We start from the raw sequence: 221,532 nt of genomic DNA on the forward strand, positions 1-221,532 counted from the left end.
TCGCACTCGCCAGACGCCGCTCCGACGTCCTCTACGCCATGCTCCGCGACGGCACCCTCTACCAGCCACGCCTTCCCGAACCGGCCCTCGCCGCTTGACAAGAGACATAGGGGCACCCCCCGGTCGAAGCGACCACCGCAACTGCCATGGTCGCTTCGCTCGCACAGTGATCGGTTCGACGTGATCGGTTGCTGAACGGAGCGGCGGAGCCGCGGAGATGAAGCGACCACCGCAACCGAGCCCACGGGCCGAACTGCGGACACGCTCTGTGCGGCCCGACCGCTCACTCTGCGATGGGCGCCGCGAAGCGGCGCCCGAGCGTGCGGGCGCCATTGCGCCCGCCCCACGCGCGGCCGTCGCGACGCGACGGTCCGAGCCCGCAAGTGCACGCCGAAGGCGTGCGCGCAGCGGGCGAGTCCCGCGTGCGCGGCTGACGCGGCCCCCGCGACAGCCCGAGCCCGAGGAGCGGCCCCGCGAAGCGGGGTCCGACGAGGGCGAGAGTTCTGGTAGTGTAGAACACTGTCTGCGCGCACTCCTGCGCGTAGTTCGTGCATTCCCCACCTGAACACAGCCCGCGAGGGCGGGTGCGGCATGTGCAGACAAGAGATCTTGGGTGGTCCCGTCCGGGGTCACGGTATTGAAGGAGAGTGAACCATGGCTGCTGTGTGCCAGGTGACCGGCGCCACGCCTGGATTCGGTCACAACATTTCGCACTCGCACCGACGGACGAAGCGTCGCTTCGACCCGAACGTGCAGAAGAAGACGTACTACGTTCCGTCGCTCGGCCGTAAGGTCACGCTGAACGTCTCGGCCAAGGGCATCAAGGTCATCGACGCCCGCGGCATCGAGTCGGTCGTCAAGGACCTGATCGCGAAGGGTGTGAAGCTCTAATGGCCAAGAAGGCTCAGGACATCCGTCCGATCATCAAGCTGCGTTCGACCGCGGGCACGGGCTACACCTATGTGACCAAGAAGAACCGCCGCAACAACCCCGATCGCCTCGTGCTGAAGAAGTACGACCCGGTCGTCCGCAAGCACGTCGAGTTCCGAGAGGAGCGTTGATCCATGGCCAAGAAGAGCAAGATCGCGCGTAACGAGCAGCGCAAGGTCATCGTGGCGCGCTACGCCGAGCAGCGTGCGCAGCTGAAGAAGACGCTCGTCGACCCGAACGCGTCGGACGACGAGCGCGAGGCCGCCCGCGTCGGGCTGCAGAAGCTGCCCCGCAACGCCTCGCCGGTGCGCGTGCGTTCGCGTGACGCCATCGACGGCCGCCCCCGCGGTGTGCTGACGAAGTTCGGCATCTCGCGTGTGCGCTTCCGCGACATGGCGCACCGTGGCGAGCTGCCCGGCGTGACCAAGTCGAGCTGGTAATCAGCTCGACTTTGGCGGCACCGTCGTCCTGGTAAGCACCAGAGCAGCGACAAGGGCGGGATCTCCTCCGGGAGGTCCCGCCCTTTCGCGTCGGCGGCCCCATCGCCGCGCCGATAGCATCGGCGTATGCAGCTGGATCCGCTCTTCGCCGAGCGACTGAGGCGCGAGCGCAAGTACTGGGTCTCCCAGGTGCTGCGCCGCCTGAAGACGCGTCTGGGCTGGCCCTGGTTCATGCGGCCGACGGCCGAGCAGGGCGTGGAGGCGGCCAGCCCCGCCGAGAAGGACGTCGCGCGCCGTGCCGCCCGCGCCGAGACGCAGAAGGCGATCAGGGAGCACCGCCCGCACGCCTCGCAACGGCGTGCAGCGCACCGGCGCCAGGCGAGGAACTGGGATCGCAAGGAGCTCGCGAAGTCCGGCGTGCCGGGCCCGGAGGTGCGCACGGCCGAGCACGTCGTGCCGGTCGAGGGCTACCCCGACGTGCGGGTGCGCGTCTACTACCCGGCCGCCGACTGGGACATCGCCGCCGAGGGTCCGATCCCCGCCTGCCTGACGTTCTTCGGCGGCGCGTTCCGGATCGGCGGGATCGACTTCCCGACGACCGACGCGGTGAACCGGCGGCGCGCGGCCGAGGCCCGCGTGGCGATGGTGGCGGTCGATTACGCGCTCGCTCCCGAGCAGAAGTTCCCCACCCAGGTGGAGCAGGGGCTCGCCGCGCTGCGCTGGCTCTTCGAGCGCGCCGACGAGCTCGGGTTCGACGCGGGCCGTGTCGCCCTGCAGGGCACGTCGGCCGGTGGCAACATCGCCGCCGCCGTGGCCCTGGCCAACCGCGACAGGGACGCCCTGCCCCTGCGCGGGCAGCTGCTCGAGGTGCCGGTGGTCGACCTCACCGGCCGCCACATCGACTTCGCCGCCACGCGCGCGCTCGGCATCCCGACCATCATCATGGCGCGCGAGCTCCTCTCCGTCGCGCGCACGTACCTGCCGCACCGCCGCGACGCGAAGAACCCGCTGGCCTCGCCGATGCGGGCCGCGTCGTTGGCCGGGCTGCCGCCCGCCGTGGTCTTCACCGCCGAGTACGACCCGCTGCGCGGCGACGGCGCGGCGTACGCGGCGGCGCTGCGCGAGGCCGGCGTCGAGGCCAGCGCGGTGCAGTACCTGGGCGTGCCGCACGACGCCGCGGTGTACGCGGGGGTGCTGCCCGCCGCGCGCCGCTGGCACCGCGACGTCGTGGCCGCGCTGCGTCTGCTGCACGACTGACGGACGGCCTCATCCGTCACATCCGTCACGCCGCGGGGGCGACACGCCGCCCGGATTGCGGCAAAAGCCGCGAAAATCCGCGGAATGCCGGGGCTCGTTGATACATTCAAGGCGGTCGAACGACCACCCGGGGGCAACCGCTCCCGGCCGATAACACCACGTTCTGCGGCGTCCTTCGCCGCTGGAGGATGACATGGCCGACAAGAACATCACCAAGACCGAGCTCGTTGCGAGCATCGCGAGCGCGACCGGTCAGAGCCAGGCCGCCGTCTCGAGCGTGCTCGACGCGCTCTTCACGACCGTGTCCGAGGCCGTCGCCAAGGGCTCGAAGGTCTCGATCCCCGGCTGGATCGCCTTCGAGCAGGTCGAGACCGCCGCTCGCACCGGCCGCAACCCGCAGACCGGCGCCGAGATCAAGATCCCGGCCGGCAAGCGCGTCAAGGTGACCGCCGGCTCGAAGCTGAAGAGCGCCGTCAAGTAAGACCGCGTTCCCAGGGCCGCCCTCCGGGGCGGCCCTTGTCGCGTCTTCGTTCAGGCGGCGCGAAATAGGCTGATCGGGTGACTCCCCGCCTCCTGCGCGTCGCCGGCCCGGCGATCCTGCTCCTCGCCGCCGTCGCGGCCGTCGCGTGGGCGCTCGCCTTCGCGGGCGGGGCGGATCCCCTGGCGATCGGCGACGCCGGGCCCCTCGTGCGGTGGGGCCTGCCGGTGGCCAAGCTGCTCGTGAACCTCTCGGCCGCGGCGATGCTCGGCTCGCTCGTGCTGGCGCTGTTCGCCATGCGTCAGGGCGAGCGGGAGTTCGACGCCTCGCTCGACACCGCCTCGATCGGCGCCGCCGTGTTCACCGTGGCGTCGGGCACGGTGGCCTTCCTCACCTTCCTCGACGTGTTCAACGCGCAGCTGAGCGCCGGTCCGGAGTTCGGCGCGCAGCTGGGCCGGTTCCTCGTCGACACCGAGCTCGGCCGCACGTGGCTGATCACGACGGTCGTCGCCGCGCTCGTCACGGTCCTCGCCTTCGCGGTGCGGGGCTGGATCCCCACCCTCCTCACGGCCGCGCTGGCCGCGGTCTCGCTCCTGCCGATGGCCACCCAGGGGCACTCGGGCGATCTCGCCACGCACGGGCTCGTCGTCACGACCATGGCGATCCACATCCTCGGCGCCGCGGCGTGGCTCGGGGGCCTGCTGCTGCTCGTCGTGGTGCGGCCGCTCCTCGAGGCCGACCGCGTGCGCACGGTGCTGGAGCGCTACTCGTCGATCGCGCTCGTGGCGTTCCTGCTCGTCGCGGCCAGCGGCGTCATCCGCTCGTTCGCCGCGCTCACCTCGCCGGTTCAGCTCGTCACGACGCCCTACGGCATCGTCATGAGCGTCAAGATCGTCGCGCTGCTCGCGATGGGCGCGCTCGGCGCCTGGTACCGCGCGCGGCTCATCGCCCGCGAGCGCCGCGGCGCGTTCTGGTGGGTGATCGCCCTCGAGCTCGCGCTCATGGGCATCGCCTCGGGCGCCGCCGCCGCGCTCGCCCGATCCGCCCCGCCCGTCGGCGAGGACGCGCCGCTCGCGCAGACGCCCGCCGAGATCCTCTCCGAGGCGCCGCTGCCCCCCGAGCTCACCCCCGCGCGGCTGCTCACCGAGTGGGAGCTCGACCCGCTGTGGCTGCTCGTGGGCGTCTTCGGCATCGCGTTCTACCTGGCCGGCGTGTGGCGGCTGCGCCGCCGCGGCGACGCGTGGTCGCTGTACCGCACGGCGCTGTGGGTGCTGGGCATGCTGCTGCTCATCTGGGTGACGAACGGGCCGCTCAACGCGTACGGCCACTACCTGTTCAGCGCGCACATGCTGCTGCACATGCTGCTGAGCATGGCGATCCCGCTGCTGCTCGTGCCCGGGGCGCCCGTCACGCTCGCGGCCCGCGCCATCCATCGTCGCGAGGACGGATCGCGTGGTGCGCGCGAGTGGATCCTGTGGGCCGTGCACAGCCCCGTCGCGCGCGTGCTGACGCATCCGCTCGTGGCGGCGGGCATCTTCATCGGATCGCTGTGGCTGTTCTACTTCAGCGACCTGTTCCGGTGGAGCCTGTACGACCACCTCGGCCACGAGTGGATGGTCGCGCACTTCCTCATCTCGGGCTATCTGTTCGTGCTGTCGCTCGTCGGCATCGATCCCGTGCCGTACCGACTGCCCTACGCGGGCCGGCTCGTCACGCTCATCGTCGTGATGGCGATGCACGCCTTCTTCGGCATCGCCATCATGAGCCAGACGGGCCTCATGGTGGCGGAGTGGTACGGCGCGATGGGCCGCACCTGGGGCCCCACGCCGCTGGAGGACCAGTACATCGGCGGCGGGATCGCGTGGTCGATCGGCGAGATACCCACGGCCATCACGGCCATCACGGTCGCGATCCAGTGGAGCCGCAGCGACGAGCGGCAGCAGCGGCGCAGCGACCGTCACGCCGACCGCACGGGCGACGCCGAGCTCGAGGCGTACAACGCCCGGCTCGCGGCGCTCGCGGAGCGCGACCAGCGCGCGGGCATCTAGCCGCGGGCATCCAGCCGCGACGCCCCGGGCCGGGCGTGGGGCGTCAGCCCTCGAGCAGCGGGGCGCCGATCCGGATCTGCGCCGTGCCGTCGGCGAGGATCTCGACGGTGCCGTCGATCGTGAACGGCACGTCCTCTGAGACGTGGGTGATGCGGCCGGTGGCGATGGACTGCACGTCCATCTCGATGTGGGCGAGGCCGCTCGCCTCGGCGATGCGCCAGTACGCGCCGTCCGGGACCAGCTCGATCGGCGGCTCCTGCACGACCGACCAGGTGGGCAGGGTGCCGGCGGCCAGGCGGTTCTCCAGCGACACCCAGAAGGGGCACCCGGCCGGCTGCAGCACCTGCTGCGAGGCGCACTGCCCGGTGAGGAAGCTGCTCACCTGCTCCGCGACGACGTCGAGGAACTCGGGCGTCGGCGCGGCCTGCAGGTCGAAGGCGGTCGCCGTGAGCGGCTCGTCCACCAGGGCGCGCTGCGGCTCGGCGGCGGTGGTGGGCGTGTCGACGGAGACCTCGTAGATGCCCGGCGCGAAGGCGAGCAGCGACACGGGCGCGAGCGGATCCGCGTCGATGCCGTCGGGGGAGACCTGGCGCTTGTCGATCTCGAACCCGTTCACGGCGAAGCTCATGGAGCCGTGCACCCCCACCTGCACGACGGCGAGGGGGCTGCGGGCGAAGCTCCACGCCGGCACGAGGCCGCTCCAGCCGGACGGGGAGATCCGGAAGGTGGACTCGGCCGTCGTGCCGTCGATCCGGTACGCGACCGAGACCTCGGTGTCGCCGTCGACCTGTCGCTCCTCGACCGCGTGGATGTCGGTGAGGTCGTAGCCCAGCGCGGTGGAGCGCAGCAGGGCGTCGTGCGCGGAGGCGGGCAGGCCCGCCGCCTCGAGCTCGGCGGTGTCGACGGCCACGCCGTCGACGGCCAGCGCGTCGGCCGCCCGGCCCTCGGCGATCAGCTGCACGTATCGCTCGGCGAACGCGCTCGGGCCCCAGAAGCCGCGGTACAGCGAGGCGAACCCCGTGGCGATCGCCGCGATCAGCAGCGCGCCGATCACGACCGTCATCGCGATCTCCAGGCCCGTCCACCTGCGGGGTGACGGTGCCGCGGGGGCGGCGACGGCGCCCGCCGGCGGGTCGGCCAGTGCCGTCTCACCCCGCTCCCCCTGCTGCATGGCGACAGTCTATGAACGCCGCTTGCGCGACGCCTGGGCATCGCCCCGGTCGATATGCGACCGAGATGCGCCGCCCGCGCGCCCTAGCATGGACGGGTGAGCGCGCCCGTCCTGTCCGCGGAGCAGGAAGCCCTGTTCCGCCTCATCGAGGACACGCGCGAGCACGTCTTCATCACGGGTCGCGCCGGCACCGGCAAGTCCACCCTCCTGCGCCATCTCACGTGGAACACGAGCAAGCAGATCGCGATCTGCGCGCCCACCGGCGTGGCCGCGCTCAACGTGGAGGGGCAGACGATCCACTCGCTCTTCCGCCTGCCGATCGGCCTGATCGCCGACAGCGACCTGGATCAGAACGAGGCCACCCGCAAGATCCTGAACGCGATCGACACGCTCGTGATCGACGAGATCTCGATGGTGAACGCGGATCTCATGGACGGGATCGACCGGGCCCTGCGGCAGGCGCGGGGGCGGCGGGCGGAGCCGTTCGGCGGCGTGCAGATCGTGATGTTCGGCGACCCGTACCAGCTGGCGCCCGTGCCGCCGCGCGGCGACGAGGCGCGGTACATCGCCGACCACTACCGCTCGTTCTGGTTCTTCGACGCGCACGTGTGGGCGGGGCAGGCGCCGGCGTCCGACGGGCTGATCGACCTCGGCAGGCACGGGGCCGATCTGCACATCCGCGAGCTCACCCATATCCACCGCCAGTCGGACGACGGATTCAAGGCGATGCTGAACGCCGTGCGCTATGGGCGGGTGACGAAGGAGATCGCCGACGTCCTGAACGCCACGGGCGCGCGCACGCCGCCGGACGATCCGCACGATCCGGTCATCACGCTCGCCACGCGCAACGACCGCGTGAACGCGATCAACGCCAAGCACCTGGCCCAGCTGCCGGGGCGCGAGCAGAAGGCGCGGGCCGACATCAGCGGCGACTTCGGCCGCGGCGACGCGTACCCGGCCGACGAGGAGCTGAAGCTGAAGGTCGGGGCGCAGGTGATGTTCCTGCGCAACGACGCGGGCGCCAAGGGCGAGCCGCCGCGCTGGGTGAACGGCACGATCGGCACCGTCACGAAGATCGTGGGCGACACGGTGCGGGTGGAGGTGGACCACGAGGAGTTCGAGGTGGAGCCCTCGGTGTGGGAGAAGTACCGCTACGCGTACGACCCGCACACCCGCAAGCTCACGCGCGAGGTCGTGGCCGAGTTCACCCAGTTCCCGCTGCGCCTGGCGTGGGCGGTGACGATCCACAAGTCGCAGGGCAAGACCTACGATCGCGCCATCGTCGACCTCGGCGCCGGCGCCTTCGCCCCCGGCCAGACCTATGTGGCGCTCAGCCGGCTCACCTCGCTCGACGGCCTCTACCTGACCCGCCCGCTGCGGCCGAGCGACATCCGCGTCGACGAGGACGTCCGCCGCTTCATGCGCGGCGTGTGGGAGCGCCAGGGCGCCCAGATGCGCGTGAGCTGACGCCGAGCCCGCGCCCGCTCGCCGAGCCCGCGCCCGATCCGGGGCGGGTTCGCGGATCGAGGGCGGGTTCGCGGGGAGGGGCGGCCGCCACGGCTTAGACTCGAGTTTCTGGACCGAGGGAGTGGAATGCGGAGCAAGGCACGGCGCGGCGCGGCCGCGCTCTCGGCGCTGATGGCGATCGGTCTGGCGCTGACGGCGTGCTCGGAGTCGCGGGCCCCGGACGTCGCGCTGCCGTCGCAGGTCGAGGCCGAGCTGCCGGGCGAGACCGTCGACCAGCTGCGCGGGGCCGTCGACCAGGCCGTGCAGGCCTCGGGCGCGACCGGCGCGATCGTCGGCGTCTGGGTGCCGTGGAGCGGCACGTGGGTGGCCGGCGTGGGCACGACCGAGCCGGAGGGCGCCGGATCCGAGGTGACGACCGACATGTCGTTCCGGATCGGCGACGTCACGCGGGCGATGACGTGCGACGTGCTGTACGACCTGGCGAAGGAGGGCACGCTCGACCTCGGCGACTCGATCGCCGAGCACGTGCCCAGCGTCCCCGACCTGGCCGCGGAGGATCCGGGCGACATCACGCTGCAGCAGCTGTGCGACGGCACGAGCGGGCTGGGTGAGTCGTGGAGCACGGCCGCCGACGCCGTCTACACCACCCCCGCCCGGGAGTGGAACCCCCGCGAGCTCGCCTCCTACGGCCTCGCCCAGGAGCGCGGCGTGCCGGGCGCGGCGTACCGCGACTCGGATGTGGCCTACCTGCTGCTCGGCCAGGCGCTGGAGAACGCCTCGGGCCACCGCGCGTCCACGCTGATGAACCAGTACGTGTTCGAGCCGGGCGGACTGCGGCAGACGGCGCTGCCGGGCGATGCAGCCGCCGTGCCGTCGACGACGTCCCGTCATCTGCCGGGCTATGTCTCGTCCCAGGCCGACCGCGACGCCGGATGCGTGGCGCCCGCCGACTACAGCGAGCTCTCGGCGAGCGTGGGCTTCACCGACTCGGGCGTCGTCTCGACCATCGGCGACCTCGGGCGCTACGGCCAGATCCTGGCCGCGAACTCGCTCGCGGAGAAGGACAACGGCCGCTTCGACCACAACCTCCCCGTCAACCCCGACGCCGACACCTGGTTCCAGTACGGCGGGGGCGCCTTCCAGGCCGGCACGCTCCTCGGGCAGCAGGGGTCCATCCCCGGCTACGCCGCGAGCGTGTGGGCCGATCCGGCCACGGGGATGGCAGTGGCGGTCGTGCTGAACAACTCGGCCTCGGAGGGCGGGATCGTCGGCCTGCTCGGTCGCGAGCTGGCGGCCATCGCCTCGAAGGCGCCGGCCGCCTCCGGCCAGACGCAGCCGGAGTTCGGGCTGCCGTGGACGGCGGAGTCGATGCACGAGGCGGTCGCCGCCAGCGCGATCTGCCCGATCGGCTAGTGGCCGCGCCGCCGGTGCACCACGACGGGGGCGCCGCGGCGCGGCAGGGCGCCCCCGTCGCCCTCGGCCTCGTCGTGCTCGGGCTGGCCTGCCAGGAGATCGGCGCGTCGATCGCCGTGCTGCTGTTCCCGCACGCCGGCCCGCTCGGCATCGTGATGCTGCGCCTGGTGTTCTCGGCGCTCGTCCTGCTCGCCATCGCGCGGCCGTCGCTGCGCGGCCGTTCGCGCGCGGACTGGACCGCGGTCGTGCGCTTCGGCGCCGTGCTCGCCCTCATGAACGGCACGTTCTACCTCGCGCTCGAGCGCCTGGATCTGGGCGTGACGGTCACGATCGAGGTGCTCGGGCCGCTCGCGCTCTCGGTCGCGCTGGCCCGCGGCCGCGCGGCCTGGCTGTGGGCGGGGCTCGCGCTCGCCGGCGTGGCGGCGCTCGGCGCCGGCGGGTGGGGCGAGCTCGACCCGGTCGGCGTGGCCTTCGCGCTCGTGGCGGCCGTGAGCTGGGCGGGCTACATCCGCGGCAGCGCCGCCGTGGGCCGCGCTTTCCCGCGGCTCGACGGGCTCGCGCTCGCGATGGCGGTCGGCGCGGTGCTCGCCCTGCCCTTCGGCATCGTCGATGCGGGCGCCGCGCTGCTCGATCCCTCGCTGCTGGCGCTGGGCGCCGCCGTCGCGCTGCTGTCGTCCACCATCCCGTACGCGGCCGAGCTGGCGGCGCTGCGGCGCCTCAGCGAGTCGGCGTTCGGCGTGCTCATGAGCCTCGGCCCGGCCACCGCCGCGCTCGCCGGCTTCCTCATCCTGGGCCAGCGACTGGAGTGGCTCGAGATCGCCGGCATCGCGCTCGTCGTCGTCGCGAGCGCCGGCGCGGTGTGGGCGGCGCGCGCGAGGGACGATCGCGCGCCCACGGTGGAGCCGGTGGCCTGACGCCCGCCTTGCGGCGGCGTCGCCGCGCCCCGTAGCGTCGCGGTGTGACGGGATCCCACACCGACGACGCGACGCGGACCACGACCGAGCGCAGCGCGCCCGAGGTGCGCGTCGACATGGGGCGTCTGCGCGGGGCCTGGCGCGACGCGTGCGCGGTGTTCCTCGGCGTGCCCTACGGGCGTCCGCCTGTGGGGGAGCGGCGATTCGCGGCGCCGGAGCCGGCCGAGGCCTGGGACGGCGTGCGCGACGCGACGCGGCCCGGCGCCACCCCGCAGCGCGGCGACACCGGTGTGACGCTCATCTCCGAGCCGTCGATCCCCGGCGACGACGTCCTCAACCTCAACGTCTTCACCCCGTCGCCGGGGCCGGACGCGCGGCTTCCGGTGCTCGTGTACATCCACGGCGGGGGATACGTGTCGGGCTCGCCCGTCTCGCCCTGGTACGACGGCGCGCCGTTCGCTCGCGACGGCGTCGTGACGGTGGCGATCTCGTACCGGATCGGCTTCGACGGCTTCGGCTGGGTGAGCGACGGCGCGACCAACCGCGGCGTGCGCGACTGGCTGCTGGCGCTGGAGTGGGTGCAGCGCAACATCGCGGCGTTCGGGGGCGACCCGGATCGGGTGACGCTCGCGGGGCAGTCGGCGGGCGGCGGCGCGGTGCTCACGCTGCTGGGCATGCCCGCCGCGCAGCACCTCTTCCGCCACGCCTGGAGCATGTCGCCCACCGCCGTGACGATCCCCGAGGAGGCGGCGCAGTCGGTCTCGCGCGCGGTCGCGGCCGCGGCGGGCGTCGCCGGCCCCACCGCGGCCGCGTTCGCCGCCGTGCCGCCCGAGCGGCTGCACGATCTGCTGCCGAATCCCCTCAGCGGCGGGCTGGGCGCGCTGGGCCGCGCGCTGGACGGCGGGATCCCGAACATCGGCCCCTCGGTCGACGGCGAGCTGATCGTGCGGCCCACGATCGCGTCGCTCGCCGCGGGCACGGGGTCGGACAAGCCGCTCGTCGTCGGCGGGATGGACGACGAGTTCTCGATGATCGCCGACGACCTGCCGCGGGCGGTGCGGCTCGTGCCGCTGCCGCTGCTGCTGCGCGTGCTCGGGCTGCGGGGCGAGCGGCGCCGCGCGTACCTGGCGGCAAACGCCGAGCTGCGCGCCCGCGGCCCGCGGCGGCTGCTCGGCCGGTTCGTGAGCGACACCACGATGCGCCGCGACGTCGTGCGCGCCGCGCGGGCGCGAGCGGCGTCGCCCGACACGTGGGTCTACGCGTTCTCGTGGGTCTCGCCCACGCGGCACTGGGCGATGCACTGCCTCGACGTGCCGTTCTTCTTCGACGTGCTCGGTGCGCCGCAGGTGGATCGGGTGGCGGGGCCGAACCCGCCGGAGTCGCTGGCGCGGGCGTACCACGGGGCGGCGCTGTCGTTCATCCGCGAGGGTCGCGTCGACTGGCGGCGGTGGTCGGACGGCGACGTCGCGCGCGTGTTCGACGGCGCGGGCACGCACGACTCGCGCCGCGCCTACGCGGGCCTGATGCCGCTCGTCTGAGCCCGTGCTCAGACGCGGGTGGCGCCGAGCAGGATGACGAGCAGCACGATCGACACGAGCGCCGCGAGCGCCATGAGTGCGGCCAGCACGCGGTTGCGCACCACCGGCCGGCGCACCGCGAAGGCGACGACGACCATGGCGATCGCCGCCGCCGCGACGATGCCGATCCCCGTGCCGGCCAGCGCCGGGCCGAGCGGCAGCGCGGCCGCGAGCGACGCGATGCCGGCGGCGGCCAGCAGCAGGCCGGGGATGAGCCACCAGCGGCGCCTGGGCGACTGCAGCACCGGCTGGTTGCGCATGAGCGTGGGGTCGTCGGGACCGCCGGGGGTGCTCATCCGATCCTCCTCGCCTCTGGCCGGTCAGGAAGCTGCGGGGTACGCGCGGGAGCGCAGCAGGCGGGCGAGGTGGGCGGCGTTGCTGGCCGCGCCGTCCATCGTGGAGGCCACCGACGGCGGCGTCTCGGGCAGGTCCTTGTAGTCGGTGGTGCTCATCGCCTCGCCGTTCCAGTACACGGCCGCCTGGGCGGGGATCGTGAAGCCGATGTCGCCCAGCGCCTGGAACAGGATCGCCGAGATGTGGTGGGCGCCGTCCTCGTTGCCCACGACGCCGGCGATCGCGACCTTGTCCCACAGGATCGGCCGCCCCTGCTCGTCCGTCGCCGACAGCTCGGCGTCCAGCCGCTCGAGCGCCCGCTGCGCCACGCTCGAGTGCTGACCGAGCCACGTCGGCGTCACGAAGACGAGGACGTCGGCATCGAGCACCTGCTGCCGGATCTCGGGCCACGCGTCGCCCTCGCCCATGTCGGCCTGCACACCGGGCGCGATGTCGTGGTCGACGAGGCGCAGCTCGTGCCCGTCGATGCCGTGCGCCGCGAGCCGCTCGAGCAGCTGGCGCGCCATGACGTGCGTGCTCGACTCCGCCGGCGACGGCTTGAGGGTGCAGTTGAGGGCGAGTGCCGTGATCTCGTTGTCCGCCATGAGCCCGACGCTACGCCGCGGGCGCGCGGGTGCCCATGCGCTTTCGCGCGGGCCGGGTGATCGCTACCATCCGCGGCCGGGTTCGCGGTTGCCGGCAGATCCGCGTGCTGCTCGGCCGTCGGATCCCGGTGCCCAGTCGTCGGATCGCTGGGCCGGGTGTGGCCACGAGGGTCGGATGCGTCATCCGAGCGCGCCGGGCTCCGGCGAGGGCGCGGGCGATCCGACGACCGCGTCAGCGGCGGCGCAGCTCGACGACGGGGATGACGCGGTCGGTGCGGCGCTCGTACTCGGCGAAGCCCGAGTTCATCTCTGTGAGCTGCCGCCACGCCTCGTCACGCTTCTCGCGCGGCAGATCCCGCGCCCGCACGGGCACGACGCCCTCGTCGGGCGTCTCGATCTCGACATCGGGGTGCGCGAGCAGGTTGTGGTACCAGGCCGGGTGCTCGGGCGCCCCGCCCTTCGATCCGACGACGTGCCACACGTCCGGCGCGTGCCGCCGCGCCGCGAGGGGCGCGACGCGCTCCGTGCCGCTCTTCGCGCCGATGTGGTGCAGCAGCACGAGCCCCCTGCCGAATCCCATGGTCGCGACGTTGCCGCCGTTCGCCCGGAACTCGTCGATGATCCGCTGGTTGAAGTCCGCCATGCGCGCCACGGTACTCCCGCGCGGGGTGGGCGCGGGCGGATACGCCTTACGCCCTGGCGCGGGCCGCCGATAGGGCTTTCTGGCAATCGGCGCGAAAGGCGAAAGACGATGGGGTTCGACCCTCCCGCCGGGTGGTACCCGGACCCGCAGGATCCTGACCGGAGCCGCTTCTGGGATGGCGCCCGATGGACCGAGGAGGTCACGCCGCCGCCTGCCGTCGGGATGATGCCGCCGCCCGCGGTGCAGCCCGAGACGCGAACCCGACGCGTGCCGGTGTGGCTGTGGGTCGTCATCGGACTCGTCGGCGTGGCGATCGGGATCGTGCTGTCGCCGCTGTTCACCCTCATCTCGCTCGCGGTGATGATCACCGCGATCGTCGGGCTGGTGAGGGGCACGCCGACGTGGCTGCGGCTGCGCTCCCGGCGCGCGGCACTGGCCGTGACCGCGGCCGCGGCGGCGATGTTCGTGGTCACGGGGACGGTCGCGACGACGATCTATCCGAGCGATCCGGAGCCGGTGGCGGCCGAGGACGCCCCGCCGTCCTCCACGCCCACTCCGCTTCCGACGCCGACTCCGACTGTCACGGCGGAGCCGGTGGACGAGGAGATCACCGATGTGGCGTTCGAGGGTGAGACCTCGACGCCCGCCGACGCCGGGGCGACCGCGGATCAGACGGCCCTCGCGGTGCTGGCGACGCTCGAGGTGAAGGGGCGCGCGCCGAAGACCGGTTTCGACCGCGATCAGTTCGGGCAGCGCTGGCTGGATGTCGACCGCAACGGGTGCGACACCCGCAACGACGTTCTGGCGAGGGACCTCGCGGACGTCGTTCGGTCGGGGCCGTGCAAGGTGATGTCGGGCGTGCTCGCCGATCCGTTCACCGGCTCGACCATCGCGTTCGTCCGCGGGCAGGACACGTCGTCGCTGGTGCAGATCGACCACGTCGTGTCGCTCTCGGACGCGTGGCAGAAGGGCGCCCAGCAGCTGACACCGGATCAGCGTGCGTCGTTCGCGAACGACCCCTTGAACCTGCTCGCCGTGGACGGCGCGGCCAATGCCCAGAAGGGCGACGGCGACGCGGCGACCTGGCTGCCGAAGAACAGGGCGTTCCGCTGCGCCTACGTCGCGCGCCAGGTGTCGGTGAAGGCGACGTACGGCCTGTGGGTGACGCAGGCGGAACACGACGCCATCGCGCGGGTTCTCGCCGACTGCCCGGACGAGCCTGCGCTCACGTCGGCATACGCGGCCCAGCCGCCGGCGCCGGCACCCGAGCCCGTCGTCGAGCCTGCTCCGGCTCCTCCAGCCCCCGCGCCCGCTCCTCCGGCTCCCGTGCCTGCGCCGGCCCCGCCGGCTCCGGAGCCCGCCCCGCCCGCACCGGCCCCGCCGGTCGAGGTCTCCTACGCCAACTGCGACGCCGTGCGCGCGGCCGGGGCGGCGCCCATCTACGAGGGCCAGCCCGGCTACTCGCGCAAGCTCGACCGAGACGGCGACGGCATCGGCTGCGAGTGAGGCAGCGGAGGTGACCCGCCGGACATCGCGTCTGAGAAGTGGAGGGGCTGACGGGAATCGAACCCGCGCTGTCTGCTTGGGAAGCAGAAGTTCTGCCATTGAACTACAGCCCCGCACGCGCCGGAGCACGTGTCAGCCAGCATAACAGCGTCCGCCCGGCCGGTCGCAGGGCGCACGCCGAGGGCCGGCGCCCGCGAAGGCGCCGGCCCTCGCGGCGATCAGCGCTTGCCCGACACCGCCTTGCGCAGCGTGTTCAGCACGAGCAGGGCCGCGGCGCCGATGCCCGCGACGACCCACGGCTTGCGGCGGGCGAAGGACTTCGCCCGGGTGAGCATCGTGTCGGGGTCGCGGTTCGACACCCACTCCGACGCCTGCTTCAGGCCCTGCGACGCCTTGCCGGCCACGCCGCTCACGACGCCCTCGCCCTCGGCGAGCGAGCCGACCTTGTCGCCGGCCGCGCGCAGGCCCTCGGCCACCCTGTGCTGGCCGGTGGCGGCCTGGTCCTTCATGCCCGCCTCGGCCTTGGCGGCGGTCTCGCTCGCCTGCTCCTTGACCTCCTCGGCCTTCGCCGCGGCGTCCTCCGACGCGGCGGCGGCCTCGGCGCTCGCGGCGCCGGCGACCTCGGCGGCCGCCTCCTTCGCGGCGTCCACCGTGCTCGGCGTCTTCTTCGCTCCCGGGGTGCTCGCCGGGTTCTGCTCCTGCGACATGTGCGTCTCCTCTCGAACGATCGGCGCTCGACGACCGATGTAACGCGCTTGCGGCGCCCGGCGCCTCCCGCTTGACGCCGCACGCCGGATGTGTCAACGGGCGCGCGCGGACGCGCCGTCTAGGCTGGTGCCGTGCTGCTCTCGGATCGCGACATCAAGGCCGAACTCGACTCGGGCCGGATCGGGCTGGATCCGCTGGATCTCGCGATGGTCCAGCCGTCGAGCGTGGATGTGCGGATCGACCGGTTCTTCCGGCTCTTCGACAACCACAAGTACCCGTTCATCGATCCGGCCGAGGACCAGCCCGACCTCACGCGCCTCGTGGAGGTCGCGGCGGACGAGCCGTTCGTGCTGCACCCGGGGGAGTTCGTGCTCGGCTCGACCTTCGAGACCGTCACGCTGCCCGACGACATCGCGGCGCGGCTGGAGGGCAAGTCCTCGCTCGGCCGCCTGGGCCTGCTGACGCACTCGACCGCGGGCTTCATCGATCCGGGCTTCTCCGGTCACGTCACGCTCGAGCTGTCGAACGTCGCGACGCTGCCGATCAAGCTGTGGCCGGGCATGAAGATCGGGCAGCTGTGCTTCTTCCGGCTCACGTCGCCCGCCGAGAACCCCTACGGCTCCGGCCCCTACGGCAACCGCTACCAGGGGCAGCGCGGCCCCACCGCGTCGCGCTCGTTCCAGTCGTTCCACCGCACCGACGTCTCGCTCGGCGCCCACGACTGACGCGCGTCAGAGCAGCTGGCGCCAGTTCGCCCGCGCGAGGTCGAGCAGCTCGTCGCCGCGGCCCGACATCACGGTGCGCAGCGCATACAGGGCGAAGCCGCCCACCTGCTTGGCCGTGACGTTCGGCGGCATCGACAGCTCCTGGCGCTCGGTGACGACGTCGAGCACGGCGGGGCCGTCGTGGGCGAGGAACTCGGCCACGGCATCCGGCAGCTCGTCCGAGCGCTCCACGCGGATGCCTCGGATGCCGAGCGCCGCGGCCACGTCGGCGAAGTTCGGGTTGGTCAGGCCTGTGCCGTAGGTGACGAAGCCGGCCGCCTTCATCTCGAGCTCGACGAAGTTGAGCGAGGCGTTGTTGTAGACGACGGTCTTCACCGGCAGCTCGTTCTGCGTGAGCGTGATGAGCTCGCCCAGCATCATCGCGAGCCCGCCGTCGCCCGCGAGCGCGACCACCTGGCGGCCGGGCGCCGCCGTCTGTGCGCCGATGCCATGCATGAGCGCGTTGGCCATCGAGCCGTGGCTGAACGATCCGATGAGGCGGCGCCGGCCGTTCATCGTGAGGTAGCGGGCCGCCCACACGGTGGGCGATCCCACATCGGCGGTGAAGACGGCGTCGTCCGCGGCGGCCTCGTCGATCAGCCGCGTGAGGTACTGCGGGTGGATCGGCTCCGATCCGCGCCGCGGCACGGCCAGCTCGTCGAGCTTGGCCCGCGTGCGCAGGTAGTGGTCGCGCGCGTCGTCGAGGTGCGAGCGATCGCGGCCCTCGGCCAGGCGCGGCACGAGCGCGGCGGCGGTCGCGCCGACATCGCCCACGAGCCCGAGATCGAGCGGGTGGCGCCTGCCCAGCTGCGAGCCGCGGATGTCGACCTGGATCGTCTTGGCGTGATCCGGATAGAACTGCGGGTACGGGAAGTCGGTGCCGAGCATGAGCACGGCGTCGGAGGCGTCCATGGCGCGGTAGCCCGAGGCGAAGCCGAGCAGGCCCGTCATGCCCACGTCGAAGGGGTTGTCGTACTCGATGTGCTCCTTGCCGCGCAGGGCGTGCACGATCGGCGCGTTCAGGCGATCGGCGAGCGCGATGACCTCGTCGTGGCTGCCCGCCGCGCCGGCGCCGGCGAGGATCGTGACGCGCTTGGCGGCGTTCAGCAGCTCGGCGGCCCGATCGAGTTCGGCGTCGCTCGGGACGACGGTGGGGTTCGCGCGCCGGATGACGGAGGTGCGGTTCGACACGGCGTCGGCGAGGGCGACGTCGCCGGGGATCACGACGACGGCGACGCCCTGCTCCTCGACGGCCGTGCGCATCGCGATCTCGAGCACGCGCGGCATCTGGGCGGGGTCGGCCACGTACTCCACGTACGAGCTGCACTCGCGGAACAGCTCCTGCGGGTGCGTCTCCTGGAAGTAGTTCGTGCCGATCTCGGACGTCGGGATGTGCGCCGCGATCGCGAGCACCGGCACGCGCGAGCGGTGGGCGTCGAAGAGACCGTTGATGAGGTGCAGGTTGCCGGGCCCGCACGATCCGGCCACGACGGCCAGTTCGCCCGTCAGCGCCGCGTCGGCGGCGGCGGCGAAGGCCGCTGACTCCTCGTGGCGCACATGCATCCACCGGATCGTGCCGTCCCGGCGCAGCGCGTCGGTGAATCCGTTGAGCGAATCGCCCGGGATGCCGTACACGCGCTCCACGCCGTTGGCGCGGAGGCTGGCGACGATGTTCTCTGCGACGGTGGTCATGCGGAACCCCCCCTGGTCGGCCTGCTTCGAGGCTACTCCCGCGCGGATCGGGTGGCGCGGTTTGGCGGCGCGGGGGTCGAGCGTCAGGCGGTGTCGCCGTCGACGTAGACCCAGCGCCCGCCGCGCTGCGCGAAGCGGCTGCGCTCGGTCATCGCGCCCGTGCCGTGCGGTGTGCGATAGCGGGCGGTGAAGAGCACCTCGTCGCCCGCGGCTTCGTGGACCTCGAGCCCCGTCCATTCCGTGCCGTCGTCGAGGTCGAGCGCGGCCGGGCGCGTGCGCGGGTGCCACGTGCGCAGCAGGTAGTCGGCGTCACCCACGGCGAAGGCGCTGTACCGCGAGCGCATGAGCTGCCCGGGCGTCTGCGCATGCCGCGCCCCGGTGTGCAGCGCCCCGCAGCAGGACGGGTAGGGATCGCCGGATCCGCAGGGGCAGGCGCGCGCGAAGCTCACCGATCCAGCGTACGGCGATGCCCCGGGCCGGGAGGGTCCGGGGCATCGCCGGCGGTGCGGGCTCGCGCGTCAGGCGGCGCGGCCGCGGTCGAAGCCGGCGAGGAAGCCGCGCTCGAAGGCGCGGTGCGCCATCATCCGTCCGCGCCGAAAGGGGGTGCTCCGGTGCGTCGGGCGCGTCGGGTGCGCCGAGGTGGCGGCCCCAGCGCGGGTGCGGGCGCCGGCCGCCGTGGCCGTGGCCCTGGTCGTGGCGGTGGTCGTGCTCGTGCTCGCGGTGGTGGCGATGCGGGCGCTCGGGCATCCCGTCCTCCTCGCTCCAGCCGAGCTCGCGGGCGATGGCCTCGAGCGTGCGCAGGGTCGTGTCGAGGTCCTCGGCCGGCGCCGCGCCGGCGACGCGGGCGCGGACGGCGGCGACCTTCTCGGCGAGGTGCTCTTTGGCGGCTCGGCCGGCCCCGGTGAGGGACCAGCCGCCGTCGTCGAGGGCGATCCAGCCCAGCCCCGCCAGGTGCGCGAAGAGCTCGGGGTGGTCGTCGATCGCCGGAACGCGCGCCGATCCGTCGATGCGGTTCAGGATGCGCCAGTGCCGGCGGTCGATGGGCTCGTCGGCGAAGGCGGCGTCGATCTCGCGCGAGACGAGGCGATCGACCGCCTTGAGCCAGAAGGCCAGCGGACGGTCGGGGTGGTCGGGGGTGTGCGTGTCGTGGGTGCTCATGGCAGATCCTTCCGGGATCGGGTTGGGAGTTTCATGTCACGTGGCATATGCATGCACTATGACATGCGTCTCAAGTGCATGTCAAGTGGCATGTATCGTGGAGACGTGACTGCGCCCGATCCCGCTGACCAGATCGCCGCCGCGCTCGCGCGCCTGCGTGGGCTGCGTCCCGTCGCCGGCCGCCCCGGCCCCGACGGTGCGTCGCACGGGCCGCACGGGCACGGGCGCCGGCGCGGCCCGATGTCGTGGGGCGCCGTGACGCCCGACGACCTGGGCGACATGCGCGAGGAGCTCGCCCGCCGCCGCGGCACGCGCCCCGAGGGTCCCGGGGGCCTCGGCCGCTCGGCCACCCGCGTGCGCATGCTCGAGGTGCTCTCGGACGCGGGCACGCCGCTCTCGGTCGGCGACCTGGCCGACCGGCTGCACATCGATCAGCCGCGCGCGAGCCGCGTCATCCAGACCGCCGTGCACCTGGGCCTGGCTCGCCGCGAGGCCGATCCGCGCGACGCGCGCCGCACCCTCATCGCCCTCACCGAGCACGGTGCGCACGCCGTCGCCGAGGCCCGCGGTGCCCGCGCCGACGCCGTGCAGCAGGCCCTCGGGGGCTTCACCCCGGCGGAGCGCGCCCAGCTCGCCGACCTGCTCACCCGGCTCGCCGACGCCTGGCCCCGCCCCGGCCGCTGATCCGGCGCGCCCCGGTTCAGCGAGACAGCAGCTGCGCGCCGAGACAGCGGCGTGAGGACGCTGTCTCGGCGCGCGAATGCTGTCTCGCGGGAAGAAGGGCCCGGGTCAGCGCAGCTGCTTGACCGGCAGGAGCAGCAGCAGGCCGACGAGGATGACGCCGACGATCGCGAGGATGCCGTAGGTCGATCCGAAGGCGGCGACGACGATCGTCCACGCGCCCGCGGCCATCCAGCTCGAGGCGCGGCCCGTCGTCGCGTAGAGGCCGAAGATCTCGCCCTCGCGCCCCGCGGGCGTCACGCGCGCGAGGAACGAGCGGGACGCGGCCTGCGCCGGTCCGACGAACGCGCACAGCACGAGGCCGCCGATCCAGAACACCACCGGCCCCAGATCCACGAGGAAGAACACCGCCAGGCCCGCGACCGTCATGGATCCGAGCGCCGCGATGATGACGCGCTTGGCGCCGAAGCGGTCGTCGAGCGGGCCGGCGAGGATCGTCGAGACGCCGGCGATGAGGTTGGCGGCGACGCCGAAGATCACCATCTGCAGGAACTCGAAGCCGAACACGACCTGCCCGATGATCGCGCCGAAGGCGAAGACGCCGCCCAGGCCGTCGCGGAAGACGGCGCTGGAGAGCAGGAACCATCCTGTGTGGCGCGTCTCCGGGCTCTTGAACAGTGCCACGATGTCCTGCACCAGCAGTCGGTACGACGCGAAGAACCCGACCTTGCGCTCGGGGCGGCCGAGCGACGGCTCCGGCACGTTGCGGAAGATCGGGATCGAGAAGACGATGGCCCACACGGCGCAGCCGACGGCGATGATCCGGAACGGCAGACCCGTGTCCTCCGGCAGTCCGAACCAGTCGGACATGTAGAAGACGATGACGAGCACGAGCGCGACGATGCCGCCGAGGTAGCCGAAGCCCCAGCCCAGGCCCGAGACGCGGCCGATCGTCTTCTGGTTCGCGATGCCGATGAGCATGGCGTTGGAGCTCACGGCCGCGATCTCGCCGAACACCTGCCCGGCGGCGATGAGCGCCACCCCGAGCCAGAACAGGGTCGGCGTCGGCTCGACGAACCAGAGGCCGAGCATGCAGGCCACGAGGGCGCCCGTGCCGATCCCGAGCCACAGCTTCTGCCGCCCGGCCGCGTCGGCGCGCTGGCCGAGCACCGGCGCGATCGCGAGGATGAGCAGGCCGGCGATCGTGCCGGCGAGACCGAAGCCCGATGCGAGGCCGTCGACCGCGCGCTCGCGGACAGGATCGTTCTCGGCCAGCGCCTGGACGTCGGCGGGCAGGAACACGTCGGTGGTCAGATACATCGACGCGAAGATGAACGTGAGCACGACGGTGTTGAAGGGCTGCGTCGCCCAGTCCCACAGCGCCCACGAGTAGATCTGCCTCTTCGGAGCCGTCTTGCCCTCGCGCAGGTCGAGGCCCATCACGCCGATCGCGCCGCTGTCGGCGGTGGCGGGCAGGTCGTCGGGGCGCGTTGTCGGGTCGCTCATGCGAGCGACCGTAGGGACGTCAGGTGAACGGTTGGTGCCGTGCGCATGGCGCTCACCCTAGCGCCGCGTGACCCCCGGGGGTCAGCCCGCGAACCCGCCCTCGTTCGCCGAGCCCGCGCCGGATCGCGCGCGGGTTGGTGGAGCGGGTGCGGGTTCGGCGGAGGATGGCCCGGCCAGCAGCGCCGCGCGCTCGGGGCGGCCGATGAGGCGGTACGCCTGCGCCCACACCTGCGGGTCGGCGATGGGCAGGCCCAGCCATTCGCCGGTCCGGCGCACGGGGAAGGGGACGAGTGTGTCGCCGTCCCACGCCGCGAAGCCCACGAGCACGTCGAGCTCGTGGTCGCCCGCGTCGACGACGAAGCGGGCGCGCGTGGCGAATGGGCGGCCCGCGCTCGCCGGCGCCGACCACGCGAGCCCGAGCGCGCCGAGGGCGGCCGCCACCTCGTCCGCGTCGCCCTCGCACGTGATGTCCCAGTCGCGCACGCGATCCACGAGGCCCAGCGAGGCCAGCAGTGCGGATCCGCCGACCGCGACCGGCAGGCCCCGCTCCTGCAGCGCCGCGACGATCCGGAGCGCGGTGCCGACGGGCGGATGGAGGATCGACGTCACCGTCCCATCCTGCCTGCTCGCAAAAGTTGAGCTGATTCATATCAACTTCATTTGACGCCCCTCGTGGCGCCGATCTATCCTTGAGTCAGCACGACTCAGATCCGTGCGAGGACTTCCTCAAGGCGGCAACACAAAGGAGACAACATGGCACGCGCTGTGGGCATCGACCTCGGAACGACCAACTCGGTCGTCGCGGTCCTCGAGGGTGGCGAGCCGAAGGTCATCGCCAACGCCGAGGGCTTCCGCACCACCCCCTCGGTGGTCGCGTTCACGAAGGACGGCGAGGTGCTGGTCGGCGAGACCGCCAAGCGCCAGGCCGTCACCAACGTCGACCGCACCATCGCGTCGGTCAAGCGCCACATGGGCACCGACTGGAAGACGCAGGCGATCGACGGCAAGGCGTACACGCCGCAGGAGATCAGCGCGCGCATCCTCATGAAGCTCAAGCGCGACGCCGAGCAGTACCTGGGCGACACGGTGACGGATGCCGTCATCACCGTTCCCGCGTACTTCAACGACGCCGAGCGCCAGGCCACGAAGGAGGCCGGCGAGATCGCGGGCCTCAACGTGCTCCGCATCATCAACGAGCCCACCGCCGCCGCCCTGGCCTACGGCCTCGACAAGGGCAAGGAGGACGAGCTCATCCTCGTCTTCGACCTCGGTGGCGGTACCTTCGACGTCTCGCTGCTCGAGGTGGGCAAGGACGACGACTTCTCGACCATCCAGGTGCGCGCCACGGCCGGTGACAACCGCCTCGGTGGCGACGACTGGGACCAGCGCATCGTCGACTTCCTGATCAAGCAGTTCAAGGACTCGACCGGCGTCGACGTCTCGGGCGACAAGATCGCGCTGCAGCGCCTCAAGGAGGCCGCGGAGCAGGCGAAGAAGGAGCTCTCGAGCTCGACCTCGACGAGCATCAACCTGCCCTACCTCTCGCTCACCGAGAACGGCCCCGTCTCGCTGTCGGAGACGATCACGCGTGCGAAGTTCGAGGATCTCACGAAGGACCTCCTCGAGCGCACGAAGAAGCCGTTCGACGACGTCATCCGCGAGGCCGGCATCAAGGTGTCGGACATCGCCCACGTCGTGCTCGTCGGCGGCTCGACCCGCATGCCCGCGGTCAGCGAGCTCGTCAAGCGCGAGACCGGCAAGGAGCCCAACAAGAGCGTGAACCCGGACGAGGTCGTCGCCGTCGGCGCGGCCCTGCAGGCCGGTGTCCTCAAGGGTGAGCGCAAGGACGTGCTGCTCATCGACGTGACCCCGCTGTCGCTCGGCATCGAGACCAAGGGCGGCATCATGACCAAGCTCATCGAGCGCAACACCGCCATCCCGACCAAGCGCAGCGAGACCTTCACCACGGCCGACGACAACCAGCCGTCCGTGGCGATCCAGGTCTTCCAGGGCGAGCGCGAGTTCACCCGCGACAACAAGCCGCTGGGCACCTTCGAGCTCACCGGCATCGCACCGGCCCCGCGCGGCGTGCCGCAGATCGAGGTCACCTTCGACATCGACGCGAACGGCATCGTGCACGTCTCGGCGAAGGACAAGGGCACCGGCAAGGAGCAGTCGATGACCATCACGGGCGGCTCGTCGCTGCCCAAGGAGGACATCGAGCGCATGGTGCGCGAGGCCGAGGAGCACGCGGCCGAGGACAAGAAGCGCCGCGAGGCCGCCGAGGTCCGCAACCAGGCCGAGACGCTGTCGTACTCCATCGAGAAGCTCATCAAGGAGAACGAGGACAAGCTGCCGGCCGACGTGAAGGACTCGGTGCAGGCCGACGTCGACGCGCTCAAGACGGCGCTCGCCGGCGAGGACGACGACGCCGTGAAGACGGCGTTCGACAAGCTGAATGAGAGCCAGGCCAAGCTGGGCGAGGCGATCTACGCGCAGTCGCAGGCGGATGCCGCCGCGGCGTCCTCGGAGGGCGCGCCCGCCGGCGAGCAGGCCGGCGGCGAGTCGGACGAGGACGTCATCGACGCCGAGGTCGTCGACGACGAGGACGAGAAGAAGTAACCATGGCGGACAAGGACTTCGACGAGAACGACGAGGTCCAGCCTGGCGCCGAGGGGCCGGAGGCGAGCGCTTCCGGCCCCGACGCGCAGGCGGACCAGAGCGCCGAGGGTGCCCCTGCGGACCAGGGCGCCCCGACGGGCGAGCCTGCCGAGGGAGACGAGTCGCTGACGGTGGACGACATCCTCGGCGCCGAGCAGACCGACGAGGCGGCCGAGGCCGAGCGCAGCGACTACGAGACGCAGCTGCAGCACGACCTCAAGCGCCTGCAGGCGGAGTACGCCAACTACCGTCGCCGCACCGAGGAGCAGCGCCAGCTCGAGATCGACCGGGCCAAGGGCTGGGTCGCCAAGAGTCTGCTCCCCGTGCTCGACGACCTCGACCGCGCCGCCAAGCACGGCGACCTCGAGGAGGGCAGCGCGTTCGCGCTCGTGGCCGAGAAGATGCGCGGCGTGGCGGAGCGCATGGGACTGATGACCTACGGCGCGGCGGGCGACGTGTTCGACCCGCAGCAGCACGAGGCCGTGTTCCAGCAGCCCGTGCCGGGCACGACCGAGTCGACCATCCTCGAGGTGGTCGAGGTGGGCTATCGCCTGGGCGACGTGGAGCTGCGGCCGGCGAAGGTCGTGGTCGCCGTGCCGGCGGAGTAAGGCGGGAGACGCATGGCCAGTCAGGACTGGTTCGACAAGGACTTCTACAAGGTCCTGGGGGTCTCGAAGGACGTCTCCGAGAACGATCTGAAGAAGACGTATCGCAAGCTCGCGCGGCAGTACCACCCGGACTCCAATCCGGGCGACGCGGCGGCCGAGGCGAAGTTCAAGGAGATCAGCGAGGCGTACTCGGTGCTCTCCGACGCGGAGCAGCGCCGCGAGTACGACGAGATCCGCGCGATGGGATCCGGCGCGCGCTTCACGGCGGGCGGATCGGGTGCGGGCGGCTTCGAGGACGTCTTCAGCCGGTTCACGACGAATCGCGGATCGGCGGCCGACTTCGACGACATCTTCACGATGTTCAACCAGGGCCGCGGCGGCGGTTTCGGGTCGGGTCGGTTCAGGCAGCCCTCCGGCGGCTTCCAGGGCTTCGGCGGCCCCACGAAGGGGCAGGATCTCCGCGCCAACACGACGATCGACTTCGTGACGGCGGCGAAGGGCGAGACGGTCACGCTGCAGAGCGGCGACGGCAAGCCCTTCAAGATCAAGATCCCCGCCGGCGTCGGCGACGGCCAGAAGATTCGGCTGCGCGGACGAGGGCGCCCGTCGCCCGACGGCGGCGAGAACGGCGACATCGTCGTGGAGGTCAAGGTGCGCCCGCACCCCGTCTTCACGCGCGACGGCCTGAACCTGCGCGTGACGGTGCCGGTGACGTTCACCGAGGCGGCGCTCGGCGCGACGATCGAGGTGCCCACCCTCGACGGCGACGTGGTCAAGCTGCGCGTCACGCCGGGCACGCCCTCCGGTCGCGTGCTGCGCGTCAAGGGACGCGGCATCACGTCGAAGAAGGGCACGGGCGACCTGCTCGCCGAGGTGCAGGTGGTCGTCCCGAGCCACCTCACCGAAGCGCAGAAGGAGGCCCTCGAGCGCTTCCGCGAGGTGGAGCCGCACGAGAACCCGCGCGCCGATCTGATCGCCCGCGCCCGGGGCTGACGATGATCCCGCGAGACTGCAGCGCCGCGCCGAGACAGCAGACACGGGATGCAGCCTCGGCGCGGGCGTGCAGCCTCGCGGGATGATGGCAGGACGAGCAGGGGAGGTGAGGACATGAGGATTCCGGACGACGTGGACGAGGACGCCCCGATCCTCGCGATCGCCGCGGCCGCCGAGCTGGCCGGCATGCACCCGCAGACGCTCCGCCAGTACGACCGCATCGGCCTCGTGGTGCCGGGCCGCACGGCGGGCGGATCGCGCCGCTACTCACTGCGCGACATCCGCCAGCTGCGCGAGGTCGCCCACCTCTCGGCTGAGGGGATGAGTCTGCCCGCGATCGCCCGCATCCTCGATCTCGAGGACGAGGTGTCGGAGCTGCGCCGCCGCGTCGGCGCGCTCGCCGCCGAGCTGCGCGCCGAGCGCGAGAACCGCCCGGGCGCGCGCGTCTTCGCCGCCGGGGTCACGGGCTCGATCATGACCCTGCGGGCCGGGAAGCGCGTGCGGCGCAACGCCGATATCGTGCTCTGGAGGCCGCAGCGCGGATCCATCGAGGGCAGAACGAGGAACGACTGATGACGCCGGTGACCTGGCACGCATGGGGGGAGCGGGCGCGGGTCTGGCCTGGGCGGGAGTGGCCGCTGGGGGCGACGTGGTCGCCCGAGTCGACGAACTTCGCCGTGTACGCCCCCAACGCCACCGGGGTGGAGCTGTGCCTGTTCGACGACGCGGGGCACGAGGAGCGCTACGAGCTCACGGAATCCACGCTCGGCATCTGGCACGGCGCGCTCCCCGACATCCGGCCCGGGCAGCTCTACGGGTTCCGCGTCGACGGCCCCTGGGATCCCGCCAGCGGCTATCGCTTCAACCGGAACAAGCTGCTGCTCGACCCGTACGGCCTGGCCACGAGCGGGACGATCATCGCGGAGCAGCCGATCTTCGGCGCCCGCGAGGACGCCCCGGCCGTGCGTGATGACACGGACTCCGCGGCCTACACGGCCCGGAGCGTGGTGGTCGACCCCGCCTTCGACTGGGAGGGCGATCAGCCGGCCAAGAACCGCTGGCGCGACACCGTGATCTACGAGCTGCACGTGAAGGGCTTCACGAAGCTGCAGGATCGGATCCCCGAGCACGTCCGCGGCACCTACGCCGGCCTGGCCGAGCCCGCCGTGATCGAGTATCTGCAGGATCTCGGGGTCACGGCCGTGGAGCTGCTGCCGATCCAGCAGTTCTTCTCCGAGCCCGCGCTGCTCGAACGAGGACTCGTCAACTACTGGGGCTACAACACCATCGGCTACTTCGCCCCCGACGGGGCGTACAGCTCGTCCGGCGATCGCGGCGAGCAGGTGACCGAGTTCAAGAACATGGTCAAGTCCCTCCACCGTGCGGGCATCGAGGTGATCCTCGACGTGGTCTACAACCACACCGCCGAGGCGGGGCCGGACGGCCCGACGCTGTCGTTCCGCGGGTTCGACGATCGCGGCTTCTACAAGCGGGTGATCCCCGAGGACGGCGGGTTCGACGACACGTACTGGGACGTCACCGGCTGCGGGAACACCGTGGACGCGTGGAACCCCCTCGCGCTGCGGCTGATCCTCGACTCGCTGCGGTACTGGGTCACCGAGATGCACGTCGACGGGTTCCGCTTCGACCTCATGAGCGCGCTCACCCGCACCGGATACGAGGTCGACTTCGCGTGCGCGCTGCTCATCGCGATCGATCAGGACCCGATCCTGCGCCACGTCAAGCTCATCGCCGAGCCGTGGGACGTGTCGATGGACGGCTACCTCGTCGGCCGCATGCCCCCGCCCTGGGCGGAGTGGAACGATCAGTACCGCGACACGATCCGCGACTTCTGGCGCGGGCAGGGCGCGATCCGCAACGTCGCCACACGGCTCGCCGGGTCGAGCGATCTCTACGCCGACGACGGGCGCTCGGCGTACAACTCGATCAACTTCATCACCGCCCACGACGGCTTCACGGTGCGCGATCTGGTCAGCTACGACCACAAGCACAACGAGGCCAACGGCGAGGACAACCGCGACGGCACCGACAACAACCGGTCGTGGAACCACGGCGTCGAGGGCGAGACGGATGACGCCGAGATCGTCGCGCTGCGGCGGCGGCAGGCGGCGAACCTCATGCTCACGCTCTGCCTGTCGAACGGCGTGCCGATGATCACGGCGGGCGACGAGCGAGGGCGCACGCAGGGCGGGAACAACAACGCCTACTGCCAGGACAACGAGATCTCGTGGGTGGACTGGAGCGCCGACAACGCGTGGCTCGACGTCTACGAGTTCACCAAGGCCGCGCTGCGCCTGCGCCGCGAGCACCCCGCGCTGCGGCAGCGGCACTGGTTCGAGGGCCAGCCCACGATCGTCGGCGGACCGCTGGATCTCGCCTGGTCGCACCCCGACGGGCGCGTGATGACCGACGAGGACTGGGGGAACGGAGCGCAGCGGGCGATCGGCATGTACGTCTCGGGCCGGCCGCTGCGCGAGCCCGGGCCGCACGGCGAGCAGCTCACCGACGCGTCGTTCCTGATCTGGTTCAACTCCGGCGCCGAGGCGATCGATGCGCGCATCATGCCGCAGCAGTGGGAGTCGGCCTTCCGGGTGGTGCTCTCCACCGATCCGGAGGTCGCCGAGGGCACGGTGTGCCACGCCGGCGAGGCGATCCCCGTCGGCCCGCGTTCGATCGTCGTGATGCAGTCGCTCGAGGACGGCTCGGACTGAGCCCCCGGCCCGCGTCGCGGACCGAGCACGCCCCCTACGCGAGCGCCGCGAGCCCCAGCTCGGTCGTCGTGGCGAGGAGCGGGTGGACCGGCACGATCCGCACGGTGTAGCCGAACGGGCCCGCACGGTCCAGCACGACCTCGCCCGTGAATGCCGCGCGGGAGCCCTCGAAGCGCTCGCCGAGCGTGAGCGGAACCACCCGCAGCGACGTCAGCTGATCGTCGCCCTCGGCCCGGCCGTGGATGAGCTGGACCTGCACGTCGTCGGGGGTGAGATCGCCCAGCGCGACGTCGGCGCGCACGCGCAGGGTGGCGCCCACCTCGGCCACCTCGTCGACGCCGCTGGACTCCACGTGCTCCACGCGCACGCCCGGCCAGGCCGCACGGACGCGGCCCTTCCACGCCGCGAGCTCGATCGCGCCCGCGTAGTCTGCGCCGAGCGCCCGCGCATTGCGCGCGGCCGGGGTGTAGAGCGCGTTGACGTAGTCACGCACCATCCGCGAGGCGAGCACCTTGGGGCCGAGCGACTCGAGGGTGTGCCGCATCATCTCCATCCACCGCACGGGGATGCCGGCGCCGTCGCGGTCGTAGAACCTCGGGGTGATCTCGCGCTCGAGCAGCTCGTACAGCGCGGCCGCCTCGAGGTCGTCGCGGTGATTGGGGTCGTCCACGCCGTCGGCCGAGGGGATCGCCCAGCCGTTCTCGCCGTCGAACCACTCGTCCCACCAGCCGTCGAGGATCGACAGGTTCAGGCCGCCGTTCAGGGCCGCCTTCATGCCGCTCGTGCCGCAGGCCTCGTAGGGGCGCAGCGGATTGTTCAGCCATACGTCGCAGCCGGGGTACAGCGCCTGTGCCATCTGGATCTCGTAGTCCGGCAGGAAGACGATGCGGTGGCGCACCTCGGGGTCGTCGGCGAAGCGCACCAGCTGCTGGATGAGGGCCTTGCCGCCGTCGTCGGCCGGGTGGGACTTGCCCGCGATGACGAGCTGGATCGGCCGCTCCGGGTCGAGCAGCAGGGCCTTCAGCCGCTCGGGGTCGCGCAGCATGAGCGTCAGGCGCTTGTACGAGGGGACTCGCCGGGCGAAGCCGATCGTGAGCACGTCGGGCGAGAGGGCGTCGTCGATCCAGGTGAGCTCGGCGTCGACAGCGCCGCGGTGCAGCCACGACGCGCGCAGCCGCTGCCGCGCGTCGATCACGAGGCGCTCGCGCATGCGGTGCTTGGCCGCCCAGATGCGCTCGAAGCCGATCTCGTTGAACGCCCGCGTGAGCGCGCCCTCCTCGCCATCGAGGTCGGCGCCGGACTCGTCGAACATGTCGAGGAACTCGCGCGCCACCCACGTGCGCGCGTGGACGCCGTTCGTGATCGACCCGATCGGCACCTCGGCCTCGTCGAAGTCCGGCCACAGGCCGTTGAACATCTCGCGGCTGACGTGGCCGTGCAGGGTCGAGACCCCGTTGGCGCGCTGGCCGAGCCGGAAGCCCATGACGGCCATGTTGAAGACGCCGGGGTCGCCGCCCTCGTAGTCCTCGGCGCCGAGTGCGAGCACCCGATCCGTCGGCACGCCCGGGAGCACGCCGCCGTCGGTGGCGAAGTACTGCTCGATGAGCGAGCGGGGGAACCGATCGATGCCCGCGGGCACCGGCGTGTGGGTCGTGAACACCGTCGACGCGCGCGACATCTCCAGCGCGTCGTCGAACGCGAGGCCCGGGGCGCCGTCCCCCACCGTCAGCTCGCGGATCCGCTCGAGGCCCTGGAACCCGGCGTGGCCCTCGTTGGTGTGATAGACCTCGGGCTCCGCGGCGCCCGTGATCCGGCAGTAGGCGCGGAGTGCCCGCACGCCGCCGACGCCGAGCAGCAGCTCCTGCCGCAGCCGGTGCTCGCCGCCCCCGCCGTACAGCCGGTCCGTGATGTCGGCGTAGTTCTGCGGGTTGCCGTCGACGTCGGTGTCGAGCATCAGCAGCGGCACCCGTCCGACCCGGGCGACCCAGATCCGCGCGCGCAGGTCGGGCCCGCCGGGCATGGCGAGCGAGACCGTGGCGATCGAGCCGTCCGCCTCCCGCAGGGGGCTGATCGGCAGCTCGTCCGGATCGAGCAGCGGATACGACTCCTGCTGCCACCCCTCGCGCGAGAGCGCCTGCGTGAAGTAGCCGTGCCGGTACAGCAGCCCGACGCCGATGATCGGCACGCCCAGGTCGCTCGCCGCCTTCAGGTGGTCGCCCGCGAGGATCCCGAGGCCGCCCGAGTACTGCGGGAGCGCCGCGGCGATGCCGAACTCGGGCGAGAAGTACGCGATCGCGCGCGGGCCGTCGCCGAGGTCTCGCTGATACCAGTGGTCGTCCGCCAGGTAGGCGCGCAGGTCGTCCCGCACGCGGGCGAGCCGCTCCAGGAACCCGTCGTCATGCGCCAGCTGCTCCAGCCGGGCGGGATCGACGCCCCCGAGCACCTCCACCGGATCCTGCGTGCGGCCCCACAGCTCGGCGTCGACGTGCGCGAACACGTCCTGCGTCTCGACGTGCCAGCACCAGCGCAGGTTGCCCGCCAGCTCGCCCAGCGCGGCAAGCGGCTCGGGCAGGACGGGCCGGACGGTGAATCGGCGGATCGCGCGCATGCGCCCACCGTAGCCCCGCGGCGATGCCGGTGGGTTGCCCCGTGGTGAACGGCGAGAATCCAACGGTGCGCTGAGAATCCACGGATGACTGGATTGTCGGCGCGCGGATGGATTCTCGGCGGTCGGGGACGCGCGGAAGGGGACGCGCGGGAGGGGAGGGTGGCCGCCGCGGAACCGATGTGGGAAGTTGGTGCCATGGTCGGACGCATCCCCGTGATCGAGGTCCATCCGGTCGTCCACGGGGGCGCGCGGCCCGCGAAGGCGGCGGTGGGGGAGCCCCTCCCCGTGCGCGCCACGGTGTTCCGCGAGGGGCACGACCAGCTCGGCGCGGAGGCCGTGCTCATCGGGCCGGACGGCGTGCGCCGACCGCCCGTGCGCATGCGCGAGATCGCGACGGGCACCGACCGCTACGAGGCCTGGCTGACCCCGGACGAGCAGGGCGAGTGGTCCTTCGAGGTGCGGGCGTTCTCCGATCCGCTGGCCACCTGGACGCACGACGCGGCGCTGAAGATCCCCGCCGGCGTCGACGTCGACCTCATGTTCCTCGAGGCGCGGCTGCTGCTCGAGCGCATCCGCGCCGAGGGGCGGCTCTCGCCGGCCGATCGCGCCGCGCTGAAGGCCGCGCTCGCCGCCGCGACCGACGCCGACCGGCCGGCCGAGGCGCGGCTCGCGGTGCTGACCGGGCCCGAGACGCGGGCGCTGTTCGAGGACCACCCGCTGCGCGACCTCGTCACGGTCGAGGGCCCGTACCCGCTCTACGCCGATCGGCGCCGGGCGCTCACGGGCGCGTGGTACGAGTTCTTCCCGCGCTCCGAGGGCGCCCGTGTCGACCGGAAGACGAAGAAGGTCGTCAGCGGCACGTTCCGCACGGCCGCCAAGAGCCTCGACCGGGTCGCGGCCATGGGGTTCGACGTGCTCTACCTCCCGCCGATCCACCCGATCGGCGAGGTCAACCGCAAGGGGCCGAACAACACCCTCACGCCCGGCCCGGACGATCCGGGCTCGCCGTGGGCGATCGGGTCGCGCCACGGCGGGCACGACGCGATCCACCCGGACCTCGGCACCTTCGCCGACTTCGACCGCTTCGTCGCGCGGGCGAAGCGGCTGGGGATCGAGGTCGCCCTCGACCTCGCGCTGCAGGCCGCGCCCGACCACCCATGGGTGACGACGCATCCGCAGTTCTTCCGGCACCGCGCCGACGGCTCGATCGCGTACGCCGAGAACCCGCCGAAGAAGTACCAGGACATCTATCCGCTGTACTTCGACGACGATTTCGAGGGCGTGCTCGCCGAGGTGGAGCGAGTGCTGCGGGTCTGGATGGATCACGGGGTGCGGATCTTCCGCGTCGACAACCCCCACACCAAGCCCGTCGTGTTCTGGGAGCGGCTGCTGGGACGCATCCGCGAGACGGATCCGGACGTGATCTTCCTCAGCGAGGCCTTCACCCGGCCCGCCATGATGCGCACGCTCGGCGCCGTCGGCTTCCACCAGTCGTACACGTACTTCACGTGGCGCGTCGCGAAGGACGAGATCGAGGACTACCTGCGCGAGGTCTCGCGCGAGACCGACCACCTCCTGCGCCCGAGCTTCTGGGTGAACACCCCCGACATCCTGCACGAGACGCTGCAGTACGGCGGGCCCGCGATGTTCGCCATCCGGGCGACGCTCGCGGCCATGGCAACGCCGTCGTGGGGCATGTACGCCGGGTACGAGCTGTTCGAGCACGTGGCCGTGCGGCCCGGCAGCGAGGAGTACCTCGACAGCGAGAAGTACCAGATCCGCATCCGCGACTGGGCGGGCGCCGAGGCCTCGGGCCGCACGCTCGCGCCGTACATCGCGCGGCTGAACGAGCTGCGCCGCGCGCACCCCGCGCTGCAGCTGCTGCGCAACCTCGTCGTGCACGCGACGGACGACGACCACATCCTGTGCTTCTCGAAGACGCACGGGGACGACACCGTGATCGTCGTGCTCAACCTCGACCCGCACGGCGCGCGCGAGACGACCGTGCACCTCGACCTGGCCGCGGCCGGCCTGCCCGAGCGCTTCGTCGTGCACGACGAGCTGACCGGATCGGAGTGGGTGTGGGGCGCCGACGCCTACGTGCGCCTCGACCCCGCGGGCGACGTCGCGCACATCCTCACGGTGAGGCCGGCGCCGTGACCGAACCCGAGATCCTGCCCGTCGACACCGACGTGCTCGCGGCCGTCGCCGCCGCCGAGCACCCCGAGCCGCATGCCGTGCTGGGGCCGCATCCCCACGACGGCGGCGTGACGGTGCGCGTGCTGCGGCCGCTCGCGACGGCCGTCGCGGTGCGGTACCACGCGCTGCCCACGCGCCGGTTCCCGGACGGCCGGCACGAGATCGAGCTGCAGCACGAGTGGGGCGGGGTGTGGGTGGGCGTCATCCCGGGCGAGCCGGGGGTGGCCGAGGGCGACGTGCCGCCGTACACGGTCGTCGCCACCTACGGCGAGGGGCCGGATGCCGCCGTGCACGAGCGGGACGATCCGTATCGCTTCCTGCCCACCCTCGGCGAGGTCGACATCCACCTCATCGGCGAGGGGCGCCACGAGCGGCTGTGGGATGTGCTCGGCGCGCACGTGCGCACCTTCGACGGCCTGGGCGCGGCGCCCGATGTGACCGGCACCGCTTTTGCCGTGTGGGCGCCGCGGGCCGGCGCCGTGCGGGTGAAGGCCGACTTCAACGACTGGGACGGCCACGCGCACCCGATGCGCCGGCTCGGCTCCAGCGGCATCTGGGAGCTGTTCGTGCCGGGTGTGGGCGCCGGCACCCGCTACAAGTACGAGATCCTCGGCGCCGACGGCCGCTGGCACGAGAAGGCCGATCCCATGGCGTCGTTCGCCGAGGTGCCGCCGCTGACGGCGTCGGTCGTCTTCGACTCGACCTACGAATGGGGCGACGCCGACTGGATCGCGCGCCGTGCGGCCGAGGCGGGCCGCGGCCACACCGACCGCCCGATGTCGATCTACGAGGTGCACCTCGCGTCGTGGCGGCGCGAGCGCACCTACGCGCAGCTCGCCGACGAGCTCGTCGCCTACGTCACCGATCTCGGCTTCACCCACGTGGAGCTCATGCCCGTGATGCAGCATCCGTTCGGCGGATCGTGGGGCTATCACGTGACCGGCTACTACGCGCCCGACAGCCGCCTGGGCGATCCGGACGGGCTGCGCCTGCTGATCGACCGCCTGCACCAGGCCGGCGTGGGGGTCATCCTGGACTGGGTTCCCGGCCACTTCGCGACCGACGAGTGGGCCCTCGCGCGCTTCGACGGCGCGCCGCTGTACGAGGATCCGAATCCGCAGCGCGGCTGGCACCAGCAGTGGGGCTCGCACATCTTCGACTTCGGCAACCCGCCCGTGCGCAACTTCCTCTACGCCAACGCCGTGTACTGGCTGGAGGAGTTCCACGCCGACGGCCTGCGCGTGGACGGCGTCGCGTCGATGCTCTACCTCGACTACGCGCGCGAGCCGGGGCAGTGGACGCCCAACGTGCACGGCGGTCGCGAGAACCTCGAGGCCGTGCAGTTCCTGCAGGAGATGAACGCCACGGTCTACCGCCGCGTGCCCGGCGTCGTGACCATCGCCGAGGAGTCCACCGCGTGGCCGGGGGTGACGAAGCCGACCTCGACGGGCGGGCTGGGCTTCGGCTTCAAGTGGAACATGGGATGGATGCACGACACGCTCGCCTACATCGGGCGCGATCCCGTGCACCGCGTGCACCACCATCACGACATCACGTTCTCGCTCGCCTACGCGTGGAGCGAGAACTACGTGCTGCCGCTCTCGCACGACGAGGTCGTGCACGGCAAGGGATCGCTGCTGCGCAAGGCGCCGGGGGACCGGTGGCGCGAACTGGCCACGTTGCGCGCGTACCTGGCCTTCATGTGGGCCCACCCCGGCAAGCAGCTGCTGTTCATGGGCGGCGAGTTCGGGCAGGAGTCGGAGTGGGCCGAGTCGCGCGAGCTCGACTGGTGGCTGCTCGACCTGCCCGACCACGCCGGCGTGCGGCAGACGGTGCGCGACCTCAACGCCCGCTACCGCGAGACGCCGGCGCTGTGGGCGCGCGACGCCGACCCCGCGGGCTTCGAGTGGCTCGTCGCCGACGACGCGGCGGCCAACGTGCTCGCCTTCGCCCGCCGGGACGGCGACGGATCGCTGCTCGTGTGCGCGAGCAACTTCTCGGCCGCGCCGCACGAGCGCTATCGCCTGCGCCTGCCCGAGGCGGGCCCGTGGGACGAGGTGCTCAACACCGACGCCGGGGTCTACGGCGGATCGGGCGTCGGCAACCTCGGGCGCATCGAGGCGCCGGAGGGGGGCGAGACCGAGCTGGCGCTGCCGCCGCTCGGGACCGTGTGGTTCCGGTTCGCCGGCTGAGCGGGCTGATCCGCGTCGGGTGTGCGCCCGCATCGAACCGGCGCACGAGAAAGGGCCGCCGCCATCCGAGGATGTGCGACGGCCCGCTCTCGCGCGTGGGGGTCAGGAGCGCGACCTGCTCCGGTTCCCGGTGATGAGGCCCCAGATCAGCAGGACCACGATGGAACCGCCGATCGCGAGCAGCCAGCTCTCCAGGCTCCAGAACTCCTCGAGTCCGACGCCGAAGATGGCGGTGCCGATCCAGCCGCCGACGAGCGCGCCGACGACACCGAGGATCAGCGTCATGATCCATCCGCCGCCCTGCTCGCCGGGCAGGATCGCCTTCGCGATGGCACCGGCGATGAGACCGAGGATGATGAAAGCGATGAAGCTCATGTGTCAGCTCCTTTCGTGCGGGCTGGGTTGCCCGATGACTTCACGCTAGGGGTGCGCGCGGAACGCCACGAGAGGCTTGACAAACGCTGTGAGGCTTCGCCATTTCGCGGGCGCGCAGGGCGCGCGGGCCAGGGCGGGCTCGGCGCGGGCGACTCAGGCCGGGTCGAGGCGCAGCACGTTCGACTCGCCCAGCTGCACGTCGTCGACCAGCCGCAGCGAGCGGGCGAGGTCGTCGACGGCGCCGAGCACGATGCCGAAGCGGGAGCGGTCGGGGCTCATGGCCGTGAGCGTGACGAGGTGCGTGCCGGTGTCCCACGTGTAGGTGACGGTCGGCGGCGCGCTCTCGGTCTGCGGCAGGTCGAGGACGAGGCGCTCGCCCGCACCGAGGTGGGGGCTGTGGAACGGCTCGCCATCGTCGTACTCCATCGGCATCATCGCCCTGGCGGCGCGCACCTGCGGGGTCAGCTCCTGCAGCTGCGCCGTCGCGACGAGCAGCTCGGGGTCCTCGCGCCACACCCATGCGAGCATCCGGCCTTCCATGCGCCTCATGATCACCGGCACGAACTGGCTCATCAGCCAGGGGCCGACCCTGCCGGAGGGGGTCTCGAGGCCGAGCTGCCGGCGCGAGGTGTCGAGGAGCATGCGGATCGCGGCCTTGCGATGGCGGCGCCCGCGCAGGCCCATGCTGCCGGTGACGGGGACCCAGAGGCGGTCGTCGGCTGTCGCGGTGAGACGCATGCCCTCAGCCTACGGTCGCCGCCTCGGCGGGCGCCGTGGGGCGGACCCCCGTCCTGCGGGGGACGCGCAGGACGGCGCCGATACGCTTGTGCGGTGACCACTCCCGAACTGGCGCGCGCCGAGTCCCTGATCGCCGTGACCCCCGACTACCCCGAGCCCGGCGTGATGTTCCGCGACATCTCCCCGCTGCTCGCCGACGGCGCGGCGATGCGCGCCGTGGCGGACGAGCTGATCCGGCCGTTCGCCGGCACGTTCGACATCGTCGGCGGCATCGAGGCCCGCGGCTTCCTGCTCGCCGGCTACGTGTCGGCGCTGACCGGCGTCGGGATGCTGCCGATCCGCAAGGCGGGCAAGCTGCCGCGGCCGGCCGCCGCCGTCTCGTACGCGCTCGAGTACGGCACCGCCACGATCGAGGGCCCCGACGTGCTCGCCCCCGGTGCGCGGGTGCTGCTGCTGGACGACGTGCTCGCCACGGGCGGCACGCTGAGCGCTGCGCAGGAGCTGGTGCGCGACCTCGGTGCCGTCGTCGCCGGGTCCGCCGTCGTCCTCGAGCTCGAGGGCCTGAACGGGCGCGCACACGTCGGCGAGGTGCACACCGTCTTCACCGCCTGACGCGGCAGCGCACGCAGAACGGGCCGGCCCCCTCGCGGGAGCCGGCCCGTTCTGCGTGGCGGCGGTCAGATGCCCAGCGCGGCGCGGATCGGGTCGATCGTGAAGTACACGACGAACAGCAGCGACGACACCCACATGAGCCAGTGGATCTCGCGCACCTTGCCCTGGGCGAGCTTCACGATCACGTAGGCGATGAAGCCCGCGCCGATGCCGTCGGCGATCGAGTAGGTGAACGGCATGATGGCGATCGTGAGGAACGCGGGGATCGCGATCTCCATCCTCGTCCAGTCGATGCCGGAGATCTGCGTCATCATGAGGAAGCCCACGATCACGAGCGCGGGCGCGGCGGCCTCGTAGGGCACGAGCTCCACGAGCGGCGACAGGAACGTGGCCAGCAGGAACGCGATGCCCGTGACGACCGACGCGAGGCCCGTGCGCGCGCCCTCGGCCACGCCGGAGGTCGACTCGACGTACGAGGTGTTCGACGAGACGGAGCCCATACCGCCCGCCACCGCGGCGAGCGAGTCCACGACGAGGATGCGGCGGGTGCTCGGCGGGTTGCCCTTCTCGTCGAGCAGCTTCGCCTCCGCGCCGACGGCGACCATCGTGCCCATGGTGTCGAAGAAGTCGGCCAGCAGCAGCGTGAAGACGAGCAGGACGGCCGTGACGATGCCGATGCGCTCCCACGACCCGAGGAGATCGAACTGCCCGAGCAGCGAGAAGTCGGGCACGCTCGCGACGCCGGTGAAGGTGGGCGCGTGGTTCCAGCCGCCCGGGTTCTCGGCGGGGTCGGCGGCGCCGATGTTCAGCGTGTTCTCGAGGATCACGGCGAGCACGGTCGCGACGAGGATCGAGATGAGCAGCGCGCCGCGGACCTTGCGCACCCACAGCACGATCGTGAGCACGAGGCCGACGACGAAGACGAGGATCGGCCACGTGCCGAGGTTGCCGAGCTGCAGGATCGTCGCACCGGTCTCGACGAAGCCGGCGTTCGTGAGGCCGATGAGCGTGATGAACAGGCCGATGCCCACGCCGATGGCGACCTTCAGCTCGCGCGGCACGGCGTTGAAGACGGCCTCTCGGAAGCCCGTGAGCACGAGGACGAGGATGATCACGCCCTCGATCACCACGAGGCCCATCGCGTCGGCCCAGGTCACGTTCGGCAGGCCGGCGATCGAGAACGCGACGACGGCGTTCAGGCCGAGGCCGGCGGCGAGCGCCATGGGGTAGTTGGCGACGACGCCCATGAGGATCGTCATGACGCCCGCCACGAGCGCGGTCGTGGACGCGATCATGCCGATGTTCGGGGCGTCGCCGCCGCCGAGCATCTGGCCGGTGCCGTCGGGGACGGTGCCGAGGATGAGCGGGTTCAGGAACACGATGTAGCACATCGCGAAGAAGGTCACGAGGCCGCCGCGCACCTCGGTGCCGATGGTGGAGCCGCGCTCGGTGATCTTGAAGAAGCGGTCGAGCGCGCTCCGCGGGGCCCCCGCGCGCGTCGCCGTCGAAGTGTCGTTCGCCATGAGCGATATCCTTTCACGCCCGCGGTGTCCACCCCGGTCCGCCGAGGCGCGGACGGGCGTAGGCTGGAGGCATCCGATCCATTCGGGTGAATACAGCAGCGCGATCCGAAGCGCCGGCGGCCCGATGGACCGACGCAGAGGAGTATCGAATGGGATTCGAAGGCAAGGTCGCGATCGTCACGGGCGGCGGTTCGGGTATCGGAGAGGCGACCGCGAAGGAGCTCGCGGACCTCGGCGTGAAGGTCGTCGTCACCGACATCAAGCTCGAGGCCGCCCAGCGCGTGGTCGACGAGATCGCCCAGGCCGGCGGCGAGGCCGCGGCGATCCAGGGCGACACGGCGAAGGCCGACGACAGCCGCAAGGCCGTCGAGTTCGCCGTGGAGACCTACGGCAAGCTCAACTACGCGTTCAACAACGCCGGCATCGGCGGGCCCTCGGCCCCGACCGGCGAGCTCGACCTCGACGGCTGGGACACCGTGGTGGGCATCAACCTGAGCGGCGTCGCCTACGGACTGCGCTACCAGATCCCGGCGATCCTCGAGGCGGGCGCGGGCGAGGGCGCCATCGTGAACATGGCGTCGATCCACGGCACCGTCGCGGCGCTCGGCAACTCGGCCTACACCGCCACGAAGCACGCCGTCGTGGGCCTCACCAAGAACGCCGCCGCGGAGTACGGCCCCGCGGGCCTGCGCATCAACGCGGTGGGCCCCGGCTACATCGACACGCCGCTGCTGGCCGGCGCCCCGGCCGAGGTCAAGGAGGGCCTCGTGGCGAAGCACCCGCTCGGGCGCCTCGGCCGCGCCGACGAGATCGCCAAGGTCGTGCGCTTCCTGCTCTCGGACGACGCCTCGTTCGTCACGGGCGCGTACTACCTGATCGACGGCGGCTACACGGCCGTCTGATCCCGCGCTCTCGAGGCCCTCGCTCCCGTTCAGGGGCGGGGGCCTCGGCGTTCTCAGGAGCGGATGACGACGTTGATCGGCTCCTCGCCGCGCGCCAGGCGCTCGGCCTGCGTCGCGACGAGCCGCGCGATCCGCGGACCCATGGCGGCGGAGCGGCCGCCCACGTGGGGCGCGATGATCGCGCCGGGCAGCGACCAAAGCGGGTGGTCGGCGGGCAGCGGCTCGGGGTCGAACACGTCGCTGGCCATGCGCAGCCGGCCGCGGCGCAGGTGCGCCACGAGCGCGTCGGTGTCGACGGTCGGGCCGCGGCCGATGTTCACGACGAGCGCGCCGTGGGGGAGGGCGGAGAGCACCTCGTCGCCGATGAGGCGGTGCGTCTGCGGGCCGCCGGGCAGGGCGTTCACGAGGATGTCGGCCGTGCCGGCGAGCTCGGGCAGCTCGTCGATGCCGTGCACGTGCACGCCGTCCTCGTCGCGGGCGCGCGACGCGACGGGCACCACCTCGGCCTCGAAGGCCGCGATGCGCGCCGCGATGGCCTTGCCGACGCCGCCGTAGCCGAGCAGCAGCACGCGGCGGTCGGCGAGGCCGATGGTCGTCGAGGGCGCCCACTCGCCGCGGTCCTGCGCGCGGACGTAGTCGGCCAGGCCGCGCTGGGCCATGAGGATGAGGCCGAGGGTCAGCTCGGCCGTGGCGGTCTCGTGCACGCCAGAGGCGTTGGCGTAGACGAGCCCCTCGGGCAGCACGTCGGCCACGCCGTCGTACCCGATCGCCTGCCCCTGCACGAGGCGCGGCCGCAGCTCGCTCAGCGCGCGCAGGGTGGCGCCCTGGCGCATGTACGGCGGCACGACGATGTCGACGGGCCCGTCGGGGACCGACGCGTCGTCCTTCCAGACGACGACCTCGATCTCGAGGGACGGATCCAGCAGCGCCCGCACGTCCTCGGCGAGGCGTTCGGTCGGCACGGAGACGGTGAGAGCGGTCACCCGATCCACGCTACCGCGGCCGGCCGGCGTCAGACCGCGGGGGCGACCGGCGTCAGGCCGCGGCGGCGACCGTCGCGGCGACGGCGCTGGCGAAGAACCCCAGGCCGTCGACGCCCGAGCGCATGGCGGCGGGGGTGCCGGGGCCGAAGCCCGGCTCGACCGCGTGCTCGGGGTGCGGCATGAGGCCCACGACGTTCCCGGCCTCGTTCGTCACGCCCGCGATGTCGTTGAGCGATCCGTTGGGGTTCACGCCCAGGTAGCGGAAGGCCACGCGGCCCTCGCCCTCGATCCGCTTCAGCGTCTCGGCGTCGGCGATGTAGCCGCCGTCGGCGTTCTTGAGCGGGATGACGATCTCCTGGCCGGCCTGGAACGCGTTCGTCCACGCCGTGTCGGCGTTCTCCACCCGCAGGCGCTGGTCGCGGCGGATGAACTGCTGGTGGGCGTTGCGGATGAGGCCGCCGGGCAGCAGGTGCGCCTCGACGAGCATCTGGAAGCCGTTGCAGATGCCGAGCACGGGCATGCCCTTCGCGGCGGCGTCCTTGACCTCGGCCATGATCGGCGCGTGGGCCGCGATGGCGCCGGCGCGCAGGTAGTCGCCGTACGAGAAGCCGCCCGGCAGGATCACGGCGTCGACGCCGTCGAGGTCGTGCGATCCGTGCCACAGCGCGACGGGCTCGGCGCCCGCGACGCGCACCGCGCGGCGGGCGTCGCCGTCGTCGAGCGAGCCGGGGAAGGTGATGACGCCGATCCGCGCGGTCATTCGGCGACCTTCACGCTCACGACGTCCTCGATGACCGCGTTCGACAGGATCTCGTCGGCGACCTGACGCGCCTCGGCGAGCACCTGGTCGGTGACCTCGCCCTCCACGGTCAGCTCGATGCGCTTGCCGATGCGGACGTTCTGGAACGCGCCGTGCCCGAGGCGGGCGAGCGATCCGGTGACCGCCTTGCCCTGCGGATCCAGCAGCTCGGCCTTGGGCATGACGTCGACGACGATGGTGGGCATGTTCGAGCCTTAGGGGTCGAGGGCGGGGTACCCCACGATTCTACGGGTGCCGCTACCATGCGCTTCATGTACGCCGTCGTGGGCCTGGCCGTGTTGGCGCTTTTCGTCGTGACGCTCATCGACGTGCTGCGGCGGGACGAGACCGGCGTGCGCCTGCTGCCGAAGGTGGCGTGGGTGTTCGTCGTGATCCTCATCCCGCTGATCGGCAGCGTGCTGTGGTGGGCGCTCGGGCGCGAGCCGGCTTCACCCCGCGTCACCTCCACGCGCTTCCCCGACCACATGGCCGCGCCCGTCCTGCCGGGCGAGCCCCGCTCCACCGAGCAGCAGCTCGCGGACCTCGAGCGCGAGGAGCGCGAGGCGGCGCTGCGCGCCGAGCTGGCGCGGCGCCGCCGCGAGAAGGGCCTCGACCCGGCGTGACGCCGGCCCGGTGCCCTTGACACCGTGGGAGCGCTCCCATAGTGTCTCGGGCAGACGGCGTGGGAGCGCTCCCACGCCCGATGTCCCTCACCGAGATAAACCCGCACCCACAAAGGAGTGGAACCGTGACCACACGCGCCCTGCGCCGGACCATCGCCGGCGTCGCACTCGCATCCGCCGGCGGCCTCGTGCTCGCCGGCTGCACCGGAGGCTCCGGCGACGGCGGCGACGCCGGCGGCGACGTCGAGCTGACCATCGCCACCTTCAACGACTTCGGCTACAGCGACGAGCTGCTGCAGGAGTACGAGGACGCGCACCCCGGTGTGACGATCGTCCACAACCGGGCCGCCACGTCGAACGACGCGCGCGCCAACTTCTTCCAGAAGCTCGGCAACACCGGCCTGGCCGACATCGAGGCGATCGAGATCGACTGGCTCGCCGAGGGCATGCAGTACTCCGACCTGCTCGCCCCCGTTCCCGACGACCTGAAGGGCCGCTGGCTCGACTGGAAGGAGGCCGCGGCCACCGACGCCGAGGGCAACCTCATCGGCTACGGCACCGACATCGGCCCGCAGGCCGTCTGCTACCGCTCCGACCTGTTCGAGGCGGCCGGGCTCCCGACCGACCGCGAGGAGGTCGCCGGCCTGTTCACGACGTGGGACGACCTGTTCGAGGTCGGCGCCCAGTACAAGGAGGCCACGGGCAAGCCGTTCCTCGACTCGGCCAACTCGATCCTGCAGGGCCTGGCCAACCAGCTCGAGGAGACCTACGAGGACGCCGACGGCAACGTCATCGCCACCGAGAACCCCGCCGTGCGCGAGATGTTCGACACGGTGATCGAGAAGGGCGTTCCGATCTCGGCCTACGCCGGGCAGTGGAGCGAGGACTGGTACGCCTCGATGGCCAACGGCGAGTTCGCCGCGATGCTGTGCCCGCCGTGGATGCACGGCATCATCTCGGGCGAGGCCCCCGACGTCACCGGCTGGGACATCGCGGATGTCTTCCCCGGCGGCGGCAGCAACTGGGGCGGCTCGTACCTGACCATCCCCGCCAACGGCGAGAACGTCGAGGCCGCGCAGGAGCTTGCCGACTGGCTGACCTCCCCGGAGATCCAGGCCCGCGCGTTCGCCAACGTCGGCGCGTTCCCCAGCCAGCCCGAGGCCTACGAGATGGCCGAGGTCACCGACGCGACGAACGAGTACTTCAACGACGCGCCGGTCGGCCAGATCAACTCCAACCGCGCCGACGCGGTCACGGTCACGCCCATCAAGGGACCGAAGTACTTCCAGTTCCACGAGGCGCTGAACCAGGCGGTCACCCGCGTGTTCGACGGGCTCGAGACGCCCGAAGAGGCGTGGGACTCGTGGGTCACCGAGGTGTCGGCCTTCTGAGCATGACCGCCACCATCGCGGAACGCGACGTGGCGCCCGGGGCTCCTGGCCCCGGGCGCCCCGTCCGCGTCCTCTCCTTCTCGCAGCGGCTGAGCCGGTGGGACGTCAAGCTCTCGCCGTACCTCTACATCTCGCCGTTCTTCATCGTCTTCGCCGTCGTCGGGCTCTTCCCGATCCTGTACACGGCCGTGATCTCGTTCATGGACTGGGATCAGATCCGCCGCTCGGGCGAGTGGGTCGCCTTCGACCAGTACGCCTGGATCCTGCAGCAGCCCAAGTTCTGGGTGGCGCTGGGCAACACGTTCAGCATCTTCCTGCTCTCGAGCGTGCCGCAGCTGATCCTCGCCACATTCATCGCGGCCATGCTCGACCGGCACATCCGGGCGCGCACGTTCTGGCGCATGAGCGCGCTGCTGCCGTACGTCGTGGCGCCCGTGGCCGTGGGCCTCATCTTCAACGCGCTGTTCGCCGACAACTCCGGGCAGATCAACGCGTGGCTCGGGTTCTTCGGGATCGGCCCGATCCCGTGGCACGTCGAGCCGTTCTGGAGCCACGTCGCGATCGCGACCATGGTCAACTACCGCTGGACCGGCTACAACGCGCTCATCCTGCTCGCCGCGATGCAGGCCATCCCGCGGGACTACTACGAGGCGGCGACGGTGGACGGCGCGGGTGCCTTCCGGCAGTTCTGGAGCGTCACGCTGCCCTCGCTGCGGCCCACGCTCATCTTCGTCATCATCACCTCGACGATCGGCGGCCTGCAGATCTTCGACGAGCCGCGCATGTTCGACCAGTTCGGTCGCGGCGGTGCCGCCTCGCAGTGGCTGACGATCACGCTCTACCTCTACGACATCGGCTGGGGCGAGTGGAACTTCGGACGGGCCTCGGCGATGGCGTGGATCCTGTTCCTCATCATCCTGGCCATCGGGCTGGTGAACCTGCTCATCACGAGGGCGCTCGTGCGCGACGAGGGCGGCAGAGGCCCCGTGCTCACGAGAGCCGAACGGCGCGCCCAGCGGCGCGCGCAGCGAAAGGAGGCGACGCGATGACCGCGCAGCAGATCGCGGGCGGCGACGCGACCGTCGCCGTCATCACGCCGCTCGGCAAGCGCGGCCGCACCGTGCGGATCCGCGGATCCCGCCCCGGGTTCTGGGTCTACGCGGGCCTGGCCGTCGTGCTCGTCGCCAGCGTGTTCCCGCTGTACTTCTCGTTCCTCATCGGATCGGGCGACGCGTCGACGCTGCGCGACCCGAACCGGTCGTGGATCCCCGGCGGCAACTTCTTCGCCAACGCCGCGGCGGTGATGAACGACTCGGCGGTCAACTTCTGGCTCGCCCTGTGGAACAGCGTGTGGAGCTCGACCGTCATCGCCGTGAGCGTGGTGGTGTTCTCGACGCTGGCCGGCTGGGCCTTCGCCAAGCTGCGCTTCCGCGGCGGCCCCGCGCTGCTCGCGTTCGTCGTGGCGACCATGGCGGTGCCGCAACAGCTCGGCGTCGTGCCGCTGTACGTGCTCTTCAGCGAGATCGGCTGGACGGGGCAGATCGGCGCGATCATCGTGCCGGCCCTCACGAGCGCGTTCGGCGTGTTCTGGATGACGCAGTACCTGCGCCAGTCGGTGCCCGACGAGCTGATCGAGGCGGCGCGCGTGGACGGCGCGTCCATGATCCGCACGTTCTGGACCGTGGGCGTGACGGCCGCGCGGCCGGCCGCGGCGATGCTGTTCCTGTTCACCTTCGTGACCGCGTGGAACAACTTCTTCTGGCCGTTCATCGTGCTCGACCGCCAGAACCCGACCCTGCCGGTGGCGCTGTCGCTGCTGCAGTCGAACTACTTCGTGGACTATTCGATCGTGCTCGCCGGCGTGGTGCTCGCCACGCTGCCGCTCCTGCTGCTGTTCCTGGTGGCCGGACGGCAGCTGGTCAGCGGCATCATGGCGGGCGCCGTGAAGGGATGATGATGCGCTCTTTCCCCGAGGACTTCCTCTTCGGTGCCGCCACGGCGGCGTACCAGGTCGAGGGGGCGGCGTTCGAGGACGGCCGCACCGCCTCGATCTGGGACGCCTTCAGCCGGGAGCCGGGGGCGGTGATCAACGCCGACAACGGAGACGTGGCGTGCGATCACTACCACCGCTACCGCGACGACGTGGCGCTCATGAAGGAGCTGGGGCTGCAGACCTACCGCTTCTCGACGTCGTGGGCGCGCGTGCGCCCCGACGGCGGCGCGGTCAATCGGGCCGGCGTCGACTTCTACAGCCGTCTCGTCGACGAGCTGCTGGAGGCCGGCATCCGCCCCTGGCCGACCCTGTACCACTGGGACCTGCCGCAGGCGCTCGAGGAGCGCGGCGGCTGGACCGCGCGCGACACGGTCGACCGCTTCGCCGAGTTCGCCGTCACGATGCACGAGGCCCTGGGCGACCGCGTCGACACGTGGACCACGCTCAACGAGCCGTGGTGCTCGTCGTTCCTGTCGTACACGGCCGGCGCGCACGCGCCGGGACGCCAGAGCGTGCGCGACGGGGTGCTGGCCTCGCACCACCTGCTGCTCGCCCACGGGCGGGCGGCCGCCGAGCTGCGCGGGCGAGATGCGGACGTGCAGGTGGGCATCACGCTGAACCTCACGGTCGCCGACGCGGCGGACCCCTCGGATCCCGCCGACGTCGACGCCGCGCGTCGCATCGACGGCCAGTTCAACCGCTGGTTCCTCGACACGCTGCGCCTCGGCGCATACCCGGCCGACATCGTCGAGGACATCCGGGCGGTCGACGCCGACGCGATCGCGGAGTTCGAGCGGGCGGTGCAGCCGGGCGACCTCGAGACGATCTCGGGGCCGCTGGACTTCCTCGGCGTGAACTACTACCACGGCGAGCTCGTGTCGGGCAGCCCCGCGCCCGTGCCGCCGCCCGCGGGCGAGGCGCCGACGGACCGCGTCACCGGCTCGCCCTTCCCGTCGCACGAGGGCATCCACTGGCACGACCGCGGACTGCGGCGCACGAACATGGGCTGGGAGGTGCAGCCCGAGGGGCTCACGCGCCTGCTCGAGCGCGTCGCGGGCGACCTGCCCGGCACGCCGCTGTACGTCACGGAGAACGGGGCGTCTTACGACGACGTCGTGGTGGACGGCGCGGTCGACGACCCCGAGCGCACGGAGTTCGTACGGGCGCATGTGTCGGCGGTGCTCGACGCCATCGAGCGCGGGGTGGACGTGCGCGGCTACTTCTACTGGTCGCTGTTCGACAACTACGAGTGGGCGTGGGGCTACGCCAAGCGCTTCGGCATCGTGCACGTCGACTACGACACGCAGCAGCGCATCGTGAAGCGCAGCGGCCGGGAGTACGCGCGGATCATCGCGGCACGCGCCGTCGATATGCCCGCGCGGGCATACTGAGAGAGGAATGACTCTACGGCCGGATGTCGATGCCGTCACGATCGAGCAGGTCGCGGCGCGCGCCGGCGTGTCCCGGTCCACGGTCTCGAGGGTGCTCGGCGGCGGCTCGCGCGTGAGCGCCGACGCCCTCGAGGCCGTGCGCCGGGCGATCTCCGAGCTGAACTACGTGCCCAACCGGGCCGCGCGCTCGCTCGCGTCGCGGCAGACCCACGCGATCGCGCTGGTGGTGCCGGAGGACACGACGCGGTTCTTCGGCGATCCGTTCTTCGCGGCCGTCGTGACCGGCATCAGCGAGCGGATGTCGCAGTCCGACCACGTGCTCAACCTGTTCATCGCCTCGGACGACCCCGGTGACAAGACGACGAGCTACCTGCGCGGCGGGAACGTCGACGGCGCGATCGTCGTGTCGCACCACACGAGCGACACGTACATCGAGCGCATCGCCGAGGCCGTGCCCGTGGTGTTCGGCGGTCGCCCCATCCGCGATCGCGACGAGTACTACTGGGTGGACGTCGACAACGTCGCGGGCGCGCGCATCGGGGTCGAGCACCTGATCCGGTCGGGCCACCGCCGCATCGGCACCGTGAGGGGGCCGCTCGACATGCCCGCGGCCGTCGACCGTCTCGACGGGTACCACGCCGCGCTGGCGGCGGCGGGGCTCGAGCCGGGCCCGGTCGTCGACGGCGCCTTCACGCTCGACGGCGGCGCGGCGGCGGCCCGCGAGCTGCTCGCGCGGGGGGAGCGGTTCGACGCTCTGTTCGTCGCGAGCGACCTCATGGCCCGCGGCGTCGTCTCGGCCCTGCGCGATGCCGGCCGCGGCGTGCCGGACGAGGTGGCGATCGTGGGCTTCGACGACTCGCCGCTCGCCACGAGCATCGTGCCGGCGCTCACGACCGTGCGGCAGCCGTCGCGGCTGCAGGGCTGGACGATGGTCGACGTGCTGCTCGCGCGCCTCGCCGGCCAGGCGCCGCCGCGCGTCACGATCCTCCCGACGGAGCTCGTGGAGCGCGACAGCGCCTGATCAGCGGCTCAGCGCCAGCGCCACGTGTCGAGGACCTGCTGGATCAGCTCGTCGCCGTTGTCGTAGGGCGTGACGATGGAGATGATGAACAGCTGCACCGGCTCGTCGCCGGCTTCGTAGGGCGCGGGCGCGTAGGCGGTGATGAACGCCTTCGTCTCGGTGAGCTCCGCGTCGCTCTCGAGGCGCGTGATGTCGGCGGGCACGCCGTCGAGCGTCGTCGGCTCGTGCAGGCTCTCGATCTCGCCCTGGGGCGCGAAGTACGACTCGGCGATGGCGTCGACGACGGCCTCGGGATCGGTGCCCGGCGCATAGCTCTCGGCCGTGCTCACCCGCACGGGCTCGACGCCGACCTGCCCATGGATCGCGCCGACCCCGGTGGGCGTCACGTTGCCGTCGGCGTCCGCCTCGCCCCACAACTCGAGCTTGCCGTAGCAGGCCGCGGTGTCGCCCGCCGAGATGTTGTTCGTGAAGTGGACGGGGCCCTCGTACTCCCAGCACGGGGTCTCGATCCGCTGCCCCGAGACGCGCGAGAACTCGGCCTCGTCGAACTCGGCCGCGTCGGACCCGTCCGACCCGTCGCCCTGCACCTGCTCGTCGCCCTGCTCGCCGACCCGGTCCGCCGCCTCGTAGGCGGCCGGCAGGACGAGGAGCGTGACGACGAGCACGACGACGCCGGTCAGGAACGCGATCGCCGAGAGGACGATGCCGGCGATCGACAGACCACGCCCGCGCGGGCGGCGCACGGCGATGATCGACAGGACGAGCCCGACGACCGCGAGTCCGAGACCCACGAAGGGCACGAGCCCGGACAGGAAGGCGATGATGCCGACGACCAGCGCGGCGATCGCGAGCCCGCCCGGGCCAGCGGGCGGCGGCGAGGCGGCGCCGTAGCCGGAGTACGGGTACGCGGGATGCGGGCCGGGGGCCGGCGGCGGCGGCCAGCCGGCGCCCTGGGGCGCCGGCGCGCCGGGCGGCGGAGGAGGAGGCGGGACGTCGCGGGGGTCGCCGTTCGCGTGGCCATCGGACATGGCGGCTCCTCCTCTGCCGGCGGCGTGCGCCGTCGCCTTGACAGTAGCGCGACCCCGGCCGCGTGTGGGGGACCCGCGCCCCCACACGCGCGGGCGTCAGTCCTTCTGCGGGTCGCCGCCGAGCTGTCCGACCGCGGGGATCGGGCCGCCGTCGTCCGCGCCGTTGCGCGTGGCGCGGGCGAGGAGGTTGCCGAGGTGGTAGATCGCGAACGCGGCGATCGTGCCGAGCGCGATGCCCTCGAGGCGGAAGTCGCCCCACTGCATCGTGTACTGCGCGATGGCGACGACGAGCGCCACGCCCGCCGTGTACTGGTTGACCGGCCGCGAGAAGTCCGAGCCGTTGTCGACCCAGATCTTCACGCCGATGATGCCGATCAGGCCGTACAGCGCCGTCGTCGCGCCGCCGAGCACCCCGGGCGGGATGGAGTTGAACAGCGCGCCGATCTTGGGCGAGAACGCGAGCAGGATCGCCGTGAGGCCCGCGATCCAGTACACGGCCGTCGAGTACACGCGCGTGGCGGCCATGACGCCGATGTTCTCGCCGTACGTGGTGGTGCCGGAGCCGCCGAACACGCCGGCGAGGGCCGTGGCGGCGCCGTCGCCGATGAGGGCGCGGCCCGTCTCGCGGTTGGCGCGCGGCGAGGTCATCGTGGCGACGCCGCGGACGTGCCCGACGTTCTCGGCCACGAGCACGAGCACCACGGGCAGGAACATCGGCAGCAGCGCCCACGTGCCGGGCGAGGCGAAGTCGGGGAACGCGAACTGCGGCGGGCCGAACCACGCGGCCTGGTCGATCACGTCGGCGGGGGTCATGCCGGCCTCGTTCGGCGTCGTGAAGTAGCCGGTCGCGGCCTCGTAGAGGTAGCCGACGAGCACGCCCACGAAGATCGAGATCCGGCCGAGGAAGCCCTTGAACAGCACGGAGAAGAGGATGATCGCCACGAGCGTGACGATGGCGCCGTCCGGTCCGCCCTGCACGCTGCCCCACGCGGCGGGCGCGAGGTTGAAGCCGATGAGCGCCACGATCGTGCCGGCCAGGACGGGCGGCATCGCCTTGTCGATCCAGCCCACGCCCACGACGTTCACGACGAAGCCGATGATCGCCAGCAGCACGCCCACCGACACGATGCCGGCGAGGGCCGATCCCATGCCGTTCGTAGCGATGGCGGCCTGCAGGGGCGCGATGAACGCGAACGAGGAGCCCAGGTAGCTGGGCAGGCGGTTGCGGGTGACGAGCAGGAACAGCAGCGTGCCGAGGCCGCTGAACAGCAGCGTCGTCGACACGGGGAAGCCGGTCAGCGTCGGCACGAGGAACGTGGCGCCGAACATCGCGACGACGTGCTGGAGGCCCATCGCGATCGTGGCGCCCCAGCCGAGGCGCTCGTCGGGGGCGACGACGGCGCCGGGCTTCACCGTGCGTCCGTCGCCGTGCAGGGACCAGAGAGGCATGAGGCTCCTTGTTGCAGGGGAGAACAAATCGATCCACGATACAGCCCGCGCCGTTTCGACCCGTTCCGGGCCGGTCGCCGAAAGGTCACGGCGAGGTAACGGTCGGCGGGGAGCCGGTGTGCATCGGGAGCGATGTCCGTACCGTGGCGCAGGGTGTCCCGAAGGGCACGTCCACCCGATCGATCAGCGAGCGGAGATCATGAGCGCCACATCGCGACCCGGGACGCCGGAGGAACCGCGCCCGAAGAAGCCCGTCACCAAGGTGCTGCGGGAGGTGACCCACCCTGCGCTGATTCCGGGAATCGGCGTCGAGGACACGGGAAAGACGTTCTCCACCAACTGGATCGTGTTGGGCTTGGCGGGGGCCCTCGTCCTCGTCGTGGTGATCTGGGGCTTCCTCGCGCCGCAGAGCATCGCCGACACCGGCAGCGCGTCGCTCGCGTGGGTGATGGAGAACTTCGGCTGGCTGTTCTCGGTGCTGGCCATCGCCACGATCGTCTTCATGCTGGTCGTCGGCTACGGGCGCACCGGCGGTGTGCGCCTCGGCGCCGACGACGAGGAGCCGGAGTTCTCGACCGTCTCGTGGATCGCCATGCTGTTCTCGGCCGGCATGGGCATCGGCCTGCTGTTCTGGGGGCCGGCGGAGCCGCTCGGCTACTTCCTGGACGTGCCGTACGGCTTCGACGCCGAGGCGGGCTCGCGCGACGCCATGCACGTAGCGCTCGCCCAGTCGATCCTGCACTGGGGTCCGATGGCCTGGGCCTTCTACGCGCTCGTCGGCGGCGCGATCGCCTACGCCGCGTACCGACGAGGCCGCCCGCCGCTCATCTCGGCGATCTTCGCCCCGATCTTCAAGGAGCGCACCGAGGGCTGGGCCGGCGCCATCATCGACGTCTTCGCGATCATCGTCACCCTCTTCGGCACGGCGGTGACGCTCGGCATGGGCGCGCTGCAGATCGCCAGCGGCGCCGAGTACGTCACCGGCATCGGCCCGCTGGGCAACATCGGGCTGATCGTGATCGTCACGGTGCTGACCGCCGCGTTCGTCGTGTCGGCCGTGTCGGGCATCAAGCGCGGCATCCGCGCGCTGTCGAACATCAACATGGTGATCGCGCTGATCATCGGCGTGATCATCTTCGTCGCCGGGCCCACGCTGTTCCTGCTCAACATCATCCCGTCGTCGGTGTCGGCGTTCCTCGCCGAGCTGTGGACCATGCTGATGCGCAACCCCGCGCAGGGCGAGGACGCCGCGGCCTTCGTGTCGGCGTGGACGAACTACTACTGGGCGTGGTGGGTCTCGTGGACGCCGTTCGTCGGCATGTTCATCGCCAAGATCTCGCGGGGCCGCACCCTGCGGGAGTTCGCGACCGTCGTGATCGTCGTGCCCGCGGCGGTGTGCATCGTGTGGTTCGGGATCATGGGCGGCACCACGATGTACTTCGAGGAGGCCGGTGCCGCGATCAGCGAGGCCGGCGCCCCCGAGGCGATCCTCTTCGCGGTCCTGAACGAGCTGCCCTTCGGGGTGGTGCTGTCGGTGCTCGCGATGATCTCGATCATCCTGTTCTTCGTCACCTCGGCCGACTCGGCGGCGATCGTCATGGGCTCGATGAGCCAACGCGGCAAGCCGGAGCCCTCGACCTGGGTGACGATCGTGTGGGGCCTCCTCCTGGGGGCCGCCGCACTCGCTCTGCTGCTGGCGGGCGGCGAGACCGCGCTGTCGGGGCTGCAGTCGATCATGGTGGTCACGGCGCTGCCGTTCGCGATCATCGTGATCGGCATCATGTTCGCCTGGGGGCGCGAGCTCACCACCGATCCCTACATCCTGCGGCGGCGCTTCGCGCGGGCGGCGATCGCGCAGGGCGTGCGCCTGGGGATCGAGGAGCACGGCGACGACTTCGTCTTCGGCGCCACAGAGGTCGCCCCGGAGCAGGGCGCCGGCGCGGGCATCGACACCGACGACCCGGCGTTGACGGAGTGGTACGAGACCGCCACCGAGCAGATCCCGATCGTGACCGCCGAGGACGTCACCCGCACGCTCGAGCCGGGCCGGATCCAGCCCAAGGGTCCCGGCGACCCGCGCCACACCGCCTCGGGCGATGCCTCGCTCACGGTCGGCGAGGACCGCCCCCGTCGCCGCCGCGAGCCGGACCCGGACGCCGGGCGCGACTGACGCGAGACAGCAACCGCGCGCCGAGACAGTGGCCTGACGCCGCTGTCTCGGCGCGCAACCGCTGTCTCGCGGCAGGTGTGGCCACATGGCCGAAGCGCGGGCGCGGCGCGGGGCGACACGATCGACGCATGACGCTCTCATCATCCGTTCCGGCCGCCCGCACCGCCGCCCGCCGCGTCGGCCGTGCGCGCCGCCGCCGACGGCGAGGCGCTCATCTCTCCCCGCATCACCACGCGGCTGCTCGCGGAGTTCGCGCGCCGCCCTGCGCCCGAGCCCGCCGAGCCGCTCACGCTCCGCGAGGAGGACGTGCTCGCGCTGCTCGCCGAGGGCCTGACGAACGTGGAGATCGGGGAGCGGCTGCACTTGTCCCGCGGCACGATCAAGACGCACATCGGCGGCATCCTCGCCAAGCTCGGGGTGCGCAACCGCATGGGGGCGGCGATGTGGGCGTACGAGTCGGGTCGGGTCGGCGGCGGGCCCGCCGCCGGGTGACGAGCGCTACGCGGTCATCCGCTCGAGGAGCTCGCGGTAGCGGGCGACGGTGCGCTCGATGACCTCGGCCGGCAGCTCGGGCGGCGTGCCCTGCTTGTCCCAGTGGGCGCTGAGCCAATCGCGCACGATCTGCTTGTCGAAGCTCGCCATGCGCTCCTGCGGCGTCGATCCGCCCTCCCAGGCGGCGCGATCCCAGTAGCGCGACGAGTCGCTCGTGAGCACCTCGTCGGCCAGCCGCAGCACGCCGCGCTCGTCCACGCCGAACTCGAACTTCGTGTCGGCGAGGATGAGGCCGCGCGCCTCGGCCGCGGCGGCGGCGCGCGCGTAGATCGACAGCGAGGCGTCGCGCAGCTGCGCGGCGCGCTCGGCGCCGACCAGCTCGACGGTCCGCTCGAACGAGATGTTCTCGTCGTGCTCGCCGAGCGGCGCCTTGTAGGCGGGGGTGTAGATCGGCTCGGGCAGGCGGTCGCCGTCCTGCAGGCCTGCCGGGAGCGGGATGCCGCACACCGTGCCCCGATCCCGATACTCGAGCCAGCCGGACCCGGTGAGGTAGCCGCGCACGACGCACTCGACGGGCAGCATCTCGAGCGAGCGGACGATCATCGCCCGGTCGGCGACCTCGGCCGGCGGCGCCTCGCCCGTCAGGTGGTTCGGCACGGGCTCGCCGCCGTCGGCGCCGGCCAACTGGTCGAACCACCACAGGCTCAGCGCCGTCAGGAGGGCGCCCTTGCCCGGGATGCCGGGGGAGAGCACGTGGTCGAACGCGCTCACGCGGTCGGACGCGACCACGAGCATGCGGTCGTCGCCGCCATCGGCGGGCCGGTACAGGTCGCGGACCTTCCCGGAGTACACGTGCGTCCAGCCGGGGATCTCGCGCGCCTCGCTCATCGCACCATTATCGCGGCCGGCGCCGAGACGCGCGGACGGGCCGGATCCGAGGGGATCCGGCCCGTGCGGCGCGGCTCACTGCAGGGCGAACACCGCCGGCTGGGCGAGGAAGCCGCCGTCGTACTCGAGCGTCGCGGGGGCGGCGTCGGCGGGGATGTCGAAGACGAGCACGCCCTGGAGCGTGTTGCCCGGGTTGATCTCCTCGTACAGGGAGTTGCCTTCGATGTAGAGCGCCGCCGCATCGTTGGCGCCGAACTCGCGTCCGTCGGCGTCGAGGACCTTCGCGTTGAAGGACGTGAAGCTCGTCGGGCTATCGCCGGTGTTCGCTGCCGTGAGGTGCACGAGCACGAACTGGCCCTGTGCCCGCTCTCCGAGCAACGTGCCGCCGATCTCCTCGCCGACCTGTGCGACGCCGGTCTCGACGCCCGTGACGGTCAGCTCGAGGTCACCGGTCGAGGCGGGAGTGCCGAGGGGCGTGGTCGCGGGCTCGTCGGCCGGTTCCTCGGCCGCCGGCTCGTCGGCGCTCGTCGCACCGTCGTCCACCGCCTCATCCGCGGCGGGTGCGCTCGCCGCGTCGGCGGGAGCGGTGTCCGAGGCATCGGAGCCGCCGCCCTTCGGCACGAAGATCGCGATCAGCACCACGGCCACGATGGCCCAGAACCACCAGCGATGCAGGAACGACTTCTTCTTCGCCCCCGGCTCGGGCGCGGTCTGTGCGGTGGCCGGGGCCTGCGGGGCGGGGCTCTGCGGGGCGGGCGGCGGCGTGCTGTCGAACGACATGGGGACTCCTCGGGTGCGTGCCGACGGATCGGCGGAAACGATGGGACCGCCTGGGCGGCGGGCTGCGGCGGCGGTGAACCGCGACCCCCTCAGCGTCGGCCCTCGTCCCTCCCCGGCGCTTCCTCCTTCCGGTCGGATCCGTCCGGACGATCGTCCGGAGCCCTCCGGACGGATGGATGAGGCGGGCGTCGGTGGTGGCCCATACCCTCGGAGCATGACGACGGCTGCGGGCTCCCGACCCGGCCGGTTCGCCCGGCTGCTCGACGGCGGCTGGTCGACCGGCCTGTTCGTGCTCGGCTGCCTGTGGGACATCTGCGCCGTCATGAACGTGCCGGGCGCGGCGGTGTTCCGCGCGGGCGTGCCGCGCGAGGTCTCGATCACCGACACGGGCACCCTCCTCGTGCTGGCCGCGATCATCGCGTGGGCGAGCGTGTTCGCGCGCGCCCGCCACCCGCAGCTCGTGCTCATCGCAGGCGGCGCGCTCATGATCCTCGGCGTCTCGTACGCCCTGGCGCTCGTCGGGGTGTTCCACGCCCTGCTGCGATGGCCGCGACGGTCCTCCCTGATCGGCGGGATCGCGGTGGCGGCGGTGGCGCTGTTCGTGCTGCGCGAGTCGCTGACCGAGTGGGGCGCCGCGCTGCCCTGGCTGTTCAGCGCCGACGGGGGTTCGCCGGGCGGTCCCGCCTGGGACATCGCGCGATGGGTCATCGCCGCCCTCGCGCTCTGCGCCGTGGGCGGGCTCGTCGTGCATCAGCGCACGCGCGCCGAGGCGGCGGCCAGCCGGGCGCGGGCGGCGCGCGAGCACGAGCGGGCCGACGCCCTCGGCGAGCAGCTGGCGCGGCAGGCCGAGCGGGAGCGGATCGCGCGCGACCTGCACGACGGCCTCGGGTACCGCCTCTCGACCGCCGCGCTCTCGGCGAGCGCCTTCGAGGCGCAGGTCGCCGCGGATCCGGCGATCGATCCGTCGCTCGCCGGCTGGGCACGCACCGTGCGGCAGCAGACGCACGCCGCGCTCGAGGACGTGCGCGGCGTCGTCGGCGGCCTGCGGTCCGAGCCGGCGGAGGCGCCGCCCGCGCCTCCCGCCTCGCTCCGGCTGATCGCCCCGCTGCTGACGGACCTGCGCGCGGGCGGCCGCCGCATCGACGCCTACGTGCTGATCGACGGCGCCGATCGGGTGGCCCCGGCGCTCGACGCCGCCGCGTACCGCATCGTGCAGGAGAGTCTCACCAACGCGCTGAAGCACGCGCCGGGGGAGCCGATCTCGCTCACGGTCGACGCCGCGCCGGACCGCGGCGTGCGCGTCCGGATCGAGAACCCGATGGCCGCACGCGGCGCCGGCGTGCCCAGCGGCGGTCAGGGGATCGTCGGCATCCGCGAGCGCGCCGCGTCGGCGGGCGGCTCGGCGTGGATCGGCCCCCACGAGGGGCGGTTCATCGTCGACGTCAGGCTGCCGTGGGCCGAGCGGGCCTGATCCTGTCGGCGGCGGCCGGTATCGTGGCCGCGTGCCCACCGACCATCCCGAGCGTCCCGTGCGCGTGCTGGTCGTGGACGACGACTACCTGGCGCGCACGGCCGTCACGCTGATCCTCGGTCCGCGGCCCGACATCGAAGTCGTCGGCGTCGCGGAGAACGGCCGGGAGGCGATCGAGCTGGCCCGCGCCCACCGTCCCGACGTCGTGCTGATGGACATCCAGATGCCCGCCATGGACGGCATCGAGTCGACGAGGGAGCTGCTGGCCCAGGTCGACACCGCGGTGGTCGCGATGACGAGCGTCGCGGGCACCGAGACCGTGCTGCGCATGCTCGAGGCCGGCGCCTACGGATACGTGCTGAAGGACACGGCGCCCGACGCCCTCGCCGACGCGGTGCTCACCGTCGCCCGCGGTGACGCGTTCCTCGCGCCCCGGCACACGCGCGAGCTGGTCCAGCGACTCGGCGCGGGCACGGGCGGCGAGGCGCGGCGCGACGCGGTGACGCGGTTCGCGCAGCTGACGGAGCGCGAGCGGGAGGCCGCGCGTCTCGTGGCGGCCGGGGCGAGCGACGAGCAGATCGCGCGGGCGATGCACGTCGCGCCGTCGACGGCGAAGTCGCACGTCCAGGCCGCCAGGCTCAAGCTGGGCGCGGCCAACCGCCCCCAGCTGGCCGTGCTCGTCGAGCGCGCCGGCGAGACACCGCCCGAGGCCTGACGCCTGCGTCAGTGGAAGGTGGCGCTGCCGCTGTAGCCGGTGGGCGCCTCGGGGGAGCGGCCGAGTCCGAGGCCCTCGGCCAGGCCGGACCGCGCACCGGCGCTGTCGAGGCGCCGCTCGACGAGGCGCGCGTTGTAGCGGTTCGGGTAGGCGTAGACCGCGAGCAGCGCGAGGGAGATCACGGCCCCGATCGCGAACGTGATCATCGTCGCGTGCGGCAGGGCGAACAGCAGCGCGATCGACACGAGCGCCGGCGCCGTCGCGAGCGCCATCCGCACGAACATCGTCGACTGGTACACGCTGGCCCCGGCCCCCGGTGCGACCTCGACGTGCGAGGCGGGCAGCGGCGGCACGCGCAGCCCGACGGTGACGATGCCGGCCCACGCGGCGACGCCGACGGCGACCGGCAGCGCGAGCCCGAGCACGTCCGGCATGCCCCAGGGGTCCTCGGCGGGCACCACGAATGCCATCACGACGCCCATCAGCGGGATCACCGCGAGGTACGTCGCCACGATCATCCGCATCATCCGCAGGCCCGCTCCCCCGGTCATCCCCGTCGTGCGGTCGGTCATGTCGTCCCCCTCCGTCGTGGCGGCGGCCTCGTCAGCCCACGCGTGCGGCGATGTCGCGCCGGTGGTGCGAGCCCTCGAGTCCGATGCGGTCGATGGCGTCGTAGGCGCGGGCGCGGGCCGTGGCGAAGTCGGGCGCCAGCGCCACGACGTTCAGCACGCGGCCGCCCGTGGCGAGCAGCGCGTCGCCCTCGGCGCGCGTGGCCGCGTGGGCGAGGTGCACGCCCTCGACAGCGGAGGCCTCGTCCACCCCGGTCAGCGGGCGGCCCGTGACGGGCGCCTCGGGGTAGCCCTCGCTGGCGAGCACCACGGTCACGGCGGCGTCGTCCGAGAACTCCGGCGCGGGCGCCTCCTCGAGCGTGCCGCGCGCGGCGGCCAGGAGCAGCTCCGAGAGCGGGGTGCGCAGGCGCGGCAGCACGACCTGGGTCTCGGGGTCGCCGAAGCGGGCGTTGAACTCGATGACCTTCACGCCGGCGTCGGTGAGGATGAGCCCGGCGTACAGCAGCCCGACGAACGGCGTCCCCTCGGCGTCGAGCTGCCGGATGACGGGGCGGGCGATCCGCTCGGTCACCTCGGCGACGAACTCCGCCTCGCCGCCGAACCGCTCGGCCAGCCACGGCAGCGGCGAGTACGCGCCCATGCCGCCGGTGTTCGGGCCGGCGTCGCCGTCGAGCGCGCGCTTGAAGTCCTGGGCGGGGCTGAGGGCGCGCACCGTGTCGCCGTCGCTGAGGAAGAACAGCGAGACCTCGGGGCCCGAGAGGAACTCCTCCACGAGCACCGGCCCGCTCGGCAGGTACTGGGCCGCGTGGGCGAGCGCCGCCGCGCGATCGTCCGTCACGATCACGCCCTTGCCGGCGGCCAGGCCGTCGGCCTTCACGACGTAGGGCGCGCCGAACGCGTCGAGCGCGGCCGCCACGTCCTCCTCGGTGCCGGCGTGCGTCGCGCGCCCCGTCGGCACGCCCGCGGCCTCCATGATCCGCTTCGCGAAGGCCTTCGAGCCCTCCAGCTGGGCGGCGGCGCGGCCGGGGCCGAACACGGGGATGCCGCGCTCGCGCAGCGCGTCGGCGACGCCGGCCACGAGCGGCGCCTCGGGCCCGATCACGACGAGGTCGACGGCGTTCTCGTTCGCGAAGCCGGTGACCGCAGCGGGGTCGAGCACGTCGAGGTGGACCAGGGTCGCGTCGCGCGCGATGCCCGCGTTGCCGGGCGCCGCGAGGATCTCGTGCGCGGTGGGCTCCGAGCGCAGGGCCAGGATGATCGCATGCTCGCGGGCGCCGGAGCCGAGGACGAGGATCTTCACGCGCACCAGCCTACGGTCCCCGCCGCGCGCGTGCCCGATCCGCACGTGCCCGGATCCGGCGAGACAGCTTCCGCGCTCCGAGACAGCGTGCACACGCCGCTGCACACGCCGCCGTCTCGGCGCGCAGTTGCTGTCTCGCTGTTGAATGGGGGGGATGGGGAAGCGGATCGAGACCGGGGACGGGCGGGCGGCGCTCGCCGCCGTGCGGGCGGCGCGCGAGGCGGGCGAGAAGCCGGCGCGGCCGCAGCTCGCCACCGCCGTGCGCTACCTGCTGCAGCTGCTCGTCGAGAAGGCGCCGGGCGCCTCGGTCGAGGTGCGCGTGCCGCCCTTCGGCGCCGCGCAGGTCATTCAGGGGCCGCGGCACACCCGCGGCACGCCACCCAACGTCGTCGAGATGGATGCGGCGACCTGGATCGACCTCGCCACGGGCGCGGCGCGGTGGGATGAGGCGCGAGCCGAGGGGCGCATCTCGGCCTCCGGGGTCCGCGCCGACATCGCCGCGCTGCTGCCGTTGCGGCCCTGAGCGGGCGGCCCGAGATCACCGGCAGCATTCAGGGTTCGGGTGTTTGAATAGCCGCATGTCCTCGCAGATCCCCGCGCACGCCGACGAGCTCGTCGGCGTCCGTCGCGCGCCGAAGTACGGCGTCTTCGCCGCGCTCGGCGCCATGCTGGGCATTGCGGCGGCCATGATCCTGTCGACGGTGTTCGACGGCACGTCCGAGCCGAGCCGCTACACCGAGATCGAGTACAGCGCCTCGCAGGCGTTCGGCTTCATCCTGCTGTGGTGCCTGCCCGCCGGCATCCTCGTCGGGATGCTCGTGGCGCTGCTGCTCGACCGCACGGTGGGCCGCCGGGTGCGCCAGGCGCACGCCGTGCACGAGATCGTCGACGAGGACTGACCGTCACACGAGGTCGGCCACGATCGGCCGCACGGCCTTGCCGTACGCGGCCACGTCGCCGCGCAGCCCGTCGCTGACCGCGATCGTGAGCTCGCCGATCCGCCAGAGCCCGCGCTGCGCGAACGGCAGGATCTGCACGTTCAGCACGAACGGATGCGCCGGGCGGCCGAGCCGCCTCTCCTCGTCGCGGACGAGGCTGTTCCAGACCCCGCCCGACCCGCGGCCGTGCTGCTCGAGGTTCAGTCGCCGGAGCGCCGCGTCGGCGAACTCGAGCGCGGCGGGCGCGAGGGGCGCGATCGCGGTCGCCAGCCGCACGGAGCTCTCCGGGACGGCGACGAGGTCGCCGAACCCGTCGACGAGCTCCAGCGGTTCGTCCGCCGGGTGGGCGAGCGGCTCCACCGTCATGTCCCAGTACTGCAGCCACTGCGCGGCCAGCACGTCGGACGCCTCGGCGCCGGTAGGTGCGCCGCGCAGCGACGGGAGCTGCTCGGGCGCACGCACGCCCAGGGCGCCGCGCAGGTAGAGCGCGACGAGCACAGCGAGGTCGGTGCCCTCGGTCACACGCGAGCTCGGCCACTCCGATGCCTGCATGCGGTCAGTCTAGGGACGGCCCCGCCGGCCGCGCCTCGTCCAGCCCCCTCGCATCCAGCACGCGGGCGCGGCAGATAGTCTTGACCCCGTGGTCTCCGATCCCACTTCCGCGCGCACGTCCGCGCACAACTCCACGTACACCGAGGCCGGTGTCGACACGGCCGCCGGCGACCTCGCCGTCGAGCTGATGAAGTCGTCGGTGCGCGCCACGCAGGGGCCGGAGGTGCTCGGCGGTGTCGGCGGGTTCGCCGGCCTGTTCGACGCCAGCGCGCTGAGGGGCTACCGTCGCCCGCTGCTGGCGACGAGCACCGACGGCGTCGGCACGAAGGTGGCGATCGCGCAGGCGATCGACAAGCACGACACGATCGGGCAGGACCTGGTCGGCATGGTCGTCGACGACATCGTCGTCGTGGGCGCCCGCCCGCTGTTCATGACCGACTACATCGCGTGCGGCAAGGTGTTCCCCGAGCGGATCGCCGACATCGTGCGCGGGATCGCCGACGCGTGCCGCGCGACGGGCACCGCGCTCGTCGGCGGCGAGACGGCGGAGCACCCCGGCCTGCTGGGCGTGGACGACTACGACGTCGCCGGTGCGGCCACCGGCGTGGTCGAGGCCGACGCGGTGCTCGGCGCCGAGCGCGTGCGCCCCGGCGACGCCGTGCTGGCGCTCGGTTCGAGCGGCCTGCACTCCAACGGCTACTCCCTCGTGCGCCACATCCTCTCGGGCGCCGGCATCGGCTACGGCGACCACGCCGCCGACCTCGGCATGACGTGGGGCGAGGCGCTGCTCGAGCCCACGCGCCTGTACACCTCGCCGCTGCTGCGCCTCATCGCGCAGACCGGCGACGGCGTGCACAGCCTCAGCCACGTCACGGGCGGCGGCATCGCGGCCAACCTCGCGCGCGTGCTGCCCCGCGGCACGTGGGCCGAGGTGGATCGGTCGACCTGGAGCCCGAGCCCCGTCTTCCGCGTGCTGAGCGACATCGCCGGCACCACGCTCGAGTCGAGCGAGGGCACCTGGAACCTCGGTATCGGCTTCCTCGCGGTCGTCGATCCGGCCGTCGTCGACGCGGCCGTCGCGGCGCTGGCCGAGGACGGCATCCCGGCCTGGCAGGTCGGATCGGTCGGCGCCGGCGACCCGCCGGGCGACGGATTCGAGCAGGGCGCCAAGGGCGTCGACGGCGGCGCGGTGCGCCTGGTCGGCGCGTACGCGGCCCGCTGACACGGAGAGAACGGACGAAGTAACCACCCCATGTGCGGCATCGTCGGAATGGTCGGGAGCTCCCCGGTCAACCAGGACATCTACGACGCGCTTCTCCTTCTGCAGCACCGCGGCCAGGACGCCACGGGCATCGCGACGGCCGAACCCAACGGCGTCATGCACCTGCAGAAGAAGCCGGGCCAGGTGCGCGAGGCGTTCCGAACCCGCGACATGCGATCGCTGCTCGGCAACGTCGGCCTCGGCCACGTGCGCTACGCCACGAAGGGCACGGCGTCGGCCGAGGAGGAGGCGCAGCCGTTCTACGTGAACTCGCCGTACGGCCTCGTCCTCATCCACAACGGCAATCTCACGAACACGCGCGAGCTCACGGCCGACATGGCCCGCCGCGACCGTCGGCACCTCAACTCGTCCAGCGACACCGAGCTGCTGCTCAACGTGCTCGCCAACGAGCTGCAGGCCACCACGAGCCCCGTCGACCTCGAGCCCGAGCGCATCTTCGAGGCCGTCACCCGCGCGCAGCGCCGCATCGAGGGTGCGTACGCCGTGATCTCGATCATCGCCGGCTACGGCCTGCTCGCCTTCCGCGATCCGTTCGGCATCCGCCCGCTCATCCTGGGCCGCCGCACGGGCGAGGACGGGCGCGACGAGTGGGTCGTCACGAGCGAGTCGCTCGTGCTCGAGAACGCGGACTACGAGGTGGTGCGCGACGTGGAGCCCGGCGAGGCGGTGTTCATCTCGAACGACGGCGAGCTGTTCTCCAAGCAGTGCGCCGACGACCCCCAGCTGCTGCCGTGCTCGTTCGAGTACGTGTACCTCGCGCGCCCCGACTCGATCATGAACGGCGTCTCGGTGTACGAGTCGCGCCTGCGCATGGGCGAGAAGCTGGCGGCGACGATCGCGAAGCACGTGCCCGAGGGCCTCATCGACGTGGTCATGCCGATCCCGGATTCGTCGCGTCCCGCGGCGATGGAGGTGGCGCGCGTGCTGGGCATCGAGTACCGCGAGGGCTTCTACAAGAACCGCTACGTCGGCCGCACGTTCATCATGCCGGGCCAGGCGGTGCGCAAGAAGAGCGTGCGCCAGAAGCTCAACGCCATGTCGAGCGAGTTCCAGGGCAAGAACGTGCTGCTGATCGACGATTCGATCGTGCGCGGCACGACGAGCAAGCAGATCGTGCAGATGGCGTACGCCGCGGGCGCGAAGACGGTGACGTTCGCGTCGGCGGCCCCTCCCGTGCGGCACCCGCACGTGTACGGCATCAACATGCCGTCGCGCCACGAGCTCGTGGCGCACGGCCGCACGATCCCGCAGATCGCCGAGGAGCTCGGCTGCGACTATCTCGTGTACCAGGAGGTCGACGATCTGCGCGACGCGATCATCGAGAGCGCCACGGGAGAGGCGGCCTTCCGCGATCTCGACATGAGCTGCTTCGACGGCCGCTACGTGACGGGCACCGTCACCGACGAGTATCTCGAGTGGGTCGAGGGATCGCAGAGCTCCTGAGCCCGGCTGGCCTCAGCGCGGGTCGGCGCGGCTGAATCCGGGCACGAGAAAATCGCCGTGGGTGGGAACCCACGGCGATCTCACGACGGATGGCTTATGCCGCCTCGTCGTCGTCCTCGTCGTTGTCCGTGTACTCGTCGGCCCACTTGTCGACGTACAGGTCGTCGTCGTTGTGGCTGCCGAGTTCGCGCTCCAGCGCGTTGTAGTCAACGGCAGGGCTGTACGACTTGAGTTCACGGGCGAGCTTTGTGTGCTTCGCCTTCTGACGGCCACGCCCCATGCGCGAGACCCCCTCGTATTGAGCTGCGGGTGCTGCCCCGATGTGATCGAATTCACCGGCGGAACGGCCGGAAAGAGTAGACTTGAGGATACCACGAGGGCTGGAAGCACCGGCCTCCTGGCAACCCTGAAGGGGGCGATGACGATGTCGGAGAACCAGGCGGAGACCGCCGGAGGCGTCCGCATTCCGGACGAGGACAAGGCCCTGCAGGGGGCCGTCGTCGTCGGAGCGGTCCCCGATCAGAACCCGCGAGTCCTCCGAGAAGCCGCCCGATACGCCAAGCTGATGGGCGCTCCGCTCGTGGTCGTGCACGTCGATGTGACGCGCTTCGTCACCTACGAGGACCCGGACGGGTACGTGCACTCCGCGCCGATCGACATCAACGTCGACGCCGGCGCCGAGGAGTTCGAGGCCGTCAAGGCCCACGCGGCGGAGGCGCTCGACGGCAGGGCGGAATGGACCGCCCGGCAGCTCGTGGGCGACCCGGCGCTGGCGCTGAAGCACTTCACGACGAAGATCGACGCGAAGCTCATCGTGATCGGCACGCGCAAGCGGGGCTTCGGCGAGTCGCTGCGCGAGTTCTTCACGGGGTCGGTCGCCGCGCGCCTCTCGCACCGCCAGTCGATCCCGTTGCTCGTCGTGCCGCAGGGCGAGCTGCTCGCCGACGACGAGGAGTACCCGCCCTCCGACCTCACCTGACGGCGAGGCCGTCGCGGCGCCGCCGGCGCTCCTGGCGCCGCTTCCACCAGGCGGCGATCCGCGCGATCTGGCGGCGCATCCACGCCGCGCTGCGGCGCGCCCACGCGAACTCCGTGCCGAGGATGGCGAGACCGCCGAGCAGCACGAGCGCTCCGGGCCCCGGCAGCGGCAGCAGGATCACCCCGAGCGCGGTGACGATGCCGCCGACGGTGCCCACGGTCGTCCGGTAGCCGCGACGGATCCGCGGGTGGCGATCGATCCACCCCCGGATCCGTCCACGGTCGGCCGGTGCGCCAGGCGGGCCGGCCGGCCACCGCGGTTCGGGAACCGCCATCTCAGCCCCTGAGCACGCGGGTGAGCTCGCGCGCCGCCTCGTCGAGGGTGCGGGCGAGGTCGTCGACCACGGCGGGCGCGAGCTCCCCGCCGCGCGCGACGTGCGTGCGCAGCTCGCTGCGGACCCGGCCGCGGAAGTCCGCGACCACGGCCTCCGCGCGCTGCAGCTGCTCGCGCGACTGCGCGCGGTCGTCGGCCGCAGGCGGCGGAGAGGTCCGCTCGGCGTGGGCGGCCGCCGCGAGATCGGCGCGCAGGCTCTTCATCGCCTCGCGCACGCTCGCGCGCACGCCGTCGGCGATGATCCGGACCGAGTCGGCCAGCCCCGCCTCGATGCCCGCGATGTCGTCCGCGCGCGAGGCCACCTCGGCGCGGCCCGCGTCGGTGATCTCGTACACCGTCTTGCGGCCGTCGGCGGTCTTGGTCACGAGCCCCTCCTCCTCGAGCTTCGAGAGCCGGGGGTAGATCGTGCCGGCGCTCGGGGTGTAGGTGCCGCCCGTGCGCTCGGCGAGGGCCTGCATGATGTCGTAGCCGTGGCGCGGCGACTCGTTCAGCAGGTTCAGCAGGTACAGCCGCAGGTCGCCGTGCGAGAAGACGGCGGGCATCAGAGGTCACCGTCCCTCGGCGGGGTCAGGGGTGCCTCGGTGCTCGCGGCGTCCTCGGCGCCGGCCGTGCCGCCGCGGCGCACAACCGTGATGTCACCCGCGACCGTGTTGGCGCGGACGTCGGCGAAGGCGCCGGAGAGCTCCCCGGTCGATCCGCTGTAGCTGGAGGGCACGCCGCTGCCGCGCGGCACGCCGTCGACCGTGAGCCGGCCGCTCGCGCTGCGCAGCACGTAGTTGGCGGGGTAGCCGGCGTCGAGCCGGAAGGTGGCCCCGCCCGAGACGCCGTTGAGCGAGATCGCGCCGATCGGGCCCTCGGCGTCGACGAAGGCGGTGCCGGACACCGAGTCGATGTCGGCCTTCGTCACGGCGCCGGAGACCATCACGTCGCCCGAGACGGTGTGCGCGTCGAACGGGCCGGTGAGGCCGCGCACCTGCACGTCGCCCGAGACGGCGTTCACGCGCAGCGCGCCCTCGTGGCCGTCGACGAGCACATCGCCCGAGACGGTGTTGACCGAGGCGTCGCGGCGCAGACCCGCGACAAGAGCGGTCGCGCTGACCACGCCCAGCGTGAGCGCGACATCGCGCGGCGCCGCCACGCTGATCTCGGCGCGCGGTCCGCCCGCGCCGAAGTTGCGGAACACCTCGAGGAAGTTGTCCCACCGCAACTGCGGGTGGTCGATCTCGAGCTGGCCGCCCGAGAGCTCGACCCGCAGGTCCTTCACGGTCACGCCGCGGATCTCGACGCGCACGTCGGGCTCGTCGTGGGCGATCACGTCGATCTGCCCGCCGACGAGGCCGATCTTGAGCGACAGCACGCCCTCGACGTCGATGACCCGGTTCTCGCCCGGGTGGATCAGCCATTTCTCCATGGTCCTCGCTCCTGCAAGACGGCCGGATCGCCCGGCGGTGAATTCGAGATATATCTCGATACCCAGAGTGAAACACGATATATCTCGATGCGCAAGGGCGCAGTGCGAACTCCCGGATCGGGTCGCGGACGCGCGTCCGTGAGGATCGTGCCCGTCAGGGCGCGGCGGTCGCGCCGCGACCGAGCACCCGCAGGAGGTCGAGCTGCCCCGCATCCGCGGATCCCTCGGGCGCGGTGTAGGTGACGACCCGCAGGTCGGATTCGGGGGCGTGCAGGACATCGCAGTCGAGCGTGATGTCGCCCGCCTCGGGATGGCGGATCGTCTTGCGCTCCGCCATGCGGAGCGCGCCCCCTCCCGCCGCCCAGCAGCGCGCGAAGTCGGCGGAATCACGGTGCAGCTCCGCCACGAGCTCACGCAGTTCCGCGTCTTCGGGGTATCGCGATGCCGCGCGGCGCAGCTCGCCGGCGATCCCCGCCAGGAACTCGCCCGGCTCCGGCCCCATCGCGCCGGGACGCAGCGTCAGCCGCTCCGCCCGTCCGAATGCCGCGCGGGCGAGATTGCGCTCCCGCGGCGTCAGCCCGCCGGGGTCGCCGTGCAGCGCCGCCCACATCGCGTTCCACCACACGAGGGACCAGTCCGCGGCGAACACCGCGATGGGGAAGTCGCCCAGCCGTGACGTGAGGCGCTGGATGCCGGGTGGGACATGGCGGTTCACGACGCCGTCGCGCGGCGGCAGCAGGCCGGCCGCGGTGAACAGCTCGTCGCGTTCGGCGCGCGAGAGCTGCAGCGCCCGCGCGAGCGAGGCCGCGACCTGCGCCGACGGCCGGGTCGCCCTGCCCTGCTCAAGGCGCAGCAGGTAGTCGACCGAGAGGCCGGCCAGCTGCGCGAGCTCCTCGCGGCGAAGACCGGGCGCACGCCGCCCCGGCGAGCGGGTCAGGCCCGCATCGGCGGGCGACAGCCGGTCGCGCCAGAGGTGCACCAGCGCGCCGAAGCTCACGCGCGGGGCCGTCGTCATACCCGCCATTGTGCCGCGTAGGCGGCCCCGCAGCCTGGGCCCCGCCAGTCCACCGGCTGGCAGGGGGACTGCCCGGCTCGGCCGCGACGCGCGAGCGTGGAGACCTCATCGAAGACACTCCGGAGGCACCCATGCACACCATCGTCATGACCGGCGCGACGCGCGGCATCGGCCGCGCCGCCGCCGCGCGGATCCTGCGCGAAGACCCCGAGGCGCACCTCGTCGTGATCGCCCGCGGCGCGTCGCTCGACGGCGTCGTCGCGGAGCTCGCGGCGCTGCCCGGCGTGGGCACCGCGCGGGTTTCGGGAGCCGCCGCCGACCTGGGCTCGCTGCGCGAGGTCTGCGGCGCGGCGGACGACATCGCGGCCCGCCTCGATCGCTCCGACCTGCCCCCGCTGCGCGGGTTCGTCGGCAACGCGGGCATCCAGTACGTCGACGCCCTCACGACGGGAGCCGACGGCTACGAGGCGACGTTCGCCGTGAACGTGCTCGCGAACCACGCCCTCCTGCGGGTGCTGCGAAGCCGGTTCTCCGCCCCGGCGCGGATCGTCATCACCACGAGCGACACCCACTTCGGCGACTTCCGTCACACCGGCGGCCTCGTGCCGCCGCCACGCTGGCAGGCGCCCGAGGCGCTGGCCCGGACCGGCGCGTTCCCCGACGCGGACGGGTCGAGGGGAGGGCGGATGGCGTACTCGACGAGCAAGCTCGGCACCGTGTACCTCGTCCACGAGTACGCCAGGCGCCTGACCGCCGGCGTCGACATCGTGGCGTTCAATCCCGGCCTCGTGCCGGGAACCGGCCTGACCCGCAACGCGGACCCCGTGAGTCGGCTCCTGATGGGCGCGGTCTTCCCTGTCCTCAACCTCACTCCGCTCACGAACAGCCCCGCCGTGGCGGGCCGCCAGCTCGCCGACGTCGCGCTCGGCCGCGTCGCCGCGCCGTCCGGGTCGTACGTCAACCGCGACAGGGTGGAGCGCTCGTCGGACGAGTCGTACGACGCGCAGCGTGAGCGCGAGCTGTGGGAGGCGTGCGACCGCCTCATCGACGCGGTGATCGCCGGGGGAGCGGATACCGTGAAGGCGTGACCGTCCGCTTCCGCCGCACGCCCCTTCGGTGGGGGCTGCTGCCGCTCGTCGTCGCCGGCGGGGCGGTGGGGGTGACCGGGCGGTACCTGCTCACGGCCGACACGAGCGATCCGGTCCTGGGCCTGCCCGTCATCTTCCTCGTCAACGCGCTCGGCTCGGGGCTGCTGGGCGTGCTCGTGGGCTGGGCGGGCGACCGGCCGCGCCTGCGCGCGTTCCTCGGCACGGGCGTGCTGGGCGGCTTCACGTCGTACAGCGCGCTGGCTCCGGTGTTCGCGCTCGTGACCGTGAGCTCGGTCGAGGCCGGTGCGCAGGCGAGCCCGCTCGCCGCCGCGGGCACGCTGCTGCTGCTCGTCGTGGGAGGGGCGCTGCTGTTCGTCGCCGTGCCGGCGGGGCTGGCCGCCGTCGGCTACGCCATCGGGCGCCGCGCGGCGAGCGGGGGCGACGCGTGAACCCCCTCGAGGTGCTGGCCGTCGCGCTCGCCGGCGGGGTCGGCGCGGGTCTGCGCTGGATGATCGACGCCGCGCTGCGCCCCTCGCGCGGCTTCCCGTGGCCGATCCTGCTCGTGAACGTCAGCGGCTGCTACGTCATGGCGATCCTCGCGACCGCGTTCGCCGGCGCGGGATCGCCGATCCTCACCGTCGTCACCACCGGGCTGCTCGGCGGCTACACGACGTTCTCGACCGTCTCGGTCGACACGGTCGAGCTGTGGCTCGCGGGTCGTCGCGTCGCGGCCGTCGGCAACGGCGTCGGCACCCTGCTGCTGTGCGTGCTCGCCGCCGCGCTCGGCCTGCTGACCGCGGCCGCGTTCGGCGCCTGAACACGGGGGCTGATGGAGGCGTCTGAATCGCCGTCTATCCCACGGAATGTCGGAGGCCCGTGTTCTACTCTTGTCACACAGCAAAGGAGGGCTCGCCATGGCACCCGTGATCACGATCGAGGAGCGCGATCTCATCGAGCGTCGTGATGCGCTCCTGCGTGAGCTCGGGTTGACCTCGTACGCGGAGTTTCGCCGCGAAGCGCACGCGCGCCCGTTGTCGGACCGGGCGTGGGCGCTTCGAGATGAGCTGGATTCGATCGCTTACCTCCTCGGTGAGAACGAGCTGACGGACTGACGCGCGCCTCGGATGCTCGGTCAAGCGCAGGACCTCGCTGCCCGGCTCGAGCACACGATCCGGCAGGCGCTGCCGGGACAAGCGCGGATACGGGCGCAACAGTTGCCGAGAACGGGGCGAGTGCGCATCTGCCCGGTTGACGACGATGAATCGGTGAGGCCGGCGTCATTAGCGCTCCGCGGGGACGACGTTGTTCTTGCCCATTGGACGTTCGCGATCTTCGCCGAGCTGTCCGACGACGGATTCCTGAAGTTCGATCAGGCCCGCATCTCCCTGACGCCTGAGTTCGAGGAAGCTCCGATCGTGCGGCTCGAGTATGAGAGTCGCACGACTGGACCTCCCGTCTCGCACTGGCAGTTCCATGGCGAACGTGGCTCGTTGTCGTTCATCCTGGCCCGCACTCATACGAGTGGCAGGCACCGGGCGGTGCCGATGTCGCTTTCCGCATTGCACTTTCCGACGGGCGGGCGGCGGCTGAGGCCAGGGATCGAGGACTTCGTACAGTTCCTGATTCAGGAGTGCGGATTCGATGCTCGTCCTGGTTGGCGCCGCGCTGTGGAGGACGGTCGGGAACTTGCTCGACGTTTCCAGTTTCGTGCCGCCGTACGCGACCATCAGGCGGAAGCGGCGGAAGTGCTGAAGAACAACGGATGGACGGTGCGACCACCTGACGGAAGAGAGCTCACGGACAACGCCGAGCGATTGCGAGAGTACTGACGCTCGGCGCGTGAACACGGGGGATGTCCCCCGCGCGTGGCGCGCGCGCCCTGTGCCAGACTGATCGCGTCGGATACAGCACCGTATCGGCGGTGCCGACCGGCGCCGCCGGTCGAGATCGAGAGTCCCCGTCTTGTCGAAACTCGCCGTCCTCAGCCTCAAGAACCGCGCCCTCATCGCGCTCATCACGATCTGCGCCGCCGTCTTCGGCGGCATCGGGCTCACAAGCCTGAAGCAGGAGCTCATCCCGTCGATCGAGCTGCCCGCGCTCATCGTCATGAGCACCTACCCCGGCGCCTCGCCCGAGGTGGTCGAGAACGACGTGTCGACGCCGATCGAGGAGGCCATCCAGTCGGTCCCCGACCTCGATTCGACGACCGCCACGAGCACGACGAACGCGTCGATCGTGCAGGCGATGTTCGCGTACGGCACCGACCTCGGCACGGCGGAGCAGAAGATCCAGCAGGCGATCAGCCGCGCCCAGCTGCCCGAGGACGTCGATCCGCAGGTGATGTCGGTGAGCATCGACGACCTGCCCGTGATCCAGATCGCCGTGAGCGGATTCGGCGAGGGCGAGGACGCGCAGGGCGAGCTCGAGAACTCCGCCATCCCCGAGCTCGAGGACGTCGACGGCGTCGCCTCGGCGTCGATCGTCGGCGGCGTGGGGCAGCGGATCACGATCACGCCCGACACCGCCGAACTCGCGGCGCGCGGCTTCTCGACCCAGGCGATCGGCGACGCCATGGAGCAGAACGGCGTGCTGTTCCCCGGTGGCGACATCACCGAGGGCGACGAGACGCTCACGGTGCAGACCGGCGCGAAGGTGACCTCGGTCGAAGACATCGCGGCGCTCCCGCTCGTCGCCGCCCCTGGCGAGCCGCAGCTCGACCCCGCCACCGGTGCGCCCGTCGTTCCCGACGTCACCACGATCGGCGACGTCGCGAGCGTGGAGCTGGCGAACGATCCCGTCTCGTCGATCTCGCGGGTCAACGGCGAGGACGCCATCTCGATCTCGATCACCAAGCTGCCGGCGGCCAACACCGTCGAGGTCTCGGACGGCGTGCTCGCCGCCGTCGCGGACCTGCGCGAGACGTTCCCCGACGCCGAGTTCACGGTCGTGTTCGACCAGGCCCCGTTCATCGTCCAGTCGATCGAGACGCTCGCCGTCGAGGGCATGCTCGGTCTCGTCTTCGCCGTCGTCGTGATCCTCGTGTTCCTGCTGTCGATCCGCTCGACGCTCGTCACGGCGATCTCGATCCCCACGAGCGTGCTCATCGCGTTCATCGGCATGCAGGCGTTCGGCTACTCCCTCAACATGCTCACGCTCGGCGCCCTGACGATCTCGATCGGGCGCGTCGTCGACGACTCGATCGTCGTGATCGAGAACATCAAGCGGCACTACGTGGGCGACGCCGACAAGGGCGACGCGATCCGCCTCGCCGTGCGCGAGGTCGCCGGGGCGATCACCTCGTCGACGATCACGACGGTCGCGGTGTTCCTGCCGATCGCCTTCGTGGGCGACATGGTCGGCGAGCTGTTCCGGCCGTTCGCGCTCACGGTGGGCCTGGCGATGCTCGCCTCGCTCTTCGTCGCGCTGACGATCGTGCCGGTGCTGGCGTACTGGTTCATGAAGCCGGGCAAGCCGCTGCGCGACGCCGACGGCCGGCAGATCGACCCCGAGAGCCCCGACGCCCCGCCCTCGCGCCTGCAGCGGGCCTACCTGCCCGTGCTGCGGTGGACGCTCAAGCACGGCTGGGTGACGCTGCTGATCGCCGTGCTCGTGCTCGGCGGCACGGTGGCGATGGCGCCGCTCATGAAGGTGAACTTCCTGGGCGACACCGGGCAGAACACCATGACCGTCACGCAGGACCTCGGTCCGAGCGCGAGCCTCGAGGCCAAGGACGAGGCCGCGGCGAAGGTGGAGCAGGCGCTCGAGGGCGTCGACGGCATCGAGACCGTGCAGGTCTCCGTGGGATCGAGCGGATCGCCGCTGCAGGATGCCTTCTCGGGCGGCGGATCGGCGACGTTCTCGATCATGACCGACGCCGACGTCGACCAGGAGGCGCTGCGCGCCGACGTGCAGGAGGCCGTGGCCGACCTCGACGATGCGGGCGAGATCACCGTGGCCGCGGCGGCCGGGTTCGGATCCACCGACATCGAGGTGAGCGTCTCGGCACCCGACCCGCAGACGCTGCAGGAGGCGACCGACGCGATCGTCGCCGAGCTGGACGGGCGCGCCGGCGTGGGCGAGGTGACGGACGACCTGGCCGCGAGCCTGCCGTACATCGGCGTGGTCGTGGACCGTGAGGCGGCCGCGCAGCGGGGCCTCAGCGAGGTCGCCGTCGGCGGGATCGTCTCGAACACGATGAACGATCAGCAGATCGGCACCGTCGAGATCGACGACACGGCGCTCACGGTGTACATCGCCGTCGAGGACCCGCCGGCGACGATCCAGGAGCTCCGCGAGCTGGAGATCCCCAGCGCGCTCGGGATGGTGCAGCTGCAGGACATCGCCACGGTGGAGGAGACGGCCAGCCCCACGTCGATCACGACGGTGCAGGGTCGACGCACCGCCGCCATCACCGTGCCGCCGGCGAGCGACAACCTCGCGGAGGCGACGGCCTCGGTGACCGCGGCGCTCGACGCCGTCGACCTGCCGGACGGCGCGCGGGCGGAGGTGGGCGGCGTGGCCGAGCAGCAGGCCGAGTCGTTCTCGCAGCTGGGTCTCGCCATGCTCGCGGCGATCCTCATCGTCTACGTCGTGATGGTGGCGACCTTCAAGTCGCTGCGCCAGCCGCTGCTGCTGCTCGTCTCGGTGCCGTTCGCGGCGACCGGCGCGATCCTGCTGCAGGTGGTCACGGGCGTGCCGCTCGGCGTCGCCTCGCTGATCGGCGTGCTCATGCTCATCGGCATCGTCGTCACGAACGCGATCGTGCTCGTTGACCTCGTGAACCAGTACCGCGAGCACCACGGACTCAGCACGCGCGACGCCACGCTCGTGGGCTCGTCCATGCGTCTGCGGCCGATCCTCATGACGGCGCTCGCGACGATCTTCGCGCTCACGCCCATGGCGCTCGGCATCACCGGGCACGGCGGCTTCATCTCGCAGCCGCTGGCGATCGTCGTGATCGGCGGTCTCGTGTCGTCGACGTTCCTCACGCTCATCGTGCTGCCCACGCTGTACAACCTCGTCGAGGGGGCCAAGGAGCGGCGGATCGCCCGCCGCGGCGGCGGCGCGGCGCCGTCCGGCGACGGCGGCCCGGACGACGGTCCCACCACGCCGGGCGGATCGGACGCCTCGACCGGATCGGCCGCACCGGATCGTGCGGAGGGCGAGGCGCCGGAGCCCGCGGCGCCGGCGTCGCGCCCGGCTCCGGCCGCGCCCGCCACGGCGGCGCCGGCGCGCGACGCCGCCTCGGCGCACGTCGAGCACGGGACGCTGCCGAACGCCTCGCCGGTGCAGACCAGCCGTCGCGCCCTGCGCGGCTGAGCCGCGCCGGCCGCACAGGCTTTCTCCCAGGCGGGTTCGGTACGCTGAGGGGTCGGCTTTGGGATTCCGCGTATGTGTGCGCGGGTGTGTGTGGTCCTGACGTGGCCGCATGACACCTATGGAAGGTGCGTACTTTCGCATGCCCAAGAACACCAATCGATCCGGCGCCCGCGCCCCGAAGAACTTCGACCCGCGCTACGCGAAGAAGTCGACCGGAGGCCCGTTCCGCGGCCACGGTCGCGACGACGAGCGCAAGCCCCGCTGGTCGGCCGACGACCGCGGCGCCCGCACGGGTGCCCGCGACGAGCGCACCGGCTCGACCGGCGACCGCCGCTTCGACGGCCCCCGTCGCGACGACCGCGCCGGTCGCCCGGAGCGCACCAACGACCGCGGCGAGCGTCGCACGTACGGCGACCGCCCCGCCGGTGAGCGCCGGTCGTACGGCGACCGCCCCGAGCGCGCCGGCGGCTTCCGCCGCGACGACCGCCCGGCTCGCGACGACCGCCCGCGCTACAACCGCGACGACCGCCCGGCTCGCTCCTACGGCGACCGCCCGGGGCGCGACGAGCGCCCCCGCTTCGACCGCGACGACCGCCCGGCCCGCTCGTACGGCGAGCGCACCGAGCGCCCGCGCTACGAGCGCGACGGGCGTCCGGCCCGCCGCTTCGAGGGCGACCGCCCCCGCTACAACCGCGACGACCGCCCGGCCCGCGACGAGCGCCCGCGCTTCGACCGTGACGACCGCCCGGCCCGCCGTTTCGACCGCGACGAGCGCCCCGCCCGCCGCGAGTTCGACGGCGAGCGCCCCGCCCGCCGCCAGACCGAGGGCGAGCGCGCGTGGCAGGAGCGCCGCGAGGCGCCCGTGCGCTCCAAGCAGCAGGAGGAGCAGATCGACGTCGTCCACGAGCGTCTCGAGGCGCAGGCTGTGCAGGCCGAGGACGTCACCGAGATGACCTTCGGCGACCTGGGCCTGGGCGACAACATCGTCCGCGCCCTCGCCGACCTGGGTGCCTCCAAGCCGTTCCCGATCCAGGCGTCGACGGCCCCGTCGATCCTCGAGGGTCGCGACGTGCTGGCCCGCGGCCGCACCGGCTCGGGCAAGACGATCGCCTTCGGCGCCCCGCTGGTCGAGAAGATCCTCCGCGCCAAGGCGGGTCAGAAGCGCGAGTTCGGCCGCTCGCCGGTCGCGCTGATCATGGCGCCGACGCGCGAGCTCGCGCTGCAGATCGACCGCACCGTGCAGCCGATCGCCCGCAGCGTGGGCCTGTTCACCACGCAGATCTACGGCGGCGTGCCCCAGGCGCGCCAGGTGGGCGCGCTGAAGAAGGGCGTCGACATCATCATCGGCACGCCCGGTCGCATCGGCGACCTGCAGCGCCAGGGCAAGCTGGACCTCTCGCAGATCCAGATCTCGGTGCTCGACGAGGCCGACCACATGTGCGAGCTCGGCTTCCTCGAGCCCGTGCAGGACATCCTGCGCCTGACGAGCGAGGGCGGCCAGAAGCTGCTCTTCTCGGCGACGCTCGACCGCGAGGTCGCCGCGCTCGTCGACGAGTTCCTCGTCGACCCGCAGGTGTACGAGGTCGCCGGCGAGACGCAGGAGACCGGCACGATCGATCACCGCGTGCTCGTGGTCGACCAGCGCTCGAAGTCCGAGATCCTCGACGCGCTCGTGGACCGCGAGGGCAAGACGCTCGTCTTCACCCGCACGCGCGCCTTCGCCGAGATGCTCGCCGAGCAGTTCGACGACGCCGGGATCGATGCGATCTCGCTGCACGGCGACCTGAACCAGGCCAAGCGCACGCGCAACATCGAGCGCTTCATGAAGGGCCGCGCCCGCGTACTCGTCGCCACAGATGTCGCCGCGCGCGGCATCCACGTGGACGACGTCGACCTGGTGATCCAGGCCGACGCCCCCGACGAGTACAAGACGTACCTGCACCGCGCCGGCCGCACCGGCCGCGCGGGCAACTCCGGCCGCGTCGTCACGCTGATCACCCGTCAGCGTCGTCGCAAGATGACCGAGATGCTGCAGCGGGCCGAGATCCAGGCTCCGTTCGACGAGGTGCGCCCCGGCGACGACCTCATCGACGAGCTGGCCGGCGCCCCCACGGTCGAGGAGCTGACCACGGCGTAAGCCGCAGCACGCACGTGAAAGGCGGGCCGCCCCCTCGGGAGCGGCCCGCCTTTCGCATGCGGATCAGTCGGCGGTCTCGCCGTCCTCCAGATGGATGAGGCTGAGCTCGAACTCGAGCGTGATGCGCTCCGACACGAGCACGCCGCCGGCGTCGAGCGGCACCTGCCACTCCAGGCCGAAATCGCGGCGATCGATCCGCCGGGTGCCCTCGAAGCCGGCGCGCAGGCGGCCGTCGGCGTCGCGCCCGATGCCCGTGAACTCCAGCGGGATGCCCACGTGCTTCATCGTGTTCTTGATCGTCAGCGCGCCGTTGACGAGGAAGGCGTTCTCGCCCACCTGGTCGAAGCTCGTCGACTCGAAGGTGATCTCGGGGTACTTCTCGACCTCGAAGAAGTCTCCCGTGCGCAGGTGCGCGTCGCGCTGCTCGTTGCCCGTGTTCACGCTCGCGGCCTTGACGCGGACCTCGACGTGGGCGTCGTCGATGCCACCCTCGCCGACCACGAGCTTGCCCGAGATGTCGTGGAAGGCGCCGCGCACCTTCGAGACCATCGCGTGCTTGACTGCGAACCCGAAGCGCGAGTGGGCCGGGTCGATGATCCACGTGCCCGCGTATGCCGGATCGAACTCCGTCATGTCGTCTCCAACTCTCACCGGCGCCGTCGTTCGACGCCGATCCTTCGTGGGCAGGACGTCCCGAACCCGCCCTTACTCTGTCATATCCATCCGCGCGGCAGCGTGATCGCCGCGAAGGCGATGAAGACGGCGGCCGTGGCGGCCCATCCGGCCACCACGGCCACGGTGTCGGCGGTCCGCCAGCGCAGGACGCGCCGCTCCGTGCGCGTGGGGTGGGCGCCGAACGCGCGCGCATCCATCGCGAGGGCCACCCGTTCGGCGTGCCGGATGGCGCCGGCCAGCAGGGGCACGAAAGACGCGGCGGCGCGCGACAGACGCGTTCCGCCCGTGCCGCGCACGCGATGGGCGGCGCGGATGATCGCCATCTCCCGCCGCAGGCGCGGGGCGAATCGGTACGCGGCGAGGGCGGCGTACCCGATCCGGTACGGCACGCCCAGGTGCTGCACGATCGCGCGCACGAGATCGGGACCGGTGGTGGTGAGGCCGGGGACGAGCGCGATCGCGAGCATCGCCGTGAGGCGCAGGCCCGTCGCGGTGCCCGTGCGGGGATCGGTCCACAGCGCGAAGCCCGCCGCGAGGGCGACGAGCACGGCGGGCAGCGCGACGCCGAGCCACAGCCCCAGCCGCCGATCCCGTCGCGCGCCGACGAGCAGCACGAGCGCCGACAGGATCGCGAGGGCCGCCGGGGTGGCCAGGTCGCGCGTGAACACGACGCCGACGAGCGCGGGCAGGACGGCGGCGAGCTTCGCGAGCGGATCGAGCCGCTCGAGGGGCGCGGCCCGCCGTGGCCCGGACGCGCCGGCCGGCCCGTCGGCGGTCTCGAGGGGGCGCGGCCGATCGAACACCGCGCGGGCGGTCGGCAGGGTCTCGTCGGCGGGACCGAAGGCGACGAGCTCCCCGCCGTCCATGACCGCGACGTGCGTGGCGTGCTCGGCGACCAGGCGCAGGTCGTGCGTGACCACCACCACCGTCGTGCCGTGGGCGTGCAGCTCGTCGAGCAGCGCCAGGAGCTCGTCGGCCCGCGCGCGATCCTGCCCGAAGGTCGGCTCGTCCAGCACGAGCACCCCGCCGGGGCGGTCGGCCCCCGCGATCAACGCGGTCGCGACCGACAGCCGCCGCTTCTGCCCGCCCGAGAGCCGATAGGGGTGCCGATCCGCGTGCTCGGTCAGCCCGAACCGGGCGAGCATCGCGTCGACGCGCGCGTCGCGCTCGGCACCCGGCACGCGGCGCAGGCTGTGCGCGAGCTCGCCGCGCACGGTGTGGGAGACGAACTGGTGCTCGGGGTTCTGGAACACGAACCCCACGCGCTCGGCGAGGCGTCGCGGGGGCGCGGCGCCCGCATCGAGCCCGGCGACGCGGACGGTGCCGCGGGGTGGGGGCGCGACGCCCGCGAGCGCCTGCGCCAGCGTGGTCTTGCCCGCGCCGTTGGGCCCGACGATCGCCGTGAACGAGCCCGCGGGCACGTCGAGCGAGACGTCGCGGATGAGCGCGCGGCGACCCCGGCCGCGTCCGGTCCGCACCGTCAGCCCGCGCGCCGACACGGCGGGGGCGACGTCGCCGGCGGGCGTCGGCACGGGCCGGCGGCTCGGCTCGCCGTCCCGGGGCAGCCACACGCCCATCGCGCGCAGCTCGGCGGCGTGGCGGTCGAGCACGTCGGCGGGGTCGCCGTCGTGGGCCAGGCGTCCGTCGGCGTCGAGCACGACCACGCGCGTCGCGAGCGGCAGCGCGGCGTCGACGTCGTGCTCGACGAGCAGGACGGCGTGCTCCCCGGCGGCGACGAGGTCGGCGAGCGCCGCGTACACGTCGCGCACGCCCGCGGGATCGAGCTGCGCGGTCGGCTCGTCGAGCACGAGCAGCGGGCTGCGCATCGCGAGCGCGCAGGCGATCGCGAGCCGCTGCTTGCCCCCGCCCGAGAGCTCGTCCGGATCGTCGTGGCGGCGCTCCCACAGGCCCACGCGCCGCAGGGACTCCTCGCTGCGCGCCCGCACCTCCGCGGCGCCCAGGCGCAGGTTCTCGAGGCCGAAGGCGACCTCGTCGAGCACGCTCGAGGTGACCAGCTGCGCGTCGGGGTCCTGGAACACCATGCCGACGCTCGTGCTCAGCTGGGCGGGCGAGGCTCCCGCGGCGTCCCGCCCGCCGATCCGCACGACGCCCTCGACGTCGGCGTCGATGTGGTGCGGCACGAGCCCGTTGAGCGTGAGGGTGAGCGTGGTCTTGCCGCTTCCGCTCGGGCCGAGCAGCAGCACGACCTCGCCCGTGCGGATCTCGAGCGAGACCTCGCGCGGCGCCGGCCGCGGGGCGTCGAGATGCGCGACGCTCACGCGCGCGAGCGCGGCGAGCGGGGCGTCGGTCATCCGATCAGCGTATGCGGCCGCGCCCGGGTCACGCCCGCGGCGCCGGGTGCCGCTCGGCTCGGCGCCCGCGTTCCCTGCCGCGGCCCGGCGTGATGCCGGCGCGCTCGAGCCCGCGACCGATCCAGAGTCCGAGCAGCGTCCACGCCACGGGGCCCAGCAGCGACAGCGCGAGGTAGGCGGCCTGCGCCCACGCGGGCAGCTCACCGAGGTCGGCCGCCATGGCGACGACGAACGCGACGAGGGCGCCGATCAGCAGCGCCGAGACGAGGTACCGCCACCAGCTCCAGGCGCGGTACCGGAACACGGCCGCGACGCCCTCCTGGATGCCGCCGAACAGCAGCGCCGTGCCGAGGAACTGCGGCGCCCACACGGGCGCGATCGCGGCGCCGACGAGGCCGGCGAGCACGTGCGTCACCAGCGCGACCCACGGCATGCGGAACAGCTCCTGCGCGACGATGCCGGGCAGTGTGTGCACGCCCAGCAGGAAGCCGTACAGGAACGGCGCCGCCGCGAGGACGGGGATCGTGAGCCACCCCTCGATGCCGCCGAGCACGCCCGTCGCGACCGCGATCGCGGCGCAGACGAGGAGGACGCGCGTGGAGAGGACACCGGACTTGCTCACGCCCCCGAGCCTATTGCGATCCGCCTGCGCCCCGGGCGGGTGGGCGGCACCGATCGCGCGCGGTTCAGATGCGGCGGCGCCGCGCGGTGAGCCGCACGTTCGGCAGCGGCGGTGCGGGGATGCGATCGTCGGGCTCGTGGCCCACGACGGATCCGAACCTCGCGTCGCGGGCCTCCCAGTGCGCGCGCGCCTCGGCGATCTCGTCGTGCGAGCGGCCGACGAAGTTCCACCACATCACGATGTCCTCGCCGAACGGCTCGCCGCCCAGCAGGAACACCATCGCCCCGCCCTCGGTCGACACCTCGATCCCGTCGCGGTGCACGCCCAGGTACAGCAGATCGAGCCGGTCGAGCGACAGGGAGGCCGCTCCGCCCGGTGCCGCATCGTGGACCCGCAGATCGCCCTCCACGTGCACGATGGCGTGCTCCCAGTCGCGCTGCAGCGGCAGCCGCACGCGCGAGCCGGGGGCGAGACGGATCTCGGCGCCCACGATGGGGCTGTAGACGGCGGCGGGGGAGTCGACGCCCGCGAACGAGCCGACCACGACGGTGATGTCGGGGTCGGCGCCCTCGCTCGCCGCGACGGCGGCGGACGGCAGCTCGCGGTGCTGCTCGAAGTGCGGCCCCTGGCGGCGCGCGCCCTCGGGCAGCGCGATCCACAGCTGCAGCGCGTCGATCGGTCCGGGCTCGTCGCCCACGGAGTACTCGGAGTGGCTGATGCCGTCGCCGGCGGTCATGATGTTCAGCTGCCCGCGCGTGATGCGCACGTCCGATCCGGCGGCGTCGCGGTGGCGCACCTCGCCGACGAGGGGCCACGTCACCGTCTGGAGACCGATGTGCGGATGCGGATCGACGCGCATCATCGCCTCTTGCGGGCCGAACCGGTCGAGGAAGCACCACGCGCCGACCAGCGGCAGGTCGCGCTGTGGCAGGGAACGCGACACGTCCATGGCGCGCACGCCGCCGAGCGGCACGTGCCGCGGCTCGAGCAGCAGCGCGCGCGGCCCGTCGCAGTCGGTGGATCCGCCGTCGACCGCCTCCCCGGCGTCGACGTCGTAGCGGGTCATCGCCCTGGGATTCCCGCGGCTCAGGCCGGCTGCTCGGGCGGGGTCGCGGCGTTCTGCGGCGTGCCGTGCGGCCAGTCCACGATCGCCCCGGCGACCTCGTTCTCGGTGAGATAGGCCGCGATGAACGGGCACAGCGGCACGATGGTGTCGCCGCGCCGGGCGACGTCCGCCAGCGCCTCGGCGGCGAGGACGTCGCCGAGGCCGCGGCCGCGGAAGGCCGGATCGATCACGGTGTGGACGAACCGGATCTTGCCCTGCTCCTGCGAGAACTCCGCGTAGCCGGCCAGCGTCTCGCCCTCGCGCGTCGCTCCGGCGTCGGGGGCGTCCGACACGTAGATCTCGTAGCGGTTCCGGTCGTCCACGCGCTCGACCCTCGTGTTCGTCATGCCTCCACGCTACGAGGTCCGCGGGCCACGGGGAACCCATCCGGCCGTTCACAGGCGCGCGGCGCAGATCGGCTGTCCACATCCGGCGCGCGGTGTCGGCCGCCCCGCCTACGCTGGAGGCATGACCCTCGGCGCGCTTCCCGACCCGTACGAGGGGTGGGCGCCGCCCGAGGAGGCGCCGCCGGACCCCTACGGCGACGAGTACTGGGAGCCCGACTACGCGGGCGGGCCCATCGCGTGGGGCGGCCCGCAGGACGCGGCTCCGCCCGCCGCGCACGCTCCGCCCGCCGCGCCGGCGACAGCCACGCCGCGGCCGTCGCGATTCGGCACGGCGCTCGAGGCGCTCAAGACCGTCTACGGCTACGACGCCTTCCGGGGCGACCAGGTCGCGATCGTCGAGCAGGTCGTCGGCGGCGGCGACGCGGTCGTGCTCATGCCGACGGGCGGCGGCAAGAGCGTCACGTATCAGGTGCCGGCGCTCGTGCGCGAGGGCACGGGCCTCGTCGTCTCGCCGCTCATCGCGCTCATGCACGACCAGGTCGACGCGCTGCGCGCCAACGGCGTGAACGCGGCCTACCTCAACTCCACGCAGAGCCCCGCCGAGCGCGCGCAGGTGGAACGCGACTACGTCTCGGGGCAGCTCGACCTGCTCTACGTGGCGCCCGAGCGCCTCAACTCGGAGGCGACTCTCCGGCTGCTCGAGCGCGGTTCCCTGAGCGTCATCGCGATCGACGAGGCGCACTGCGTCAGCCAGTGGGGCCACGACTTCCGCCCCGACTATCTCGCCCTCGGCGGGCTGGGGGAGCGGTTCCCCGGCGTGCCGCGCATGGCGCTCACCGCCACCGCCACGCGCGAGACGCACCGAGAGATCACCGAGCGGCTCCGGCTGCCCGACGCGAAGCACTTCGTGGCGAGCTTCGACCGCCCGAACATCCGCTACCGGATCGAGGCGAAGACCGAGCCGCGCAAGCAGCTGCTGTCCTTCATCCGCGCCCAGCCCGAGGGATCGGCGGGAATCGTCTACGCGCTCAGCCGCAAGTCGGTGGAGGAGACCGCGACGTTCCTGGCGGGCAACGGCATCGACGCCATCCCGTACCACGCGGGGCTCGACGCGGCCACGCGGTCGCGCCATCAGTCCCGCTTCCTGCGCGAGGACGGCGTCGTCGTCGTGGCGACCATCGCCTTCGGCATGGGCATCGACAAGCCGGACGTGCGCTTCGTCGCCCACATCGACCTGCCGAAGTCCGTCGAGGGCTACTACCAGGAGACCGGCCGCGCCGGTCGAGACGGCGAACCGGCCGTCGCGTGGATGGCCTACGGCCTGGGCGACGTCGTGCAGCAGCGGCGCATGATCCAGCAGGGCGAGGGCGACCGCGCCATCCGGCAGCGCCAGCAGCAGCACCTCGACGCGATGCTCGCGCTGTGCGAGACCGTGGACTGCCGTCGGCAGAACCTGCTCGACTATTTCGGGCAGGAGTCGGGCCCGTGCGGCAACTGCGACACCTGCCTCGAGCCGCCGGAGGTGTGGGACGGCCTCGTGCCCGCCCAGAAGCTGCTCTCCACGATCGTGCGGCTGCAGCGCGAGCGCAATCAGGCGTTCGGTGCCGGTCACCTGATCGACATCCTGAGGGGGGCCTCGACGGATCGCATCCGCAAGATGCGACACGACGAGCTGTCGACCTATGGGATCGGCAAGGACCTGTCGGAGCAGGACTGGCGCAGCGTCATCCGCCAGCTGCTCGCCCGCGGCCTGCTCGTGGCCCAGGGTGAGTACGGCACCCTCGCCATGAGTCCGGCCGGTGCGGGCGTGCTCCGCGGCGAGACGCCGGTGCGCCTGCGGCGCGATGTGATCGGCCGCGTGTCGCGCGCGAGCGGCGCGAAGAAGTCGTCGACCGCCGAGCAGCTCGCCCCCGACGACCGGCCGCTGTTCGAGGCGCTGCGCGCCTGGCGCGCGGAGCAGGCGCGCGAGCAGGGGGTGCCGGCCTACGTGGTGTTCGGCGACGTCACGCTGCGCGCCCTCGCCGAGCACCGCCCCGCCTCGATCGCCGATCTGGACGGCATCACGGGCATCGGCGCGAAGAAGCGCGACGCCTACGGCGACGCCGTGCTCGAGGTCATCGCCGCGCACTGACCGGCACCGTGCACCGGCCGCGGTCCGCGGGCGCCGCGTCGCCGCGGTGCGCCCTCGCCGGGCGTCATCCGAGCGCGCCCGAGCACAGCGCGAGCGCGCCCTCGGCGAGCTCATCGCCGCGCGGCGGACGCCCGCCGGGCCAGCCCTGCCCGGGCATCCGAAGGGCGTAAGGCGGATTCCGCGATCCATCAGCAGCTCGGCCTGACCTTCGTCACCGACGGCGTCATCGACAGCGCGGGGATCGAGCTCGGCGCCGTCTCGTCGACCGCCACCGCGACCGGCGATCCCGTGACGGGCGCGGTCGACATCGCCTCGCAGTACCAGATCGCCGACGCGCAGCTGGAGCTGTCCAGCCCGCTCGTCGCCGGCCTGACGACCACGCTCGACAGCGTGCTGACCCAGGCGATCGGCTCGACGCTCGACGCGGCGGTGGGACCGGAGGGACTTCTCGGATCCGCCCTGGCGGCCGCCGATCTCAACCTGTCGGTCCTCGGTCTCGCGACGGTCGACGTCTCGACCGGCACCATCGGCGTCGACGGCGTCGAGGAGGGCGTCGACGCGCTCATCCAGCAGCTGCTGCTCACCCCGCTGCAGGACGAGGCGGGCATCGCGTCGATCGACCTCGCCAACGGCCAGATCACGGTCGACCTGCAGCGCATCTCGTACGCGGAGGGCACGACGGGCCTGAACGGCCTGCCGGCGAACACCTCGCTGCTGAACGCCGCGACGCTCACGGCCATCACCGACGCCGTGGCCGAGGCGCTCGGCGCCCTGACGGCGCGCGTGCAGGCGGGTCTCGCCGGCCTCATCGGCAACCTCTCGGCTCACGTCGAGCTCGGCGCCGAGCTCGACCTGCTGTTCGGTGTCCTTCCGGCCGCGGACATCACCCTGGAAGGCCGTGGACGTCACGTGGAACGACACCCCGGCCGGCAACCGCGACCTGATGATCCAGGACGGCGAGTTCACCGAAAGCGCCGAGCGCACGGAGGACGACTACTGGATGGTGGACCGCTTCCTCGCCGACTACGCCACGAGCTGAGGTCTGTGCCGCGCGCACAATCGCGGCCGTCCGTCGGGCGGCGGGGCGGTGTCGATGGTGCACAACGATCGTGACGCGCCTCTGTGGAGTCCCTAACGTGGTGTCATCCCGCCGATCGCGCGTCCCGCGCGCGTCCGAAAGAGGTATTCCGCATGGCCGACACCGTGGTCCGTCCCGTCGAGAGCGCCGAGCACGCCGACGCTCGCATCGACATCTCCCTCGTGAACGACGCCCTGCTGGGCACGTGGGCCGACATCCGCCGCGAGGCGCGCGAGATGATCAAGGATCCCGCGTTCTGGCGCATCGAGGGGCAGCCGATCGCCGAGCACCGCGAGCGCACGCTCGCCCAGCTCGACCTGCTCGTGCAGCACGGCGCGTCGATGCGCGCCTACCCGAAGGAGTACGGCGGCCTCGAGAACCAGGGCGGCAACCTCGCCGGCTTCCAGGAGCTCGTGGTCGCGGACCCCAGCCTGCAGATCAAGTCGGGCGTGCAGTGGGGCCTGTTCGCCTCGGCCATCCTGCAGCTGGGCACCAAGACCCACCACGATCGCTGGCTGCGCGACGCCGGCGAGATGCGGCTGCCCGGCGCCTTCGCCATGACCGAGACCGGGCACGGATCGGACGTGCAGGCGATCGGCACGACCGCGACGTACGACCCGGAGACCGAGGAGTTCGTCATCCACACGCCGTTCCGCGGCGCGTGGAAGGACTACCTCGGCAACGCCGCGCTGCACGCGAGGGCGGCCACCGTCTTCGCGCAGCTCATCTCGAACGGCGTCAACTACGGCGTGCACTGCTTCTTCGTGCCGATCCGCGACGAGGACGGCGCGTTCCTGCCCGGCGTGGGCGGCGAGGACGACGGCCCCAAGGGCGGCCTGAACGGGGTCGACAACGGCCGCCTGCATTTCGACAACGTGCGCATCCCGCGCGATCACCTGCTCAACCGCTACGGCGACGTCGCGCCCGACGGCACCTACTCGAGCCCGATCCCCAGCCCCGGCCGCCGCTTCTTCACGATGCTCGGCGCGCTCGTGCAGGGCCGCGTCTCGCTCGACGGCGCCGCCACGTGGGGCTCGGCGCTCGGCCTCTACATCGCCGTGACGTACGGCAACCAGCGCCGCCAGTTCGACAACGGCGCGGGCGAGACCGTGCTGCTCGACTACGGGCGTCACCAGCGGCGGCTGCTGCCCCTGCTGGCGACCACCTACGCCCAGGCGTTCGCGCACGACGAGCTGCTGCAGAAGTTCGACGCGGTCTTCAGCGGCGCGAACGACACCGACGAGAGCCGCCAGGACCTCGAGACGCTCGCGGCGGGTCTGAAGGCGCTGTCGACGTGGCACGCGCTCGACGCGCTGCAGGAGTGCCGCGAGGCGTGCGGCGGATCGGGATTCCTCGCCGAGAACCGCATCGTCGGGCTGCGCAGCGACCTCGACGTCTACGTGACCTTCGAGGGCGACAACAACGTGCTGCTGCAGCTGGTGGGCAAGCGCCTGCTCGGCGACTACGCCAAGCAGTTCAAGGGCAAGCAGCCGGCGGAGCTCGCGGCGATGGTCGCCGGCCAGACCGCCGGTCGCGTGTTCCACGGCGCCGGCCTGCGCCGCCTCGGCCAGGCCGTGGCCGACCTCGGCTCCACGGCCCGGTCCGTGGAGCTCGGGCTGCGGGGCAAGGACCAGCACCAGCTGCTCGCCGACCGCGTGCAGACGATGGTGGCCGACGTCGCCGCCCGCCTGCGCCCGGCGTCCAAGATGTCGGCCGCCGACGGCGCCGCGCTGTTCAACGAGAACCAGAGCGAGCTGCTCGAGGCCGCGCGCGCCCACGCCGAGCTGCTGCAGTGGGAGGCGTTCACCGACGCGCTCGAGCGCATCGACGACGCGGGCACGAAGCAGGTGCTCACGTGGGTGCGCGACCTGTTCGGCCTCGGGCTGATCGAGAAGCACCTGTCGTGGCACCTCATCCACGGCCGGCTCTCGACGCAGCGCGCCGCGGCCGTCTCGCGCTACATCGATCGGCTCTGCGCGCGGCTGCGCCCGCACGCGCAGGATCTCGTCGACGCGTTCGGGTACGAGCCGGAGCACGTGCGCGCGCCCATCGCGTCGGGCGCCGAGCAGGCGCGCCAGGACGAGGCCGCGCAGCACTACGCCACGCTGCAGGCCTCGGGGAAGGCGCCGAAGAAGGAGCCGAAGCCGCCGCGGCGATGAGGTTCCGGGTCGGACGGATCCGCGACTCGCGTGGGCGCGATGTCGCGGATTCGTCGCATCCGCGGTGCGTGTGCTGACATGATCATCTGTGACGCTCCCGCGCGCGCTCGCGAGCGGCGCGGCGATGCAGGGAAGGATGGGTGAGATGAGCACGCCCCAGTACCCCGGCCACCTGCCGGATCCGTACGGGCAGCCCGCTTACCCGGGACAGCAGCAGTTCCCGGGAGCGGACAGCTACGGCCAGCCGGTCGCCGATCCGTACGCCGCCCCCGGGTACCCGTCCGCCCCCGCGGATCCGTTCGCCGCGTCCCCCGGCTACCCGCCGGCCCCGGCCGAGTACGCGGCGCCCGCGCCCGCCTACCCGGCCGCGCCCGCGGAGCACGCCTACGGCGGCGCGCCCGCGAACCCCTACGGCGGCGCCCCCGAGTACGCGCAGGGCGCCTCCGCGTACCCGCCGCCCGATCCCTCGTACCCGCCGGCCGATCCCTACGCCCGCCCGGCGTACGGCGTCGGCCTGCCCGCCGAGCCGGGCCGGCGCGTGGTCGCGTTCCTCATCGACTCGCTCATCGCCGGCGGCATCGCCGTGGTGTTCGGCGCGCTGGCGGTCGTGCTCACCCTCACGGTCGACATGGCCGCAGGCATGATCGCGCTGCTCGTGATGTACGCGGCGGTGCTCGCCTGGTTCCTCGTCTACACCGGCATGCAGGGCGGATCCGGATCGATCGGCGCGCGGGCGCAGAAGATCCGGATCGTGCAGGCCGACACCGGCGCGCCGCTGGGGTTCGGCAGGGCGCTGCTGCGCAACATCGTGCTCGGCGCCACCGGCGCGATCCTCCTGCTCGGCTACTTCTCGATCCTGTTCGACAAGTCGGGGCGCCGCCAGGGGTGGCACGACAAGGCCGCCGGCGCCATGGTCGTCGACGCCCGCCCGGCGGAGCAGGATCCGTACGGATCCCCGCTCGACGCGTACGGGGCGTACCAGGGCGAGACCTACGGCGCCGCGCCCTCATCGGCCGGCGAACCGTACGGCGCGCCGCACGCCGGCTACGCGCCGGAGGCGCCGGCCGCTCCTGCCCACGACCCCTACGGGGCGCCGGCGAACCCCTACGGCGGCGCGGCCGATCCGTACGCGGCCCCCGCCGACCCGTACGCTGGCCCGGTCGATCCCGTCGCCACGGCGGCCGTGACGATGGACCCGTCCGCCGCGGAGGCCGACCCGTACGCGCCGCCGCCGGCCGCCTACGCGCCGCCGCCGGCCGTGCCGCCTCGCCCCGCCGATCCGGTCGCCGACGCCTCGGCCACGGCCATCCCCGAGCCGTCGGCGTTCTCGGCCTCGAATCCGCCGTTCCCCGCGGCGGCACCCGCCGCGCAGCCGGGGGCGTCGCTCATCTCGTCGGTGCCCGGCGTGCCGGTGGCCGCGCCCGAGCCGCGCGAGGCCGCCCCGCAGCGTCGGGAGCCCGTGCCGCCGCCGGCCTCCGACGACTTCGTCGACGACACCGTGATCGTGCAGCGTCACCGCCCCGGCGCGATCAAGCGCGCCGTGTTCGTGTGGGACGACGACATCCGCCACGTGGTGACCTCCCGCACGGTGTTCGGCCGCAACCCCCCGCCCGTCGAGGACGCCGAGGTCGTCGCGGTGCGCGACACCACCCTGTCGCTGTCGAAGACGCACTTCGCGATCGACGTCGATCCGACCGGCGCCTGGCTGACCGACATGCATTCGACCAACGGCGTCGTGATCGTGCGTCACGGCGATCGGGTCGAGGTCACCCCCGGCCTGCGCACGCCACTCGAGCCCGGCGACGCCCTGGAGATGGGAGACCGGGTCGTCACCTTCGAGGCGCTCGCGTGACGGCCCCGATCGTCGTCGAGAGCGGCGCCGCCACCGACGTGGGGGCGCGCCGCACGCTGAACGAGGACGCCCACCTCGCCGAGGCGCCCGTGTTCCTCGTCGCCGACGGGATGGGCGGGCACGAGGGCGGCGAGCTCGCCTCGGCGGCGGCGCTCGAGGCGTTCGCGCCGTTCGTGGGGCGGCCGAGCGTGTCGGTGAGCGAGGCGCGCGACGCCTTCGACCGCGCGCGGCGCAGCGTCGACGGCCTCTCGGCGGCGCGCGAGCGCGGCGCGGGCACGACGTTCGCCGGCCTGATCGTGACCCACGTCGACGGCATCGGGTACTGGCTCGCGATCAACCTCGGCGACTCGCGCGTGTACCGCATGCGCCGTGGCGAGCTCGAGCAGATCAGCGTGGATCACTCCCTCGTGCAGGAGCTGCTCGACGCCGGCGAGATCACGGCCGAGGAAGCGGCGCACGACCGACGCCGCAACGTCATCACGCGCGCGATGGGGGCCGGCAGCCACGCGCAGGCCGATTTCTGGATGCTGCCGGCGGCGCGCGGCGACCGGATGCTCGTGTGCTCCGACGGCATGTCGAACGAGCTGACCGCCGAGCGGATCGCCACGATCCTGCGCCTCGAGGTGCTGCCGCAGACGGCGGCGGACCGCCTCGTGCGCGAGGCCCTGCTCAACGGGGGCCGCGACAACATCACGGCCGTGGTCGTCGACGCGGTCGCGGTCGCCTCCTCGCGCGATCACGACATCGACGAGGACACCCGCCCCCGCGAGGCCGTCTCGCGCTGAGCCGGCCGATCAGGCCGTGGCGTCGTGCAGGTGCCGCGCGCCGTGGCTGAGCACCTTCACGACGATGCCCTTGCGGCCGAGCGCCGCGACCGTGCGCGCGCCCTCCGCCGCATCGCGCCCGAGCGCGCGGATGCCCGCCACGACGAGCACGTCCCCGGGCCGCAGCGTGTCGAACAGGCGCCTCAGGCGCTGCTCCCAGGTCTCCAGGATGTCGGGCGCCGGGTGGCGGAAGCCCTCGATCGGCACGCCGAAGCGCGCCAGGTCCTCGCGCTGCTGCACGACGGGCGGCATGTCCTCGCGGGCGACGACGAGGCCGACCAGCCGCGCACCCTCGGGGCGCGCCTGCCACCAGCCGCGATCGCGCTGCAGCTCGATGAAGCACTTCGGGCACTCGGCCGCGGCGTGCGGAAGATGCAGCGGGCTCGTCTCCGCATCGATCGTGTCGACCACGCGATCCTCCTTCGTCCCCTCTATTGTGCCGGTTCCGGCCGGGTGAGAAGGAGTCCGCGAGCCGCGGATCCGCCAGGCTCGAGTGTCAGATCAGGTTGAGCTCGCGCAGCTTCGCCTCGACGTCGGCGTTGCTGGGCTCGACGTGGTGGCTCGAGTCGGGGTACACGACCACCGGGATGTTGGTGCGGCCGGAGATCTCCTTGGCCACGTCGGCGGCCGCGGGCTCGGCCTCGAGATCGATGTACTGGTAGGCAACGCCCAGCTCGTCGAGCTGCGCCTTGGTGCGGCGGCAGTCGCGGCACCACTCGGCGCCGAACATGCGGATCTCCTGCGAAGTCGTCATACATCCAGGTTACGTCCGCCGCGGGCGGCCGGCTCGGGACGGTGCGCGCGGTCACAGCCGCGCATGGAACGATAGGCAGGTGCGCCCCGCTCCCGAGGTGACGGTCATCGTCCCCACGCGCGACGAGAGTCCGAACGTCGCGCCACTCGTCGCGCAGATCGCGGCCGCCCTCGCCGGCCGCGGCGCGGAGATCCTGTTCGTCGACGACAGCGACGACGACACCCCGGGTGAGATCGCCCGCGTGGCGGCATCCGCGCCCCTGCCCGTGCGCGTGATGCACCGGCCGCACGGAGAGCGCACGGGCGGGCTGGGCGGAGCCGTGGCGCGCGGGCTCGCCCTCGCGGGCGCCGACGTGTGCATCGTGATGGACGGCGACCTGCAGCACCCGCCCGCGCTGCTGCCGGAGCTGCTGGAGCGGTACGAGCGCGGCGGCGTCGACGTCGTGCTCGCGTCGCGGTACATGCGCGGCGGCGACGGCGAGGGGCTGGGCACGCGGCTGCGCGCGGCCGTGTCGCGCGTGTCCACGGCCGTGACGAAGGCGATGTTCCCCGTGCGGCTGCACGGTGTGAGCGACCCCATGACCGGGTTCTTCCTGGTCGACCGCCGCCGCATCGATCTGGCCGCGCTGCGCCCCAACGGCTTCAAGATCCTGCTCGAGATCCTGGCCCGCGGCGACCACCGCACGGCGGAGCTGCCGCTGCGCTTCGACCGCCGCCGCGACGGGATCTCGAAGGCGACGCTGCGGCAGGGCGGCGCATTCCTGGCGCACCTGGGCCGGCTGCGGTTCGGCAAGATGTCGATCTTCGCGCTCATCGGCGCGGCCGGCGCCGTCGCGAACATCGGGATCGTGTGGGCGCTCACGGCGCTCGGGGTCGACTACCTGTGGGCGGCGATCGCGGCGGCGGAGATCACGATCGTGGCGAACTTCCTGCTGCAGGAGCGCTTCGTCTTCGCCGACATGCGCGATCAGGCCGCCGGGTTCGGGCGGCGCTTCGCCACCTCGTTCACGTTCAACAACGTCGAGGCCGCCATCCGCATCCCCGTCATGGCCCTCATGGTCGAGACGTGGCACATCTCGAGCGTGCTCGCCACGGCCATCACGCTCGCCGTCGCGTTCCTCGCGCGCTTCGTCTTCCACTCGCTCGTGGTCTACCGCCCGCGCCGGCCCGCCGAGCTCGCGGCCGACACGGGTGCGCTGCGCATCCTCGACGACATCGCCGCGCACCGCGAGCGGGAGAGGATGGAAGACATCGCGGGGGAGCGGAGGGAGAACCGATGAGCGTCGCCGTCGTCGGCAGCATCAACATGGACGTCGTCGCGCGCGTGCCGCGCATCCCCGGCCCGGGCGAGACGCTGCTCGCGTCGGGCTCGTCGCGGGGCGGCGGCGGCAAGGGCGCGAATCAGGTCGTCGCGGCGGCGCGGGCGGGTGGTGCCCCTGCGGCGTTCATCGGCGCGATCGGCGACGACGCCGACGGCGCGCAGCTGCGGGCGCTGCTCGAGGCAGACGGCATCGACGTGTCGGGGCTGTCGCTCTCGCCCGAGCAGACCGGGGTGGCGCTCATCGCGGTGGCCGACGACGCCGAGAACGCGATCATCGTCGTGCCGGGGGCCAACGGCGCGCTGCAGGGGCTGGAGGCGCACCAGCGCGAGCTCGTCGCGGCGGCCGACGTCGTGGCCGCCCAGCTCGAGATCCCCGTGCCGCTCGTGGTGGCGGCGGCCGAGGCGCGCTCCGAGGGCGCGCTGTTCGTGCTCAACGCCGCCCCCTCCGCGCCGCTCGCGGACGCCGAGACGGCGGCGCGGGTGCTGCCGCTCGTGGACGTGCTCATCGTCAACGAGCACGAGCTGACCGACATCGCGGCGACGGCGGATCGCGAGGCGGCGATCGAGGCGCTCGCGTCCCGCGTGCCGGCGCTCGTCGTGACCCTCGGCGCATCCGGATCCATCGTGGTCCTCGGATCCGAGCGGGCGACCGTGCCCGCGTTCCGCGTCGACCCCGTCGACACGACCGGCGCCGGCGACACGTTCTGCGGCGTGCTCGCGGCGCGCCTGGGCCGCGGCCCGCTCTCGCTCGACGCGCTCGCCGCGGCGGCGCGCGCGGGCGCGGCGGCCTCGGCCATCGCCGTCACCCGCGTGGGCGCACAGGCCGCGGTCCCCACCGCCGCCGAGGTCGAGGCCCTCCTCGCCCGCTGATCCGCCGGTTCAGGCCGCGGCGGCCTCGGCGTGCCTCCCGCAGGCCGCCGCGTCGCCGCACGACGCGCACAGCACCACGCGCGAGCGGCACGCGTCGTCGGCGCAGTTGACCATCCGGTCCTCGGGCGCACCGCACGACGCGCACCGGCCGATCACCGCCGCGCCGTCACCGAAGGTCATCCGCTCGCGGCCGTCGAACACGTACAGCGAGCCCTCCCACAGCCCGGTGTTGCCGAAGGTCTCGCCGTAGCGCACGATCCCTCCGTCCAGCTGGTACACCTCCTCGAAGCCGCGCGAGCGCATGAGGCCCGAGAGCACCTCGCAGCGGATGCCCCCGGTGCAGTACGTGACCACCGGCTTGTCCTTGAGGTGGTCGTAGCGGCCCGACTCGAGCTCGGCCACGAAGTCGCGCGTCGTCTCGACGTCGGGCACGATCGCACCCTTGAACCGGCCGATCTCGGCCTCGAACGCGTTGCGCCCGTCGAAGAACACGACGTCGTCGCGCGACGCGACGAGCTTGTGCAGCTCGCCCGGTCCCAGGTGCGTGCCGCCGCCGACCACGCCGTTCTCGTCCACCCGCAGCTGCTCGGGCGCGCCGAACGACACGATCTCGTCGCGCACCTTCACCGACAGGCGCGGGAAGTCCCGGCTCCGACCCTCCTCGTCGAGCCCCGTGCCCGGGGACCACTTGAAGTCGATCGCCTTGAACGGCGCATACTGCTTGGTCTTGCGCACGTAGGTCTTCAGCGCCGCCATGTCGCCGCCGAGGGTGCCGTTCATCCCGTGCTCGGAGATCAGGATCCGCCCGCGCAGCCCCAGCAGCTCGCACAGGTCGCGCTGCCACAGCCGCACCGCCTCGGGATCGGCGAGGGGCGTGAACACGTAGTAGAGCAGGATCTTGGCGACCATGCCCCCAGATTATTCGGCGCCGGATGGACATCGGCCGGGCGCGGGCGGGCGGCGGGCGGTCTGGGATGATCGAGGGGCGCGACGGCCGACGGAAGGGGATCCATGCCTGACGCCCCGCTCGAGGCCGCCGCGGGCATGACGAAGATCGCGCGCCCCTGGGGCACCCGCGCGGTGCTGTGGATCGACCCGTCCTGGGTCGAGGCGCCGCCGCCCGTCCTGCGCCCGCTGCTCGAGCGCCGCACACCGGAGGAGTTCTTCGTCGCGTCCGACGGGGATCGCCTCTTCGTGTGCGAGTCCTCCCGCGAGGACGAGCGAGCCGTGCTCGATCGCCTGCGCTACGGCGACGACATCCTCCGCGCCCTCGGGGCGTGACCGGCGGCGGCCCGAGGGCGCGGCGCCGACCGCGGGTCCAGGAAAAGCGCCGCGTTTTGGAGGCGGTCCACAAAGGCCTTCGGGGCGTGCGGCAGGGCTGGTTCACTCGATGCCGTGAACCTGTACTTCCGGCTGTTCCTGCTGTGGCTGCGCAGCCGCCGCGCGCCGCGGGTGTCGCTGTGGGGCGAGGGGCGCACGACGTTCCGTGTGCTGCCGACGGATCTCGATCCGCTCCTGCACATGAACAACGCCCGCTACCTGGCGCTGCTCGACCTGGGCCGCACCGATCTGCTCTTCCGCTCGGGGTTCTGGGCCGAGGTGAGCCAGCGCGGCTGGTACCCCGTGGTGACGGCGCAGACGATCAGCTACAAGCGCTCGCTCACGCTGTGGCAGCGGTTCGAGCTGGCCACGCGCGTGCTCGGGTTCGACGAGCGCCACGTCTACATGGAGCAGGAGTTCCACCGCGGCGGCAAGGTGATCGCGCGCGCCGTGGTGCAGGCGCGCTTCCTTCGCAAGGCGGGCGGCACCGTCGAGCCGCCCGAGCTGCTCGAGGCCGCCGGGGGAGCCCCCGGCCACCTGAGCCTGCCCCACTGGGTCGAGCCCTGGGCCGCGGCGGTGCGGATCTCCCACTCGCAGGCCTGAGCGGGCCGGTCCGGATCAGGCGGGCGCGGCGAGACGATCCCGCAGCCACGCGAGCTGCGCGGCGCGCTGGTGCGGGCCGCCGCCCTCGTGCTCGTTGTACGGGTAGATCTCGATCGCCTTGTCGTCCGACGCCCACGCGTTGTAGGCGGCGAACACCGTCGAGGGCGGGCAGATCGGATCCATAAGCGCCACCGAGAACAGCGCGGGCGCCGTCGCGAGGGCCGCGAGGTGGGCGCCGTCGAAGTACGACAGCGTGCGGTGTGTCTGCTCGACCCGGTCGCGGTGCCCCGCGAGGTAGGCCACGATCTCGCGATACGGATTCGTGCTGACGAGCGAGACCGCCCGCGGGAAGTCGCACAGGAACGGCACGTCCGGCATCGCCCCCGCCACGGCGCCCCCGGAGAAGGCATCCAGCGCGACGGCGGCGATGGTGAGCCCGCCGCCCTGGCTGCCGCCCGTCACGAAGACCGGCAGATCGTCGCCCGCCAGCCCCCGGGCGACGTCGATCGCGAGCGCGGCGTCGGTGTAGAGCCGGCGGTAGTAGTAGGTCTCCGGGTCCTCGATGCCCCGCGTCATCTGCCCCGCGGCGGCCGCACCGCCGCTGCCGTGCGGGTCGGGCGTGTGCCCGGGCGACCACGCGCCGGTGCCCTGGCCCCGGGAGTCGACGAAGAGGTGCGCGCATCCGGCCAGCGGCCACTCCTCCTGCTGGTGCGCGAGGCCGCGGCCGCCGCTGTATCCCTGGAACTGCACGACGACCGCGCGCGGTGCGCGATCGGCGGGGACGTGCCACCACGCGCGGATCGGGTCGCCGTCGTAGCCGGCGAAGGTCACGTCGCTCGTCTCCACGAGCTCGAGCCCGGTGTCGACGCGCTCGACGCGCGGCTCCCACGCCTTGCCGCGCGCGTCGGCGAGCGTGCGGCGCCAGAAGTCCGCGAGATCGGACGGCGGCTCCTGGGCGATGCGGTGCTCGCGCAGCAGGTCGAGGGGCAGATCGAAGAACGGCATGGGTCTCGCTTTCCGGCGTCGGCGGCGGGTACTGCATCAGACCTACCATGGCGCGGCGCCCGACGCCGCGCGGAGGTCGCCCGCGCGCCGCGTCGTCGGTAGCGTGGGGGAATGGTCGCCGCCTCTCCCGTGGTCGTGATGGGCGTCTCCGGCGCCGGCAAGTCGACGGTCGGAGCCGCGCTCGCTGCGCGGCTGGGCGTCGAGTTCGTCGACGGCGACGAGCTGCACCCCGCGCGCAACGTCCGCAAGATGGAGGCGGGCATCCCGCTCGTGGACGAGGATCGCGCCGACTGGCTGGACCGGATCGGCGAGGTGCTGGCGCGCGGATCGGTCGTCGTGGCCTGCTCGGCGCTGAAGCGCTCCTACCGCGACCGGCTGCGCGCGTCCGCTCCCGGCACCCGCTTCGTCTATCTGCGCGGCGACCGCGAGCTGCTCGCCGCCCGCGTGACCGGCCGTCGAGGCCACTTCATGCCCGCGACCCTGCTCGACTCGCAGCTGGACGCCCTCGAGGAGCCCGGCGACGACGAGCGCCCGGTCCGGGTCGAGGCGGCCGACGAGATCCCCGCGATCGTCGAGGCCGCCGCGCGCGGGCTCACGGGCGAGGCCGCCTCGCCCGAGTGATCAGGGGCGCAGGCCGGCGAGGACGACCGAGAGCAGCAGGTCGCGGTCGCCGCCGTCGCCGAGCCGCACCGCGTGCTCGGCGCCACAGACCAGACGCTGCACGTGGTCGACGGTGATCTCGGGGCGCACCGCGCCGGCGCGCATCCGTTTTGAGGAGGGCACATGTCCTGGAATCCCGACCGTCTCCCGGATCTGCGGGGCCGCGTGTACGCCGTGACCGGTGCGACGGGCGGCATCGGCTACTTCGCGGCCGAGCAGCTCGCCGCCGCGGGGGCGGAGGTCGTGCTCGTCTCGCGATCCGCCGCCAAACTCGAGTACTACGCACCCGAGCGGGCGATGCGCGGACGGCCGGTGTCGATCACGCCCGATCCGCGCACGGCGGCGTCGCCCGCCGCCGCGGACATCTGGCGCGAGCTGCACACGCTCGCCGGGGTGCCCGTGTCGGTCTGAGCCGGGACGACGCGGGTTGCGGCGGTCGCTTCATCTCCGCGCCCTCCGGGCGCTCCGTTCAGCAACCGATCGGGCCGGCCCGCGCGCCGCGCCCCCTCCCGCGGCGCGCGGAGTCCGGGTCAGGCGCGGGCGACGTCGAACTCGACGACCGCCCACGACAGCGGCGGCAGGGTGGCGCGCAGCGCGCCGTCCTCCACGCCCACCTCGCGCAGCGGCACGAGGCCCACGTTGTCCTGCTCGGTCTCGGTGTTCTTCGCGTGGCGGTCGCCCCCCTCGGGCACCGTGAGCACCTCGGCCGAGCGCAGCTGCCCGGCCGACAGGCCGCGCAGGTCGACGGTCACGCTCGCGGCGTCGTCCAGCGACCGGTTGGCCAGGAACAGCGCGATCCGCCCGTTCTCCTCGTCCCACGTGGCGGCCGCGTCGACGGCGTCGACGTCGCCGAACTTGGGCGTCGGCACCTGCGAGGAGTCCACGGCGAGGCGCAGGATGCGCCCGCGCGCGGCCTGCGCGATGCGCGCGAAGGGCCAGAAGATCGACTGCCGCCACGCGGGACCGCCCTCCTCGGAGCGGATCGGCGCGATGACGTTGACCAGCTGGGCCTGATTGGCGATCTTCACGCGGTCGCCGTGGCGCAGCAGGCTGTGCAGGAACGTGCCGACGACGACGGCGTCGGTCACCGAGTAGGTGTCCTCGATGAGCCGCGGGTGCTCGCGCCACCCGGCGGCGACCTTGTGCGGCTGGTCGTCGGTGTCGAGGCCGCGCTGGTACCAGACGTTCCACTCGTCGAACGAGATGTTCACCTGCTTGCGGTGCTTGCCGGCCGCCTTCACGGCGTCGATCGTCGCGACGACGCCGTCGATGAACGCGTCCATGTCGACCGCCTCGGCCAGGAACGACGCGGCGTCGCCGTTCTCCTCCTGGTAGTACGCGTGCATCGAGATGTAGTCGACCTCGTCGTACGTGTGCGTGAGCACCGTGTGCTCCCACGATCCGAACGTCGGCATGCCGCGGCCCGACGAACCCACCGCCACGAGCTCGATGGTCGGATCGACGAAGCGCATCGCCTTCGCCGTCTCCTGTGCGAGGCGCCCGTACTCGTCGGCCGTCTTGTGGCCGATCTGCCACGGGCCGTCGAGCTCGTTGCCCAGGCACCACAGCCGGATGTCGAACGGCTGCTCGGCGCCGTTGCGGCGGCGCATGTCGGACCAGCGCGTGCCGCCCGGGTGGTTGGCGTACTCCACGAGCGCGCGGGCCTCCTCGACGCCGCGCGTGCCGAGGTTCACGGCCTCCATCACCTCGACGCCGGCCTCCTTTGACCAGTCGACGAACTCGTGCAGGCCGAACGCGTTCGTCTCGATCGTGTGCCACGCGCCGTCGAGGCGCCGCGGCCGCTCCTCGACCGGGCCGACGCCGTCCTCCCAAAGGTAGCCCGAGACGAAGTTGCCGCCCGGGTACCGCACGACCGTGGGGCCGAGCTCGCGCACGAGCTCCAGCACGTCGCGGCGGAAGCCCCGCTCGTCCGCCTGCGGGTGCCCCGGCTCGAAGATGCCGGTGTACACGCAGCGCCCCATGTGCTCGACGAACGAGCCGAACAGGCGACGGGGCACGTCGGCGATCGTGAAGTCGCGGTCGATGGTGATGCGGGCGTGGGTCATGATTCTCCTGTTCTGAGGTGGGGGTCTACTGGCCGCCGAAGCCGGTGGTCGCGACGCCCTTGACGATCTGGCGCTGGAAGAAGAGGAAGACGACGATGAGCGGCAGCGCGGCGAGCACGGCCTGGGCCATGACCTGCGCGTACTGCACACCGTAGGCGCTGATGACGGTCTGCAGCCCGACGGGCAGCGTCATGAGCGTGGTGTCGTTGATGACGAGGAACGGCCACAGGAAGTTGTTCCACGCCCCGATGAACACGAAGATCGACACGGCGCCCAGGATGGGCCGCGACAGCGGCAGCACGATCGACCAGAACACCCGCAGCCGGCTCGCGCCGTCCACGCGCGCGGCGTCCTCGAGCTCGATCGGCACGGCGTCGAAGAACTGCTTGAGGATGAACACCATGGCCGGTGCCACCACCTGGGGCAGGATGAGGCCCCAGTGCGTGTCGATCATGTTGAACGCGAGCATCTCGTAGAACAGCGGGATGATCAGCACCTGGGGCGGCACGACGATCGACGCGATGACGACGACGTAGAGCCAGCGGCGCCCGCGGAACGACAGCCGCGAGAACGCGTAGGCCGCCAGCGCCGAGATCGCGACGGTGATGAGGGTGACGGCGGCCGAGGTCCACAGGCTGTTGAACGCCCAGATGTAGACGTTGCCCTGCGAGAGGATCGCCTCGAACGCGGCGGTCGTCGGTCCGCTCTCGCCGATCCAGGTTGCCGCGCCCGCGGCATCCGTCTCGGTCTTGAACGCCGTCGCGACGGCCCACAGGAACGGCAGCAGCCAGCTGATCGCCAGCAGCAGCAGCACGACGAAGGCGAGGATCCGCGCGACGCCGAACGGGCGCTCGCCCGGCTTGCGGTGGCGCACGCGGTCGCCCAGCGGCGGCGCGACGAGGGTCTCCGTGGCGGTGGCGGTGGTCATCGCGATTCCCTCCTGCGCCCGACGATCCCGAGCTGGATGAGCCCGACGATGACGATGAGCGCGAAGAACACGTAGGAGATGGCGGCCGAGTAGCCGAACCGGTAGCCGACGAAGCCGGCCTCGTAGATGTACTGCACGATCGAGCGGGTGGTGTCGCTCGAGACGCCGCCGAGCATCTGGTACGCCTGGTCGAACAGCTTCAGCGACGCGAGGATCTGCAGCAGCACGATGAGCACCGTCGCCGGCCCCAGCTGCGGCAGCGTGATGGAGAACAGCTGCCGCCACTTGCCGGCGCCGTCGATCGACGCCGCCTCATACTGCTGGGCGGGGATGTTCTGCAGGGCCGCGAGGTAGAGCAGGAAGTTGAATCCCACCGTCCACCACACGGTCGCGATGACGATCGCGAGCATGTTCGTGCGCGGATCCTGCAGCCACGCGAGCGGCTCCATGCCGATCGACTCCAGCAGCGCGTTGGCCGCGCCGATCTGCGGGTTGAAGATCCACACCCAGATCTGCGAGATCACGGTGGAGGCCAGCAGGAACGGCATGAAGAACGACAGCCGCCACAGCCACTGGCCGGGCAGGCCCTGGTCGACGAGCACCGCCATGACGAGCGCGATGAGCACGAGCGGCACCGTCGACAGGACGGTGAACCACACGGTGTTGCCCAGCGACTGCCACATGACCGGGTCGGTGAGGGCCTCGGCGTAGTTCGCGAAGCCGACGGGGTCGCCGCCGGCGCCGGTGAGCGACTGGTTCGTGAAGCTCAGGTAGATCCCGTGCAGGATCGGCCACACGAGGAACAGCGCGAACGCGATGAGGAACGGCGTCAGGAACGCCCAGCCCACGAGCTGCTCGCGGCGGTCGCCGGCGTGCGAGAAGCGGCCCTGCTTCACGCCGGTGACGATCGTGTGCGTGGACGGGGCCACGGTGGTGGTGCTCATGACTGCCACGTCCCCTCGGGATCGGCCGGGTTCGGCATGGCCAGCTTCTCGTCGACGCGGGCGCGGAACGAGGCGATCGCGGCGGCCGGATCGGCCCCGCCGAGCAGCACGTTCTGCACGGCCTGGCCGAAGTCGCCCTGGAAGTTGGAGCCCGACCCGGTGAACCACGCGGGCGGGTCGTACGTGACGTGCTCGGCCGCCTCGGCGTAGTGCGCCTGCGGCACGAGGTCGGCGTACTCGGGGCTCTCGGTGATGGGCAGGTACGCCGGGATGTGACCGGCGCCGGCCCAGTCGAACGATCCCTTCAGCAGATCCGCGACGAACTGGTAGGTCAGCTCCCGCTTGGCGGGGTCGGGGTTGCTCTGATGCGGCAGCACGAAGGAGTGCGAGTCGGCGTAGACGGAGGGCGTGCCGTAGAGCGTGGGGATCATCGCCGCGTCGAAGGGGATGCCCGCCTCCTGCATGGTGCGCAGCTCCCACACGCCGGTGAGCAGCATGCCGCTGCGGCCCGTGGCGAACTCGGCGATGGCCGAGGCGTAGTCGTTCTGCGGGGCGGCGATCTCGCCGTCGAGCAGGCTCTGCATGAGCGTGAGCGACTCGACGGCGATGTCGTCGTCGAACTCGGCGGGGCCGCCCTCGGGCAGCGTCATGGCGGCGCCGTGCTGGGTGTACAGCGTGTAGAAGAGCCGCCACATCTGCGCGCCGTCGCCGAGGTAGCCGTACGACAGGCCGTGCTCCTCGGCCGATCCGGCGACGGCCCGCAGCATCTCGAGGAACGCCTCGGGCGAGTCGACCGGCGCGAGGCGGCCGTCGCTGGAGAGCACGCCCGCGGCGTCGCACACGTCGGTGTTGTACATGAGGATGAACGGGTGCGCGTCGAGAGCGACGCTGTACACCTCGCCGCCCGTGATGCCCTTCTCCCAGATGGGCGCGGGGAACGTCGTCTCGTCCACGCCGAGCGCGGCGAGCCTGTCGAGGTCCCAGGGATCGAGCAGACCGCCGGGCGCGTAGCCCTCCACGCGCGTGGCATGCATGACCGCCACATCGGGGGCGCGGCCGCCCGTGCCGGCCATCGCGAGCTTCGTGTAGTACGGGCTGCCCCAGGCCAGCACCGTGGGGCGCACGGCGTAGTCGCTCTGCGACGCGTTGGCCTCGTCGATGAGGCCCGACATCGTGACGCCGTCGCCGCCGCTGAGCAGATGCCAGAACTGCAGGGTGGTCGGGCCGCCGATCGTGCTCGCCGGCGTGCAGGCGGTGAGTGCCGCGGCGCCGGCGAAGGTCGCCGCCCCCGCGAGGAGCTGACGTCTCGTCAGCTGAAACGGTGGTGTCATAGCCACTCCCTTGTGACGTGAACCTCGAACCGGTGGACCGGGTCGGCGCCATCATTACATCGATGAAATGGGCGGCGCAAGGGTTGTCGTTCGCGGCCCGGATCGTGTAGGCGGCGGGCGCGGACCCGTCGTTCAGGCCGACGGGTCGTAGCCGCGGGGCTCGTCCATCGTGCTGCCGCGCACGATGAGGCGGTGGGGCACCGTCACCGCGCGGGGAGGGGTCGAGCGGTCGTCGAAGCGCGACTCGAGCAGCTCGATCGCGGCGCGGGCGAACTCGTGCCGGTCGAAGCCGATCGTCGTCAGGGGCGGCGCGGTGTAGCGGGCGACCTCGACGTCGTCGAAGCCCGCCACGAGCACCTGCTCGGGCACGCGGATGCCGTGGTCGTGGAGCGCGTGCAAGGCGCCGACGGCGATCGAGTCGGTGAACGCGACGACCGCGTCGAACGGCACCGAGCGGTCGAGCAGCTCGCGCGCCGTCGCGGCGCCGCCCGCCATCGTCCACGGGAACACGTACAGCTCGAGCGCCGGGTCGGGCGCGATCCCCGCCTCGCGCAGGGCGTCGCGGTACCCGGCCAGGCGGATGCGACTCGTCGCGGTCGTGCCCGGGGTGCGGGCGTCGCCGCCGAGCACGGCCACGCGCCGGGCGCCCTTGGCGAGCACGTGCGCCGTGAGGTCGCGGGCGGCGGCGCGACTGTCGACGAGCACGCGATCGGTGCGGTGCTGCTCGACCTCGCCGATCAGCACGACCGGCGGCAGGCGATCCGCGTGCTCGATGACGCTGTCCTCGATCCGGATCGGGTTGAGGATGAGGCCGTCGATCAGGTGCGCCCGCGCCCGCGACAGCAGCTCGCGCTCGCGCTGCGGCTCGGACGCCGTCTCCTCGATCTGCACCGCCAGCCCCCGGCTGTGCGCCACCTGCACGAGCCAGTGCATGAGATCGGCCGAGAACGCCGTGCCGAGATCGGGCAGCGCCACCGCGATCGTGCCGGAGCGGCCGTTGCGCAGGCCGCGCGCGCTGAGGTTGGGCACGAACTCGAGTTCGCGCATGGCCGCCTCGACGCGCTCGCGCGTCTCGGGCCGCACGAACGTGACGCCCGTGACGACGTTCGACACCGTCTTCGGCGACACGCCGGCGAGCGCGGCGACATCCTTCATCGTCGCGCGAGAGGAACGAGGCCCCGGCATGCGCACCAGGATACGAGCCGGGCGGGTCTCGCGGATGTCGGTGCCCCCGCGTACCGTCGGGCGTGAGAGAAGCGAGGACGCCATGGACTTCCGGATCGAACTCATCTTCGTGCCCGTCTCCGACACCGATCGCGCCGTCGCGTTCTACGGCGACACGCTCGGCTGGAACGTGGATCACGACCATCGCGTGAGCGAGACGCTGCGCTTCGTGCAGGTGACGCCGCCGGGCTCGGCCTGCTCGATCGCCTTCGGCGACGGCCTGAGCGACGACGCCCCCGGCAGCATGCGCAACGTGCAGGTGGTGGTCGACGACGCCGACGCGGCGCTGGCCTACCTGCGCGAGCGCGGCGTCGAGGCCGACGGCGTGGACGACCAGCCCTGGGGTCGCTTCGTCACCTTCGTCGACCCCGACGGCAACGCCTGGACGCTGCAGCAGCTCGTGCCTCAGTAGGCGGGTTACACCGCGACGGTGATCGCGACCTTGCCCGATCGGCTCTCGGCGTGCTCGTGCGCGCGAGCCACGTCGTCGAGAGCGAACGTCGCGGCGACCCGAGGCGTATACCGGCCCGCGGCGCCGAGCTGCGCCGTCGCGGCGAGCGACGCCGAGACATTGGCGGCGTTCACGTGGCGCACGCCGAGGTCACGGGCGCCGGCGGCGTCGGCGACGGTGACGACGCGGTCGGCGGAGCCGGCCAGGGCGACGAGCTTGGGCAGAGTCCCGGCCCCCGCCGCGTCCAGCGCGAGGTCGATGCCCTCCGGCGCGACGGCGGCGACGCGATCGGTCAGCCCCGGGCCGTAGGCGACGGGCGTGACGCCGATCGAGGAGAGGAACGCGTGGTTGCGCTCGCTGGCGGTGCCGATCACGCGGGCGCCGCGACTCACGGCCACTGCGGATGCGGCCGTGCCGACGCCGCCGGCCGCGCCGTCGACGAGGAGCGTCTTGCCGGCGAGGTCGCCGAGCGCGGCGAGGGCGGGAATCGCGGTCGCCGAGGCCAGCCCGGCGGCCGCGGCCTCGGGCATCGTCCACGTCTCCGGCACGGGCGCCCACGCCGACAGCACGGTGCGCTCGGCCGTCGCGCCGGTCACGCCGGTGAGTCCGAACACCAGGTCGCCGATCGCCGTGTCCGTCACGCCCTCGCCCACCTCGTCGACGACGCCGACCGCGTCGCGACCGGGGATCGCGGGGAAGGTCACGGGGAAGATCCCTCACGACTGACGAAGGCATCGACGCGCTCTTCGCGGAAGCGGCCGAGGTCGGGCGTCTCACCGGCGTCGTCAACAACGCGGGTGCGACCCTGCATATCGGGCCTCTCGCCCAGACGCCGAGCGACGTCATCCGGCGCGTCATCGACCTCAACCTGACCTCCGCCGTGCTCGTCGCGCGCCGCGCGGTCGCCGAGCTGACGCAGGGCGGCGTGCTCGTCAACATCTCGTCGGGCGCGGCGACGACCGGCTCTCCGGGGGAGTACGTGCACTACGCCGCCGCGAAGGCGGGCGTGGATGCGCTGACGAAGGGCCTCGCGATCGAGGCGGCGGATCGCGGCATCCGCGTGGTCGGCGTCGCGCCCGGCACCATCGACACCGACATCCACGCCGACGCGGGCGATGCCGGTCGCGTGGCGCGCGTCGCGGCCTCTCATCCGCTGGGCCGCGCCGGCCGGGCCGAGGAGGTCGCCGGCGTCGTGGCTTTCGCGCTCTCGGCAGACGCCTCGTACGTGACCGGCACGACGATCCGGGTGGCCGGCGGCCGCTGAGCGGTCCTGCGGAACGAGAAAACCCCCGGCGAACCGGGGGTTTCAGGTGGTGGCTCCGACGGGCGTCGATCCCGTGACCTCACGATTTTCAGTCGTGCGCTCTACCAACTGAGCTACAGAGCCTCGCGGCTGCGATCCGAAGAACGTGCCGCGTCCTATGCGAAAGGCCTCCTCGAAGGTGGTGCTATCGAGAGGGCCCGTCGCTTGGAGCGACCCTGACGGGACTTGAACCCGCGACCTCCGCCGTGACAGGGCGGCACGCTAACCAACTGCGCTACAGGGCCAGATCTATGTAATTGTATCGGTTCGTGTGACCCCAACGGGATTCGAACCCGTGCTACCGCCGTGAAAGGGCGGCGTCCTAGGCCGCTAAACGATGGGGCCGGAGTGAACCCGGGGCTCACGCTTGCCGACGATCCAGCATACGCGGAAGCCTCGCGGATTTCCAAAACGAGGGCGCGGCGCGCGCTCCCCGGGTGTGTCGCGCGACAGAATCGCGGGGGTGCCCGCACGCTCTCGACAGGCGCGCGAGCGGGAGCCGGTCGGCATCCGGCAGTTGCGGATGTTATTGATGTTGTTAGTGTGATGCCTGTGAAGGAAGGTGCCGGCAGCCAGATGTCCCAGGGAATCGACCCGGACGCGTGTGACTGCGCACCCACCGAGGCGGAGCGCCGCGTGCTGTGGGGCCCGGTCTCGCGCCGCGTGGCCCTCGCCGCGGGCGCGATCGGCGCCGCCGCGCTGAGCGTCAGCGCCTTCGGCAAGCCGGCATACGCCTACAGCGCAGCCGACTACCCCTCGTGGGCCGACGTGGAAGCCGCGCGCAACAACGAGTCGGCCAAGGCCGCCGAGGTCAAGCGCATCGAGGGCCTCATCAACCAGCTCGCCGCCGACGTGGCCGCGAAGCAGCAGGCCGCGCAGAAGGCCGCCGACGAGCATTACGAGGCGCAGCAGGCGCTCTTCGAGGCCGCGTACCGCGCCGACGAGCTGCAGCGACAGGCCGACGAGCAGTCGCAGAAGGCGGATGCCGCGGCCCTCGCGGCCGCGCGCGTCGCGTCGCAGCTGTCGCGCACGAGCGGATCGGGCACCTCGCTCGAGGTGCTGTTCGCCGACTCGGCCGAGAACGCCGACGAGCTGCTCACCAAGCTCGGCCAGATGGACAAGCTGGCCCAGAACAACGACTCGATCTACGCCGGCGCCGTCAGCGCGCGCGACGCCGCCAAGGCGCTGAGCGAGCAGGCCGAGGTCGCCAGGGCCGAGCGCGATCGCCTGAACAAGGAGGCGGAGGCCAAGTCGCTCGCCGCGCAGCAGGCGCACCAGGCCGCGCAGGCCGCGCTCGCCGAGCAGGAGGAGCGCCAGGTCACGCTCGAGGCGCAGCTCGCCGCGCTCAAGGACAGCACAGCCAAGACCGTCGCCGACTACCAGAAGGGCGTCGAGGCGAAGAAGGCGTACGAGGCCGAGCAGGCCCGCCTGCGCGCCGAGCGCGAGGCCGCCGCGGCGCGAGCCCGCGAGGCCGAGGCGCAGAAGGCCCGCGAGGAGGCCGCCCAGAGCGGTGGTGGCGGTGGCGGTGGCGGCGGGAACGTCGGCGGCGGGGGCCAGGGGCCGGGCAACGGCTGGGTGCGCCCGTCGAGCGGGCGGTGGACATCCGGCTACGGCCCCCGTCAGGGCCAGTGCAACAGCAGCTACTGCGCGAGCACGTGGCACTACGGCGTCGACATGGCGGCCGGCTGCGGCGCGCCCATCTACGCCGCGCGCTCCGGCACCGTGACCTACGCCGGCCCCAACAGCGGCTACGGCAACTACGTGCGGATCGACCACGGCGGGGGTGTGGCCACCGGCTACGCCCACTCCAGCAGGATCGTCGTCGGCTGGGGCCAGTGGGTCAACGCCGGCCAGGTCATCGCGTACGAGGGCCAGACGGGCAACTCGTTCGGCTGCCACGTGCACTTCGAGGTCTACGTGAACGGCGGCACCGTCAACCCGAGCCCGTTCATGAGCGCCCGGGGCGTCTGGCTGTAAGTCCTTCGCCGGTGCGGGCGGTCTCCGCGCGCCCCGTCTCGGCTCGCTGCGCGCGCTCGACGACCCCGCGAGGCGACACATCCGTGGATCGGGGGTCGCGCGGGAACGACGAAGGGGACCCGCCGAGGCGGATCCCCTTCGCGGACAGCGTCAGCTGACGGAGTTCGGGAACTCCCCGGCGCCCTGCGTGCGGGTGTCGCCCTCGTGCTGCTGGAAGCGCTCGAAGGCCTCGGTCACGAGGCGCTCGGCCTCGGCGGCGCCGGCCCACTCGTCGACCTTGACCCACTTGTTGGGCTCGAGGTCCTTGTAGTGCTCGAAGAAGTGCCCGATCTCCTTCTTCGTGAACTCGGGCAGGTCGTCGACGTCCTGGATGTGGTCCCAGCGCGGGTCCTTCGCGATGACCGCGATGACCTTGTCGTCGCCGCCGGCCTCGTCGCTCATCTTCAGCACGGCCACGGGGCGCACCTTGACGCCCACGCCCGGGTAGACCGAGTGGTCCATGACGACGAGCACGTCGAGCGGGTCGCCGTCCTCGCCGAGGGTGTTCTCGAAGAAGCCGTAGTCGGTGGGGTAGCCGAACGTCGTGTACAGCACGCGGTCGAGGAACACCCGGCCCGTGCCGTGGTCGACCTCGTACTTCACGCGGCTGCCGCGCGGGATCTCGATGACTGCGTCGTACGCGCCCATGCCTTTTGCTCCTTGAGAAGACGGCTGATTAGTCGGCTAAAGCCTATCCGCAGTACTTTGGCGAGCGTGCTCGATCCCTCCGTCGCCGCCGTCCGCCTCGCCGTGCGCGAGGCCCTCGCGCCGCTCGAGGGCAGCGGATCGGTCGTGCTCGTCGCGCTCTCGGGCGGCCCCGATTCGCTCGCGCTCGCGGCGGCGGCCGCGCACGAGGCGCCCAAGCTCGGCCTGAGGGTCGCGAGCGCCACGATCGATCACGGCCTGCAGGAGGGATCGGCGGATGTCGCGGCGCGCGCCGCCGAGGCCGCCCGCGAGGTCGGGATCGCCGACGCCCGGGTCGTGCGCGTCGAGGTGGGCACGGAGGGCGGCCCGGAGGCGGCCGCCCGCGAGGCCCGCTACGCCGCGCTCTCGCGCCTGGCCGTGAGCGCCGACGCGGCGGCGGTGCTGCTCGGGCACACGCTCGACGACCAGGCCGAGACCGTGCTGCTCGCCCTCGCGCGCGGATCCGGCGCCGGGAGCCTGCAGGGCATGGCGCCGCGCCGCGTCGACGAGCGGGGCACGGCGTGGATCCGCCCGCTGCTGGGCCTGCGCCGCGAGCAGACCCGCGCCTTCTGCGCGGCGTCGGGCCTGGAGGCGTGGACCGATCCGCACAACGCCCAGCCCCGGTTCGCCCGCGTGCGCGCCCGCGACCGGGTGCTGCCGGTGCTCGAGAGCGAGCTCGGCCCCGGCATCGCCGAGGCCCTCGCGCGCACGGCCGAGCAGCTGCGCGAGGACAACGAGGCCTTCGCCGACATGATCGACGAGACCATCGAGGACATCGTCGAGCACGCCGAGGCCGGCATCGCCGTCTCGGCCGCCGCGCTCGCCGCCAACCCCGCCGCGATCCGGAATCGGATCATCCGGCACGTGGCGCAGAGCGAGTTCGGCGTGAGCCTCACCCGCACGCAGACCCTCGAGATCGCCCGCCTCGCCACCGACTGGCGCGGCCAGGGACCGATCGACCTGCCCGTGTTCACCGCCACGCGGCGGGGCGGGATGATCGTGCTCTCGGCGCGGTGACCGATGTGTGGTCGAACCCGCGCACGTCCATTCAGCAACCGGTGAGGTGCGGCGGGCGCGCGTCCGTAGACTCGGAGCATGCGCGCGGCCGACATCTCCGATGACCTGACCACCGTCCTCGTCACCCAGGAGCAGATCGACGCCAAGCTGGCCGAGCTCGCCGCGCGGGTCGAGGCCGACTACGAGGGCAAGGAGCTGCTGCTCGTCGGCGTGCTGAAGGGCGCCGTCATGGTCATGGCCGACTTCGCGAGGCACCTCACGGGCCACATCCAGATGGACTGGATGGCCGTGTCGAGCTACGGCGCGGGCACGAAGTCGAGCGGCGTCGTGCAGATCCGCAAGGATCTCGACACCGACCTGCACGGCCGGCACGTGCTGATCGTCGAGGACATCATCGACTCGGGCCTCACGCTCAGCTGGCTGCTCGAGAACTTCGACTCGCGCGGTGCGGAGTCGATCGAGGTGCTCGCGCTGCTGCGCAAGCCCGAGGCGGCGAAGGTGCACGTGGACTGCAAGTACCTGGGCTTCGACATCCCCAACGAGTTCGTCGTGGGCTACGGCCTCGACTACGCCGAGCGCTACCGCAACCTGCGCGATGTGGCGGTGCTCGCGCCGCACGTCTACAGCTGATCCGCCGCCCGTTACGCCCGGGGCGAATCCCAGACGGGGCATAGCCGCCCGGCGGTAGCCTGGACGGCAACGCGCGCGAGCGTGCGTTTCGGCGACGCCGATGCGACGAAGAGGAGCCCGGGCCCGGCCCAGATATGAACGTCAAGAAGATCACCCGCAACCCGCTGATCTACGTGCTGCTGATCGGCGTGCTCCTGGTCGTCGGCTTCTCGCTGCTGTCCAACCTGGGCGGTCCCCGCCAGGTCTCCACGCAGGAGGGCCTCGAGCTGCTCTCCGGCGACACGGTGCAGCAGGTGACGATCACCGACCGCGATCAGCGCGTGGATCTGACGCTGTCGGAGGCGTACGAGGACGCGACCTCGGTGCAGTTCTACTACGTCGACGCTCGCGCGGCCGAGGTCGTCGACGCCGTCGAGGGCGCGGAGCCCGAGGACGGCTACAACGACGTCGTGCCGCAGCCGTCGTTCTTCGACGGCCTGCTGTCGCTGCTCATCCCCATCCTGCTGCTGGGCGCGCTGTTCTGGTTCCTCATGTCGAGCGCCGCCGGCGGCAGCCGCGGCGTGATGCAGTTCGGCAAGTCGCGCGCCAAGCTCGCGAACAAGGAGCACCCCGACGTCACCTTCGCCGACGTCGCCGGCGCGGACGAGGCGCTCGAGGAGCTCGCCGAGATCAAGGACTTCCTGAAGGACCCCGCCAAGTACCAGGCCGTCGGCGCGCGCATCCCCAAGGGCGTGCTGCTGTACGGCCCTCCCGGCACCGGCAAGACGCTGCTCGCGCGCGCCGTCGCGGGCGAGGCGGGCGTGCCGTTCTACTCGATCTCCGGATCGGACTTCGTGGAGATGTTCGTCGGCGTCGGCGCGAGCCGCGTGCGCGACCTCTTCAAGGAGGCCAAGGAGAACGCCCCGGCGATCATCTTCATCGACGAGATCGACGCCGTCGGGCGCCACCGCGGCGCCGGCATGGGCGGCGGGCACGACGAGCGCGAGCAGACGCTGAACCAGATGCTCGTCGAGATGGACGGCTTCGACCCGAAGGCGAACGTCATCGTGATCGCGGCGACCAACCGCCCCGACATCCTCGACCCGGCGCTGCTGCGCCCGGGCCGCTTCGACCGGCAGATCGGCGTGGACGCCCCCGACCTGGCCGGCCGCCGTCGCATCCTCGAGGTGCACGGCCGCGGCAAGCCGCTCGCCGACTCCGTCGACCTCGACGTGGTGGCCCGCAAGACGCCGGGCTTCACGGGCGCCGACCTGGCCAATGTGCTCAACGAGGCCGCGCTGCTCACGGCGCGCTCGAACGCCCAGCTGATCGACAGCCGCGCGCTCGACGAGGCGATCGACCGCGTCATCGCCGGCCCGCAGCGCCGCACGCGCGTGATGAAGGACAAGGAGAAGCTCATCACGGCGTACCACGAGGGCGGCCACGCGCTCGCGGCGGCGGCGATGAACCACACCGATCCCGTGACGAAGATCACGATCCTGCCCCGCGGCAAGGCACTGGGCTACACGATGGTGCTGCCGCTCGAGGACAAGTACTCCGTCACGCGCAACGAGCTGCAGGATCAGCTCACCTATGCCATGGGGGGGCGAGTCGCCGAGGAGATCGTCTTCCACGACCCCACCACGGGCGCCTCGAACGACATCGAGAAGGCCACCGACATCGCCCGCAAGATGGTCACCGAGTACGGCATGACCGCCGCCGTCGGCCCCGTCAAGCTCAGCGCGGGCAGCGGCGAGGTCTTCATGGGCCGCGACATGGGTCACGGCCGCGACTACTCGGACGTGCTCGCGCAGCGGATCGACGACGAGGTGCGCGGGCTCATCGAGCAGGCGCACGACGAGGCGTACCAGGTGCTCTCGGCCAACCGCGAGATCCTCGACCGCCTCGCGCTCGAGCTGCTCGAGAAGGAGACCCTCGACCACCTGCAGATCGAGGAGATCTTCAAGGACATCCAGAAGCTGCCCGAGCGCCCGCAGTGGCTCTCGAGCGAGGATCGTCCCGTCTCGGAGCACCCGCCCGTGCAGATCCCGCGCCGCCCCGAGCAGCACCCGGGCGTCGCCGCCCAGACCGCCGCCGAGCGCGGGGGCGCGCCCGTGCACCATCCGTCGCCGGGCACGGGGAAGGCGCGTCCCGCGACGGCCTGATCCGTCCTGACGGGAATCCGACCGAAGGGGGCGGGCGTGGGTGTCGATCGCAGGCGCGTCGAGGAGCTGACGCGCGAGCTGCTGCTGGCCGTGGGCGAGGATCCGGATCGTCCCGGGCTCCGTCGCACGCCGGAGCGGGTGGCCGACATGGTCGCCGAGCTGTTCGCCGGCGTGGGTGAGGACCCGGCGGCGCCGCTCGCGCACACGATCAGCGTGGCGCAGGGCCCGGCGCCCGAGACGCTGCCGACGGGCGCCGTGATCGTGCGCGACATCCGCTTCCGCTCGATCTGCGAGCACCACCTGCTGCCCTCGGCCGGGCGCGCCCACATCGCGTACCTGCCGGGCGAGCGCGTGGTGGGGCTCAGCACGCTGCCGCGCGTGGTCGACATCCTCGCGAACCGGCCCCAGGTGCAGGAGCGCCTGGGCGAGCAGATCGCCGACGTCGTCGCCTCCTCGCTCGACGCGCGCGGCGTGCTCGTGGTGCTCGACGCGGTGCACCAGTGCGTCACGATGCGGGGAGGGCGCCAGCCCGACAGCTCTACCGTGACCGTGGCCGCGCGCGGCGAGCTGGCCGAGCCGGCCGCCCGCGCCGAGGTCATCGCGCTGATCGCGGCGGCGCGGCCGACGGGGGAGCACGCATGATCGACATCTGGGGGATCGTGAACGTCACGCCCGACTCGTTCAGCGACGGCGGCGCGCACTTCGACCACGAGGCGGCGATCGCGCACGGGCGGCGGCTGCGCGCCGACGGCGCGACGGTGCTCGACGTGGGCGGCGAGTCGACGCGCCCCGGGTCGGAGCCGGTCGGCGCGGACGAGGAGATCCGGCGCATCGGGCCCGTGATCGCCGCGCTGGCCGCCGAGGGCGCCGTCGTGAGCGTCGACACCTACCGCGCCGCCACGGCCGAGGCGGCCATCGCCGCCGGCGCCCGGATCGTGAACGACGTGGCGGGCGGGCTCGCGGATCCGGACATCCTGGGCGTGGTCGCCGGCTCCGACGCGGAGTACGCGATCGGGCACTGGCGCGGCCCCTCGGTCGACATGTACGCGCAGGCGCGGTACGCGCACGTGGCGCGCGAGGTGGCCGCCGAGCTGCGCGCGCGGGCCGAGTCGGCGCTGGCCGCCGGCATCCCCGCCGAGCGGATCATCCTGGATCCGGGGGTCGGGTTCGCCAAGCGCGGCGAGCAGAACTGGGAGCTGCTGCGCGGCCTGGGTGAGGTGACGGCGCTCGGGTACCGGGTGCTCGTCGGCACCTCGCGCAAGCGCTTCCTCGAGGCGGCGCTCGGGGAGGGGCCGTCGATGGCGCGACGCGACCTCGCGACCGCCGTGACGAGCGTGCTGGCGGCGCAGGCGGGAGCGCACGCCGTGCGCGTGCACGATGCTGCCGCCTCGCGCGACGCGCTCGCGGTGGTCGGCGCGTGGGAGGGACGGAAGTGAATCCCGTGGACATGATCGAGCTCACGGGCCTGCGGTGCTTCGGCCGCCACGGGGTCTTCGACTTCGAGCGCGAGCAGGGGCAGGAGTTCGTCGTCGACCTGCGGCTGAGCGTGCAGACGGCGCGCGCGGCCGAGACCGACGACGTCGCCGACACCGTGCACTACGGCGAGCTGGCCGAGAAGGTGGTGGCGATCGTCGGCGGCGAGCCCGTGAACCTCATCGAGACGCTCGCGCACCGCATCGCGCGCGCGGTGCTCGAGGACGAGAGGGTCCTGTTCGTCGCCGTCACGGTGCACAAGCCGCAGGCGCCCATCGCCGCGCAGTTCGCCGATGTGTCGGTCACCGTGCACGACGGCGTGCCCGAGCGGCTGCCGGGCGCACCGGGGGCGCGGCGATGAGCCGCCGCCTCGCCGAGCCCCTGCCGCCGCGCGAGCCGCGGGAGCCCGCCGCGCCCGTGGACGCCGTCGTCGCGCTCGGCTCGAACCTGGGCGACCGCGAGCGGCTGATGCGCGAGGCGATGCACGATCTGCGGCACCTGCCGCTCACGGAGCTCGTGGCGGCGTCCGAGCCGATCGAGTCGGTCGCGCTCACCCTCGACGGCCCGAGCGAGGAGCGGCCGGCGTACCTCAACGCCGTCGCGATCGTGCGCACCCGCCTCGCGCCCGACATGCTGCTGGCGATGCTGCACGTCATCGAGTCGCGCCACGGGCGGGTGCGCGCCGAGCGCTGGGGCGATCGCACCCTCGATCTCGACCTCATCGCGTACGGTGACCGGATGAGCGACGACGAGCGGCTGCAGCTGCCCCACCCGCGCGCCGCCGAGCGCGACTTCGTGCTCGGGCCGTGGCTGTCGATCGATCCGGATGCCGTGCTGCCCGGCCGCGGCCGCGTGGCCGACCTGCTCGCGGCGCTCGGGAAGGACGCGCGATGAAGCGCACCGGCCCCGTCTCCCTCCTCATCGCCGCGCTGCTCGGCGGCGGCGCGGCGTTCCTCGTCGACCACCTGCTCACCGCGAGCGGGCGCGCCACGTTCACGCCCGCGGTGTCGCTGCCGATCCTGCTCGTCCTGCTGGGCGCGGCGTGCGTCGCGCTGGCGTGGCCGATCCGGCGCTCGCTGCTCGATCCGAAGGCGCCGCGCGTCGATCCGTTCCGGGCGGTGCGGATCGCGATGCTCGCGCGCGCCTCGAGCATCGTCGGCGCCGCGCTCGGGGGAGCGGGTCTCGGCTTCGTCGCCTACCTCGCCACACGGCCGGTGAGCCCCGGGATAGGCTCGATCGGCACGATCATCGCAACCGCGGTGGCGGGGGCCGTCCTCGTGACCGCAGCGCTGATCGCCGAACACTGGTGCACGCTGCCGAAGGATCCCGATGACCGAGAGCCCGACGACCCCGGAGCCGGCGCGCCCGCCGCACACTGACGGGCAGGTGCCGCCCGCGGCGCCACCCGTGCCAGGCGCGGTCCCTCCCCTTCCCGAGGGCGCGCCGCCCGTGCCGCCCCGGCCGGCCGATCCGCCGCGCGCCGAGCAGCTCGGCGCCGAGGCCGCGGGCGCCGAGGTGAGCGCCGCGTCGGGCGAGCCCGCCCACGTGCCGCTCGCGCCGCCGTCCGGCCACAGCGCCCCCGAGGCCGCGCCCGCACTCGATCGCGGCACCTACACGGCCGTCCGCGAGCCCCGCGGCCAGGGCCGACTCGCGCTCGACGGGCACTGGCACCAGATCTCACCCAAGTACGTCGTGTCGCAGACCGTGCAGAACGCGATCTTCGCCGGGCTCGTGATCGCCGCGATGCTCGTCGTCGGTCTCGCGCTCGACCAGCCGTGGGTCTGGTGGCCGGGGGCCGCGCTCCTCGTGGTCACGCTCATCACGCAGCTCGTGCTGCCCCGCCAGGCTCGCGCGCTGGGCTACATGCTGCGCGAGGACGACATCGTCTTCCGCAAGGGCATCCTGTGGCAGCGGATCGTCGCCGTCCCCTACGGTCGCATGCAGCTCGTCGACATCACGCACGGGCCGATGGATCGCGCCTTCGGCATCGCGAAGCTCAAGATGGTGACGGCCGCCGCGACGACGGGCGTGGAGATCCCCGGCCTGTCGCAGGAGGCCGCCGAGGCGCTGCGCGACACCCTCATCCAGGTCGCCGAGACCCGACGGACCGGGCTGTGACCGATCCGAGCCTCCCCACCGGCCGGGCCGCCATCGCCGGCGACGCGGCTCCCGCTCCGCTCGCCGGCGGCGGCGGCTCGTCGGCGCTCGCCGACGGCGACTGGCACCGGCTGCACCCGCTGACGCCGCTGTTCAAGGGCGGGATCGCGCTGATCATCGTGATCGGCATCCTGCTGGCCAACCTGCGCGACCGGATCATCTACGGCTTCATCTCGGTCGTGGCGCCGCACGAGCTGGCCGACGACGAGTACGACTACGAGAACGGCGATCCGATCGGCTGGGCGATCGACTGGACGGTCGCGAACAACATGGTGATCGTCGCGCTGCTCGTGCTGCTGGCGATCGTCGCGATCGTCACGGGCCTGTTCTGGCTCAGCTGGCGCGTGCACCAGTTCCGCATCACCGACGAGCACGTCGAGGTGCGCAAGGGCATGATCTTCCGCACGCATCGCCGCGCGCCGCTGGATCGCGTGCAGGGCGTCAACCTCACCCGGCCCTTCCCGCCGCGGCTCATCGGCATGGCCAAGCTCGAGGTGGACGGTGCGGGCACCGACGCGAACGTGCCGCTCGAGTACCTCGCCGTGCGCCGGGCCGAGGAGGTGCGCGCCGACATCCTGCGCCTGGCCTCCGGCGCGCGCGCCGCCAAGCGCGCGGCGCGCGAGGCGGCGGCGCCCGGTTCCGCGGCCGCCGGTGCGGCGCCGCACGGCCGGCTGCAGCAGACGGTGTCGGCCGGCGTGCAGGAGCTCGTCGAGGGCGCCGACCTGGCGGATGTCGCACCCGAGAGCGTCGTGAAGCTGCCGCTCGGGCGCGTGATCGCCTCGCAGCTGCTCGACGCCGTGGTCTGGATCATCTTCTTCGGGGGGATCTTCCTCGTCTCGCTCGTCGGGCTCATCCCCGTCGCGCTGACGAACGAGGACGGCGAGGGATTCATCATCCTCGGGATCACGGCGCTGACCACGGGCGTGCCCATGGCGCTGGCCGTGGTGAGCGTCGTGTGGAGCGGCCTGAGCAAGGCACTGCGCTACGCCATCGCGCCGACGCCCGACGGTGTGCGCGTGACCTTCGGGCTGCTCACGACCGTCACCCAGACGATCCCGCCAGGGCGCATCCACGCCGTCGAGCTCGTGCAGCCGCTGCTGTGGAAGCCGTTCGGCTGGTGGCGCATCAACATCAACCGCGTGTCGGGCCAGAGCGCCGCCGCCCAGGCGTCGGCGCAGCAGCAGTTCAGCCAGGTGCTGCCCGTGGGCACGCGCGACGACGCGATCCGGGTGCTGCAGCTGATCCTGCCGTACCTGCCCGCCCAGGACCTGCCGTTCGTGATCGATCACGGCGTGCTCGGCCCCGGGGAGGGCGACCCGTACCGCGTCATGGCGCGGCGCGCCTGGTGGCGCCGGTTCGCGTCCTCCAAGAGGCACGGCGCGCTCGTCACCGCGTACGCGCTGCACCTGCGCCGCGGCACCGTGTGGCGCCGGCAGGCGATCCTGCCGCTCGCGCGGCTGCAGGGGGTCTCGATCTCGCAGGGGCCGATCAGCCGCCTGCAGACCGTCGGATCGCTGCAGGCGCACACCGTCACCGGCGCCGTGTCGGGCACCGTCGTGGGGCTGGACCGCGCCGACCTGATGGCCGTGTTCGCCGAGGTGCGCGCCGGGGCCGTCGCCGCCGCGGCGGCGGACCGCACCCATCGCTGGGGTGAGCACGGCGACGCTGCCGTGGGCGGCGCGGACGGCTCGCGGGCCGTGCCGGCCATGGCCGCCGGCGCGATCGGCGCGCCCGTCGCGGGCGCCGGGCAGCCCGGCGCGGCTGCCTGGCGGCCCGGCGGCGAGCCGGGCGCGGATCAGTAGATCGGCAGCGCGAACTCGAGCGGGTCGTCGAGCATCGGCTCGAACGCCAGCTGGGCGGCCCCGACGAGCAGGCGGTCGACGCCGAGCGTGCCGCGCGAGAGCTCGAGAGCCTCGGCGATGGGCGGCATGAGCTGCTCGCGCAGGGCCGTCTCGAGCGTCTCGGGCTGGGACTCGTAGAGGGCGCTGAGGAAGCCGCCGAGCACGATGAGCGACGGGTTGAATGCGTTCACCGCGTTGCGCAGGCCCACGGCCAGCATGCGCAGCTGCCCGGCGATGATCTCGTCGAGCGCAGGGCTGCGGTGGCTGGCGATGGCGGCGCCGACCTCGCGCAGGTCGAGGTCGTCGAGGCCCATCGCGCGCAGCAGCGCGTCGAAGCGCACCTCGGTCTCGAGGCAGCCGATGGCGGAGCAGTGGCACCGCCGGCCGTGCGAGTTGACGAGGGTGTGCCCGAGCTCGGCGATGTAGCCCTGCGCGCTCGGCAGCTGCTGCCCGCGCGCCCGCACCCCGCCGCCGATGCCCGAGGACCCGCCGTGCAGGTACAGCACGGTGTCGTGGCCGCGGCCCGCGCCGAACATCGCCTCGGCGGCGGCGCCGAGGCTCGCGTCGTTCTCGACGTACGCCGGCAGCCCCGTGCGCATCGTGATGGTCTCGGCCATGTGCACGTCGTGCCAGCCCAGGTGCGGCGCCAGGCGCACGACGCCGGAGTCGGGCTGGACGAGCCCGGGCACCGCGATGCCGACACCCACGACCTGCTCCGTCGTGAACCGCGCGTGCACGGCTCCGACGAGCTTCGTGATGAGGTCGATCGCCGCCGCCGCGCTGTGGTCCTGCACCTCGTGCCGCATGCGGAAGCGCACCGCGCCGCCCAGCCCGACCGCGCCGATCGTGATGGAGTCGAGCTCCGGGTTCACCGCGAGCGCGACGATGTCGTCGCTCGGGCGCACGATCGGCGACGGCCGGCCGGCCGCGCCGGTGTCCTCCGGCGCGGCCTCGACCACGAAGCCGCGCGCCGCCAGATCGGCGACGAGGCCGCCGATCGTCGAGCGGCTGAGCTCGGTCAACCGCGTGAGCTCCGCGCGCGAGAGCGGGCCGTGCTCGTTGGTGAGGCGAAGGAGGCGTGAGACGTTCGCGCGGCGGACCTGACTCGATCCGCCGCGCGACGACACGATGCCGGGTACTGCCACCGGCCTCGTCAGCCCTTCGACGAGCGGCGCTTGTTGAAGAGGTCGAACGCCACCGCCAGGAGCAGCACGAGGCCCTTGATGGCCTGCTGCCACGCCTGGTCCACCGAGAGGATCGACAGACCCATGTTCAGCACGCCCATCACGAACGCGCCGATGACGGCGCCGATGACGGTGCCGACGCCACCCGTGACGGCCGCGCCGCCGATGAACACGGCCGCGATCGCGTCGAGCTCGTAGCTCGTGCCCGCGGTCGGGTTGGCCGCGCCGGCGCGCGCCGCGACGAGCACACCGGCGAGACCGGCGAGCGCGCCCATGTTCACGAAGATGAGGAAGTCGACGCGCTTCGTGCGCACGCCCGACAGCGCCGCGGCCTGCAGGTTGCCGCCCATCGCGTAGATGTTGCGGCCGAACACCGTGCGGTTGAGCAGGAACGAGTAGCCGATGATGAGCACCGCGAGGATGATCAGCACGACGGGGACGCCGTTGTACGCGGCCAGCAGCACGCCGAGGAACAGCAGGAAGACCGCGGCGAAGACGATCTTGCCGATGTACGCGAAGCCCGGCTCCTTGGGCAGCTCGAGACGGGTGAGCTCGCGGCGCTTGCGCCACTCCCCGACCCCGAACGCCGCGGCGACGAGCACGACGACGACGAGCGTGAACAGGTCGACCTCGTCGAACAGCCGCCCGAAGATGCCCGAGACGTCGAACGTGCCGAACAGTCCGGGCACCCAGCCGCCGGCGAGGTTGTTGAACTCCTGGGGCAGGCCGCCGATCGTCTGGCTGTTGAGCACGACGAGGGTGAGGCCTCGGAACAGCAGCATTCCCGCGAGGGTCACGATGAACGCGGGGATGCCCACGTAGGCGATCCAGAATCCCTGCCAGGCGCCGATGAGGCCGCCGACGAAGATGCCCAGCAGGACGGCGACGGGCCAGGGGAGGTGCCACTGCGTGATGCCGATCGCCGTGACGGCGCCGACGAGCGCGACGACGGAGCCGACGGAGAGGTCGATGTGCCGCGCGATGATGACCATGACCATGCCGATGGCGAGCACGATCACGTACGCGTTCTGCGTGATGAGGTTGTTCACGTTGCCGGGCAGCAGCAGTCGGCCGCCCGTGAGGATCGTGAACAGGGCGATGATCGCGATGAGCGCGGCGAGCAGACCGTACTGCCGCATGTTGTTGCTGAAGTAGCGGAGGATGCCGCTCGTGGCGGAGTCCTTCGGCTTCGTCGTGGTGTCGGTCATGCTGCGTTCTCCTGCGTCATGTAGTGCATGAGCACTTCCTGGTTGGCGTCGGCGCGGGCGACCTCGCCCGTGAGCCGGCCGCCGGCGATGGTGTAGATGCGGTCGCAGAGCCCGAGGAGCTCGGGCAGCTCGGAGGAGATGACGATGACCGCCTTCCCCTCGTCGGCGAGCCGGTTGATGATCGTGTAGATCTCGTACTTCGCGCCCACGTCGATGCCGCGCGTCGGCTCGTCGAGGATCAGCACCTCCGGATCCGAGTAGATCCACTTCGAGAGCACGACCTTCTGCTGGTTGCCGCCCGACAGGCCGCCGACGACGGCGGAGACGGACTGCGCTCTGGTGCGCATCGCCTGGCGGAAGCGGTCGGCGACCTTGATCTCCTCGTTGACGTTGATCACGCCGGTGTTCGAGACCTTGTCGAGGGCCGCCGCGGTGGTGTTCTCGGTGATGTCCCCGATGAGGTTGAGCCCGTAGTGCTTGCGGTCCTCGGTGGCGTAGGCGAGGCCGTTGTCGATCGCCTCCTGCACCGTGCGCGTGGAGATCGGCTTGCCGTCGAGGAAGACCTTGCCGGAGATCTGCTGGCCGTAGGAGCGGCCGAAGATGCTCATCGCGAGCTCGGTGCGGCCGGCGCCCATGAGGCCCGCGAAGCCGACGATCTCGCCGGCGCGCACCGAGAACGACACGTCGTCGACGACCTTCCGCGAGCCGTCCACCGGGTGGAAGACCGTCCAGTTCTCGACGCGGAACTTCTCCTCGCCGATCTTCGGCTCGTGGTCCGGGAACAGGTTGTCGAGCGGGCGGCCCACCATCGAGCGGATGATGCGCGACTCCTCGATCTCGTCGCCCGAGATCGTCTCGATCGTCTTGCCGTCGCGGATGACCGTGACGGTGTCGGCGATGCGCTTGATCTCCTTGAGCTTGTGGCTGATGATGATCGACGTGATCCCCTGCCCCTTGAGGTGCAGGATCAGGTCGAGCAGGTGCTGCGAGTCCTCGTCGTTCAGCGCCGCCGTCGGCTCGTCGAGGATGAGCAGCTTGACGTTCTTCGAGAGGGCCTTCGCGATCTCGACCAGCTGCTGCTTGCCGACGCCGATCTGGCTCACGGGCGTGGCGACGTTCTCGTCGAGCCCGACGCGCGCGAGCAGCTTGGCCGCCTCGAGGTTTGTCTTGCCCCAGTCGATCACGCCGAAGCGCTGGATCTCGTTGCCGAGGAAGATGTTCTCGGCGATCGAGAGGAAGGGGCTCAGCGCGAGCTCCTGGTGGATGATGACGATGCCCTTCGACTCGGAGTCGTTGATCGTCCGGAAGTGCTGGGGCTCGCCTTCGAAGACGATCTCGCCGTCGTAGGAGCCGGTCGGGTAGACGCCCGAGAGCACCTTCATGAGCGTCGACTTGCCCGCGCCGTTCTCGCCGCAGATCGCGTGGACCTGGCCGCGCTCGACCGTGAGCGTGACGTCATCGAGGGCCTTGACCCCGCTGAATTCTTTCGTGATGCCGCGCATCTCGAGGATTGCTGACATGTGCCCTCCCAGGGTGAGGTTGGATGCGTGCGCACGCCGTCGCGGCGGCGGCGCCGCGCACCGTGAGCGCCGGTCGGTCGCCGGCGCTCACGGTGCTGTGGGGTGCGCGGGGGCGTGATGCGCCCCCGCGCGAGGCGGATGCCGCCGTCGGCTCAGAGGCCGAGCTCGTCCGCGGAGTAGAAGCCCGACTCGACGAGGTGCTGCTCGATCGTGTCCGGCTCGACGACGATCGGCTCGAGGAGGTAGGCCGGCACGACGTGGTCGCCGTTGTCGTAGGTCTCGGTGTCGTTGACCTCGACCTCTTCCTCGTTCAGGACCTGCTCGATCATCGTCGCGACGCGCTCACCGAGCTCGCGCGTGTCCTTCCAGACGGTCATCGACTGCTGGCCGGCGATCATCGCCTGCACGTTGGCGAGGTCCGCGTCCTGACCGGTGATGATCGGCCACTCCTCGCCTACCGAGTAGCCGTTGCCGAGGAGCGCCTGCTCGATGCCGAGCGCGAGGGAGTCGTTGGGCGAGAGCACGACGTCGACCTGCTCGCCGCCCGAGTAGAACGACTGCAGGCGGTTCTCCATCTCGGCCTGGGCGTCGTCCGAGCCCCAGCCGAGGATGCCGAGCGACTCCACCGAGGGCGTCTTGCCCGAGCGGATCACGAGCTGGCCGCTGTCGACGTACTCGGAGAGCACGTCCCACGCGCCGTCGAAGAAGAACTGGGCGTTGTTGTCGTCGGGGCTGCCCGCGAACGGCTCGAAGTTGAACGGGCCGGCGCCGTCGGCCAGGCCGAGCTGGTCGACGATGTACTGACCCTGCAGCTGGCCGACCTGGTAGTTGTCGAAGGTCGCGTAGTAGTCGACGTTCGGCGTCTCGTTGATGAGGCGGTCGTACGCGATGACCGTGATGTCCTGGTCCGCGGCCTCCTGCAGCACCGGGCCGAGCACGGTGCCGTCGATCGCGGCGACGACGAGGACGTCGACGCCCGAGGCGACCATGTTCTGGATCTGGCTGATCTGCTGGTCGGTCTCGTTGTCGGCGTACTGCAGGTCGGCCGAGTAGCCGTCCTCCTCCAGGAGGTCCCGCAGGTGCTCGCCGTCGTTGATCCAGCGCTCGAGCGAGCGCGTGGGCATCGAGATGCCGACCGCACCGGCCTCGCCGCCACCGCCGCCGTCCGCCGCGCAGGCGCCGAGGCCGAGGGCGAGTGCGCCGGTGGTCGCGACCACCAGCAGCTTCTTTGTCACTCCCATGTGACTGTTCCTTTCGCAGTGGGCGGTGCAGCAGCGCAACGCGCCAGCGTTATGTTGACGGGTCGAACATAATCCCCTCCGGAGGGCCCCGCAACCGGCGAGTGTCACGATTCGGCCACGGCCATGGCGGCTCTCGGCGGCTTTACAGCGGGGGTTTGTCCTGAGCACGCACATTCGCCGAGCCGGGCAACCGCCTTCCCGGCGGGACCCCCGCGGCGCGGGAGCGGCGTGCGCGGGCCGGGGCGCTCGGGGCAGGTGCTCGGCCAGGCGCTCGGGCCAGGCGCCCGGGCCACGGGGCTCGCGTAGGCTCGACGACGTGAGGCGCGACGGCAGGCTCGGGGTCGGCATCGTGGGCTCGGGGCGGGTGGGGCCCGTCATCGGGGCGGCGCTCGCCGGGGCGGGGCACGCGCTCACTGGCCGCACGCGCGCGTCGGACGAGGAGCGGGCGTCGGCCGTGCTGCCCGACGTGCCGGTGCTCGAGGCGCCCGAGGTGCTGCGCCGCAGCGAGCTCGTCGTCGTCGCGGTGCCGCGCGCGGATCTGCCCGGCGTGGTGGGCGGGCTGGCCGAGGCCGGGCACTGGCAGATGGGGCAGCTCGTGCTGCACACCGACGCCGCGCACGGGATCGAGGTGCTGCGGCCCGCCGCCGAGAAGGGCGCGATCCCGCTGGCCGTGCATCCCGCCATGGCGTTCACGGGCACCTCCATCGACCTGCGCCAGCTGGCCGCCGCCTACGCGGCCGTGACCGCGCCGGCCGCGGTGCTGCCCATCGCTCAGGCCCTCGCGGTGGAGCTCGGGTGCGAGCCCGTGGTCGTGGCCGAGGCGGACCGCGCCGCCTACGCGGAGGCGATCGCCACGGCCAGCGAGTTCTCGAGCCAGATCGTGCGGCAGGCCACCGGCATCCTGCGCGGCATCGGCGTCGAGAACCCGGGCGGTTTCCTCTCGTCGCTCGTGCGCTCCACCGTCGATCACGCGCTCGCCGAGGCCACGCCCGCGATCCCGGACCTGCCGCCCGACCTCGACGACTGATCCGGACCGCCCGGCCACGGTGCGGTCGTGTGGCCGGAGCCGCTGTGCGCCCGCCGAGAGGGCCGCGACGGGCGATCACTAGACTGGGAGCCGTCTTCCGCGGTCGCTCGGCCGCGATCCGCCTCCCGTGTCTGTCGAGGATCCCGCGCATGTCCGAAACCCCCGCCGAGAACGCCGCCGCGAGCGAAGAAGAGGACATCTTCGAGCAGAAGGCGGTGCGCCTGGCCAAGCGCGAGCGGCTCATCGCCGAGCGCGACTCGGCCGCCGGGGGCGCGTACCCCGTGTCGGTGCCGGTGACGACGACGATCGCGGCGCTGCGGGCGCAGCACGCCGACCTCGAGGCGGGTGCCGAGACCGGTGAGACCGCCGCGGTCGCCGGCCGCGTCGTGTTCAGCCGCAACACCGGCAAGCTCTGCTTCGCCTCGCTGCAGGCCGGTGACGGATCGCGCATCCAGGCGATGGTGTCGCTCGCGAAGGTGGGGGAGGAGTCGCTCGCCCGCTGGAAGGAGCTCGTCGACCTCGGCGACCACGTCTCGGTGTCGGGCGAGGTGATCTCGAGCCGCCGCGGCGAGCTGTCGATCATGGTCGAGGAGTGGCAGATCGCCGCGAAGGCCGTGCTGCCGCTGCCGAACCTCTACCGCGACCTGAACGAGGAGACGCGGGTCCGCCAGCGCTACCTCGACCTGATCGTGCGCGAGCAGGCCCGCACCACCGTCGTCGCCCGCGCCAAGACCAACGCGAGCCTGCGCGACACGTTCGCCCGCCACGGCTTCCTCGAGGTCGAGACGCCCATGCTGCAGGTGCAGCCGGGTGGGGCTACGGCCCGCCCGTTCATCACGCACTCCAACGCGTTCGACACCGAGCTGTACATGCGCATCGCCCCGGAGCTGTACCTCAAGCGCGCGGTCGTGGGCGGCATCGACCGCGTGTTCGAGATCAACCGCAACTTCCGCAACGAGGGCGCCGACTCGACGCACAGCCCGGAGTTCGCGATGCTCGAGGCCTACCAGGCCTACTCGGACTACAACGGCATCGCCGACCTCACGCAGGAGCTGATCCAGAACGCCGCCGTGGCGGTGGCCGGATCCACGACCGTGACGTGGGCCGACGGCACGGAGTTCGACCTGGGCGGCGACTGGGACCGCGTCTCGATGTACCCGTCGCTGTCGCAGGCCGCGGGCGTGGAGATCACGCCCGAGACGACGATGGACGAGCTGCTCGCACTGGCCGAGAAGTCGGGCGTCGAGGTGCCGCGGCACGCGACACACGGCAAGCTCGTCGAGGAGCTGTGGGAGCACTTCGTGAAGACGCATCTCGAGCGCCCCACGTTCGTGATGGACTTCCCCGTCGACACGAGCCCGCTCGTCCGCGAGCACCGCTCGATCCCCGGCGTCGTGGAGAAGTGGGACCTGTACGTGCGCGGGTTCGAGCTGGCCACCGGCTACTCGGAGCTCGTCGACCCCGTCATCCAGCGCGAGCGCTTCGTGGAGCAGGCGGCCCTGGCCGACCGCGGCGACGACGAGGCCATGCGCATCGACGAGGACTTCCTGCGCGCCCTCGAGCACGGCATGCCGCCCACGGGCGGCATGGGCATGGGCATCGACCGCCTGCTCATGGCGATCACGGGCCTCGGCATCCGCGAGACGATCCTCTTCCCGCTCGTCAAGTAACGCGGCGCCCGCCGCGGCGGTTGCGCTCATCGCCCACCGCGCTCGGGGCGCTCGAACGCCCACGCCGGAAGGTAGCCGTTCGCGAGCATCGTCGCGAGGATGCGCGCGAGCCCGTGCCCGGGGTCGACCTCGAGCGCGCGCGAGACGTACCAGCCCGCATGCGTCGAGTTGCCCAGCGCCCAGCTCAGCCACGCGGCGCTCGCCAGCGGGCCGACGCGCCGCCGTGAGCTCACGCTGGCGGCGACCGCCCTGGACAGCTCCAGCCCGCGCCGCAGCCGCCCGGGGTCGGGTCGCGGTCCGTCGCCCGCCAGCCGCACCGGCTCGTCCGGCACGCTCGCGTCGCCCCGCTGGAACCGCAGCTGCCACGCGAGCGTGCGGCGCCCCGCCTCGACGTCGGCGCTCCACTGAGTCAGCGCCACGTCGCGCAGCAGGGGCGCGCCCAGCGCGAGCGCGAGGAACGCGGCCTCGGCGGGGTGCAGGTCGTCCGGATCCCACGACAGCGCGTCCTCGAGGACGCCGGGCAGATCCGCGAGTGACTGCTCGTCCGGCGCGGCGCCGCCCTGAGCGCCGCCCTGAGCGGCACGTGGCTCCGCACTACCGCTCGGCCGCGCGCCCGCGTTGGCGTCGCCGCCGTCGCCGACGGCGCCGGGCACGCGTCCCTGCAGCTCGGCGATCGCCTGCGCCACGCGCCGGCGCGCGGCCTTGCCGACGCGGGGCAGCTCGAGCCCCGCGTGCTGGTCGCGGGAGACCGGACCGCGCCCGCCGTCGACATCCGGCGGCGGCTCGATCTCGGTGAGCGGGCGCGGCGGAGCCGGGTCGCCGTACGAGGCCCAGCCGTCGCGCGCGACGAGGTGCGCCCCGAGCACCGCCAGACCGCACTCACCGGCGCGGCCGGTGATGCGATCCACGAGCCGGCGCCGCACGAGCCCGCCGGCGCCGCCGCGCCAGGCGCCATGACACCGCTCGTCGGTGTACACGACGAGCGCCACGCCGTCGGCATCGCGCACGCGGCACACCGTGCCGATCGCCGTCGCGGCGAAGGCGGCCTCGTCCTCGCCCGGTGCGGGCAGATCGAGGCGCAGCACGCCGAGGCTGCGGCTTTCGCGGAACGGCACGAGCACCACGCTCTCGCGCGGGGTGAACCCCGCGAGATGCGGCACGAGCGAGAGGAAGCGGGCGGGGGAGGGGGCGCGAAGGATCGTCGTCATGCGGACGATCCTTCGCCTCCCGCCCCCGCCGCGTCCCGCGATCCACAGGTCGGATCCGCCGATCCCACCCGATCCCGTGCCTGTGGAGGGATCGAGCGCGCACGGGCCGACGCCGCGCCGGGCCGAAACCCACGGCCGAGCACCCGCCCTCTCCCAGGATCCGACGCGCCCGCGCGGATAGGATCGACTCGTGGACAGCTACTGGGCAGCCGTGGTGTGGTCGCTGCTGCCGACGATCGCGATCGCGCTCGTCTTCTGGTTCGTGCTGCGCAACATCCTGCGCTTCGACCGCACCGAGCGCCGCGCCTACGCCAAGATCGAGGCCGAGGAGCGCGCCAAGCGCGGCCTTCCGCCCCGCGCCGACGCCGGCTCCGCGAGCACCCAGGGCGCTGCGCCCGGATCCGAGTGACGCGCACGCGCCCGGTACGCTGAGGCGAGGAGGGGCGCGTGGACTTTCTGGACTGGCTGTGGGGAGCACTCGGCGCGTCGTGGTGGGCGATCATCGTCTGGATCGTCGACATGGCCATCCGCATCGTGGCCGTGCTCATCGTGCCCGCCAATCGCAAGCCCACCTCGGCCATGGCGTGGCTGCTCGCCATCTTCCTGCTGCCGATCCCCGGCATCCTGCTGTTCATCCTCATCGGCAGCCCGCGCCTGCCGCGTGACAAGCGGCGGCGCCAGGCGCAGACGAACGAGTACCTGCGCGAGGTGAACGACATGCTCGAGGGCGGCAGCCTGCGCCCCGGGCAGCCGGAGTGGTTCACGGCGCTCGTGCGCATGAACCGCGAGCTCGGCGCCCTGCCGATCTCGGGCGACAACGGCGTGCGGATCATCTCGGACTACCAGCAGAGCCTCGACGAGATGGCCGCCGACATCCGCCGCGCCCGCTCGTACGTGCACGTGGAGTTCTACATTCTGAAGTCCGACGCGGCGACCGACGGGTTCTTCCGCGCGCTCGAGGACGCCTGCGCCCGCGGCGTGCAGGTGCGCGTGCTGCTGGATCACTGGGCGAACCTCGTCAAGCCGCACCACCGCCGCACGATCCGCCGCCTCACGGCGATGGGGGCCGACTGGCGCTTCGCCCTGCCCATCCAGCCGCTGCGCGGCAAGTGGCAGCGGCCCGACCTGCGCAACCACCGCAAGCTCGTCGTCGTCGACGGCGTGGTGGCCTACCTCGGGTCGCAGAACATCACCGATCGCACCTACAACCTGCGCGCCAACATCCGCCGAGGCCTGCGCTGGGTCGACGTGATGGTGCGGCTGGACGGGCCCGTCGTCTCGAGCGTCGACGCCGTGTTCCTCTCCGACTGGTTCAGCGAGACCTACAGCGTGCCCGACGGCGTGGACCTGCGCGAGATGCCGTCCGGATCGGGCGACCTCGACTGCCAGGTGGTGCCCTCGGGGCCCGGGTTCGAGGTGGAAAACAACCTGCGCCTGTTCCTCTCGCTGATGTACGCGGCGCGCGAGAAGATCATCATGATCAGCCCGTACTTCGTGCCGGACGAGGCCCTGCTGCTCGCGGTGTCGTCGGCGTGCGACCGCGGCGTGCAGGTGGAGCTGTTCGTCTCGGAGGTGGGGGATCAGGCGGTCGTCTACCACGCGCAGCGCAGCTACTACGAGGCGCTGCTGAAGGCGGGCGTGCGCATCTGGCTGTATCGCAAGCCCTACATCCTGCACACCAAGGGGCTCACGATCGACGATGAGGTCGCCGTGATCGGCTCGAGCAACATGGACATGCGCTCGTTCGGTCTCAACCTGGAGATCTCGCTGCTCGTGCGCGGCGAGGAGTTCGTGCGCCAGATGCGCGAGGTGGAGGACACCTACCGCGGCCTCAGCCGCGAGCTCACGCTCGACGAGTGGATGCGTCAGCCGCTGCGCTCCCGCGTGCTCGACAACCTCGCGCGGCTGACCTCGGCGCTGCAGTAGGGCCGTTCGCGCCGGATCAGATCGCGGCGATCGGGTGGCCCTTCGGGACCGCGGCGAGCAGACCGCCGGGGTGCACCGTGCAGTCCATGCGCGTGGCCGCGCCGAACTCGTCGCCGTCCAGCTCGATGGGCTGCGGATCGGGCGTGGCCGTCTCGATGTCGGTGGCCTGCAGGTACCGCACCGACGTGTCGTGCCGCCGCTCCACGATCCGTCGGCCGGCGCGGAAGCGCCGCAGCACCGAGTTGTCCCACCACACCTTGCGCCACACGCCCAGCCAGCCGAACACCCCCGTCGGCTGGATGATGGCGACATCGAGCGTGCCGTCGAGGATCGAGGCGTCGGGGATGAGCGCGATCCCGCCGGGCAGCGCGCCGCAGTTGGCGACGAGGATGCTCTGCACGCGCGCCGAGTGGATGCGCGTGAGCGTGCGCGTGGCCGTCTTCGATCCGGGGCGTGGATCGGTCTGGTAGACCACGCGGAACGGCTCGGCGCCGATGAGCGAGCGCGCCGCCCCGTCGACGTACGCCACCCAGCCGACGGCCCTCTTCAGGTCGGCCTTCGTGTTCGCGATCATCGCCGCGTCCAGCCCCATGCCGGCCATGACGACGAACGCGTGCTCCTCGGTGGCGCCGTCGGCCCGCAGCAGCCGCGCGATGCCGATGTCGACCGGCACGGTCTCGCCCTCGAACGCGGCGCGCACCATCTCCTGCTGATCGCCCAGCGGCAGCAGCAGGTTGCGGGCGAGCAGGTTGCCCGTGCCGCTGGGCACGATCGCGAGCGGCACGCCGGATCCGTCCATCACCTCGGCCACGGCGCGCACCGTGCCGTCGCCGCCGGCCACGAGCACGGCCGCCGCCCCCTGCGCCAGGGCCTCGCGCGTGATCCCCTGCCCGGGGTCCTCCACGCTCGTCTCGAGCAGGATCGGCTCACCCCATCCGGAGCGCGCGGACTGCGCCTCGACGAGCGCGCGCAGCTTGGCGCCGTTCACCTTCGACGGGTTGTACACGAGCGCGGCCCGCCGTGTGCGTGCGTCGGTCTGGGCCATGTCGTCAGCCTATTCCGGGGTGCCGCGGGTGACCGGTTGCTGCACCTCATCGGCTGCACTCAATCGGTTGCTGAACGTAGCGAGCGCCAGCGAGCGAAGATGAAGCGACCACCGCAAGCCCGCCGCGGCTACCGATTCGCCCGCCGTCGCCCATCCACGGCCCGCGGCGCGAACATCTCCACGGTGATCCCGCTCAGCAGCTCTCCCGGCTCGACATCGAGCTATCCCCGCCACTCCTCGGCCAGCAGCGCGTACGTGTACCCGTCCATCCACTCGCCGGAGCGGTGCAGGCTGTCGCGCACGGCGTGGGCCTCGCGACGCATGCCGAGGCGCTCCATGAGGCGCCACGAGGGCTCGTTCGCCGCGAAGCAGTTCGCGGTCACGCGGCGCAGGCCGAGCGGGCCGAAGCAGAGGCCGATCGCGGCGCGCACGGCCTCGGTGGCGTAGCCCCGGCCCTGGAAGGCGGGGTCGAGGGTCCAGCCGATCTCGGCCTGCACGCCGCGCGCCTGCGCGACCACCTCGGCCTGCGCCCACGCGTCCTCGACCTTGATCATGAGGTCGCCGATCACGGTGCCCTCCTCGGGGAGGACGATCGAGACCAGCGACGGGCTGTTGCGGCGCATGCGCGCGCGGTGCCCGTCGAGGGTGTCGGGCGCGCCGCCGATCCACATGCCCACCTCGGGCAGCCGGCGGAACGCCCACATCGCGTCGATGTCGGCCGGCGTCACGCGGCGCAGCAGCAGGCGCTCGGTGCGGATGGGCCAGTCCACGGCCCGCAGCGGATCGGCGACGAGGGCGCTCTCGGTGGCGGGGTGCTCCATCCCGTCACGGTATCGCGCGGGTCGGATTCCGCCGATGCGGGAGGCCGTTGACCGGGTTATCCACAGACTCGAAGATTTCTTCGAAAGTGTCGGTGGTTGGTGGGACGATGGGGGTATGTCGACGCCCACGGTCTCATCCTGGTTCCCCACCCCGGGGGAGCAGGAGCGCGCGCGTGTGCTCATCGGCTCGGTGGCCCGGATCGAGCAGGAGATCAATCGGCTGGAGGCGCGGAAGGCGCGGCTGCTGGCGCTGCTCGTCGACGACGTGATCGCGCAGCAGGCGAGGTCGGCTCCGGGCGTCTCGGATGACCTGCCGATGCGGTCGGCTGCCGCCGAGATCGCCGCGGTCTCGGGCGTCGGGCAGCGCACGATGATGGCGCGGATGAGCGAGTCGTGGACGCTGCGCGAGCGGTTCCCGGCGACGCTCGCGGCGATGGACGCCGGCGACCTGTCGCGTCGGCATGCGTCGGTGATCGTCGACGAGGGGCTGCGGCTCGGCGACGACGCGTCCCGCGCCGCCTACGAGGAGCAGGCGATCCCCGCGGCGAAGTCGGGCACCGTGGCAGCCGCGCGAGAGGCGTGCCGGCGCTTCGCGGAGGCGGCACAGCCGGTTGCCCTGGCCGAGCGGCATCGCGAGGCGCGTCAGCAGCGGGGCGTGTTCGTGCGCCCTCTGGAGGACGGCATGGCCGAGCTGTGCCTCGTGGCCTCCGCCCCGCTGGTGCAGGGTGCGCACGACCGGCTGACGCAGATGGCGAAGTCCGTGAAGCGCGCAGCAACGAGGGGCGCTGGCGGTGCGGATGCCGCACGCGAGGGGCTCGCGTCTGCCGGAGCGCCCACCGTCGACTCGTCCCGCGGTGAGGCCGCCGAGCCCTCGAGCGCGGCATCCGATGCGCGCACCCTCGATCAGCTTCGGGCCGACATCGCCGTCGACCTTCTCCTGTCGGGAGCCCCGCAAGCGCACGTTGCGCACGACGCCACCGGAGCGAACGCGCTCGACGGCATCCGCGGCACGGTCCAGGTGACGATCCCGGTGCGCACGGTCATCGGGATCGGAGAGGATGCCGCGTTCCTCGCGGGGTACGGCCCGATCGACTCCGACACCGCCCGTCGGCTCGCGGCGTCGGCCCCGGGATGGGAGCGGCTGTTCCGCGATCCCGACACGGGGGCGCTGCGCGCCGCCGACCACTATCTGCCGACCGCAGCGCAGCGCCGGTTCCTGCACGCGCGTGACGAGCACTGCAGGTTCCCGGGGTGCCGGCTGCCGGCCAGGCGATGCGACATCGACCACACGGTCGCCTTCGCGGAAGGCGGGCGCACGAGCGTCGCGAACCTCGGTGTGCTCTGCCGCGGACACCACGTGCTCAAGCACAACTCGCCGTGGCGCGTGCGGCAGCGCGAGGACGGCGAGCTCGAGTGGATCAGTCCCACCGGTCGCAGGATCGTCGACCGGCCCGAATCGGCCGTGCGGTTCGTCGATTCGGCCGAATCCGACGCCGCCGCGGTCGGCGTCACGGTGGCGTCCGCACGATCGAACGCTCCGTCCGGTGATCCGCCGATCCCCTGATTGGCTGACCCGCCGATCCGCTGATCCGCTCCGCCGGCCTGCGGTGGTTCTCCGCGCTGCCCTGCGACGACACGTGCCCTGGGAGCGTATCGAGCAGCTCATCGCGTTGCGTACCGGGACCCGGTCGTCGAACTGAACCTCAGATCGCCGTGGTCGGTGCACACGCAACGCCGATGCCGCATCCGCGCGCCCGCGTCAATGCCCTCCCGATGCGCCCGCGGCGGCGCGAGGCTGGCAGGCGAACAAGGAGGTACGACATGACGCACAACGACGACCGCCGCGATCTCGCGAACGACCGCGTCAGCGAGGATCCGGAACTGCCCCTCGGTGAGGATCCGGTCATCGGCGAGGACTCCGAGCTGCCGGCCGGCGAGGATCCGGTGGACGGGGAGCACGCGCCGGTGGACGCCGACGACGGGGGAACGCCGACCGACGACCGCGAGCCCCTGCCCGACGACCACGCGCCCGGCGCGGGGGAGCGGGAGTAGGCGGGCACCCGCGGGCCATCGATCGAGAGGACATCCCGGTTCGAGAGGACGGATCCATCCCGATCCCTCCTCGGGAACGGGGATCTCCTCTCGAACCGGGGCCTCCTCGTGAACCGGGTTCTCCTCGAACCGGTGCCCTCTCGGCCGGAACCGCCACCACTCGAGAGGGAATCCCGGTTCGAGAGGACGGATCCGTCCCGATCCCTCCTCGGAAGCCGGGATCTCCTCGCGAACCTGTGACCTCGAGTCCGGGTCCCCCGGAACCGGGCCCTCGACGACGGCCGACGCTCGCCGACACCCGACGACCGACCACCCGACACCCGACAACCCGCACCGGCCCGCGCCCTAGACTTGACGCGTGATCGATCCGGCCCTTCTGCGTGAGAACCCCGACCTCGTCATCCGCTCGCAGGTGGCCCGCGGGCACTCGCCCGAGACGGTCGAGCAGGCGGTGGAGGCCGAGAAGGCCCGCCGCGCCGCGCTGACGGCGTTCGAGGAGCTGCGCGCCGAGCAGAACGCGTTCGGCAAGACGGTGGCGCAGGCGCCCAAGGACGAGAAGCCGGCGCTCGTCGCGCAGGCCAAGGAGCTCGCCGCCAAGGTCAAGGACGCGCAGCAGGCCGCGAACCAGGCCGAGGAGGCGTTCGCCAAGGCGATGGCGCTTATCGAGAACGTCGTGATCGACGGCGTTCCGGAGGGCGGCGAGGACGACTTCGTCACGCTGCGCGAGGTCGGCGAGATCCGCACCTTCGATCCCGCCGAGTTCCCCGACGGCCCCCTCGACCACCTCTCGCTCGGCGAGAAGCTCGGCGCCATCGACATGGAGCGCGGCGCCAAGGTCTCGGGCGCCCGGTTCTACTTCCTCAAGGGCGTGGGCGCGCGGCTCGAGATCGCGCTCATGAACTACGCGCTCAGCGTGGCGCTCGAGCAGGACTTCACCCCCATGATCACGCCCACGCTCGTGCGGCCCGACATCATGGCCGGCACGGGCTTCCTCGGCGCGCACGCCGACGAGATCTACCACCTCGAAGAGGACGACATGTACCTGGTGGGCACGAGCGAGGTCGCGCTCGCGGGGTACCACAAGGGCGAGATCATCGACCTGTCGAAGGGGCCCGTCCGCTACGCCGGCTGGTCCACGTGCTACCGCCGCGAGGCCGGATCGCACGGCAAGGACACCCGCGGCATCATCCGCGTGCACCAGTTCAACAAGCTCGAGATGTTCTCGTACACCACCCCCGAGGATGCCGAGGCCGAGCACGAGCGCCTGCTCGCGCTCGAGGAGCGCGTGCTGCAGTCGCTCGGCCTCGCCTACCGCGTGATCGACGTGGCGGCGGGGGATCTGGGATCCAGCGCCGCCCGCAAGTACGACACCGAGGCGTGGGTGCCCACGCAGGGCGCGTACCGCGAGCTCACCTCCACCTCCAACTGCACGACGTACCAGGCCCGCCGGCTCGACGTGCGCCACCGCCCGGAGGAGGGCGGTCGCACCGAGCACGTGGCCACGCTGAACGGCACGCTCGCCACCACCCGGTGGATCGTCGCGCTGCTCGAGACGCACCAGCAGCCCGATGGATCGGTGAAGGTGCCGGCCCCGCTCGTGCCGTACATGGGCGGCCTCGAGGTGCTCGAGCCCGTCGCGTAGGCACGCCCGCCGCGTCCGAGAGCACCGGAATCGGCGCGGCCGAGAGCCCGGAACCGGCCCGTCCGGGGCTCCCCATAGACTGGCGGCATGAGCTCTGCAACCCGTCGTCTTGTGGCCCTGGACATCGACGGGACGGTCCTCCTCGAGGACGAGACGTTCAGCCCGGGCGTCGTCGACGCCGTGCACGCGGCCGTCGCGGGCGGGCACCTCGTCACCCTCGCCACGGGCCGCAGCTGGGAGGCGACCTCGCACGTGCTGCGCGGCCTCGACATCCAGCCCGAGTACGTCGTCTGCTCGAACGGCGCCGCCATCCTGATCCGCGACGACGCCTCGGAATCCGGCTACATCCGCCACTTCACCGAGCAGTTCGACTGCACCGATGTGATCGAGCTGCTCGAGACGCACCTGCCCGACGCCAACTACCTCGTCGAGCTGCCCGACGGGTCGCGCCTCTACACGCACTACGTGGACGACTGGGGCCTGCACCGCGCGAACGCGAAGCAGGTCGACCTGGCCGACATGAAGGGCCTCATGGTCTCGCGCGTCGTCGTCGTCTCGCCCGAGCACACCGAGGCCGACTTCGTCGAGATGGTCGACAGGATGGGCCTCAACCAGGTCTCGTACGCGGTGGGCTGGACGGCCTGGCTCGACATCGCGCCCAAGGGCGTCGACAAGAGCACCGCGCTGGCGCGGGTGTGCGAGCTGACGGGCTTCGCCGCCGCCGACGTCGTCGTGATCGGCGACGGCCGCAACGACATCGGGATGTTCCGCTGGGCGGCCGAGAACGGCGGCCGCGCCTTCGCCATGGGCCAGGCGCCCGAAGAGGTCAGCCACGAGGCGACCGACATCACCGACGACGTCGAGGACGGCGGCGTCGCGACGGCATTCCAGACGCTCGGCCTCGCCTGAACGGGCCGATCGCGGGGTCTCCCGTGCGCCCTGTGAACTCTGTGTGAACCGCGGCCCGTCGTACAGAGTTCCCCCAGATCGCGCCGGGAGAATGGCCGCCGGATCCGTCCACTAGACTTGGGTGCCCGGCGGAGACGCCTGGAGGGTTGTCCGAGCGGCCGAAGGATCTGGTCTTGAAAACCAGTGGGCAGCGATGTCCCGTGGGTTCGAATCCCACACCCTCCGCCATGAAAGGGATCGGATGAGCGAGTCGTCGAAGCGCCACGCGCGCCGCACGGTGGCGCGGCACGGGCAGCTGCCGAAGTCCAACCCCGTGCGCCAGGCGCTCGCGTTCGTCGCCATCGCCCTGTCCACCGTGCTCGTCGCGGGCCTCGGCGTGATCGGCTACATCGTCTACGACCTCACCTCCACGTTCGCGTCGGAGAACACCGTCGACCTCGACGGCCAGACCGAGGCCCCCGCGATCGCCGAGCTCGACAACCGGGGTTTCAACATCCTGCTCGCCGGCCTCGACGTGTGCGACTGGGAGCACCAGGAGATCATGGGCAATCGCTGCTCCGATGATCCCGACGACTACGGCGAGAACGGGCTGGAGCTCGACAGTGCGCGCAGCGACGTGCTCATGCTCATGCACATCTCGCCCGCGCCGCGTCGCGTCACCGTGGTGAGCTTTCCGCGCGACCTCGTCACCTACATCCCGCGCTGCGAGGACGAAGAGGGCAACGTCGGCGGCGACGGGCGCGAGATGATCAACGCCGCGTACTCCTACGGCGGGCTCAGCTGCACCGTGAGCGCCGTCGAGGAGCTCACCGGCCAGACGATCGACCACGCCGCGAGCGTGACCTGGGGCGGGGTGATCGACATCACCAACGCGATCGGGGGCGTCACCGTGTGCGTGGCGGGCGGGATCCACGATCCCAAGGCAGGCGCGTACTTCGAGGCCGGCGAGAACACGATCAGCGGAGACCGCGCGCTGGCGTTCCTGCGGACCCGCGCCGGAGTCGACGACGGCAGCGACATCGCCCGCATCAGCAACCAGCAGGTGTTCATGTCGGCCCTCGTGAACAAGGTCGTGAGCCCCGAGGTGCTGGGCAACATGGGCACCGTCTACAACCTGGCGCGCGCCGTGGTCGAGAACATCGAGAAGACCCCGGCGCTGGCCGACCCCATCTACCTCGCGCAGCTCGCGCTCGCCGTGAAGGACGTGCAGTACCAGGACTTCGTCTTCGTGCAGTACCCCGTGTTCGTCGATCCGGCCGACGCCAACCGCCGCATCCCCGACGAGGAATCCGCCACGCAGCTGTTCGAGGCCATCAACGCGAACGTGCCCATCCAGGTGACCGCCGAGGGAACCGGATCGGTCTCCGAGGACGAGGCGCAGGGCGGCACCGGAGAGGGCGAGCAGGCTCCGCCGCCCGAGGAGAACGTCGCGCCCCCGGAGGGCACGGCCGCGGCCCCGGAGGACGGCGCGGCCCCGACGCCCGAGGAGAGCGCCGGACCCGTGGAGCTCGGCTCGAACATCCCCGGGCAGACCGCCGCCGACCGACGGTGCTCCGCCGGAAATGCCGGCTGACGAGATCGGGTAGCATGGACGGGTGCACCCGTTCGCGGGTGACTGGAGACGTCGCATAGTCAGGCCTAGTGCACCACCCTGCTAAGGTGGAGTCCCCTTTAAGGGGACCGAGGGTTCAAATCCCTCCGTCTCCGCCACGCGAGAAGGGCCCCCGGGATGGGGGCCCTTCTCGCGTTTCCGGGGGATGCTGCGGGATTTGAGGAGGAGCGCGCACGGATGCGCGCGACGGGGTCCCTCCGTCTCCGCCACGCGAGAAGGGCCCCCGGGATGGGGGCCCTTCTCGCGTTTCCGGGGGATGCTGCGGAGGTGTCGGAACGCGGGTCCGACACCGGGACATCCGTCGGGTTGTGTCATTGTGGAGGTGACATGGAACCCGACGTCGACGCCCGCCCGAGGCGCCCGTTCAGTGCGCGCCGGCGCCGGCGCCTCGCGCGCACGATCGTCATCGCCGTCGTCGCGGTCGTGCTCGGCTCGGGCGCGGTCGGGATCACGAACGCCCTGCTGGGTGACACGGGCGACGCGCCCAGCGCCGTCGCCGAGGCGGCTCCCGAGGCCGCCGACGGGCTCGACCCGGCGCTGATCGCCTGGCCGAAGCAGGGCACCGCGGCGGTGGCCGTGGGCAGCGGCGAGGTGCACGTCGCCGCGGATCAGCCCGTGCCGATGGCGAGCATCACGAAGCTGATCACCGCGCTGATGGTCCTGGAGGAGCGTCCCTTCGCGCCCGGCGAGCCGGGCGACGTGTACCACTTCATCTCGCGCTGGAACGCCTCGTACGAGGAGTACCTGGCCAGGGGAGAGTCGGCGCTGCCCGTGCCGGCCGGCGGCACGCTCACGCAGTACCAGCTGCTGCAGGGCATGCTGATGGGATCGGCCTGCAACTACGCCGACATCCTCGTGACGGAGATCTGGGGCGACGACGCCGCGTTCGCGGCGGCCGCAGGCGCCTTCCTCGTCGAGAACGGACTGGACGGCATCGTCGTCGTCGAGCCGACCGGCATCGATCCGGCCGACACCGCGACGGCGGCCGCGCTCATCGGGCTCGGACGGCTCGCCATGGCGGACCCCGTGATCGCCGAGATCGTCGCCACCCCCGCCGTGGAGCTGCCCGGCGCCGGGCTCGTCGAGAACACGAACGAGCTCCTCGCCGATCCCGGCGTCGTCGGCATCAAGACCGGCACCCTCGAGAAGAGCAACCTGCTCTCGGCCAAGGACATCGTCACCGCGCAGGGCACGGTGCGCGTGTACGTCGCCGCGCTCGGCCAGCCCGACGACGAGGCGCGCTTCTCGGTCTCCCGCGACCTGTACCGCTCCGTCGAGGCGCAGCTCGGCGCCACCGGCTGACGCGCCGGCGCGCCGCGTCAGCTCCCGAGGCCGCGGGCCCTCAGCCCCCGAGGCCGCGGGCGATCGCGGCGGCGGCGCCGAGCCAGGCGCGCTGGGTCTCGGGCCGCAGCACGCGGTAGTGCAGCTGGGCGGCGCCCATGCCCGGGTCGAAGGGGATGCGCACGACCTCGCGCACGAGCTCGCGGTAGCCGTCCTCGATCCGGCGCAGCTCGGCGGCCGTGGCCTTCTCGTCCGACTGGCTCACGATCGCCACGGCGTTGCGCGAGAGGGCGGCCGAGCGCTCGTCGCGCTCCGCGAGCGCCTCGAGCAGCAGCGCGCCGGCCTCGGCGTGCTCGGCGCGCGACGACGTGGCGACGACGAGCTGATCGGTGTGGTCGATCATCCGCAGCCACATGGGGTCGGACTCGTCGTTGCCCGAGTCCATGACGATGAGGCGGTAGTACTTGGCGGCGACGTCGTGGATGCGGTCCACATCCTCCGACGACACGCGCTGCTGGCTGGCGAGCACCATCGGCTGCGAGCGCAGCACGTCGTAGCGGTCGCGCGACTGGTGGTGAACGAAGCGCGCGAGCTCGGCGGACTGTGCGTCGGTGGACAGCAGCCGCTCGGTCTCGGGCAGCAGGTCGTGCAGCGTGGCGTCGTGCGGCCCCTGCTCGGTGCGCCAGCCCAGCGTGCCGCGCGTCTGGTTGTTGTCCCACGCCAGCACGCCGGCGCCGCCGTAGCGGGCGAAGACCGCCGAGAGCAGGATCGTGGTGGGCGTCTTGTTCGCGCCGCCCTTTCCGTTCACGACGGCGATCGTGCGCGGGCCGGGCCAGTGCTGCGAGACGGCGGCCTGATCCTCGCGCTCGGCGCGCTCGGCCGCGCTCGGCGGCACCCGCATGCCGGCCCGCGCGAGCGCGCCGCGGAAGCCGCGCGTGGCGGGCTCCTCGAGGCGCTCGGGCGCGATGAACGACCGGCGCGTCTGCGGCGTGATCTGGCGGGCCACCGGCATGGCGGCGGGCGGGGTCGCGCCGGCCGGGGTCGGCAGCGGCAGGGGCGCGGGCGACGGCTGCGGGGCGACGACCGGGGCGTGGCCGTCGGCTGCCTGCGCCTCGTCGGCGGGCGCGGCGGCCGGGGCGGGCGCGGGGGCGGCGGGCTCGGGCGCCTGGGCCGCGGCGGAGGCCGGATCGACCGGCACGGCGGGGGCGTCGGCGTCCTGGATCGGCTCGGGCCCGAGCGGCGGCGCGGTGATCGGCGTGCCGGCCGTGTCGGCGGGCAGGTGGCTCGAGCGGCGCGGGCCGGCGAACGCCGAGCCGTCGGCCTCGCCCCGGCCCTGCTCGGGGGCGACGACGGGCGCCGGCTCGTCGGCGGGCTCCTCGGCCGCGTCGACCTTGCCGTCCGGGTGCACGATGAGGGGCCACGTCGCGTCGGGCTCCTCGACCGTGACGCGCACGGGGCGCTGGAGGCGCTGGGCGGTCTCGGCGCAGAAGCGCACGACCTCGCGGCGGGCGTTCTCGGCGGAGTCCGTGGCGATCGGGTGCTCGGTGTCGTTCATCGTGAGCACGCCGTTTCCGGTCGCGTCGATGCGCGCGGCGATGACCGGCCACGTGGGTACGTACTGCATGTGATCCCCCTCGGACGCGACCCGCGAGCGGGCCTTGCGATATTCCCCCTAAGCCTACGGCGTCGCTCCCCGGGCACCCGGATCCGATTCCCTTGCGTCCTGCGAAAGAACGTCGGTTCTTGCGCGCGCCGGCGGCGGCAAGACGGCGCCGGGCATTCCTAGGCTGGCAACGCAGATCGCCACAAGCGAAGGAGTGACGTGGGCGCGTACGAAGAGCAGCAGTCGGCGTGGACCGCGCGGGAGGAGCTCGCGGAGCGGATGATCCCCGTGATCGGGCGCCTGCATCGCGACCACGGCGTCGTCCCCTCGATCCACGGCCGGCGCCTCGTCGGCGGCTCGCCCGTCGACATCCTGAAGGCGCATCGCTTCGCGCGGCAGACCGACGAGGAGGCGCTCGATCCGGCCAAGACCCTCGCGGTGCTCGAGACGCTCGAGAGCCTCGATCTCGGTGCCGCATCGATCGACATCGCGCGCCTCATCGCCCGGTTCGACGCGCAGGGCGGTTCGTACGAGCCCGCGGCCCTGGCCGACTTCCTGCGCGTCGAGCTGGCTGAGGTGGTCGGGGCCCAGGCGCCCGCGCCGACCGACGTGGTGCTCTACGGCTTCGGGCGCATCGGCCGCCTCATCGCGCGCATCCTCATCGCGCACGCCGGGCGCGCGTCCGGGCTGCGGCTGCGCGCGATCGTCGTGCGCGGGGGCGGCGACGGCGACCTGCGCAAGCGCGCGAGCCTCCTGCGCCGCGACTCGGTGCACGGCCCGTTCCAGGGGTCCATCGAGGTCGACGAGCGCAACAGCACGATCCTCGCCAACGGCACCCTCATCCAGGTGATCCACTCCGACGATCCGGCCGCCGTCGACTACGCGCGCTACGGGATCCGCGACGCGATCGTCGTCGACAACACGGGGCGCTGGCGCGACGAGGAGGGCCTGGCGCAGCACCTGCGGTCGAAGGGCGTGGCGCGCGTGCTGCTGACCGCGCCGGGCAAGGGCGCCGTCAAGAACATCGTCGCGGGCGTGAACGGCGACGACATCGAGCCCCGCGACGCGATCGTGTCGGCCGCCTCGTGCACGACGAACGCGATCACGCCCGTGCTCGCCGTGCTCGACGAGGCCTACGGCATCGAGCGCGGGCACGTCGAGACCGTGCACTCGTTCACGAACGACCAGAACCTCATCGACAACTTCCACAGGGGAGACCGGCGCGGCCGGGCCGCGACGCTCAACTTGGTCATCACCGAGACCGGGGCGGCGAAGGCCGTGGCGAAGGCGCTGCCGCAGCTGAAGGGCAAGCTCACGGGATCGGCGATCCGCGTGCCGACGCCCGACGTCTCGCTCGCGATCCTCAACCTGCGGCTGGGGCGCGCCGTCACCCGCGACGAGATCAACGCGCACCTGCGGCGCACCTCGCTCACCTCGCCGCTGCGCCCGCAGATCGACTACATCGAGTCGCCCGAGGTGGTCTCGAGCGACTTCGTGGGCAGCAGCAGGGCCGGCGTCGTCGACGGGCTCGCGACGATCGCCGACGGCGACGAGAACGTGGTGCTCTACGTCTGGTACGACAACGAATTCGGCTACTCGTGCCAGGTGGTGCGCGTGCTCGAGCGGATGGCGGGGGCCCACCCCGTCGTGCTCCCCGAGCGCGATCCCGTGGCCGTGGAGGCCGTGCCCGACACGGTGTCGGCCGCCGTCTGAAGGGCCCGGCCCGGGGCGGTTCCCGGTGGGCGCGCGGACGCACTCCACTACCCTGGGAGGGGATAGGGGAGGGCTCGTGGGACGCAACGCCGATGCCATCGCGGAGGGTGTGGCGATCGCGCTCGCCGCGGCGCGGCTGCAGGTGAAGAACCGCATCCTGGTGAGCACGATCTCGCTCGGCGAGAGCTTCGATCCCGACCATTTCGCTCCCACCGCCCGCGAGGCGCTCGCGCAGCTGGCGAAGGAGCAGGAGGACGTCTCGGAGGCGATGACCGCGGCGCGCAAGCGCGCGTGGGGCCGGCACTCGCAGCCCCACGGCACGCACGACTACCGCGACCGCGACGTGCGCAACCTGCGGCGCCGCGCCAAGCAGGCCGCCGGCGTGGCCAAGCAGCTGCGCGAGCGGGCGGACGCGCCCGAGCAGGTGAGGGAGCTCGTCGAGGCGGCGCGCGATGCCGCGTGGCACGACGTGCAGCAGAACCTCGACAGCCGACTGCGGATCGAGGGCATGCGCCCCGACCAGGACCCCGACTACGCCCGGATGCGCGACGCGCGCATGCAGGCGCTGCGCCTGGTCGACCTGCAGCGGCTCTCGGCCGACGCCCGCGCGCGGCGGCGCGCGCGGCAGGACGCGGAGCCGGCGGAGGAGGGCGCGGCGGAGTCGGCCTGATTTCGCGAGGCGCCGACGCGTGATGTACTATGGACAGGTTGCTTCGGCAGCGGAAACTGCGCCCGTAGCTCAATGGATAGAGCATCTGACTACGGATCAGAAGGTTAGGGGTTCGAGTCCCTTCGGGCGCACACTGTGTTGAGACAGTAGACAAGGCCCGGTTCCTGAGGAACCGGGCCTTCGTCGTCTCCCGCTCAAGCCGCGCCCCTTGGATCTACAGGGAATCGCGCAGCTTCTGCGTGAGAGATTTCAGCATTCTCAGCTCGTCGGTGCTGAGCGCGCTCATGCGGTCGGCGATGTGCTTGCCGTGGCGGGTCGCGATCGCGCGGAACGCCCGCTCGCCCGCCTCGGTGGCGGTGACGAGCGATCCGCGCCCGTCCTCGGGATCCGGGGTCTTCGTGACGAGGCCGCGCGTGACCATCCGGTCCACGAGGCGCGAGACGCTGGGCTGGCTGATGAGCATGTTGGCGGTCACCTCGCGCAGGCGCGCGGTGCGGTCGGGGGAGCGCACGACGGTGAGCAGCACGTCGTACTCGGGCTGGGTGAGGGCGGCGCCGTCGAAGTCGCCCTCGAGCAGCGCGAAGATCTCGTGCTGCGCGCGGAAGAGGTTCTCCCACGCCTCGACGGCGAGCCTGCGATCAGCCATGTATTCAACTGTATCCAAGCCGACCGCCGGCGCTCCCCGGGCAAGGGAAAGGGCCGGTCGGTGAGGATCCGACCGGCCCCTTGTCCCTTGCACCAAGAGTGTCCTGCAATCACATGCGGTCACCGCCACAGCAAACGGCTTCCGTGATGAGGACTCTATAACGGATAAGTAACGGAGGGAAGCTCCGGCGTTACTTTTCTGTGACATTCACCGGATGTTCATCGGAACCCGAAGTGCAGCGGTTGCGATCGACGGATCGGCGTGCGTGCCGCCGCCCGTTAGCGCATCCCGACCGACGCGCGAAAGGGGGTTCCGCCACCGCTCGCGGCGCGGAATCATCGGGCCGATGGTGTTCATCGGATTCCACGCCTCGCACGAGCAGATCGCGCCCAGCGCTCTGCTCGACGACGTGGCCCGCGCCGAGGAGGTCGGGTTCGACGGCGCGATGTGCTCGGATCACCTCGCGCCCTGGAGCCCGCGGCAGGGGCAGTCCGGCTTCGCCTGGAGCTGGCTCGGCGCCGCGCTCGCGCAGACCCGGTTCCCGTTCGGCGTGGTGACGGCGCCCGGGCAGCGCTACCACCCCGTCGTGCTGGCGCACGCGATCGCGACGCTCGGCGAGATGTTCCCCGGCCGGTTCTGGGCGGCGCTCGGCAGCGGCGAGGCGATGAACGAGCACGTCACCGGCGACCCGTGGCCGCCGAAGGACGAGCGCAACGAGCGCCTGCGCGAGAGCGCCGACGTCATGCGCCGGCTGCTCGCGGGCGAGGAGGTCAGCCACGACGGTCGCGTCACCGTGCATCGGTCGCGGCTGTGGAGCCGGCCCGAGGTCGCGCCGCCGTTCCTCGCGGCCGCGACGAGCCCCGAGACCGCGGGCTGGGCCGCGTCGTGGGCCGATGGGCTCGCGACCGTCGCCCAGGCGCCGGACGCGCTGCGTCGGGTGGTCGACGCCTACCGGTCGGCCGGGGGATCGGGCCCCTGCGTGCTGCAGGTGCACGTGAGCTGGGCCGCGTCGGACGCCGACGCGCTCGCGATCGCGCGGGATCAGTGGCGAAACGGCCTCGTCTCGCCGCCGCGGTGCTGGGACATCGAGCAGCCCGAGGACTTCGACGCCGCCGTCGGCGAGGTCGACGAGCGGGCGCTGCGCGAGGCGGTGATGGTGGCGAGCGACGCGGGCGAGCTGGCCGAGCGCGTCGCCGAGCTCACGCGGATCGGATTCGACCGCGTCTATCTGCATCACGTCGGGCAGGACCAGTCGGACTTCCTCGCGGCCGCGCAGTCCGACATCCTGCCCCTGCTGAGGGAGCGGACATGAGGCTCACGGACACGAGCGACCTGTGGTGGAAGTCGGCGGTCATCTACTGCCTCGACGTGGAGAAGTTCGTCGACTCCGACGGCGACGGGGTGGGCGACCTGCAGGGGCTCGCCGCCCGCATCGACTACCTCGCCCAGATCGGGGTGACGTGCCTGTGGCTCATGCCGTTCTACCCGAGCCCCCGCAAGGACGACGGCTACGACGTGACGGACTTCTACGGCATCGACCCGCGCCTGGGCAGCCACGGCGACTTCGTCGAGGTGGTGCGCACGGCGAAGGATCGCGGCATGCGGGTGATCGTCGACCTCGTGATCAACCACACGTCCGACAGGCACCCGTGGTTCGTCGCCGCGAAGCGCAGCGTGGACTCGCCGTATCGCGACTACTACGTGTGGCGCGACGATCCGCCGCCCGAGGGGCAGCAGAACCCCGTCTTCCCCGGCGAGGCCGACGGCGTCTGGACGAAGGACGAGAAGTCGGGGCAGTGGTACCTGCACAGCTTCTACGAGCACCAGCCCGACCTGAACGTGACCAACCCGCGCGTCCGCGACGAGATCGCCAAGACGGTCGGCTTCTGGCTGGAGCTGGGGGTGTCGGGCTTCCGCGTCGACGCCGTGCCGTTCCTGCTCGAGGTGCCCGAGGGCGCCGACATGGCCAACCCCCACGACTTCCTGCGCGACATCCGCCGCTTCCTGCAGCGGCGCTCGAGCGAGGCCGTGCTGCTGGGCGAGGTCAACCTGCCGTACGAGCAGCAGGTGGCGTACTTCGGCGCGAACGACGACGGCCAGGAGCTGACGATGCAGTTCGACTTCGCCGGCATGCAGCGGCTCTATCTCTCGCTCGTGCGGCAGGATCCCGTGCCGCTCGTCGAGACGCTGACGTCCCGCCCCGAGCTGCCCGTCGAGACGCAGTGGGCCAACTTCCTGCGCAACCACGACGAGCTGACCTTGGATCAGCTCACCGAGGACGAGCGCCAGGAGGTGTTCGAAGCGCTCGCGCCGGACGAGGGCCAGCGCGTGTACGGACGCGGCATCGTGCGCCGACTGCCGCCCATGCTGCAGGGCGACCCGCGCCGCATCCGGATGGCGTACAGCCTGCTGTTCACGCTGCCGGGCACGCCCGTGCTGTTCTACGGCGAGGAGATCGGCATGGGCGAGAACCCCGAGCTGCCGGGCCGGCACGCGGTGCGCACGCCCATGCAGTGGTCGCCCGAGCGGGGCGGCGGGTTCTCCAGCGCGCCGCCGCGGCGGCTTGTGTCGCGCCCCCCGGAGGGCGGGTACGGGCCGCAGCACGTGAACGTGGCCGATCAGCTGGAGGACCCGGGCTCGCTGCTGCACTTCTTCCGCGACCTCGTCTCGCGCTACCGCCTGTCGCCCGAGCTCGGGTGGGGCCACTTCGAGGTGATCGAGCAGGACGCGCCCGCCGTGCTCGTGCACTCGCTGACGGCGGATCTGGGCCGCATGATCGCGGTGCACAACTTCGCCGACGAGCCCGCCGTCACGCGGTTCCGCCTCGAGGGGGAGCCCGACGGCGTCTCGCTCGTCGACCTGCTGGGCGCCGAGCGGCTCGAGGTGGGCGAGCAGGGCGAGGTCGAGCTGGAGCTGCCCGCCTACGGCTACCGCTGGCTGCGCGTCTCGCGGCCCGGCGACGGCCGGCTCACGTAGGGCGCGCCGCGGCCCGTCAGCGCCGCCGCCACCAGCGGCGTCGCGGCGGCTCCTGCGCGCGCGCACGGGCTGCGGCGCGGGCGCGTTCGGCGCGCCGCTCGCGCCACGCGGTGAGCTCGGCCTCCACGTCGTGCTCGGGGGTGACCACGGGTGGGCCGCCCAGCAGCTGCAGCCGCGCCTCGCGCACCCGGTGGTTGAAGTCCTCGACGTACTCGCGCACGTCGCGCTCGTGCGTGAGCGCGTCGAGGCGCTCGGCGAACTCCGCGTGCTCCACGCGCAGCGCCAGGGCCGGCGGGCCGAGGCCCGTGAGCTGCTCGCGCTCGATCTTGCGGCGCACCCACCAGTCCGGATCGTGCCGCTCGCCGAGCCCCTCGATCGGCTTGCCCGCGCCGGGCAGGTCGTCGAACTCGCCGCGCCGGATGGCCTGCTGGATCGCCTGCTCGACGACGGCCGCGCGCTCCTCCGTCGTCGACCATCGCGGTCCGGACGGGCGCGTCTCGGCCTCCTCCTCGCGCGGGATCACGCCATCACGCTCAAGCCGGTAGCGCAGGGCGGCCAGACGGGGGTCCTCCGCCTCGCCCGTGGCGTCGTCGTCTCGCGCGGCCATGCCTCCACGGTACGACGAGGCGTAGGGTCGGGGCATGGCCATCGACATCCCTCGCATCGCGCTCAACGACGGACGGCCCTTCGCGCAGATCGGCCTCGGCACCTACAAGCTCACCGGAGACGACGGCATCGCCGCGATCGAATCCGCCATCGCGGGCGGCTACCGGCTGCTCGACACCGCCGTGAACTACGGCAACGAGCGCGAGGTCGGCGAGGCCGTGCGCCGCAGCGGCATCGACCGCGACGAGATCATCGTCACGACGAAGGTGCCCGGCCGCCATCACGGCTACGACGAGGCGATCGCCAGCGGGCGGGCCTCCAGCGAGACGCTCGGCCTCGGCCGCATCGACCTGCTGCTCATCCACTGGCCCAACCCGCGGGTGGACAAGTACGTCGACACGTTCCGCGGCATGATCGCGCTGCGTGACGAGGGCGTGGTCGCGTCGGTGGGCGTGTCGAACTTCACGATCCCGATGCTCCGGCGCCTCATCGACGAGACCGGCGTGGTGCCGGCCGTCAACCAGGTGGAGCTGCACCCCTACTTCCCGCAGGCCGAGCTGCGCGCCTTCCACGCCGAGCACGGCATCCGCACCGAGAGCTGGAGCCCCCTGGGCCGCCGCAGCGAGCTGCTCGCCGAGCCGGTGCTGCACGACATCGCCGCGGCGCACGGCGTCGGCCCCACCCAGGTGGTCGTCCGCTGGCACGTGCAGCTGGGCGCCACGCCGATCCCCAAGTCGTCCGATCCGACGCGGCAGATCGAGAACGCCGACGTGTTCGGCTTCGAGCTGACGGATGACGAGGTCGACGCCATCTCGGCGCTCGAGCGCGGGCGCATCTGGGACGGCGACCCCGACACGCACGAGGAGATGTAGCGCCGGATCGGCTCAGTGGGGCGCGTGGTAGCCGGCGTCGCCGCGCTTCCAGTAGCCCTTCACGACGATCTGCTCGGGGCCGAGGCCCCACCGGTCGCAGAGCAGCGCGCGGCCGGGCTTGACGATGGACTGCTCGGCGGCGACGAAGCCGAACACCGAGCCGGCCGGGCGCTGCTCGGCCGTGACGGCATCGAGCGCGGCGGCGAGGGCCCGGCCCTCCGCCGCGCCGTCGCGGTGCACGTACTCCACGCGCACGGGGGCGTCGATCGGGATCTCGTGCGCGGCATCCGCGACCTCGACGAGGATGCGGGCGTCCGCGCCCTCGGGGATGAGGGCGGCGTAGCGGCGGATCTGCGGCACGGCCGTCTCGTCGCCCGCGAGCAGCCATCCGTCGGGCGTGCCCGCGACGCGCATCGAGCCGCGGGGGCCGCCGACGCCGGCGATCGCGCCGAGCGGGGCGGTCGCCGCCCACACGCCCGCGACGCCCTCGTCGCCGTGCACGGCGAACTCGAGGTCGAGCCAGTCGTCGCCCCAGGCCAGCGGCGTGAACTCGCGGCTGGGCAGCGCGCGCAGCTCCTCGACGGTGCCGAACGGGGCGTCGGCGGTCTCGGGGCCGCCGAAGAAAACGCGGATGTGGTCGTCGTGTCCCGCGGGGCCGAAGCCGACGAGGTCGTCGCCCTGCAGCCGAATGCGGAGGTAGTGCCGCGTGATGGCCTCGCGCGAGACGAGGCGCGTCGCGCGGAACCTCAGCTCCTGCGGCTCCCGCTCGAGGGCGAAGGCGGACGCGGGGGCGGTGTTCGACAGCGGCATATGGTTAGGTTAGCCTAACCAGCAGGCGGTCGGGCCGGAGTGCCGGAATCCCGAACCGCCGATCCCCCTCACCGACGGAGCCGCGGCTGATACCGCGCACCTCCCGATAGGAGCATGCCCATGAAGACCACCCGCCCGCTCGCGACGCTCTCGATCGTCGCCGCCTCCGCCCTCGCGCTCGCCGGCTGCGCGGCCGCCGACGCCTCCGCACCCCAGGGCACGCCCGAGCCCGGCACCGCCGAGCCGCTCGTGTGGGACTTCGCGTTCAACACCGCGGGCGAGGACGAGGAGCCGGCGTACGAGGACGTGAGCGTGGAGGTGCCGCGCGACCCCGAGAAGGTCGTCATCTTCGACATGGCGTCGTTCGACACCTGGACGAGCCTGGGCGGCGAGGTCGCCGGCGCGCCGCTCGATTCCGTGCCCGACTACCTCGAGGACGGCCTGGCGGACGACGCGTTCAACGCCGGCACGCTCTTCGAGGCCGACGTGCTCGCGATCGCCGAGCAGGAGCCGGATCTCATCATCCTGGGTGGCCGCTCGGCGGCGCTCTACGACGAGCTGAAGGACATCGCCCCGACCATCGACATGTCGTCGCAGGGCTCCTTCGAGGAGACCCTCGAGCGCAACGTCACGTTCCTCGGCGAGGTGCTGGGGGCCCAGGACGAGGCCGCCGCGGCGATCGAGGAGCTCGAGGCGGGCATCGAGGAGGCCAAGGCCGTCACGGCCGAGGCCGGCACGGGCCTCGGCGTCATGGTCTCGGGCGACGGCATCTCGGCGCTCAAGCCCTCGCTGGGCGACTACTCCGGCCGCAACCTGCGCGGCGGGCTGATCTACGACGTGTTCGGCGTGCAGCCGGTGATGGACGACATCGAGGCTGCCACCCACGGCGAGCCGATCTCGTTCGAGTTCCTGCTCGAGGCCGACCCCGACTACCTCTGGGTGATCGACCGCAACACGGCCACGGGCGGCGACAGCGGATCGAGCGAGTCGGCCGCCGCGATCCTCGACAACGACATCGTGAACCAGACGACGGCCGCGCAGGAGGGCCACATCGTGTATCTCGACCCGGTGGCCTGGTACATCGTGTTCGGCGGCATCGAGACGACGAAGATCATGACCGACGACGTCATGCAGATCGCCGAGTAAGGCGCCGCCGGCAACTCATGCGGTTCCTGTGATGGCCGTCGCCCCGGCCACCTCGCTGACGAGCGCCCCCGCCCCCGCACGCCGATCCCGGCGCACGTGGGTGGGGGTGCTCATCGGCGTGCTCCTCGTCGCCCTCTCGGCGCTGAGCCTGTTCATCGGCGCCTCGAGCGACGTCTCGCTCACCGACGGCGTGAACGCCGACGGCCACGGCGTGTTCCTGCTGCTGGCCAGCCGCGTCCCGCGCACCGTGGCCCTCGTCCTCGTCGGCGCCTCGCTCGGCATCGCGGGCCTCATCATGCAGATGCTCGTGCGCAACAAGTTCGTCGAGCCGTCGACGACGGGCGTGACGGAGTTCGGCTCGCTGGGCATGCTGCTGATCCTGCTGCTGTGGCCCGGCATGCCCGTCATGCTGCAGATGGTGGTCGTGTCGGCGTTCGCCCTCGCCGGCACGTGGGTGTTCCTGCGCGTCATCCGCCGCGTGCCCGTGCGGCACCTCGTGCTCGTGCCGCTCGTCGGGATCATGCTCGGCGGCGTCGTGGGGGCCGTGACCACCTTCTTCGCGTACAGCCAGGACCTGCTGCAGTCGCTCGGGCAGTGGGCGCAGGGCAGTTTCGCGAGCGTGATGACGGGGCGCTACGAGCTCGTCTGGTTCGCCGCGGCCATGGTGGTCGTCGCCTGGTTCGCCGCCGACCGTTTCAGCGTCATCGGCATGGGCGAGGAGTTCGCCACGAACCTCGGCCTGAACTACCGCCGCGTCGTGGCGATCGGCATGGTCGTCACGGCCGTCATCACGGCCGCCGTCCTCGTCACCGCCGGCATGCTGCCGTTCCTCGGCCTCGTCGTGCCGAATGTCGTGAGCCTCATCATCGGCGACAACGTGCGCCGCTCGATCCCGTGGGTCGCGGGCCTGGGCGCCGTCTTCATCGTCGCGTGCGACATCCTGGCCCGCACTCTGCGGCATCCGTACGAGATCCCGCTGTCGGTGATCGTGGGCGTCATCGGCGCCGCGCTGTTCCTGTGGCTGCTGCTGAGGAGGCGTTCGCGTGCTCACTGAGACCCCCGCCGCCGTCTCCGCCCCGGCGCGCGCGCCGCTGGCCGCCCTGTGGGCCCGCCCGGCCGTGCGCCTCGGCGTGCTCGCTGCCGCCGTGGCGGCCGTGATCGCGTTCTACCTGCTGTGGGATCTGCCGCCGAGCGTGCTGCTGCTGGGCCTGCAGATCCGCGGGCTGTCGGTGCTGACCATGATCGTCGTCGCGGCGGCCGTGGGCGTCTCGACGGTGGTGTTCCACACGATCACGCAGAACCGCATCCTCACGCCGTCGATCATGGGGTTCGATGCGTTCTTCGGCCTCATCGTCACGCTCACGGTGTTCCTGTTCGGGTCCGTGGGCTTCCTGCGCGCCGACACCTGGGTGATGTGGCTCATCCAGGTCGCCGTGATGGTCGGCTTCAGCGTGTTCCTGTTCACATGGATGTTCGGCGGCAAGCGGCGCTCGATCCATCTCATGCTGCTCGTGGGGATCGTGCTCGGCACGTTCTTCCGCAGCTTCACCGAGTGGATGCAGCGCATGCTCGATCCGCTCGACTTCGACGTGGTCGCCGACGCGATGTTCGCCTCGCTCACCAAACCCGATCCCACGCTGCTGCTGTTCACCGCGGTGCTCGTGACGGGCGGCGTCGCCGCGCTGCTGCCCCTGCTGCGCACGCTCGACGTGCTCACGCTCGGCGAGCAGGCCGCCGTCGGGCTGGGGGTGAACCACCGGCGCACGGTGATGATCCTCTTCCTCGTCGTGTCGGTCATGGTCGCCGCCTCGACGGCGCTCGTGGGGCCGATCCTCTTCTTCGGGCTCATCGTGGCGAACCTCGCGTACGCGTACGCCGGATCGTTCCGCCACGTGTGGACCCTGCCGACGGCCGTGCTGCTGGGCGTGCTGTGCCTCGTGGGCGGTCAGCTGCTGCTGGAGCAGGTGCTGGACTTCGGCGCCACGCTGTCGACCATCATCGAGTTCGTCGGCGGCCTGTTCTTCCTCTTCCTCGTGCTGCGAAAGGGGGCGCGATGATCGCGCTCGACGGCGCCACCAAGCGCTACGGACACACGACCGTGCTCGACGACGTGACGGTCTCGTTCGGCGAGGCGGGCGTGACCGCGCTGATCGGACCGAACGGCGCCGGCAAGTCGACGCTGTTCGGACTGGTCGGCCGACTGATCCGCCCCGATGCGGGCACGGTGACGGTCGACGGCCGGGACGTGACGAAGGCGGATTCGCGTGAGCTCGCCCGCACGATCGCGGTGCTGCGGCAGGACAACCACGTGTCCGCGCGGCTCACGGTGGAGGATCTCGTCGAGTTCGGGCGCTTCCCGCACTCGGGCGGGCGCCTCACGGTCGACGACCGCGCGCACATCGAGCGCGCGATCGACGACCTCGACCTGCAGCCCTACCGCCACCGCTTCCTCGACGAGCTCTCGGGCGGGCAGCGTCAGCGCGCGTTCGTGGCGATGGCCCTCGCGCAGGACACGGAGTACGTGCTGCTGGACGAGCCGCTCAACAACCTCGACCCCAAGCACGCCGTGGCGCTCATGAAGCTCATCGCCGACCTGGCCGACGACCGCGGGCTGAAGATCGTCGTCGTGATGCACGACATCAACATCGCGGCGCAGTTCGCCGACACGATCATCGCGATGCGCGACGGCCGCGTCCTGCACCACGGCCCCGTGGAGGATGTCGTCACGGTCCCGAAGCTCGTGGAGCTCTACGAGACCCCCGTGCGCGTGGAGCAGCTCAACGGCCGCCGCGTCGTCCTCTGGGACTGACGGGCGGTCGGGCTCAGTACCAGTTGACCGACTGCGAGTGGCCCCAGGCGGCGCACGGGGTGCCGTAGGCGCGCGAGATGTAGTCGAGGCCCCAGCGGATCTGCGTGACGGGGTTGGTCTGCCAGTCGGCGCCGACCGTGGCCATCTTCGATCCCGGCAGCGACTGCGGGATGCCGTACGCGCCGCTGGACGGGTTCATGGCCTGGTGGTTCCAGCCCGACTCCTTCATCCAGAGGTTGTAGAGGCAGCCGAACTGGTCGCCGCCCCAGCCGTACTGCGACGCGGCGATGTCGCGCGCGGCGGCCTGGGCGCCCTCGGGGGTGCTGGCGACGGCGGCGGCCTGCGCGGCGGCGGCCTCGGCGGCGGCCTGCTCCTCGGCGGCGCGCTGAGCCTCGGCGGCCTCGCGGGCGGCGTCGGCCTTGACCTGCGCGGTCTGGGCGACGACCTCCTGCGCCTCCTGCGAGGCGGCGTCGACGAGGCCGGTGACCGTGACCTGCGGCATCTGGTCGTAGTTGCTGAGCTTGTGCACGTAATCGCGCAGCTCGCCGGTGTCGACGCCGTCGACCGCGGTCTCGAGCACGGCGTTCGCCTCGGCGAGCGTCGACTCGGCCTCGTCGGCGACGCGGGCCGGGATCGACAGCTCGGGGGCCTCGGGAGCGGGCGTCGCGGCGGCGGCCTCGGCCTGCACGGCCTGCGTCTGGGCCTGCGCGGTGAGGGCGGTGCCGGTGACGAGGAGCGCGGCGCCGAGCGCGGCGGTGGCGAGGAAGCGGCCGCGGTGCGAGCGCCGGGGGTGCTTGGGGGCGGTGATGGGCGTGGCGTGGGGAAGCGTGTGAAGCATCGGGTCCGTGTCGTGTTCAGGGCACCCGCGTCGAGGGCCCTGGCGGGTTCGGGTCCCGCCAGGACGGTGGCCGCTCTTCGGTTCGGCGGCCCCGCGCATCGGAGGCGCGGGCGATCGGGTACGACCGGACGACCCTGCCAGCCGTAACCTGAGCGCCACCCGGCGTTTACCTGGACGTGGCGTGAGAGCGTAACTCCTGGTCCGACGGCGATTCGCCCCCGGCCGCGATCCGCCGAATCGCCCCCGATCCGCGTCAGCATGCGGATCGGGCCCGATCCGGTATCTTGCGTAACGAACGGATAACAGGACGCCTGACCGGTGACCTCCGAGTTCCCTGAGAGGCCCGATCAGGGGCGGATTTCAGAGCTCGATGCCCTTGTCCTCGTCGTTCACGCCGGCGTTGCGGCCGCGGCGGCTCTCGAACGCGAGGAAGATCGCGAGGGCGCCCAGGAGCCCCAGCAGCGCCCCGAGCAGCACGTTCTGCAGGATGACGCCGATGACGACGCCGAGGGCCAGCACGCCGAGCGCGAGGAGCAGGGTGCGGGAGCGGGTCATGCCCCCAGGCTACGGGCTCGGTGCGGCCGGCGGGCGGGGTCGGCGCGGCCGTCTCCGGCGCGGCCGTCGCGGCGGTCGTGGGCTCGCGTCAGCGATCCCGGTGGTCCTCCATGTGCAACCGCGGGCCGCGCCGGGGCTCGGCCCGGCCGGCGGCGTAGATGAGGCGGATGACGCGCTGCCGGTGCCCGCGCCAGGGCTCGAGCAGCTCGATCATGCCGGCGTCGTCGGTGCGCGCGCCGGTGAGGGCGTAGCCCACGTGATGCGCGAGGTGGAAGTCGCCCACGCTCACGGCGTCCGGATCGCCGAGGGCGCGGATCCGCGTCTCGGCGATCGTCCACGGTCCGATGCCGCGCAGACTGCCGAGCGCGGCGTCGAGCCGACCGGCGGACGCGGCGCGCTCGAGCGAGGCCGCCCGCGCGGCGGCCTCGGCGATCGTGCGGGCCTGCGGCGGTTCGAGCCCCGCGCGGTGCCACGCCCACGAGGGCACGCGCCGCCAGCCCTCGGGGGAGGGCGGCGCGAACATCGGCACCGGCGTGGGCCCGGGGGCGCGCTCGCCGCACCAGGTGACGATCCGCCGCCATGCGCCGAACGCCTGCCGCAGCGTGACCTTCTGCTCGGTGATGGCCTGCGCGAGCGCGTCGAAGAGCAGATCCGTGCGGGCCAGCCGCAGCCCGGGGTGGCGGCGGTGCGCCTCGGCGAGCCAGGGCAGGCGCGGCTCGAAGGACAAGGGATCGTCGCCCGAGCCGCACAGCGCCGGCGCCTGCGCGATGGCCCACTCGCGCCCGGGCCCCCAGGCCGCCAGCCGCACCGATCCGTCGGCCGCCTGCCGCAACGCGAGCGTCGCGACGCCCTCGGGGGTTCGTGTCGCGCGCCAGAGCACGGGCCCGCCGATCGTCTGTGTCGGATCGCCCGGTCCGCGCTGCAGCGCGGCGACGGTGGCGACGAGGTCGAGCTCGCCGCGCGGCCGGTACTCGCCCTCGAGCCGCGGGCCCGGATCGGGCCGGGGGTCGCGCGTGCGCGTCGCGTGACGCGGGGCGAGCGCGGCGGCCGGGATCATGCCCCCACGCTACGCCGGGCCGCCGACATGCGCGGTGTGAGGGCGTGCGCGATCAGAAGCGGTCGGGGGAGGGCGTGCCGGTGCCGTAGCGGATGGCGACGTCGGCGTGGCGGTCGAAGCGGTAGCCGACGCCGCGCACCGTGCGCACGATCTCCTCGTAGCGGCCGAGCTTGGCGCGCAGGCGGCGCACGTGCACGTCGATCGTGCGCTCGCCGGGCGCGTTCGCGTCGGCGGCGTCCCACAGCGACTCGACGAGCTCGCCGCGCGCGATCGTGCGGCCCTCGCGCAGCACGAGGTACTGCAGCAGCTCGAACTCCTTGAAGGTGAGCGGCGCGGTCTCGCCGTCGATGACGATGCGCTTGCGCGACAGATCGACGACCACACCCGTGCCCGTCTCGGGCTTCGGCGCCTCCTGCTTGGCGCGCGCGGCGGCGCCCGGCTCCTTGAGCGCGAGGCGCACGACGTCCACGTCGCGCCCGCCGGCCGACTGCGGTGCGAGGGCCACGGCGGCGTAGGTCTCGGCGCTCGGCGCGAGCTCGGCGAGCGTGCGGCGCAGCGCCTCGACGAGCGTGGGCAGGCTGACGCCGTCGATGGCGGCCTTCACCTCGTCGATTCCCACGTACAGCGCGAAGCCGCGGGGCGAGGTGCCGGCGGGCAGGGTGGCGGCGGAGGAGCGGATCGGGGAGCCGGTCGCGGTGTCCGCGGGGGCCTGGGCGGAGGTCGTGGCGGCGGGGCGGTCGAGGAAGGCGGTGTTCGACATGAGGAGGTCCTTGGGATGTCACCCGATGCGGGTGTGCGTCGATGCGGCATCGGGATGCGATGCAGCGGGGCCGCGTGAGGATGCGGCGGGGAGGGCTCCGCGGGGAGCCAGGGCTCAGCGCCCGTCAGAGCGGCGCAGCGAGGAACGGATTCGACTCAGCGGCACATTCGACAGCACATGCCAACGCGACCGGGCATCATCATCCCGGCAACTCCATTCGCCTCCTGGGCGGACAGAATCGTGGCGTTGGCAGACATGCCGCCGATTATTGCCCGGTGTGACGCCGCATGTCAAACCGCGTCGCCACGTGACGAAACATGACGTCATCGGGCGTTCCGGCGCCGGTGTCGCCGCACGCGCGTAGCCTGTTCGGGTGACCGATCTCACGTTCGCGAACGACACCGCGGCCTCCCGCTACACGCTGCACCGCGGCGACGACCTGGTGAGCGTGCTGGACTACCGCGACAACGGCCGCACCGTGGCGCTCACGCGCGCGTTCACGGTGCCGTCGTTCCGCGGGCACGGCTACGCCGGCGAGATCACCGAGCGCGCCGTCGCCGACATCGAGGCGCGCGGCGACCGCGAGGTGCTGCCCGTGTGCTGGTACGTGGCCGACTGGTTCGCCGCCCATCCCGAGCGCGCCGGGGTGCTCGCCGCGCGCTGACGGGCGTTTCGGATGTCGGTGGCCCGGTCTAGCGTCGGGGCATGGACATCATTCTCATCGCCGGCTTCTGGCTGGACGGATCGTCGTGGTCGGCGCAGGTGCCGGCCCTCGAGGCCGCGGGGCACCGCGTGCACACGCCCACGCTGCCCGGCCTCGCGCCCGGCGACAGCACCGACGTGGGGCTGCAGGATCAGATCGACGCGGTCGTCGCGCTGATCGACGGCATCGACGGGCCGGTCGTGCTCGCCGGCCACTCGGGCGGCAGCAACGTGGCGTGGGGCGCGGCCGACGCGCGGCCGGATCGCGTGGCGCACGTCGTGTTCGTCGACTCGTTCCCGCCGCCGGACGGCCTCGTCGTCAACGACGAGCTGCCCGTCGTCGACGGGGTCATCCCGTTCCCCGAGGACCGCGCGGCGTACTTCGAGGACGCGGAGTTCGCCGACTTCACCGAGCAGCAGCTCGCGGAGTTCGTCGCGAACGCCATCCCCGAGCCGGCCCGCGTGGCGACGGAGCCGATCCGCCTGCGCGACGAGGCACGCCACCGCATCCCCGTGACGGTGTTCGCCACGGCGTTCCCGAAGGAGCAGATCGAGCAGCTCATCGAGGCGGGGCATCCGATGACCACCGAGCTCGACGCGCTGCACGAGCTCACGATCATCGGGCTGCCCACGAGCCACTGGCCGCAGCTGACCAGGCCCGCCGAGGCCGCTCAGGTGCTCGTGGAGGCGGCGAACCGGGCGGCCGAAGAGCGGGAGTAGCGGGGCGGGGCGGGCGCGTGCTGCGCCCGGCCCGGTGTCACTCCGCGCGGTCGAACCAGGCCAGCTCGAGCTCGGCGCTCGGGCCGACGGGGTTCACGACGAGACCGGCCATGCCGTCGTCGCGGGCGCTCTCGACGATCCGGTCGATCGTCGTCGGCTGCGCCATGGCGTCGGGTGTCCACGCCCACAGCTCGGCGGGGCTGGAGAAGACGGCGTGCAGCACACCGCCGTCCGCGCGCGTGGCTGTCGCGATCCGGTAGCCTGTGACCTCGCCGTCCTCGCCCGCGACGGGGATGCCGCCCACGTAGACCACGGCGTCGCGAAGCAGGCCGAGGAACTCGTCGAGCGGCACGCCGCCGTCCGTCGTCGCCGAAGCGAGCCGCGCGGCGTCGGCGGGGTTGGCGCCGAAGGCGCGCGAGATCTCGTCGGCGTACGCGATGAAGGCGCCGTCCGTGCCGGCGTCGATCGCGATGCCCTCGTGCTGCGCGATGGCGTGCTCGAGCGTCGCCGCGCCCGACTGGGCGAGGGAGCGCGGCTCCTCGGCCGTGGTGAAGGCGCGCAGGCGGTCGTTGTCGGTGAAGGCCAGCAGCAGGTCCTTGCCGTCGGCGTCGCGCACCGAGGCCACGGCGAGCGTGTCGCCCTGCTGCATGGGGTTGTCGGGATCGGCGAACGTCGACGCGCTGATGTCGAGCAGCAGCTGGCCCGACATGGCCCGCCGCAGCGCGTCGCTGTGCGTCTGCGCGTCCTTCCGCTCGGCCCAGGCGTCGAGCGCCTGCTGGAGTCGGGCGTGCTGCACGAGCGATGGCTGCTGGGGGTCTGTCATCCCGCCACGCTACGCGGACGGATCGGCATCCGCGACCCCGCGCTCGCCGGTCTCGGCGAGCCATGCGACGATCCGATCCGCCGCCGGATCGGGATTGCGGATCATCGCCTCGTGCCCGCTGTCGGGGATCTCGCGCAGCTGCCCGAGGGGGAGGGCGTCGGCGACGGCGCGGCACCAGTCGTGCGGGGCGACGAGGTCCTTCTCGCCGCGCAGCACGAGCGCGGGCTCGGCCACGCGCGGGAACGCCCGCTCGGGCGCGTGGGTGAGCATGGCGCGCATCTTCAGGCGCAGGTGCGGGCCGGCGCGCACGTACTCGCGCGCGCCGATGAGCAGCACCTTGGGGCTCTCGTCGAGCAGGTCGGTCGCCAGGCGCCGCAGCTGGGTGAACGCGCGGCGCTCGCCGATCTCCACGGTCGGCCCGATGAGCACGGGGCGGGCCTGGAGGGCCGGGTGCCGCGCGGCGACCTCGACGGCCACCTGCGCCCCCATCGAGTGCCCCACGAGCACCGGCGCCTCGATCCCGTGCGCGCGCAGGAACGCGGCGACCATGTCGGCCATCCGCTCCACGGTCGGCACGCGCGGCGGCTCGGGCGCCTCGCCGTAGCCGGGCAGGTCGATCGCGATCGCCCGGCCGTGGGCGCTCAGCCGCTCGCCGAGCCCGCCGAACACGCTCCGCCCCATCCCGATCCCGTGGATCAGCACGAACGTCACGTCGCCCGATCCGCGCTCCTCCCACACGAGCGTGGCGCCCTCGTACGTGAACGGGCGGGCCGGCGGTTCGAGGCGCATGGATCGAACCTACCCGGGCGGCGCGGCCCCGAACGGAGCAGACTGTGCCGCATGGGCGCCTTCAAGAAGCGGTACCTCGCGTTGCTCAACCGCACGCTCAACCCGCTGACGCTGCGCGCGGCCCGGCGCGGCCGCGGCCCGTTCTCGATCGTGGAGCACGTGGGCCGCAAGTCGGGGCGCACGTACGAGGCACCGCTGATCCTCGCCCGCGTGCCCGAGGGCCTCGTCGCCGAGCTCACCTACGGCGACGGCGTCAACTGGTACCGCAACGTGGTCGCCGGCGGCGGGCGGGTGCTGCACCGCGGCCGGTGGTACCGCATCACCGCCGTCGAGCCTTACGGCGTGAAGGAGGGGCTGCGGGCGTTCGGGCCCCCTGCGTCGTGGGTGCTGCGCCTGCGGCGGCGGCGCGAGTTTCGGTTGCTGCGGGTAGTGGCCGGTGGATGGGCCTCGCCTAGGGCGTGTTGATCAAGAGGTTCCGCTCCTCGGTGGGTGAGTCTTGAACGGTGACGCGACAGGAGATCTCTGACGAGGTGTGGGCCGTGATGGAGCCGTTGATGCCGACGGTGACCGGTCGGTCGCGGCCGTGGACGGATCACCGGCTCGCTATCGAGGGGATGGCGTGGAAGTACCGGACCGGTGCGCCGTGGCGTGACGTTCCGGAACGGTTCGGGAAGTGGAACTCGATCTACAAGCGGTTCAACCGGTGGGCCGGGGACGGCACCTGGCAGAAGCTGCTCACCGAGGTGCAGAAGCAGGCCGACGCCGCTCGGGAAATCGACTGGGTCGTCTCGATCGACTCCACGATCGCGCGCGTGCATCAGCACGGCGCGACCCTCGCCCGGGACACAGGGGGCTGTGCCGAATCACAAGAATCCGTGGTCCGAGCCGCCTGATCACGGGATCGGACGCTCCCGCGGCGGGCTGACGACCAAACTGCACCTGGTCTGCGACGGCCGCGGCCGGCCGCTGAGCATGATGATCACCGCCGGGAACATCAACGACACCACGATGATGAGCGCGGTGCTGGAGAACATCCGCGTTCCCCGCGACGGGAAGGGCCGCCCCCGCACCCGCCCCGACCGGGTGCTCGCCGACAAGGGGTACCCCTCAAGGGCGAACCGCGCCTGGCTCCGCGACCGGAGGATCGCGGCGACCATCCCCGAGCGGGACGACCAGATCGCGCACCGCCGCAAGAAGCCGGGCCGGCCGATCGCTTTCGGCGACAAGCAGAAGGAACGCTACAAGGGACGCAACGTCGTAGAACGCTGCTTCAACCGTCTCAAGCAGTGGCGCGGCATCGCGATGCGCTCGGACAAACTCGCCCGCAACTACCGAGCCGCCGTCAGCCTCGCCGCGGCGCTGATCTGGATCAAGACCGATCTCCGCTGAGCGCTTCGCGCTCCTGCAGCGTGCGCTCAAGCTGTCCCACCGTCGGCGCACCCGCAAAGCCGCGCTCGGTCAGATAGACCCTGCACGCCAAGTCGGCAGTGTTCCCCTGGGACGGGAACAAGTCCTGACCGTCCAGAAGAATCGTGGGCGAGCCCGCGAAACCAGAGCTCACCGCCTCAGCCTCGGTGCGGATCAACACGAACTCCACCGGAACATCGCCCCGTCCGATCGAGTCGAGCACCAGCCGTACTCGATCGCCCGCCTCCTGCCAATTCGGGCAATCCTCGATATGCAGCACCTGGATCTTCACACGCCCATTCTCCCGCGCAACTCGCGGCGGCTGGCCACCCCGCACCTTCTTGATCAACACGCCCTAGGGCACTAGAGCATGTCTGACAGATGCTTGAGCCTGCGGGTCAGCCGGGGTCGGCGGTTCAGATACACGCCACAACATCGGTTCACCAGGCCCGGGGCCCGGCGGACGAGTTATGTTGCAGATTCAAGTCAAGGGCGCGCCCTATGCTGCGCTAACGGGAAGTGAACCTTCCTCTTCGTTGGCGAAACTTGCGAGATAGCCAAGCGCGTCCTCGGACGGTGTGCCCTCTAGATAGACGTGTAGACCGTTGTCGACAATCGTTAGCCGCTTGTGCGTGAGGTCGTAGTCGAAGATGATCGGTGTGATCTCCGCGTGACTCTGGACCTTTGCGACGTTCGTGAGCGCGGCCTGGATGTTGTTCGGGTAAATGGACTTGCCCATTGGATGGTGATCCTGAACGTGGCGGACGATGTCGTTCGCCTTCAAACCAGCGCGCCGCTCCGCCGGTGTCGCAGAGATGACGGCATGCATAATCCACTTATACATGTGCAGCTTCTGGTCGCGCAGGCCCTCCGAGAACTTCGTGATCGAGTTCGCGTAGCGCCCGGCCAACTGCTCCGCGACGTACTCGTATGCTGCCCCTACCTCTTCGACATCGTCGAAAACGGCCAACTCCGCCGACGTCGCGTAGATGTTTCGTCCGATAAACATCTGGCGGAGTGCTTCTTGCAGCTGACCAACGTTACCCTGCGCCCGTGCGACCACTGCATCCACCACCTCAGATGAGAAGCTGGCGTTCATCAGCGATTCGCCGGCCCTCACGACCTGGGCCAGCTCGCCGTTTTCCCACTTATCCGCTGGGATCGACGTCAGCCGGTGTGCGAGATCCCCGTTGTACACGATAAGCCGGTTCGCTTCCAACCAGACGCCGACAATGATGAAGAGAATCTCCGATCTCTCGTAGAAAGCCTTCAGATCGGAAGCGAACGCCTTCTGAACTTCGATGGATAGGTAGTGGAAGTCTTCTACGACGACAAATTTGTCGAACTCGATTTCATTGAGCAGATGCATGATGTCGCCAGCAGACGATAAGTCGATAGGAATAGCTCGCTCGATGACCGATTCACCGTCGGTGTCCGTCGCTTTGCCGGTCACCTTGGCGCGAATCTTCGCGAAAACTGACGCAGCGACCTCTCCTCCGACCTCGCTGCCGAGCTCTTCTGACCTAGTTGCCGAGCGCGTTGTCGACTCCGTGATCGTGACGCCGACTTGCTTCAAAATTCCCGCGTAGAGCTTCTCTTTGGACCAGTCGGTCGAGCACTGGACAACGACGTAGTCGTCTTCTTTCAAAGTTCGAAGAAGCAGGCTTGTCTTGCCTTGCTTGGACGAGCCATAGACCACGATGTGGTTGTCGCGGCCGAGCTCGTTTATGAACCTAGCGTCAACCTGGGGTCGCTCGGTATACGTCAGAGGCAGCCGCCGTCGCGTTAGTCCGTAAACATCGTCAAGGCGGTTCTTTTCCATCACTTCTCCTCTGGCGTGGGGGTCAGCGTCACTCTACGGGTAAAGCTACGGATCGAGCGATCACGACGGCGGTCGAGTTAACAACTTGCCGCCTTGTCAGTGTGCGTCGGTGCGCCGTGGGAGTGGTCGGAGACGTGGTGGGTCTCGCACCAACGGCGATCAACCGGGCAGCAACTTCCCGCAGAACCCCGGTCTGGAGTCCATCGTGAGGCCTCGACTCCGCTCGGCTCCGCTCCGCGGCTGAACACATGCGCGAGATGACGAGCGACCGTGCTTCTGGCGACGCTCTCCGCGCCGCAGCGATGACACCACCCGCCGGCTCGACGACGCGCCACTCGATCGCCGCCCGATCCGGCTCCAATCGTTGGCCGACGGCGATGAGGCCGAGCTCATCGAAGCAGAACGTCGTCAGGTCAGGGGTCGCGACGATAGCGTGGAGCAGCTTCGAGGTCTTTCGGCTGGGCAGCGTGAGAACTTCCATCCTGGGGGCCTCGATACCTACCTACCGCCGACGCGCTCACCGCGCCAACACACCGTCATCACAAAGAGCCGAGAAACGTGGAGCCGAACCTCGGTGCCGCGCGGATCGACATGCGATCCACGCTTTTTGGCCTACAGGCCGCTCTCGGCGGGTACCGATCAGGAGTCCTCTGCGCCCGCGGCCAAGTCATAGTTGCGTAGGTCCGACGCCGTGATCTTTGAAGCAGGGACCAGGCGATAGTGGGCCTCTCGTCGAATGACTACGCGGTCGTCTTGCACAGTTAGGTCGAACAGGGCGATGAGGCCATCTCCCGCGAACTGCACAGAGATGTTCCGGCAGATCATGTTCGGCCACTTCACGGCGCAGGCCGCCATGTCTTGCTCGATCTGTGTGATGCCGAGTCTGTCGGATCCGCCCTTCGCTTGCACCGGCAGGATGAACTGGCGCCCGTGGCGATCAACGGCCGCATAGATCTCGTCAACTTCGACCTGGCCGATGCCAGCGACCTTCGTTCGGAGATGGTTCTGCAGCGAGTAGGAAGCGACTCCGAGGAAGATGTCAATCAGGCGGTTGTATCGCACCTTGGCGAGGAGGGCCTGCTCGTCGCTCAGCGCGGCCGCAGCGATGATCTCCGGTGTGGCATCGGGAATCTTCGTCACGCTCAGGGCCGGGTTAGGCACGATCGGAATCTGCGTCGGGATGGCATCGAACCGATACTTGCCGTCGCCGGCACCGCGAATGATCCACTCCATGCCTGAGGGTGCAGTGGCATTGATCGCTTCGGGCATGTCCTTTCTGAAGCGATAGGTATAGGGGATGTCGCCCAGGTTCTTTACACGGTTGAGCAGCAGCGCTTCCGCCCCGCTGTCGAGGTCCTCCCGCGCCCACTCGACCTGCCTGTCGCCGGGACGATAGCGCTGCTCGAAGACCCAGCGGAGGATCTGCTCGTACCTGGGCGCTTCTTTGTCCTTCGGCAAGTCAGCCGACCTTTCGGTCACGCTGAGGGATCACGCGTTCCTTGAGGCCGAAGTGCTCGTGCGCCTGACCCGCTGTCATGTAGAGAAGATCCGTCGAGCCGAGCTTGACGGGCTTCCCCTTCGTCGGCGTGACTCCGTCTGCCTCGAGGAGGGCCGCAGCCACCGCGCGGCCGAGGCGCGCGGGCACCGAATTGCCGATTTCCCGGAAGCCGTTCCACTTCGTGACGTGGAACCGGAACCAGTCCGGATAGCCATGCAGGCGCGCAGCCTCCCGAACCGTGATGACCCGCGGGTGTACGGGGTGTATCGGCCTAGGCGCGGTGTAGGCCCCGCGATCAGAAGCGGTACCTGCTCGCAGCGTGTTACAGAGCCCATCCGGGTGTAGGCGCAGGAACCGGCTGACCTTCTCCGTCGTCCCCGGCTGCGCGGCCTGGAAGCGGTCGATCGACTTCTTTGTGTGGACGGTGCGGGCGGACGACGTCAGCTCGTCTGCGAGCCGCGGGCGAGGGCGTGAATAGTCAGTCGCGTCCTTCTTAGAGCCGCGTAGTTGTGCCGCGTACTCGCTCGGCTTCCCGTAGGTGACATGGCCGACATTGTCGTCGTGGAGCAGCTCCTCGAAGTCGTCGGCATCAGGAAGATCGCTGAGAGCATCCATCACGCTCGGTCCCAAAGGGAGCCTCGGAGCCATCGGGACGAGTCCACCGATGGTGCGAGGCGTGTGAGTCGCGGTCGGGTAGCTCGGCAGCGGGACGTCGGCGCGTGCACCGAGAACGATCACTCGCCGCCGCGACTGCGGCGTTCCGTAGTCCGCGGCCTGCAATACCTTGATCGGCGTCACCACCCGATAGGCGCCGTCCGCCTCGACCATCTCGACAACCTCGTCGATGAGCTGGCGGTGACCGCCGACCATCAGGCCCGCGACGTTCTCCATCAAGAAGTAACGTGGACGCAGTTCGAGGACGACTCGCACGAACTCTTTGAGAAGCGCGTTGCGCGGGTCGTCGATGGCGCGGCGACCGATCATGGAGATTCCCTGGCACGGCGGCCCGCCTGCGACCAGATGGATCTCACGGTCGCCGATCTCTGACTCCTTGCGGATCTGCTCGCCGGTGATCTTCGAGACATCTGCGGCGAAGGTCTTCCCATAGGGAAAGTTGAACTCGTGCACCGCAGCGTGGATCGGGTCGTACTCGACCGCCGCAGCAACCTCGTATCCCGCCTGCTCGAGGCCGAGCGAGAGCCCTCCGGCCCCGGCGAAGAGATCAACTGCGAGAGGACGGCGAACATCGATCGACATGGAGACAACCATATCGACCGTCGGCGAGTGCTCCGGCAGGCGCGCGCCCGGAGACCGGAGCCAGTTAGCCTCGAGTACGTGAGCGCGTCATGGGCAACGAACGCGACGGCCCGCAAGGTGATGCAGGGCAACCGGGGGCGCGATACCAAGCCCGAGTTGGCAGTACGCCGTCTGGTGCACGGGCGCGGCCTTCGTTACCGCGTCAATGCCCGCGTGGAGCCTGACCTTCGGCGAACAGCTGACCTCCTCTTCACTCGCGCTCGCGTTGCGGTGTTCATCGATGGTTGCTACTGGCACGGCTGCCCTGATCACTGCGCGATGCCCAAGGTGAACGTCGCCTACTGGCATACGAAGATCGCCGGGAACCGTCGCCGAGATATCGAGACGACTTCACTGCTGAGGGAACGTGGATGGACCGTGCTGCGGTTCTGGTCTCACGAGCTGCCTGACGCCGTGGCTAGTCGGATCGAGGCGGTCGTGCGAAACGCGTGGCTAAGCGGCTCTACGGATGTCGTAGGCCAGTGACGCGGTTGTCGCACGGGCTATGAGGCACTCCATGGTCCGCTCGTGGCTGCGAACGTCAGCCGTCGCTTGATCCGTACACGAGATGCCGGCTAGGTTCACCGAGCGCGAGCGGGATCGGAGGTCTCCAAACGTGGCGGAGTGGCTTTCTGCAGGCCTTGACGAACCGACCGACGTCTCTGAGGAGCTTTGCGCGGTGGCTCGGACCTGGGACACGCTGGTCACCGAGCACGTCTTCGCCGAAGAGCTCTGGCGGGAGCTCTACTGGGCGAGGTTCGGGCATTCGCGGACCACGTGCGTCTCAGTGGGTGGCCGATTCTGGCGGGGCGAATGGTTCTGTGCTGGTACATCCACGATCCGTAGCCGATGGAAAACGATGAGGCGGTGGCTTATCTCCTCGACGTGACGCTCGGGAGCGGCGAGCGACTGCTTGGAGGCGCACGCGTGCAGCTCTGAGTGCTCAGAGTCGTGGACAGATCGCCCGTCCGGCGCGCCGATCAGTACGAGTAGTTGCGGTAGTAGTGCGCTTTGCCGACGGTCACCGGCACGCCGCCGTGGGTCCAGCCTCTCGCGGTGCGCGTCACCCTGATCTCGCGCGCGTCCTCCTGGCGCATGCTCAGCAGCTCGCTCGGGGTGTACGTGTGGCTCCAGACCGGGAAAGGGCCGTCGAAGTGTGAAGGCTCGTGTCCCGTCGAGGTGTCTACCTCGGTGAGTGGAGTCATCCAGAAGGTGTTGCCCGTCTCGCTTACTCGCGTGATGACGTAGGGGTATCGGTCCTGCGGGTAGTGGGCGGTCGCACCCGTTCCTGGGGTTGGGCTGGTCATCTGATGCCTCCTCGAGTGGCGTCCCGATCTGGGCGACATCCTGCCGTGAGGCACCGACACCCTGTGCGGACGCGGTCTGCACAAGCTGACAGCCTCGGGCCGTTGCCCGGAGCGGAACCGCGCCATAAAATAACTACCTACCTACCTACCTACCTACCTATCTATCTATCCAGGCGCGGAGGTGAACATGTCAAAGGTCACGGCAACGCAGTTCAATCAGCGACCGAGCGAGGTCAAGGCGATGGCCGAGGCGGAGCCCGTGTTCATCACCGAACGCGGCCGCACGACGGCGGTGCTGCTCTCGGCGGCTGACTACGCGAGGCTGTTCGACCCGCGCCGTGGACGCCGCACCCTCCTCGACGTGCTCGGTGCGCGGAGCAGTGGCGATGACGACCTCGAGATCGAGCCGGATCGGTCCCTTGCCGTCATTCCGGATCTTGCGGACTGAACACGATGTTCCTCCTCGACACGAATGTCGTCTCCGAGGCGCGGAGGTCTCCCGAACGGCGTGATCCTCACGTCACCACCTGGCTGAGTGACGTCGACGTACTCGACACCTACCTCTCGGTGATCACCGTGGGGGAGATCCAGCGCGGGATCCTCCAGAAGAAGCGGGCGGACCCGACGAGCGGCAATCGCCTCGAGGCCTGGTTCGAAGACGAGGTGCTTCCGCTCTTCAGCGGCCGAGTGCTGCCGGTGACGTACGAGATCGCGTACCGCGACGCGGAACTGCACGTCCCGAACCCGCGACCGATTCGCGATGGACTCATCGCGGCGACGGCGCTGGTGCACGGCCTGATCGTCGCCACGCGCAACGTGGCCGACTTCGCCCCGACGGGCGTGCAGATCGTGAACCCCTGGGAGCCTCTCGCGAGCGAGGGCTGAGGACTCAGCCCTCCACCCGCAGCTGCACGCGCACGTCGTCGCCCGGGCCGATGCCCTCGGCGGTGCGGACGGACTTCTTGATCGGGAGGACGTAGGTCTTCTGCTCGTTGCTCGGGAAGACGCTCGTCCGCCAGGTCGTGGCGCCCACCGTCACCTCGACGGGCACGCTGCCGAAGCCCGCGCCGGGCATCGCCTGGCCCTCGACGGCGTCAGCGACCTCAAAGGGGAGGCTCACGAACCACCAGCCGCCGGCCTCGGTGCGCGCGGACCACTTCCACAGCGGGGCGGTGAAGGCGTACGTCGGCACAGCTCGATCCTGTCACCGCGGGGTCAGGAACGCGCAACGGGGCCCCGGCGCGCGGCTGAGGCGCAGATCCAGCGTGGCGAGCGGCGCGTCGAGATGTTCGGCGAGCGCCACGTACCACGCGTCGTAGATCGTGACGCTCTGGCGCAGCTCCCACGCCCGCGCCGCGAACGGCTCGAAGCTGAAGAGCTCGACGCGCAGATCGAGCAGGTCGTCGTGTGCGAGCGCCGCGGTCTGTGCGTCGATCCTGCCCGCGAGCTCCGCTCGTCGCAGCACGTTGGCCGCCTCGGCGGGCATCTGGTGCGGCGCGGCCAGGGGGTTGACGGCGAGCAGCGAGAGCGCCCACTCGCCGTCCTCTCCCGATGACAGCAGGGCGGATGCGACCACCCCCGCGTCGATGACGACGGTCACCGGCGGTCCGCGTGGGCGAGGTCGACGATCTCGTCCGAGGCGATGTCCACGGGGTGCTCGCGCTTGCGCTCCCGGATCCGCGCGACGAGCGCTTGCGCATCCGGCTTGCGCGCCAGCTCGATCAGCTCCGTGCGCAGGTACTCCTGCAGCGAGCGGCCGCCGCGTGCGGCGCGCGCCGCGAGCTCGTCGCGCGCCTCCTCCGGGACATCGCGGATCGTGATCGTCGTCATGACGGCAGTCTGGCGCGCATGCAAAACGCATGCAAGGGTGCAATTGCCGACGGCGGCTGGGGATCGGCGCAACCGCGGCGGTGTGCCGCGGGAATGTCGGAGGCCGTCTTTACCGTGGGGGTATGCGGATCCTGCACACCTCTGACTGGCACATCGGGCGGTCGTTCCACGGGAACTCGACCCTCGATGCGCTGCGCGGTGTACTGGGGGCGCTCACGGATCAGGTGCGCGAGCACCGCGTCGACGTCGTCGTGATCGCGGGCGACGTGTTCGACTCGGCGACGCCCGCCGCCGCGTGCTACACGCTGCTGACCGACGCGCTGCGCGGCATCAGCGACGCGGGTGCGCAGATCGTGCTCACGAGCGGCAACCACGACAACGCGGCGCGGCTCGGGTTCATGGCGCCGCTGCTGCGCGACGGGATCCACGTCGTCACCGATCCCGCGGGCGTCGGCACGCCCGTCACGCTGGCCGACGAGCACGGGCCCGTGCGCTTCTACGGCATCCCGTACCTCGAGCCGATCATCGTGCGCGGCATCTGGCCGGGCACCGCCATCCGCACCCAGGAGCAGGCGATCGCGCACGCCATGTCGCTCGTGAACGCGGATCGCGCCGCGCGCGGCGGCCGATCGGTCGTGGCGTCGCACTGCTTCACCGCCGGCGTCGAGGCGAGTCCGGGCGTCGAGCGCGAGATCCGCACCGACCTGCGGCAGGGGTCTCTCGACGTCGTGCCGCTCGCGGCCTTCGACGGGCCCGACTACGTCGCGCTCGGGCACATCCACGGCCGCTCGCGGCTCGCCGAGCACATCCGCTACAGCGGCGCGCCCCTGCACTACAGCTTCAGCGAGGCCGGCAAGCCGCGCGGCTCGTGGCTCGTCGACCTCGACGCCGACGGGCTCGCGGGCGTCGAGTGGCTGGAGCTGCCCGTGCCGCGCCCGCTCGTCACCCTGCGCGGCACGCTCGACGAGCTGCTGTCCGACCCCGCGCACGATGTGCACGCCGACGCCTGGGTGTGCGCGGTCCTCACCGACGCGACGCCGCAGCCCGAGCCGATGCGCCGCCTGCAGCAGCGCTTCCCGCACTGCGCCACCATCCAGCTCGACCCGCAGAACCGCGCGGAGGACGACGGCCTCAGCTACCGCGCCCGCGTCGTGGCCGCGCGCAGCGACGGCGAGCTGATCGACACGTTCCTCACCCACGTGCGCGAGGGCGAGGGCGCCACGGCCGACGAGCACGAGCTGCTCGCCGACGTCATCGCCGCGCGCACCGCGGCCGACCGTGAGGCGACGGTGCCGGCATGAGGATCCACCGCATCGAGATCGAGGGGTTCGGGCCGTTCCGCGCCCGCCAGACCGTGGATCTCGACGCGTATGCCGCGGACGGCATCTTCCTGATCGGCGGACGCACGGGCGCCGGCAAGTCGAGCATCCTCGACGCCGTCTGCTTCGCGCTGTACGGATCGGTGCCGCGGTACGAGGACGGCGACAAGCGCCTGCGCAGCGATCACGCGCGACCGGACGACCCCACCGAGGTCGCGCTCGAGTTCACCACCGGCGGGCGCACCTGGCGCATCGAGCGCTCGCCCGACTACCTGCGGCCGAAGAAGCGCGGCGACGGCAGCACGAAGCAGCCCGCCGAGGCCCGCATGTACGAGCGCGTGGGCGAGGAGTGGATCGGCCGCGCGGCGCGTCCCGTCGATGTCGCGCAGCTGGTGGACGGGGTCATCGGGCTCAACCAGCAGCAGTTCCTGCAGGTGATCCTGCTGGCCCAGGGCCGATTCGCACGCTTCCTGCTGGCGAAGAACGACGAACGGCAGGCCCTGCTGCGCACGCTGTTCGGCACCAAGCGCTTCGAGGACTACGAGCGCGCGCTCGAGGAGCGCCGCAAGGACGCCGTCGCGCGCGTCGAGGGCGAGAGCCAGGCCCTCACGGCGCGGCTGGAGCACGCCGAGGCGACGGCGGGCGACATCCTCGAGCCGCTCGGGGGCGCGCCGGGCCTCGACGAGCGCATCGCCTGGATCGGCAGCGCCGCGCTGCGGGCCCGGCACCTCGCCGAGGAGGCCGACGCCGCCCAGCAGCAGGCGACCGAGCAGCTCGCCGCGGCCGAGGCCGCGCACACCGAGCGCACCGCCCAGCGCGACAAGCAGCGGCGCCGCGACGCCGCCCGCGAGTCCCTCGCCGCGCTCGAGGCGCGTGCCGACGACATCGCCGCGCTGCGCGCCGAGCGCGAGGCCGCCCAGCGCGCCGAGCCCGTGCGCGCCGCGAAGGACGGCGCCGCCCGGGCGCTCACCGCGGTCGAGGCCACCGGCGCGAGGCTCGACGACGCCCGCGCGGAGTGGGACGACGCCCGCGCAGGCCACGAGGCCGGCGCCGACCCCGACGCCCTCGACGAGCTCGTCGCGACGGCGCAGCAGCGCATCGGATCGTGGCGCCCCGTGCGCGACATCGAGGCCCGCCTCGACGCCGACGAGCAGGCGCTGGGCGATCTGCGCGCCCGCGCCGCCGACGCCGCCGAGCGCGCGGGCGCCCTCGCCGAGCGCACGCGCGCGCTGCCCGCCGAGCGCGAGCGGATCCAGGCCGCGCTCGGCCGCGCGGAGGTCGCCGCCGCGACCATCGACGCGCTGCGCCAGGCGGTCGCCGCCCTCGAGACCCGGCTCGCCGCAGCACGCTCGCTCGCGGCGCTTGCCGACGCCCAGCGCGCCGCCTTCGAGGCACTGCAGCAGGTCAAGAGGCGCAAGGACGAGGCCGAGGCGCACCTCGCCGACCTGCAGGCGCGGCGCTTCGCCGGCATGGCGGGGGAGCTGGCCGCCGAGCTCGTCGACGGCGAGCCCTGCGCGGTCTGCGGATCGACCAGCCACCCCGCACCCGCCGCGCGCGGCGACGACCCCGTCACCGTCGACGACATCAAGCGCGCCGACGCCGCCCGCCGCGACGCGACCACCGCATACGAGACGGCCAACGCCGCCCTCGCCGAGGCCGACCGCGCCCACGCCGACGCGCAGAGGGACGCCGCCGGCGGCACGGCCGACGAGCTCGAGGCCGCGCTCGCCGCGAAGCAGCAGGAGCTCTCCGCCGCCGAGGCCGCCGCCGCCGAGAAGGAGCGCCTCGTCGCCGAGCGCGACGCGCTCGAGGCCGAGGCGCAGCGGGCCGACGCCGAGCACGCGGCGATCATCGCCGAGCGCAGCGACCTCGACGCGCGCATCGAGGCGGCCGAGGCCGCGCTCGCGCAGAACCGCGCCGCCGTCGCGGAGGCGCGGGGATCGGCCGAATCCGTGGCCGCCCGCATCGACGCGGAGGAGCGCCTGGTTGCCGCCGCGACCGCCTACGCCGAGGCGCAGCGCGAGTCCGCGCGCGCCGAGAAGGCCGCCGCCGACGCCGCGGCCGCGCTGCAGACCGCGGTCGACGAGGCCGGCTTCCCCGACCCCGCCGAGGCGCTCACCGCGCTGCGCGACGCGGCGCAGCGCGAGGGCCTCGACGCGCGCATCCACGAGCACGACACGGCCCTCGCCGCCACGCGTTCGACCCTGCTCGAGCTCGAGCTCGAGGCGCTGCCCGAGGAGCCCGTCGACACGACCGCGAGCGCCGCTGCGGTGGCCGCCGCCAAGGAGGCGTGGGCAGCCGCCGTGAAGGCGCACACCGCCGCCGCCGAGCGCGCCCGCACCCTGGAGGGCGCCGTCGAGCGCATCGCCGCCGCGCACGCGCAGATCGCCGGCCTCGCGGCCGAGGCCGCCGCGATCCGGCGCCTCGCCGACACCGTCGCGGGCCGCGCGCCGAACGCGAGGCGCATGAAGCTCGAGACCTTCGTCCTCGCCGCCGAGCTCGAAGAGATCGTCGCGGCCGCGAACACCCGGCTCGCCGAGATGTCGGGCGACCGCTACCGCCTCCAGCACAGCGACGCCCTCGCCGCGCGCGGCGCCGCGAGCGGGCTCGGCCTCGAGGTGATGGACCGCTTCACCGGGCGCGCCCGCCCGCCGCACTCGCTCTCGGGCGGCGAGACGTTCCTCGCCTCCCTCGCCCTCGCGCTGGGCCTGGCGGAGGTCGTCACGAGTCGGGCCGGCGGCATCCGCCTCGACACGCTCTTCATCGACGAGGGCTTCGGATCCCTCGACGCCGAGACCCTCGACGTCGCCATGCGCACCCTCGACGAGCTGCGCCAGGGCGGCCGCACGGTCGGCGTCATCAGCCACGTCGAGGCGATGAAGGAGCAGATCCCCGCCCAGCTGCGCGTCGAGCAGACCCCGCACGGCTGGAGCGTGATCCACCAGGACGCGCCCGCCTTCGCGTGATCCGCACCGGGGCCTAGGCTGGAAGCGTGAACAAGAGCACCCTGTGGACCTGGATCGGCGTCATCGTCGCCGTCGTCATCGCGTGGTTCGTCATCGAGCTGCTCTTCTCGCTGATGTGGTTCATCGCCAAGCTCGTGGCCGTCGCCGTCGTGGCGGTCCTCGTCTTCGCCGCGCTGCGCCTCGTCTTCAGCCGCAGCGAAGAGTGAGCTCCGTGGACACGTCGCCGCTCGCCGAGAGCTTCACCATCGCGCTGCCCGCCTGGGTGCGCGACGAGCTCGCCGCCCTGCCCGGCGAGATCCCCGCCGTCGAGGACCGCATGGCCCTCGCCCACCGCCTGGCCGACCGCAACTGGCGCGAGGGCAGCGGCGGGCCGTTCGCCGCTATCGTGTCGGAGCGCGCAACCGGCCGGATCGTGTCGGTCGGCGTCAACGCCGTGCTCGGCAGTGGCGTCTCGTCCGCGCACGCCGAGGTCGTCGCGCTCGGCCTCGCGCAGGCGCACCTGGGCGCGTGGGATCTCGGCGGCGAGGGCCTGCCCGAGCACGAGATCGTCGTGAACGCACGGCCGTGCGTGCAGTGCTACGGCGCCGTGCTGTGGTCGGGCGTGCGCTCGCTCGTCATCGGCGTCGACGGCCCCGAGGTCGAGCAGATCACGACCTTCGACGAGGGCCCCATGGTCGCCGACTGGGCCGAGCAGTTCGAGGCGCGCGGCATCCGCGTGGCCCAGGGCGTGCTGCACGACGAGGGCGTCGCCGTGCTGCGCGCCTACCGAGCGGGGGTCGACGCCGGCGACGTCACGGTCTACAACGCCCGCTCCGGCGCGTAGGCCCGAGGTCGCCCCGATCGGTAGCGGGCGAGCCACCCGGGTCTTGCCAAGCGCCCGGAGGATCGCCATACAGTGGGGCATGGAGAACACGACAGGAACCATCGTGGCCGTCGTCGGATCCGCCTCCGATGAGGCCCTCGCGAACCTCGACGGGATCGACGGCGTCGAGACGCTCTCGCTGCGCGACACCGAGCCCGCCCTCGCCGCCCGCCGCATCACCGCCACCAGCCGCCCGTGGATCGTGCACGACGCCGATCCGCTCGAGCACGTCGCCGCCGCCTGGGTGGAGCTGTTCGAGGAGCGCGCCACGCTCGGCGCGCTCGAGGTCGAGGTCGAGCAGGCCCTCGCCCACTTCGAGCGCGGCGCGCTCATGCCCGACTACTACATCGTGCTCGAGCCCGAGGCGGCACCCGACACGTGGCGGCACTGGTGGTGCGGCGCGCTCGGGCACCGCGCCCCGCGTCGCATCCTGCCCGCGTCCGGCTCCGAGAACCCGCGCGAGGCCGACATCCGGCACCTGCTGCGCGCCCTGCCGTCGTCGCGGCCGTGGCCGAAGCCGTCGAGCTGGCTGCCGGGCCTCGCCATGGAGATCCCCGATCGCGTGGGCCTGCGCGACCGCGTGGAGGCCGACCGGGACTGACGCTCACGCGAGGTCGGCGAGCGCCATCGGCCGCACCATGCGGTACTGCTCCTCGCGCACCCACCGCGCGCCCGTGCGGCGGTGCTCCTCGCGCGTGGCGAACCGGTAGCGGTACATCGTGGCGCGGATCCAGCGCGGCCGGCGGCCCTCGAACGGATCGCGGCGCAGCAGGCGCAGCGTCGCGCGATCGGCCTCGAGCAGCCGCACGAGGAACACCTCGAACCACTCCTCCACGCGGCCGAGGGCGAGGAACCACATCAGCCAGTCCAGCCGCAGGTGGTACGGCGCCACCTGCGGCGGGATGCGCCGCACATCACCCGGCTTGCCCTTGAACGCGTACTCCACCCAGCGGGCCGTGTGCGGATCGTCGTCCTCGGTCGCCTCGACGACCACCTCGTCGCGCACGCGCGTGACCGTGCCGAACGCGCCGTACGTGTTGCCGAGGTTCCACCGGTTGAAGCTCGCGTTCATCAGCTGCCCGCGCGAGGCGAGGTTGCGCGCGGCCGGCCAGCTGAGCGCGGCGTAGCCGACCGCGACGACGCTCGTCACGACGATCCACCACGGCGGGATCTCCGCCGACGGCGACGGCGCCCACGGCACCGCGATCGCCGAGGCGGCCAGCACGATCGCCGACCAGTTCAGCCACGCGAAGTTGCCCGTCGCCACGAGCCACAGCTGGGTCAGGATCATCACGGCCGCCGCCGCCGCGCCGATCGCCTGCGGGATCGCGTCGGGCACGAGCAGCCCGAGTGCGGGGGCGAACAGCAGCCACGGCGCCGGCAGCTGCGCGATGTGGTTGCCGATCACCTCGAACCGGTGGAACCACCGCGGCAGCAGGTGCGCCTGCCTGCTGAGCGGCCCGGGCATCGGCTGCGTCTCGTGGTGGTACGTCATGGCCGTGAGGTCGCGCCACTCGCGGCCGCCGCGGATCTTGATCATGCCGGCGCCGAACTCCAGCCGGAACGCCAGCCACCAGAACATCACGAGGATCGCGGTGGCCGGCGGCTGGCCGTTCGAGCCGAGGAACGCGGCGAGGAAGCCCATCTCGAGCAGCAGCATCTCCCACCCGAAGGCGTAGAACGTCTGCCCGATCGAGACGATCGACATGTAGCCGAACCAGATCGCGAGGAAGCAGAGCATCGGCAGCCACGGCGGCCCGAGCTGCGGCAGGCCCGCCACGAGCAGCGCCGAGACGACGATCCCCGCCACGCAGAGCGCGACGAGCCGGCGATCCGTGTACCGGATCCATCGGAACAGCGTCGGCCGCAGCATCCGCCCGGCGCGGTCGGACGAGCGCGCCCAGGCCAGCAGCTCGGGTGCGGGCAGCAGCCCGCGCTCGCCGAGCAGGGGCCGGAACTGGTTCAGGCTCGAGAGGAAGGCGATGAGGTACAGCGCCGCGACGCCGCGCTGCAGCACCTGCCGCGCGAGCTCGAAGTCGACCGCCGCGAAGCCGTCCATGCGTCACACGATAGGCGGCGCGGGCCGGTCACTCCACGGCGCGCGACCGTCACTCCACGGCGTGCGGACGTCATTCCACGAGGTCGGGGAGCGCCCGCTTCAGCTCCGCGAGCCACGCGCGGGCGTTGCCGTCCGACGGGGCGCGCCAGTCGCCGCGCGGCGAGAGCGAGCCGGTGGGCGAGACCTTGGGGCCGTTCGGGATCGCCGACCGCTTGAACTGCGCGAAGCCGAAGAAGCGCTTCAGGAACACCTGCAGCCACTTCGCGATCGTCGGCAGGTCGTAGCCGAAGCGATCCTCCTCCGGGAAGCCCGGGGGCCACGCGCCGGACTGCGGATCGGCCCACGCATGCTGGGCGAGGAAGGCGATCTTCGACGGCCGCATGCCGTACCGCAGGATGTGGTGCAGCGCGAAGTCGTGCAGCGCGTAGGGGCCGATGGTCGACTCGGTCGACTGCACCGCGCCGTCCTGGCCGGCGGGGACGAGCTCGGGGCTGATCTCCGTGTCGAGCACGGCCTGCAGCACGGTCGCCTCCTCGGTCGTCACGCCCTGCTCGTCGCCGTGCGCGATCACCCAGCGGATGAGGTGCTGGATGAGCGTCTTCGGCACGCCCGAGTTCACGCCGTAGTGGCTCATCTGGTCGCCCACGCCGTAGGTCGACCAGCCGAGCGCGATCTCCGAGAGGTCACCCGTGCCCACGACCATGCCGCCGTGGTGGTTGGCGAGGCGGAACAGGTAGTCGGTGCGCAGGCCCGCCTGCACGTTCTCGAAGGTCACGTCGTACACCGGCTCGCCCGCGCCGAACGGGTGGCCCATCTGCCGCAGCATCTCGGTGGCGGCGGGCCGGATGTCGATCGTCTCGATCGTCGCGCCCACCGACTCGGCCAGCGCGATCGCGTTGGACTTCGTGTGCTCGCTCGTCGCGAAGCCCGGCATCGTGTACGCGAGGATGTCGCTGCGCGGGCGGCCCATCCGATCCATCGCCCGCGCGATGACGAGCAGCGCGTGTGTGGAGTCGAGCCCGCCGCTCACGCCGATCACGGGCTTCGGGTCGCCGATCGAGCGCATGCGCTGCACGAGGCCCGAAACCTGGATATGGAAGGCCTCGTAGCAGTCCTGCGCGAGGCGGTCCGGGTCGTCCGGCACGAACGGGAAGCGGTCGAGCGTGCGCCGCAGGCCCACGTCGCCGGTCGGCGGATCGAGGCGGAAGCGCACGGTGCGGAACGCCATGCGGTCGGCGAAGGCGCGGCGGTTGTCGTCGAACGTGCCCTGGCGGATGCGGTCCTGGCGCAGGCGGTCGAGGTCGACGTCCGCCACGGCGTGGCGCGGACCGTCGGGGAAGCGCTCCGTCTCGGCCAGCAGCGTGCCGGCCTCGTAGATCATCGTCTGCCCGTCCCACGAGACGTCGTTCGTCGACTCGCCCATGCCGGCGGCGGCATACGCATAGGCGGACAGGTGCCGCGACGAGGCGGACTGCGCGAGCAGCCTCCGGTCGTCCGCGCGGGCGATCGTGATAGGGCTGCCCGAGAGGTTCAGCTGCACGGTCGCGCCGGCCAGCGCCGCGAGCGCCGACGGCGGGATCGGCACCCAGAAGTCCTCGCACACCTCGGCGTGGACGACGAGGCCCGGCACGTCCTCGGCCTCGAAGAGCAGGTCGGGGCCGAAGGGCACGGCCGCTCCGCCCAGCTCGATCTCGCCGCGCGCGTCGTCGCCCGGCGCGTACCAGCGGCGCTCGTAGAACTCGCGGTACGTGGGCAGATAGGACTTCGGCGCGACGCCGAGCACCGCGCCGCGGTGGATGACGACGGCGCAGTTGTAGAGGCGATTGCCGCGCGCGAGCGGCGCGCCGACGACGAGCATCGGCATCAGGTCGGCCGAGGCCGCCGCGATCCGCTCGATCGCCTCGCGGACGGCATCGAGCAGCGCGTCCTGCATCACGAGGTCGTCGATCGCGTAGCCCGACAGGCACAGCTCGGGGAACACGGCCACGGCGACGGCCTCGTCGTGCAGCTCGCGCGCGCTCGCGAGCACGGCCTCGGCGTTGGCGGCGGGATCGGCGATGGCGAGCGGGATCGTGCACGCCGCCACCCGCGCGAAGCCGTGCCCGTACGCGCTTTCGAATGCGAAGTCGCTCACGGGTTCAGTCTGTCACGGGAGGGCCGCCGCGGTCCGGCGATGTCGGACCCCGCGGATAGCCTCGAGGGGTGAGATACATCCCGTCCGAGCAGCGCGTCGTGTGGAGCGCGAGCGACCTCAAGGCCGCCGCTGAGTGCGAGTTCGCGTGGCTGCGCGCGCTCGACGCCCGGCTCGGTCGCGTGCCGGAGGTCGAGGAGCCCGAGGACGAGATGCTCGAGCGGGCCGCCCGCCTCGGCGACGCGCACGAGGAGCGCGTGCTGGCCCGGTACCGCGAGCGGTTCGGCGGCGCGGTCGTCGAGATCGAGCGGCAGCGCTCGAGCGACGAGGCCGGCATGGCGCGCGCCGTCGAGGAGACGATGGCGGCGCTGACGGCGCCGCACGCGCGCGTCGTGTTCCAGGCCGCGTTCTCGGCAGCGGAGTTCGTCGGGTTCGCCGACTTCCTGCTGCGCGAGCCCGACGGATCCTGGCGCGTGCAGGACTCCAAGCTTGCGCGCCGGGCCAAGGTGACGGCGCTCATGCAGCTGGCGGCGTACGTCGACCAGCTCGACCGGCTCGGCATCCCGCACTCCGACGAGGTCGACCTGCTGCTGGGCGACGGATCGACGAGCACCCACCGGGTCGACGACCTGCTGCCGCTGTTCCGCGTGCGCCGCCGACGGATCCGCGACCTCATCGCCGACCGCCGGCTCGAGCTCGGCGCGGCGGGCGAGCCCCTCGCGTGGGGCGACCCGCGTGGCGAGCTCGGCGTCGTGGCGTGCGGGCGGTGCGCCACGTGCGAGCAGGAGGTGATCGCGCAGCGCGACGTGCTGCTCGTGGCCGGCATGCGGCCCGTGCAGCGCGAGCGGCTGCGCGCCGCGGGCATCGCCACGGTCGACGAGCTGGCCGCCGCGCCCGAGGCCCCGCGCGGCATGAACCCCGACGTGTTCGCGGGGCTGCGCACGCAGGCGCGCCTGCAGCTCGCGAGCCCGGCCGGCGTGCCCGCGCCCGACGCCCCGGTCGAGGAGCACCCCGTCCCGTCGTACGAGGTCGTGATGCCGGAGGCACTCGCGACCATGCCGCGACCGGACGAGGGCGACATCTTCTTCGACTTCGAGGGCGACCCGCTCTACAGCGAGGGCGACGGCGACGGTCACGAGGAGTGGGGCATCGACTACCTCTTCGGCTGGGTCGACATGCAGGAGCGCTACACGCCGCTGTGGGCGCACGACCTGGCGGCCGAGCGCGAGGCGCTCGAGCGGTTCTGCGACTTCGTCGCCGCGCGCCGGGCCGCGCACCCCGGCATGCACATCTACCACTACGCGCTCTACGAGCCCACGCACCTGGCCGCCATGGCGGCCCGGCATGGCGTGCGCGAGGCCGACGTCGACCGCATGCTGCGCGACGAGCTGTTCGTCGACCTCTACCCGATCGTCCGGCGCGCCGTGCGGGTGGGCTCGCGGTCGTACTCCATCAAGAAGCTCGAGCCGCTCTACATGGGCGACGAGGTGCGCACGCAGGACGTGCAGCAGGGCGGCGACTCGATCCTGCGCTACGTCGAGGCGCGCGAGCTCCTGGCCGCCGGGCGCGCGGACGAGGCTCGGGCGATCCTCGACGACCTCGCCGCGTACAACGCCTACGACTGCGTCTCGACGCGGCGCCTGCGCGACTGGCTCGTCGACCGCGCCCGCGAGACCGGCGTGCGGCCGGCGCCGCCCGACCACAACGAGGCGATCACGTACGAGCCGTCGCCGCTGGCCGAGGCGCTGCGGCTGCGCGCCGACGCGGCCGAACCGGACGGCGCGGATGCGGCGGCCCTGCGCCTGGGCGCCGCGGCGATCGACTACTACCCGCGCGAGGCGAAGAGCTACTGGCAGGGGCACTTCCAGCGCCTGCGTGAGCCGCTGTCACTGTGGGCCGACACGCGCGACGTCGTCGCGGTCGACGCATCGCGCAGCCGCATGGTCGAGGACTGGCACGTGCCGCAGGAGGGGCGCCGCGCCGAGCGCCGCGTCGTGGCGCTGCGCGGCGACGTCGCGCCCGGCACGCGCATCCGCGAGGGCGCGGAGCCGTTCGTGCTCTACGCCCGGCCGGCGCCGTTCGCCGCCGAGGTGTCGTCGCGGTGGATCCACGTGCCGCGCGGCGTGCGCGTGATCGAGGAGCTCGACGACGGCATCGTGGTCGAGGAGACCGCGATCGGCGGCATGACCTGGAGCGAGCTGCCCGTGGCCGTCGCGCCGGCCCCGCCGCCGCGCGCCGGCAACCAGCAGAAGGCGATCGAGGCCTGGGCCGAGTCGGTCCTGTCGGCCGCGGAGTCGGGTGGCTTCCCCGCCGACGCCGCCACCGACCTGCTGCGCCGCGTCCCGCCGCGCGTGCCCGGCGGGCTCGCGCCCAGCGCGGGCGACGACGTCGCGGCGATCACCGCCTCGCTGCTCGCCCTCGAGCGCGGCTACCTGGCCGTGCAGGGCCCGCCGGGCACGGGCAAGACGTACGTCGGCTCGCACGTGATCGCGCGTCTCGTGGCCGAGCACGGCTTCAAGGTCGGCGTGGTCGCGCAGTCGCACGCGGTCGTCGAGCACATGCTCGACCGCGTGATCGCCGCGGGCCTGGCGCCCGCGCGCGTCGCCAAGGCGCCGAAGGACGGCGGCGCGGAGGCGGCGTTCACCGTCATCCCGAAGAACGGCGTCGCCGCGTTCGCCGCCGAGCACCCGGACGGCTACGTCATCGGCGGCACCGCGTGGGACTTCGCGCACGAGCAGCGCGTGCCGCGCGGCAGCCTCGACCTGCTCGTGATCGACGAGGCCGGGCAGTTCTCGCTCGCCTCGACGATCGCCGTCTCGCTGGCCGCGCACCGCCTGCTGCTGCTCGGCGATCCGCAGCAGCTGCCGCAGGTGAGCCAGGGCACGCACCCGGAGCCCGTCGACACGTCGGCGCTCGGCTGGGTGATGGCCGGCGAGCAGGTGATCCCGTCGACGCACGGCTACTTCCTGGCCCGCTCGGTGCGGATGCACCCCGCCGTCGCCCGGGTCGTGTCCGACCTGTCGTACGCCGGCCGCCTCGCCTCGCGCGCCGGCGCCGAGCTGCGGGCCGTCGAGGGCCTCGAGCCGGGCCTGCACGTCGTGCCCGTGCGTCACCACGGCAACGCCACGGAGTCGCCGGAGGAGGCGGCGGAAGTCGTGCGGATCGCGCGCGGGCTCATCGGCCGCTCGTTCACCGACATCCGGATCGAGGACGACGGCACCGCGACGCCGTGCGATGCCCGCCCGCTCGCGCCCGCCGACGTCATCGTCGTCGCGCCCTACAACGCCCAGGTGCTGTGCGTCGAGCGCGCGCTGGCCGAGGCCGGCCTCGGCGCCGTGCGGGTCGGCACCGTCGACCGGTTCCAGGGACAGGAGGCGGCCGTTTCGATCGTGACGCTCGCGGCCTCCTCGGGCCGCGACGCCCCGCGCGGCAGCGACTTCCTGCTGCTGCAGAACCGCCTCAACGTGGCGGTCTCGCGCGCGATGGTCGCGTCGTACCTCGTGCACTCGCCCGCGCTGCTCGACGATCTGCCGCACACGGCGGACGGCGTCGCGCGGATGAGCGCGTTCGCCCGCCTGGTCGGCGCGTAGAGCCGGGGCTCAGTAGCCGGCGGAGCCGTACAGGCGGTCGCCCGCGTCGCCCAGGCCCGGCACGATGTAGCCGCGCTCGTCGAGCTTCTCGTCGAGGGCGCCGAGCACGAGCGTGACGTCCTTGCCGTCGACCTGGCGCTCGATCGCGGCCACGCCCTCGGGCGCGCCGAGCAGGCAGATCGCGGTGACGTCCTGCGCCCCGCGGTCGAAGAGGAAGTCGATCGCCGCGCCCAGCGATCCGCCGGTCGCGAGCATCGGGTCGAGCACGAAGCACTGGCGGTCGCTAAGGTCGTCGGGCAGACGCTCGGCATACGTCGTGGGCTCGAGGGTCTCGTGGTCGCGCACCATGCCGAGGAAGCCGACCTCGGCCGTCGGCACGAGCTTGACCATGCCGTCGAGCATGCCGAGGCCCGCGCGCAGGATCGGCACGACGAGCGGCTTCGGCTCGCTGATCTCCACGCCCATCGTCGTCGTCACCGGGGTCTGGATCTCGCGCGGCGAGACGCGCACGTTGCGGGTCGCCTCGTAGGCCAGCAGCGTCACGAGCTCCTCGGTGAGCTGGCGGAACACGGGGGAGGGCGTCTTCTCGTTGCGGAGGACGGTCAGCTTGTGGGTGATGAGCGGGTGGTCCGCAACGTGCAGGCGCATAAGACCAAGGTAGTCGCGGCGCCTGGACCCAGCCAGTCGGGCGGCCGCCGAGGCGCGCCCGGCGCGGCGGGCTTCCCCCGGGGCCCGCGCACGCGAGAGAGTGGGGGTGGAGGACGCCGCCCGGCGCCCCGGAGAGGAGCTCATCATGAAGGCACTGCAGTACGTCGAGGTCGGCAAGCCGCCGGTGGTCGTCGAGGTCCCGACTCCCGAGCCCGGTCCCGGGCAGGTGCGCCTCAAGGTCACCGCCGCCGGTGCGTGCCACTCCGACTCGTTCGTGATGGGGCTGAGCGAGGAGGAGTACGCCCAGTTCGGCTACCCGCTGCCCATGACGCTCGGTCACGAGGGCGTCGGCGTCGTCGACAAGCTCGGCGAGGGCGTGGCGAGCGTGGCCGTGGGCGATGCCGTCGCGGTGTACGGGCCGTGGGGCTGCGGCACCTGCTACCCCTGCTCGCAGGGCAAGGAGAACTACTGCGAGCGCGCGGCGGAGCTCGGGATCACGCCTCCCGGGCTGGGCCACGACGGATCGATGGCCGAGTACATGATCATCGACGATCCGCGCCACCTCGTGCCGCTGGGCGACCTCGATCCCGTCGAGAACGTGGCGCTCACCGACGCGGGCCTCACGCCGTACCACGCGATCAAGGGCTCGCTCGGCAAGCTCGGTCCCGGCAGCACGGCCGTGGTCATCGGCACCGGCGGCCTCGGCCACGTGGCCATCCAGATCCTGCGCGCCCTCACTCCCGCCACGGTCATCGCCCTCGACGTGAACGACGAGAAGCTCGCGCTCGCGAAGGACGTCGGCGCGCACCACGCGTTCCTGTCGAACGACGACGCGCCCGCCGCGATCGAGAAGGCCACGGGGCGCCGCACCGTCACGGCGATCTTCGACTTCGTCGCGATCCAGCCGACCGTCGACCTCGGCGGCGCGCTCTCGGGCATCGAGACCGATCAGGTGCTCGTGGGCGTCGGCGCGACGAAGGCCGACGTGGGCATGCTCGCCAAGCCGTACGACTCGAGCATCCGCTCGCCGTACTGGGGCTCGCGCTCCGAGCTCATCGAGGTGCTGAACCTGGCCCGCGCGGGCCTCGTCCACGTCGAGACGGAGCGCTTCTCGCTCGACGACGCGCCGGAGGCGTACGACCGCCTGCACGAGGGCACGCTCCGCGGCCGCGCGGTCATCACGCCCTGACGCGGGCCTGGCCCGCGCCGGTCGCCGCGTACGCTCGAGGCATGACGCCCGATCCCGCCGACGCCGCGGCGATGGCGCGCGCGCTCGCGCTCGCCGCCGAGGCGGCGGCCGCCGGCGAGATCCCCGTCGGGGCCGTCGTCCTCGATGTCGACGGCAGCGTGATCGGCGAGGGGCGCAACCGGCGCGAGGAGCACCACGACCCGTCCGCGCACGCCGAGGTCGTCGCGCTGCGGCAGGCGGCCGAGCACGTCGGATCGTGGAACCTCGAGGGCCGCACGCTCGTCGTCACCCTCGAGCCGTGCCTCATGTGCGCCGGCGCGGTGCTGCAGGCGCGGATCGGCCGACTCGTGTTCGGCGCGTGGGACGACAAGGCGGGCGCGGCCGGATCGATGTACGACGTCGTGCGCGACCGCCGCCTGCCCTACCGCGCCGAGGTCGTCGGCGGCGTGCGCGAGGAGGAGTCGCAGAAGCTGCTGCGCGCCTTCTTCGAGGCCCGCCGCTGATCCGATCAGACCCGCTTCGCGCGGACGCTGGACCACTCGTCGTCGAGGGCGATGTTGCCGTTGAGCGTCCATCCGAACTCGCGCACGCGCGCCCAGATGCTGTCGCGGTTGATGTCGGTGCGATTGCCCTTCGGGTAGCCGATCCACACCGCCCGCGCCGACGCGAGCACCGGCATCACGTCGGCGAGCAGCCGGTCGAGCTCCGCGCGATCCGCCGCGAACAGGACGGCGACGCCGTCGGTGTCGCGCTCGATCCCGTCGACCACGGTGACGCCCTCGGGCAGGGGATCGAGCAGCGCGCGCTGCTCGGCGGTGGCGGGGCCGAACAGCAGCTCGGTGCCCGGCTTGATCTGCAGCTTCTCCGCGACGGTCCTCGACATGACGGGCCTCAGCGCGGCAGCAGCTCCTCGCCCAGGTAGGCGAGGTGGTCGAGGTCGGTCATGTCGATCATCTGGAGGTAGATGCGCTCGGCGCCCAGCTCCTGCAGGCGGCCGACACGGTCGGCGATCTCGGCCGCCGAGCCGCACAGATTGAAGCCGGCGCGGAACCGCTCGAGGTCCACGCCCGTGTTCGCCGCGCGCCGCGCGACGTCCGCCTCGGTGGCGCCGGCGAGGACCGTCAGCCCCACCGTGCGCTTGAGCGTGGCGGGGTCGCGGTCGATCCGCTCGCACGCCGCGGTGACCCGCGCGAACCGATCGGCGATCACGTCCTCCGGCTGGAACACGATGTTGAACTCCGTCGCGTACCGGGCGGCGAGCGCGGGCGTGCGCGTGGGGCCCGCGCCGCCCACGATGAGCGGCATCGGGCTCTGCACGGGCTTGGGCAGCGCGGGCGAGTCCTCGAGGCGGTAGTGCGCGCCCTCGAACGAGAAGGTCTCGCCGACCGGCGTCGCCCACAGGCCCGTGAGGATCTGCAGCTGCTCCTCGAGCAGGTCGAACCGCTTGGCGGGGAAGGGGATGCCGTACGCGCGGTGCTCGTCCTCGTACCAGCCCGTGCCCAGGCCCAGCTCGAAGCGGCCGCCCGACATCGCGTCGAGCTGAGCGGCCTGGATCGCCAGCAGGCCCGGGTGGCGGTACGTGACGGACGAGACGAGCGTGCCGAGGCGGATCCGCGACGTCTCGCGCGCGAGTCCCGCGATGGTCGTGAGGGCGTCGGTCGGGCCGGGCAGGCCGTCGAAGAAGTCGCCCATCTTCAGGAAGTGGTCCGAGCGGAAGAAGCCGTCGAAGCCGAGGCGCTCGGCCGCCTGCGCGAACGCGAGCTGGGTGTCGTAGTCGGCGCCCTGCTGGGGCTCGGTGAAGACGCAGTACTCCATGCGGCCAGTCTGCCGCACCCGCCACGGGTCGGGCTCGCGGCGTCAGACGCGGTCGGCGAGGATCGCGAGCCGGCGGCCGCCGACCCGGGTGAGGAGGAGCGTGGCCGACTCGTCGCCGCGCAGCGCCAGCTTGCGGCGCAGCGCGGCGGGATCCACGTCGACGCCGCGCTTCTTGATCTCCAGCGTGCCGATCCCGCGCGCCCGCAGCGCCTTGCCGAGGCCCTTCACGTCGGCCGGCAGCGTCTCGCGCACGCGGAAGCTCGACACGAACGGGCTCGTCACGGCCGCGTCGCCGGTGAGGTACGCGATCCCCGGGGCGATCGGCCCCGCGTCGAGCGCGCGGGCGACGTCGCCGACGAGGCGGGCGCGGATGACCGCGCCCTCCGGCTCGTGCACGAAGGCGCCGAGGGGCCGATCCGGCTCGTCCTCGGTGTCGCCGGGGGCGGTGAGCTCGTGCGCGGCGCCGTCGCGCAGCACGAGGGCCGCGCGCCGCACGCCGTCGCGCGCGAGCGCGCCCGACCACAGCACGAGCTCCACCGTGGAGCCGTCGGCGCTGACCCACTGCGCCTCGGCGTCGTCGGGCAGCGCGTCGCGGTCGTGCGCGGGGCCGAGCTTGATGCCCGTCGGCACGCGGTCGCCGAGCCCGAAGGCCCAGTCCAGCGGCGGCGAGTAGTCGGACGCCGCCACGCGCCTGGTCTCGGCGTGGCCCGCCGTGCGCCGCGCGGGATCGAGCCACGCGGCATCGACCGACGACAGGTCGGCGTCCTCGGCGCGCCCGTGCGTGACGGTGGTGCCCGGCCGGAAGGCCGCGAGGTTGTACGCGGCCAGCGCCGCCGTGACCTCGTCGGCGTCGACCGCGGCCACGTCGATCCCCAGCCCGGCGAACGCGAGCGCGTCGCCGCCGATCCCGCATCCGAGGTCCGCCACGCGGCCGATGCCCGCCCGGCGCATCCGCTCGGCGTGGTGGGTCGCGACCGTCAGGCGCGTGGCCTGCTCGAGCCCCGCGCGCGTGAAGAGCATGCGCTCGGCGAGCGCGCCGAACTTCACCGCGCCGCGCTGCCGCAGCCGCACCTGGCCCACCACGGCCGAGACGAGGTCGGGGGAGTGCCCCGCGGCGCGCAGGCGGGACACGGCGCGCGCCACGTCGGCGGCCGTCTCGACGGGATCGAGCGAGTCGAGCAGCGCGAGCCCCTCGCGCGTGAGCAGGGCATCGAGCTCGGACCGATCCATCCCCTCAGGGTACGGCGACGGGGGTTGGCACTCGCGTTGCGAGAGTGCCAACGGGTCCCTACACTTGGCGTTAGCACTCTCCGCGCGAGAGTGCGAATTCAAGTCTTCTGACAGCACAGGGAAAGAAGAGGTACACCGTGTCGGTTTCCATCAAGCCGCTCGAGGACCGCATCGTCATCAAGCAGGTCGAGGCCGAGCAGACCACTGCCAGCGGTCTGGTCATCCCCGACACCGCCAAGGAGAAGCCCCAGGAGGGCGAGGTCGTGGCCGTGGGCCCCGGCCGCATCGACGACAACGGCAACCGCGTCCCGCTCGACGTCGCCGTCGGCGACCGCGTCCTGTACAGCAAGTACGGCGGCACCGAGGTGAAGTTCGGTGCCGACGAGTACCTCGTGCTCTCGGCCCGCGACGTCCTCGCGGTCGTCGTCCGCTGACACGCAGCTCGCGCGAAGGCCCGGCTCCCGCAAGGGGGTCGGGCCTTCGTCGTTCCCGATCCACGCGCGTCCCCGGATCGGACGTCGTCCCCGGATCGGTCGTGCCGGATCGGTCGTCGTCCCCGGATCGGTCGTGCCGGATCGGCGGGAATCGCGCGGCATCTGGCAGGCGTGCGCGCCGGGTGGCCGCCGCGGCGCGAGTAGCCTGATCCGGTGACCGTGCCCGTGCCGCCTCCCGCCCGCATCGTCGATCCGGATCGGGAGCGGGTGCTCGGCACCGGGTACGCCTTCGGGGCCTACCTGCTGTGGGGCTTCCTGCCCCTGTACTTCGTCGCGCTCGCGCCGACCGGCCCGTGGGAGGTCGTCGGCTGGCGGGTGCTGCTCTCGCTCGTCTTCTGCGCCGTGGTGCTGACGATCGCGGGCGGCTGGACGCGCATGCTCGCGGTGCTGCGCAATCGCCGCCTGGCGCTGTGGACCGCGGTGGCCGGCGTGCTCATCTACGTCAACTGGCAGGCGTTCCTCCTGGCCACCCAGACCGGCCATGTCGTCGAGGCCAGCCTGGGCTACTTCATCAACCCGATCGCCACGGTCCTGCTCGCCGTGCTCGTGCTGCACGAGCGGCTGCGCCCGCTGCAGTGGGCTGCCATCGGCATCGCGGTGGTCGCCGTGCTCGTCATCGTGGTGGCGTACGGATCGGTGCCGTGGATCGCCCTGACGCTGACGGCCAGCTTCGGACTGTACGGCCTCGTCAAGAACCGGATCGGCGGCGCCGTGGACGCCGTCAGCGGCCTGGCGCTCGAGACGTTCTGGCTCACGCCGATCGCCATCGTGCAGCTCGTGATCGTGGCGCTCACGACGGGCCTCACCTTCGGCACCGCGGGGCCGGTGCACGCCGTCCTGCTCGCGCTCGCGGGGGTGGCCACCGCCATCCCCCTGCTGCTTTTCGCCTCGGGCGCGCGCCGCGTCACCCTGACGACCGTCGGCCTGCTGCAGTTCATCGCGCCCATCCTGCAGTTCGTCACCGGCGCCTTCCTGCTCGGCGAGCCGATGCCGCCCGAGCGCTGGGCCGGGTTCGCGATCGTGTGGCTCGCGTGCGCGGTGCTCGTGGTCGACATGGTGCGGCAGGGCCGTCGCATCCGCAGGGCACGCGGAAGATAACGATCCGGTGTCGCTGGGCATACTGCTCAGTCATTAAACGTCGCGAAAACATACCGGAAACATCCTCCGGGGTAACGTGCGTGCAACCGTGGGCGATGTGTTCAACCCGAACCCGCGGAAGCCACTTCGAAAGGACATACCCCGATGGTTCGATCCAGGAAGGCGCTGCTCGGCTTCGCCGCGCTCGCGGGCGCGGCGTCGCTCGTGCTCGCAGGCTGCGCGGGCGGCACCGAGGCCGCGCCCGACGACAGCGCCGAGCCCGTGACCCCCGGCGAGGAGCTGACGCTCACGATCGGCACGGCCCTGCCCCAGACCGGCTCGCTCGCGTTCCTCGGCCCGCCCGAGATCGCCGGCGTCGACTACGCCGAGTCGCTCATCAACGAGTACGCCGAGACGACCGGCCTGTCGGTCGAGATCGTGCACGGCGACTCGGGCGACCTCGACAACAAGGCGTACGAGGCCGAGATCCCCCGCCTTCTGAGCGAGGACCCCGCCGCGATCATCGGCGCCGCCTCGTCGGGCGTCTCGCTGCAGTTCATCGACCAGGTCACGGGCGCCGGCGTCATCCAGTTCTCGCCGGCCAACACCTCCGACGCCTTCACGACGTACGACGACAACGGCCTCTACTTCCGCACGGCGCCGTCCGACGTGCTGCAGGGCGAGGTGCACGGCAACTTCGTCGCCGAGCTCGGGCACCAGACGCTCGGCCTCATCGTGCTGAACGACTCGTACGGCACGGGCCTGGCGAAGTACATCACGGAGGCGTTCGAGACCGCGGGCGGCGAGGTCGTCGCGGCCCCGACGTTCAACCCGGGCGACACGTCGTTCGACTCGCAGATCTCCGAGGTGCTGGCGGCCGACCCCGACGCCATCACGGTGATCTCGTTCGACGAGGCGAAGACGATCCTGCCGAGCCTCATCGAGCAGGGCTTCGCCGCGGAGGACGTCTTCCTCGTCGACGGCAACATGGCGTCGTACGAGGCGGACTTCCCCGCCGGCCTGCTCGAGGGCGCGAAGGGCACCTACCCCGGGCCGACCCCGGACCAGGTGCAGGACTTCATCGACGGCCTGGACGGCTTCCTGGAGGAGTCGGGCGGCGAGGCGCTGACCGACTACACGTACGCTCCGGAGTCGTACGACGCGACGATCCTGCTGGCGCTCGCGTCGCTCGCGGCGCAGTCGACCGACTCGGCGGCGATCGCCGAGAAGCTCATCGAGGTCTCGGGCGGATCGGGCGACGGCGAGAAGTGCGACTCGTTCGCGGCCTGCGCCGACATCATCCTCGGCGGCGGCGTGGCGGACTACGACGGCCCGTCGAGCCCGATCACGTTCGACGAGGTCGGAGACCCGACCGAGGGCTTCATCAACATCTACCAGTACGGCCCCGACAACACGTACACCCCGTACGAGGGCTGACGCCCGCACGCGACGAGCCCCGCTCCTCCCCCGAGGGGAGCGGGGCTCCGTCGTGTACGGCGGGGACCACGTAGCCCGCGCACCTGTGGATGTGTTGGGTTCTGTGGGAATGTGTTGTATCGTCTGTGCATCCGAGGGAGGACGATGTACGCGACGGAGCGCAGGGAGCTGATCGAGCGGGTGCTGCTCGACGAGGCGCGGGTGTCGGTGGCGGGCCTGGCCGAGCGGCTCGGGGTCACCACCGAGACCGTGCGGCGCGACCTGGCCGCGCTCGAGCGGGCGGGCGCACTGCGCCGCGTCCACGGCGGCGCCGTCGCCCCCGACCGCGGCAGCGCGGCCGAGGCGGATCTGCGCGAACGGCAGCGCCGGGGCGCGCCGGCCAAGGCCGCGATCGCGGCGCGGGCGCTCGACGGCCTCGGGCGCGCCTTCACCGGCTCCGTCCTGCTCGACGCCGGCACGACGACCGGCGCGGTGGCGGAGCTGCTGCCGCGGTGGTTCGGCGACGGCGGCGTGCACGTCGTCACCCACTCCGTCGTGCTGGCCGCGGGCCTGACCGCCGCGGGATTCGCCGACCTGACCGCGCTCGGCGGGCGCGTGCGCGGCATCACCGGAGCGGCCGTGGGCGCGAGCACCGTGGCGGCGATCGCCGCGCTGCGGCCCGACGTCGCGCTGATCGGCGCCAACGGGCTCTCCGCGGCTTTCGGGGCGAGCACGCCCGATCCCGAGGAGGCGGACGTGAAGCGGGCGATCATCCGCGCCGCGCGGCGCGCCATCCTGCTCGCCGACGCCTCGAAGTTCGAGGAGGAGTCGCTGCAGCGCTTCGCCCGTTTCGACGAGATCGACGTGCTCGTCACCGACCGGGCGCCCGGGGGCGAGCTGGCGCGGGCCCTCGCCGAGGCGGATGTGGAGGTGTGGACGCCGTGATCGTGACGCTGACGATGAATCCGTCGCTCGATCGCACGGTGGTGCTGGGGGAGCCGCTGCGGCCGAGCGAGGTGCAGCGGGCGGAGGCGGCGCGCGAGGACGCGGGCGGCAAGGGCATGAACGTGGCGCGGATCGTCGCCGCCGCCGGGCGGGACGTCACGGCCGTGCTGCCGCTGGCCGGCGACGATCCGTACCGCGCGCTCGCCGAGACCGCCGCGCCCCCGTCGCTGCGGCTGCGCACCGTGCCGATCGACGCCCGTGTGCGCGCGAACCTCACCCTCACGGACCCCGAGGGCGAGACCACCAAGATCAACCTGCCGGGGCCGGTGCTCGACGAGGCCCGCGCGGATGCCCTGATCGACGCCGTCGTGGAGGCGGCCGACGGTGCCGCCTGGCTGGCGCTGTGCGGCTCGCTGCCTCCCGGCGTGCCCGCCGACTTCTACGTCGACGTGGTCAGGGCGGTGCGCGAGCGCACGGAGCGCCCGCCGCGCATCGCGGTCGACGCGTCGGGCGCGCCGCTGGCGTACGTCGTCGCCCACGCGGCCGTCGACCTGATCAAGCCGAACGAGGACGAGCTGGCCGGGCTGGTGTACGCCCTGGGCGACGCGCGCGGCGAGCTCGGGCCGCGGGAGGGCGCGCAGGTCTATCCGGGGCTGCGCAGCCGGTTCTCGGCCGATCCCGCCGCCGCGGCGGTGGAGCTCGCCGCCCCCGTCGTGCCCGCGCTCGTGCGGTCCGCGCTGATCACGCTCGGCGGCGACGGTGCCGTGCTGATCGACGCCCACGGCGCGTGGGCCGGGCAGCCGCCGCGCACCGAGGTGCGCAGCACGGTGGGCGCCGGCGACAGCGCGCTCGCCGGCTACCTGCTCGCCGATCTGGCGGGGGACGACGCCGCGGGGCGGCTGCGCTCCGCGATCCGGCACGGGTCCGCCACCGCGGCGCTGCCCGGCACGCAGCTCGCCACGCCCGCCGATCTGCCGACGGGGGAGATCCCCGTGCGTCCGGTCGGCTGATCCGGCACCGACATCACCTGCGCGGCACCGCCGCCGCACCCATTCGAGGAGGAGATCGTGTCCACCATCACCCCGCAGCTCGTCAGTCTCGACGAGGATCTCGGGTCCGACAAGCAGAGCGTGCTGCGCGCGCTGTCCGCGCGCTTCGTCGCGCAGGGCCGCGCCACCGACGCCGAGGCCCTGTTCGCCGCCGCGTGGAAGCGCGAGGAGCAGGACGCCACGGGCCTGCCGGGCGGCATCGCCATCCCGCACGCGAAGAGCGCGGTCGTGACCGAGGCGTCGCTCGCGTTCGCGCGGCTGAAGCCCGGCGTGGACTTCGGCGCCGAGGACGAGCCGAGCGACATCGTGTTCATGATCGCGGCGCCCGACACGGCCGCCGAGGAGCATCTGGCCGTGCTCTCGCACCTGGCCCGCAACCTGATGGACGAGGACTTCCTGGCCGCGCTGCGGGCCGCGGGCGACGCGGACGAGGTGGTCGGGATCGTGCGCCGGGCCATCGGCGAGGAGGCGGGCGAGACCGCCGCTCCCGATGCCGCTTCCGAGCCGGCGACGCCGGCCGAGGCGCCCGCGGAGGCGGCGCGGGCCGACGGCCTCCTCGTCGAGGGGCGGCCGGCGCGCATCGTCGCCGTCACGGCGTGCGCCACGGGCATCGCGCACACGTACATGGCGGCCGACGCCCTCACCGCGGCCGCGAGGAAGGCCGGCGTCGATTTCCACGTAGAGCCGCAGGGATCGAGCGGCTACGCGGCCATCGACCCTGCGGTGATCGCGGCCGCCGACGCCGTCGTCTTCGCGGTCGACGTCGACGTGCGCGAGCCGCAGCGCTTCGCAGGCAAACCCGTCGTGCGCCGCCCGGTCAAGGCGGGCATCGAGCACCCGGCCGAGCTGCTGGCCCAGGCTGCGCGGGCGGCGGCCGACCCCGCGGCCGAGCGCGTGCCCGGCACGGCCGGCGCGGCGGACGCGGGGGAGGGGCAGCGCCCGGCCGAGTCGCTCGGCGCCCGCATCACGCGCGTGCTGCTGACCGGCGTGTCGTACATGATCCCGTTCGTCGCGGGCGGCGGCCTGCTGATGGCGCTCGGCTTCCTGCTGGGCGGCTACCGGATCAACGAGGTCGCGAACACGATCGCGGTCGAGAACGCGCTGTGGCACCTGCCGGAGGGCGGCCTGCTGCAGTACCTCGGGGCCGTGGCGTTCGCGATCGGTAACATCTCGATGAGCTTCCTCGTGCCGGCGCTCGCCGGCTACATCGCCTACGCGCTGGCCGACCGCCCCGGCATCGCGCCCGGCTTCGTCGCCGGTTCGGTGGCGGTGCTGACGAGCGCCGGCTTCATCGGAGGCATCGTGGGAGGCGTGCTCGCGGGACTCGCGGCGATGTGGCTCGGCTCGCTGTCGGTGCCGCGCTGGCTGCGCGGGCTCATGCCGGTGGTGATCATCCCGCTGCTGGGATCGGTCTTCGCGAGCGGCCTGCTCGTCCTCTTCCTCGCCGCGCCGATCGCGGCCCTGATGGGCGCCCTCACCGACGGCCTCAACGCGCTGGCCGCGTCGGGCCTGCTGCCGCTCGTCGGCGTGATCCTGGGCCTCATGATGTGCTTCGACCTGGGCGGCCCGATCAACAAGGTCGCGTACGCGTTCGCCGTCGCGAGCCTGGGCGACGCGTCGGGCGCCAACCCCGTGCCGTACTACATCATGGCGGCCGTGATGGCGGCGGGCATGGTTCCGCCGCTCATGATGGCGTTCGCCTCCACGGTGCTCGACCGCGGCGGGTTCAGCGCCCCCGAGCGCGAGAACGGCAAGGCGGCGTGGCTGCTCGGCCTGTCGTTCATCTCGGAGGGCGCGATCCCGTTCGCCGCGGCCGACCCGCTGCGCGTGATCCCCGCCTCGATGCTGGGCGGCGCCGTGACGGGCTTCCTCAGCACCCTGCTGCTCGTCGGCTCGCGCGCCCCGCACGGCGGCGTGTTCGTGTTCTTCGCGATCGACCCGCTGTGGGGGTTCGCGATCGCCCTGCTCGCGGGAGTGCTCGTCGGCGGCTTCGCGGTCGTCGCGCTCAAGCGCTACGCGCGCCGGCGGCAGCCCGCGGCCGTGGCGAGCTGACCCGGCACGACGACAGCGGCCCCGCCCTCGATGAGGACGGGGCCGCTTCGGCGTCCGCTGCTGCGGGATCGTCGCGATCCGGCGGGATCAGCGACCCGACTTGTAGTTGGGGGCCTCGACGACGATCTGCACGTCGTGCGGGTGCGACTCCTTCAGGCCCGCGGGCGTGATGCGCACGAACCTGCCGCGCGCCTTGAGCTCGTCGATCGTGCGCGCGCCGACGTAGAACATCGACTGCCGCAGGCCGCCCACGAGCTGGTAGGCGACGGCCGAGACGGGGCCGCGGTAGGGCACCTGGCCCTCGATGCCCTCGGGGATGAGCTTGTCGTCGCTGGGCACGTCGGCCTGGAAGTAGCGGTCCTTCGAGTACGACGTCTTCTTGCCGCGCGTCTGCATCGCGCCGAGCGATCCCATGCCGCGGTACTGCTTGAACTGCTTGCCGTTCTGGAACACGAGCTCGCCGGGCGACTCGTCGGTCCCGGCCAGCAGCGAGCCCAGCATCACGGTGTCGGCGCCGGCCACGAGGGCCTTGGCGATGTCGCCCGAGTACTGCAGACCGCCGTCCGCGATCACGGGCACGCCGGCGGGGCGCGCGGCCAGCGACGCCTCGTACACGGCGGTGATCTGCGGCACGCCCACGCCCGCGACGACGCGCGTCGTGCAGATCGAGCCGGGGCCCACGCCCACCTTGACGGCGTCCACGCCCGCGTCCACGAGCGCCTGGGCGCCCTCGCGCGTGGCGACGTTGCCGCCGATCACGTCGATGTGCGCGAAGCTCGGGTCGGCCTTCAGGCGTGTGACGATGTCGATCACGCCCTGCGACTGGCCGTTGGCGGTGTCGACGACGATGACGTCGACACCCGCGTCGCGCAGCGCCTCGGCGCGCTCCCACGCGTCGCCGAAGAAGCCGATGCCCGCGCCCACGCGCAGGCGGCCCTGGTCGTCCTTGGTGGCCAGCGGGTACTTCTCGCTCTTGTCGAAGTCCTTGATGGTGATCAGGCCCGCGAGCGTGCCGTCCTCGGCGACGAGCGGCAGCTTCTCGACGCGGTGCTTGGCGAACAGCGCCACGACCTCCTCGGAGCTGATGCCGACGTGGCCCGTGACGAGGCCCTCGCTCGTCATGACGTCCTTCACGAGCGTGGTGGGGCGCTCGAAGTCCGAGACGAAGCGCATGTCGCGGTTGGTGACGATGCCGACGAGCTTGCCGGCCTCGTCCACGACGGGCAGGCCCGAGACGCGGTACTTCGCGCAGAGGGCGTTCACGTGCTCGATCGTCGCGTCGGGCGTGGTGGTGATCGGGTCGGTGATCATGCCCGACTCGCTGCGCTTGACGCGGTCGACCGCGGCGGCCTGGTCCTCGATCGACATGTTGCGGTGCAGGATGCCCATGCCGCCCTGGCGCGCGAGCGCGATGGCCATGCGCGACTCGGTGACCGTGTCCATGGCCGCCGACAGCAGCGGCAGATTCACCCGGATGCGCTTGGTGAGCTGCGACGAGGTGTCGGCCTCGCTCGGGATGACGTCGGTGTGCCCCGGCAGGAGCAGCACGTCGTCGTACGTCAGTCCGACGAAGCCGAAGGGGTCGTGGTCGGTCATGCGAAGCCTCTCCTGCGCGATGCGGGATCGGGGCCATCCCGCTGTAGAGAGTCTAAGGCGCGCGATGCTGCGGATATTCCGTAACCGTTTGTCATCGTGCCTGCGCTGGAAACACCGCCGTCATATTAGGGTTCTACCGTCGGACAGCGGCGTCCGGCAGACATCCCGAGCGGGCGCTGGTGCCGGACCCGGAGGATCCATGAATTCCACGACCGTCCCCGCGCGGGGCAGGCGCTTCGGTGCCCTCGTCGCGCTGGCCACGATGCTGGCCGCCTTCCTGGCGCTGCTGCTGGCTCCCGAGCCGGCGCACGCCGCCGACGGCGACCCCTACACCGTGAGCGGCAACGTGCAGCTCGACGGCGAGCCGCTGGAGGGCGTCGCGCTGGTCGTCGACGGCCCCGGCGGCGAGCAGGAGGTCGAGACCGACGCGGACGGGCGCTGGTCGGTGAAGGTGCCGGAGCGCGGCGCCGAGTACACCGTGACCCTCGACGAGTCGACGCTCCCCGAGGGGATCGCGGTGCTCGAGGACGCGGACGGCGACGGCGAGAACAACGTCACGACCTCCGAGATGGGTCAGGGCGGCCGCCTCACGGTGAACTTCTTCATCGGAGAGGGCGAGCGCAACACGACGAGCTTCGTCGACCAGCTCGTGCAGCGGCTCTTCATCGGCCTCAACTTCGGCCTCATGCTGGGGCTCGCGGCCGTCGGGCTCTCGCTCGTGTTCGGCACGACGGGCATCTCGAACTTCGCGCACGCCGAGATGGTCACGTTCGGCGCGGTCGCCGCCCTCGCCCTCGTCGGGCCGGCCTCGCTCGCGCTGCCGGTCTGGGTGGGCATCCCCCTCGCGATCGTCCTCAGCGCGCTGCTCGGCCTCGTGCTGGACTGGGCTATCTGGCGCCCGCTGCGGCGCAGGGGCACGGGCGTCGTGCAGCTGATGATCCTTTCGATCGGCCTCTCGCTGGCGCTGCGCTACGTCTTCCAGTACTTCATCGGCGGCGGCACGCAGCAGCTGCCGCCCATGGTGCCGGCGGTGTCGATCCCGCTGTTCGGCTCGATCACGACGACGCTGAACGACCTCGTCTCGATGGCGATCTCGATCGTCGTGATCGTCGCGTTCGCGCTGTGGCTCACCCGCAGCCGGCTGGGCAAGGCCACGCGGGCGATCAGCGACAACCCGTCGCTCGCGGCCGCCTCGGGCATCGACGTCGACCACGTCGTGCGCGTGGTGTGGATCGTCTCGGGCGCGCTCGCCGGCCTCGCCGGCATCCTGTACGCCTACTACCGGCCCGGCATCCGCTGGGACATGGGCGCGCAGGTGCTGCTGCTCGTGTTCGCCGCCGTCACCCTCGGCGGCCTCGGCACGGCCTTCGGCGCGCTCGTCGGCGCGCTCATCATCGGCATGCTCGTCGAGGTCTCGAGCCTGTTCATCCCGGCCGACCTGCGGTACGCGGGCGCGCTGGTGGTCCTCATCATCATCCTTCTGGTCCGGCCGCAGGGCATCCTCGGCCGCCGCGAGCGAATCGGATAGGCGCGGCTCATGAACTGGTTGCAGATCTTCGACAACACGCTCTCCTCGATCCTGAGCCCCGCGACGATGGGCTACGCCCTCGCCGCCCTGGGCCTGGCGATGCACTTCGGATACGGCGGGCTCCTCAACATGGGCGTGGCGGGCTTCATGGCCCTCGGCGCCTACGGGTACGCGATCTCGATCCTCACGTTCGGCTTCCCCTGGTGGCTGGCCGCGCTCGTCGGCCTCGCCGCGGCGGCCGTGTTCGCCCTCATCCTGGGCATCCCGACGCTGCGGCTGCGCGGCGACTACCTGGCCATCGCGACGATCGCCGCGGCCGAGGTGCTGCGCCTGCTGTTCCTCACGACGCAGTTCGAGGACGTCACGGGATCGGCCGACGGCCTGGCCGGCTACCACGGCAGCTTCCGCGAGTCGAACCCCATCCCGCCGGGCACCTACGGCTTCGGGCCGTGGACCTACAACGAGACCGGCTGGTGGGTGCGAATCATGGGCCTGCTCACGCTGGCGTTCGGCGTGCTCGTCGTGTGGATGCTCACCCGCAGCCCGTGGGGGCGCGTCATGAAGGGCATCCGCGAGGACGAGGAGGCGATCCGCTCCCTCGGCAAGAACGTGTTCTCGTACAAGATGCAGTCGCTCGTGCTCGGCGGCGTGATCATGGCGGCCGGAGGCGTCGTCTACGCGCTGCCGGCGGCGGTCGCCCCCGGCGTGTACGTGACATCGCTGACGTTCTTCGTGTGGACCGCGCTGCTGCTCGGCGGCGCCGCCACGGTGTTCGGCCCCGTGCTCGGCTCGCTCATCTTCTGGGTGATCCAGACCTTCCTCGCCAACTTCCTGCCCGCCCTCGTCGACGCCGGCGTGCTGCCGTTCATGTCGTCCACCCAGGCGGGCACGCTGCGGTTCATCCTCGTGGGGGTGGCGCTCATGCTGCTGGTGATCTTCATGCCGCAGGGCATCCTCGGCGACAAGAAGGAGCTGACCTTTGTCCGTTGAGAACAGCCCGCAGGAGCCGCGGCCGGCGACGGCCCCCGTGCAGCGGCCGAAGACGACGAACCTGCACATCGGCGAGGTCGCGCCCGGCGTCAAGAAGACCGATCCGATCATCGTCGCCGACGGCGTGACGCGGACCTTCGGGGGCCTCACCGCCGTCGACGTGGAGCACCTCGAGATCCCGCGCGGCGTCATCACGGCGCTGATCGGCCCCAACGGCGCCGGCAAGACGACGCTGTTCAACCTGCTCACGGGCTTCGACCGCCCGAACGCGGGCACGTGGTCGTTCGACGGGCGCAACCTGGCCAGGGTGCCCGCGCACAAGGTGGCGCGGATGGGCCTGGTGCGCACGTTCCAGCTCACGAAGGCGCTCGGCCGCCTGAGCGTGATGGACAACATGAAGCTCGGCGCCACGGGTCAGGCGGGCGAGCGGTTCTGGCACAGCCTGATCCCGGCGCTGTGGCGCTCGCAGGACGAGGCGATCGAGCGGCGGGCCGAGGAGCTCCTCGTCAAGTTCAAGCTCGACGCCAAGCGCGACGACCTGGCCGCCGGACTCTCGGGCGGGCAGAAGAAGCTGCTCGAGATGGCGCGCGCCCTCATGACCGACCCCACGCTCGTCATGCTCGACGAGCCCATGGCGGGCGTGAACCCGGCCCTCACCCAGTCGCTGCTCGACCACATCCTCGACCTCAAGGAGGAGGGGATGACCGTGCTGTTCGTCGAGCACGACATGCACATGGTCCGCCACATCGCCGACTGGGTGATCGTGATGGCCGAGGGCAAGGTCGTGGCCGAGGGCGCCCCCGACGAGGTCATGAAGAACCCCGCCGTGGTCGACGCCTACCTCGGCGCCCACCAGGAGCTGGACCTGGGGGTCGTCACCGGGCGCATCCCCGTCGTGGAGGCCGATCCGACGACGGATGCGGAGGCCTCCGCGTACGTCACGGTCGCGGAGATCGAGGCCGAGGCCGAGAAGGAGGACGAGAAGTGACCGCGGAGCAGACCCCCGTCGTGCTGGTCGACGACGTGCACGCGGGCTACCTGCCCGGCGTGAACATCCTCAACGGCGCGACGCTCACGGCCCACCAGGGCGAGCTGATCGGGATCATCGGACCGAACGGCGCCGGCAAGTCCACGTTGTTGAAGGCGATCTTCGGCCAGGTGAAGATCCGCGGCGGCCGCGTCATGCTCGCGGGAGAGGACATCACGGGGCTGAAGGCCGACAAGCTCGTCGCGAAGGGCGTGGGCTTCATCCCGCAGACGAACAACGTCTTCCCGTCGCTCAGCATCGCCGAGAACCTGCAGATGGGCGCCTACCAGAAGCCGAAGATGTTCGACGAGCGCGTCGACTTCGTCATGAGCATCTTCCCCGACCTCGCGAAGGGCGCCGGGCTGAAGAAGCGGGCCTCGGGCCTGTCCGGCGGCGAGCGGCAGATGGTGGCCATGGGCCGCGCGCTCATGATGGATCCGAAGGTGCTGCTGCTCGACGAGCCCTCCGCCGGCCTCTCGCCGGTCCGGCAGGACGAGGCGTTCATCCGCGTCTCGGAGATCAACAAGGCCGGCGTGACGTGCATCATGGTGGAGCAGAACGCGCGTCGCTGCCTGCAGATCTGCGACCGCGGCTACGTGCTCGACCAGGGCCGCGACGCCTACACCGGCACGGGCCGCGACCTGCTCAGCGACCCGAAGGTGACCGAGCTCTACCTCGGCACCCTCGGCGCCTGAGCCCGCGGCCTCCGGGCGGGCGCGGAACGGCGGCGGGTAGGCTGAGCGGGTGAGCATGGAGATCGAGCTGGGCCGCGCCAAGCGCGCTCGTCGGGCGTACTCGTTCGACGACATCGCCGTGGTGCCGTCGCGGCGCACACGCAACCCCGAGGACGTGTCGACCGCCTGGGCGATCGACGCCTTCCAGTTCGACATCCCGGTGCTCGGCGCTCCGATGGACTCCGTCGTGAGCCCGCGCACCGCGATCATGCTCGGCCAGCTCGGCGCCCTCGGCGTGCTCGACCTCGAGGGGCTGTGGACCCGGTACGAGGATCCGCAGCCGCTGCTCGACGAGATCGCCTCGCTGCCGGATCAGGTGGCCACCAGCCGCATGCAGCAGATGTACGCCGAGCCGATCAAGCCCGAGCTCGTGCGCGCCCGCCTCGAGGAGATCCGCGCGGCCGGCGTGACGGTGGCCGGCTCGCTCACGCCGCAGCGCACGCAGGAGCTGTACGAGACCGTCGTCGCCGCCGGCGTGGACCTCTTCGTCATCCGCGGCACGACCGTCTCGGCCGAGCACGTCTCGAGCGTGGCCGAGCCGCTGAACCTCAAGAAGTTCATCTACGACCTCGACGTGCCGGTCATCGTCGGCGGGGCGAGCACGTACACGGCGGCGCTGCACCTCATGCGCACGGGCGCGGCGGGCGTGCTCGTCGGCTTCGGCGGGGGAGCGGCGTCGACGACCCGCGCGACCCTCGGCATCCACGCGCCCATGGCGACGGCCGTCGCCGACGTCGCCGGCGCGCGCCGCGACTACCTCGACGAGTCGGGCGGGCGCTACGTGCACGTCATCGCCGACGGCGGCGTCGGCACCTCCGGCGATATCGTCAAGGCGCTCGCGATGGGCGCCGACGCCGTCATGCTCGGCGTCGCGCTGGCCCGCGCCACCGATGCGCCGGGCCAGGGCTACCACTGGGGGCCCGAGGCGCACCACCCGAAGCTGCCGCGCGGCCGCCGGGTGCGCGTGGACCGCATCGCGGCCCTCGAGGAGATCCTGTACGGCCCCGCGCCCGTGGCCGACGGCACCACCAACCTGATCGGCGCGCTGCGCAAGTCCATGGCGACCACGGGTTACTCCGACCTCAAGGAGTTCCAGCGCGTCGACGTGGTCGTCGCGCCGTATTGATGCGGATGACAGACCCGTCGTCCGAGCCGTCGCCGGAGTCGCCGGAGGCTCTGGACTTCCCGCCGACGCTGCGTGAGGCGAGCGAAGCGAGCGATCAGACGCCGTCGCCGGAGCCGCAGGAGGCTCTGGACTTCCCGCCGACGCTGCGTGAGGTCATGCTGCGGCCGCGCTGGCTCGCGATGCTCGCGCTGTGCCTCGTCGTCGCCGGGGTGTTCGCGTGGCTCGGCCAGTGGCAGCTCTCGAGCGCGATCGACACCGATCCGCCCGAGCCCGGCGCCACGGAGGAGGTCCTGCCGATCGACGAGGTCGTCCAGCCGGGCGCCTACCTCGAGGAGCCGCTCGTCGGTCAGCGCGTGGCGGTCGCCGGCACCTGGGATCCGGACGACTTCCTCCTCGTGTCGTCGCGCTTCAACGACGACGTCGAGGGGTACTGGGTCACCGGTCGCCTGCAGCTCGAGGACGAATCGTCGCTCGCGGTCGCGATCGGCTGGACCGCCTCCCGCGAGCGTGCCGAGGATGCGGCCGTCGAGCTGGCCGCCCTGGCCGACGCCGGCGCGACGGTCGAGCTCACGGGCCGCATCATCTCCGACGAGGGCCCCGCGGTCGCCACGGGCGACGATCCCTACGAGATGACGCGCATGTCGCCGGCCGCGCTGCTGGGGCAGTGGGGCGAGGTGACGGGCGATGTGTACCGCCCGTACCTGACCTCGGCGGATCCGACCGGTGGCATCGGCGACGCGGGGCTCGAGGCGATCTCGTCGCCGGCGCCGGAGCTGGGCAGCCCGATCAACTGGCTCAACATCTTCTACGCGATCGAGTGGGCCGTGTTCGCGGGCTTCGCGTTCTACCTCTGGTACCGCCTCGCGCGCGACGCGTGGGAGCGCGAGCTCGAGCAGATCGAGGGCGTCGACCCCGACGCGCTCGACGACGAGGACGATCTCTAGCGGCGCCGCTTGTGCCGCCGCTCCGGCGCCGATCGGCGGGCGGCGGAGGCCCAGGCTCGCCCGCCTAGAATGGGTGCATGGCGCAACCCCGGCTCGCTTCGTTCCCCAAAATCCGAGGCGCGCTGCGGTTCTATCAGATCTGCTCGGTGATCACCGGCATCGGCCTGCTGCTGCTCGTCGCCGAGATGATCCTGAAGTACACGCCCCTGCACGTGGAGCTCTTCCTGGGCGGATCGGGCGGCTTCCTCTGGTTCGCCGAGGTACTGCCCAGCGCCGACTGCCTCTGGTACTCGCAGTTCGCGATGGGCGCCGGCGGCTGCGACATCGTCTCCACGGGCGACGGCATCAACCTGTCGCTCGGGATCCTCATCGTGCACGGCTGGTTCTACGTCGTGTACCTGTTCGCCTGCTTCCGCCTGTGGAGCCTGATGCGCTGGGGCTTCGGCCGCTTCCTCATGCTCGCCGGCGGCGGCGTCGTGCCGTTCCTGTCGTTCGTGATGGAGGGCATCGTCGCCCGTGACGTGAAGCGCTACCTCGCCGAGCGCGAGCAGCGTGCTGCCGAGAAGCGCGCGGCCAAGGCCGCCGCGACCGAGGGCGCCACGGCGTCCGCAACCCCCGAGGAGGCCGGCCGATGAGCGCCGACACCGCCCAGCGACCGGTCCTGGTCGTCGACTTCGGCGCGCAGTACGCGCAGCTGATCGCACGCCGCGTGCGCGAGGCCGGCGTGTTCAGCGAGCTCGTGCCGCACACGATCACGCGGGCGGAGGTCGAGGCGAGGAACCCCGTCGCCCTGATCCTCTCCGGCGGGCCGTCGTCGGTCTACGCCGAGGGGGCGCCGAGCTTCGACGCCTCCATCTTCGACCTCGGCATCCCCACCCTGGGCATCTGCTACGGCTTCCAGGTGATGGCGCAGGCCCTCGGCGGCGAGGTCGCCAACACCGGGCTGCGCGAGTACGGCGCCACCGACGCGACCCTCGTCGGCGACGGCGGCGTGCTGCTCGGCGGGCAGCCGGCCGCGCAGAACGTGTGGATGAGCCACGGCGACCAGGTGCGCCAGGCGCCCGAGGGCTTCGAGGTGCTCGCCTCGACCGCCGCGACGCCCGTGGCCGCCTTCGGCAACGCGGACGCCTGCCTCTACGGCGTGCAGTGGCACCCCGAGGTGAAGCACTCCGACTTCGGCCAGAAGGTGATCGAGAACTTCCTGCACAAGGCCGCGGGCCTGCCCGCCGACTGGAACAGCGGCAACGTCATCGAGGAGCAGGTGGCGCGCATCCGCGAGCAGGTCGGATCGGCCCGCGTCATCTCCGCGCTCTCGGGCGGCGTGGACTCCGCGGTCTCGACCGCGCTCGTCCACCGCGCCGTCGGCGACCAGCTCACCGCCGTCTTCGTGGACCACGGCCTGCTGCGCAAGGGCGAGCGCGAGCAGGTGGAGAAGGACTACGTCGGGTCCACGGGCGTGCGGCTCATCACCGTCGACGCCGCCGACACGTTCCTCGGCCACCTGGCCGGCGTGACGGATCCCGAGGAGAAGCGCAAGATCATCGGGCGCGAGTTCATCCGCGCGTTCGAGCAGGTGCAGCGCGACCTCGTGGCCGAGGCGAAGGCCGAGGGCGAGCCGATCCGGTTCCTCGTGCAGGGCACGCTCTACCCGGACGTCGTCGAGTCGGGCGGCGGTGCCGGCACCGCCAACATCAAGAGCCACCACAACGTGGGCGGGCTGCCCGAGGACCTCGACTTCGAGCTCATCGAGCCGCTGCGCACGCTGTTCAAGGACGAGGTCCGGGCGATCGGCCGCGAGCTGGGCATCCCCGAGGCGATCGTCGGCCGCCAGCCGTTCCCCGGCCCGGGCCTGGGCATCCGGATCATCGGCGAGGTCACGCGCGAGCGTCTCGAGATCCTGCGCGAGGCCGACGCCATCGCCCGCGAGGAGCTGACGAAGGCGGGCCTCGACGGCGAGATCTGGCAGTGCCCGGTCGTGCTGCTCGCCGACGTGCGCAGCGTGGGCGTGCAGGGCGACGGCCGCACCTACGGCCACCCGATCGTGCTGCGTCCGGTGTCGAGCGAGGACGCCATGACGGCGGACTGGACGCGCCTGCCGTACGACGTGCTCTCGAAGATCTCCAACCGCATCACGAACGAGGTGAGCGAGGTCAACCGCGTCGTGCTCGACGTGACCTCCAAGCCCCCGGGGACCATCGAGTGGGAGTGACCCTCCCGCGTCGCTGACTCGGCGAGACGGCAACTGTGCGCCGAGACAGCGGCGTGACGACGCTGTCTCGGCGCGGGAAAGCTGTCTCGCGGGAGAGGATGGGGGCGTGAACGATCTCGTGCCGCCGGCCGTGTACCTGCTCGTGGCCGGGCGGGTGGATCCGCGGCTCGACGCCGGGTTCGCCGTCGCCGTGATGCGGCGCGCGCGCGACCTGCGGTGGGCCGGCGGGGAGTCGCTCGTGCTCACCGTCAACGTCGCGACGCGGGAGGGGAACGACCGGATCCGGGACGAGTGGGCGCGGCGGGGCCTCATCGACGACGGCCGCGCGTTCCGCAATGTGTACGACGACCTGCGCGCCGACCGGTCCTGGCTGCTCGGGGCCGCGCGGCCGCTGCCGGCACCGGAGTCCGGTTTCGCCGAGAATCTCGTGCGCGACGACGCGGGCGCGCCGCTGGTGGGGCTGCCGGTCGTGACGGGCGACCCCGCCTGGATGCGCAGCGACGCGGCCGTCACCGTGTACGACGATGCGGGGGAGCCCGCCGGCTGGCTGCCGGGCTTCGGCGCGCTGTACCGGGTGTGGCTCAACCGGATGGCGCGCGAGGCGGCGACCGCGACCGGCCTCGTGCCCGTGGTCGTGTGCGAGGCGCGACAGATCGGCGAGGTGCTCGTCGCCGACGCCGCCCCGGCGCTCGACGCCGACCTGCGGATCGTGCACGAGACGCACGCCAACCACACCCTGCCCCCGCACACCTGGGACGCGCCGATGGCCGACGCCTGGGCGAGCTGGCTCGGCACCGCCCACCGATACGACGCCGTCACGTGGCTGACGCCCAGCCAGCGCGCCGACGTGGAGCGGCGCTTCGGGCCGGACGTCGCCCGCTCGTTCGTGGCGCCGCATCCCGCGCCGCCGGTCACGCGCTCGGACGAGCCGCGCGAGCCCGGCCGCGTGGCGATGCTCAACTCGCTGTCGCCGCGCAAGCGCGTCGACCACGCGCTGCGCGCGCTCGCCCTCGTCCGCGCGGACGTGCCGCACGCGCACCTGCACGTGCACGGCGACGGGCCCGAGCGCGAGATGCTGGAGGCGCTCGCGGCGGAGCTCGGCATCGCCGACGCCGTGACGTGGCACGGCTACGACCCCGACCCGCTGCCGGCGCTCGGCCGCGCGCAGGCGCTGCTGCTCACGAGCACGAACGAGGCGCAGGGCCTCGTCGTCGTCGAGGCCCTCGCGCACGGCGTGCCCGTCGTCGCCTACGACATTCCGTACGGCCCGCGCGACATGCTCGCCCACGGCGGCGGCACGGTCGTGCCGGACGGCGACATCCCCGCGCTCGCCGGTGCCCTCCGCGCGATCCTCACGGCTCCGGACCGCGCCGCCCTCGAGGAGGAGGCCTACGCCTCGGCCGAGGCGCAGGGCTTCGAGCCGTCGCTGCGGGCGTTCGGCGACGCCGTGCGCGCCGCGCTTTCGGGACCGCCGCGGCGCTGAGCGGGATCCGCCGTTCTGCCGTGAGCGGAACGGGCTGTGCGGGCCGCGCGGCGCCGCCTACCGTGTGGACATGGCCGAGCCGATCCCGTTCCCTGCCCCCGATGCCCGCCGCGCCCCGCGGATCGATCCGCTGTGGCGCCATCTGGTGGGGGAGCAGCTGCGCCGCCGACGCCATGAGCGCGGCGAGACGCTCGCCGACGTCGCCGCGCGGGCGGGCGTCTCGGTGCAGTACCTGTCGGAGGTCGAGCGCGGGCTCAAGGAGCCCTCGAGCGAGATCCTCTCGGCCGTCGTCGGTGCGCTGGGCGGCTCGCTGCTCGATCTGACCAGCGGCGTCGCCGATCAGCTGCGTGCGACGGCCCCGGCGGCCGCGCCCGCCGCCCCGGCCCGCGCCGCGGCGCCGACCCGAGCGGTCCTCGCGCTCGCCGCCTGAGCCGCGCTCTCCGCCCGAGCCGGGCCGGCCCGCGCCTCACGCGCGCGGCTCCAGCACGCGGTCGGCCAGCCCGTACGCCACGGCACCGGCCGCCGTGAAGACGCGGTCGTGGTCGGTGTCGCGGCGCAGCTCGGCCGCCTCGCGCCCCGTGTGGTGCGCCAGGATCCGCTCGAGGTCGCCGCGCACCCGCACGAGCTCGTCGGCGTGGACGATGAGATCGGGCACGGCGCCGCGGCTCTGCGCCGCCGGCTGATGCAGCACGACGCGCGCGTGGGGCAGCACGGCCCGCTTGCCCGCGGCGCCCGCCGCCAGCAGCATCGCCCCCACGCCCACCGCCTGGCCCACGCACGTCGTCGCGACGTCGGGCCGGATGTACCGGATCGTGTCGTACACCCCCAGCGCGGCCGCCGGGTCGCCGCCCTCGCAGTTGATGTAGAGCTGCACCTCGCGGTCGGGCCCGTCGGCCTCGAGGTGCAGCAGCTGCGCGATGAGCGCGTTGGCCACGCCGGCGTCGATGCACGTGCCGAGGTAGACGACCCGCTCGCTCAGCAGGTGCGAGTAGACGTCCATGATCCGCTCGCCGCGGGCGTCGCGCGTGATCACGTTGGGGATCGTGTAGCCGCTCATCGGGCGCCCTCCTCGTCGTTGGCGCCGAGATCCGCCCCGAGCCCGAGGGGCCGCCGCCGGCGCGGCATGATGTCGTCGAAGTCGCTCACGATCGCGTCGATGAAGCCGTACTCGAGCGCCTCCTGCGCCGAGTACCAGTGGTCGTGCAGCGAGTCCTCGAACACGCGCTCCACCGGCTGCCCCGTGTCCTCCGCGATCAGGCCCAGCACGGTGTCGCGCATCTGGCGCAGGTCCTCGGCCTGCACCTCCACGTCCACGGCGGTGCCGCCGATGCCCGCCGAGCCCTGGTGCAGCAGCACCTTGGCGTGCGGCAGCGCGCGCCGCTTGCCCCTCGCGCCCGCCGAGAGTAGGAACTGCCCCGCGCTGTAGGCCATGCCCAGGTCGAGCGTCGCCACGTCGCACGGCACGAGCCGCATGACGTCGCGGATCGCGAGCATCGACGGCACGGAGCCGCCGGGGGAGTGGATCCACAGGGCGATGTCGCCGGCCGGATCCTCGGCCGCCAGCGCCACCAGCTGCGTGGCGAGCAGGGTGCCGTTGTCGTCGTCGAGCGGACCGTCGAGCACGAGCACGCGGTGGTGATAGAGCTCGCGCCGGGCGTCTGCGGTGAACCGGGGGACGGTGCTGTCTTCTGCCATGTGCCCAGCGTGCGCCGCCCGCGCCGGCCGCGTGCGGGAATCCGCCCCGGGCGGATCAGCCCTCGGCGGATCCCGGAGACGACGAAGGCCGCCCCCGAGGGGACGGCCTTCGCGGAGAGCGGCGACTCAGTCGTTGCCGCGCAGGATCGCGATGATGCGCAGGATCTCGATGTACAGCCACACGACGGTGACCATGATGCCGAAGGCGCCCATCCAGCCGTACTTGCGGGGGGCGCCGTTGCGCACGCCCTGCTGGATCATGTCGAAGTCCAGCACGAGCGAGTACGCCGCCATGAAGACGACGAGGATGCCGATGATGAGGCCGAGCGGGATGCCCATGAACTCAGCCGAGCGCAGGCCCCACGGGTCGGTGTTCACGCCGGTCCACATCAGGACGACGTTGAGCAGCGAGAAGACCAGGTAGCCGATCATCGCGATCATGAAGATCTTCGTCGCCTTCGCCGAGGCGCGGACCTTGCCGCTCGCGAAGAGAGCGAGCGTGACGCCGACGACGGAGACGGTCGCGAGCGTCGCCTGGAAGACGATGCCCGGCCAGATGGCCTCGAAGAACGCCGAGATGCCGCCGACGAAGAGGCCCTCGAACGCGGCGTACGCGAAGATGAGCGGGACGCTGGGCTGCTTCTTGAACGAGTTGACGAGTCCGAGCACGAAGCCGCCGAGCGCGCCCACGATCCACGGCACGAAGCTCACGGCGCCGACGGCCTGCGGGTTGAGGCTGCCGCCGAGCGTCCACACCCAGCCGATGGCGGCGAACACGAGCATCGCGCCGAAGAGCACGACCGTCTTGATGACGGTGTCCTCGACGGTCATGCGTCCGGTCTCGAGCGAGCCGGCGGTGGGGGCGGCGTACGCGCCCTCCATACGGGCCTGGGCGGCGGCGTCCACGCCCATGTGCGAGAACTGCCCGGCCTGCACGGCGCCGGCGTTCGGCTGCTGCTGCGCCACGGGCGGCTGCAGGGGCGTTCCGTAACCGCCCTGCCGCGACTGCGGCGCCTGGAACACGGGGTTGTTGAATCCGGGGCTGGCCATGATCGGTCACACTCCAAGGTCTCGTTCGGCGCCGGCCGCGGCGCCTTCCTTCCACAGTAATGGCGATCCCTATGGCGCGCCTGGGGCTTCGGGGATTTCGCCCACGGCGCAACGGGCTTCGGGGGTTTTCCCCACCGCGCGCTTCTCCGCGGCGCCCGCGCGCGGAGGCGCCCGGATTAGCCTGGGGACCATGTCGCCTCGTCCGCCGCTCGTCGTCGCGCACCGCGGCGCGTCCGGGTACCGGCCCGAGCACTCGCCGTCGGCGTACGAGCTGGCGTTCGAGATGGGCTGCGACGCCGTCGAGCCCGACGTCGTCGCCACGCGCGACGGCGTGCTCGTGGTGCGGCACGAGAACGAGATCTCGGGCACCACAGACGTGGCGGACCGCCCCGAGTTCGCGGATCGCCGCACCACGAAGACGGTGGACGGCGCGCGGCTGACGGGCTGGTTCACCGAGGACTTCACGTGGGGGGAGCTGGCGACGCTGCGGTGCCGGGAGCGCATCCCGCAGCTGCGCCCCGCGAGCGCGAGCTTCGACGACTCGCAGCCGATGCTGCGCCTCACCGACCTGCTCGAGCTGACCGCACGCGCCTCGCTCGCGCACGGCCGGGAGATCGCGGTCGTGCTCGAGGTGAAGCACGCCACGTACTTCACCTCCGTCGGGCTCGACCTCGTGCCGCTCATCCTCCGCGACCTGCGCGCCGCGGGCTGGGACGACGGGCGCCGGCCGCTCGTGGTGGAGTCGTTCGAATCCACGGTGCTCACGCGCCTGCGCGAGGCCGGGCTCACGGCGTCGTTCGTCTACCTGCTCGAGGCGAAGGGCAGCCCGGCCGACCTCGTCGCGGCGCACGGCGCGGACGCGCCGACGTACGCGGCGACGGCACGCCCGGAGGGACTGGACCGCCTGGTGGGGCGGGTGGACGGCATCAGCGTGGACAAGAGGATGATCCTCGCGCCGGACCGGCGCGGGCGCGCCACGGGGCCCTCGTCCGTCGTCGCCGACGCGCACGCGCGCGGTCTGCGCGTGTACACGTGGACCTGCCGACCGGAGAACGCGTTCCTCGTGGGCGAGTTCCGCTCCGGCGGGGGGAAGGCGGCGTTCGGCGACTACGAGGCCGAGTGGCGGATCATCCGCGACAGCGGTGTGGACGGCGTCTTCGTCGACCACACGGATCTCGGCGTCGCGTTCTTCCGCTGATCCGCGCGCTCAGCCGGCGGGCGTGGGAGCGTCGTCCAGGCGGAAGACGCTCCGGATGATCCCCTCCGAGCCGGACGCGTCGCGCCGCTCGAGCGCGTCCGCCAGACGGTCGAACGCCTCGGCGATCGCCGAGGGCGTCTGGATGAGGCGCGGCCTGCCGCGCTGGGCGCGCCGCAGGACGATCCACGCGTCGCGGTAGGCGCGCATGAACACGGGATTGCCGCAGCAGTCGACCAGGCGGGAGTACAGGGCGCCGGCCGCGTCGTAGATCGCGAACACGGATTCGAGCGGCGGTTCGATGGAGTCGGCGGACGGCGTGGACCGGCACAGGGACGCGGTCTCGCGAGCGAGGTCGACCGTCTGCCGCAGCTCCTCATCGGGCATGCGCGCCGCCATCCGCACCGCGATGCCCACCTGATAGCCGAGGTACTCCATCGCCGCGTCGACGTCCTCTCCGGAGATCTCGGTGACGCGCGTGAACCGGCTGGCGGACATCTCCACGAGGCCGAGTCGCTCCAGCCGCTGCAGCGCCTCGCGCACCGGCATGCGCGAGACGCCGAGCTCCGCGGCGATGTCGACATCGCGGATCCGCTCGCCCGGCTGCAGGCGCCCCTCGACGATCGCATCGCCGATCCGCTCGAACACGGCGTCGCCCAGACGCTGGGTTTCGGGCTCCAGCGGACCCATCGCCGGCGGCATGCGCGTGCTCATCCCTCGACGGTATCGCCCCGCGATATGCCGCAACCCGTGAATCGGGTGGTATCCCGGCCGCGCGCGGCTTCCCCGGGGTCGCGAGGTGCCGGCCGTGCGCCGGATTCGGCGCCGCGGGCGGCTGCGTCGGTGCCCGAACCTAGACTTGAGGGGACATGTCAGACGCCTCCTCGCCCCTCATCGTTCGCGGATCCGGCCCGGCCGGCGACCCGCTGCTGGACGGCCTCAACCCGCAGCAGCGCGAGGCGGTGGAGTACCGCGGACCCGCGCTGCTCATCGTCGCGGGTGCGGGATCGGGCAAGACGAGCGTGCTGACCCGCCGCATCGCGTCGCTGCTGCGCTCGCGCGAGGCGTGGCCGTCGCAGATCCTCGCCATCACGTTCACGAACAAGGCCGCGCAGGAGATGCGCGAGCGCGTCGAGCAGCTGGTGGGCGACAGCGCCCGCGGCATGTGGATCTCGACGTTCCACTCGGCGTGCGTGCGCATCCTGCGCCGCGAGGCCGAGCAGTTCGGCTTCACGAAGGCGTTCACGATCTACGACTCGGGCGACTCGCGCGCCCTCATCAAGCGGCTCGTCAAGGAGCACGAGGCCGACGCGCTCGGCCTGACCCCCGCCGCGGTGCAGTCGAAGATCTCGAAGCTCAAGAACGAGCTGTCCGACGCCGACGCGTACGCCCGCACGGTGAGCCACGACGATCCCGCCGAGCGCGTGTTCATCGACGTCTTCCGCGACTACGAGCGGCAGCTGCGCCGGGCCAACGCGTTCGACTTCGACGACCTCATCGCGCAGACGGTGTACCTGTTCCGCGCCTTCCCACAGGTGGCCGACGTCTACCGCAAGCGGTTCCGGCACATCCTCGTCGACGAGTACCAGGACACGAACCACGCGCAGTACGCGCTCATCCATGAGCTCACGCGCCCGATCCAGTCGTCGCAGGACGTCGGGGGCGGCATGCTCGCGCTCATGGACGAGGGAGAGGCGGCGTCGCTCACGGTGGTGGGCGACTCGGATCAGTCGATCTACGCGTTCCGCGGCGCCGACATCCGCAACATCAGCGAGTTCGAGCGCGACTTCCCCGGCGCCAAGGTGGTGCTGCTCGAGCAGAACTACCGCTCGACCCAGAACATCCTCGACGCGGCCAATGCGGTGATCGCGAACAACTTCGACCGCAAGGCGAAGAGCCTGTGGACCGACGCCGGCACGGGCGAGAAGGTCGTCGGCTTCACGGGGTACTCGCAGCACGACGAGGCGCAGTTCGTCGCCGACGAGATCGAGGCGCTGCACCGCGCCGGCGCCGCCTACGGCGACATCGCGGTGTTCTACCGCACCAACTCGCAGTCCCGCGCGCTCGAGGAGATCTTCATCCGCGCCGCCGTGCCCTACAAGATCATGGGCGGCACCAAGTTCTACGAGCGCGCCGAGATCAAGGACGCGCTGGCGTACCTCGTCGCCGTGGCGAACCCCGCCGACGAGATGGCCGTGCGGCGCATCCTGAACAAGCCCAAGCGCGGCATCGGCGGGGTCACCGAGACGGGGATCGCGCAGTTCGCCGCCGACCACGACATCACGTTCCGCGACGCCCTCTCGAACGCGGCGGAGCTGGGCGTGGGGCCCAAGCTGCAGGCCGCGATCGCCCACCTCGACGCCGTGCTGCGCGAGGCGACCGAGATCATGCTGCCCGCCTCGGGCGAGGCGGCACCGCCCACGGCGGTGACCGAGGGGTTGCAGCTGCTGCTGAACAAGTCGGGCTACTACGACGCGCTGCGCGCCTCGCGCGACCCGCAGGACGAGGCCCGCGTCGAGAACCTCGACGAGCTCGTGGCCGTGACGCGCGAGTTCGCGCGCAACAACCCCGAGGGCACGCTGCTCGACTTCCTCACCGAGGTCGCGCTCGTGGCCGACAGCGACGACCTCGACGACGAGTCCGGATCGGTGTCGCTCATGACGCTGCACACGGCCAAGGGCCTCGAGTTCGACCACGTGTTCCTCACGGGCGTGGAGGAGGACCTCATCCCGCACCGGATCTCGGCCGGCGAGCCGGGCGGGCCGCAGGAGGAGCGGCGCCTGTTCTACGTCGGCATCACGCGCGCCCGCAAGCGGCTGTACCTGTCGCTGGCGATGACGCGCGCGCAGTTCGGCGAGGTGTCGGTGGCGATGCCCAGTCGGTTCCTGCAGGAGATCCCGGCCCACCTCATCGACTGGCGCCAGTCGCCCGGCGACGTGAACGGGCGCGGCGGCACGCAGTCGCGCGCGCTGAACGCGCGCCGCCCCACCGGTGGGGACCGGTGGGGCGCGAAGCCGCTGCCGGCCGGCGGCGGGCTGAAGCCGAAGTCCACGGCGATGGATCGGTTCCCCGGGCTCGTCACGAACAAGGTGCGCGACAACGGCGACCTCGAGCTGGCGCCCGGCGACCGCATCCGGCACGACGACTTCGGCGAGGGGCGCGTCGACGCCGTCACGGGCGAGGGCGCCAAGCGCATCGCCCACGTGCGGTTCGACACGGCCGGGGCGAAGAAGCTGCTCATCAAGGTCGCGCCCATCGCGAAGCTCTGAGGCGGCGGGGAGCGCGCCGCGCGCGTCACCCATGCCACGTACGCTGGGCGCATGGGCCTGTTCTCACGCAAGAAGAAGGACGACCGCGACCCGAGGAAGGACGAGGCGGTCGAGGCGAGCGAGACGGAACGCCCGGAGGGCGACGCCGCGCGGTCGGCCGCCGACGCGTCCCTGGCCCCCGCCGACGCCCCACCGGCCCCCGCGGACACCCCGAACGTGAGCATCTCGATGTCGTCGTTCACGGGACTCGGCGGCACCGGCGCCCCCGTCGAGCCGCCCGCGCCCCGCGACGGCAGCCCGCGCGCCGATCCGTTCGTCGCGCGCGCCGCGGCCGACCCGCGCATTCGCATGCAGGCCACGCCCCGCTCGAACGCGCGCCCCGGGTTGCCGTTCGCGCCCGCGGCGCCGCCGACGGAGCACGAGACCGTGCCCGGCCTGCGCGACAACGCGCTCGTGCGCGACGCGCTCGCGGCGCTGCCCGACAAGCCCTCGGGCGCCCAGGTGCTGGGCGTCGTCCGCCAGGCGATGCAGGGCAACCTCTACCTGCGCGTGCAGGGCGACGCGCGTCAGCAGCTCGCCGACGGTGGGCAGATCACCTTCGGTGTCGCGCACGCCGGCGACAAGGACTACATGCTCGCCTACAGCTCGGGCCGCGCGCTGCGCGAGGCCGTCACGGCCGACGGCGACACGCAGACCTCCGCGATCGGCCAGCCGGTCGCCGCGCTGGTGCGGCACCTGCTCGAGGGCACCTACGCGGGCCTCATCCTCGACAACCAGTCGCCGCGCCGCGCCGTATTGCCCCGCCAGGTGCTCGAGAAGGCCTTCGCCGAGGCCGATCCGCAGGCGCGCGTCAAGTCGCTGCTCGCCGAGCCGCGGCAGGCCGACACGCCGCACCGTCTCGCCACCCTGCTGGCGGAGCGCCCGCCGTTGTGGGTGGCGGTCGGGCCCTCGCAGAACGACAGCGAGAAGCTCGGGATCGCGGAGGCGCGCCTGGCCGACGGCACCCGGCTGCTGCAGGTGTTCTCGCACCCGCTCGAGATCGCGGCGCTCGGCCGCGACGAGAAGGCGCTGCCCCTGGCCGTCGAGAAGATCGCGCGGGCCCTGCGCGACAACCCGCAGGTGGGCGGCATCATCATCGATCCCGCCGGTCCGCTCATGACCCTCACGCGCGAGGAGCTCGCCCCGGTTCTGGCCCTGGCCGACTGACCCCGGCGTCAAGCCCTTTCGCCGGCGCGGGCCCGACCCCTAGCCTCGGGGCATGGCGTCGGAGCGGATCACACTGGAGGCCGGCGGGCGGGAGGTCTCGCTGTCGAGCCCCGGCCGCGTGCTGTGGCCCGAGGCGGGCATCACCAAGCGCGAGCTGGCGGAGTACCTCATCGCCGTGGCCGATCCGTTCCTCGCCCACAACGGCGGGCGGCCGGTGTCGCTGGAGCGCTTCCCCGAGTCGATCGAGGGCGAGAGCTTCTTCTCCAAGAACCCGCCCAAGGGCGCGCCCGACTACGTCGAGGCGGTCACCGTCACGTACAACAGCGGCCGCCGTCACCCGCAGCTGGTGCTCACCGAACCGGCCGCCGTCGTGTGGGCGGCGCAGATGAACACCGTCGTGTTCCATCCCTGGGCCTCGCGGGCGAGCGACACGGACCGGCCGGTCGAGCTGCGCATCGACCTCGACCCGCAGCCGGGCACCGACTTCGCCGACGCCGTGCGGGCCGCCCACGGCCTGCGCGAGGTGCTGCACGAGGCGGGACTGGAGCCGTGGCTCAAGACGAGCGGCAATCGCGGCCTGCACGTGTTCTGCCCGATCGTGCCGGAGTGGGAGTTCCTCGACGTGCGGCACGCGGTCATCGCCGCGGGCCGCGAGCTCGAGCGCCGGATGCCGGATCGCGTCACGACGAGCTGGTGGAAGGAGGAGCGCGGAGAGCGCATCTTCGTGGACTTCAACCAGGCCAATCGCGACCGCACGATGGCCGGCGCCTACAGCCCGCGCCCCCTGCCGGCGGCCACCGTGTCGACGCCGGTGACGTGGGAGGAGCTGGACGGCCTCGAGCCGCACGAGTTCACGATCCGCACCGTGCCCCGCCGCCTCGAGGAGGTCGGCGATCCGTGGGCCGGGATCGACGAGAGCCCGGCCCGGATCGACACCCTGCTGGAGTGGTGGGAGCGGGACCTCGCCGACGGGCTCGGCGAGCTGCCCTTCCCTCCCGACTTCCCGAAGATGCCAGGCGAGCCGCCGCGGGTCCAGCCGAGCCGGGCGAAGAAGGAGTGACGGGCGGGCCCGGGTCACTCGCTGGTGGTGACCACCACGAGCATGTAGTCCAGGCCGGGGAAGCGCGACTCGAGCTCCTGCAGCTCCTCATCGCTCATCTGCTCCTTGGCCGCCTCGAACTCCATGCCGATCGCCATCGTCATGGCCGTCGTCTCGCTCGTGATGAGCGAGGCCATGTCGCCCTCGATCCACATGCCCATGCCGCCGGTGTCCTCGCCACCGAGCGCCGCGAGCGCGCCGAGGTCGGACCATCCGGCCGCCTCGAACGTGTCGGCGACGGACGCGGGGTCGACGGCGCCGTCCGAGCTCAGCGCGATGGTCATCTCGCCCGTCGCGGGCGAGCCCAGCGCGCCTTCGATCTCGCCCGACGCGGTGTACACGCAGGCGTCGCCGAACAGGGACTGGATCTCGTCCGGCGAGAGCGCGGAGGCGTCGGCGAGCTCGGCCGCCGAGACGCCCTCCGCGCCGCCGGATTCGGTGAGCCCGTCGAAGAGGGCCGCGTCGGGGGTGGGGCAGCCGCCCGCGCCGCCCAGCCCGCCGAACAGCACGACGCCGCCCCAGACGGCGGCGCCGGCGACGACCACGGCGCCCGCGACGATGCCCGCGATCGCGCCCTTGCCGAGGCCCTTCTTCCGCCCGGGGGCCGGCGCGGTGCCCGCGAACGCCGGGGCGGCGGTGTCGTACGCCGATGCCTGGCCGTGCGGTGCTCCGGCTGCGGCGGGCGCCTGCCCGTACCCGGGCGCGGCCGCGGGCACGTCGCCGGACGGGGCCTGGCCGTACGCGGCGGGCTGGCCGGTGGCGGCGAACTGCTGGGGGGACGGGATGCCGGGAACGCCCGCCTCGGGCGCCTGTGCCGCGGGCTGCTGCCACGCCGCGGGCTGCTGTGCCGCGGGCTGCTGCGGCGCGGCCGGCTGCGGCGGTGCGGGCTGTGCCGGCGCGGCGGGCTGGTAGTGCTCGGTCCACTGCGCGCCGTCCCAGTAGCGCAGCTGACCGGTGCGCTCGCTCGGGTACCAGCCGGCAGGCGTCGAAGGCGTGTTCGTGCTCATGAGAGTCCCCCCTGTGGTGATGTCGCTGCCACGCTATCGAGCGCGGGCCGGCTCACACCGCCTCACGAGGAGAACCGATACCGATCCGATGCGGAGATCGGTTGCGGAACGGCTCCGCGTTCAGGGTGCGTCCTGCTGCGGTTCCGCGTCATCGGTGCTGCGGTTGGCGCGGCGCACGGCCTTGGGCGGCCTGCCGCCCAGGTAGGACTGATGCGCGTCGACGAGGAAGCCCTTGCGCAGCAGCTCGCGCCCGATGAGCATGCGGAAGCCCATGGCGTCGCGGCGGCTGAGGGTGACCTCGGCGCGGATCACCTCATCGAGCAGGCGCACGTCCATGAGCACGACGTAGCGCTTCTGCGAGTGGCCCGACGAGCTGCGCACCCTGCGGCGGTCGTGCACGGGAAGCTCCAGCGTGACGGCGTCGGCCGAGCTGCGCTGCCAGGGGTGCACCTCGAAGCGCACCCACGGCTGGCCGTCGCGCGTGAACTCCTTGAGCCCGAAGGCGTGCAGCGACGAGGTCTGCGCGCCCGTGTCGACCTTGGCCTTGAGCCACTCCACGCCCGTTCCGGGCAGACTTACCCATTCGCGCCAGCCGACGAGGCGCGAGGGTGGATGATGGGAGCGGGGCACGGCAACCATCAAACCGCACCGTCCGTCCGAATCCTGGGAATCACCACGTGAGAATCGCCATCCTCTCCCGCGCGCCGCGCAGCTACAGCACCCAGCGACTGCGCGCCGCCGCGCTCGATCGCGGCCACGAGGTGAAGGTGCTCAACACCCTGCGCTTCGCGATCGACCTGTCGGGAGACGACCCCGATCTGCAGTACCGCGGCAAGCGGCTGCGCGACTACGACGCGATCGTGCCGCGCATCGGCAACTCCATCACGTACTACGGCACGGCCGTCGTGCGGCAGTTCGAGCAGATGGACGTGTACACGCCCAACACCGCCGGCGGCATCTCGAACTCGCGCGACAAGCTGCGCGCCAACCAGATCCTCTCCCGCCACGGCATCGCGATGCCCGCCACCGCGTTCGTGCGCGACCGCGCCGACGTGATCCCGGCGATCGAGCGCGTCGGCGGCGCCCCCGTCGTCATCAAGCTCATCGAGGGCACGCAGGGGATCGGCGTCATCCTGGCCCCCGACAACAAGGTGGCCGAGGCGATCATCGAGACGCTGCAGTCCGCGCGCCAGAACGTGCTCATCCAGCGCTTCGTGAAGGAGTCGAGGGGCCGCGACATCCGCGCGCTCGTCGTGGGCGACCGGGTCGTTGCGGCGATGCGGCGCTCCGCGAGCGGCGACGAGTTCCGCTCCAACGTGCACCGCGGCGGCTCGGTCGAGCGCGTCGAGCTGGATGAGGAGTACGAGCGCACGGCCGTGCGGGCGGCGCAGATCATGGGGCTCAAGGTGGCGGGCGTCGACATGCTCGAGGGGGCGGAGGGCCCCCTCGTCATGGAGGTGAACTCCTCGCCGGGCCTGCAGGGCATCGAGACGGCCACGCGGCTCGACGTGGCGGGCGCGATCATCGACTACATCGCGGGCCAGGTGGCGTTCCCGCACATCGACGTGCGCGAGCGGCTCGCCGTCTCGACCGGCTACGGCGTGGCCGAGATCGTCGTGCACGGCGATGCGGAGTTCGTCGGCAAGACGCTGCGCGAGTCGGGGCTGTGGCAGCGCGACATCTCGGTGCTCACGCTGCACCGCGGCTCGTCGGTCATCCCGAATCCGCCCGGCCGCCTCGTGCTCGAGGCCGAGGACCGGCTGCTGTGCTGGGGCAAGGTCGACGAGATGCGCGCGCTCATCCCCGAGCGGCCCAAGCGCCGCCCGCGCGTGAAGCGCCTGCCCAAGATCGACCCGGAGTGGATGAGCACGCCCCCGTCCCGCTGATCCGCCCCCTCTCAGCGAGACAGCATCTGTGCGCCGAGACAGCGGCGTCTGCACACTGTGAAGTCTCAGGACTTAGTGGACGGTTGAGTCTCAGGACATAGTGGGCGCTTTGTGCGGGGGTGGGGTGCGGTCGATTTGGGTGGCGTGAACCGCCCTGGGTTCTGTTCCGATCGCTATGTGAGCGCCGGGGCGGCTTCTCGTGATTGATAGTAGGTGGCTTCGACCTCGGCTGGGGTGGCGTAGTCGAGGGCTTCATCGAACGGCGTCGGGGCGCGCGACCCGAGGGCGAGTTCCGACAGGCGACGGAGGCGGAGTGGGGCGACTTCGAGCAGCACTTCCTGCTGCGCAAGGTCGCGCTCGGCGACTGTCACCGGCCGTACGCGACGCCGTGCGTGCACGAAAGCGCGTGCGCGAAATGCCGCTTCCTGGACGTGGACCCGCGACAGAGCCCGCGCCTTGAAGAGATGGCGGTCAACGCCGAGGGACGTCTCGAGGAAGCCAGACGGCACGTCTGGCTCGGCGAGGTAGCCGCCCTCGAGGAGAGCTTGGTGCACATCCGTCGACGCCGAGACGAGGCTCTTGCCAAGCAGCGCGCCAGCGAAGCGGTTCCGGGCAGCTGAGTATCGCGACGAAAGCTGCAGATGCGGCCAGGATGTTTCCATGGACCTGCCAGTGATGCCGCCCGTAGCGCCGATGCTCGCTAAAGCGGTCCCGTCGATCCCCGATCTGGGGCACGTCGAGCCCAAATGGGATGGATTCAGGACCATAGTCTTCCGCGACGGCGACGAGATCATCCTTGGCAGCCGCAACGAGAAGCCCATGACCCGCTATTTCCCCGAGCTGGTCGAGGCACTGAAGAACACGACGCCCGAACGGTGCGTGCTGGACGGAGAGATCGTCATCATCCGCGGTGAGCGGTTGGACTTCGATCTGCTGCAGCAACGCATTCACCCTGCAGCCAGCCGCGTCAAGCTTCTCGCTGCGCAATCGCCGGCATCCTTCATCGCGTTCGACCTCCTCGCCGAGGAGGACGACGACCTCATGGCGCTTCCTTTTGGAGAGCGCCGTCAGCGGCTCGAGGATGCGCTCGTCGATGCCGACGCTCCCATCCACCTGACCCCGAAGACGTCCGAGCTCTCCCGCGCGCAGGACTGGTTCACCCGGTTCGAGGGCGCTGGATTGGATGGTGTCGTCGCCAAGCCGCTCGATGCCGTGTACCAGCCGGATAAGCGAGTGATGTTCAAGGTGAAGCACGAGCGCACAGCCGACTGCGTGGTCGCCGGTTACAGGCTTCACAAGAGCTCGACACCGAGCAAGCCGCTCCTCGGGTCACTCCTGCTCGGACTGTACGACGGCGGGCGACTCCAACATGTTGGCGTCTCCGCTTCGTTCACGACAGCGCGGCGGGCGGCGCTGATCGAGGAACTGAAGCACCTGGAGGCCGGCACGGACGACCATCCGTGGGTGCAGCCCGGCGCTGCTGGAACTGCGACGGAAGACCGGATGCCGGGCACTCAAAGCCGGTGGAGCCAGGGCAAAGACCTCTCCTTCGTCCCGCTTCGCCCCGAACTGGTCGTCGAAGTGGCGTACGACCACATGCAGGGAGACCGGTTCCGACACACGGCCAGGTTCCGGCGGTGGCGTCCGGACCGAGACCCGACGACATGCACGTACGAGCAGCTCGAGAAGCCGGTCGATTTTCGCCTCACGGAGGTGCTTAACACCACCTGGCTATGTCAACCGGATACGAGACCGTTGTGTCGGTCTGATTCGAGACCACCTCGGGCGCGGCGTTGACCATCATCCGAGTTCATCGAGGTCCCACCGCGGGAGTCAGGCGGCCGGTCGGGTTGCGTCGGGTAGCGCCGACCATGCGGCGTAGCTGCCCTCTAGTTCGGCGATGTCGTAGCCGGCCCGCCGCAGGGCACTCGCGGTGACGCTGTTGCGGACACCGCTCTGGCAGTAAGTCACGATGGTGCCGGTCTCAGGCAGTCCGTCGGTGTGCCACATGACGCGACCGCCGGACATCTGGTCGGCGCCGGGGATGTGGCCGGCGGCGAACTCCGTCCGGTTGCGCACATCCAGCAGAAGCGCGCGATCGATCTGACCGAGCCGATCCGGCGCGACAGTCTTGGGACGCACCAATGAAAGACCCTCGATGGTCGTGATGAAGCCTTGTACGTTGTCGATGCCGACCCGGATGAGGTGGTCGCGGATCCGCTCTGCGGCGGCCCGGGAGTCGGCCAGCAACACGAGGGGCCGGAACTCGGTTTCGGGGTCGTAGACCCACGATCCGTAGGTGGCCGCTTTGGCTTCGCCCGGCACGTTCAGCGAACGCGCGACCGTTCCTTCGTGCACCTGACTGTGATGACGGGTGTCGACGAAGATCACCCGATCCTCTGCCAGGGCGACGAGCAGCTCGGCTGTCGTGTACTCGCTCAGCGTCGGCAACTCTCCGATCACGGCCGGTCCCACACGATTCTGTGTCTTCATCCGCGCGAAGTAGGCGTGGGCATCGGGCTGGTCGCTCAGCAGCGCCTCGACGAAGCCCTGCTCGTCGTCGTTGGCGAGGTACGAACCCCACCAGGAGAAGCGACGCTCGTACCCGACCGTGGAGGCGGCGATCGCTCCCAGCGCCTTTCCGCAGGCGGATCCGGCTCCGTGCGCGGGAAGCACCTGCACGTAGTCGGGAAGTGTGAGGAAGTGATCGCGCAGGCTCGCGAACAGTGCGTGGGCGCCTGCGAAGCGGGTGTCTACGCCTCCGGCTGCCTCGTCGAGCAGGTCGGGCCGGCCGACGTCTCCGACGAAGACGAAGTCGCCCGTGAGCATGTAGCCGGGTTCGTTGGTCTGAGCGCCGTCGGTGATGAGGAAGGACAGGTGCTCGGGAGTGTGTCCGGGGGTGTGAACGGCTTCCAGCGTGACGTTCCCCAGCGTGATCTGGTGACCGTGCTTCATGCGCACGGCGGTGTCGAAGCCTGCCCCATACGTCCAGTCCGGGCCGCCCTCGTCGGATACGTACGCGGTCGCGCCGGTGTGCGCAGCGAGCTCGCGCGTGCCGGACAGGTAGTCGGCATGGATGTGCGTCTCGGTCACTGCGACGATGCGCATGCCGTGCTTGCCGGCGAGATCCAGATAAGCGCCGATATCGCGTCGTGGGTCCACCACGACGGCCTCGCCGCTGCGCTGGCAGCCGATCAGGTAGCTGGCCTGTGCGAGGTCTTCGTCGTAGATGCGCTCAAGCAGCATCGCGATCGCTCCTTTCCTCGTGATCCGTGATCAGTTGCATGAGCAGCGCTCGTTCTCGGGGACTCCTGCGAGGGCCTGCTCGATGTGCTGGCCGCAGCCGTCCCACGTGGGCTTGCCGCACGCAGGGCAGATGATTCGTGCGCACATGGTGTTCCTTTCGGGGCTCTTAGTCTGTGCGAGTTGGTTAGGCGGTGCGCTGCGCGAGCTGCCGGTGAACCTCGTCCATGTCGAGTTCACGCGCCTTCTGGATCAGCAGCTCGAGTTGCGGTGTCGGGAGCGCGCCGGGCTGGGAGTACACGAGCACTCCGTCGCGGAACACCATGAGCGTCGGGATCGAGGTGATGCGGTTAGCCGCCGAGAGTTCAGGCTCAGCCTCGGTGTCGACCTTTGCGAACACCACGTCGCGGTGGCGGTTCGAGGCGGACTCGAACACGGGCGCGAAGGCGCGGCACGGGCCGCACCAGGCAGCCCAGAAGTCCACGAGCACGATGCCGGTGGCGGTGACGGTGCTCTCGAACGTCTCAGCAGTCAGGTTCTTTGTAGGCATGCGCGTCCTCCGACCTCAGCGTCCGAACAGGCGTGACCAGAACCCGCCGCGGTTCGCCTGTGCCGCCTCCAGCTCCGCGGCGGTGTGCTGACCACCGCACCAGTCGGAGCTCGCGACGCTGCTCTTCACCGCCGCGACATGCTGGCCGCAGCCGGCCCATGTCGTCTTGCCGCACGTGCGGCACATCACTGCTCGGCACATCTGCGCACCCCTTCGCTATACCCGGGGGAGTATCCGCCGCCGGTAGCCCAACTATACCCCCGGGGGTATGCTGGTTGTCAACTCGGGCTCACGAAAGGACCTCTCATGGCAAGCACACCCACACTCGCGGACGCGGCACCGGAGCACGACCAGGAGGCAAAGCGCAAGGTCGTCAACCGGCTCCGCCGAGCACACGGGCAGCTGGCAGCGGTCATCACCGCCGTCGAACAGGACGCCCACTGCCGCGACGTCGTGCAGCAGCTCGCCGCCGTCTCGAAGGCGCTCGACAGGGCCGGCTTCCTCGTCATCTCAAGCGCCCTCCGCGAGTGCCTCGCCGACCCAGACGCAGAAGATGCCACACGCCCCGAAGAACTCGAGAAACTCTTCCTCTCCCTCGCATAGCCCTAGCGGAAGGAAGGCGTGCTAACGCGCCTCGCGCGTCGCCCTGGTCAGTGGCTGGTTCGCCCCCTGGTGGAGACCAAGTGCGGTCGGATCATCCGGTCTGCGACGATTCCCGTGATGACGGCGAAGACAACCTTGTGAAGCACGTCGACCACCAGCTCGCGTCGGGGCCAGGTGTGCGGTGGGGCGCCGACGCCGGTCGCGTTCTCAATCGTTGAGCCGCTCGAGGATGTCCTTCATCTGGTCGATCTCCTCCTGCTGGGACTGAACGATCTGCTCACACAGCGTGACGATCTCGGAGTCGGTGATGTTGGACTGCTCGCAGACGAGGATCGCGCGGGAGTGGTGCGGGATCATCGACCGCAGGAACTGGTCATCCCCGACGAATGCTTCTGCTCGGCCCATGAGGAACGCCACCACGAACAGCGCGGCGAAGCCGACGAGCAGTCCGATGTTGAGTGGCTTGTTGGGGAACATCTTCCACATCACGGCGATCATGATGATCCCCATCGGGAACACCATCATCAGCGCCATGTAGAGGTTGCTGATGTTGGGCAGGAAGTCGGCGAAGACGTTGATCATCGCGAAGGTGAGCAGGTACATCACGATGAAGCTGAGTGCGAGGGAGATGGCGAGCTTGCCGTAGCTCGCCATCCCCCCGTGCTGCATCCCGCCCTGCTTCGAGTGCGGCATGCCCTCGTGCTCGGAGTGGTGCCCGGCCTGGCTCACAGTGCCCCCAACAGCTCCGCGCACGCCTGCTCGCAGCGGCGGCAGGCCTCGGCGCACACCCGGCAGTGCTCGTGCATCTGGGCGTGCGTCTCGCACTCGGCCGCGCACGACGCACAGGCCGCGCGGCATGCCTCGAGCTGGGCGCGCAGGACGTCGGTGTTCGAGCCGGTCTGGCGCGACAGGACCGCGGCGGTCGTCGCGCAGACGTCGGCGCAGTCGAGGTTCTTGCGGATGCACGCGGTCAGGTCAGCCACCATCTCTTCGCTCAGGCAGGCATCTGCGCACGCGGTGCACGCCTGGGCGCACTCCACGCACGCCTCGATACAGCGCACCAAGGCCGCGGTGTCGGCGCCGGCGCCCGCCCGGGGGTGTGTGGTCAGCATCTGCTGTGCAACAGTCATATCGTCCTCCTTCTCCTCGATCGGGGCGCTTCCCCGACCCTCGGCACGGTAGGGCCTCGGCACAGATTCCCCCACCGGGTTGCATACCCCGTGGGGGTATGTATCATTGGCGCGTGCACGGGTACGCGGACAACAAGGAAGCGCTGCTGAAGAGGCTGCGCCGCGCGGAGGGACAGGTCGCGGGGATCGCGCGGATGGTCGAGAACGACGACTACTGCATCGACATCCTCACGCAGGTCTCCGCAGCGACGAAGGCCCTCGAAGCGGTGGCACTGTCGCTGCTCGGCGACCACCTCAGCCACTGCGTGGCCGAGGCGACCGCGCAGGGCGGGCCGGTCGCGGAGGAGAAGATCCGCGAAGCCAACGCCGCCATCGCGCGCCTGGTGCGCTCGTGAACCACGTCACCGGAAGGACATCATCATGACGATCGAACGAGTCGAGCTGGGTCTCAAGGACGCCGGCGTCGGATGCGCCTGCTGCGCCGCCCCGAGCGCCTCGACGACGCAACAGCTGCCCGTGGAAGCGGGACTGTCGGCCACGCTGCTGGTGGAGGGGATGACGTGCGCGCACTGCATTGCCAGCGTCACCGAAGAGCTGTCCGCGGTTCCTGGCGTGGCCGATGTGTCCGTCGCACTCGCTGCCGGCGGCACGTCCACAGTCACCGTCCGCACCTCCGCTCCCGTCGACACCGCAGCACTTCGCGCGGCCGTCGCTGAGGCCGGCTACACCGTCAGCGACGCCTGACACGGCCGAGCGCCATCACCCCACTCTTGGTTCCACGGCCGCCCGCGGCGGCAACTCGCAGAGGAGGCTCCGATGAGCCAGCACGACCACACCAAGCACGACCACCACGACCATCACGGCCACACCATGGATCACGCCGATCCAGAGGTGACTGCCGAAGGGATGCGTGAGGCCGTCGCGACCGAACCGGCAGCGCACGGCAGCCAGGACCACAGCGGTCACGATCAAGCGGAGCACAATCACGGCGCGCATCCCGGTCAAGCCGCGCACGCTGGTCATGGCGGGCATGCCGGTCACGGTGATCACGTGGGGCAGTTCCGCCGCCTGTTCTGGATCATGCTCGCCCTCGCCGTGCCGGTGGTGGCGTTCTCGAGCATGTTCGCCATGCTGCTCGGGTACGCGCTGCCCGACGCCGCATGGGTGAGCTGGATCTCACCCGTGCTCGGCACGGTGATGTACGTGTGGGGCGGTGCGCCCTTCCTCACCGGCGCGGTCAGCGAGCTGCGCACCCGCAAGCCCGGGATGATGCTGCTGATCGGTCTGGCCATCACGGTCGCGTTCCTGGCTTCGTGGGGCGCGAGCGTGGGCGTCCTGCACCATGAGCTCGACTTCTGGTGGGAGCTCGCGCTGCTGATCGTCATCATGCTGCTGGGGCACTGGATCGAGATGCGCTCCCTTGCCCAGACGACGTCCGCGCTGGACTCCCTCGCGGCGCTGCTGCCGGACGAGGCCGAGCGCATCGAGGGCGACACCACCGTCACCGTCGCCCCCGCCGACCTGCGTGTCGGGGACGTCGTGGTGGTCCGCCCGGGCGGCCGCGTGCCCGCAGACGGGCGGGTCGTGCAGGGCTCCGCGAGCATGGACGAGGCCATGATCACCGGCGAATCCCGCCCGGTCCGCCGCTCCGAGGGCGACCAGGTCGTCGCCGGCACCGTCGCGACCGATTCGGGCCTGCGCGTGGAGATCACCGCGATCGGAGAGAACACCACCCTCGCCGGCATCCAGCGGCTGGTTGCCGAAGCGCAGAACTCCTCGTCCCGCGCGCAGCGAATCGCTGACCGCGCCGCGGCGCTGCTGTTCTGGTTCGCCCTGATCGCAGGCGCCATCACCGCGCTGGTATGGACGCTGCTGGGCCTCCCAGATCAGGCCGTGGTCCGCACCATCACCGTCCTCGTGATCGCCTGCCCCCACGCTCTGGGCCTGGCGATCCCGCTGGTGGTGTCCATCGCCACCGAGCGGGCCGCGCGCGGCGGAGTGCTGATCAAGGACCGGTTGGCGCTGGAGAGTATGCGCACCATCGACACGGTCCTGTTCGACAAGACCGGCACCCTGACGAAGGGCGCTCCGGCGGTCACCGCGGTGCACCCCGCCGGCGGGATCGACGCCGATCGGCTGCTCGCCCTCGCTGCGGCGGCCGAGGCGGACTCTGAGCACCCCCTGGCACGCGCGATCGTGAACGGCGCGAGCGAGAAGCGACTGGCGGTGCCGGGATCCTCCGGGTTCGAGTCCTCACCGGCGGTCGGCGTGCGCGCCACCGTCGACGGGCACCTGGTACAGGTCGGCGGCCCCTACCTGCTCGAGCAGGAGGGATCCGCCGAGTTGCCCGTCGCGGACGAGTGGCGCCGCGAGGGGGCGATCATCCTGCACATCCTGATCGACGGTCAGGTCGCCGGGGCGCTTCGCTTGGCCGATGAGATCCGCAGCGAGTCCCGGGAGGCGATCGAGGCGCTCCACGTCCGCGGCGTCCAGGTCGTGATGATCACCGGCGATGCGGAAGCGGTCGCCGCCTCCGTGGCCGAGGAGCTTGGCATCGACCGGTTCTTCGCCGGCGTGCGTCCCGAGGACAAGGCCTCCAAGGTCAAGCAGCTGCAGGAG

At 72.0% G+C, this 221,532-nt stretch carries 217 protein-coding genes, 7 tRNA genes and 4 pseudogenes (1 of these 228 only partly in view); 131 read left to right on the top strand and 97 right to left on the bottom strand.

Annotation, left to right across the window (positions count from 1 at the left end):
• Positions 1-654: 654 nt before the first annotated feature.
• From rpmB to ACYVJ0_RS01935, 6 genes are all read left to right on the top strand, one after another.
• Positions 655-891, top strand: a complete 237-nt coding sequence (gene rpmB, locus ACYVJ0_RS01910; RefSeq protein WP_261166782.1) for a 50S ribosomal protein L28 — start codon at positions 655-657, stop codon at positions 889-891.
• Complete coding sequence (rpmG, locus tag ACYVJ0_RS01915; RefSeq protein ID WP_067026508.1) at positions 891-1,061, top strand: 50S ribosomal protein L33; 171 nt, start codon at positions 891-893, stop codon at positions 1,059-1,061. Before rpmB ends, rpmG begins: the two co-directional genes overlap by 1 nt.
• Before the next feature lie 3 nt (positions 1,062-1,064).
• Positions 1,065-1,370 (top strand): 30S ribosomal protein S14, encoded by a 306-nt coding sequence (gene rpsN / locus ACYVJ0_RS01920; protein ID WP_449853099.1) that lies wholly within the window; start codon positions 1,065-1,067, stop codon positions 1,368-1,370.
• Between the two features lie 126 nt (positions 1,371-1,496).
• Positions 1,497-2,627 (top strand): alpha/beta hydrolase, encoded by a 1,131-nt coding sequence (locus ACYVJ0_RS01925; protein ID WP_460815637.1) that lies wholly within the window; start codon positions 1,497-1,499, stop codon positions 2,625-2,627.
• 193 nt (positions 2,628-2,820) lie between these two features.
• Positions 2,821-3,108 carry an HU family DNA-binding protein gene (locus tag ACYVJ0_RS01930; protein ID WP_460815639.1) on the top strand — a complete coding sequence of 96 codons (288 nt, stop codon included), beginning with the start codon at positions 2,821-2,823 and terminating at the stop codon, positions 3,106-3,108.
• A 77-nt stretch (positions 3,109-3,185) separates the two neighbouring features.
• The gene (locus ACYVJ0_RS01935; protein ID WP_460815640.1) at positions 3,186-5,153 is read left to right on the top strand and encodes a cytochrome c oxidase assembly protein; all 1,968 of its coding nucleotides are present in this window, start codon (positions 3,186-3,188) and stop codon (positions 5,151-5,153) included.
• 43 nt (positions 5,154-5,196) lie between these two features.
• Here the strand turns inward: ACYVJ0_RS01935 and ACYVJ0_RS01940 are convergent, their stop codons facing one another.
• Positions 5,197-6,324, bottom strand: coding sequence for a hypothetical protein (locus tag ACYVJ0_RS01940; RefSeq protein ID WP_460815641.1), 1,128 nt, complete (start codon positions 6,322-6,324; stop codon positions 5,197-5,199).
• A 96-nt stretch (positions 6,325-6,420) separates the two neighbouring features.
• On the opposite strand from ACYVJ0_RS01940, the gene ACYVJ0_RS01945 reads away from it, so the two are divergent.
• The 4 genes from ACYVJ0_RS01945 (at position 6,421) to ACYVJ0_RS01960 (ending at position 11,656) form a co-directional block, all read left to right on the top strand.
• Entirely contained in the window at positions 6,421-7,791 is a 1,371-nt protein-coding gene (locus ACYVJ0_RS01945) for an ATP-dependent DNA helicase (protein WP_449853103.1), read from the top strand.
• A 126-nt stretch (positions 7,792-7,917) separates the two neighbouring features.
• The gene (locus ACYVJ0_RS01950; protein WP_460815643.1) at positions 7,918-9,204 is read left to right on the top strand and encodes a serine hydrolase domain-containing protein; all 1,287 of its coding nucleotides are present in this window, start codon (positions 7,918-7,920) and stop codon (positions 9,202-9,204) included.
• Positions 9,204-10,118: an EamA family transporter gene (locus ACYVJ0_RS01955; protein WP_460815644.1), complete on the top strand. Its 915-nt coding sequence runs from the start codon at positions 9,204-9,206 to the stop codon at positions 10,116-10,118. Before ACYVJ0_RS01950 ends, ACYVJ0_RS01955 begins: the two co-directional genes overlap by 1 nt.
• Positions 10,119-10,162: 44 nt before the next feature.
• The gene (locus ACYVJ0_RS01960; RefSeq protein WP_460815646.1) at positions 10,163-11,656 is read left to right on the top strand and encodes a carboxylesterase/lipase family protein; all 1,494 of its coding nucleotides are present in this window, start codon (positions 10,163-10,165) and stop codon (positions 11,654-11,656) included.
• An 8-nt stretch (positions 11,657-11,664) separates the two neighbouring features.
• Here the strand turns inward: ACYVJ0_RS01960 and ACYVJ0_RS01965 are convergent, their stop codons facing one another.
• The 3 genes from ACYVJ0_RS01965 to ACYVJ0_RS01975 all read right to left on the bottom strand — a co-directional run bounded on the left by ACYVJ0_RS01965 (position 11,665) and on the right by ACYVJ0_RS01975 (position 13,276).
• Positions 11,665-11,991, bottom strand: a complete 327-nt coding sequence (locus ACYVJ0_RS01965) for a hypothetical protein (protein WP_449853107.1) — start codon at positions 11,989-11,991, stop codon at positions 11,665-11,667.
• Between the two features lie 24 nt (positions 11,992-12,015).
• Complete coding sequence (locus ACYVJ0_RS01970; protein ID WP_460815648.1) at positions 12,016-12,633, bottom strand: flavodoxin family protein; 618 nt, start codon at positions 12,631-12,633, stop codon at positions 12,016-12,018.
• Between the two features lie 232 nt (positions 12,634-12,865).
• Positions 12,866-13,276, bottom strand: a complete 411-nt coding sequence (locus tag ACYVJ0_RS01975; protein WP_460815649.1) for a nitroreductase/quinone reductase family protein — start codon at positions 13,274-13,276, stop codon at positions 12,866-12,868.
• A 108-nt stretch (positions 13,277-13,384) separates the two neighbouring features.
• On the opposite strand from ACYVJ0_RS01975, the gene ACYVJ0_RS01980 reads away from it, so the two are divergent.
• The gene (locus ACYVJ0_RS01980) at positions 13,385-14,782 is read left to right on the top strand and encodes a GmrSD restriction endonuclease domain-containing protein (RefSeq protein WP_460815650.1); all 1,398 of its coding nucleotides are present in this window, start codon (positions 13,385-13,387) and stop codon (positions 14,780-14,782) included.
• A 39-nt stretch (positions 14,783-14,821) separates the two neighbouring features.
• Here ACYVJ0_RS01980 and ACYVJ0_RS01985 read toward each other — a convergent pair.
• Positions 14,822-14,895, bottom strand: a tRNA-Gly gene (locus ACYVJ0_RS01985).
• Positions 14,896-15,000: 105 nt separating this feature from the next.
• Positions 15,001-15,489, bottom strand: a complete 489-nt coding sequence (locus ACYVJ0_RS01990) for a hypothetical protein (RefSeq protein WP_460815652.1) — start codon at positions 15,487-15,489, stop codon at positions 15,001-15,003.
• Between the two features lie 132 nt (positions 15,490-15,621).
• Here ACYVJ0_RS01990 and dcd point away from each other — a divergent pair, with 132 nt between their 5' ends.
• On the top strand, positions 15,622-16,215 hold the full coding sequence (gene dcd, locus ACYVJ0_RS01995; protein ID WP_449853112.1) for a dCTP deaminase: 594 nt from the start codon (positions 15,622-15,624) through the stop codon (positions 16,213-16,215).
• 6 nt (positions 16,216-16,221) lie between these two features.
• Here dcd and poxB read toward each other — a convergent pair whose 3' ends face one another.
• The 3 genes from poxB to ACYVJ0_RS02010 all read right to left on the bottom strand — a co-directional run bounded on the left by poxB (position 16,222) and on the right by ACYVJ0_RS02010 (position 19,104).
• On the bottom strand, positions 16,222-17,946 hold the full coding sequence (gene poxB, locus ACYVJ0_RS02000) for a ubiquinone-dependent pyruvate dehydrogenase (protein ID WP_460815654.1): 1,725 nt from the start codon (positions 17,944-17,946) through the stop codon (positions 16,222-16,224).
• 83 nt (positions 17,947-18,029) lie between these two features.
• On the bottom strand, positions 18,030-18,263 hold the full coding sequence (locus ACYVJ0_RS02005) for a YchJ family protein (protein ID WP_460815656.1): 234 nt from the start codon (positions 18,261-18,263) through the stop codon (positions 18,030-18,032).
• On the bottom strand, positions 18,256-19,104 hold the full coding sequence (locus ACYVJ0_RS02010) for a hypothetical protein (RefSeq protein ID WP_460815658.1): 849 nt from the start codon (positions 19,102-19,104) through the stop codon (positions 18,256-18,258). The genes ACYVJ0_RS02005 and ACYVJ0_RS02010 overlap by 8 nt, the downstream gene beginning before the upstream one ends.
• Positions 19,105-19,209: 105 nt before the next feature.
• Here ACYVJ0_RS02010 and ACYVJ0_RS02015 point away from each other — a divergent pair, with 105 nt between their 5' ends.
• Entirely contained in the window at positions 19,210-19,788 is a 579-nt protein-coding gene (locus tag ACYVJ0_RS02015; RefSeq protein WP_460815660.1) for a MarR family winged helix-turn-helix transcriptional regulator, read from the top strand.
• Positions 19,789-19,893: 105 nt separating this feature from the next.
• On the opposite strand, the gene ACYVJ0_RS02020 is transcribed toward ACYVJ0_RS02015, so the two are convergent.
• Together ACYVJ0_RS02020 and ACYVJ0_RS02025 are read right to left on the bottom strand one after the other, a co-directional pair.
• Entirely contained in the window at positions 19,894-21,291 is a 1,398-nt protein-coding gene (locus tag ACYVJ0_RS02020) for an MFS transporter (protein WP_460815661.1), read from the bottom strand.
• Between the two features lie 81 nt (positions 21,292-21,372).
• On the bottom strand, positions 21,373-21,900 hold the full coding sequence (locus tag ACYVJ0_RS02025) for a hypothetical protein (RefSeq protein ID WP_460815663.1): 528 nt from the start codon (positions 21,898-21,900) through the stop codon (positions 21,373-21,375).
• Positions 21,901-22,044: 144 nt separating this feature from the next.
• Between ACYVJ0_RS02025 and dnaK the strand changes: the two genes are divergently transcribed.
• The 5 genes from dnaK to glgX all read left to right on the top strand — a co-directional run bounded on the left by dnaK (position 22,045) and on the right by glgX (position 28,285).
• Positions 22,045-23,913 carry a molecular chaperone DnaK gene (gene dnaK, locus ACYVJ0_RS02030; protein ID WP_460815664.1) on the top strand — a complete coding sequence of 623 codons (1,869 nt, stop codon included), beginning with the start codon at positions 22,045-22,047 and terminating at the stop codon, positions 23,911-23,913.
• A 2-nt stretch (positions 23,914-23,915) separates the two neighbouring features.
• The gene (locus ACYVJ0_RS02035) at positions 23,916-24,560 is read left to right on the top strand and encodes a nucleotide exchange factor GrpE (RefSeq protein ID WP_460815666.1); all 645 of its coding nucleotides are present in this window, start codon (positions 23,916-23,918) and stop codon (positions 24,558-24,560) included.
• Positions 24,561-24,572: 12 nt separating this feature from the next.
• Positions 24,573-25,553 carry a DnaJ C-terminal domain-containing protein gene (locus tag ACYVJ0_RS02040; RefSeq protein WP_460815668.1) on the top strand — a complete coding sequence of 327 codons (981 nt, stop codon included), beginning with the start codon at positions 24,573-24,575 and terminating at the stop codon, positions 25,551-25,553.
• A 114-nt stretch (positions 25,554-25,667) separates the two neighbouring features.
• Entirely contained in the window at positions 25,668-26,126 is a 459-nt protein-coding gene (locus tag ACYVJ0_RS02045; RefSeq protein WP_460815669.1) for a heat shock protein transcriptional repressor HspR, read from the top strand.
• Entirely contained in the window at positions 26,126-28,285 is a 2,160-nt protein-coding gene (gene glgX / locus ACYVJ0_RS02050; RefSeq protein WP_460815671.1) for a glycogen debranching protein GlgX, read from the top strand. Before ACYVJ0_RS02045 ends, glgX begins: the two co-directional genes overlap by 1 nt.
• A 34-nt stretch (positions 28,286-28,319) precedes the next feature.
• Here the strand turns inward: glgX and glgP are convergent, their stop codons facing one another.
• The gene (glgP, locus tag ACYVJ0_RS02055) at positions 28,320-30,893 is read right to left on the bottom strand and encodes an alpha-glucan family phosphorylase (RefSeq protein WP_460815673.1); all 2,574 of its coding nucleotides are present in this window, start codon (positions 30,891-30,893) and stop codon (positions 28,320-28,322) included.
• Between the two features lie 195 nt (positions 30,894-31,088).
• On the opposite strand from glgP, the gene ACYVJ0_RS02060 reads away from it, so the two are divergent.
• Positions 31,089-33,053, top strand: coding sequence for an alpha-1,4-glucan--maltose-1-phosphate maltosyltransferase (locus ACYVJ0_RS02060; RefSeq protein WP_460815674.1), 1,965 nt, complete (start codon positions 31,089-31,091; stop codon positions 33,051-33,053).
• Positions 33,050-35,284, top strand: a pseudogene (glgB, locus tag ACYVJ0_RS02065) (1,4-alpha-glucan branching protein GlgB); the annotation flags it as partial. The gene ACYVJ0_RS02060 and the pseudogene glgB, both read left to right, overlap by 4 nt.
• A 102-nt stretch (positions 35,285-35,386) precedes the next feature.
• On the opposite strand, the gene ACYVJ0_RS02070 reads toward glgB, so the two are convergent.
• A complete protein-coding gene (locus ACYVJ0_RS02070) occupies positions 35,387-35,659 on the bottom strand; it encodes a GlsB/YeaQ/YmgE family stress response membrane protein (protein ID WP_261166854.1) in 273 nt (90 codons plus the stop codon).
• A gap of 153 nt (positions 35,660-35,812) precedes the next feature.
• A complete protein-coding gene (locus ACYVJ0_RS02075) occupies positions 35,813-36,397 on the bottom strand; it encodes a hypothetical protein (protein WP_460815676.1) in 585 nt (194 codons plus the stop codon).
• Between the two features lie 93 nt (positions 36,398-36,490).
• Here ACYVJ0_RS02075 and ACYVJ0_RS02080 point away from each other — a divergent pair, with 93 nt between their 5' ends.
• The gene (locus tag ACYVJ0_RS02080) at positions 36,491-37,009 is read left to right on the top strand and encodes an adenine phosphoribosyltransferase (protein WP_460815678.1); all 519 of its coding nucleotides are present in this window, start codon (positions 36,491-36,493) and stop codon (positions 37,007-37,009) included.
• Between the two features lie 65 nt (positions 37,010-37,074).
• Here ACYVJ0_RS02080 and ACYVJ0_RS02085 read toward each other — a convergent pair whose 3' ends face one another.
• Positions 37,075-38,532, bottom strand: coding sequence for an NCS2 family permease (locus ACYVJ0_RS02085; protein WP_460815680.1), 1,458 nt, complete (start codon positions 38,530-38,532; stop codon positions 37,075-37,077).
• A gap of 149 nt (positions 38,533-38,681) precedes the next feature.
• On the opposite strand from ACYVJ0_RS02085, the gene ACYVJ0_RS02090 reads away from it, so the two are divergent.
• Positions 38,682-39,434 carry an SDR family NAD(P)-dependent oxidoreductase gene (locus ACYVJ0_RS02090; protein WP_460815681.1) on the top strand — a complete coding sequence of 251 codons (753 nt, stop codon included), beginning with the start codon at positions 38,682-38,684 and terminating at the stop codon, positions 39,432-39,434.
• 53 nt (positions 39,435-39,487) lie between these two features.
• On the opposite strand, the gene ACYVJ0_RS02095 is transcribed toward ACYVJ0_RS02090, so the two are convergent.
• Genes ACYVJ0_RS02095 through purS form a run of 3 tightly spaced genes read right to left on the bottom strand, consistent with a single transcriptional unit; the run spans position 39,488 to position 41,422 of the window.
• Positions 39,488-40,417 (bottom strand): 2-hydroxyacid dehydrogenase, encoded by a 930-nt coding sequence (locus tag ACYVJ0_RS02095; protein WP_460815683.1) that lies wholly within the window; start codon positions 40,415-40,417, stop codon positions 39,488-39,490.
• Positions 40,418-40,469: 52 nt separating this feature from the next.
• The gene (gene purQ / locus ACYVJ0_RS02100; RefSeq protein WP_449855045.1) at positions 40,470-41,177 is read right to left on the bottom strand and encodes a phosphoribosylformylglycinamidine synthase subunit PurQ; all 708 of its coding nucleotides are present in this window, start codon (positions 41,175-41,177) and stop codon (positions 40,470-40,472) included.
• Positions 41,174-41,422, bottom strand: a complete 249-nt coding sequence (purS, locus tag ACYVJ0_RS02105) for a phosphoribosylformylglycinamidine synthase subunit PurS (protein ID WP_460815684.1) — start codon at positions 41,420-41,422, stop codon at positions 41,174-41,176. Before purS ends, purQ begins: the two co-directional genes overlap by 4 nt.
• Before the next feature lie 66 nt (positions 41,423-41,488).
• Here purS and ACYVJ0_RS02110 point away from each other — a divergent pair, with 66 nt between their 5' ends.
• The 6 genes from ACYVJ0_RS02110 (at position 41,489) to ACYVJ0_RS02135 (ending at position 47,635) form a co-directional block, all read left to right on the top strand.
• The gene (locus ACYVJ0_RS02110; RefSeq protein ID WP_460815686.1) at positions 41,489-41,839 is read left to right on the top strand and encodes a PLD nuclease N-terminal domain-containing protein; all 351 of its coding nucleotides are present in this window, start codon (positions 41,489-41,491) and stop codon (positions 41,837-41,839) included.
• A gap of 125 nt (positions 41,840-41,964) precedes the next feature.
• Entirely contained in the window at positions 41,965-43,230 is a 1,266-nt protein-coding gene (locus tag ACYVJ0_RS02115) for an ABC transporter substrate-binding protein (protein WP_460815688.1), read from the top strand.
• A gap of 2 nt (positions 43,231-43,232) precedes the next feature.
• The gene (locus ACYVJ0_RS02120) at positions 43,233-44,279 is read left to right on the top strand and encodes a carbohydrate ABC transporter permease (protein ID WP_460815689.1); all 1,047 of its coding nucleotides are present in this window, start codon (positions 43,233-43,235) and stop codon (positions 44,277-44,279) included.
• The gene (locus ACYVJ0_RS02125) at positions 44,276-45,184 is read left to right on the top strand and encodes a carbohydrate ABC transporter permease (RefSeq protein ID WP_449853830.1); all 909 of its coding nucleotides are present in this window, start codon (positions 44,276-44,278) and stop codon (positions 45,182-45,184) included. Before ACYVJ0_RS02120 ends, ACYVJ0_RS02125 begins: the two co-directional genes overlap by 4 nt.
• Positions 45,185-45,186: 2 nt before the next feature.
• The gene (locus tag ACYVJ0_RS02130) at positions 45,187-46,614 is read left to right on the top strand and encodes a GH1 family beta-glucosidase (protein ID WP_460815691.1); all 1,428 of its coding nucleotides are present in this window, start codon (positions 45,187-45,189) and stop codon (positions 46,612-46,614) included.
• A 7-nt stretch (positions 46,615-46,621) separates the two neighbouring features.
• A complete protein-coding gene (locus ACYVJ0_RS02135; RefSeq protein ID WP_449853828.1) occupies positions 46,622-47,635 on the top strand; it encodes a LacI family DNA-binding transcriptional regulator in 1,014 nt (337 codons plus the stop codon).
• 8 nt (positions 47,636-47,643) lie between these two features.
• Here the strand turns inward: ACYVJ0_RS02135 and ACYVJ0_RS02140 are convergent, their stop codons facing one another.
• On the bottom strand, positions 47,644-48,663 hold the full coding sequence (locus tag ACYVJ0_RS02140) for a DUF4190 domain-containing protein (RefSeq protein ID WP_460815693.1): 1,020 nt from the start codon (positions 48,661-48,663) through the stop codon (positions 47,644-47,646).
• Positions 48,664-48,759: 96 nt separating this feature from the next.
• A complete protein-coding gene (locus ACYVJ0_RS02145) occupies positions 48,760-50,112 on the bottom strand; it encodes a uracil-xanthine permease family protein (RefSeq protein WP_460815695.1) in 1,353 nt (450 codons plus the stop codon).
• Between the two features lie 199 nt (positions 50,113-50,311).
• On the opposite strand from ACYVJ0_RS02145, the gene ACYVJ0_RS02150 reads away from it, so the two are divergent.
• Positions 50,312-52,282 carry a BCCT family transporter gene (locus ACYVJ0_RS02150; RefSeq protein ID WP_460815696.1) on the top strand — a complete coding sequence of 657 codons (1,971 nt, stop codon included), beginning with the start codon at positions 50,312-50,314 and terminating at the stop codon, positions 52,280-52,282.
• Between the two features lie 183 nt (positions 52,283-52,465).
• Positions 52,466-52,774: a response regulator transcription factor gene (locus ACYVJ0_RS02155; RefSeq protein WP_460815698.1), complete on the top strand. Its 309-nt coding sequence runs from the start codon at positions 52,466-52,468 to the stop codon at positions 52,772-52,774.
• A gap of 6 nt (positions 52,775-52,780) precedes the next feature.
• Here ACYVJ0_RS02155 and ACYVJ0_RS02160 read toward each other — a convergent pair whose 3' ends face one another.
• Positions 52,781-53,662, bottom strand: a complete 882-nt coding sequence (locus ACYVJ0_RS02160) for a phosphoribosylaminoimidazolesuccinocarboxamide synthase (RefSeq protein WP_460815699.1) — start codon at positions 53,660-53,662, stop codon at positions 52,781-52,783.
• 75 nt (positions 53,663-53,737) lie between these two features.
• Positions 53,738-54,442 carry a DUF4352 domain-containing protein gene (locus tag ACYVJ0_RS02165; protein WP_460815701.1) on the bottom strand — a complete coding sequence of 235 codons (705 nt, stop codon included), beginning with the start codon at positions 54,440-54,442 and terminating at the stop codon, positions 53,738-53,740.
• A 214-nt stretch (positions 54,443-54,656) separates the two neighbouring features.
• On the opposite strand from ACYVJ0_RS02165, the gene ACYVJ0_RS02170 reads away from it, so the two are divergent.
• A complete protein-coding gene (locus tag ACYVJ0_RS02170; protein ID WP_460815703.1) occupies positions 54,657-55,913 on the top strand; it encodes a sensor histidine kinase in 1,257 nt (418 codons plus the stop codon).
• A gap of 31 nt (positions 55,914-55,944) precedes the next feature.
• A complete protein-coding gene (locus ACYVJ0_RS02175; RefSeq protein WP_460815705.1) occupies positions 55,945-56,628 on the top strand; it encodes a response regulator in 684 nt (227 codons plus the stop codon).
• Positions 56,629-56,636: 8 nt separating this feature from the next.
• Here the strand turns inward: ACYVJ0_RS02175 and ACYVJ0_RS02180 are convergent, their stop codons facing one another.
• Both ACYVJ0_RS02180 and purD read right to left on the bottom strand, forming a co-directional pair.
• Positions 56,637-57,200 carry a hypothetical protein gene (locus tag ACYVJ0_RS02180; RefSeq protein WP_460815707.1) on the bottom strand — a complete coding sequence of 188 codons (564 nt, stop codon included), beginning with the start codon at positions 57,198-57,200 and terminating at the stop codon, positions 56,637-56,639.
• 31 nt (positions 57,201-57,231) lie between these two features.
• Complete coding sequence (purD, locus tag ACYVJ0_RS02185; protein ID WP_460815708.1) at positions 57,232-58,497, bottom strand: phosphoribosylamine--glycine ligase; 1,266 nt, start codon at positions 58,495-58,497, stop codon at positions 57,232-57,234.
• 154 nt (positions 58,498-58,651) lie between these two features.
• Here purD and ACYVJ0_RS02190 point away from each other — a divergent pair, with 154 nt between their 5' ends.
• Together ACYVJ0_RS02190 and ACYVJ0_RS02195 are read left to right on the top strand one after the other, a co-directional pair.
• The gene (locus tag ACYVJ0_RS02190; protein WP_460815710.1) at positions 58,652-59,020 is read left to right on the top strand and encodes a sterol carrier family protein; all 369 of its coding nucleotides are present in this window, start codon (positions 58,652-58,654) and stop codon (positions 59,018-59,020) included.
• A gap of 55 nt (positions 59,021-59,075) precedes the next feature.
• Complete coding sequence (locus ACYVJ0_RS02195; RefSeq protein ID WP_460815711.1) at positions 59,076-59,396, top strand: potassium transporter Trk; 321 nt, start codon at positions 59,076-59,078, stop codon at positions 59,394-59,396.
• Between the two features lie 3 nt (positions 59,397-59,399).
• Here the strand turns inward: ACYVJ0_RS02195 and ACYVJ0_RS02200 are convergent, their stop codons facing one another.
• Positions 59,400-59,987, bottom strand: coding sequence for a zinc-binding alcohol dehydrogenase (locus tag ACYVJ0_RS02200; protein WP_460815712.1), 588 nt, complete (start codon positions 59,985-59,987; stop codon positions 59,400-59,402).
• A gap of 187 nt (positions 59,988-60,174) precedes the next feature.
• Here ACYVJ0_RS02200 and purM point away from each other — a divergent pair, with 187 nt between their 5' ends.
• Positions 60,175-61,209, top strand: a complete 1,035-nt coding sequence (gene purM / locus ACYVJ0_RS02205; RefSeq protein WP_460815976.1) for a phosphoribosylformylglycinamidine cyclo-ligase — start codon at positions 60,175-60,177, stop codon at positions 61,207-61,209.
• 30 nt (positions 61,210-61,239) lie between these two features.
• A complete protein-coding gene (gene purF / locus ACYVJ0_RS02210) occupies positions 61,240-62,712 on the top strand; it encodes an amidophosphoribosyltransferase (RefSeq protein ID WP_460815714.1) in 1,473 nt (490 codons plus the stop codon).
• A gap of 94 nt (positions 62,713-62,806) precedes the next feature.
• Here purF and ACYVJ0_RS02215 read toward each other — a convergent pair whose 3' ends face one another.
• Complete coding sequence (locus tag ACYVJ0_RS02215) at positions 62,807-62,992, bottom strand: DUF3073 domain-containing protein (protein WP_449853814.1); 186 nt, start codon at positions 62,990-62,992, stop codon at positions 62,807-62,809.
• 138 nt (positions 62,993-63,130) lie between these two features.
• On the opposite strand from ACYVJ0_RS02215, the gene ACYVJ0_RS02220 reads away from it, so the two are divergent.
• On the top strand, positions 63,131-63,691 hold the full coding sequence (locus ACYVJ0_RS02220; protein ID WP_449853813.1) for a universal stress protein: 561 nt from the start codon (positions 63,131-63,133) through the stop codon (positions 63,689-63,691).
• On the opposite strand, the gene ACYVJ0_RS02225 is transcribed toward ACYVJ0_RS02220, so the two are convergent.
• From ACYVJ0_RS02225 to ACYVJ0_RS02240, 4 genes are all read right to left on the bottom strand, one after another.
• The gene (locus ACYVJ0_RS02225; RefSeq protein ID WP_449853812.1) at positions 63,684-64,025 is read right to left on the bottom strand and encodes a TIGR02611 family protein; all 342 of its coding nucleotides are present in this window, start codon (positions 64,023-64,025) and stop codon (positions 63,684-63,686) included. The two genes, ACYVJ0_RS02220 and ACYVJ0_RS02225, sit on opposite strands and share 8 nt — an antisense overlap.
• Position 64,026: 1 nt before the next feature.
• Positions 64,027-64,626 (bottom strand): PadR family transcriptional regulator, encoded by a 600-nt coding sequence (locus ACYVJ0_RS02230; RefSeq protein WP_460815716.1) that lies wholly within the window; start codon positions 64,624-64,626, stop codon positions 64,027-64,029.
• Complete coding sequence (locus ACYVJ0_RS02235) at positions 64,626-65,495, bottom strand: DUF4097 family beta strand repeat-containing protein (RefSeq protein WP_460815718.1); 870 nt, start codon at positions 65,493-65,495, stop codon at positions 64,626-64,628. Before ACYVJ0_RS02235 ends, ACYVJ0_RS02230 begins: the two co-directional genes overlap by 1 nt.
• A 154-nt stretch (positions 65,496-65,649) precedes the next feature.
• Positions 65,650-66,510 (bottom strand): helix-turn-helix transcriptional regulator, encoded by an 861-nt coding sequence (locus ACYVJ0_RS02240; RefSeq protein ID WP_460815719.1) that lies wholly within the window; start codon positions 66,508-66,510, stop codon positions 65,650-65,652.
• A 131-nt stretch (positions 66,511-66,641) separates the two neighbouring features.
• Here ACYVJ0_RS02240 and ACYVJ0_RS02245 point away from each other — a divergent pair, with 131 nt between their 5' ends.
• The 7 genes from ACYVJ0_RS02245 to ACYVJ0_RS02275 all read left to right on the top strand — a co-directional run bounded on the left by ACYVJ0_RS02245 (position 66,642) and on the right by ACYVJ0_RS02275 (position 75,054).
• A complete protein-coding gene (locus ACYVJ0_RS02245) occupies positions 66,642-67,598 on the top strand; it encodes an SDR family NAD(P)-dependent oxidoreductase (protein ID WP_460815720.1) in 957 nt (318 codons plus the stop codon).
• Entirely contained in the window at positions 67,595-68,047 is a 453-nt protein-coding gene (locus ACYVJ0_RS02250) for a FluC/FEX family fluoride channel (RefSeq protein ID WP_460815722.1), read from the top strand. The genes ACYVJ0_RS02245 and ACYVJ0_RS02250 overlap by 4 nt, the downstream gene beginning before the upstream one ends.
• A complete protein-coding gene (locus tag ACYVJ0_RS02255; protein ID WP_449853808.1) occupies positions 68,044-68,415 on the top strand; it encodes a fluoride efflux transporter FluC in 372 nt (123 codons plus the stop codon). The genes ACYVJ0_RS02250 and ACYVJ0_RS02255 overlap by 4 nt, the downstream gene beginning before the upstream one ends.
• A 97-nt stretch (positions 68,416-68,512) precedes the next feature.
• Positions 68,513-68,710 (top strand): hypothetical protein, encoded by a 198-nt coding sequence (locus tag ACYVJ0_RS02260; protein ID WP_449853807.1) that lies wholly within the window; start codon positions 68,513-68,515, stop codon positions 68,708-68,710.
• A 12-nt stretch (positions 68,711-68,722) separates the two neighbouring features.
• The gene (locus ACYVJ0_RS02265) at positions 68,723-69,427 is read left to right on the top strand and encodes a hypothetical protein (protein WP_449853806.1); all 705 of its coding nucleotides are present in this window, start codon (positions 68,723-68,725) and stop codon (positions 69,425-69,427) included.
• 133 nt (positions 69,428-69,560) lie between these two features.
• Positions 69,561-72,917 carry an efflux RND transporter permease subunit gene (locus tag ACYVJ0_RS02270; protein WP_460815724.1) on the top strand — a complete coding sequence of 1,119 codons (3,357 nt, stop codon included), beginning with the start codon at positions 69,561-69,563 and terminating at the stop codon, positions 72,915-72,917.
• Positions 72,918-73,056: 139 nt separating this feature from the next.
• Positions 73,057-75,054, top strand: a complete 1,998-nt coding sequence (locus tag ACYVJ0_RS02275; protein WP_460815726.1) for a DEAD/DEAH box helicase — start codon at positions 73,057-73,059, stop codon at positions 75,052-75,054.
• A gap of 63 nt (positions 75,055-75,117) precedes the next feature.
• Here ACYVJ0_RS02275 and ACYVJ0_RS02280 read toward each other — a convergent pair whose 3' ends face one another.
• From ACYVJ0_RS02280 to ACYVJ0_RS02300, 5 genes are all read right to left on the bottom strand, one after another.
• Positions 75,118-75,687 carry a YceI family protein gene (locus ACYVJ0_RS02280; RefSeq protein WP_449853803.1) on the bottom strand — a complete coding sequence of 190 codons (570 nt, stop codon included), beginning with the start codon at positions 75,685-75,687 and terminating at the stop codon, positions 75,118-75,120.
• 80 nt (positions 75,688-75,767) lie between these two features.
• Positions 75,768-78,041, bottom strand: coding sequence for an ATP-binding cassette domain-containing protein (locus ACYVJ0_RS02285; protein ID WP_460815728.1), 2,274 nt, complete (start codon positions 78,039-78,041; stop codon positions 75,768-75,770).
• A 28-nt stretch (positions 78,042-78,069) separates the two neighbouring features.
• Complete coding sequence (locus ACYVJ0_RS02290) at positions 78,070-78,663, bottom strand: ECF transporter S component (protein WP_460815730.1); 594 nt, start codon at positions 78,661-78,663, stop codon at positions 78,070-78,072.
• Between the two features lie 64 nt (positions 78,664-78,727).
• The gene (locus ACYVJ0_RS02295; protein ID WP_460815732.1) at positions 78,728-79,729 is read right to left on the bottom strand and encodes a pirin family protein; all 1,002 of its coding nucleotides are present in this window, start codon (positions 79,727-79,729) and stop codon (positions 78,728-78,730) included.
• A 20-nt stretch (positions 79,730-79,749) separates the two neighbouring features.
• Positions 79,750-80,115: a GNAT family N-acetyltransferase gene (locus ACYVJ0_RS02300; protein ID WP_460815734.1), complete on the bottom strand. Its 366-nt coding sequence runs from the start codon at positions 80,113-80,115 to the stop codon at positions 79,750-79,752.
• Between the two features lie 121 nt (positions 80,116-80,236).
• Between ACYVJ0_RS02300 and recQ the strand changes: the two genes are divergently transcribed.
• The 5 genes from recQ (at position 80,237) to ACYVJ0_RS02325 (ending at position 88,120) form a co-directional block, all read left to right on the top strand.
• Positions 80,237-82,246, top strand: coding sequence for a DNA helicase RecQ (gene recQ, locus ACYVJ0_RS02305; protein WP_460815736.1), 2,010 nt, complete (start codon positions 80,237-80,239; stop codon positions 82,244-82,246).
• 201 nt (positions 82,247-82,447) lie between these two features.
• Positions 82,448-83,359 carry a choice-of-anchor G family protein gene (locus ACYVJ0_RS02310; RefSeq protein ID WP_460815977.1) on the top strand — a complete coding sequence of 304 codons (912 nt, stop codon included), beginning with the start codon at positions 82,448-82,450 and terminating at the stop codon, positions 83,357-83,359.
• 78 nt (positions 83,360-83,437) lie between these two features.
• A complete protein-coding gene (locus ACYVJ0_RS02315; protein ID WP_460815738.1) occupies positions 83,438-85,483 on the top strand; it encodes an acyl-CoA dehydrogenase family protein in 2,046 nt (681 codons plus the stop codon).
• 145 nt (positions 85,484-85,628) lie between these two features.
• Positions 85,629-87,335 (top strand): RDD family protein, encoded by a 1,707-nt coding sequence (locus ACYVJ0_RS02320; protein ID WP_460815740.1) that lies wholly within the window; start codon positions 85,629-85,631, stop codon positions 87,333-87,335.
• Positions 87,332-88,120, top strand: coding sequence for a PP2C family protein-serine/threonine phosphatase (locus ACYVJ0_RS02325; protein WP_449853795.1), 789 nt, complete (start codon positions 87,332-87,334; stop codon positions 88,118-88,120). The genes ACYVJ0_RS02320 and ACYVJ0_RS02325 overlap by 4 nt, the downstream gene beginning before the upstream one ends.
• A 9-nt stretch (positions 88,121-88,129) precedes the next feature.
• On the opposite strand, the gene ACYVJ0_RS02330 is transcribed toward ACYVJ0_RS02325, so the two are convergent.
• A complete protein-coding gene (locus ACYVJ0_RS02330; protein WP_449853794.1) occupies positions 88,130-88,570 on the bottom strand; it encodes a recombinase family protein in 441 nt (146 codons plus the stop codon).
• Positions 88,571-88,655: 85 nt separating this feature from the next.
• A complete protein-coding gene (locus ACYVJ0_RS02335; RefSeq protein WP_449853793.1) occupies positions 88,656-88,913 on the bottom strand; it encodes a glutaredoxin family protein in 258 nt (85 codons plus the stop codon).
• 79 nt (positions 88,914-88,992) lie between these two features.
• On the opposite strand from ACYVJ0_RS02335, the gene ACYVJ0_RS02340 reads away from it, so the two are divergent.
• Together ACYVJ0_RS02340 and ACYVJ0_RS02345 are read left to right on the top strand one after the other, a co-directional pair.
• Positions 88,993-90,192 (top strand): glycosyltransferase, encoded by a 1,200-nt coding sequence (locus ACYVJ0_RS02340; protein ID WP_460815743.1) that lies wholly within the window; start codon positions 88,993-88,995, stop codon positions 90,190-90,192.
• The gene (locus ACYVJ0_RS02345; RefSeq protein ID WP_460815745.1) at positions 90,189-91,103 is read left to right on the top strand and encodes a ribokinase; all 915 of its coding nucleotides are present in this window, start codon (positions 90,189-90,191) and stop codon (positions 91,101-91,103) included. Before ACYVJ0_RS02340 ends, ACYVJ0_RS02345 begins: the two co-directional genes overlap by 4 nt.
• 9 nt (positions 91,104-91,112) lie before the next feature.
• On the opposite strand, the gene trhO is transcribed toward ACYVJ0_RS02345, so the two are convergent.
• Positions 91,113-92,012, bottom strand: a complete 900-nt coding sequence (gene trhO, locus ACYVJ0_RS02350) for an oxygen-dependent tRNA uridine(34) hydroxylase TrhO (RefSeq protein ID WP_460815748.1) — start codon at positions 92,010-92,012, stop codon at positions 91,113-91,115.
• Positions 92,013-92,114: 102 nt separating this feature from the next.
• On the opposite strand from trhO, the gene ACYVJ0_RS02355 reads away from it, so the two are divergent.
• Positions 92,115-92,384 (top strand): hypothetical protein, encoded by a 270-nt coding sequence (locus ACYVJ0_RS02355; RefSeq protein ID WP_449853789.1) that lies wholly within the window; start codon positions 92,115-92,117, stop codon positions 92,382-92,384.
• Positions 92,385-92,498: 114 nt separating this feature from the next.
• Positions 92,499-93,026: an acyl-CoA thioesterase gene (locus tag ACYVJ0_RS02360; protein ID WP_449853788.1), complete on the top strand. Its 528-nt coding sequence runs from the start codon at positions 92,499-92,501 to the stop codon at positions 93,024-93,026.
• A 15-nt stretch (positions 93,027-93,041) separates the two neighbouring features.
• Here the strand turns inward: ACYVJ0_RS02360 and ACYVJ0_RS02365 are convergent, their stop codons facing one another.
• Complete coding sequence (locus ACYVJ0_RS02365; RefSeq protein WP_449853787.1) at positions 93,042-94,031, bottom strand: acetylxylan esterase; 990 nt, start codon at positions 94,029-94,031, stop codon at positions 93,042-93,044.
• 111 nt (positions 94,032-94,142) lie between these two features.
• On the opposite strand from ACYVJ0_RS02365, the gene ACYVJ0_RS02370 reads away from it, so the two are divergent.
• Complete coding sequence (locus ACYVJ0_RS02370; RefSeq protein WP_460815751.1) at positions 94,143-94,652, top strand: gluconokinase; 510 nt, start codon at positions 94,143-94,145, stop codon at positions 94,650-94,652.
• Here ACYVJ0_RS02370 and ACYVJ0_RS02375 read toward each other — a convergent pair whose 3' ends face one another.
• Complete coding sequence (locus ACYVJ0_RS02375) at positions 94,653-94,796, bottom strand: hypothetical protein (RefSeq protein WP_449853785.1); 144 nt, start codon at positions 94,794-94,796, stop codon at positions 94,653-94,655.
• Positions 94,797-94,814: 18 nt separating this feature from the next.
• Here ACYVJ0_RS02375 and ACYVJ0_RS02380 point away from each other — a divergent pair, with 18 nt between their 5' ends.
• Positions 94,815-95,102, top strand: coding sequence for an SDR family NAD(P)-dependent oxidoreductase (locus tag ACYVJ0_RS02380; protein WP_460815753.1), 288 nt, complete (start codon positions 94,815-94,817; stop codon positions 95,100-95,102).
• A gap of 119 nt (positions 95,103-95,221) precedes the next feature.
• Here ACYVJ0_RS02380 and arfA read toward each other — a convergent pair whose 3' ends face one another.
• The 5 genes from arfA to ACYVJ0_RS02405 all read right to left on the bottom strand — a co-directional run bounded on the left by arfA (position 95,222) and on the right by ACYVJ0_RS02405 (position 101,145).
• Complete coding sequence (gene arfA / locus ACYVJ0_RS02385) at positions 95,222-96,757, bottom strand: arabinosylfuranosidase ArfA (RefSeq protein WP_449853783.1); 1,536 nt, start codon at positions 96,755-96,757, stop codon at positions 95,222-95,224.
• Between the two features lie 25 nt (positions 96,758-96,782).
• On the bottom strand, positions 96,783-97,685 hold the full coding sequence (locus tag ACYVJ0_RS02390) for a carbohydrate ABC transporter permease (RefSeq protein ID WP_460815755.1): 903 nt from the start codon (positions 97,683-97,685) through the stop codon (positions 96,783-96,785).
• The gene (locus tag ACYVJ0_RS02395; RefSeq protein WP_460815757.1) at positions 97,682-98,629 is read right to left on the bottom strand and encodes a carbohydrate ABC transporter permease; all 948 of its coding nucleotides are present in this window, start codon (positions 98,627-98,629) and stop codon (positions 97,682-97,684) included. The genes ACYVJ0_RS02390 and ACYVJ0_RS02395 overlap by 4 nt, the downstream gene beginning before the upstream one ends.
• Positions 98,626-99,960, bottom strand: coding sequence for an extracellular solute-binding protein (locus ACYVJ0_RS02400; RefSeq protein WP_460815759.1), 1,335 nt, complete (start codon positions 99,958-99,960; stop codon positions 98,626-98,628). Before ACYVJ0_RS02400 ends, ACYVJ0_RS02395 begins: the two co-directional genes overlap by 4 nt.
• 132 nt (positions 99,961-100,092) lie before the next feature.
• Positions 100,093-101,145: a LacI family DNA-binding transcriptional regulator gene (locus ACYVJ0_RS02405; protein ID WP_460815761.1), complete on the bottom strand. Its 1,053-nt coding sequence runs from the start codon at positions 101,143-101,145 to the stop codon at positions 100,093-100,095.
• 82 nt (positions 101,146-101,227) lie between these two features.
• Between ACYVJ0_RS02405 and ACYVJ0_RS02410 the strand changes: the two genes are divergently transcribed.
• Positions 101,228-101,596 (top strand): glyoxalase superfamily protein, encoded by a 369-nt coding sequence (locus tag ACYVJ0_RS02410; protein ID WP_449853778.1) that lies wholly within the window; start codon positions 101,228-101,230, stop codon positions 101,594-101,596.
• A 5-nt stretch (positions 101,597-101,601) separates the two neighbouring features.
• On the opposite strand, the pseudogene ACYVJ0_RS02415 reads toward ACYVJ0_RS02410, so the two are convergent.
• Positions 101,602-102,348: pseudogene (locus ACYVJ0_RS02415) on the bottom strand (zinc-binding dehydrogenase); the annotation flags it as partial.
• Between the two features lie 14 nt (positions 102,349-102,362).
• Between ACYVJ0_RS02415 and ACYVJ0_RS02420 the strand changes: the two are divergent.
• Positions 102,363-102,899 (top strand): annotated as a pseudogene (locus ACYVJ0_RS02420) (SDR family NAD(P)-dependent oxidoreductase); the annotation flags it as partial.
• A 47-nt stretch (positions 102,900-102,946) separates the two neighbouring features.
• On the opposite strand, the gene ACYVJ0_RS02425 reads toward ACYVJ0_RS02420, so the two are convergent.
• The 3 genes from ACYVJ0_RS02425 to ACYVJ0_RS02435 form a co-directional block, all read right to left on the bottom strand.
• Positions 102,947-103,022, bottom strand: a tRNA-Phe gene (locus ACYVJ0_RS02425).
• Between the two features lie 87 nt (positions 103,023-103,109).
• Positions 103,110-103,183, bottom strand: a tRNA-Asp gene (locus ACYVJ0_RS02430).
• A gap of 27 nt (positions 103,184-103,210) precedes the next feature.
• A tRNA-Glu gene (locus ACYVJ0_RS02435) sits at positions 103,211-103,283 on the bottom strand.
• Between the two features lie 201 nt (positions 103,284-103,484).
• On the opposite strand from ACYVJ0_RS02435, the gene ACYVJ0_RS02440 reads away from it, so the two are divergent.
• The gene (locus tag ACYVJ0_RS02440) at positions 103,485-104,915 is read left to right on the top strand and encodes a peptidoglycan DD-metalloendopeptidase family protein (protein ID WP_460815763.1); all 1,431 of its coding nucleotides are present in this window, start codon (positions 103,485-103,487) and stop codon (positions 104,913-104,915) included.
• Between the two features lie 150 nt (positions 104,916-105,065).
• Here the strand turns inward: ACYVJ0_RS02440 and ACYVJ0_RS02445 are convergent, their stop codons facing one another.
• A complete protein-coding gene (locus tag ACYVJ0_RS02445; protein ID WP_449853774.1) occupies positions 105,066-105,602 on the bottom strand; it encodes an inorganic diphosphatase in 537 nt (178 codons plus the stop codon).
• Positions 105,603-105,668: 66 nt separating this feature from the next.
• Here ACYVJ0_RS02445 and tilS point away from each other — a divergent pair, with 66 nt between their 5' ends.
• The 10 genes from tilS to ACYVJ0_RS02495 all read left to right on the top strand — a co-directional run bounded on the left by tilS (position 105,669) and on the right by ACYVJ0_RS02495 (position 114,861).
• A complete protein-coding gene (tilS, locus tag ACYVJ0_RS02450; RefSeq protein ID WP_449853773.1) occupies positions 105,669-106,655 on the top strand; it encodes a tRNA lysidine(34) synthetase TilS in 987 nt (328 codons plus the stop codon).
• A gap of 78 nt (positions 106,656-106,733) precedes the next feature.
• Positions 106,734-107,285, top strand: coding sequence for a hypoxanthine phosphoribosyltransferase (gene hpt, locus ACYVJ0_RS02455; RefSeq protein ID WP_460815766.1), 552 nt, complete (start codon positions 106,734-106,736; stop codon positions 107,283-107,285).
• 134 nt (positions 107,286-107,419) lie between these two features.
• A complete protein-coding gene (gene ftsH, locus ACYVJ0_RS02460) occupies positions 107,420-109,429 on the top strand; it encodes an ATP-dependent zinc metalloprotease FtsH (RefSeq protein WP_449853771.1) in 2,010 nt (669 codons plus the stop codon).
• A 36-nt stretch (positions 109,430-109,465) separates the two neighbouring features.
• Positions 109,466-110,071, top strand: coding sequence for a GTP cyclohydrolase I (gene folE, locus ACYVJ0_RS02465; RefSeq protein WP_460815769.1), 606 nt, complete (start codon positions 109,466-109,468; stop codon positions 110,069-110,071).
• Positions 110,068-110,865: a dihydropteroate synthase gene (gene folP, locus ACYVJ0_RS02470; RefSeq protein ID WP_460815771.1), complete on the top strand. Its 798-nt coding sequence runs from the start codon at positions 110,068-110,070 to the stop codon at positions 110,863-110,865. The genes folE and folP overlap by 4 nt, the downstream gene beginning before the upstream one ends.
• Positions 110,862-111,263 carry a dihydroneopterin aldolase gene (folB, locus tag ACYVJ0_RS02475; RefSeq protein WP_460815772.1) on the top strand — a complete coding sequence of 134 codons (402 nt, stop codon included), beginning with the start codon at positions 110,862-110,864 and terminating at the stop codon, positions 111,261-111,263. Before folP ends, folB begins: the two co-directional genes overlap by 4 nt.
• Positions 111,260-111,796: a 2-amino-4-hydroxy-6-hydroxymethyldihydropteridine diphosphokinase gene (folK, locus tag ACYVJ0_RS02480; RefSeq protein ID WP_460815774.1), complete on the top strand. Its 537-nt coding sequence runs from the start codon at positions 111,260-111,262 to the stop codon at positions 111,794-111,796. Before folB ends, folK begins: the two co-directional genes overlap by 4 nt.
• Positions 111,793-112,281 carry a DUF3180 domain-containing protein gene (locus ACYVJ0_RS02485; protein ID WP_460815775.1) on the top strand — a complete coding sequence of 163 codons (489 nt, stop codon included), beginning with the start codon at positions 111,793-111,795 and terminating at the stop codon, positions 112,279-112,281. The genes folK and ACYVJ0_RS02485 overlap by 4 nt, the downstream gene beginning before the upstream one ends.
• Entirely contained in the window at positions 112,232-113,020 is a 789-nt protein-coding gene (locus tag ACYVJ0_RS02490; protein WP_460815777.1) for a PH domain-containing protein, read from the top strand. Before ACYVJ0_RS02485 ends, ACYVJ0_RS02490 begins: the two co-directional genes overlap by 50 nt.
• Positions 113,017-114,861, top strand: coding sequence for a PH domain-containing protein (locus ACYVJ0_RS02495; protein WP_460815779.1), 1,845 nt, complete (start codon positions 113,017-113,019; stop codon positions 114,859-114,861). The genes ACYVJ0_RS02490 and ACYVJ0_RS02495 overlap by 4 nt, the downstream gene beginning before the upstream one ends.
• Here ACYVJ0_RS02495 and ACYVJ0_RS02500 read toward each other — a convergent pair.
• From ACYVJ0_RS02500 to chvE, 4 genes are all read right to left on the bottom strand, one after another.
• Entirely contained in the window at positions 114,855-116,045 is a 1,191-nt protein-coding gene (locus ACYVJ0_RS02500) for an ROK family transcriptional regulator (RefSeq protein ID WP_460815781.1), read from the bottom strand. The two genes, ACYVJ0_RS02495 and ACYVJ0_RS02500, sit on opposite strands and share 7 nt — an antisense overlap.
• An 8-nt stretch (positions 116,046-116,053) precedes the next feature.
• The gene (gene mmsB / locus ACYVJ0_RS02505; protein WP_460815782.1) at positions 116,054-117,292 is read right to left on the bottom strand and encodes a multiple monosaccharide ABC transporter permease; all 1,239 of its coding nucleotides are present in this window, start codon (positions 117,290-117,292) and stop codon (positions 116,054-116,056) included.
• On the bottom strand, positions 117,289-118,812 hold the full coding sequence (mmsA, locus tag ACYVJ0_RS02510) for a multiple monosaccharide ABC transporter ATP-binding protein (protein ID WP_449853761.1): 1,524 nt from the start codon (positions 118,810-118,812) through the stop codon (positions 117,289-117,291). The genes mmsB and mmsA overlap by 4 nt, the downstream gene beginning before the upstream one ends.
• 152 nt (positions 118,813-118,964) lie before the next feature.
• The gene (gene chvE, locus ACYVJ0_RS02515) at positions 118,965-120,053 is read right to left on the bottom strand and encodes a multiple monosaccharide ABC transporter substrate-binding protein (RefSeq protein WP_449853760.1); all 1,089 of its coding nucleotides are present in this window, start codon (positions 120,051-120,053) and stop codon (positions 118,965-118,967) included.
• Positions 120,054-120,369: 316 nt separating this feature from the next.
• Here chvE and ACYVJ0_RS02520 point away from each other — a divergent pair, with 316 nt between their 5' ends.
• Both ACYVJ0_RS02520 and lysS read left to right on the top strand, forming a co-directional pair.
• Positions 120,370-121,080, top strand: coding sequence for a DUF2520 domain-containing protein (locus ACYVJ0_RS02520; RefSeq protein ID WP_460815784.1), 711 nt, complete (start codon positions 120,370-120,372; stop codon positions 121,078-121,080).
• Positions 121,081-121,229: 149 nt separating this feature from the next.
• Positions 121,230-122,750, top strand: coding sequence for a lysine--tRNA ligase (lysS, locus tag ACYVJ0_RS02525; RefSeq protein WP_460815786.1), 1,521 nt, complete (start codon positions 121,230-121,232; stop codon positions 122,748-122,750).
• Positions 122,751-122,776: 26 nt separating this feature from the next.
• Here the strand turns inward: lysS and ACYVJ0_RS02530 are convergent, their stop codons facing one another.
• Complete coding sequence (locus ACYVJ0_RS02530; protein ID WP_460815787.1) at positions 122,777-123,958, bottom strand: DUF4192 family protein; 1,182 nt, start codon at positions 123,956-123,958, stop codon at positions 122,777-122,779.
• Positions 123,959-124,148: 190 nt separating this feature from the next.
• On the opposite strand from ACYVJ0_RS02530, the gene ACYVJ0_RS02535 reads away from it, so the two are divergent.
• Positions 124,149-124,367 carry a hypothetical protein gene (locus ACYVJ0_RS02535; protein ID WP_449853756.1) on the top strand — a complete coding sequence of 73 codons (219 nt, stop codon included), beginning with the start codon at positions 124,149-124,151 and terminating at the stop codon, positions 124,365-124,367.
• 47 nt (positions 124,368-124,414) lie between these two features.
• Positions 124,415-125,884 carry a cardiolipin synthase gene (cls, locus tag ACYVJ0_RS02540; RefSeq protein ID WP_460815979.1) on the top strand — a complete coding sequence of 490 codons (1,470 nt, stop codon included), beginning with the start codon at positions 124,415-124,417 and terminating at the stop codon, positions 125,882-125,884.
• Between the two features lie 16 nt (positions 125,885-125,900).
• Here cls and ACYVJ0_RS02545 read toward each other — a convergent pair whose 3' ends face one another.
• Positions 125,901-126,929 carry a diacylglycerol/lipid kinase family protein gene (locus tag ACYVJ0_RS02545; protein WP_460815788.1) on the bottom strand — a complete coding sequence of 343 codons (1,029 nt, stop codon included), beginning with the start codon at positions 126,927-126,929 and terminating at the stop codon, positions 125,901-125,903.
• A gap of 221 nt (positions 126,930-127,150) precedes the next feature.
• On the bottom strand, positions 127,151-127,750 hold the full coding sequence (locus tag ACYVJ0_RS02550) for a GNAT family N-acetyltransferase (protein ID WP_460815790.1): 600 nt from the start codon (positions 127,748-127,750) through the stop codon (positions 127,151-127,153).
• 115 nt (positions 127,751-127,865) lie between these two features.
• Between ACYVJ0_RS02550 and ACYVJ0_RS02555 the strand changes: the two genes are divergently transcribed.
• The 8 genes from ACYVJ0_RS02555 (at position 127,866) to ACYVJ0_RS02590 (ending at position 135,267) form a co-directional block, all read left to right on the top strand.
• Positions 127,866-129,314 carry an HNH endonuclease signature motif containing protein gene (locus ACYVJ0_RS02555; RefSeq protein WP_460815791.1) on the top strand — a complete coding sequence of 483 codons (1,449 nt, stop codon included), beginning with the start codon at positions 127,866-127,868 and terminating at the stop codon, positions 129,312-129,314.
• A gap of 257 nt (positions 129,315-129,571) precedes the next feature.
• A complete protein-coding gene (locus ACYVJ0_RS02560; protein ID WP_460815792.1) occupies positions 129,572-129,802 on the top strand; it encodes a hypothetical protein in 231 nt (76 codons plus the stop codon).
• Positions 129,803-130,160: 358 nt separating this feature from the next.
• The gene (gene serS / locus ACYVJ0_RS02565) at positions 130,161-131,444 is read left to right on the top strand and encodes a serine--tRNA ligase (protein ID WP_460815794.1); all 1,284 of its coding nucleotides are present in this window, start codon (positions 130,161-130,163) and stop codon (positions 131,442-131,444) included.
• 87 nt (positions 131,445-131,531) lie between these two features.
• Complete coding sequence (locus ACYVJ0_RS02570) at positions 131,532-132,353, top strand: HAD family hydrolase (RefSeq protein ID WP_460815795.1); 822 nt, start codon at positions 131,532-131,534, stop codon at positions 132,351-132,353.
• A gap of 140 nt (positions 132,354-132,493) precedes the next feature.
• Positions 132,494-132,581, top strand: a tRNA-Ser gene (locus ACYVJ0_RS02575).
• Positions 132,582-132,594: 13 nt separating this feature from the next.
• Positions 132,595-133,926, top strand: a complete 1,332-nt coding sequence (locus ACYVJ0_RS02580; RefSeq protein ID WP_460815797.1) for an LCP family protein — start codon at positions 132,595-132,597, stop codon at positions 133,924-133,926.
• Between the two features lie 44 nt (positions 133,927-133,970).
• Positions 133,971-134,063, top strand: a tRNA-Ser gene (locus tag ACYVJ0_RS02585).
• A gap of 229 nt (positions 134,064-134,292) precedes the next feature.
• Positions 134,293-135,267 carry a D-alanyl-D-alanine carboxypeptidase family protein gene (locus tag ACYVJ0_RS02590; protein WP_460815799.1) on the top strand — a complete coding sequence of 325 codons (975 nt, stop codon included), beginning with the start codon at positions 134,293-134,295 and terminating at the stop codon, positions 135,265-135,267.
• Positions 135,268-135,307: 40 nt separating this feature from the next.
• Here ACYVJ0_RS02590 and ACYVJ0_RS02595 read toward each other — a convergent pair whose 3' ends face one another.
• A complete protein-coding gene (locus ACYVJ0_RS02595) occupies positions 135,308-136,870 on the bottom strand; it encodes a MinD/ParA family ATP-binding protein (protein WP_460815800.1) in 1,563 nt (520 codons plus the stop codon).
• A gap of 258 nt (positions 136,871-137,128) precedes the next feature.
• On the opposite strand from ACYVJ0_RS02595, the gene ACYVJ0_RS02600 reads away from it, so the two are divergent.
• The 3 genes from ACYVJ0_RS02600 to ACYVJ0_RS02610 all read left to right on the top strand — a co-directional run bounded on the left by ACYVJ0_RS02600 (position 137,129) and on the right by ACYVJ0_RS02610 (position 139,363).
• Complete coding sequence (locus ACYVJ0_RS02600; RefSeq protein ID WP_460815980.1) at positions 137,129-138,562, top strand: glyceraldehyde-3-phosphate dehydrogenase; 1,434 nt, start codon at positions 137,129-137,131, stop codon at positions 138,560-138,562.
• Positions 138,563-138,638: 76 nt separating this feature from the next.
• On the top strand, positions 138,639-139,232 hold the full coding sequence (locus ACYVJ0_RS02605) for an asparagine synthase (RefSeq protein ID WP_460815802.1): 594 nt from the start codon (positions 138,639-138,641) through the stop codon (positions 139,230-139,232).
• 58 nt (positions 139,233-139,290) lie between these two features.
• Positions 139,291-139,363: transfer RNA gene (locus ACYVJ0_RS02610), tRNA-Arg, on the top strand.
• 83 nt (positions 139,364-139,446) lie between these two features.
• Here the strand turns inward: ACYVJ0_RS02610 and ACYVJ0_RS02615 are convergent.
• Positions 139,447-139,878, bottom strand: coding sequence for a MarR family winged helix-turn-helix transcriptional regulator (locus tag ACYVJ0_RS02615; RefSeq protein WP_449853548.1), 432 nt, complete (start codon positions 139,876-139,878; stop codon positions 139,447-139,449).
• A 207-nt stretch (positions 139,879-140,085) separates the two neighbouring features.
• Positions 140,086-140,235 carry a hypothetical protein gene (locus tag ACYVJ0_RS02620; protein ID WP_460815804.1) on the bottom strand — a complete coding sequence of 50 codons (150 nt, stop codon included), beginning with the start codon at positions 140,233-140,235 and terminating at the stop codon, positions 140,086-140,088.
• On the opposite strand from ACYVJ0_RS02620, the gene ACYVJ0_RS02625 reads away from it, so the two are divergent.
• A complete protein-coding gene (locus tag ACYVJ0_RS02625; protein ID WP_460815805.1) occupies positions 140,225-141,190 on the top strand; it encodes a TIGR03885 family FMN-dependent LLM class oxidoreductase in 966 nt (321 codons plus the stop codon). The two genes, ACYVJ0_RS02620 and ACYVJ0_RS02625, sit on opposite strands and share 11 nt — an antisense overlap.
• Positions 141,187-142,854, top strand: a complete 1,668-nt coding sequence (locus ACYVJ0_RS02630) for an alpha-amylase family protein (RefSeq protein ID WP_460815807.1) — start codon at positions 141,187-141,189, stop codon at positions 142,852-142,854. The genes ACYVJ0_RS02625 and ACYVJ0_RS02630 overlap by 4 nt, the downstream gene beginning before the upstream one ends.
• A 16-nt stretch (positions 142,855-142,870) precedes the next feature.
• On the opposite strand, the gene ACYVJ0_RS02635 is transcribed toward ACYVJ0_RS02630, so the two are convergent.
• Positions 142,871-143,461 carry a DnaJ family domain-containing protein gene (locus tag ACYVJ0_RS02635; RefSeq protein ID WP_460815809.1) on the bottom strand — a complete coding sequence of 197 codons (591 nt, stop codon included), beginning with the start codon at positions 143,459-143,461 and terminating at the stop codon, positions 142,871-142,873.
• Positions 143,462-143,495: 34 nt separating this feature from the next.
• On the opposite strand from ACYVJ0_RS02635, the gene ACYVJ0_RS02640 reads away from it, so the two are divergent.
• A complete protein-coding gene (locus ACYVJ0_RS02640) occupies positions 143,496-144,332 on the top strand; it encodes an aldo/keto reductase (protein WP_460815810.1) in 837 nt (278 codons plus the stop codon).
• Between the two features lie 12 nt (positions 144,333-144,344).
• Here the strand turns inward: ACYVJ0_RS02640 and ACYVJ0_RS02645 are convergent, their stop codons facing one another.
• Positions 144,345-145,142: a siderophore-interacting protein gene (locus ACYVJ0_RS02645; protein WP_460815812.1), complete on the bottom strand. Its 798-nt coding sequence runs from the start codon at positions 145,140-145,142 to the stop codon at positions 144,345-144,347.
• Positions 145,143-145,262: 120 nt separating this feature from the next.
• Here ACYVJ0_RS02645 and ACYVJ0_RS02650 point away from each other — a divergent pair, with 120 nt between their 5' ends.
• The 4 genes from ACYVJ0_RS02650 to ACYVJ0_RS02665 are packed head-to-tail and all read left to right on the top strand — an operon-like array spanning position 145,263 to position 149,097.
• Positions 145,263-146,288: a siderophore ABC transporter substrate-binding protein gene (locus ACYVJ0_RS02650; protein WP_460815814.1), complete on the top strand. Its 1,026-nt coding sequence runs from the start codon at positions 145,263-145,265 to the stop codon at positions 146,286-146,288.
• A 31-nt stretch (positions 146,289-146,319) separates the two neighbouring features.
• Positions 146,320-147,342, top strand: coding sequence for an ABC transporter permease (locus ACYVJ0_RS02655; protein WP_460815816.1), 1,023 nt, complete (start codon positions 146,320-146,322; stop codon positions 147,340-147,342).
• Positions 147,332-148,345: an iron chelate uptake ABC transporter family permease subunit gene (locus ACYVJ0_RS02660; protein WP_460815817.1), complete on the top strand. Its 1,014-nt coding sequence runs from the start codon at positions 147,332-147,334 to the stop codon at positions 148,343-148,345. The genes ACYVJ0_RS02655 and ACYVJ0_RS02660 overlap by 11 nt, the downstream gene beginning before the upstream one ends.
• Positions 148,342-149,097: an iron ABC transporter ATP-binding protein gene (locus tag ACYVJ0_RS02665; RefSeq protein WP_449853539.1), complete on the top strand. Its 756-nt coding sequence runs from the start codon at positions 148,342-148,344 to the stop codon at positions 149,095-149,097. The genes ACYVJ0_RS02660 and ACYVJ0_RS02665 overlap by 4 nt, the downstream gene beginning before the upstream one ends.
• A gap of 13 nt (positions 149,098-149,110) precedes the next feature.
• Here the strand turns inward: ACYVJ0_RS02665 and ACYVJ0_RS02670 are convergent, their stop codons facing one another.
• From ACYVJ0_RS02670 to ACYVJ0_RS02685, 4 genes are all read right to left on the bottom strand, one after another.
• Entirely contained in the window at positions 149,111-149,935 is an 825-nt protein-coding gene (locus tag ACYVJ0_RS02670) for an aggregation-promoting factor C-terminal-like domain-containing protein (protein WP_460815819.1), read from the bottom strand.
• 360 nt (positions 149,936-150,295) lie between these two features.
• A complete protein-coding gene (locus tag ACYVJ0_RS02675; protein WP_449853537.1) occupies positions 150,296-150,490 on the bottom strand; it encodes a hypothetical protein in 195 nt (64 codons plus the stop codon).
• Positions 150,491-150,578: 88 nt separating this feature from the next.
• Positions 150,579-151,547, bottom strand: a complete 969-nt coding sequence (locus ACYVJ0_RS02680; protein ID WP_460815822.1) for a DNA-3-methyladenine glycosylase family protein — start codon at positions 151,545-151,547, stop codon at positions 150,579-150,581.
• A 52-nt stretch (positions 151,548-151,599) separates the two neighbouring features.
• A complete protein-coding gene (locus ACYVJ0_RS02685; RefSeq protein WP_460815823.1) occupies positions 151,600-152,307 on the bottom strand; it encodes a winged helix-turn-helix domain-containing protein in 708 nt (235 codons plus the stop codon).
• A gap of 373 nt (positions 152,308-152,680) precedes the next feature.
• Between ACYVJ0_RS02685 and ACYVJ0_RS02690 the strand changes: the two genes are divergently transcribed.
• On the top strand, positions 152,681-152,971 hold the full coding sequence (locus ACYVJ0_RS02690; RefSeq protein WP_449853528.1) for a GNAT family N-acetyltransferase: 291 nt from the start codon (positions 152,681-152,683) through the stop codon (positions 152,969-152,971).
• Between the two features lie 41 nt (positions 152,972-153,012).
• Complete coding sequence (locus tag ACYVJ0_RS02695) at positions 153,013-153,729, top strand: alpha/beta fold hydrolase (RefSeq protein WP_460815825.1); 717 nt, start codon at positions 153,013-153,015, stop codon at positions 153,727-153,729.
• Positions 153,730-153,766: 37 nt separating this feature from the next.
• On the opposite strand, the gene ACYVJ0_RS02700 is transcribed toward ACYVJ0_RS02695, so the two are convergent.
• Positions 153,767-154,552 (bottom strand): SseB family protein, encoded by a 786-nt coding sequence (locus ACYVJ0_RS02700; RefSeq protein WP_460815826.1) that lies wholly within the window; start codon positions 154,550-154,552, stop codon positions 153,767-153,769.
• A 9-nt stretch (positions 154,553-154,561) separates the two neighbouring features.
• The gene (locus ACYVJ0_RS02705; protein ID WP_460815827.1) at positions 154,562-155,341 is read right to left on the bottom strand and encodes an alpha/beta fold hydrolase; all 780 of its coding nucleotides are present in this window, start codon (positions 155,339-155,341) and stop codon (positions 154,562-154,564) included.
• 51 nt (positions 155,342-155,392) lie between these two features.
• Here ACYVJ0_RS02705 and ACYVJ0_RS02710 point away from each other — a divergent pair, with 51 nt between their 5' ends.
• Positions 155,393-155,806, top strand: a complete 414-nt coding sequence (locus ACYVJ0_RS02710) for a PNPOx family protein (protein WP_460815829.1) — start codon at positions 155,393-155,395, stop codon at positions 155,804-155,806.
• A 77-nt stretch (positions 155,807-155,883) separates the two neighbouring features.
• Positions 155,884-156,730, top strand: a protein-coding gene (locus ACYVJ0_RS02715) for an IS5 family transposase (RefSeq protein WP_460815982.1) whose coding sequence is annotated in 2 segments (ribosomal slippage) — positions 155,884-156,189 and positions 156,191-156,730 — 846 coding nt in all. Because the reading frame shifts where the segments join, the coding sequence is not laid out codon by codon here.
• Here ACYVJ0_RS02715 and ACYVJ0_RS02720 read toward each other — a convergent pair.
• The 5 genes and pseudogenes from ACYVJ0_RS02720 to ACYVJ0_RS02740 form a co-directional block, all read right to left on the bottom strand.
• Positions 156,711-157,040: a hypothetical protein gene (locus ACYVJ0_RS02720; protein WP_026095586.1), complete on the bottom strand. Its 330-nt coding sequence runs from the start codon at positions 157,038-157,040 to the stop codon at positions 156,711-156,713. The genes ACYVJ0_RS02715 and ACYVJ0_RS02720 overlap by 20 nt on opposite strands.
• A gap of 207 nt (positions 157,041-157,247) precedes the next feature.
• Positions 157,248-158,570, bottom strand: coding sequence for a hypothetical protein (locus ACYVJ0_RS02725; RefSeq protein ID WP_460815831.1), 1,323 nt, complete (start codon positions 158,568-158,570; stop codon positions 157,248-157,250).
• Between the two features lie 248 nt (positions 158,571-158,818).
• A pseudogene (locus ACYVJ0_RS02730) lies at positions 158,819-159,051 on the bottom strand (hypothetical protein); the annotation flags it as partial.
• A 158-nt stretch (positions 159,052-159,209) separates the two neighbouring features.
• A complete protein-coding gene (locus ACYVJ0_RS02735) occupies positions 159,210-160,049 on the bottom strand; it encodes an endonuclease (protein ID WP_460815832.1) in 840 nt (279 codons plus the stop codon).
• The gene (locus ACYVJ0_RS02740) at positions 160,030-161,325 is read right to left on the bottom strand and encodes a DNA cytosine methyltransferase (RefSeq protein ID WP_460815834.1); all 1,296 of its coding nucleotides are present in this window, start codon (positions 161,323-161,325) and stop codon (positions 160,030-160,032) included. The genes ACYVJ0_RS02735 and ACYVJ0_RS02740 overlap by 20 nt, the downstream gene beginning before the upstream one ends.
• A 78-nt stretch (positions 161,326-161,403) precedes the next feature.
• Here ACYVJ0_RS02740 and ACYVJ0_RS02745 point away from each other — a divergent pair, with 78 nt between their 5' ends.
• The gene (locus tag ACYVJ0_RS02745) at positions 161,404-161,850 is read left to right on the top strand and encodes a very short patch repair endonuclease (RefSeq protein ID WP_460815836.1); all 447 of its coding nucleotides are present in this window, start codon (positions 161,404-161,406) and stop codon (positions 161,848-161,850) included.
• A gap of 494 nt (positions 161,851-162,344) precedes the next feature.
• On the opposite strand, the gene ACYVJ0_RS02750 is transcribed toward ACYVJ0_RS02745, so the two are convergent.
• Positions 162,345-162,671 (bottom strand): hypothetical protein, encoded by a 327-nt coding sequence (locus ACYVJ0_RS02750; RefSeq protein ID WP_460815838.1) that lies wholly within the window; start codon positions 162,669-162,671, stop codon positions 162,345-162,347.
• A 187-nt stretch (positions 162,672-162,858) separates the two neighbouring features.
• Between ACYVJ0_RS02750 and ACYVJ0_RS02755 the strand changes: the two genes are divergently transcribed.
• Complete coding sequence (locus ACYVJ0_RS02755; protein ID WP_460815839.1) at positions 162,859-163,119, top strand: type II toxin-antitoxin system prevent-host-death family antitoxin; 261 nt, start codon at positions 162,859-162,861, stop codon at positions 163,117-163,119.
• A 5-nt stretch (positions 163,120-163,124) separates the two neighbouring features.
• Complete coding sequence (locus tag ACYVJ0_RS02760; protein ID WP_460815841.1) at positions 163,125-163,556, top strand: PIN domain-containing protein; 432 nt, start codon at positions 163,125-163,127, stop codon at positions 163,554-163,556.
• 4 nt (positions 163,557-163,560) lie between these two features.
• Here ACYVJ0_RS02760 and ACYVJ0_RS02765 read toward each other — a convergent pair whose 3' ends face one another.
• The 3 genes from ACYVJ0_RS02765 to ACYVJ0_RS02775 are packed head-to-tail and all read right to left on the bottom strand — an operon-like array spanning position 163,561 to position 164,501.
• Complete coding sequence (locus ACYVJ0_RS02765) at positions 163,561-163,863, bottom strand: DUF1905 domain-containing protein (RefSeq protein ID WP_460815843.1); 303 nt, start codon at positions 163,861-163,863, stop codon at positions 163,561-163,563.
• 12 nt (positions 163,864-163,875) lie between these two features.
• Entirely contained in the window at positions 163,876-164,271 is a 396-nt protein-coding gene (locus ACYVJ0_RS02770; RefSeq protein WP_460815845.1) for a type II toxin-antitoxin system VapC family toxin, read from the bottom strand.
• Positions 164,268-164,501, bottom strand: coding sequence for a FitA-like ribbon-helix-helix domain-containing protein (locus ACYVJ0_RS02775; protein ID WP_460815847.1), 234 nt, complete (start codon positions 164,499-164,501; stop codon positions 164,268-164,270). Before ACYVJ0_RS02775 ends, ACYVJ0_RS02770 begins: the two co-directional genes overlap by 4 nt.
• Positions 164,502-164,623: 122 nt before the next feature.
• Here ACYVJ0_RS02775 and ACYVJ0_RS02780 point away from each other — a divergent pair, with 122 nt between their 5' ends.
• The 5 genes from ACYVJ0_RS02780 to ACYVJ0_RS02800 all read left to right on the top strand — a co-directional run bounded on the left by ACYVJ0_RS02780 (position 164,624) and on the right by ACYVJ0_RS02800 (position 170,249).
• Positions 164,624-165,802: an exonuclease SbcCD subunit D gene (locus tag ACYVJ0_RS02780; protein ID WP_460815848.1), complete on the top strand. Its 1,179-nt coding sequence runs from the start codon at positions 164,624-164,626 to the stop codon at positions 165,800-165,802.
• The gene (locus ACYVJ0_RS02785) at positions 165,799-168,786 is read left to right on the top strand and encodes an AAA family ATPase (RefSeq protein WP_460815849.1); all 2,988 of its coding nucleotides are present in this window, start codon (positions 165,799-165,801) and stop codon (positions 168,784-168,786) included. Before ACYVJ0_RS02780 ends, ACYVJ0_RS02785 begins: the two co-directional genes overlap by 4 nt.
• Before the next feature lie 26 nt (positions 168,787-168,812).
• Complete coding sequence (locus tag ACYVJ0_RS02790) at positions 168,813-168,992, top strand: hypothetical protein (RefSeq protein ID WP_449853515.1); 180 nt, start codon at positions 168,813-168,815, stop codon at positions 168,990-168,992.
• A 5-nt stretch (positions 168,993-168,997) separates the two neighbouring features.
• A complete protein-coding gene (locus ACYVJ0_RS02795; protein ID WP_460815851.1) occupies positions 168,998-169,609 on the top strand; it encodes a nucleoside deaminase in 612 nt (203 codons plus the stop codon).
• Positions 169,610-169,688: 79 nt separating this feature from the next.
• The gene (locus ACYVJ0_RS02800; protein WP_460815852.1) at positions 169,689-170,249 is read left to right on the top strand and encodes a hypothetical protein; all 561 of its coding nucleotides are present in this window, start codon (positions 169,689-169,691) and stop codon (positions 170,247-170,249) included.
• Between the two features lie 3 nt (positions 170,250-170,252).
• Here the strand turns inward: ACYVJ0_RS02800 and ACYVJ0_RS02805 are convergent, their stop codons facing one another.
• The gene (locus ACYVJ0_RS02805) at positions 170,253-171,707 is read right to left on the bottom strand and encodes a lipase maturation factor family protein (protein WP_460815854.1); all 1,455 of its coding nucleotides are present in this window, start codon (positions 171,705-171,707) and stop codon (positions 170,253-170,255) included.
• 70 nt (positions 171,708-171,777) lie between these two features.
• Positions 171,778-173,841 (bottom strand): NAD(+) synthase, encoded by a 2,064-nt coding sequence (locus tag ACYVJ0_RS02810; RefSeq protein WP_460815855.1) that lies wholly within the window; start codon positions 173,839-173,841, stop codon positions 171,778-171,780.
• Positions 173,842-173,909: 68 nt separating this feature from the next.
• Between ACYVJ0_RS02810 and ACYVJ0_RS02815 the strand changes: the two genes are divergently transcribed.
• Positions 173,910-177,428: a TM0106 family RecB-like putative nuclease gene (locus tag ACYVJ0_RS02815; protein ID WP_460815857.1), complete on the top strand. Its 3,519-nt coding sequence runs from the start codon at positions 173,910-173,912 to the stop codon at positions 177,426-177,428.
• A 9-nt stretch (positions 177,429-177,437) separates the two neighbouring features.
• On the opposite strand, the gene upp is transcribed toward ACYVJ0_RS02815, so the two are convergent.
• A complete protein-coding gene (gene upp / locus ACYVJ0_RS02820; protein ID WP_449853504.1) occupies positions 177,438-178,076 on the bottom strand; it encodes a uracil phosphoribosyltransferase in 639 nt (212 codons plus the stop codon).
• Between the two features lie 145 nt (positions 178,077-178,221).
• Here upp and ACYVJ0_RS02825 point away from each other — a divergent pair, with 145 nt between their 5' ends.
• On the top strand, positions 178,222-179,265 hold the full coding sequence (locus ACYVJ0_RS02825) for an NAD(P)-dependent alcohol dehydrogenase (RefSeq protein ID WP_449853503.1): 1,044 nt from the start codon (positions 178,222-178,224) through the stop codon (positions 179,263-179,265).
• Positions 179,266-179,306: 41 nt separating this feature from the next.
• Positions 179,307-179,768, top strand: a complete 462-nt coding sequence (gene tadA / locus ACYVJ0_RS02830) for a tRNA adenosine(34) deaminase TadA (protein ID WP_460815859.1) — start codon at positions 179,307-179,309, stop codon at positions 179,766-179,768.
• Positions 179,769-179,773: 5 nt separating this feature from the next.
• On the opposite strand, the gene ACYVJ0_RS02835 is transcribed toward tadA, so the two are convergent.
• The 3 genes from ACYVJ0_RS02835 to ACYVJ0_RS02845 are packed head-to-tail and all read right to left on the bottom strand — an operon-like array spanning position 179,774 to position 182,310.
• Positions 179,774-180,148 (bottom strand): DUF3052 family protein, encoded by a 375-nt coding sequence (locus ACYVJ0_RS02835; protein ID WP_460815860.1) that lies wholly within the window; start codon positions 180,146-180,148, stop codon positions 179,774-179,776.
• Positions 180,149-180,156: 8 nt separating this feature from the next.
• Positions 180,157-181,080, bottom strand: a complete 924-nt coding sequence (locus ACYVJ0_RS02840; RefSeq protein ID WP_460815862.1) for an LLM class F420-dependent oxidoreductase — start codon at positions 181,078-181,080, stop codon at positions 180,157-180,159.
• Between the two features lie 42 nt (positions 181,081-181,122).
• The gene (locus tag ACYVJ0_RS02845; protein ID WP_460815863.1) at positions 181,123-182,310 is read right to left on the bottom strand and encodes a class I SAM-dependent methyltransferase; all 1,188 of its coding nucleotides are present in this window, start codon (positions 182,308-182,310) and stop codon (positions 181,123-181,125) included.
• A 137-nt stretch (positions 182,311-182,447) separates the two neighbouring features.
• On the opposite strand from ACYVJ0_RS02845, the gene groES reads away from it, so the two are divergent.
• The 6 genes from groES to ACYVJ0_RS02875 all read left to right on the top strand — a co-directional run bounded on the left by groES (position 182,448) and on the right by ACYVJ0_RS02875 (position 189,343).
• Positions 182,448-182,744: a co-chaperone GroES gene (gene groES, locus ACYVJ0_RS02850; protein ID WP_039394204.1), complete on the top strand. Its 297-nt coding sequence runs from the start codon at positions 182,448-182,450 to the stop codon at positions 182,742-182,744.
• Positions 182,745-182,957: 213 nt separating this feature from the next.
• Positions 182,958-183,902 carry an EamA family transporter RarD gene (gene rarD / locus ACYVJ0_RS02855; RefSeq protein WP_449853498.1) on the top strand — a complete coding sequence of 315 codons (945 nt, stop codon included), beginning with the start codon at positions 182,958-182,960 and terminating at the stop codon, positions 183,900-183,902.
• A gap of 144 nt (positions 183,903-184,046) precedes the next feature.
• Positions 184,047-185,318 carry an ABC transporter substrate-binding protein gene (locus ACYVJ0_RS02860; RefSeq protein ID WP_449853497.1) on the top strand — a complete coding sequence of 424 codons (1,272 nt, stop codon included), beginning with the start codon at positions 184,047-184,049 and terminating at the stop codon, positions 185,316-185,318.
• 144 nt (positions 185,319-185,462) lie between these two features.
• Entirely contained in the window at positions 185,463-186,242 is a 780-nt protein-coding gene (locus ACYVJ0_RS02865; protein WP_460815866.1) for a DeoR/GlpR family DNA-binding transcription regulator, read from the top strand.
• The gene (locus ACYVJ0_RS02870) at positions 186,230-187,252 is read left to right on the top strand and encodes a 1-phosphofructokinase family hexose kinase (RefSeq protein ID WP_460815867.1); all 1,023 of its coding nucleotides are present in this window, start codon (positions 186,230-186,232) and stop codon (positions 187,250-187,252) included. The genes ACYVJ0_RS02865 and ACYVJ0_RS02870 overlap by 13 nt, the downstream gene beginning before the upstream one ends.
• A gap of 54 nt (positions 187,253-187,306) precedes the next feature.
• Complete coding sequence (locus ACYVJ0_RS02875) at positions 187,307-189,343, top strand: PTS fructose transporter subunit IIABC (RefSeq protein ID WP_460815983.1); 2,037 nt, start codon at positions 187,307-187,309, stop codon at positions 189,341-189,343.
• Between the two features lie 87 nt (positions 189,344-189,430).
• On the opposite strand, the gene guaB is transcribed toward ACYVJ0_RS02875, so the two are convergent.
• A complete protein-coding gene (gene guaB / locus ACYVJ0_RS02880; RefSeq protein WP_449853496.1) occupies positions 189,431-190,939 on the bottom strand; it encodes an IMP dehydrogenase in 1,509 nt (502 codons plus the stop codon).
• Between the two features lie 199 nt (positions 190,940-191,138).
• Here guaB and ACYVJ0_RS02885 point away from each other — a divergent pair, with 199 nt between their 5' ends.
• The 10 genes from ACYVJ0_RS02885 (at position 191,139) to ACYVJ0_RS02930 (ending at position 201,410) form a co-directional block, all read left to right on the top strand.
• Positions 191,139-192,467 carry a branched-chain amino acid ABC transporter permease gene (locus tag ACYVJ0_RS02885; RefSeq protein ID WP_460815870.1) on the top strand — a complete coding sequence of 443 codons (1,329 nt, stop codon included), beginning with the start codon at positions 191,139-191,141 and terminating at the stop codon, positions 192,465-192,467.
• A 9-nt stretch (positions 192,468-192,476) separates the two neighbouring features.
• Positions 192,477-193,457, top strand: coding sequence for a branched-chain amino acid ABC transporter permease (locus tag ACYVJ0_RS02890; protein ID WP_460815872.1), 981 nt, complete (start codon positions 192,477-192,479; stop codon positions 193,455-193,457).
• Between the two features lie 37 nt (positions 193,458-193,494).
• Complete coding sequence (locus tag ACYVJ0_RS02895; protein ID WP_460815984.1) at positions 193,495-194,445, top strand: ABC transporter ATP-binding protein; 951 nt, start codon at positions 193,495-193,497, stop codon at positions 194,443-194,445.
• A complete protein-coding gene (locus tag ACYVJ0_RS02900) occupies positions 194,442-195,179 on the top strand; it encodes an ABC transporter ATP-binding protein (protein WP_449853493.1) in 738 nt (245 codons plus the stop codon). Before ACYVJ0_RS02895 ends, ACYVJ0_RS02900 begins: the two co-directional genes overlap by 4 nt.
• 55 nt (positions 195,180-195,234) lie before the next feature.
• On the top strand, positions 195,235-196,344 hold the full coding sequence (locus tag ACYVJ0_RS02905; protein ID WP_460815986.1) for a GuaB3 family IMP dehydrogenase-related protein: 1,110 nt from the start codon (positions 195,235-195,237) through the stop codon (positions 196,342-196,344).
• A gap of 155 nt (positions 196,345-196,499) precedes the next feature.
• Positions 196,500-197,288 (top strand): SURF1 family protein, encoded by a 789-nt coding sequence (locus ACYVJ0_RS02910; protein ID WP_460815988.1) that lies wholly within the window; start codon positions 196,500-196,502, stop codon positions 197,286-197,288.
• 77 nt (positions 197,289-197,365) lie between these two features.
• Positions 197,366-197,923, top strand: a complete 558-nt coding sequence (locus ACYVJ0_RS02915; RefSeq protein ID WP_460815874.1) for a DUF3817 domain-containing protein — start codon at positions 197,366-197,368, stop codon at positions 197,921-197,923.
• Positions 197,920-199,497: a glutamine-hydrolyzing GMP synthase gene (gene guaA / locus ACYVJ0_RS02920; protein WP_460815875.1), complete on the top strand. Its 1,578-nt coding sequence runs from the start codon at positions 197,920-197,922 to the stop codon at positions 199,495-199,497. Before ACYVJ0_RS02915 ends, guaA begins: the two co-directional genes overlap by 4 nt.
• 106 nt (positions 199,498-199,603) lie before the next feature.
• The gene (locus tag ACYVJ0_RS02925; RefSeq protein WP_460815877.1) at positions 199,604-200,980 is read left to right on the top strand and encodes a glycosyltransferase; all 1,377 of its coding nucleotides are present in this window, start codon (positions 199,604-199,606) and stop codon (positions 200,978-200,980) included.
• Between the two features lie 70 nt (positions 200,981-201,050).
• The gene (locus tag ACYVJ0_RS02930; RefSeq protein ID WP_460815879.1) at positions 201,051-201,410 is read left to right on the top strand and encodes a helix-turn-helix domain-containing protein; all 360 of its coding nucleotides are present in this window, start codon (positions 201,051-201,053) and stop codon (positions 201,408-201,410) included.
• Positions 201,411-201,446: 36 nt separating this feature from the next.
• Here the strand turns inward: ACYVJ0_RS02930 and ACYVJ0_RS02935 are convergent, their stop codons facing one another.
• From ACYVJ0_RS02935 to ACYVJ0_RS02945, 3 genes are all read right to left on the bottom strand, one after another.
• Complete coding sequence (locus tag ACYVJ0_RS02935) at positions 201,447-202,037, bottom strand: ClpP family protease (protein WP_460815880.1); 591 nt, start codon at positions 202,035-202,037, stop codon at positions 201,447-201,449.
• Positions 202,034-202,675, bottom strand: a complete 642-nt coding sequence (locus ACYVJ0_RS02940) for a ClpP family protease (RefSeq protein WP_460815881.1) — start codon at positions 202,673-202,675, stop codon at positions 202,034-202,036. Before ACYVJ0_RS02940 ends, ACYVJ0_RS02935 begins: the two co-directional genes overlap by 4 nt.
• A gap of 126 nt (positions 202,676-202,801) precedes the next feature.
• Positions 202,802-203,725 carry a Bax inhibitor-1/YccA family protein gene (locus tag ACYVJ0_RS02945; RefSeq protein WP_460815883.1) on the bottom strand — a complete coding sequence of 308 codons (924 nt, stop codon included), beginning with the start codon at positions 203,723-203,725 and terminating at the stop codon, positions 202,802-202,804.
• A 190-nt stretch (positions 203,726-203,915) separates the two neighbouring features.
• On the opposite strand from ACYVJ0_RS02945, the gene ACYVJ0_RS02950 reads away from it, so the two are divergent.
• The gene (locus tag ACYVJ0_RS02950) at positions 203,916-204,923 is read left to right on the top strand and encodes a glycerophosphodiester phosphodiesterase family protein (RefSeq protein ID WP_460815885.1); all 1,008 of its coding nucleotides are present in this window, start codon (positions 203,916-203,918) and stop codon (positions 204,921-204,923) included.
• A gap of 9 nt (positions 204,924-204,932) precedes the next feature.
• Here the strand turns inward: ACYVJ0_RS02950 and ACYVJ0_RS02955 are convergent, their stop codons facing one another.
• On the bottom strand, positions 204,933-205,634 hold the full coding sequence (locus ACYVJ0_RS02955; protein WP_460815887.1) for a GntR family transcriptional regulator: 702 nt from the start codon (positions 205,632-205,634) through the stop codon (positions 204,933-204,935).
• Between the two features lie 155 nt (positions 205,635-205,789).
• Between ACYVJ0_RS02955 and ACYVJ0_RS02960 the strand changes: the two genes are divergently transcribed.
• The 3 genes from ACYVJ0_RS02960 to ligD are packed head-to-tail and all read left to right on the top strand — an operon-like array spanning position 205,790 to position 210,455.
• The gene (locus tag ACYVJ0_RS02960; RefSeq protein WP_460815888.1) at positions 205,790-208,189 is read left to right on the top strand and encodes an ATP-dependent helicase; all 2,400 of its coding nucleotides are present in this window, start codon (positions 205,790-205,792) and stop codon (positions 208,187-208,189) included.
• A 51-nt stretch (positions 208,190-208,240) separates the two neighbouring features.
• The gene (locus tag ACYVJ0_RS02965; protein ID WP_460815890.1) at positions 208,241-209,395 is read left to right on the top strand and encodes an SseB family protein; all 1,155 of its coding nucleotides are present in this window, start codon (positions 208,241-208,243) and stop codon (positions 209,393-209,395) included.
• A gap of 52 nt (positions 209,396-209,447) precedes the next feature.
• A complete protein-coding gene (gene ligD / locus ACYVJ0_RS02970) occupies positions 209,448-210,455 on the top strand; it encodes a non-homologous end-joining DNA ligase (RefSeq protein ID WP_460815892.1) in 1,008 nt (335 codons plus the stop codon).
• Positions 210,456-210,469: 14 nt separating this feature from the next.
• Here ligD and ACYVJ0_RS02975 read toward each other — a convergent pair whose 3' ends face one another.
• Both ACYVJ0_RS02975 and ACYVJ0_RS02980 read right to left on the bottom strand, forming a co-directional pair.
• Positions 210,470-211,501 carry a DUF2510 domain-containing protein gene (locus tag ACYVJ0_RS02975; RefSeq protein ID WP_460815894.1) on the bottom strand — a complete coding sequence of 344 codons (1,032 nt, stop codon included), beginning with the start codon at positions 211,499-211,501 and terminating at the stop codon, positions 210,470-210,472.
• A 120-nt stretch (positions 211,502-211,621) separates the two neighbouring features.
• Complete coding sequence (locus tag ACYVJ0_RS02980) at positions 211,622-212,140, bottom strand: ATP-dependent zinc protease family protein (protein ID WP_460815896.1); 519 nt, start codon at positions 212,138-212,140, stop codon at positions 211,622-211,624.
• Between the two features lie 38 nt (positions 212,141-212,178).
• Here ACYVJ0_RS02980 and ACYVJ0_RS02985 point away from each other — a divergent pair, with 38 nt between their 5' ends.
• Complete coding sequence (locus tag ACYVJ0_RS02985; RefSeq protein WP_460815898.1) at positions 212,179-213,387, top strand: RimK family alpha-L-glutamate ligase; 1,209 nt, start codon at positions 212,179-212,181, stop codon at positions 213,385-213,387.
• 173 nt (positions 213,388-213,560) lie between these two features.
• On the opposite strand, the gene ACYVJ0_RS02990 is transcribed toward ACYVJ0_RS02985, so the two are convergent.
• Positions 213,561-214,049, bottom strand: a complete 489-nt coding sequence (locus ACYVJ0_RS02990) for a hypothetical protein (RefSeq protein WP_460815900.1) — start codon at positions 214,047-214,049, stop codon at positions 213,561-213,563.
• Here ACYVJ0_RS02990 and ACYVJ0_RS02995 point away from each other — a divergent pair.
• Complete coding sequence (locus ACYVJ0_RS02995) at positions 214,048-215,184, top strand: ATP-dependent DNA ligase (RefSeq protein WP_460815902.1); 1,137 nt, start codon at positions 214,048-214,050, stop codon at positions 215,182-215,184. The genes ACYVJ0_RS02990 and ACYVJ0_RS02995 overlap by 2 nt on opposite strands.
• A gap of 36 nt (positions 215,185-215,220) precedes the next feature.
• On the opposite strand, the gene ACYVJ0_RS03000 is transcribed toward ACYVJ0_RS02995, so the two are convergent.
• The 3 genes from ACYVJ0_RS03000 to ACYVJ0_RS03010 all read right to left on the bottom strand — a co-directional run bounded on the left by ACYVJ0_RS03000 (position 215,221) and on the right by ACYVJ0_RS03010 (position 217,381).
• Positions 215,221-216,633: an MBL fold metallo-hydrolase gene (locus tag ACYVJ0_RS03000; protein ID WP_460815904.1), complete on the bottom strand. Its 1,413-nt coding sequence runs from the start codon at positions 216,631-216,633 to the stop codon at positions 215,221-215,223.
• 184 nt (positions 216,634-216,817) lie between these two features.
• Complete coding sequence (gene trxA / locus ACYVJ0_RS03005) at positions 216,818-217,180, bottom strand: thioredoxin (RefSeq protein ID WP_055988450.1); 363 nt, start codon at positions 217,178-217,180, stop codon at positions 216,818-216,820.
• A 15-nt stretch (positions 217,181-217,195) separates the two neighbouring features.
• On the bottom strand, positions 217,196-217,381 hold the full coding sequence (locus ACYVJ0_RS03010) for a hypothetical protein (RefSeq protein ID WP_055988449.1): 186 nt from the start codon (positions 217,379-217,381) through the stop codon (positions 217,196-217,198).
• A gap of 105 nt (positions 217,382-217,486) precedes the next feature.
• On the opposite strand from ACYVJ0_RS03010, the gene ACYVJ0_RS03015 reads away from it, so the two are divergent.
• On the top strand, positions 217,487-217,783 hold the full coding sequence (locus ACYVJ0_RS03015; protein ID WP_055988447.1) for a metal-sensitive transcriptional regulator: 297 nt from the start codon (positions 217,487-217,489) through the stop codon (positions 217,781-217,783).
• Positions 217,784-217,990: 207 nt separating this feature from the next.
• Here ACYVJ0_RS03015 and ACYVJ0_RS03020 read toward each other — a convergent pair whose 3' ends face one another.
• Together ACYVJ0_RS03020 and ACYVJ0_RS03025 are read right to left on the bottom strand one after the other, a co-directional pair.
• Positions 217,991-218,512 (bottom strand): DUF305 domain-containing protein, encoded by a 522-nt coding sequence (locus ACYVJ0_RS03020; RefSeq protein WP_233441183.1) that lies wholly within the window; start codon positions 218,510-218,512, stop codon positions 217,991-217,993.
• On the bottom strand, positions 218,509-218,913 hold the full coding sequence (locus ACYVJ0_RS03025; RefSeq protein WP_460815906.1) for a four-helix bundle copper-binding protein: 405 nt from the start codon (positions 218,911-218,913) through the stop codon (positions 218,509-218,511). Before ACYVJ0_RS03025 ends, ACYVJ0_RS03020 begins: the two co-directional genes overlap by 4 nt.
• Positions 218,914-219,026: 113 nt before the next feature.
• On the opposite strand from ACYVJ0_RS03025, the gene ACYVJ0_RS03030 reads away from it, so the two are divergent.
• Both ACYVJ0_RS03030 and ACYVJ0_RS03035 read left to right on the top strand, forming a co-directional pair.
• Positions 219,027-219,308, top strand: coding sequence for a metal-sensitive transcriptional regulator (locus tag ACYVJ0_RS03030; protein ID WP_067027616.1), 282 nt, complete (start codon positions 219,027-219,029; stop codon positions 219,306-219,308).
• 25 nt (positions 219,309-219,333) lie between these two features.
• The gene (locus ACYVJ0_RS03035; RefSeq protein ID WP_460815908.1) at positions 219,334-219,657 is read left to right on the top strand and encodes a heavy-metal-associated domain-containing protein; all 324 of its coding nucleotides are present in this window, start codon (positions 219,334-219,336) and stop codon (positions 219,655-219,657) included.
• A gap of 15 nt (positions 219,658-219,672) precedes the next feature.
• On the opposite strand, the gene ACYVJ0_RS03040 is transcribed toward ACYVJ0_RS03035, so the two are convergent.
• Positions 219,673-219,963 carry a hypothetical protein gene (locus tag ACYVJ0_RS03040; RefSeq protein ID WP_460815910.1) on the bottom strand — a complete coding sequence of 97 codons (291 nt, stop codon included), beginning with the start codon at positions 219,961-219,963 and terminating at the stop codon, positions 219,673-219,675.
• A 30-nt stretch (positions 219,964-219,993) separates the two neighbouring features.
• Here ACYVJ0_RS03040 and ACYVJ0_RS03045 point away from each other — a divergent pair, with 30 nt between their 5' ends.
• A protein-coding gene (locus ACYVJ0_RS03045; RefSeq protein ID WP_460815989.1) for a heavy metal translocating P-type ATPase crosses the window boundary here: on the top strand, positions 219,994-221,532 show its 5' portion. 405 nt of this gene lie beyond the right edge of the window; 1,539 of the gene's 1,944 nt are visible here — the first part of the coding sequence; its start codon is at positions 219,994-219,996; its stop codon lies beyond the right edge, outside the window.

The sequence above is a fragment of the Microbacterium petrolearium genome (assembly GCF_054782875.1).

Coding starts and splice junctions, on each gene's coding strand:
- dnaK (WP_460815664.1), top strand. CDS start 22,045: ATGGCACGCGCTGTGGGCATCGACCTCGGAACGACCAACTCGGTCGTC.
- mmsB (WP_460815782.1), bottom strand. CDS start 117,292: ATGACCGACACCACGACGAAGCCGAAGGACTCCGCCACGAGCGGCATC.
- ACYVJ0_RS02125 (WP_449853830.1), top strand. CDS start 44,276: ATGACCGCGCAGCAGATCGCGGGCGGCGACGCGACCGTCGCCGTCATC.
- ACYVJ0_RS02750 (WP_460815838.1), bottom strand. CDS start 162,671: ATGACCAGCCCAACCCCAGGAACGGGTGCGACCGCCCACTACCCGCAG.
- ACYVJ0_RS02040 (WP_460815668.1), top strand. CDS start 24,573: ATGGCCAGTCAGGACTGGTTCGACAAGGACTTCTACAAGGTCCTGGGG.
- ACYVJ0_RS02700 (WP_460815826.1), bottom strand. CDS start 154,552: ATGACAGACCCCCAGCAGCCATCGCTCGTGCAGCACGCCCGACTCCAG.
- rpmG (WP_067026508.1), top strand. CDS start 891: ATGGCCAAGAAGGCTCAGGACATCCGTCCGATCATCAAGCTGCGTTCG.
- ACYVJ0_RS02960 (WP_460815888.1), top strand. CDS start 205,790: ATGTCAGACGCCTCCTCGCCCCTCATCGTTCGCGGATCCGGCCCGGCC.
- ACYVJ0_RS02120 (WP_460815689.1), top strand. CDS start 43,233: ATGACCGCCACCATCGCGGAACGCGACGTGGCGCCCGGGGCTCCTGGC.
- upp (WP_449853504.1), bottom strand. CDS start 178,076: ATGCGCCTGCACGTTGCGGACCACCCGCTCATCACCCACAAGCTGACC.
- ACYVJ0_RS02650 (WP_460815814.1), top strand. CDS start 145,263: ATGAAGACCACCCGCCCGCTCGCGACGCTCTCGATCGTCGCCGCCTCC.
- ACYVJ0_RS02710 (WP_460815829.1), top strand. CDS start 155,393: ATGGGCGCCTTCAAGAAGCGGTACCTCGCGTTGCTCAACCGCACGCTC.
- ACYVJ0_RS02355 (WP_449853789.1), top strand. CDS start 92,115: ATGCCTGACGCCCCGCTCGAGGCCGCCGCGGGCATGACGAAGATCGCG.
- recQ (WP_460815736.1), top strand. CDS start 80,237: ATGACCCTCGGCGCGCTTCCCGACCCGTACGAGGGGTGGGCGCCGCCC.
- ACYVJ0_RS02980 (WP_460815896.1), bottom strand. CDS start 212,140: ATGGTTGCCGTGCCCCGCTCCCATCATCCACCCTCGCGCCTCGTCGGC.
- folP (WP_460815771.1), top strand. CDS start 110,068: ATGATCGACATCTGGGGGATCGTGAACGTCACGCCCGACTCGTTCAGC.
- ACYVJ0_RS02345 (WP_460815745.1), top strand. CDS start 90,189: ATGAGCGTCGCCGTCGTCGGCAGCATCAACATGGACGTCGTCGCGCGC.
- mmsA (WP_449853761.1), bottom strand. CDS start 118,812: ATGTCAGCAATCCTCGAGATGCGCGGCATCACGAAAGAATTCAGCGGG.
- ACYVJ0_RS01965 (WP_449853107.1), bottom strand. CDS start 11,991: ATGAGCACCCCCGGCGGTCCCGACGACCCCACGCTCATGCGCAACCAG.
- lysS (WP_460815786.1), top strand. CDS start 121,230: ATGTCCGAAACCCCCGCCGAGAACGCCGCCGCGAGCGAAGAAGAGGAC.
- ACYVJ0_RS02935 (WP_460815880.1), bottom strand. CDS start 202,037: ATGAGCGGCTACACGATCCCCAACGTGATCACGCGCGACGCCCGCGGC.
- ACYVJ0_RS02010 (WP_460815658.1), bottom strand. CDS start 19,104: ATGAGCACCCACGACACGCACACCCCCGACCACCCCGACCGTCCGCTG.
- ACYVJ0_RS02740 (WP_460815834.1), bottom strand. CDS start 161,325: ATGTCGATCGATGTTCGCCGTCCTCTCGCAGTTGATCTCTTCGCCGGG.
- ACYVJ0_RS02670 (WP_460815819.1), bottom strand. CDS start 149,935: ATGCTTCACACGCTTCCCCACGCCACGCCCATCACCGCCCCCAAGCAC.
- ACYVJ0_RS02530 (WP_460815787.1), bottom strand. CDS start 123,958: ATGACGACGATCCTTCGCGCCCCCTCCCCCGCCCGCTTCCTCTCGCTC.
- ACYVJ0_RS02315 (WP_460815738.1), top strand. CDS start 83,438: ATGGCCGACACCGTGGTCCGTCCCGTCGAGAGCGCCGAGCACGCCGAC.
- ACYVJ0_RS02275 (WP_460815726.1), top strand. CDS start 73,057: ATGCCCAAGAACACCAATCGATCCGGCGCCCGCGCCCCGAAGAACTTC.
- ACYVJ0_RS02570 (WP_460815795.1), top strand. CDS start 131,532: ATGAGCTCTGCAACCCGTCGTCTTGTGGCCCTGGACATCGACGGGACG.
- ACYVJ0_RS02825 (WP_449853503.1), top strand. CDS start 178,222: ATGAAGGCACTGCAGTACGTCGAGGTCGGCAAGCCGCCGGTGGTCGTC.
- ACYVJ0_RS02640 (WP_460815810.1), top strand. CDS start 143,496: ATGGCCATCGACATCCCTCGCATCGCGCTCAACGACGGACGGCCCTTC.
- ACYVJ0_RS03000 (WP_460815904.1), bottom strand. CDS start 216,633: ATGCTGCTTGAGCGCATCTACGACGAAGACCTCGCACAGGCCAGCTAC.
- ACYVJ0_RS02410 (WP_449853778.1), top strand. CDS start 101,228: ATGGACTTCCGGATCGAACTCATCTTCGTGCCCGTCTCCGACACCGAT.
- ftsH (WP_449853771.1), top strand. CDS start 107,420: ATGAACGTCAAGAAGATCACCCGCAACCCGCTGATCTACGTGCTGCTG.
- ACYVJ0_RS01940 (WP_460815641.1), bottom strand. CDS start 6,324: ATGCAGCAGGGGGAGCGGGGTGAGACGGCACTGGCCGACCCGCCGGCG.
- ACYVJ0_RS02440 (WP_460815763.1), top strand. CDS start 103,485: ATGCCTGTGAAGGAAGGTGCCGGCAGCCAGATGTCCCAGGGAATCGAC.
- ACYVJ0_RS02930 (WP_460815879.1), top strand. CDS start 201,051: ATGGCCGAGCCGATCCCGTTCCCTGCCCCCGATGCCCGCCGCGCCCCG.
- ACYVJ0_RS02020 (WP_460815661.1), bottom strand. CDS start 21,291: ATGAGCGACCCGACAACGCGCCCCGACGACCTGCCCGCCACCGCCGAC.
- ACYVJ0_RS02180 (WP_460815707.1), bottom strand. CDS start 57,200: ATGACCGACCGCACGACGGGGATGACCGGGGGAGCGGGCCTGCGGATG.
- ACYVJ0_RS02075 (WP_460815676.1), bottom strand. CDS start 36,397: ATGCGTCTCACCGCGACAGCCGACGACCGCCTCTGGGTCCCCGTCACC.
- ACYVJ0_RS02600 (WP_460815980.1), top strand. CDS start 137,129: ATGATCCCCGTGATCGGGCGCCTGCATCGCGACCACGGCGTCGTCCCC.
- purS (WP_460815684.1), bottom strand. CDS start 41,422: ATGCCCACCATCGTCGTCGACGTCATGCCCAAGGCCGAGCTGCTGGAT.
- ACYVJ0_RS02615 (WP_449853548.1), bottom strand. CDS start 139,878: ATGGCTGATCGCAGGCTCGCCGTCGAGGCGTGGGAGAACCTCTTCCGC.
- ACYVJ0_RS02370 (WP_460815751.1), top strand. CDS start 94,143: ATGGTCGCCGCCTCTCCCGTGGTCGTGATGGGCGTCTCCGGCGCCGGC.
- ACYVJ0_RS02320 (WP_460815740.1), top strand. CDS start 85,629: ATGAGCACGCCCCAGTACCCCGGCCACCTGCCGGATCCGTACGGGCAG.
- trxA (WP_055988450.1), bottom strand. CDS start 217,180: ATGCCTACAAAGAACCTGACTGCTGAGACGTTCGAGAGCACCGTCACC.
- ACYVJ0_RS02060 (WP_460815674.1), top strand. CDS start 31,089: ATGGTCGGACGCATCCCCGTGATCGAGGTCCATCCGGTCGTCCACGGG.
- ACYVJ0_RS02625 (WP_460815805.1), top strand. CDS start 140,225: ATGGTGTTCATCGGATTCCACGCCTCGCACGAGCAGATCGCGCCCAGC.
- ACYVJ0_RS03010 (WP_055988449.1), bottom strand. CDS start 217,381: ATGTGCCGAGCAGTGATGTGCCGCACGTGCGGCAAGACGACATGGGCC.
- ACYVJ0_RS02035 (WP_460815666.1), top strand. CDS start 23,916: ATGGCGGACAAGGACTTCGACGAGAACGACGAGGTCCAGCCTGGCGCC.
- ACYVJ0_RS02070 (WP_261166854.1), bottom strand. CDS start 35,659: ATGAGCTTCATCGCTTTCATCATCCTCGGTCTCATCGCCGGTGCCATC.
- ACYVJ0_RS01975 (WP_460815649.1), bottom strand. CDS start 13,276: ATGGCGGACTTCAACCAGCGGATCATCGACGAGTTCCGGGCGAACGGC.
- ACYVJ0_RS01930 (WP_460815639.1), top strand. CDS start 2,821: ATGGCCGACAAGAACATCACCAAGACCGAGCTCGTTGCGAGCATCGCG.
- ACYVJ0_RS03025 (WP_460815906.1), bottom strand. CDS start 218,913: ATGACTGTTGCACAGCAGATGCTGACCACACACCCCCGGGCGGGCGCC.
- ACYVJ0_RS02215 (WP_449853814.1), bottom strand. CDS start 62,992: ATGGGGCGTGGCCGTCAGAAGGCGAAGCACACAAAGCTCGCCCGTGAA.
- ACYVJ0_RS02400 (WP_460815759.1), bottom strand. CDS start 99,960: ATGACACCACCGTTTCAGCTGACGAGACGTCAGCTCCTCGCGGGGGCG.
- ACYVJ0_RS02995 (WP_460815902.1), top strand. CDS start 214,048: ATGGACCTGCCAGTGATGCCGCCCGTAGCGCCGATGCTCGCTAAAGCG.
- ACYVJ0_RS02725 (WP_460815831.1), bottom strand. CDS start 158,570: ATGGAAAAGAACCGCCTTGACGATGTTTACGGACTAACGCGACGGCGG.
- ACYVJ0_RS02545 (WP_460815788.1), bottom strand. CDS start 126,929: ATGGCCCAGACCGACGCACGCACACGGCGGGCCGCGCTCGTGTACAAC.
- ACYVJ0_RS02085 (WP_460815680.1), bottom strand. CDS start 38,532: ATGGCGAACGACACTTCGACGGCGACGCGCGCGGGGGCCCCGCGGAGC.
- ACYVJ0_RS02240 (WP_460815719.1), bottom strand. CDS start 66,510: ATGACGACGGCCCCGCGCGTGAGCTTCGGCGCGCTGGTGCACCTCTGG.
- ACYVJ0_RS02280 (WP_449853803.1), bottom strand. CDS start 75,687: ATGACGGAGTTCGATCCGGCATACGCGGGCACGTGGATCATCGACCCG.
- ACYVJ0_RS02950 (WP_460815885.1), top strand. CDS start 203,916: ATGTCGCCTCGTCCGCCGCTCGTCGTCGCGCACCGCGGCGCGTCCGGG.
- ACYVJ0_RS02800 (WP_460815852.1), top strand. CDS start 169,689: ATGGAGAACACGACAGGAACCATCGTGGCCGTCGTCGGATCCGCCTCC.
- ACYVJ0_RS02760 (WP_460815841.1), top strand. CDS start 163,125: ATGTTCCTCCTCGACACGAATGTCGTCTCCGAGGCGCGGAGGTCTCCC.
- glgP (WP_460815673.1), bottom strand. CDS start 30,893: ATGCGCGCGATCCGCCGATTCACCGTCCGGCCCGTCCTGCCCGAGCCG.
- ACYVJ0_RS02365 (WP_449853787.1), bottom strand. CDS start 94,031: ATGCCGTTCTTCGATCTGCCCCTCGACCTGCTGCGCGAGCACCGCATC.
- ACYVJ0_RS02840 (WP_460815862.1), bottom strand. CDS start 181,080: ATGGAGTACTGCGTCTTCACCGAGCCCCAGCAGGGCGCCGACTACGAC.
- purF (WP_460815714.1), top strand. CDS start 61,240: ATGTGCGGCATCGTCGGAATGGTCGGGAGCTCCCCGGTCAACCAGGAC.
- ACYVJ0_RS02265 (WP_449853806.1), top strand. CDS start 68,723: ATGCTCGGTCAAGCGCAGGACCTCGCTGCCCGGCTCGAGCACACGATC.
- ACYVJ0_RS02780 (WP_460815848.1), top strand. CDS start 164,624: ATGCGGATCCTGCACACCTCTGACTGGCACATCGGGCGGTCGTTCCAC.
- ACYVJ0_RS02260 (WP_449853807.1), top strand. CDS start 68,513: ATGGCACCCGTGATCACGATCGAGGAGCGCGATCTCATCGAGCGTCGT.
- ACYVJ0_RS02885 (WP_460815870.1), top strand. CDS start 191,139: ATGAATTCCACGACCGTCCCCGCGCGGGGCAGGCGCTTCGGTGCCCTC.
- ACYVJ0_RS02230 (WP_460815716.1), bottom strand. CDS start 64,626: ATGCCCGCCGTCTTCTCGCACGGCGACCTGCGGCTGTACCTGCTGAAC.
- rpmB (WP_261166782.1), top strand. CDS start 655: ATGGCTGCTGTGTGCCAGGTGACCGGCGCCACGCCTGGATTCGGTCAC.
- ACYVJ0_RS02380 (WP_460815753.1), top strand. CDS start 94,815: ATGTCCTGGAATCCCGACCGTCTCCCGGATCTGCGGGGCCGCGTGTAC.
- ACYVJ0_RS02550 (WP_460815790.1), bottom strand. CDS start 127,750: ATGGAGCACCCCGCCACCGAGAGCGCCCTCGTCGCCGATCCGCTGCGG.
- ACYVJ0_RS02220 (WP_449853813.1), top strand. CDS start 63,131: ATGACGATGTCGGAGAACCAGGCGGAGACCGCCGGAGGCGTCCGCATT.
- ACYVJ0_RS02945 (WP_460815883.1), bottom strand. CDS start 203,725: ATGGCCAGCCCCGGATTCAACAACCCCGTGTTCCAGGCGCCGCAGTCG.
- ACYVJ0_RS02910 (WP_460815988.1), top strand. CDS start 196,500: ATGCTGCGGCCGCGCTGGCTCGCGATGCTCGCGCTGTGCCTCGTCGTC.
- ACYVJ0_RS02805 (WP_460815854.1), bottom strand. CDS start 171,707: ATGGACGGCTTCGCGGCGGTCGACTTCGAGCTCGCGCGGCAGGTGCTG.
- glgX (WP_460815671.1), top strand. CDS start 26,126: ATGACGCCGGTGACCTGGCACGCATGGGGGGAGCGGGCGCGGGTCTGG.
- ACYVJ0_RS02295 (WP_460815732.1), bottom strand. CDS start 79,729: ATGACCCGCTACGACGTCGACGCCGGGGAGGCGGTCGACGGCGGATCC.
- arfA (WP_449853783.1), bottom strand. CDS start 96,757: ATGACCCACGCCCGCATCACCATCGACCGCGACTTCACGATCGCCGAC.
- ACYVJ0_RS01980 (WP_460815650.1), top strand. CDS start 13,385: ATGGGGTTCGACCCTCCCGCCGGGTGGTACCCGGACCCGCAGGATCCT.
- ACYVJ0_RS02655 (WP_460815816.1), top strand. CDS start 146,320: ATGGCCGTCGCCCCGGCCACCTCGCTGACGAGCGCCCCCGCCCCCGCA.
- ACYVJ0_RS02405 (WP_460815761.1), bottom strand. CDS start 101,145: ATGCCGGGGCCTCGTTCCTCTCGCGCGACGATGAAGGATGTCGCCGCG.
- ACYVJ0_RS02190 (WP_460815710.1), top strand. CDS start 58,652: ATGGGGAAGCGGATCGAGACCGGGGACGGGCGGGCGGCGCTCGCCGCC.
- ACYVJ0_RS02445 (WP_449853774.1), bottom strand. CDS start 105,602: ATGGGCGCGTACGACGCAGTCATCGAGATCCCGCGCGGCAGCCGCGTG.
- ACYVJ0_RS02490 (WP_460815777.1), top strand. CDS start 112,232: ATGACCGAGAGCCCGACGACCCCGGAGCCGGCGCGCCCGCCGCACACT.
- chvE (WP_449853760.1), bottom strand. CDS start 120,053: ATGGGAGTGACAAAGAAGCTGCTGGTGGTCGCGACCACCGGCGCACTC.
- purQ (WP_449855045.1), bottom strand. CDS start 41,177: ATGACCGCGCGGATCGGCGTCATCACCTTCCCCGGCTCGCTCGACGAC.
- ACYVJ0_RS02150 (WP_460815696.1), top strand. CDS start 50,312: ATGAGCGCCACATCGCGACCCGGGACGCCGGAGGAACCGCGCCCGAAG.
- hpt (WP_460815766.1), top strand. CDS start 106,734: ATGCGCGCGGCCGACATCTCCGATGACCTGACCACCGTCCTCGTCACC.
- ACYVJ0_RS02635 (WP_460815809.1), bottom strand. CDS start 143,461: ATGGCCGCGCGAGACGACGACGCCACGGGCGAGGCGGAGGACCCCCGT.
- ACYVJ0_RS02845 (WP_460815863.1), bottom strand. CDS start 182,310: ATGGATCGGTCCGAGCTCGATGCCCTGCTCACGCGCGAGGGGCTCGCG.
- ACYVJ0_RS02555 (WP_460815791.1), top strand. CDS start 127,866: ATGTCGACGCCCACGGTCTCATCCTGGTTCCCCACCCCGGGGGAGCAG.
- ACYVJ0_RS02395 (WP_460815757.1), bottom strand. CDS start 98,629: ATGAGCACCACCACCGTGGCCCCGTCCACGCACACGATCGTCACCGGC.
- ACYVJ0_RS02905 (WP_460815986.1), top strand. CDS start 195,235: ATGGAGATCGAGCTGGGCCGCGCCAAGCGCGCTCGTCGGGCGTACTCG.
- ACYVJ0_RS02160 (WP_460815699.1), bottom strand. CDS start 53,662: ATGAGCGAGGCGCGCGAGATCCCCGGCTGGACGCACGTGTACTCCGGG.
- ACYVJ0_RS01970 (WP_460815648.1), bottom strand. CDS start 12,633: ATGGCGGACAACGAGATCACGGCACTCGCCCTCAACTGCACCCTCAAG.
- ACYVJ0_RS02195 (WP_460815711.1), top strand. CDS start 59,076: ATGTCCTCGCAGATCCCCGCGCACGCCGACGAGCTCGTCGGCGTCCGT.
- ACYVJ0_RS02145 (WP_460815695.1), bottom strand. CDS start 50,112: ATGCCTCTCTGGTCCCTGCACGGCGACGGACGCACGGTGAAGCCCGGC.
- ACYVJ0_RS02580 (WP_460815797.1), top strand. CDS start 132,595: ATGAGCGAGTCGTCGAAGCGCCACGCGCGCCGCACGGTGGCGCGGCAC.
- ACYVJ0_RS02955 (WP_460815887.1), bottom strand. CDS start 205,634: ATGAGCACGCGCATGCCGCCGGCGATGGGTCCGCTGGAGCCCGAAACC.
- ACYVJ0_RS02785 (WP_460815849.1), top strand. CDS start 165,799: ATGAGGATCCACCGCATCGAGATCGAGGGGTTCGGGCCGTTCCGCGCC.
- ACYVJ0_RS02620 (WP_460815804.1), bottom strand. CDS start 140,235: ATGAACACCATCGGCCCGATGATTCCGCGCCGCGAGCGGTGGCGGAAC.
- ACYVJ0_RS02485 (WP_460815775.1), top strand. CDS start 111,793: ATGAAGCGCACCGGCCCCGTCTCCCTCCTCATCGCCGCGCTGCTCGGC.
- ACYVJ0_RS02685 (WP_460815823.1), bottom strand. CDS start 152,307: ATGTCGAACACCGCCTTCCTCGACCGCCCCGCCGCCACGACCTCCGCC.
- ACYVJ0_RS02285 (WP_460815728.1), bottom strand. CDS start 78,041: ATGACCGACGCCCCGCTCGCCGCGCTCGCGCGCGTGAGCGTCGCGCAT.
- guaA (WP_460815875.1), top strand. CDS start 197,920: ATGAGCGCCGACACCGCCCAGCGACCGGTCCTGGTCGTCGACTTCGGC.
- ACYVJ0_RS02680 (WP_460815822.1), bottom strand. CDS start 151,547: ATGATCCCGGCCGCCGCGCTCGCCCCGCGTCACGCGACGCGCACGCGC.
- ACYVJ0_RS02390 (WP_460815755.1), bottom strand. CDS start 97,685: ATGACCACCGCCACCGCCACGGAGACCCTCGTCGCGCCGCCGCTGGGC.
- ACYVJ0_RS02665 (WP_449853539.1), top strand. CDS start 148,342: ATGATCGCGCTCGACGGCGCCACCAAGCGCTACGGACACACGACCGTG.
- ACYVJ0_RS02695 (WP_460815825.1), top strand. CDS start 153,013: ATGGACATCATTCTCATCGCCGGCTTCTGGCTGGACGGATCGTCGTGG.
- ligD (WP_460815892.1), top strand. CDS start 209,448: ATGGCGTCGGAGCGGATCACACTGGAGGCCGGCGGGCGGGAGGTCTCG.
- rpsN (WP_449853099.1), top strand. CDS start 1,065: ATGGCCAAGAAGAGCAAGATCGCGCGTAACGAGCAGCGCAAGGTCATC.
- trhO (WP_460815748.1), bottom strand. CDS start 92,012: ATGGTCGCCAAGATCCTGCTCTACTACGTGTTCACGCCCCTCGCCGAT.
- ACYVJ0_RS02090 (WP_460815681.1), top strand. CDS start 38,682: ATGGGATTCGAAGGCAAGGTCGCGATCGTCACGGGCGGCGGTTCGGGT.
- ACYVJ0_RS02860 (WP_449853497.1), top strand. CDS start 184,047: ATGGTTCGATCCAGGAAGGCGCTGCTCGGCTTCGCCGCGCTCGCGGGC.
- ACYVJ0_RS02560 (WP_460815792.1), top strand. CDS start 129,572: ATGACGCACAACGACGACCGCCGCGATCTCGCGAACGACCGCGTCAGC.
- tadA (WP_460815859.1), top strand. CDS start 179,307: ATGACGCCCGATCCCGCCGACGCCGCGGCGATGGCGCGCGCGCTCGCG.
- ACYVJ0_RS02140 (WP_460815693.1), bottom strand. CDS start 48,663: ATGTCCGATGGCCACGCGAACGGCGACCCCCGCGACGTCCCGCCTCCT.
- ACYVJ0_RS02245 (WP_460815720.1), top strand. CDS start 66,642: ATGCACACCATCGTCATGACCGGCGCGACGCGCGGCATCGGCCGCGCC.
- ACYVJ0_RS02335 (WP_449853793.1), bottom strand. CDS start 88,913: ATGACGACTTCGCAGGAGATCCGCATGTTCGGCGCCGAGTGGTGCCGC.
- ACYVJ0_RS02775 (WP_460815847.1), bottom strand. CDS start 164,501: ATGACGACGATCACGATCCGCGATGTCCCGGAGGAGGCGCGCGACGAG.
- ACYVJ0_RS02130 (WP_460815691.1), top strand. CDS start 45,187: ATGCGCTCTTTCCCCGAGGACTTCCTCTTCGGTGCCGCCACGGCGGCG.
- guaB (WP_449853496.1), bottom strand. CDS start 190,939: ATGACCGACCACGACCCCTTCGGCTTCGTCGGACTGACGTACGACGAC.
- ACYVJ0_RS02630 (WP_460815807.1), top strand. CDS start 141,187: ATGAGGCTCACGGACACGAGCGACCTGTGGTGGAAGTCGGCGGTCATC.
- purM (WP_460815976.1), top strand. CDS start 60,175: ATGAAGTCGTCGGTGCGCGCCACGCAGGGGCCGGAGGTGCTCGGCGGT.
- ACYVJ0_RS02165 (WP_460815701.1), bottom strand. CDS start 54,442: ATGTCGTTCGACAGCACGCCGCCGCCCGCCCCGCAGAGCCCCGCCCCG.
- ACYVJ0_RS02045 (WP_460815669.1), top strand. CDS start 25,668: ATGAGGATTCCGGACGACGTGGACGAGGACGCCCCGATCCTCGCGATC.
- ACYVJ0_RS02915 (WP_460815874.1), top strand. CDS start 197,366: ATGGCGCAACCCCGGCTCGCTTCGTTCCCCAAAATCCGAGGCGCGCTG.
- ACYVJ0_RS02170 (WP_460815703.1), top strand. CDS start 54,657: ATGACGACGGCTGCGGGCTCCCGACCCGGCCGGTTCGCCCGGCTGCTC.
- ACYVJ0_RS02590 (WP_460815799.1), top strand. CDS start 134,293: ATGGAACCCGACGTCGACGCCCGCCCGAGGCGCCCGTTCAGTGCGCGC.
- ACYVJ0_RS02135 (WP_449853828.1), top strand. CDS start 46,622: ATGACTCTACGGCCGGATGTCGATGCCGTCACGATCGAGCAGGTCGCG.
- ACYVJ0_RS01990 (WP_460815652.1), bottom strand. CDS start 15,489: ATGTCGCAGGAGCAGAACCCGGCGAGCACCCCGGGAGCGAAGAAGACG.
- ACYVJ0_RS02965 (WP_460815890.1), top strand. CDS start 208,241: ATGGGCCTGTTCTCACGCAAGAAGAAGGACGACCGCGACCCGAGGAAG.
- ACYVJ0_RS02890 (WP_460815872.1), top strand. CDS start 192,477: ATGAACTGGTTGCAGATCTTCGACAACACGCTCTCCTCGATCCTGAGC.
- ACYVJ0_RS02375 (WP_449853785.1), bottom strand. CDS start 94,796: ATGCGCGCCGGCGCGGTGCGCCCCGAGATCACCGTCGACCACGTGCAG.
- ACYVJ0_RS01950 (WP_460815643.1), top strand. CDS start 7,918: ATGCGGAGCAAGGCACGGCGCGGCGCGGCCGCGCTCTCGGCGCTGATG.
- ACYVJ0_RS02235 (WP_460815718.1), bottom strand. CDS start 65,495: ATGGAGAAATGGCTGATCCACCCGGGCGAGAACCGGGTCATCGACGTC.
- ACYVJ0_RS02755 (WP_460815839.1), top strand. CDS start 162,859: ATGTCAAAGGTCACGGCAACGCAGTTCAATCAGCGACCGAGCGAGGTC.
- ACYVJ0_RS03035 (WP_460815908.1), top strand. CDS start 219,334: ATGACGATCGAACGAGTCGAGCTGGGTCTCAAGGACGCCGGCGTCGGA.
- ACYVJ0_RS02300 (WP_460815734.1), bottom strand. CDS start 80,115: ATGACGAACACGAGGGTCGAGCGCGTGGACGACCGGAACCGCTACGAG.
- ACYVJ0_RS01925 (WP_460815637.1), top strand. CDS start 1,497: ATGCAGCTGGATCCGCTCTTCGCCGAGCGACTGAGGCGCGAGCGCAAG.
- ACYVJ0_RS02225 (WP_449853812.1), bottom strand. CDS start 64,025: ATGGCGGTTCCCGAACCGCGGTGGCCGGCCGGCCCGCCTGGCGCACCG.
- ACYVJ0_RS02645 (WP_460815812.1), bottom strand. CDS start 145,142: ATGCCGCTGTCGAACACCGCCCCCGCGTCCGCCTTCGCCCTCGAGCGG.
- ACYVJ0_RS02200 (WP_460815712.1), bottom strand. CDS start 59,987: ATGCAGGCATCGGAGTGGCCGAGCTCGCGTGTGACCGAGGGCACCGAC.
- ACYVJ0_RS02110 (WP_460815686.1), top strand. CDS start 41,489: ATGTACGCCGTCGTGGGCCTGGCCGTGTTGGCGCTTTTCGTCGTGACG.
- ACYVJ0_RS02835 (WP_460815860.1), bottom strand. CDS start 180,148: ATGTCGAGGACCGTCGCGGAGAAGCTGCAGATCAAGCCGGGCACCGAG.
- ACYVJ0_RS02595 (WP_460815800.1), bottom strand. CDS start 136,870: ATGCAGTACGTACCCACGTGGCCGGTCATCGCCGCGCGCATCGACGCG.
- ACYVJ0_RS02705 (WP_460815827.1), bottom strand. CDS start 155,341: ATGCGCCTCGAACCGCCGGCCCGCCCGTTCACGTACGAGGGCGCCACG.
- ACYVJ0_RS02990 (WP_460815900.1), bottom strand. CDS start 214,049: ATGGAAACATCCTGGCCGCATCTGCAGCTTTCGTCGCGATACTCAGCT.
- ACYVJ0_RS02865 (WP_460815866.1), top strand. CDS start 185,463: ATGTACGCGACGGAGCGCAGGGAGCTGATCGAGCGGGTGCTGCTCGAC.
- ACYVJ0_RS02675 (WP_449853537.1), bottom strand. CDS start 150,490: ATGACCCGCTCCCGCACCCTGCTCCTCGCGCTCGGCGTGCTGGCCCTC.
- folK (WP_460815774.1), top strand. CDS start 111,260: ATGAGCCGCCGCCTCGCCGAGCCCCTGCCGCCGCGCGAGCCGCGGGAG.
- poxB (WP_460815654.1), bottom strand. CDS start 17,946: ATGACCACCGTCGCAGAGAACATCGTCGCCAGCCTCCGCGCCAACGGC.
- ACYVJ0_RS02975 (WP_460815894.1), bottom strand. CDS start 211,501: ATGAGCACGAACACGCCTTCGACGCCTGCCGGCTGGTACCCGAGCGAG.
- ACYVJ0_RS03015 (WP_055988447.1), top strand. CDS start 217,487: ATGGCAAGCACACCCACACTCGCGGACGCGGCACCGGAGCACGACCAG.
- ACYVJ0_RS02940 (WP_460815881.1), bottom strand. CDS start 202,675: ATGGCAGAAGACAGCACCGTCCCCCGGTTCACCGCAGACGCCCGGCGC.